Annotated in this window: 197 protein-coding genes, 2 pseudogenes, 1 CRISPR repeat array and 1 riboswitch (1 of these 201 cut by a window edge); of the genes and pseudogenes, 106 read left to right on the top strand and 93 right to left on the bottom strand. The window is 71.9% G+C overall.

The window, feature by feature from the left end:
- Positions 1 to 144: 144 nt before the first annotated feature.
- From ACZ31C_RS10600 to mshC, 4 genes are all read left to right on the top strand, one after another.
- Complete coding sequence (locus ACZ31C_RS10600; RefSeq protein WP_396748253.1) at positions 145 to 858, top strand: MSMEG_4193 family putative phosphomutase; 714 nt, start codon at positions 145 to 147, stop codon at positions 856 to 858.
- A gap of 52 nt (positions 859 to 910) precedes the next feature.
- A complete protein-coding gene (locus ACZ31C_RS10605) occupies positions 911 to 1,486 on the top strand; it encodes a DUF3090 domain-containing protein (RefSeq protein ID WP_396748255.1) in 576 nt (191 codons plus the stop codon).
- Positions 1,483 to 2,301 (top strand): SCO1664 family protein, encoded by an 819-nt coding sequence (locus ACZ31C_RS10610; protein WP_396748257.1) that lies wholly within the window; start codon positions 1,483 to 1,485, stop codon positions 2,299 to 2,301. Before ACZ31C_RS10605 ends, ACZ31C_RS10610 begins: the two co-directional genes overlap by 4 nt.
- Positions 2,302 to 2,367: 66 nt before the next feature.
- Entirely contained in the window at positions 2,368 to 3,600 is a 1,233-nt protein-coding gene (mshC, locus tag ACZ31C_RS10615; RefSeq protein ID WP_465795034.1) for a cysteine--1-D-myo-inosityl 2-amino-2-deoxy-alpha-D-glucopyranoside ligase, read from the top strand.
- Between the two features lie 274 nt (positions 3,601 to 3,874).
- Here the strand turns inward: mshC and ACZ31C_RS10620 are convergent, their stop codons facing one another.
- Both ACZ31C_RS10620 and ACZ31C_RS10625 read right to left on the bottom strand, forming a co-directional pair.
- A complete protein-coding gene (locus ACZ31C_RS10620) occupies positions 3,875 to 4,666 on the bottom strand; it encodes a GntR family transcriptional regulator (RefSeq protein ID WP_465795035.1) in 792 nt (263 codons plus the stop codon).
- Between the two features lie 138 nt (positions 4,667 to 4,804).
- Complete coding sequence (locus ACZ31C_RS10625) at positions 4,805 to 5,674, bottom strand: PAC2 family protein (protein WP_117229830.1); 870 nt, start codon at positions 5,672 to 5,674, stop codon at positions 4,805 to 4,807.
- Positions 5,675 to 5,956: 282 nt separating this feature from the next.
- On the opposite strand from ACZ31C_RS10625, the gene metH reads away from it, so the two are divergent.
- Positions 5,957 to 9,472 carry a methionine synthase gene (gene metH, locus ACZ31C_RS10630; RefSeq protein WP_465795036.1) on the top strand — a complete coding sequence of 1,172 codons (3,516 nt, stop codon included), beginning with the start codon at positions 5,957 to 5,959 and terminating at the stop codon, positions 9,470 to 9,472.
- Positions 9,473 to 9,744: 272 nt separating this feature from the next.
- Here metH and ACZ31C_RS10635 read toward each other — a convergent pair whose 3' ends face one another.
- From ACZ31C_RS10635 to ACZ31C_RS10645, 3 genes are all read right to left on the bottom strand, one after another.
- A complete protein-coding gene (locus ACZ31C_RS10635) occupies positions 9,745 to 9,906 on the bottom strand; it encodes a hypothetical protein (protein ID WP_465795037.1) in 162 nt (53 codons plus the stop codon).
- A gap of 259 nt (positions 9,907 to 10,165) precedes the next feature.
- Positions 10,166 to 10,492, bottom strand: coding sequence for a hypothetical protein (locus ACZ31C_RS10640; RefSeq protein ID WP_465795038.1), 327 nt, complete (start codon positions 10,490 to 10,492; stop codon positions 10,166 to 10,168).
- Positions 10,489 to 11,223: an SDR family oxidoreductase gene (locus ACZ31C_RS10645; RefSeq protein ID WP_465795039.1), complete on the bottom strand. Its 735-nt coding sequence runs from the start codon at positions 11,221 to 11,223 to the stop codon at positions 10,489 to 10,491. Before ACZ31C_RS10645 ends, ACZ31C_RS10640 begins: the two co-directional genes overlap by 4 nt.
- A gap of 101 nt (positions 11,224 to 11,324) precedes the next feature.
- On the opposite strand from ACZ31C_RS10645, the gene ACZ31C_RS10650 reads away from it, so the two are divergent.
- Positions 11,325 to 12,164: a LysR family transcriptional regulator gene (locus ACZ31C_RS10650; protein ID WP_465795478.1), complete on the top strand. Its 840-nt coding sequence runs from the start codon at positions 11,325 to 11,327 to the stop codon at positions 12,162 to 12,164.
- Between the two features lie 44 nt (positions 12,165 to 12,208).
- Here the strand turns inward: ACZ31C_RS10650 and ACZ31C_RS10655 are convergent, their stop codons facing one another.
- On the bottom strand, positions 12,209 to 14,431 hold the full coding sequence (locus ACZ31C_RS10655) for a discoidin domain-containing protein (RefSeq protein ID WP_465795040.1): 2,223 nt from the start codon (positions 14,429 to 14,431) through the stop codon (positions 12,209 to 12,211).
- Between the two features lie 258 nt (positions 14,432 to 14,689).
- A complete protein-coding gene (locus ACZ31C_RS10660; RefSeq protein WP_465795041.1) occupies positions 14,690 to 15,889 on the bottom strand; it encodes an ROK family transcriptional regulator in 1,200 nt (399 codons plus the stop codon).
- Between the two features lie 215 nt (positions 15,890 to 16,104).
- Here ACZ31C_RS10660 and ACZ31C_RS10665 point away from each other — a divergent pair, with 215 nt between their 5' ends.
- The 4 genes from ACZ31C_RS10665 (at position 16,105) to ACZ31C_RS10680 (ending at position 20,685) form a co-directional block, all read left to right on the top strand.
- Positions 16,105 to 17,400, top strand: coding sequence for a sugar ABC transporter substrate-binding protein (locus ACZ31C_RS10665; RefSeq protein WP_465795042.1), 1,296 nt, complete (start codon positions 16,105 to 16,107; stop codon positions 17,398 to 17,400).
- Positions 17,401 to 17,466: 66 nt separating this feature from the next.
- Positions 17,467 to 18,441 (top strand): carbohydrate ABC transporter permease, encoded by a 975-nt coding sequence (locus ACZ31C_RS10670; RefSeq protein WP_465795043.1) that lies wholly within the window; start codon positions 17,467 to 17,469, stop codon positions 18,439 to 18,441.
- The gene (locus ACZ31C_RS10675; RefSeq protein WP_465795044.1) at positions 18,434 to 19,273 is read left to right on the top strand and encodes a carbohydrate ABC transporter permease; all 840 of its coding nucleotides are present in this window, start codon (positions 18,434 to 18,436) and stop codon (positions 19,271 to 19,273) included. The genes ACZ31C_RS10670 and ACZ31C_RS10675 overlap by 8 nt, the downstream gene beginning before the upstream one ends.
- Positions 19,274 to 19,284: 11 nt before the next feature.
- A complete protein-coding gene (locus ACZ31C_RS10680; protein ID WP_465795045.1) occupies positions 19,285 to 20,685 on the top strand; it encodes a GH1 family beta-glucosidase in 1,401 nt (466 codons plus the stop codon).
- A 70-nt stretch (positions 20,686 to 20,755) separates the two neighbouring features.
- On the opposite strand, the gene ACZ31C_RS10685 is transcribed toward ACZ31C_RS10680, so the two are convergent.
- Positions 20,756 to 21,700 carry an SDR family oxidoreductase gene (locus tag ACZ31C_RS10685; RefSeq protein WP_465795046.1) on the bottom strand — a complete coding sequence of 315 codons (945 nt, stop codon included), beginning with the start codon at positions 21,698 to 21,700 and terminating at the stop codon, positions 20,756 to 20,758.
- Positions 21,701 to 21,878: 178 nt separating this feature from the next.
- On the opposite strand from ACZ31C_RS10685, the gene ACZ31C_RS10690 reads away from it, so the two are divergent.
- Positions 21,879 to 22,721: a helix-turn-helix transcriptional regulator gene (locus ACZ31C_RS10690; RefSeq protein WP_465795047.1), complete on the top strand. Its 843-nt coding sequence runs from the start codon at positions 21,879 to 21,881 to the stop codon at positions 22,719 to 22,721.
- A 19-nt stretch (positions 22,722 to 22,740) separates the two neighbouring features.
- Here the strand turns inward: ACZ31C_RS10690 and ACZ31C_RS10695 are convergent, their stop codons facing one another.
- The 6 genes from ACZ31C_RS10695 to ACZ31C_RS10720 all read right to left on the bottom strand — a co-directional run bounded on the left by ACZ31C_RS10695 (position 22,741) and on the right by ACZ31C_RS10720 (position 30,031).
- Positions 22,741 to 24,327, bottom strand: a complete 1,587-nt coding sequence (locus tag ACZ31C_RS10695) for a YncE family protein (protein WP_465795048.1) — start codon at positions 24,325 to 24,327, stop codon at positions 22,741 to 22,743.
- A 347-nt stretch (positions 24,328 to 24,674) separates the two neighbouring features.
- Positions 24,675 to 26,066 (bottom strand): histidine decarboxylase, encoded by a 1,392-nt coding sequence (locus ACZ31C_RS10700; RefSeq protein WP_465795049.1) that lies wholly within the window; start codon positions 26,064 to 26,066, stop codon positions 24,675 to 24,677.
- Positions 26,063 to 26,818, bottom strand: coding sequence for a hypothetical protein (locus ACZ31C_RS10705; protein ID WP_465795050.1), 756 nt, complete (start codon positions 26,816 to 26,818; stop codon positions 26,063 to 26,065). Before ACZ31C_RS10705 ends, ACZ31C_RS10700 begins: the two co-directional genes overlap by 4 nt.
- A 12-nt stretch (positions 26,819 to 26,830) precedes the next feature.
- Positions 26,831 to 28,303 (bottom strand): APC family permease, encoded by a 1,473-nt coding sequence (locus ACZ31C_RS10710; RefSeq protein ID WP_465795051.1) that lies wholly within the window; start codon positions 28,301 to 28,303, stop codon positions 26,831 to 26,833.
- Positions 28,291 to 28,953: an N-acetyltransferase gene (locus tag ACZ31C_RS10715; RefSeq protein WP_465795052.1), complete on the bottom strand. Its 663-nt coding sequence runs from the start codon at positions 28,951 to 28,953 to the stop codon at positions 28,291 to 28,293. Before ACZ31C_RS10715 ends, ACZ31C_RS10710 begins: the two co-directional genes overlap by 13 nt.
- Before the next feature lies 1 nt (position 28,954).
- Positions 28,955 to 30,031: an FAD-binding oxidoreductase gene (locus tag ACZ31C_RS10720; protein ID WP_465795053.1), complete on the bottom strand. Its 1,077-nt coding sequence runs from the start codon at positions 30,029 to 30,031 to the stop codon at positions 28,955 to 28,957.
- Positions 30,032 to 30,400: 369 nt separating this feature from the next.
- Between ACZ31C_RS10720 and ACZ31C_RS10725 the strand changes: the two genes are divergently transcribed.
- Entirely contained in the window at positions 30,401 to 31,654 is a 1,254-nt protein-coding gene (locus ACZ31C_RS10725) for an XRE family transcriptional regulator (RefSeq protein WP_465795054.1), read from the top strand.
- Between the two features lie 1,000 nt (positions 31,655 to 32,654).
- Here the strand turns inward: ACZ31C_RS10725 and ACZ31C_RS10730 are convergent.
- Entirely contained in the window at positions 32,655 to 33,140 is a 486-nt protein-coding gene (locus tag ACZ31C_RS10730) for an ASCH domain-containing protein (protein ID WP_465795055.1), read from the bottom strand.
- Between the two features lie 52 nt (positions 33,141 to 33,192).
- Positions 33,193 to 34,090: a CRISPR direct-repeat array (repeat unit 28 nt; unit sequence GGATCACCCCCGCGTGCGCGGGGAGCAG).
- A 302-nt stretch (positions 34,091 to 34,392) separates the two neighbouring features.
- On the opposite strand from ACZ31C_RS10730, the gene ACZ31C_RS10735 reads away from it, so the two are divergent.
- A complete protein-coding gene (locus ACZ31C_RS10735; RefSeq protein WP_465795056.1) occupies positions 34,393 to 34,689 on the top strand; it encodes an NIPSNAP family protein in 297 nt (98 codons plus the stop codon).
- On the opposite strand, the gene ACZ31C_RS10740 is transcribed toward ACZ31C_RS10735, so the two are convergent.
- Positions 34,686 to 35,315 (bottom strand): WD40 repeat domain-containing protein, encoded by a 630-nt coding sequence (locus ACZ31C_RS10740; protein WP_465795057.1) that lies wholly within the window; start codon positions 35,313 to 35,315, stop codon positions 34,686 to 34,688. The two genes, ACZ31C_RS10735 and ACZ31C_RS10740, sit on opposite strands and share 4 nt — an antisense overlap.
- 532 nt (positions 35,316 to 35,847) lie before the next feature.
- Between ACZ31C_RS10740 and cas3 the strand changes: the two genes are divergently transcribed.
- The 7 genes from cas3 to cas6e are packed head-to-tail and all read left to right on the top strand — an operon-like array spanning position 35,848 to position 43,473.
- On the top strand, positions 35,848 to 38,286 hold the full coding sequence (gene cas3, locus ACZ31C_RS10745) for a CRISPR-associated helicase Cas3' (protein ID WP_465795058.1): 2,439 nt from the start codon (positions 35,848 to 35,850) through the stop codon (positions 38,284 to 38,286).
- Positions 38,279 to 38,674: a hypothetical protein gene (locus tag ACZ31C_RS10750; protein ID WP_465795059.1), complete on the top strand. Its 396-nt coding sequence runs from the start codon at positions 38,279 to 38,281 to the stop codon at positions 38,672 to 38,674. The genes cas3 and ACZ31C_RS10750 overlap by 8 nt, the downstream gene beginning before the upstream one ends.
- Positions 38,655 to 40,253 carry a type I-E CRISPR-associated protein Cse1/CasA gene (gene casA, locus ACZ31C_RS10755; RefSeq protein ID WP_465795060.1) on the top strand — a complete coding sequence of 533 codons (1,599 nt, stop codon included), beginning with the start codon at positions 38,655 to 38,657 and terminating at the stop codon, positions 40,251 to 40,253. The genes ACZ31C_RS10750 and casA overlap by 20 nt, the downstream gene beginning before the upstream one ends.
- Before the next feature lie 12 nt (positions 40,254 to 40,265).
- Positions 40,266 to 40,862 (top strand): type I-E CRISPR-associated protein Cse2/CasB, encoded by a 597-nt coding sequence (gene casB, locus ACZ31C_RS10760; RefSeq protein ID WP_465795061.1) that lies wholly within the window; start codon positions 40,266 to 40,268, stop codon positions 40,860 to 40,862.
- A 12-nt stretch (positions 40,863 to 40,874) separates the two neighbouring features.
- Positions 40,875 to 42,035, top strand: coding sequence for a type I-E CRISPR-associated protein Cas7/Cse4/CasC (gene cas7e / locus ACZ31C_RS10765; RefSeq protein WP_465795062.1), 1,161 nt, complete (start codon positions 40,875 to 40,877; stop codon positions 42,033 to 42,035).
- A gap of 2 nt (positions 42,036 to 42,037) precedes the next feature.
- A complete protein-coding gene (cas5e, locus tag ACZ31C_RS10770) occupies positions 42,038 to 42,790 on the top strand; it encodes a type I-E CRISPR-associated protein Cas5/CasD (RefSeq protein WP_465795063.1) in 753 nt (250 codons plus the stop codon).
- Positions 42,791 to 42,798: 8 nt separating this feature from the next.
- On the top strand, positions 42,799 to 43,473 hold the full coding sequence (cas6e, locus tag ACZ31C_RS10775) for a type I-E CRISPR-associated protein Cas6/Cse3/CasE (protein WP_465795479.1): 675 nt from the start codon (positions 42,799 to 42,801) through the stop codon (positions 43,471 to 43,473).
- A 45-nt stretch (positions 43,474 to 43,518) separates the two neighbouring features.
- On the opposite strand, the gene ACZ31C_RS10780 is transcribed toward cas6e, so the two are convergent.
- The 3 genes from ACZ31C_RS10780 to ACZ31C_RS10790 all read right to left on the bottom strand — a co-directional run bounded on the left by ACZ31C_RS10780 (position 43,519) and on the right by ACZ31C_RS10790 (position 45,575).
- Positions 43,519 to 44,196 (bottom strand): hypothetical protein, encoded by a 678-nt coding sequence (locus ACZ31C_RS10780; RefSeq protein ID WP_465795064.1) that lies wholly within the window; start codon positions 44,194 to 44,196, stop codon positions 43,519 to 43,521.
- 70 nt (positions 44,197 to 44,266) lie between these two features.
- Positions 44,267 to 45,007: a hypothetical protein gene (locus ACZ31C_RS10785; RefSeq protein ID WP_465795065.1), complete on the bottom strand. Its 741-nt coding sequence runs from the start codon at positions 45,005 to 45,007 to the stop codon at positions 44,267 to 44,269.
- Positions 45,000 to 45,575, bottom strand: coding sequence for an RNA polymerase sigma factor (locus tag ACZ31C_RS10790; RefSeq protein ID WP_465795066.1), 576 nt, complete (start codon positions 45,573 to 45,575; stop codon positions 45,000 to 45,002). Before ACZ31C_RS10790 ends, ACZ31C_RS10785 begins: the two co-directional genes overlap by 8 nt.
- Positions 45,576 to 45,654: 79 nt before the next feature.
- Between ACZ31C_RS10790 and ACZ31C_RS10795 the strand changes: the two genes are divergently transcribed.
- Together ACZ31C_RS10795 and ACZ31C_RS10800 are read left to right on the top strand one after the other, a co-directional pair.
- On the top strand, positions 45,655 to 46,905 hold the full coding sequence (locus tag ACZ31C_RS10795) for a YncE family protein (protein ID WP_465795067.1): 1,251 nt from the start codon (positions 45,655 to 45,657) through the stop codon (positions 46,903 to 46,905).
- 189 nt (positions 46,906 to 47,094) lie between these two features.
- On the top strand, positions 47,095 to 47,514 hold the full coding sequence (locus tag ACZ31C_RS10800) for a roadblock/LC7 domain-containing protein (protein WP_465795068.1): 420 nt from the start codon (positions 47,095 to 47,097) through the stop codon (positions 47,512 to 47,514).
- A 4-nt stretch (positions 47,515 to 47,518) separates the two neighbouring features.
- Here ACZ31C_RS10800 and ACZ31C_RS10805 read toward each other — a convergent pair whose 3' ends face one another.
- Positions 47,519 to 47,923, bottom strand: coding sequence for a DUF2267 domain-containing protein (locus ACZ31C_RS10805; protein WP_465795069.1), 405 nt, complete (start codon positions 47,921 to 47,923; stop codon positions 47,519 to 47,521).
- Positions 47,924 to 48,048: 125 nt separating this feature from the next.
- Positions 48,049 to 48,223, top strand: a riboswitch (cobalamin riboswitch).
- Between the two features lie 30 nt (positions 48,224 to 48,253).
- Between ACZ31C_RS10805 and ACZ31C_RS10810 the strand changes: the two genes are divergently transcribed.
- The 6 genes from ACZ31C_RS10810 to ACZ31C_RS10835 all read left to right on the top strand — a co-directional run bounded on the left by ACZ31C_RS10810 (position 48,254) and on the right by ACZ31C_RS10835 (position 53,993).
- On the top strand, positions 48,254 to 48,946 hold the full coding sequence (locus ACZ31C_RS10810; protein WP_396748317.1) for an energy-coupling factor ABC transporter permease: 693 nt from the start codon (positions 48,254 to 48,256) through the stop codon (positions 48,944 to 48,946).
- Positions 48,943 to 49,272 (top strand): energy-coupling factor ABC transporter substrate-binding protein, encoded by a 330-nt coding sequence (locus ACZ31C_RS10815; protein WP_350697719.1) that lies wholly within the window; start codon positions 48,943 to 48,945, stop codon positions 49,270 to 49,272. The genes ACZ31C_RS10810 and ACZ31C_RS10815 overlap by 4 nt, the downstream gene beginning before the upstream one ends.
- Positions 49,272 to 50,015 (top strand): cobalt ECF transporter T component CbiQ, encoded by a 744-nt coding sequence (gene cbiQ / locus ACZ31C_RS10820; RefSeq protein WP_465795070.1) that lies wholly within the window; start codon positions 49,272 to 49,274, stop codon positions 50,013 to 50,015. The genes ACZ31C_RS10815 and cbiQ overlap by 1 nt, the downstream gene beginning before the upstream one ends.
- Positions 50,012 to 50,878 (top strand): energy-coupling factor ABC transporter ATP-binding protein, encoded by an 867-nt coding sequence (locus tag ACZ31C_RS10825; RefSeq protein WP_465795071.1) that lies wholly within the window; start codon positions 50,012 to 50,014, stop codon positions 50,876 to 50,878. The genes cbiQ and ACZ31C_RS10825 overlap by 4 nt, the downstream gene beginning before the upstream one ends.
- 31 nt (positions 50,879 to 50,909) lie before the next feature.
- Entirely contained in the window at positions 50,910 to 53,054 is a 2,145-nt protein-coding gene (locus tag ACZ31C_RS10830; protein ID WP_465795072.1) for an alpha-glucuronidase, read from the top strand.
- Positions 53,055 to 53,153: 99 nt separating this feature from the next.
- The gene (locus ACZ31C_RS10835; protein ID WP_465795073.1) at positions 53,154 to 53,993 is read left to right on the top strand and encodes an SCO4651 family lipoprotein; all 840 of its coding nucleotides are present in this window, start codon (positions 53,154 to 53,156) and stop codon (positions 53,991 to 53,993) included.
- A gap of 38 nt (positions 53,994 to 54,031) precedes the next feature.
- Here the strand turns inward: ACZ31C_RS10835 and ACZ31C_RS10840 are convergent, their stop codons facing one another.
- Complete coding sequence (locus ACZ31C_RS10840) at positions 54,032 to 54,766, bottom strand: MerR family transcriptional regulator (RefSeq protein WP_465795480.1); 735 nt, start codon at positions 54,764 to 54,766, stop codon at positions 54,032 to 54,034.
- Between the two features lie 63 nt (positions 54,767 to 54,829).
- Between ACZ31C_RS10840 and ACZ31C_RS10845 the strand changes: the two genes are divergently transcribed.
- Complete coding sequence (locus tag ACZ31C_RS10845; protein WP_465795074.1) at positions 54,830 to 56,383, top strand: DUF6194 family protein; 1,554 nt, start codon at positions 54,830 to 54,832, stop codon at positions 56,381 to 56,383.
- 73 nt (positions 56,384 to 56,456) lie between these two features.
- Here ACZ31C_RS10845 and ACZ31C_RS10850 read toward each other — a convergent pair whose 3' ends face one another.
- The 5 genes from ACZ31C_RS10850 to ACZ31C_RS10870 form a co-directional block, all read right to left on the bottom strand.
- Complete coding sequence (locus ACZ31C_RS10850) at positions 56,457 to 57,137, bottom strand: YesL family protein (RefSeq protein WP_465795075.1); 681 nt, start codon at positions 57,135 to 57,137, stop codon at positions 56,457 to 56,459.
- A 150-nt stretch (positions 57,138 to 57,287) separates the two neighbouring features.
- Positions 57,288 to 58,928: an ABC transporter substrate-binding protein gene (locus ACZ31C_RS10855; protein ID WP_465795076.1), complete on the bottom strand. Its 1,641-nt coding sequence runs from the start codon at positions 58,926 to 58,928 to the stop codon at positions 57,288 to 57,290.
- Positions 58,929 to 58,971: 43 nt separating this feature from the next.
- A complete protein-coding gene (locus tag ACZ31C_RS10860) occupies positions 58,972 to 59,895 on the bottom strand; it encodes a carbohydrate ABC transporter permease (protein ID WP_396748335.1) in 924 nt (307 codons plus the stop codon).
- Positions 59,892 to 60,869, bottom strand: a complete 978-nt coding sequence (locus ACZ31C_RS10865) for an ABC transporter permease (protein ID WP_465795077.1) — start codon at positions 60,867 to 60,869, stop codon at positions 59,892 to 59,894. Before ACZ31C_RS10865 ends, ACZ31C_RS10860 begins: the two co-directional genes overlap by 4 nt.
- A complete protein-coding gene (locus ACZ31C_RS10870; protein ID WP_465795078.1) occupies positions 60,866 to 63,244 on the bottom strand; it encodes a beta-xylosidase/alpha-l-arabinosidase in 2,379 nt (792 codons plus the stop codon). The genes ACZ31C_RS10865 and ACZ31C_RS10870 overlap by 4 nt, the downstream gene beginning before the upstream one ends.
- A gap of 295 nt (positions 63,245 to 63,539) precedes the next feature.
- On the opposite strand from ACZ31C_RS10870, the gene ACZ31C_RS10875 reads away from it, so the two are divergent.
- From ACZ31C_RS10875 to ACZ31C_RS10885, 3 genes are all read left to right on the top strand, one after another.
- Positions 63,540 to 64,577: a LacI family DNA-binding transcriptional regulator gene (locus ACZ31C_RS10875; protein ID WP_465795079.1), complete on the top strand. Its 1,038-nt coding sequence runs from the start codon at positions 63,540 to 63,542 to the stop codon at positions 64,575 to 64,577.
- Between the two features lie 19 nt (positions 64,578 to 64,596).
- Positions 64,597 to 65,640 carry an acetylxylan esterase gene (locus ACZ31C_RS10880; protein WP_465795080.1) on the top strand — a complete coding sequence of 348 codons (1,044 nt, stop codon included), beginning with the start codon at positions 64,597 to 64,599 and terminating at the stop codon, positions 65,638 to 65,640.
- Between the two features lie 263 nt (positions 65,641 to 65,903).
- Positions 65,904 to 67,325 (top strand): glycoside hydrolase family 10 protein, encoded by a 1,422-nt coding sequence (locus ACZ31C_RS10885; RefSeq protein WP_465795081.1) that lies wholly within the window; start codon positions 65,904 to 65,906, stop codon positions 67,323 to 67,325.
- Positions 67,326 to 67,426: 101 nt separating this feature from the next.
- Here ACZ31C_RS10885 and ACZ31C_RS10890 read toward each other — a convergent pair whose 3' ends face one another.
- From ACZ31C_RS10890 to ACZ31C_RS10905, 4 genes are all read right to left on the bottom strand, one after another.
- Entirely contained in the window at positions 67,427 to 69,028 is a 1,602-nt protein-coding gene (locus ACZ31C_RS10890) for an RICIN domain-containing protein (RefSeq protein WP_465795082.1), read from the bottom strand.
- Between the two features lie 183 nt (positions 69,029 to 69,211).
- Positions 69,212 to 70,543, bottom strand: coding sequence for an extracellular catalytic domain type 1 short-chain-length polyhydroxyalkanoate depolymerase (locus tag ACZ31C_RS10895; RefSeq protein ID WP_465795083.1), 1,332 nt, complete (start codon positions 70,541 to 70,543; stop codon positions 69,212 to 69,214).
- 191 nt (positions 70,544 to 70,734) lie between these two features.
- Positions 70,735 to 70,905, bottom strand: a complete 171-nt coding sequence (locus ACZ31C_RS10900) for a hypothetical protein (RefSeq protein WP_465795084.1) — start codon at positions 70,903 to 70,905, stop codon at positions 70,735 to 70,737.
- A 94-nt stretch (positions 70,906 to 70,999) separates the two neighbouring features.
- Complete coding sequence (locus ACZ31C_RS10905) at positions 71,000 to 72,106, bottom strand: L-dopachrome tautomerase-related protein (protein WP_465795085.1); 1,107 nt, start codon at positions 72,104 to 72,106, stop codon at positions 71,000 to 71,002.
- Between the two features lie 209 nt (positions 72,107 to 72,315).
- On the opposite strand from ACZ31C_RS10905, the gene ACZ31C_RS10910 reads away from it, so the two are divergent.
- Entirely contained in the window at positions 72,316 to 72,879 is a 564-nt protein-coding gene (locus ACZ31C_RS10910; protein WP_465795086.1) for an STAS domain-containing protein, read from the top strand.
- A gap of 182 nt (positions 72,880 to 73,061) precedes the next feature.
- Here ACZ31C_RS10910 and ACZ31C_RS10915 read toward each other — a convergent pair whose 3' ends face one another.
- The 8 genes from ACZ31C_RS10915 to pgi all read right to left on the bottom strand — a co-directional run bounded on the left by ACZ31C_RS10915 (position 73,062) and on the right by pgi (position 82,700).
- Positions 73,062 to 73,361 (bottom strand): BON domain-containing protein, encoded by a 300-nt coding sequence (locus ACZ31C_RS10915; RefSeq protein WP_350697897.1) that lies wholly within the window; start codon positions 73,359 to 73,361, stop codon positions 73,062 to 73,064.
- 205 nt (positions 73,362 to 73,566) lie between these two features.
- Positions 73,567 to 74,772 (bottom strand): sensor histidine kinase, encoded by a 1,206-nt coding sequence (locus tag ACZ31C_RS10920; RefSeq protein ID WP_465795087.1) that lies wholly within the window; start codon positions 74,770 to 74,772, stop codon positions 73,567 to 73,569.
- Between the two features lie 22 nt (positions 74,773 to 74,794).
- Complete coding sequence (locus tag ACZ31C_RS10925) at positions 74,795 to 75,490, bottom strand: response regulator transcription factor (protein WP_465795088.1); 696 nt, start codon at positions 75,488 to 75,490, stop codon at positions 74,795 to 74,797.
- Positions 75,491 to 75,497: 7 nt separating this feature from the next.
- Entirely contained in the window at positions 75,498 to 76,430 is a 933-nt protein-coding gene (locus ACZ31C_RS10930) for a S1C family serine protease (RefSeq protein WP_465795089.1), read from the bottom strand.
- 20 nt (positions 76,431 to 76,450) lie between these two features.
- A complete protein-coding gene (locus ACZ31C_RS10935; protein ID WP_465795090.1) occupies positions 76,451 to 77,401 on the bottom strand; it encodes a VWA domain-containing protein in 951 nt (316 codons plus the stop codon).
- A complete protein-coding gene (locus ACZ31C_RS10940) occupies positions 77,398 to 78,381 on the bottom strand; it encodes a DUF58 domain-containing protein (RefSeq protein WP_465795091.1) in 984 nt (327 codons plus the stop codon). The genes ACZ31C_RS10935 and ACZ31C_RS10940 overlap by 4 nt, the downstream gene beginning before the upstream one ends.
- Complete coding sequence (locus ACZ31C_RS10945; RefSeq protein ID WP_396748536.1) at positions 78,378 to 79,409, bottom strand: AAA family ATPase; 1,032 nt, start codon at positions 79,407 to 79,409, stop codon at positions 78,378 to 78,380. The genes ACZ31C_RS10940 and ACZ31C_RS10945 overlap by 4 nt, the downstream gene beginning before the upstream one ends.
- A gap of 1,656 nt (positions 79,410 to 81,065) precedes the next feature.
- Positions 81,066 to 82,700 carry a glucose-6-phosphate isomerase gene (gene pgi, locus ACZ31C_RS10950; RefSeq protein ID WP_465795092.1) on the bottom strand — a complete coding sequence of 545 codons (1,635 nt, stop codon included), beginning with the start codon at positions 82,698 to 82,700 and terminating at the stop codon, positions 81,066 to 81,068.
- A gap of 208 nt (positions 82,701 to 82,908) precedes the next feature.
- Between pgi and ACZ31C_RS10955 the strand changes: the two genes are divergently transcribed.
- Complete coding sequence (locus tag ACZ31C_RS10955) at positions 82,909 to 84,339, top strand: glucose-6-phosphate dehydrogenase (RefSeq protein ID WP_465795093.1); 1,431 nt, start codon at positions 82,909 to 82,911, stop codon at positions 84,337 to 84,339.
- Positions 84,340 to 84,547: 208 nt separating this feature from the next.
- A complete protein-coding gene (locus ACZ31C_RS10960) occupies positions 84,548 to 85,651 on the top strand; it encodes a sporulation protein (RefSeq protein WP_465795094.1) in 1,104 nt (367 codons plus the stop codon).
- 111 nt (positions 85,652 to 85,762) lie between these two features.
- On the opposite strand, the gene ACZ31C_RS10965 is transcribed toward ACZ31C_RS10960, so the two are convergent.
- Entirely contained in the window at positions 85,763 to 86,326 is a 564-nt protein-coding gene (locus tag ACZ31C_RS10965) for a GNAT family N-acetyltransferase (RefSeq protein WP_465795095.1), read from the bottom strand.
- A gap of 133 nt (positions 86,327 to 86,459) precedes the next feature.
- Between ACZ31C_RS10965 and ACZ31C_RS10970 the strand changes: the two genes are divergently transcribed.
- Positions 86,460 to 87,170, top strand: coding sequence for a siderophore-interacting protein (locus tag ACZ31C_RS10970; RefSeq protein ID WP_465795096.1), 711 nt, complete (start codon positions 86,460 to 86,462; stop codon positions 87,168 to 87,170).
- 40 nt (positions 87,171 to 87,210) lie between these two features.
- On the opposite strand, the gene ACZ31C_RS10975 is transcribed toward ACZ31C_RS10970, so the two are convergent.
- Complete coding sequence (locus tag ACZ31C_RS10975) at positions 87,211 to 88,635, bottom strand: cellulase family glycosylhydrolase (RefSeq protein ID WP_465795097.1); 1,425 nt, start codon at positions 88,633 to 88,635, stop codon at positions 87,211 to 87,213.
- Between the two features lie 193 nt (positions 88,636 to 88,828).
- Complete coding sequence (locus ACZ31C_RS10980; protein ID WP_396748376.1) at positions 88,829 to 89,059, bottom strand: hypothetical protein; 231 nt, start codon at positions 89,057 to 89,059, stop codon at positions 88,829 to 88,831.
- A gap of 434 nt (positions 89,060 to 89,493) precedes the next feature.
- Here ACZ31C_RS10980 and ACZ31C_RS10985 point away from each other — a divergent pair, with 434 nt between their 5' ends.
- Positions 89,494 to 90,543, top strand: coding sequence for a hypothetical protein (locus tag ACZ31C_RS10985; protein ID WP_465795098.1), 1,050 nt, complete (start codon positions 89,494 to 89,496; stop codon positions 90,541 to 90,543).
- A 107-nt stretch (positions 90,544 to 90,650) separates the two neighbouring features.
- On the opposite strand, the gene ACZ31C_RS10990 is transcribed toward ACZ31C_RS10985, so the two are convergent.
- Genes ACZ31C_RS10990 through ACZ31C_RS11000 form a run of 3 tightly spaced genes read right to left on the bottom strand, consistent with a single transcriptional unit; the run spans position 90,651 to position 94,353 of the window.
- Positions 90,651 to 92,852, bottom strand: coding sequence for a xanthine dehydrogenase family protein molybdopterin-binding subunit (locus ACZ31C_RS10990; protein WP_465795099.1), 2,202 nt, complete (start codon positions 92,850 to 92,852; stop codon positions 90,651 to 90,653).
- Positions 92,849 to 93,844 (bottom strand): FAD binding domain-containing protein, encoded by a 996-nt coding sequence (locus ACZ31C_RS10995; protein WP_465795481.1) that lies wholly within the window; start codon positions 93,842 to 93,844, stop codon positions 92,849 to 92,851. The genes ACZ31C_RS10990 and ACZ31C_RS10995 overlap by 4 nt, the downstream gene beginning before the upstream one ends.
- A 2-nt stretch (positions 93,845 to 93,846) precedes the next feature.
- Positions 93,847 to 94,353, bottom strand: a complete 507-nt coding sequence (locus tag ACZ31C_RS11000; protein WP_465795100.1) for a (2Fe-2S)-binding protein — start codon at positions 94,351 to 94,353, stop codon at positions 93,847 to 93,849.
- 197 nt (positions 94,354 to 94,550) lie between these two features.
- On the opposite strand from ACZ31C_RS11000, the gene ACZ31C_RS11005 reads away from it, so the two are divergent.
- The 5 genes from ACZ31C_RS11005 to ACZ31C_RS11025 all read left to right on the top strand — a co-directional run bounded on the left by ACZ31C_RS11005 (position 94,551) and on the right by ACZ31C_RS11025 (position 101,213).
- Positions 94,551 to 94,928, top strand: coding sequence for an MmcQ/YjbR family DNA-binding protein (locus tag ACZ31C_RS11005; RefSeq protein WP_465795101.1), 378 nt, complete (start codon positions 94,551 to 94,553; stop codon positions 94,926 to 94,928).
- A gap of 171 nt (positions 94,929 to 95,099) precedes the next feature.
- Positions 95,100 to 95,498 (top strand): tetratricopeptide repeat protein, encoded by a 399-nt coding sequence (locus tag ACZ31C_RS11010; RefSeq protein WP_465795102.1) that lies wholly within the window; start codon positions 95,100 to 95,102, stop codon positions 95,496 to 95,498.
- Entirely contained in the window at positions 95,495 to 98,179 is a 2,685-nt protein-coding gene (locus ACZ31C_RS11015) for a CHAT domain-containing protein (protein WP_465795103.1), read from the top strand. Before ACZ31C_RS11010 ends, ACZ31C_RS11015 begins: the two co-directional genes overlap by 4 nt.
- Before the next feature lie 13 nt (positions 98,180 to 98,192).
- Positions 98,193 to 98,591, top strand: a complete 399-nt coding sequence (locus tag ACZ31C_RS11020; protein ID WP_449956174.1) for a hypothetical protein — start codon at positions 98,193 to 98,195, stop codon at positions 98,589 to 98,591.
- 87 nt (positions 98,592 to 98,678) lie between these two features.
- Positions 98,679 to 101,213 (top strand): phage holin family protein, encoded by a 2,535-nt coding sequence (locus tag ACZ31C_RS11025; protein ID WP_465795104.1) that lies wholly within the window; start codon positions 98,679 to 98,681, stop codon positions 101,211 to 101,213.
- Here the strand turns inward: ACZ31C_RS11025 and ACZ31C_RS11030 are convergent.
- Both ACZ31C_RS11030 and ACZ31C_RS11035 read right to left on the bottom strand, forming a co-directional pair.
- Positions 101,146 to 101,727: a DedA family protein gene (locus ACZ31C_RS11030; protein ID WP_465795105.1), complete on the bottom strand. Its 582-nt coding sequence runs from the start codon at positions 101,725 to 101,727 to the stop codon at positions 101,146 to 101,148. The two genes, ACZ31C_RS11025 and ACZ31C_RS11030, sit on opposite strands and share 68 nt — an antisense overlap.
- Positions 101,724 to 102,485 (bottom strand): MBL fold metallo-hydrolase, encoded by a 762-nt coding sequence (locus ACZ31C_RS11035; RefSeq protein ID WP_465795106.1) that lies wholly within the window; start codon positions 102,483 to 102,485, stop codon positions 101,724 to 101,726. The genes ACZ31C_RS11030 and ACZ31C_RS11035 overlap by 4 nt, the downstream gene beginning before the upstream one ends.
- Before the next feature lie 394 nt (positions 102,486 to 102,879).
- On the opposite strand from ACZ31C_RS11035, the gene ACZ31C_RS11040 reads away from it, so the two are divergent.
- Positions 102,880 to 104,661, top strand: a complete 1,782-nt coding sequence (locus ACZ31C_RS11040) for a family 43 glycosylhydrolase (protein WP_465795482.1) — start codon at positions 102,880 to 102,882, stop codon at positions 104,659 to 104,661.
- 98 nt (positions 104,662 to 104,759) lie between these two features.
- On the opposite strand, the gene ACZ31C_RS11045 is transcribed toward ACZ31C_RS11040, so the two are convergent.
- Both ACZ31C_RS11045 and ACZ31C_RS11050 read right to left on the bottom strand, forming a co-directional pair.
- On the bottom strand, positions 104,760 to 105,125 hold the full coding sequence (locus ACZ31C_RS11045) for an MmcQ/YjbR family DNA-binding protein (protein WP_396748396.1): 366 nt from the start codon (positions 105,123 to 105,125) through the stop codon (positions 104,760 to 104,762).
- A gap of 150 nt (positions 105,126 to 105,275) precedes the next feature.
- A complete protein-coding gene (locus ACZ31C_RS11050) occupies positions 105,276 to 106,034 on the bottom strand; it encodes a Clp protease N-terminal domain-containing protein (protein ID WP_465795107.1) in 759 nt (252 codons plus the stop codon).
- Positions 106,035 to 106,371: 337 nt separating this feature from the next.
- Between ACZ31C_RS11050 and ACZ31C_RS11055 the strand changes: the two genes are divergently transcribed.
- From ACZ31C_RS11055 to ACZ31C_RS11085, 7 genes are read left to right on the top strand one after another with little or no spacing between them, the layout of a single operon-like run.
- Positions 106,372 to 107,118: a class II aldolase/adducin family protein gene (locus ACZ31C_RS11055; RefSeq protein WP_465795108.1), complete on the top strand. Its 747-nt coding sequence runs from the start codon at positions 106,372 to 106,374 to the stop codon at positions 107,116 to 107,118.
- Positions 107,119 to 107,154: 36 nt separating this feature from the next.
- A complete protein-coding gene (locus ACZ31C_RS11060; RefSeq protein WP_465795109.1) occupies positions 107,155 to 108,174 on the top strand; it encodes an ABC transporter substrate-binding protein in 1,020 nt (339 codons plus the stop codon).
- Positions 108,171 to 108,992 carry an ABC transporter permease gene (locus ACZ31C_RS11065; RefSeq protein WP_465795110.1) on the top strand — a complete coding sequence of 274 codons (822 nt, stop codon included), beginning with the start codon at positions 108,171 to 108,173 and terminating at the stop codon, positions 108,990 to 108,992. Before ACZ31C_RS11060 ends, ACZ31C_RS11065 begins: the two co-directional genes overlap by 4 nt.
- Positions 108,989 to 109,798: an ABC transporter permease gene (locus tag ACZ31C_RS11070; RefSeq protein WP_465795111.1), complete on the top strand. Its 810-nt coding sequence runs from the start codon at positions 108,989 to 108,991 to the stop codon at positions 109,796 to 109,798. Before ACZ31C_RS11065 ends, ACZ31C_RS11070 begins: the two co-directional genes overlap by 4 nt.
- A complete protein-coding gene (locus ACZ31C_RS11075; RefSeq protein WP_465795112.1) occupies positions 109,795 to 110,610 on the top strand; it encodes an ABC transporter ATP-binding protein in 816 nt (271 codons plus the stop codon). The genes ACZ31C_RS11070 and ACZ31C_RS11075 overlap by 4 nt, the downstream gene beginning before the upstream one ends.
- Positions 110,607 to 111,542, top strand: a complete 936-nt coding sequence (locus ACZ31C_RS11080) for an MBL fold metallo-hydrolase (protein ID WP_465795113.1) — start codon at positions 110,607 to 110,609, stop codon at positions 111,540 to 111,542. Before ACZ31C_RS11075 ends, ACZ31C_RS11080 begins: the two co-directional genes overlap by 4 nt.
- The gene (locus ACZ31C_RS11085) at positions 111,542 to 112,495 is read left to right on the top strand and encodes an amidohydrolase family protein (RefSeq protein ID WP_465795114.1); all 954 of its coding nucleotides are present in this window, start codon (positions 111,542 to 111,544) and stop codon (positions 112,493 to 112,495) included. The genes ACZ31C_RS11080 and ACZ31C_RS11085 overlap by 1 nt, the downstream gene beginning before the upstream one ends.
- 37 nt (positions 112,496 to 112,532) lie before the next feature.
- Here the strand turns inward: ACZ31C_RS11085 and ACZ31C_RS11090 are convergent, their stop codons facing one another.
- Entirely contained in the window at positions 112,533 to 113,171 is a 639-nt protein-coding gene (locus ACZ31C_RS11090; protein ID WP_465795115.1) for a TetR/AcrR family transcriptional regulator, read from the bottom strand.
- 83 nt (positions 113,172 to 113,254) lie between these two features.
- On the opposite strand from ACZ31C_RS11090, the gene ACZ31C_RS11095 reads away from it, so the two are divergent.
- Entirely contained in the window at positions 113,255 to 114,184 is a 930-nt protein-coding gene (locus ACZ31C_RS11095) for an alpha/beta hydrolase (RefSeq protein ID WP_465795116.1), read from the top strand.
- A gap of 24 nt (positions 114,185 to 114,208) precedes the next feature.
- Here ACZ31C_RS11095 and ACZ31C_RS11100 read toward each other — a convergent pair whose 3' ends face one another.
- From ACZ31C_RS11100 to ACZ31C_RS11110, 3 genes are read right to left on the bottom strand one after another with little or no spacing between them, the layout of a single operon-like run.
- Positions 114,209 to 114,865, bottom strand: coding sequence for a response regulator (locus ACZ31C_RS11100; protein WP_396748420.1), 657 nt, complete (start codon positions 114,863 to 114,865; stop codon positions 114,209 to 114,211).
- Positions 114,862 to 116,196 (bottom strand): sensor histidine kinase, encoded by a 1,335-nt coding sequence (locus ACZ31C_RS11105; protein WP_465795117.1) that lies wholly within the window; start codon positions 116,194 to 116,196, stop codon positions 114,862 to 114,864. The genes ACZ31C_RS11100 and ACZ31C_RS11105 overlap by 4 nt, the downstream gene beginning before the upstream one ends.
- 41 nt (positions 116,197 to 116,237) lie before the next feature.
- Positions 116,238 to 118,256: a serine hydrolase domain-containing protein gene (locus tag ACZ31C_RS11110; protein ID WP_465795118.1), complete on the bottom strand. Its 2,019-nt coding sequence runs from the start codon at positions 118,254 to 118,256 to the stop codon at positions 116,238 to 116,240.
- Positions 118,257 to 118,526: 270 nt separating this feature from the next.
- Here ACZ31C_RS11110 and ACZ31C_RS11115 point away from each other — a divergent pair, with 270 nt between their 5' ends.
- Positions 118,527 to 119,171: a hypothetical protein gene (locus tag ACZ31C_RS11115; RefSeq protein WP_465795119.1), complete on the top strand. Its 645-nt coding sequence runs from the start codon at positions 118,527 to 118,529 to the stop codon at positions 119,169 to 119,171.
- 99 nt (positions 119,172 to 119,270) lie between these two features.
- On the opposite strand, the gene ACZ31C_RS11120 is transcribed toward ACZ31C_RS11115, so the two are convergent.
- The 3 genes from ACZ31C_RS11120 to ACZ31C_RS11130 all read right to left on the bottom strand — a co-directional run bounded on the left by ACZ31C_RS11120 (position 119,271) and on the right by ACZ31C_RS11130 (position 122,397).
- Positions 119,271 to 120,845, bottom strand: coding sequence for a ricin-type beta-trefoil lectin domain protein (locus ACZ31C_RS11120; protein WP_465795120.1), 1,575 nt, complete (start codon positions 120,843 to 120,845; stop codon positions 119,271 to 119,273).
- Between the two features lie 159 nt (positions 120,846 to 121,004).
- On the bottom strand, positions 121,005 to 121,295 hold the full coding sequence (locus ACZ31C_RS11125) for a flavin reductase (RefSeq protein ID WP_465795121.1): 291 nt from the start codon (positions 121,293 to 121,295) through the stop codon (positions 121,005 to 121,007).
- 445 nt (positions 121,296 to 121,740) lie between these two features.
- A complete protein-coding gene (locus tag ACZ31C_RS11130; protein WP_465795122.1) occupies positions 121,741 to 122,397 on the bottom strand; it encodes a TetR/AcrR family transcriptional regulator in 657 nt (218 codons plus the stop codon).
- Between the two features lie 58 nt (positions 122,398 to 122,455).
- Between ACZ31C_RS11130 and ACZ31C_RS11135 the strand changes: the two genes are divergently transcribed.
- Together ACZ31C_RS11135 and ACZ31C_RS11140 are read left to right on the top strand one after the other, a co-directional pair.
- A complete protein-coding gene (locus ACZ31C_RS11135; protein WP_465795123.1) occupies positions 122,456 to 123,286 on the top strand; it encodes an SDR family NAD(P)-dependent oxidoreductase in 831 nt (276 codons plus the stop codon).
- Between the two features lie 108 nt (positions 123,287 to 123,394).
- Complete coding sequence (locus ACZ31C_RS11140) at positions 123,395 to 123,718, top strand: nuclear transport factor 2 family protein (protein ID WP_465795124.1); 324 nt, start codon at positions 123,395 to 123,397, stop codon at positions 123,716 to 123,718.
- Between the two features lie 69 nt (positions 123,719 to 123,787).
- Here the strand turns inward: ACZ31C_RS11140 and ACZ31C_RS11145 are convergent, their stop codons facing one another.
- Entirely contained in the window at positions 123,788 to 124,312 is a 525-nt protein-coding gene (locus ACZ31C_RS11145; RefSeq protein ID WP_465795125.1) for a DinB family protein, read from the bottom strand.
- A 39-nt stretch (positions 124,313 to 124,351) separates the two neighbouring features.
- Entirely contained in the window at positions 124,352 to 127,177 is a 2,826-nt protein-coding gene (locus tag ACZ31C_RS11150; RefSeq protein ID WP_465795126.1) for a condensation domain-containing protein, read from the bottom strand.
- 137 nt (positions 127,178 to 127,314) lie between these two features.
- On the opposite strand from ACZ31C_RS11150, the gene ACZ31C_RS11155 reads away from it, so the two are divergent.
- From ACZ31C_RS11155 to ACZ31C_RS11170, 4 genes are read left to right on the top strand one after another with little or no spacing between them, the layout of a single operon-like run.
- Complete coding sequence (locus tag ACZ31C_RS11155) at positions 127,315 to 132,897, top strand: amino acid adenylation domain-containing protein (protein ID WP_465795127.1); 5,583 nt, start codon at positions 127,315 to 127,317, stop codon at positions 132,895 to 132,897.
- Position 132,898: 1 nt separating this feature from the next.
- On the top strand, positions 132,899 to 134,401 hold the full coding sequence (locus tag ACZ31C_RS11160; RefSeq protein ID WP_465795128.1) for a class I adenylate-forming enzyme family protein: 1,503 nt from the start codon (positions 132,899 to 132,901) through the stop codon (positions 134,399 to 134,401).
- A 29-nt stretch (positions 134,402 to 134,430) separates the two neighbouring features.
- A complete protein-coding gene (locus ACZ31C_RS11165) occupies positions 134,431 to 137,559 on the top strand; it encodes a non-ribosomal peptide synthetase (protein WP_465795129.1) in 3,129 nt (1,042 codons plus the stop codon).
- On the top strand, positions 137,559 to 137,810 hold the full coding sequence (locus ACZ31C_RS11170; RefSeq protein WP_396748458.1) for a phosphopantetheine-binding protein: 252 nt from the start codon (positions 137,559 to 137,561) through the stop codon (positions 137,808 to 137,810). Before ACZ31C_RS11165 ends, ACZ31C_RS11170 begins: the two co-directional genes overlap by 1 nt.
- Positions 137,811 to 137,891: 81 nt before the next feature.
- On the opposite strand, the pseudogene ACZ31C_RS11175 reads toward ACZ31C_RS11170, so the two are convergent.
- The 4 genes and pseudogenes from ACZ31C_RS11175 to ACZ31C_RS11190 form a co-directional block, all read right to left on the bottom strand.
- Positions 137,892 to 138,278, bottom strand: a pseudogene (locus ACZ31C_RS11175) (cellulose binding domain-containing protein); the annotation flags it as partial.
- A gap of 36 nt (positions 138,279 to 138,314) precedes the next feature.
- Positions 138,315 to 140,075, bottom strand: a pseudogene (locus tag ACZ31C_RS11180) (CotH kinase family protein); the annotation flags it as partial.
- Positions 139,970 to 140,806 carry a polyphosphate polymerase domain-containing protein gene (locus tag ACZ31C_RS11185; RefSeq protein ID WP_465795130.1) on the bottom strand — a complete coding sequence of 279 codons (837 nt, stop codon included), beginning with the start codon at positions 140,804 to 140,806 and terminating at the stop codon, positions 139,970 to 139,972. The pseudogene ACZ31C_RS11180 and the gene ACZ31C_RS11185, both read right to left, overlap by 106 nt.
- Positions 140,803 to 141,408, bottom strand: coding sequence for a DUF4956 domain-containing protein (locus ACZ31C_RS11190; RefSeq protein WP_465795131.1), 606 nt, complete (start codon positions 141,406 to 141,408; stop codon positions 140,803 to 140,805). The genes ACZ31C_RS11185 and ACZ31C_RS11190 overlap by 4 nt, the downstream gene beginning before the upstream one ends.
- 723 nt (positions 141,409 to 142,131) lie before the next feature.
- On the opposite strand from ACZ31C_RS11190, the gene ACZ31C_RS11195 reads away from it, so the two are divergent.
- Complete coding sequence (locus ACZ31C_RS11195) at positions 142,132 to 143,484, top strand: endo-1,4-beta-xylanase (protein WP_465795132.1); 1,353 nt, start codon at positions 142,132 to 142,134, stop codon at positions 143,482 to 143,484.
- An 80-nt stretch (positions 143,485 to 143,564) separates the two neighbouring features.
- Here the strand turns inward: ACZ31C_RS11195 and ACZ31C_RS11200 are convergent, their stop codons facing one another.
- Together ACZ31C_RS11200 and ACZ31C_RS11205 are read right to left on the bottom strand one after the other, a co-directional pair.
- Positions 143,565 to 145,121, bottom strand: coding sequence for a glycoside hydrolase family 43 protein (locus ACZ31C_RS11200; protein ID WP_465795133.1), 1,557 nt, complete (start codon positions 145,119 to 145,121; stop codon positions 143,565 to 143,567).
- A 75-nt stretch (positions 145,122 to 145,196) separates the two neighbouring features.
- The gene (locus tag ACZ31C_RS11205) at positions 145,197 to 146,045 is read right to left on the bottom strand and encodes an SDR family NAD(P)-dependent oxidoreductase (RefSeq protein WP_465795134.1); all 849 of its coding nucleotides are present in this window, start codon (positions 146,043 to 146,045) and stop codon (positions 145,197 to 145,199) included.
- A 302-nt stretch (positions 146,046 to 146,347) separates the two neighbouring features.
- On the opposite strand from ACZ31C_RS11205, the gene ACZ31C_RS11210 reads away from it, so the two are divergent.
- Positions 146,348 to 147,727: a glycosyl hydrolase family 18 protein gene (locus ACZ31C_RS11210; protein WP_465795135.1), complete on the top strand. Its 1,380-nt coding sequence runs from the start codon at positions 146,348 to 146,350 to the stop codon at positions 147,725 to 147,727.
- Between the two features lie 160 nt (positions 147,728 to 147,887).
- On the opposite strand, the gene ACZ31C_RS11215 is transcribed toward ACZ31C_RS11210, so the two are convergent.
- Entirely contained in the window at positions 147,888 to 148,211 is a 324-nt protein-coding gene (locus ACZ31C_RS11215) for a hypothetical protein (RefSeq protein WP_465795136.1), read from the bottom strand.
- A gap of 138 nt (positions 148,212 to 148,349) precedes the next feature.
- Positions 148,350 to 149,126, bottom strand: a complete 777-nt coding sequence (locus tag ACZ31C_RS11220; RefSeq protein WP_465795137.1) for an IclR family transcriptional regulator — start codon at positions 149,124 to 149,126, stop codon at positions 148,350 to 148,352.
- A gap of 46 nt (positions 149,127 to 149,172) precedes the next feature.
- On the opposite strand from ACZ31C_RS11220, the gene eda reads away from it, so the two are divergent.
- Positions 149,173 to 149,832, top strand: coding sequence for a bifunctional 4-hydroxy-2-oxoglutarate aldolase/2-dehydro-3-deoxy-phosphogluconate aldolase (gene eda / locus ACZ31C_RS11225; RefSeq protein WP_465795138.1), 660 nt, complete (start codon positions 149,173 to 149,175; stop codon positions 149,830 to 149,832).
- Positions 149,829 to 150,941 (top strand): sugar kinase, encoded by a 1,113-nt coding sequence (locus tag ACZ31C_RS11230; RefSeq protein ID WP_465795139.1) that lies wholly within the window; start codon positions 149,829 to 149,831, stop codon positions 150,939 to 150,941. The genes eda and ACZ31C_RS11230 overlap by 4 nt, the downstream gene beginning before the upstream one ends.
- Before the next feature lie 22 nt (positions 150,942 to 150,963).
- On the opposite strand, the gene ACZ31C_RS11235 is transcribed toward ACZ31C_RS11230, so the two are convergent.
- The gene (locus tag ACZ31C_RS11235; RefSeq protein WP_465795140.1) at positions 150,964 to 151,752 is read right to left on the bottom strand and encodes a class I SAM-dependent methyltransferase; all 789 of its coding nucleotides are present in this window, start codon (positions 151,750 to 151,752) and stop codon (positions 150,964 to 150,966) included.
- A gap of 115 nt (positions 151,753 to 151,867) precedes the next feature.
- Here ACZ31C_RS11235 and ACZ31C_RS11240 point away from each other — a divergent pair, with 115 nt between their 5' ends.
- Together ACZ31C_RS11240 and ACZ31C_RS11245 are read left to right on the top strand one after the other, a co-directional pair.
- Positions 151,868 to 152,365, top strand: a complete 498-nt coding sequence (locus ACZ31C_RS11240) for a DinB family protein (RefSeq protein WP_465795141.1) — start codon at positions 151,868 to 151,870, stop codon at positions 152,363 to 152,365.
- Positions 152,366 to 152,441: 76 nt separating this feature from the next.
- Complete coding sequence (locus ACZ31C_RS11245; protein ID WP_465795142.1) at positions 152,442 to 153,293, top strand: DUF4253 domain-containing protein; 852 nt, start codon at positions 152,442 to 152,444, stop codon at positions 153,291 to 153,293.
- A 12-nt stretch (positions 153,294 to 153,305) separates the two neighbouring features.
- Here the strand turns inward: ACZ31C_RS11245 and ACZ31C_RS11250 are convergent, their stop codons facing one another.
- The 3 genes from ACZ31C_RS11250 to ACZ31C_RS11260 form a co-directional block, all read right to left on the bottom strand.
- Positions 153,306 to 154,157 carry an endonuclease/exonuclease/phosphatase family protein gene (locus ACZ31C_RS11250; RefSeq protein ID WP_465795143.1) on the bottom strand — a complete coding sequence of 284 codons (852 nt, stop codon included), beginning with the start codon at positions 154,155 to 154,157 and terminating at the stop codon, positions 153,306 to 153,308.
- 148 nt (positions 154,158 to 154,305) lie between these two features.
- Entirely contained in the window at positions 154,306 to 156,648 is a 2,343-nt protein-coding gene (locus ACZ31C_RS11255; RefSeq protein ID WP_465795144.1) for an AbfB domain-containing protein, read from the bottom strand.
- A gap of 139 nt (positions 156,649 to 156,787) precedes the next feature.
- On the bottom strand, positions 156,788 to 158,173 hold the full coding sequence (locus ACZ31C_RS11260; RefSeq protein WP_465795145.1) for a short-chain fatty acyl-CoA regulator family protein: 1,386 nt from the start codon (positions 158,171 to 158,173) through the stop codon (positions 156,788 to 156,790).
- Positions 158,174 to 158,395: 222 nt separating this feature from the next.
- Between ACZ31C_RS11260 and aceA the strand changes: the two genes are divergently transcribed.
- Together aceA and aceB are read left to right on the top strand one after the other, a co-directional pair.
- On the top strand, positions 158,396 to 159,667 hold the full coding sequence (gene aceA / locus ACZ31C_RS11265) for an isocitrate lyase (protein ID WP_465795146.1): 1,272 nt from the start codon (positions 158,396 to 158,398) through the stop codon (positions 159,665 to 159,667).
- Positions 159,664 to 161,277: a malate synthase A gene (aceB, locus tag ACZ31C_RS11270; protein ID WP_465795147.1), complete on the top strand. Its 1,614-nt coding sequence runs from the start codon at positions 159,664 to 159,666 to the stop codon at positions 161,275 to 161,277. Before aceA ends, aceB begins: the two co-directional genes overlap by 4 nt.
- A gap of 1,230 nt (positions 161,278 to 162,507) precedes the next feature.
- Here aceB and sthA read toward each other — a convergent pair.
- Positions 162,508 to 163,911, bottom strand: coding sequence for a Si-specific NAD(P)(+) transhydrogenase (sthA, locus tag ACZ31C_RS11275; protein WP_465795148.1), 1,404 nt, complete (start codon positions 163,909 to 163,911; stop codon positions 162,508 to 162,510).
- A 148-nt stretch (positions 163,912 to 164,059) separates the two neighbouring features.
- Here sthA and ACZ31C_RS11280 point away from each other — a divergent pair, with 148 nt between their 5' ends.
- Entirely contained in the window at positions 164,060 to 164,701 is a 642-nt protein-coding gene (locus ACZ31C_RS11280) for a biliverdin-producing heme oxygenase (protein ID WP_465795149.1), read from the top strand.
- Positions 164,698 to 165,012, top strand: a complete 315-nt coding sequence (locus ACZ31C_RS11285; protein WP_465795150.1) for a DUF2470 domain-containing protein — start codon at positions 164,698 to 164,700, stop codon at positions 165,010 to 165,012. Before ACZ31C_RS11280 ends, ACZ31C_RS11285 begins: the two co-directional genes overlap by 4 nt.
- 38 nt (positions 165,013 to 165,050) lie before the next feature.
- On the opposite strand, the gene ACZ31C_RS11290 is transcribed toward ACZ31C_RS11285, so the two are convergent.
- Genes ACZ31C_RS11290 through ACZ31C_RS11305 form a run of 4 tightly spaced genes read right to left on the bottom strand, consistent with a single transcriptional unit; the run spans position 165,051 to position 168,743 of the window.
- Complete coding sequence (locus tag ACZ31C_RS11290) at positions 165,051 to 165,860, bottom strand: heme ABC transporter ATP-binding protein (protein WP_465795151.1); 810 nt, start codon at positions 165,858 to 165,860, stop codon at positions 165,051 to 165,053.
- Positions 165,857 to 166,885 (bottom strand): FecCD family ABC transporter permease, encoded by a 1,029-nt coding sequence (locus ACZ31C_RS11295; RefSeq protein ID WP_396748508.1) that lies wholly within the window; start codon positions 166,883 to 166,885, stop codon positions 165,857 to 165,859. The genes ACZ31C_RS11290 and ACZ31C_RS11295 overlap by 4 nt, the downstream gene beginning before the upstream one ends.
- Positions 166,882 to 167,898: a heme/hemin ABC transporter substrate-binding protein gene (locus tag ACZ31C_RS11300; protein WP_465795152.1), complete on the bottom strand. Its 1,017-nt coding sequence runs from the start codon at positions 167,896 to 167,898 to the stop codon at positions 166,882 to 166,884. Before ACZ31C_RS11300 ends, ACZ31C_RS11295 begins: the two co-directional genes overlap by 4 nt.
- The gene (locus ACZ31C_RS11305) at positions 167,895 to 168,743 is read right to left on the bottom strand and encodes a hypothetical protein (protein ID WP_465795153.1); all 849 of its coding nucleotides are present in this window, start codon (positions 168,741 to 168,743) and stop codon (positions 167,895 to 167,897) included. Before ACZ31C_RS11305 ends, ACZ31C_RS11300 begins: the two co-directional genes overlap by 4 nt.
- 134 nt (positions 168,744 to 168,877) lie before the next feature.
- Here ACZ31C_RS11305 and ACZ31C_RS11310 point away from each other — a divergent pair, with 134 nt between their 5' ends.
- The 9 genes from ACZ31C_RS11310 (at position 168,878) to ACZ31C_RS11350 (ending at position 180,491) form a co-directional block, all read left to right on the top strand.
- Entirely contained in the window at positions 168,878 to 170,401 is a 1,524-nt protein-coding gene (locus ACZ31C_RS11310; protein ID WP_465795154.1) for an HtaA domain-containing protein, read from the top strand.
- A gap of 33 nt (positions 170,402 to 170,434) precedes the next feature.
- Entirely contained in the window at positions 170,435 to 171,442 is a 1,008-nt protein-coding gene (locus ACZ31C_RS11315) for a WxL protein peptidoglycan domain-containing protein (RefSeq protein WP_465795155.1), read from the top strand.
- Positions 171,439 to 172,248, top strand: coding sequence for a hypothetical protein (locus tag ACZ31C_RS11320; protein WP_465795156.1), 810 nt, complete (start codon positions 171,439 to 171,441; stop codon positions 172,246 to 172,248). Before ACZ31C_RS11315 ends, ACZ31C_RS11320 begins: the two co-directional genes overlap by 4 nt.
- Positions 172,249 to 172,478: 230 nt before the next feature.
- The gene (locus ACZ31C_RS11325) at positions 172,479 to 173,138 is read left to right on the top strand and encodes a class I SAM-dependent methyltransferase (protein ID WP_465795157.1); all 660 of its coding nucleotides are present in this window, start codon (positions 172,479 to 172,481) and stop codon (positions 173,136 to 173,138) included.
- A 115-nt stretch (positions 173,139 to 173,253) separates the two neighbouring features.
- Entirely contained in the window at positions 173,254 to 175,515 is a 2,262-nt protein-coding gene (locus tag ACZ31C_RS11330) for a catalase (RefSeq protein WP_465795158.1), read from the top strand.
- A 145-nt stretch (positions 175,516 to 175,660) separates the two neighbouring features.
- Positions 175,661 to 176,392 carry a helix-turn-helix domain-containing protein gene (locus ACZ31C_RS11335; protein ID WP_465795159.1) on the top strand — a complete coding sequence of 244 codons (732 nt, stop codon included), beginning with the start codon at positions 175,661 to 175,663 and terminating at the stop codon, positions 176,390 to 176,392.
- Between the two features lie 99 nt (positions 176,393 to 176,491).
- Positions 176,492 to 177,325, top strand: a complete 834-nt coding sequence (locus ACZ31C_RS11340) for an alpha/beta fold hydrolase (protein WP_465795160.1) — start codon at positions 176,492 to 176,494, stop codon at positions 177,323 to 177,325.
- On the top strand, positions 177,322 to 178,116 hold the full coding sequence (locus ACZ31C_RS11345; RefSeq protein ID WP_465795161.1) for an alpha/beta hydrolase: 795 nt from the start codon (positions 177,322 to 177,324) through the stop codon (positions 178,114 to 178,116). Before ACZ31C_RS11340 ends, ACZ31C_RS11345 begins: the two co-directional genes overlap by 4 nt.
- A gap of 188 nt (positions 178,117 to 178,304) precedes the next feature.
- A complete protein-coding gene (locus tag ACZ31C_RS11350; protein WP_465795162.1) occupies positions 178,305 to 180,491 on the top strand; it encodes an NACHT domain-containing protein in 2,187 nt (728 codons plus the stop codon).
- A 118-nt stretch (positions 180,492 to 180,609) separates the two neighbouring features.
- On the opposite strand, the gene ACZ31C_RS11355 is transcribed toward ACZ31C_RS11350, so the two are convergent.
- The gene (locus ACZ31C_RS11355) at positions 180,610 to 181,476 is read right to left on the bottom strand and encodes a lysostaphin resistance A-like protein (RefSeq protein ID WP_465795163.1); all 867 of its coding nucleotides are present in this window, start codon (positions 181,474 to 181,476) and stop codon (positions 180,610 to 180,612) included.
- 439 nt (positions 181,477 to 181,915) lie between these two features.
- Here ACZ31C_RS11355 and ACZ31C_RS11360 point away from each other — a divergent pair, with 439 nt between their 5' ends.
- Together ACZ31C_RS11360 and ACZ31C_RS11365 are read left to right on the top strand one after the other, a co-directional pair.
- Positions 181,916 to 182,197: a hypothetical protein gene (locus ACZ31C_RS11360; protein WP_465795164.1), complete on the top strand. Its 282-nt coding sequence runs from the start codon at positions 181,916 to 181,918 to the stop codon at positions 182,195 to 182,197.
- Between the two features lie 162 nt (positions 182,198 to 182,359).
- Complete coding sequence (locus ACZ31C_RS11365; protein ID WP_465795165.1) at positions 182,360 to 182,905, top strand: nucleotidyltransferase domain-containing protein; 546 nt, start codon at positions 182,360 to 182,362, stop codon at positions 182,903 to 182,905.
- Positions 182,906 to 182,959: 54 nt separating this feature from the next.
- Here the strand turns inward: ACZ31C_RS11365 and ACZ31C_RS11370 are convergent, their stop codons facing one another.
- The 3 genes from ACZ31C_RS11370 to ACZ31C_RS11380 all read right to left on the bottom strand — a co-directional run bounded on the left by ACZ31C_RS11370 (position 182,960) and on the right by ACZ31C_RS11380 (position 187,949).
- Positions 182,960 to 183,400 (bottom strand): hypothetical protein, encoded by a 441-nt coding sequence (locus tag ACZ31C_RS11370; RefSeq protein ID WP_465795166.1) that lies wholly within the window; start codon positions 183,398 to 183,400, stop codon positions 182,960 to 182,962.
- A gap of 560 nt (positions 183,401 to 183,960) precedes the next feature.
- A complete protein-coding gene (locus tag ACZ31C_RS11375; protein WP_465795167.1) occupies positions 183,961 to 186,615 on the bottom strand; it encodes a hypothetical protein in 2,655 nt (884 codons plus the stop codon).
- The gene (locus ACZ31C_RS11380) at positions 186,612 to 187,949 is read right to left on the bottom strand and encodes an SWIM zinc finger family protein (RefSeq protein ID WP_465795168.1); all 1,338 of its coding nucleotides are present in this window, start codon (positions 187,947 to 187,949) and stop codon (positions 186,612 to 186,614) included. The genes ACZ31C_RS11375 and ACZ31C_RS11380 overlap by 4 nt, the downstream gene beginning before the upstream one ends.
- A 79-nt stretch (positions 187,950 to 188,028) precedes the next feature.
- On the opposite strand from ACZ31C_RS11380, the gene ACZ31C_RS11385 reads away from it, so the two are divergent.
- Positions 188,029 to 188,499, top strand: a complete 471-nt coding sequence (locus ACZ31C_RS11385; RefSeq protein WP_465795169.1) for an SRPBCC family protein — start codon at positions 188,029 to 188,031, stop codon at positions 188,497 to 188,499.
- A 68-nt stretch (positions 188,500 to 188,567) separates the two neighbouring features.
- Here the strand turns inward: ACZ31C_RS11385 and ACZ31C_RS11390 are convergent, their stop codons facing one another.
- From ACZ31C_RS11390 to ACZ31C_RS11400, 3 genes are all read right to left on the bottom strand, one after another.
- Entirely contained in the window at positions 188,568 to 189,839 is a 1,272-nt protein-coding gene (locus ACZ31C_RS11390; RefSeq protein ID WP_465795170.1) for a multidrug effflux MFS transporter, read from the bottom strand.
- Between the two features lie 190 nt (positions 189,840 to 190,029).
- Complete coding sequence (locus tag ACZ31C_RS11395) at positions 190,030 to 190,992, bottom strand: PLL family lectin (RefSeq protein WP_465795171.1); 963 nt, start codon at positions 190,990 to 190,992, stop codon at positions 190,030 to 190,032.
- A 49-nt stretch (positions 190,993 to 191,041) separates the two neighbouring features.
- On the bottom strand, positions 191,042 to 192,634 hold the full coding sequence (locus ACZ31C_RS11400; protein WP_465795172.1) for a GMC family oxidoreductase: 1,593 nt from the start codon (positions 192,632 to 192,634) through the stop codon (positions 191,042 to 191,044).
- A 216-nt stretch (positions 192,635 to 192,850) separates the two neighbouring features.
- Between ACZ31C_RS11400 and ACZ31C_RS11405 the strand changes: the two genes are divergently transcribed.
- The 8 genes from ACZ31C_RS11405 to ACZ31C_RS11440 all read left to right on the top strand — a co-directional run bounded on the left by ACZ31C_RS11405 (position 192,851) and on the right by ACZ31C_RS11440 (position 200,116).
- Complete coding sequence (locus ACZ31C_RS11405; RefSeq protein WP_465795173.1) at positions 192,851 to 193,483, top strand: hypothetical protein; 633 nt, start codon at positions 192,851 to 192,853, stop codon at positions 193,481 to 193,483.
- A 58-nt stretch (positions 193,484 to 193,541) separates the two neighbouring features.
- Positions 193,542 to 194,057 (top strand): sigma-70 family RNA polymerase sigma factor, encoded by a 516-nt coding sequence (locus ACZ31C_RS11410; protein WP_465795174.1) that lies wholly within the window; start codon positions 193,542 to 193,544, stop codon positions 194,055 to 194,057.
- On the top strand, positions 194,047 to 194,898 hold the full coding sequence (locus ACZ31C_RS11415; RefSeq protein ID WP_465795175.1) for an RICIN domain-containing protein: 852 nt from the start codon (positions 194,047 to 194,049) through the stop codon (positions 194,896 to 194,898). Before ACZ31C_RS11410 ends, ACZ31C_RS11415 begins: the two co-directional genes overlap by 11 nt.
- 219 nt (positions 194,899 to 195,117) lie before the next feature.
- Positions 195,118 to 195,879, top strand: a complete 762-nt coding sequence (locus ACZ31C_RS11420; RefSeq protein WP_350697838.1) for a DeoR/GlpR family DNA-binding transcription regulator — start codon at positions 195,118 to 195,120, stop codon at positions 195,877 to 195,879.
- 57 nt (positions 195,880 to 195,936) lie between these two features.
- Complete coding sequence (locus tag ACZ31C_RS11425) at positions 195,937 to 197,298, top strand: ABC transporter substrate-binding protein (RefSeq protein ID WP_465795176.1); 1,362 nt, start codon at positions 195,937 to 195,939, stop codon at positions 197,296 to 197,298.
- Positions 197,299 to 197,355: 57 nt separating this feature from the next.
- Positions 197,356 to 198,288 (top strand): carbohydrate ABC transporter permease, encoded by a 933-nt coding sequence (locus tag ACZ31C_RS11430; protein ID WP_465795177.1) that lies wholly within the window; start codon positions 197,356 to 197,358, stop codon positions 198,286 to 198,288.
- Positions 198,285 to 199,127 (top strand): carbohydrate ABC transporter permease, encoded by an 843-nt coding sequence (locus ACZ31C_RS11435; protein WP_465795178.1) that lies wholly within the window; start codon positions 198,285 to 198,287, stop codon positions 199,125 to 199,127. Before ACZ31C_RS11430 ends, ACZ31C_RS11435 begins: the two co-directional genes overlap by 4 nt.
- On the top strand, positions 199,124 to 200,116 hold the full coding sequence (locus ACZ31C_RS11440) for a zinc-dependent alcohol dehydrogenase family protein (RefSeq protein ID WP_465795179.1): 993 nt from the start codon (positions 199,124 to 199,126) through the stop codon (positions 200,114 to 200,116). The genes ACZ31C_RS11435 and ACZ31C_RS11440 overlap by 4 nt, the downstream gene beginning before the upstream one ends.
- 33 nt (positions 200,117 to 200,149) lie before the next feature.
- On the opposite strand, the gene ACZ31C_RS11445 is transcribed toward ACZ31C_RS11440, so the two are convergent.
- The 3 genes from ACZ31C_RS11445 to ACZ31C_RS11455 form a co-directional block, all read right to left on the bottom strand.
- Positions 200,150 to 201,238 carry a TFIIB-type zinc ribbon-containing protein gene (locus ACZ31C_RS11445; protein WP_465795180.1) on the bottom strand — a complete coding sequence of 363 codons (1,089 nt, stop codon included), beginning with the start codon at positions 201,236 to 201,238 and terminating at the stop codon, positions 200,150 to 200,152.
- A complete protein-coding gene (locus ACZ31C_RS11450) occupies positions 201,235 to 202,377 on the bottom strand; it encodes an SPFH domain-containing protein (RefSeq protein ID WP_465795181.1) in 1,143 nt (380 codons plus the stop codon). Before ACZ31C_RS11450 ends, ACZ31C_RS11445 begins: the two co-directional genes overlap by 4 nt.
- A gap of 139 nt (positions 202,378 to 202,516) precedes the next feature.
- Positions 202,517 to 203,629 carry a GNAT family N-acetyltransferase gene (locus ACZ31C_RS11455; RefSeq protein WP_465795182.1) on the bottom strand — a complete coding sequence of 371 codons (1,113 nt, stop codon included), beginning with the start codon at positions 203,627 to 203,629 and terminating at the stop codon, positions 202,517 to 202,519.
- Between the two features lie 56 nt (positions 203,630 to 203,685).
- Between ACZ31C_RS11455 and ACZ31C_RS11460 the strand changes: the two genes are divergently transcribed.
- The 3 genes from ACZ31C_RS11460 (at position 203,686) to ACZ31C_RS11470 (ending at position 206,277) form a co-directional block, all read left to right on the top strand.
- A complete protein-coding gene (locus tag ACZ31C_RS11460; protein ID WP_465795183.1) occupies positions 203,686 to 204,135 on the top strand; it encodes a MarR family winged helix-turn-helix transcriptional regulator in 450 nt (149 codons plus the stop codon).
- A gap of 49 nt (positions 204,136 to 204,184) precedes the next feature.
- A complete protein-coding gene (locus ACZ31C_RS11465) occupies positions 204,185 to 205,156 on the top strand; it encodes a DUF817 domain-containing protein (protein WP_465795184.1) in 972 nt (323 codons plus the stop codon).
- A 122-nt stretch (positions 205,157 to 205,278) separates the two neighbouring features.
- Complete coding sequence (locus tag ACZ31C_RS11470; protein ID WP_465795185.1) at positions 205,279 to 206,277, top strand: NAD(P)-dependent alcohol dehydrogenase; 999 nt, start codon at positions 205,279 to 205,281, stop codon at positions 206,275 to 206,277.
- A gap of 26 nt (positions 206,278 to 206,303) precedes the next feature.
- Here ACZ31C_RS11470 and ACZ31C_RS11475 read toward each other — a convergent pair whose 3' ends face one another.
- Positions 206,304 to 207,377: an XdhC family protein gene (locus tag ACZ31C_RS11475; RefSeq protein ID WP_465795186.1), complete on the bottom strand. Its 1,074-nt coding sequence runs from the start codon at positions 207,375 to 207,377 to the stop codon at positions 206,304 to 206,306.
- Between the two features lie 121 nt (positions 207,378 to 207,498).
- Between ACZ31C_RS11475 and ACZ31C_RS11480 the strand changes: the two genes are divergently transcribed.
- From ACZ31C_RS11480 to ACZ31C_RS11515, 8 genes are read left to right on the top strand one after another with little or no spacing between them, the layout of a single operon-like run.
- A complete protein-coding gene (locus ACZ31C_RS11480; RefSeq protein WP_131053981.1) occupies positions 207,499 to 208,371 on the top strand; it encodes an FAD binding domain-containing protein in 873 nt (290 codons plus the stop codon).
- A gap of 2 nt (positions 208,372 to 208,373) precedes the next feature.
- Positions 208,374 to 208,922: a (2Fe-2S)-binding protein gene (locus ACZ31C_RS11485; RefSeq protein ID WP_465795187.1), complete on the top strand. Its 549-nt coding sequence runs from the start codon at positions 208,374 to 208,376 to the stop codon at positions 208,920 to 208,922.
- Entirely contained in the window at positions 208,919 to 211,309 is a 2,391-nt protein-coding gene (locus ACZ31C_RS11490) for an aerobic carbon-monoxide dehydrogenase large subunit (protein WP_465795188.1), read from the top strand. The genes ACZ31C_RS11485 and ACZ31C_RS11490 overlap by 4 nt, the downstream gene beginning before the upstream one ends.
- Positions 211,310 to 211,318: 9 nt before the next feature.
- A complete protein-coding gene (locus ACZ31C_RS11495) occupies positions 211,319 to 212,188 on the top strand; it encodes an XdhC family protein (RefSeq protein ID WP_465795189.1) in 870 nt (289 codons plus the stop codon).
- 2 nt (positions 212,189 to 212,190) lie between these two features.
- Positions 212,191 to 212,769 (top strand): nucleotidyltransferase family protein, encoded by a 579-nt coding sequence (locus ACZ31C_RS11500; RefSeq protein WP_465795190.1) that lies wholly within the window; start codon positions 212,191 to 212,193, stop codon positions 212,767 to 212,769.
- Complete coding sequence (locus ACZ31C_RS11505) at positions 212,766 to 213,659, top strand: AAA family ATPase (RefSeq protein WP_465795191.1); 894 nt, start codon at positions 212,766 to 212,768, stop codon at positions 213,657 to 213,659. The genes ACZ31C_RS11500 and ACZ31C_RS11505 overlap by 4 nt, the downstream gene beginning before the upstream one ends.
- Positions 213,656 to 214,624: an SRPBCC family protein gene (locus ACZ31C_RS11510; protein ID WP_465795192.1), complete on the top strand. Its 969-nt coding sequence runs from the start codon at positions 213,656 to 213,658 to the stop codon at positions 214,622 to 214,624. Before ACZ31C_RS11505 ends, ACZ31C_RS11510 begins: the two co-directional genes overlap by 4 nt.
- The gene (locus ACZ31C_RS11515) at positions 214,621 to 215,823 is read left to right on the top strand and encodes a vWA domain-containing protein (protein WP_465795193.1); all 1,203 of its coding nucleotides are present in this window, start codon (positions 214,621 to 214,623) and stop codon (positions 215,821 to 215,823) included. Before ACZ31C_RS11510 ends, ACZ31C_RS11515 begins: the two co-directional genes overlap by 4 nt.
- Here the strand turns inward: ACZ31C_RS11515 and ACZ31C_RS11520 are convergent.
- The 4 genes from ACZ31C_RS11520 to ACZ31C_RS11535 form a co-directional block, all read right to left on the bottom strand.
- Positions 215,784 to 216,740: a LysR family transcriptional regulator gene (locus tag ACZ31C_RS11520; RefSeq protein ID WP_396751564.1), complete on the bottom strand. Its 957-nt coding sequence runs from the start codon at positions 216,738 to 216,740 to the stop codon at positions 215,784 to 215,786. The two genes, ACZ31C_RS11515 and ACZ31C_RS11520, sit on opposite strands and share 40 nt — an antisense overlap.
- Positions 216,741 to 216,903: 163 nt before the next feature.
- Positions 216,904 to 217,659, bottom strand: a complete 756-nt coding sequence (locus ACZ31C_RS11525) for an SDR family NAD(P)-dependent oxidoreductase (RefSeq protein WP_465795194.1) — start codon at positions 217,657 to 217,659, stop codon at positions 216,904 to 216,906.
- Between the two features lie 2 nt (positions 217,660 to 217,661).
- The gene (locus ACZ31C_RS11530) at positions 217,662 to 218,633 is read right to left on the bottom strand and encodes an alpha/beta hydrolase (RefSeq protein WP_465795195.1); all 972 of its coding nucleotides are present in this window, start codon (positions 218,631 to 218,633) and stop codon (positions 217,662 to 217,664) included.
- Positions 218,634 to 218,667: 34 nt separating this feature from the next.
- Positions 218,668 to 218,973 (bottom strand): putative quinol monooxygenase, encoded by a 306-nt coding sequence (locus tag ACZ31C_RS11535; RefSeq protein ID WP_465795196.1) that lies wholly within the window; start codon positions 218,971 to 218,973, stop codon positions 218,668 to 218,670.
- Between the two features lie 151 nt (positions 218,974 to 219,124).
- On the opposite strand from ACZ31C_RS11535, the gene ACZ31C_RS11540 reads away from it, so the two are divergent.
- The 3 genes from ACZ31C_RS11540 to ACZ31C_RS11550 all read left to right on the top strand — a co-directional run bounded on the left by ACZ31C_RS11540 (position 219,125) and on the right by ACZ31C_RS11550 (position 221,487).
- The gene (locus ACZ31C_RS11540) at positions 219,125 to 220,060 is read left to right on the top strand and encodes an AraC family transcriptional regulator (protein WP_465795197.1); all 936 of its coding nucleotides are present in this window, start codon (positions 219,125 to 219,127) and stop codon (positions 220,058 to 220,060) included.
- Positions 220,061 to 220,069: 9 nt separating this feature from the next.
- Entirely contained in the window at positions 220,070 to 220,879 is an 810-nt protein-coding gene (locus ACZ31C_RS11545) for a class I SAM-dependent methyltransferase (RefSeq protein WP_465795198.1), read from the top strand.
- Between the two features lie 113 nt (positions 220,880 to 220,992).
- Positions 220,993 to 221,487 (top strand): hypothetical protein, encoded by a 495-nt coding sequence (locus ACZ31C_RS11550; protein ID WP_465795199.1) that lies wholly within the window; start codon positions 220,993 to 220,995, stop codon positions 221,485 to 221,487.
- Positions 221,488 to 221,550: 63 nt separating this feature from the next.
- On the opposite strand, the gene ACZ31C_RS11555 is transcribed toward ACZ31C_RS11550, so the two are convergent.
- A complete protein-coding gene (locus ACZ31C_RS11555; protein ID WP_465795483.1) occupies positions 221,551 to 222,168 on the bottom strand; it encodes a DUF998 domain-containing protein in 618 nt (205 codons plus the stop codon).
- A gap of 172 nt (positions 222,169 to 222,340) precedes the next feature.
- Between ACZ31C_RS11555 and ACZ31C_RS11560 the strand changes: the two genes are divergently transcribed.
- From ACZ31C_RS11560 to ACZ31C_RS11575, 4 genes are read left to right on the top strand one after another with little or no spacing between them, the layout of a single operon-like run.
- Positions 222,341 to 223,009 (top strand): ThuA domain-containing protein, encoded by a 669-nt coding sequence (locus ACZ31C_RS11560; RefSeq protein WP_465795200.1) that lies wholly within the window; start codon positions 222,341 to 222,343, stop codon positions 223,007 to 223,009.
- Positions 223,010 to 223,058: 49 nt separating this feature from the next.
- Positions 223,059 to 223,916 carry a fumarylacetoacetate hydrolase family protein gene (locus ACZ31C_RS11565; RefSeq protein WP_465795201.1) on the top strand — a complete coding sequence of 286 codons (858 nt, stop codon included), beginning with the start codon at positions 223,059 to 223,061 and terminating at the stop codon, positions 223,914 to 223,916.
- Positions 223,913 to 224,674 carry an SDR family NAD(P)-dependent oxidoreductase gene (locus tag ACZ31C_RS11570; RefSeq protein WP_465795202.1) on the top strand — a complete coding sequence of 254 codons (762 nt, stop codon included), beginning with the start codon at positions 223,913 to 223,915 and terminating at the stop codon, positions 224,672 to 224,674. Before ACZ31C_RS11565 ends, ACZ31C_RS11570 begins: the two co-directional genes overlap by 4 nt.
- A 41-nt stretch (positions 224,675 to 224,715) precedes the next feature.
- A complete protein-coding gene (locus tag ACZ31C_RS11575) occupies positions 224,716 to 225,708 on the top strand; it encodes an aldo/keto reductase (protein ID WP_465795203.1) in 993 nt (330 codons plus the stop codon).
- Here the strand turns inward: ACZ31C_RS11575 and ACZ31C_RS11580 are convergent.
- The 3 genes from ACZ31C_RS11580 to ACZ31C_RS11590 all read right to left on the bottom strand — a co-directional run.
- Positions 225,656 to 227,917: a glycoside hydrolase family 95 protein gene (locus tag ACZ31C_RS11580; protein WP_465795204.1), complete on the bottom strand. Its 2,262-nt coding sequence runs from the start codon at positions 227,915 to 227,917 to the stop codon at positions 225,656 to 225,658. The two genes, ACZ31C_RS11575 and ACZ31C_RS11580, sit on opposite strands and share 53 nt — an antisense overlap.
- A gap of 8 nt (positions 227,918 to 227,925) precedes the next feature.
- Entirely contained in the window at positions 227,926 to 228,777 is an 852-nt protein-coding gene (locus tag ACZ31C_RS11585; protein WP_465795205.1) for a phosphotransferase, read from the bottom strand.
- 83 nt (positions 228,778 to 228,860) lie between these two features.
- Positions 228,861 to 230,686: the 3' portion of an ATP-binding protein gene (locus tag ACZ31C_RS11590; RefSeq protein WP_465795206.1), read on the bottom strand. The gene runs 3,637 nt beyond the window's last position; the window shows 1,826 of its 5,463 coding nt (coding positions 3,638-5,463); its start codon lies off the right edge, out of view; its stop codon occupies positions 228,861 to 228,863.

The following is a 230,686-nucleotide window of genomic DNA, read 5'->3' on the forward strand; positions in this document are numbered from 1 at the left end:
CCACACCGATCAGACCGACCCCACCCCGATCGCCGCATAACATCAAACCGGATCCCGCGATGGCCGTCTCTTACACCACTCGCGCGGACGCGACCCGGCGCTGCCGACGGGACGGGCCGGGACGGGCGGCGGTGAGGGCCTAGGGTGGTGCGGGTGGCGACACTTCTGCTCCTGCGACACGGACGCACCACGGCCAACGCCGACGGCGGTCTGGCCGGTCGGCAACCGGTCGAACTGGACGACACCGGGCGTACCCAGGCTCGGGCCGTCGGCGAGCGACTGGCGAACCTGCCGCTGGCCGCCGTGGTGACCAGCCCGCTCATCCGCTGTCGGCAGACTCTCGAACTCGCCCTCCCGCAGGCCGCGCCGGTCGTCGAGGACGGGCTCATCGAGTGCGGGTACGGCACCTGGGAGGGCCAGCCGTTGAAGAAGCTGGCCAAGGAGCCCCTCTGGGCGGTGGTGCAGCAACACCCGAGCGCGGCGGTCTTTCCCGAGGGGGAGTCGATGGCGCAGATGGCGGCCCGTGCCGTCGCGGCGGTACGCGCGTGGGACGCCCGGATCACCGCCGAGCACGGCCCGGAGGCGGTCTGGCTGGCCTGTGGCCACGGCGACGTGATCAAGGCGATCGTCGCCGACGCGCTCGGCGTACACCTGGATCTCTTCCAGCGGATCGTGGTCGACCCGGCGTCGGTGACCGCGATCCGCTACACGCCGCTGCGTCCCTTCCTGGTACGCCTCAACGACGTCGGCGGCGACCTGACCGGGTTGGTGCCGCCGGTCGGCAAGCGACGTCGCCGGACCACCCGGCCGGCGGACTCGGACGCCGCCGTCGGTGGTGGTGCGGGCGGCGTGCGGTGACTCGGGTCGGTGGGGTGCGCGGCGTGTCGGGCCGCCGGATAGGGTCGTGGGTATGACGCACCAGGTGCACGCCTTCGAGCCGCCTGAGCGGTTCGTCGCCGGGACCGTCGGGCCGCCGGGGGAGCGTACGTTCTTCCTCCAGGCCCGCGGCGACGGCCGGGTGGTCAGCGTCGCGCTGGAGAAGGTCCAGGTCTCGTTGCTCGCCGAGAAGTTGGAGGAACTGCTCACCGAGGCGCAGCGTCGCTTCGGCGTCGACCTGCCCGAGGCGCCCGCCTCGCTGGGTGACAACGAGCCGCTGGAGACGCCGGTCGACGAGGAGTTCCGGGTCGGCACCCTGGGGTTGGCCTTCGACGCGGACACCGCGACCGTGGTCATCGAGGCGATCGCCGTCGGCGAGGCCGAGAGCGAACTGGAACTGGGGGAGTCGGAGGAGGACGAGGCCGACGACGTCGAGCCGGACGAGGACCTCGACCGGCTCCGGGTCCGGCTGACGCCCGAGGCGACCCGCGAGTTCATCGAGCGGGCGCGGCGCGTGGTCAACGCCGGCCGTCCTCCCTGTCCGCTGTGCGGCCAGCCGCTCGACCCGGCCGGTCACCTCTGCCCCCGGAACAACGGCTACCACCGGTGACCTCGTCCGGCCTGGCACCCCGGCAGGACGGTGGCGCGGCGTTGCGGCTGCTGCGCGACGGTGATCTGAGCATCGAGGGTCGGCTGGTCGACGCCTCCAACACCACCCTGCGCGGCATCCTCACCCTGGACGGCGCGACCGCCCGCTGCGTCTACAAGCCGGTACGCGGTGAGCGCCCGCTCTGGGACTTCCCGGACGGGACCCTGGCCGGTCGGGAGGTGGCCGCCTACCTGGTCTCCGCCGCCAGTGGCTGGGACCTGGTGCCGCTCACGGTGCTGCGGGACGGCCCGTTCGGCCCGGGCTCCTGCCAACTGTGGATCGACGAGCCGGACGACGCCGAGCCGCTCGTCGGGTTCGTGCCGGCCGACGCCGTACCGCCCCGCTGGTTCCCGGTGGCGGCGGCCCGCGACGACGACGGCACCGCGTACGCGCTGGCCCACGCCGACGACCCGCGACTGGCGCGACTCGCGGTGCTCGACGCGGTGATCAACAACGCCGACCGCAAGGGCGGCCACGTCCTGGTCGGGCCGGACGACCGGCTGTACGGCGTCGACCACGGCGTCAGCTTCCACGTCGAGGACAAGCTACGGACGGTGCTCTGGGGCTGGGCCGGTCGTCAGTTGCCGCCCGACGCCGTCGAGACGCTGGACCGGCTCGCCGTCCAGGTCGCCGGTCCGCTCGGCGACGACCTCGCCGACCACCTCACCATCGGTGAGATCACCGAACTGGCCGCTCGGATCGGCCGGCTCCGCGAGGAGTGCCGTTTCCCGCAGCCGTCCCACGACTGGCCGGCCGTGCCGTGGCCGCCGGTGTGACCATGTCGGCTTGATCACTGGAGAGCCCGGCGTGACGCCCACGGTCGGCTGGCTAGGCTGACGGTCATGGAGTCTTGGGTGGGGCACGAGGTGCCGCGGCTGCCGGGCAGGGGTGGGCCGCTGAGGTTGTACGACTCGGCGCGGCAGGGTGTGCACCCGACCGACGGACCGACCTCCATGTACGTCTGCGGCATCACCCCGTACGACGCCACCCACCTGGGGCACGCCGCCACCATGATCACCTTTGATCTGGTGCAGCGGATGTGGCGCGACGCGGGCCACGAGGTGCGGTACGTGCAGAACGTCACCGACATCGACGACCCGCTGCTGGAACGCGCCGAACGCGACGGCGAGGACTGGAAGGTCCTGGCGATGCGGGAGACGGCGCTGTTCCGGGAGGACATGGAGACGCTGCGGATCATCCCGCCGGCACACTACGTGGGTGCGGTCGAGTCGATCCCGGACATCGCCGAGAAGGTGCTGCTGCTGCTCAAGGACGGCGCCGCGTACCGCCTCGAGGACGGCACCGGCGACGTCTACTTCGACGTCTCCACCGCACCGCGCTTCGGCTACGAGTCCAACCTGTCCCGCGACGAGATGCTGGAGATCTTCCCCGAGCGCGGCGGCGACCCGGACCGGGTCGGCAAACGCGACCCGCTGGACCCGCTGCTGTGGCGCGGCGCCCGCGAGGGCGAACCCTCCTGGCCCGGCGGCGATCTCGGCCCCGGCCGTCCCGGCTGGCACATCGAGTGCACCGTCATCGCGCTGAACCTGCTCGGCGCCACCATCGGCGTCCAGGGCGGCGGCAACGACCTGGTCTATCCGCACCACGAGTGCTCCGCCGCGCACGCCGAGCGGCTGACCGGCACGCTGCCCTTCGCCGAGCACTACGTGCACGCCGGCATGATCGGCCTGGACGGCGAGAAGATGTCCAAGTCCCGCGGCAACCTGGTCTTCGTCTCCCGGCTGCGCGCCGACCGGGTCGACCCGATGGCCGTGCGGTTGGCCCTGCTCACCGGCCACTACCGCGCCGACCGCTCCTGGACCGACGATCTGCTGACCACCGCCCAGGACCGGCTAGCCCGCTGGCGTCGGGCCGCCGCCGCCCCCGCCGGGCCGTCCGGCGAGACCTTCCTCTCGGGCGTACGCGACCGCCTCACCGACGACCTCGACTCCCCGGGTGCGGTACGCCTGGCCGACGAGTGGGCCGACCGCACCCTCGCCGGTGCGGCCGACGATCCCACTGCCCCGGCCCTGTTCGCCACCACCCTGGACGCCCTCCTCGGCATCCGCCTCTGACCTCCCACCCCGCGCCACCCCTGCGCCCGCCCCGCCCCGCCCGTGTGCTGTGCCTGCGCCGGGCGTCGATCATGGAATTGTGGCAGTCGTTTCGCTGGTTTATGGGACGATACGACTCCGCCACAAGTCCATGATCGGCGACGCCTGGGCCTGCCAGTGACGCGTGGGCCCGCCACGAGTCCATGATCGACGGGCGTGTCCCGCCGGCGGCGTGTCCCAGCGGGGCGTATCCGGTCGACGGCGAGTGGCCCGACGCGCGGACTGGGGAGCGGAGTCAGCCGAGGACCAGGCCGGGGTCGGGGTCGGGGGCGCTGGTGGGGGCGGGGATCGGGTACTCCTCGGTCAGCGTGGTGACCGGGCCGGGCCAGGTGGCCTGGGCGACCTCGATCGGCTTTCGGTGCGCGTCGTACGCCACGTGCAGCAGGTGCAGGACCGGGGTGTCCGGCCGGATCTGGAGGGTCTCGGCCTCCTCGCGGCTGGGCTGGCGCGCGGTGATCGTGTCGGTGGCGGTCGCGTACCGGCGTCCGGTGGCCTCCTCGGCCTCCTGGTAGAGCGGGCGGCCGAACGCCTCGGCGCGTTCCAGTGTGGTGCCGGCGGTGTCGGCGGGCAGGAACCAGGAGGCGCCCACCTCGACCGGTGAGTCCTCGGTGCGGACCAGGTGGCGGCGGCAGAGCAGTTCGGTGCCGTCGGCTACGCCGAACGCGTCGGCGACCTCGGGCGGTGCGGGGGAGCGGCCGACGGCGACGAGTTGCTGGCGGTATCGGGCGGCCAGATCGGTGTGGTAGCCCCGGAAGCCGCCGTAGCGGCCTCGGGAGAGCCGGTTGAGCCGCCGCCGGGTGCCGCGGACGTACGTACCGGAGCCGGGCTTGGTGATCAAGATGCCTTCGACGCGGAGCTGGTCGACGGCGCGTTGCACGGTTTGCTTGGCCACGCCGAACATCTCGGCGATCGCCGGGATCGACGGCAGGCGCTCGCCCGGCCCCCAGTCGCCCCGGCGGATCTGCGTCTTGAGCTGCGCGGCGATCTGCCGGTGCGGGAACTCTGCGGCACCCGGGTTGATCTGCATTCCCGACCTCCTATCAGCTAGGTTCCTAGGATGCCCCACGCGGTGCGTGCCGCGCCACCCCGACACGAGGCGCCACCGATAGAACGACGCCCCGGACACGTGGACCGTGTCCGGGGCGTCGCGAAGAAGCGGAAAGGGCTACCAGGAACCGGCGGTCGGGCCGGCGGATCCGCCCCGGCGGCGCAGGTACTTCTCGAACTCCTGCGCGATCTCGTCCCCGGTCAACGGGGTGATGCCCGCGTCGCCGACGCGTTCCTCCAGCTCACGGACGTACTCGCCGAGTTCGGCGTCCTGCTCGGCGGCGCTGCGGACCCGCTGCTCCCACTCGGCGGCTTCCTCGGCCAGGTCGGCCATCGGCACCGGCAGGTCGAGGACCTCCTCGACCCGGTGTAGCAGGGCGAGCGTGGCCTTGGGGCAGGGCGGGTTGTTGGCGTAGTGCGGCACGTGCACCCAGAACGAGACGGCGTCCACCTCGGCGCGGGTGCAGGCGTCGTGCAGCACGCCGACGATGCCGGTCGGCCCGTCGTAACGGGTGGGGGTGAGCTGGTAGCGGCGGGCGGCGTCGGCGTCAGAGGCGCTGCCGCTGATCGGCAGCGGCCGGGTGTACGGCACGTCGGCCAGCAGCGCGCCGAGCAGGACCACCCGCTCGACCTCCAGGCTGTGGCAGATCTCCAGCACCTGCTCGCAGAAGGTGCGCCAGCGCATGCTCGGCTCGATGCCCCGGATCAGCACCACGTCCCGTTCGGTGCCGGACGGGCTGGCCACGGTGAACCGGGTGGTCGGCCATTCCACCCGCCGGGTGGCGCCCTCGGCCATCGTGATGGTGGGCCGGCTGACCTGGAAGTCGTAGAAGTCCTCCGGGTCCAGCTCGGTGATCGGCCGTGCCTCCCACACCTGTTCCAGATGTTCCACGGCGGCGGTCGAGGCGTCGGCGGCGTCGTTCCACCCCTCGAAGGCGGCGATGGCCACCGGGGATCGCAGCACCGGCAACCCGTCGAACTCGGTCACGCCGTCACCTCACCCTGCTCGTCGCCGGCGGCCCCGGTCGGCCGCCCGCCGTGCGTGGTGGTGTCGCTGATGTCCCTCACATCAGTCAGCCTACGTGCCGCGCCCGTACCCGGCCCGTCGGCCGCGCCGGATCCCCGGCCCGCCACCACGGCCGGTGGCGGCCGGAAGGGCCGGGTGTAGCGCACATAGTAGGCGAAAGCGGACGGGTGATCCCGGCGACACAATGTGGGAACGGGTCGCACGTGGGGATGCGAGGCCGGTACGTCGCACTAACCTGAGAGCGTGCGGACTTCGTTGCTCGATGCGCTGACAGACCGGATCCTCGTCACCGACGGGGCGATGGGCACGATGCTGCAGGCCGCGGACCTGACCCTCGACGACTTCGACGGTCTGGAGGGGTGCAACGAGATCCTCAACGTCACCCGTCCGGACGTGGTGCGCGGGGTGCACGAGGCGTACCTGGCCGCGGGCGCGGACTGTGTGGAGACGAACACCTTCGGTGCCAACCTGCCGAACCTCGCGGAGTACGACATCCCCGAGCGGATCTGGGAGCTGTCCGAGGTGGGGGCGCGGCTGGCCCGGGAGGCCGCCGACGCGTACTCGACGCCGGAACGGCCCCGCTGGGTGCTCGGCTCGATCGGCCCCGGAACCAAGCTGCCCACGCTCGGGCACGCCGCGTACGCCACGCTGCGCGACGCGTACCAGCAGAACGCCGGTGGTCTGATCGCCGGTGGCGCGGACGCGCTGATCATCGAGACCTGCCAGGACCTGCTCCAGGTCAAGGCCGCGGTGACCGGGTCGAAGCGGGCGATGGCCGAGGCGGGCGTCCAGGTGCCGATCATCTGTCACGTCGCCGTCGAGACCACCGGCACCATGCTGCTGGGCAGTGAGATCGGCGCGGCGCTGACCGCGATCGAGCCGCTCGGGGTGGACCTGATCGGGCTGAACTGCTCGACCGGCCCGGCCGAGATGGGCGAGCACCTGCGCTACCTGGCCCAGCACTCCCGCATCCCGGTGTCGGTGATGCCCAACGCCGGCCTGCCGGTGCTCACCGCCGACGGCGCGTACTTCCCGCTCGGCCCGGAGGACATGGCCGACGCCCTGGAGCGGTTCGTCGTCGAGTACGGCGTCGCGCTGGTCGGTGGCTGTTGCGGCACCACGCCGGAGCACATCCGGGTGCTCTCCGAGCGGATGCGCGACGTGCGGCCGGTGGCCCGCGAACCGCGGGCCGACGCCGGTGTCTCCTCGATCTACCACCACGTGCCGTTCGCCCAGGACGCCAGCGTGCTGATGGTGGGGGAGCGGACCAACGCCAACGGTTCCAAGGCGTTCCGGGAGGCGATGCTCGCCGCCGACTGGCAGGCCTGTGTGGAGATCGCCCGGAGCCAGGCCCGGGACGGCTCGCACCTGCTGGACCTCTGCATCGACTACGTGGGCCGGGACGGCACCACCGACATGCGGGAGCTGGCCGGGCGTTTCGCCACCGCCTCCACCCTGCCGATCATGTTGGACTCGACCGAGCCGGCGGTGATCGAGGCCGGGCTGGAGATGCTCGGCGGCCGGTGCGTGGTCAACTCGGTGAACTTCGAGGACGGCGACGGTCCCGACTCCCGCTACGCGCGGGTCATGCCGGTGGTCGCCGAGCATGGCGCCGCCGTGGTCGCGCTGCTCATCGACGAGGAGGGCCAGGCCCGCACGGCGGAGTGGAAGGTACGCGTCGCCGGCCGGCTCATCGAGGACCTGACCAGCCGGTGGGGGCTGCGCCGCGCCGACATCCTGATCGACGCGCTGACCTTCCCGATCGCCACCGGCCAGGAGGAGACCCGCCGCGACGGCATCGAGACCATCGAGGCGATCCGGGAGATCGCCCGCCGCTGGCCGGGCGTGAACTTCACGCTGGGCATCTCGAACGTCTCGTTCGGCCTCAACCCGGCGGCCCGCCAGGTGCTCAACTCGGTCTTCCTGCACGAGTGCGTGCAGGCCGGGCTGACCTCGGCCATCGTGCACGCCAGCAAGATCCTGCCGATGGCCAAGATCCCCGACGAGCAGCGCGAGATCGCCCTGGACCTGGTCTACGACCGCCGCCGCGAGGGCTACGACCCGGTGCAGCGGTTCATCGAGGTCTTCGAGGGCGTCGACGCCGCCTCGGCGCGCGCCACCCGGGCCGAGGAGTTGGCCGCGCTGCCGCTCAACGAGCGGCTCAAGCGGCGGATCATCGACGGCGAGCGCAACGGCCTGGAGGCCGACCTGGACGCCGCGATGGCCGCCGGCACCGCGCCGCTGCTGATCATCAACGACATTCTGCTGGACGGCATGAAGGTCGTCGGTGAGCTGTTCGGCTCCGGCCAGATGCAGTTGCCGTTCGTGCTTCAGTCCGCCGAGGTGATGAAGACCGCGGTGGCGTACCTGGAACCGCACATGGAGAAGGCCGACGACGGCGGCAAGGGCCGCATCGTGCTCGCCACCGTCAAGGGCGACGTGCACGACATCGGCAAGAACCTGGTCGACATCATTCTGTCCAACAACGGCTACGAGGTGGTGAACATCGGCATCAAGCAGCCGATCTCCGCCATCCTGGACGCCGCCGAGCAGCACCGCGCCGACGCCATCGGCATGTCCGGCCTGCTGGTCAAGAGCACGGTCATCATGAAGGAGAACCTGGCCGAGATGGCCACGCGCGGGGTCGCCGAGCGCTGGCCGGTCCTGCTCGGCGGCGCGGCACTGACCCGGGCGTACGTCGAGGACGACCTGCGGTCGATGTTCCCCGGCCAGGTGCACTACGCGCGCGACGCCTTCGAGGGACTCTCCCTGATGGACCGGGTGATGACGGCCAAGCGCGGCGGGGCCCCCGTGGTCGACGCCGACCGGGAGGCCGCCCTGGCAGCCCGGCGGGCCCGCCGCGAGCGGCAGCGCGCCGTGGTCGCCGAGTCGTTGCCGGAGCTGAGCGACACCTCGGTGCGCTCCGACGTGGCCGCCGACGTGCCGGTGCCGCGCGCACCGTTCTTCGGCACCCGGGTGGTCAAGGGCGTGCCGTTGGCCGACTACGCGGCGCTGCTGGACGAGCGGGCCACCTTCATGGGGCAGTGGGGCCTGCGGGGCGCGCGTGGCGGCAAGGGTCCGTCCTATGAGGAGTTGGTGGAGACCGAGGGTCGGCCCCGGCTGCGCTACTGGCTGGACCGCCTGATTGCCGACAAGGTGTTGGAGGCGGCCGTGGTCTACGGCTACTTCCCGGCGTACTCCGAGGGCAACGACCTGGTGCTGCTGGACGAGAACGGCCACGCCGAGCGGGCCCGGTTCACCTTCCCCCGGCAGCGCCAGGAACGACGCCTCTGCCTGGCTGACTTCTTCCGTCCGCGCGGCGACGACCTGGACGTGGTCGCCCTGCAACTGGTCACCGTCGGCCAGCCGGTCAGCGAGTACGCGGCCAAGCTCTTCGCCCGCAACGAGTACCGCGACTACCTGGAGGTGCACGGACTGTCCGTGCAGCTCACCGAGGCGCTGGCCGAGTACTGGCACAAGCGGGTCCGGGCCGAGCTGACCCTGCCCGACGGCCGTACCGTCGCCGCCGACGATCCCACGGACCTCGCCGGACTGCTGCGCACCGACTACCGGGGCTGCCGGTACGCGTTCGGCTACCCGGCCTGCCCCGACCTTGAGGACCGGGCGAAGATCGTGGAGCTGCTCGGCGCGGAGCGGATCGGCGTGCAGTTGTCCGAGGAGTTCCAGCTCATGCCCGAGCAGGCCACCGACGCCATCGTGGTCCACCACCCGGAGGCCAGCTACTTCAACGCCAAGTGACGACCGCAGGTGCCGTGACCTGCACTTCCGGCACCTGCGATAGGCGTTGAACCATGATCATTCGGCTCGTAGGCCGGAGTTGCCCAGGGCAAGGAGACCGCTATCAGCGGGTACGCCCGCGCCCAGGTCGATGCTGAGATGTCGGCCGACGCGGGCGGCGAGTGGGCCGTACTTGCGTGTGCGCCATTGGTAAAGCGTCTGCACGGGGAACCGCAGGTAGGCGGATACGTCGTCGATTCTCCAAAGTGGTTCCGGAGTGGTGGGCGGGGCCATCAGATCTCCTTCCGTGAGACGGTGAACTCGTACGTATGGTCGGCTTCATGACCACGGACGAAGATCGGCATGGCCTGGCAGAACAGCTCGCAGCGCTGCCCGTTCGTGAACTCGTCGATGTTGTGCGGCAGGTTCTGCCGCGCTACACCGAGGGCGGGCACGGGTTGCGAACGACCTTGCTCTTGGCGACGGCGATGACCGACGAGGTCAGTGTGCGCGCACGGTCCGCGGAGAGGGTCACGCTCGATCCGGGATCGAGGGGTTATCGCCGCGCGACGAGACCACTCGATCCTGGATCGAGCGCGATCTTGCGGTGGGTGCGACAGCACGGGCCTGAGCAGGCCGGATCTCATGCCTGCTTCTGCGGCGGACAAGGCGCGGGTGTCGTGCCGGCGTTGCCGTCGATTCGGCCCAGCGTCCTCAGCACTGGGACGATGATCTTCCTTTCTTCGCGCTGCTGTCGCACACGCTGGTCGACGGCGCGGGTCTCGCGCTCATCGCCGTTGCGCAGGAGTTGGCCAGCGGCGACGAGGCGTTGGGGGCCGGTGAGGGCAGCGCCGCCTGGTTCGCCGAGGCGGCCTTCGCGGTGCGGTCGTTTCCGCGAAGGAGACTTTCGGCGGTGAGGTCGTTTTCGCCGAGGTGACCGTCGGCGGTGAGGTCGCGTTCGCTGGGGCGATGTTCGGTGGCACCGGAAAGGGCCGCCCCCTCGACGGCCGGACAGCCGTCGAGGGAACGGCAAGAGGTCACCAGGGGATGGTGCCGTCGTCGTTGGAGAAGGTGCCGGTCGGGCCGTCGTCGGGCAGGGTGGCGAGCCGGATCGGGGTGGCGGCGGCCTCCTCGGCGGGGCGTCCGAGGCCGCCGGTGAAGTCGGTGGCGACCAGACCGGGGCAGGCGGCGTTGATCAGGATGCTGGTGCCGGCGAGTTGTCGGGCGTAGTGCACGGTGACGGCGTTCAGGTACGACTTCGTGGGCGAGTAGGCGGCCATGATCGGGCCGACCTCGATGGTGGGGTCGGTCTGCCAGGCGAGGGAGCCGACGCTGCTGGAGACGTTGACGATGCGAGGTGCGGGGGAGCGGCGCAGCAGCGGCAGCATCGCGTTGGTCACCCGGATCACGCCGTAGACGTTGGTGTCCACGACGGCCCGTACGACGTCCAGGTCGAGCGTGGTGGGGTCCTGCGCCCAGCCCGGCCCGGTCGGTCCGGAGATGCCGGCGTTGTTGACCAGGACGTCCAGGCGTCCGCCCTGGTGGGAGATCAGTTCTGCCGCCTCGGTGACGCTGCGGTCGCTGGTGACGTCCAGGGGCACGGTGAACGCGTCCACCCCGGCGGCGTGCAGCGTCTTCACGGCCGCCTCGCCCCGGGCCTCGTCGCGGGCGCCCACCGCGATGCGGTAGCCGCGTACGCCCAGACCGGCCGCGATCTGGTAGCCGAGTCCCTTGTTCGCGCCGGTGATCAGCGCGGTCTTCGTGTCGCTCATGACGCCGATGGTGGCGCGGCGGACGGCGTTCTCCTTACACCGCTTCGGTACGTGCTGATACCCCGCCGGTATCAGCACAGTACCGTCGAGGGGTGGACACGCTGGAGACCCGCGAGCTGCGGTACTTCGTAGCCGTCGCGGAGGAGCTGCACTTCACTCGGGCGGCCGAACGCCTCGGCATCGCCCAGCCGCCGCTGTCGCGGGCGATCCGGCAGCTCGAACGGCGTCTCGGGGTGACGCTGTTCGACCGTGACCGGCGCGGCGTCACGCTCACCGGTGCGGGGCGGGTACTGCTCGACGAGGCCCGCGCGATCCTGGACGCCACCTCGGCCGCCGCCCGCCGCACCCGCCGGGCGGCGACCGCCCCGCACCGACTGACGCTGGCGACCAAGGCGGGTACGAATCACGAACTGTTGCGGAAACTCCTGGAGGCGTACGCGGCGGAGCCCGGCGCGGCCGAGGTCGAGGTGCTGTTGTGCGGGATCGGGGACCAGGCGCGGATGCTGCGCGACGGTCGCGCCGACGTGGCGCTGATGCAGCGGCCCTTCGACGACCTGGCCGGCTTCGACACCGAGGACCTGCTGACCGAGCAGCAGGTGGCGATCCTGCCGGCCGGGCATCCGCTCGCCGCGCGCACCTCGCTGAGCATGGCGGAGATCAGTGACCTGCCGGATCTGCCGGTGGCCCGGTGGCCGGGTCAGGACGGCAGCTACGAACCGGGCCCGGGGCCGGAGATCCACGACCAGTCGCAGTTGGCCCAGTTGATCGCCCTCGGGCACACCATGGCGGTCCTCTGTGCCTCGTCCCGGTCCTGGCTGTGGAGCGCGCACACCGCCATACCGTTGACCGACGCCCCGTACGTCTCGACCGTGCTCGCCTGGCCCGCGCACAGTCGTTCCCGGACGGTGGCCGGGCTGGTCCGGGTCGCGGCCGGACGGTAGACGGTCGGGTGCCGGGCGGGCGGGCCCGGCACCCGGTGGTCGGCCTACGGGTAGGTGGTCAGGTAGGCGACCTGGTTGGCGCTGTTGACGGTGTTCCCGGTGTTGTTGATCATCCGGTTGATGGTGCCGACGCCGCCGAGCGAGACGGTCACCATGTTGGTGAAGCGTACGTTCGGGTTGTTCGGCACCTCGAAGGAGCGGTCGGCGACCACCGACGGGTCGACGTTGAAGTAGGCGTAGCTGCCCAGCCCCCACGCCTGATGGCTGGTCACCGAGTCGGCCACCTTGTACGCGGCGTAACCCCGGGTCGCGCCGTTCATCCAGGCGGCCTGGTTCGGCGGGTCGTACGGCAGTTCGTTCTGGTAGAAGTACGTGCGCCCGCGGTTGCCGTTCCAGATGGTCTGGTACTTCTGGTAGTGCTCGACGAAGAGGCCGTACATGGTGACGTCGTCGCCGTTGACGACCAGCCCAGTGTCGGCGGTGTTGACGGTCCAGCCGACGCCGTCGCCGTGGTCGGCTCGCCACAGCCACATGTGGTCGCCGATCACGTCGTCGCTGTTGACGATCAGGCTGGTGGTGGCGCGGCCGACGCCCGGCCCGCCGATGCGGAAGAAGACGTCGTGCAGCGAGGTGGGGTTGGCGGCGTGGTCGGCCGACGAGCCGGACGGGCCGACCTCCATCAGGACGGGAGAGGTGGTGGTGCCGGCCTCGAACATGATGCCGGCGACCTTGACGCCGTTCACGTCGGCGACGCGCATGCCGACGGTGCCGTTGTCGGTCTGGATGGTGGCCAGGCCGAGGCCGAGGATCACCGTGTCGGCCCGGTTCACCTGGATCGGTTCGGTGACCCGGTGCACGCCGGGGGTGAACAGCAGGTGCTTGCCCTGGGCGAGGGCGGCGTTGATGGTGGCCGCCGAGGTGCCGGGCCGCACGACGAAGAAGTCGGCCAGCGAGATCGACGACCCGGCGGGGGTCTTGTTGTACCAGGTGGTGCCGGTCGAGTTGGTGCGCAGGGCGGGCACGAAGACGCGGTACTCGCCGGTGCCGTCGACGTAGAGGAACGGCTTCTCGCGGACCACCGGGGTGGTCGGGACGACGGTGTGCGACGGATTGGGGAAGTGTGGGGCCGGTGCGCCGGTCACGCCCTGGAAGACCATGTTCCACACCGAGCCGGTCCAGCCGTTGCCGAACTCGCTGTTGCGCGAGTACCACTGCTGTTGCGAGCCGGAGACGACCAGGCCGTCGATGCGGGTGTCGGCCATCAGGCCACCGCTGGACCAGCCGTCGTGGCCGTTCCAGAGCTGGATCTGGTTCTGCGCGCCGCGCAGGTGCATCCGCCGGTACGGCGCGGCCTGCGACACCGCCCAGCGTTCCACCTGCACCCCGGCAGGCAGGGTCACCGACAGGTTCTCGGCGGCTCGCCAGAAGTTCTGAGTGGCGTTGCCGTTGAACCAGTGCGCCTCGACCCGGACGTGCCCGTTGAGGTTCACGTCGTCAGGTGACATGCCGAGACCGGCGACCTGGGTGAAGAAGCCGAGGTTGACGTCGGCGGTGTAGGTGCCGGGCTTGAACAGCACCGCGTAGCGCTGCGGGCCGAACTGGTTGGTCTCCTGCTGGCTGAAGAGGGTGTTCAGTCGGCTCTGGATGGTGGCGGTGGGGGTGGACGGATCGAAGACGAACGTGTTCGGGCCGAGGTTCGGGTTGCGCGGATCGGTCGGCTCGACCGGGGTGCCGGTGCCGCCGGTCTCGCCCCAGACCTGGAACTCCCACAGCGAGTAGCCGTATCCGGTGGCCCGCTGGGTGCCGTACATCCGCACGTAGCGTCCGGCGCCGCTGACGGCGACGGTCTGGGTGCCGCCGGTGGCGGTGCTGGTGCTGTGCACGGTGGTCCAGGTGGTGCCGTCGTCGGAGACCTGGATCTGGAAGGCACGGGCGTGCGCGGCCTCCCAGGCCAGGGTGACCTGGGTGAGGGCGGCCCGGACGCCGAGGTCGACGCGCAGCCACTGCGGGTCGCTGAACGCGCTGGACCAGCGGGTGCCGGAGTCGCCGTCGACGGCGGCCGAGGCGGGGTAGGCACCACCCTCGGTGGAGGAGGCGGTGGCCGGGCGGCCCTGGGACAGCAGGGTGGGTGCGGCCTGGGCGGGTGCCGCGCCGACGGTCGGGACGAGGGCGGCGACCAGGCTCACCGCGAGCCCGGCGAGCAGGCGCCGGGTGGTGGCTCGTCGGCGGAGGTGCGGTGGGGGTACGTGGGGTGCGCGTGCGGTCATGACGTCGCCTGTCGGTCGTGGGGGAGCGGACGTCGGGCGCGACGGGGTGCGGGACGGGCTGCTGGTGAGGCCGGGTGTGAGGAGGGACCCCGCTACTACCGCAGGCGTTGGCAGGGGCCCTTCCTTGCACCGAGGGTGGTGCCGCCGGGAGGGCACCGTGGACGCTGGAGCGTCTGCCGCAGAGTGTTGCCGGAGCCCCGCGGTGGCGTCAAGACATCGATCTATAACTTCGTTATTTATCCCGAAGGTTCGCTTTGTTCAGCGGCGGACGCCGCCGGTGGCGAGCAGTCGGGCGATCGGCAGGGTGGCTGCGCCGAGCGCCACCGCGTCCACGCCGAGTTCGCCCAGCTCGATCGAGACCTGCGCGTACGGCAGGCGCAGCGCCTGGCGGCCGGCGGCGGCCCGGACGGCGGGCAGCAGTTCGGCCAGCGCCATGACGGCCCAGCCGCCCAGCACCACCCGCTCCGGGTTGAACAGGTTGATCAGATTGGCCACCCCGGCACCCAGGTAGTCGGCCGTCTCGTCGAGCACCCGGCGGGCGGTCGGCGAGGTCTCGGCCGCCGTCATCAGCGCGGCGATCTGCGACTCCTCGTCGACTCCGGGCACCGCCCGCCCGCGCCGGGCCTCGCGGTACCGGTCGATGATCGCCTCGGCCCCGACGTACGCCTCCAGGCAGCCCCGGGCGCCGCAGCGGCAGGGGCGGCCGCCGTAGACGAGGGTGGTGTGCCCCCACTCGCCGGCGCTGCTGGACGCGCCCCGATAGGTGACGCCGTTGGTCACCACGGACGCGCCGACACCGGAGCCCACCAGGGCGAACACCGCGTGCCGGGCGCCCCGGCCGGCACCGAACCACATCTCGGCCTGGCCGAGGGTCTTCGCGCCGTTGTCGATGTGCAGCGGCAGGTCGGTGCCCTCGGCGATCAGGCGTTCCAGCGGTACGTGATCCCAGCCGAGGGTCTGCGCGTCCACCACGGCCCGGTCGCCCTGCTCGACCACCCCGGAGACGCCGATGCCGACGCCGAGGACCTCGTCGTGGCGCGCGTCGGCCTCGGCGAGCACCCGGTCGATGCCGGTCAGCACGTGCCCGGCCACCGTGGCCGGTTCGGTGCCGCCGTCCTCCAGCGGGTACTCGGCGCTGGCCAGCAGGATCATCGCCAGGTCGAACAGCTCGACCCGGACCCGGGTCTCGCCCACGTCCACCCCGACGACCACGGCGTACCGGGGCACGATCCGCAGCATCATGCTCGGCCGGCCGCCGTCGGACTCGGCGGCGCCGGCCTCCATCACCAGGCCCTCGTCGATCAGGTCGCCGACCACGTTGCTGACCGCCGGCTGGCTCAGGCCGGTGCTGCGCACCAGATCCTGCCGGGTCAGCGGGCCGTCCAGGAAGATCCGGGACAGCAGGGCCGACCGGTTGCGCACCCGGACGCTGCGGTTCGTCGCCCGCGCCAGCTCCACGTGTCACCTCGTTTTGATCGGCCCGCCCCGGGGCGACTGTACGGCCCGTGCTTGACGGCCCCCCGCCGAGCCATTTTAATGACGACATTAATTAAGCCGTGATGTAACTCGGCGGGGCCTCCTCCGCCTCCACCCCACCGCCCGGTCCCGCCCACCCTGCCCCGTCCTCGCGGGCCCGACCGGCGTCCCCACCACCCCCGTCGAAAGGGCAGACCGTGTCGAGACGACACCTCGCGATCCTCACCGCGACCGTGCTGGCCGCCGCGTCGCTCACCGCCTGCGGCTCCGGCGAGTCCTCCGGCGAAGCCGGCAAGACCCTCACCTACTGGGCCAGCAACCAGGGCGCCAGCCTGGAGGCCGACAAGGCGATCCTCCAGCCCGAGCTGGACAGGTTCACCCAGCAGACCGGCATCACGGTCAACGTCGAGGTGGTCCCCTGGTCGGATCTGCTCAACCGGCTGCTCGCCGCGGCCACCACCGGGCAGGGCCCGGACGTGGTCAACATCGGCAACACCTGGTCGGCCTCGTTGCAGGCCACCGGCGCGCTGGTCGAGTTCGACGACGCCACGCTCGACAAGATCGGCGGCAAGGACCGGTTCGTCCCCGCCGCGTTGGCCGCCGCCGGTGCCGCCGACAAGCCGCCGGCCGCCGTCCCGCTCTACAGCCTCGCCTACGCGTTGTACTACAACAAGAAGTCATTCGCCGACGCCGGCATCACCGCCCCGCCGACCACCTGGGAGGAGGTGGCCGAGGTCGGCAGGAAGCTCACCGGCGACGGCAGGTGGGGCCTGGCCGTGGAGGGCGCCAACCCGTCGGAGAACGCGCACCACGCCTTCACCTTCGGCCAGCAGTACGGCGGCGACTGGTTCGACGCGGCCGGCAAGCCCAGCTTCGACACCCCGCAGAACGTCGCCGCCGTCAAGCGCTACGTCGACCTGATGGCCGTCGACAAGATCGTCAACCCGAGCAACGCCGAGTACGCGCAGAACCAGTCCGTCTCCGACTTCGCCGGTGGCAAGGCCGCCATGCTGCTCTGGCAGGCCGCCGGAGCCAACCTGCGGTCACAGAACATGGCCCCGGACGACTACGGGGTGGCCCCGGTGCCGTTCCTGTCCACCCCGCCGGCCGGCGGCAAGCAGGTCAACAGCATGGTCGCCGGCATCAACATCGCCGTGTTCAAGCACACCGAGAACCTCGACGGCGCGCTGGAGTTCGTCAAGTTCATGACCAGCGACACCGAGCAGGTGACGCTGAACAAGACGTACGGCTCGCTGCCGGCGGTCAACACCGTCGCCGCCGACCCGGCGTTCGCCGCCGACGAGCAGAAGGTCCTCGCCCAGACGCTGGCCACCAGCGCGGCCCCGCTGCCGCAGGTGCCCGAGGAGAGCACCTTCGAGACCCTGGTCGGCACCGCCATCAAGGAACTCTTCGCCGACGCGGCCAGTGGCAGGCCGGTCACCGAGGACAGCGTCCGGGAGAAGTTGACCCGGGCCCAGCAGCAGATGCGCTGACCACGGACCGCTGGCCGTGGGAGGTGCCCGCCGACCCTCCCACGGCCAGCCTGCGGAAGGACCCTGATGGCCGTCACCACCTCGCCGCCCGCCCGCACCCCCACCGACACCGGGCCACCCGCGCGGCCACGATCCCGCCGGCCCCGCCGGTCGCTGCTGCCATACCTCCTGCTCGCCCCGGCCATCGTGCTGGAGTTGGCGATCCACGTCGTGCCGATGCTCGTCGGCGCATGGATGAGCCTGCTGGAACTCACCCAGTTCCACATCCGCGACTGGTCCGGCGCGCCCTTCGTCGGGCTGGACAACTACCGCGTCGTGCTGGACGTCGACTCCGCCGCCGGAGCCGACCTGCTGCGCTCGTTCCGGGTCACCGTCGTCTACACGGTGCTCTCCGTCGGGCTGTCCTGGGTGCTCGGCACCACCGCCGCGGTCCTGCTGCAACGACCCTTCCGGGGCCGGGCGATCCTGCGTGCGCTCTTCCTCACCCCGTACGCGCTGCCGGTCTACACCGCCGTGATCACCTGGACCTTCCTGTTCCAGCGCGACACCGGCCTGGTCAACCACGTGCTGGTGGACCAGTTGGGGCTGGTCGACGAGCCACCGTTCTGGCTGATCGGCGACAACAGCTTCGTCGCGCTGCTGATCGTGTCGATCTGGCGTACCTGGCCCTTCGCCTTCCTCTGCATCATGGCCGGGCTGCAGAACATCCCCGACGAGCTGTACGAGGCCGCCGCCATGGACGGCGCCGGATTCTGGCGTCGGCTGCGCTCGGTGACCCTGCCGATGCTGCGCCCGGTCAACCTGGTGCTGCTGCTGGTGCTCTTCCTCTGGACGTTCAACGACTTCAACACCCCGTACGTGCTCTTCGGCGGCTCGGCACCGGCCGAGGCCGACCTGATCTCGCTGCACATCTACCGCAGCTCCTTCCAGACCTGGGACTTCGGCACCGGCTCGGCCATGTCGGTGGTGCTGCTGCTGTTCCTGCTGCTGGTCACCGCCGGATACCTGCTGCTGACCAACCGACGGAGGAACGATGCGTGAGACCGCCGCCGAACGCTGGTCCCGTCGGATCGTGCTGACCCTGCTCGCCGGGTTCGTGCTCGTTCCGCTCTACGTGATGGTCAGCTCGGCGCTCAAACCGTTGTCCGACGTCCAGGCCGCCTTCACCTGGTGGCCCCGACGCCCGACCGTGCAGGCGTTCGTGGACATGTGGTCGACCGTCCCGCTCGGCCGGTACCTGCTCAACAGCCTGCTGGTGGCCAGCGTGGCGGCGATCTTCTCGGTGACCGTGGCGGTCTTCGCCGCGTACGCGGTCAGCCGCTACCGGTTCCGGGGCCGGCAGGTCTTCTCGGTGACCGTGCTCTCCACCCAGATGTTCCCCGGCATCCTGTTCCTGCTGCCGCTGTTCCTGATCTACGTCAACCTGGGCAACGCCACCGGCATTGCGCTCTACGCCAGCCGCACCGGCCTGATCATCACGTACCTCACCTTCTCGCTGCCGTTCTCGATCTGGATGCTGGTCGGCTACTTCGACTCGATCCCGCGCGGGCTCGACGAGGCCGCCCAGGTCGACGGCGCCGGCCCGCTGCGCACCCTGTTCCAGGTGGTGCTGCCGGCGGCGGTGCCCGGTGTGGTCGCGGTGACCGTGTACGCGTTCATGACCGCGTGGGGCGAGGTGCTGTTCGCCTCGGTGCTGACCAACGAGAGCAGCCGCACCCTCGCCGTCGGCCTGCAGGGCTACTCCACCCAGTTCAACGTCTACTGGAACCAGGTGATGGCCGCCTCGCTCGTGGTCAGCGTGCCGGTGGTCGCCGGCTTCCTGGCGTTGCAGCGCTACTTCGTCGCCGGCCTCACCGCCGGCGCGGTCAAGTGAGCCCGTCCACCGTGAGAACCGAGGAGAACCCGCCCGTGCCGGACCTGTCCCCGCTGCCGCCCGACTTCCTCTGGGGTGTCGCCACCTCGGCCTACCAGATCGAGGGCGCCGTCCACGCCGACGGCCGCGGACCCTCCATCTGGGACACCTTCTGCACCCGGCCGGGCGCCATCGACAACGGCGACACCGGCGAGATCGCCTGCGACCACTACCGCCGGTGGCCGCAGGACGTGGCGCTGATCCGCGAACTCGGCGTCGAGGCGTACCGCTTCTCGGTGGCCTGGCCCCGGGTCCGACCCGACGGCGTCGGCCCGGTCAACGCCGCCGGCCTGGACTTCTACGACCGGCTGACCGACGCGCTGCTGGGCGCCGGCATCCGGCCCTACGTCACGCTCTATCACTGGGACCTGCCGCAGGCGATGCAGGACCGGGGCGGCTGGCCGCAACGGGACACCGCCGAGGCGTTCGCCGACTACGCCGCCGTGGTCGCGGCCCGCCTCGGTGACCGGGTCACCGACTGGTGCACCGTCAACGAGCCGCTCTGCGTCGCCTGGATCGGCCACCTCGAAGGGCGGATGGCTCCCGGCGACCGGGACCTGGGCCGCGCTGTGCGGACCGCCCACCACGTGCTGCTCGGACACGGTCTGGCCACCAGGGCGATCCGGGCGCACGCCGCCGCCCCGGCGTCGATCGGGCCGGTGCTCAACCTCAGCCCGATCGACCCGGCCAGCGACCGGCCCGCCGACCTGGCCGCCGCCCGCCGACTCGACGGGCACGTCAACCGCTGGTGGCTGGACCCGCTGCACGGCCGGGGCTACCCGGCCGACATGGTCGCCACCTACGGCGTCGAGCCGCCGGTACGCGGCGACGACCTCGCGGTCATCGCCACCCCGACCGACTTCCTCGGCGTCAACTACTACTTCCGGCAGGTGGCCGCCGACGACCCCGACGGCCCGGCACCGTACGCCCGGCAGGTGCCGGTGCCCGACGCGCCGCACACCGCGATGGACTGGGAGGTGCACCCGGCCGGCCTGGAACGCCTGCTGGCCGAGGTGAGCCAGGAGTACGCCCCGCCCCGCATCCTGGTCACCGAGAGCGGCTCGGCCTGGCCGGACGTGGTCGCCGCCGACGGCACCGTCACCGACCCGGAACGCACCGACCACCTGGAACGACACCTGGCCGCGTGCGCCGCGGCGGTGCGCCGGGGCGCCCCGGTGGCCGGCTACTTCGCCTGGTCCCTGCTGGACAACTTCGAGTGGGCGTACGGCTACGACAAGCGCTTCGGTCTGGTGCACGTCGACTACGCCACCCAGCGGCGCACGCTCAAGGCCAGCGGCGCCCGCTACGCCGACCTGATCCGCACCCACCAGCGGCGTACCGCGACGGGCGATCCCGTCGCGGTACGCGGATGACGGGCCGACGGGGCCCGGGACGCCCCGGGTGCCGCGCCGGGCGGCATCCGGGGCACCCACCGCACTCGGCTCAGTCCGTCGGGTACGACACCGACGTGAACTCCTCGGAGACCCGCCAGACGCGCTGCGCCTCGGCGGCGTCACCCAGCCGGGAGTAGAGCTTCTGCTCGGCCGGAGCACCCCCCAGGTTCCCGATGCCGCTCGGCCCGTAGAACCGGCCACCGACGGCGGCGGGGGAGGTGGCGGCGTACAGGGCGGGAAGCTGCGCGGTCCGGACCGTGCCCACGACGATGCCGAGCCGGGACATGGTCTGGATCATGTGTCGGCCCATGGTGTCCCGCTGGCGACCCACCTCGGGACGCGCGGCGAGCAGGCTGGTCGGGGCGACCCCCGGGTGGGACAGGTTGCTGGTGATGCCCCAGCCGTGGGCCCGACTGCGGCGGTCCAGTTCGAGCCCGAACAACCCGAACGCGATCTTGGACTGGCTGTACGCGCGCATCCCGTCGTACGACCGCTCCCAGTTCAGGTCGTCCCAGTTGATGGCGTTGCGGTTCGCCGCGATGCTGACCTGCGACGTCACCCGCGCCCGACCGTCGCGCAGCAGCGGCAACAGGTGACCCACGAGGGCGAAGTGCCCCAGGTGGTTGGTGCCGAACTGCAGCTCGAACCCGTCGGGGGTGCGTTGCAACTGCGGCGGGGTCATCACGCCCGCGTTGTTGACGAGGAGATGAATCGGCCGACCCTCCGCACGCAGCGTCTCGCCGAGCGTGGCGACGGAGGCGAGCGAGGAGAGGTCGAGCGCCCGCAGCGACACGCTCGCCCTCGGGTGCTGACGGCGGATGGCCGCGACCGCCGCCTCGCCCTTGCCCGGATTACGCACCGGCAGGATCACGTCGGCGCCGGCGGCGGCGAGCCGGGTGGCGATGCCGAGCCCGATGCCGTCGCTGGCTCCGGTGACGACCGCCCGCTGTCCGGACAGGTCGGGAACACTGATGTCGATCGGCTTACCTGGCATGTTCGTACTCCTGGGATCGTGTCGGTGTCTCCACCCTCGGCGATCACGGCGGCGTTATTCAGGGACCGTCGATCCCCGGATCGCGCGGCCGTGCCACCGCGAGGAAGGGGGGATCGGCGGGCCGTGGCTACCGGCCGGCGCGGGCGGTAGAAACGAGGCGGCACCGAAGGAGGCACCCATGGCGATCGACCGGACCGGACTGGCGCAGTTCCTGCGGCGGCGTCGCGAGTCGCTGCAACCCGCCGACGTCGGCCTGCCGCGCGGGCAACGCCGCCGCACGAGCGGGCTCCGGCGCGAGGAGGTCGCCGCGCTCTGCCACATGTCGACCGACTACTACTCGCGGCTGGAACGCGAACGCGGCCCGCAGCCCTCCGAGCAGATGATCGCCTCCATCGCCCAGGGCCTACACCTCTCCCTCGACGAGCGCGACCACCTGTTCCGGCTCGCCGGGCACAACCCGCCCGCACCCAGCGCCGCCGGCACCCACATCAGCCCGGGGCTGCTGCGTATCCTCGACCGCCTGCACGACACCCCCGCGGAGGTCGTCACCGAACTCGGCGAGACGCTCCGACAGACCCCGCTCGGCGTCGCGCTCACCGGCGACCTGACCCGCTATCAGGGCCCGGCCCGCAGCATCGGCTACCGCTGGTTCACCGACCCGGAGACCCGCGCCCGCTACGACCCCCGCGACCATCCGCACCTCACCCGGATGTTCGCCTCCGGGCTACGCGAGATGGTCACGCTGCGCGGCCCCGGCTCCCGCGCCGCGCATCTCGCCGACCTGCTCCTGGCGCGCAGCGACGAGTTCCGGCGGGTCTGGGAGGACCACGAGGTCGGCGTCCGCCCGCACGAGGTGAAGCACTTCGTCCACCCCGAGCTGGGCATGTTGGAGCTGACCTGCCAGGCGCTCGTCGACCCGACGCAGGGCCACTCGCTGCTCGTCTACACCGCCGTGCCCGGAAGCGAGAGCTACGAGAAGCTGCAACTGCTGGCCGTCATCGGCACCCAGGCGATGCACTGACCGCGCGACCGTCACCCGGTCACGGGGTGCTCGTCTGCTCCACGCCGAGACCGGCCAGCACCGCCCCCCGGTAGACGACGACCGGTTCGCCGGAGCCGTCGCGCCGCGCGATCACCACGGCGTCGAGATCGCCCGGCTGTCCCCGGGGACGGGTGGGACGCAGCGAGATCAGCAGGTGGCCACCGTCCGGGGTGAGGATCACCCGGTCGACACGCTGGTCGTCGCCGGCACCGGTGGGCACCTCGGCCGCACCGCCGGACCCGTCGGTCACCAACACCCGGTCGGCCCGTTCCTCGCCGTCGGAGTCGACCATCGTGTGCAGCACCGTACCGCCACCGAGGCTCGCGGTGGGCGTGGCGCCCGGCGGGGCGGCGGTCACCGTACCGTCGGGACTGAGGGTGAGCGTCTCGCCGCCCGGCTGGAACATCACCGCCGACACCGCCGACGCGACGGCCGGCGGGGTGTCGATCTTGCGGACCAGGACCGCCGCTGCGGCGGGCGGGTTCGGCTGCGGCGTCGCGGTGGCCTCGGAGAGCCGCACCGACCAGGCGCGCGTGGGGCGCGGCGTCGGCTCGCCGGATTCCGGCCCGAACGGCACGTCCACCACCAGGGCGGTGTCCCCGGACACGGTCGCGGTTACCGACCCCGTCATCGGCGGCAGGTCCGCCACCGGCGTGACCGCACCCGACGAGAGATCGAGCACGGAGAGCCGCTTACTGTCGGAGCGGGTGTCCACCACCACGGCACGACTCCCGTCCGGGGCGAAGGCGACCTCCCCGACCGGGCTGAGCAGCGTCCGCACGTCACCGTCCGGGGCGACCACGCTGACCGCCCGCCGCCGGTCGACCATGTGCAGCACCGCGAAGCCGCCGCCGGTCATCGCCCCCTGCACCGTCCCGCTGCCGAGCTCGATGGTGGGCCGGGACCGCCCGTTCGAGGTGTCCGCCATCACCAGCCGCCGGGGCCGATCCTTGCTGAGCGCGGCCAGGTAGCGGCCGTCCGCGCCGACAGCGATCGGGTACGACGGCAACGTCACGGGCGGACTCGCCGCCCCGGTCTTCAGGTCGATCCCGCCGTACCCGGTGCGCGGCCGGTCCTGCCACATCACCCCACCCAGCTCGGCGGCCGTGCAGGCCGCCTCCACCGACGGCTGCGCGATCGCACCCTCGCCGGTCACCGTGAGGCACCGGAATCCCGTGATCGACAACCCGGCACCGAGGCCGGTCACCTCCCGGGCGGCCGTGTGCTCGGGCAACGTGACGTCGCGCAGTCGACCGTCGACGAGCAGCGCGTCGCGCCGATCCTCCGCCAGCCCCCGCGCGACGGTCGGGAACCGGGGATCGCCCAGGGCGAGGTCGACGTGCCGCCGGACCGGCGTCAGCCCCGCCACGTCGTCACCGAACCGGTCCACCGCCAGCAACCCGACCAGGTCGCTGCGCCGCTCGTCCGCCACCGGCACCATCAGCACCGCCGCACCGAGTCCCCGTACCTCGACCGGCAGCGGCGCGGCGCGCACCGGTAACTCCGACTCCGCCCCGTCGGAGCAGCCGGCGACCGTCGCGAGAGTGGCCACCGCGATCAGGGCGGTCCAGCGGGTACGCGTCATCCCGCCATTCTGATCACCTCAGGCAACCGCCGCGACATGAGGCCGCCGGGCGAGGTGTGGATGTTAGGAAGGGCCCCTACTAACGCCTCGTGCATAGCAGGGGACCCTTCCTAACATCCGGATGGCGCGGAGAGCGGCCGATACCCGGACGGCGCGCAGAGCTGCCGTGCGAATCCGTCGCGCAGGTGTGGAGGTGGCCGGCGGCGCAGGACCACGCTGTCCCTCGCCGCCGGCCACCGACCGGTGCCGTCCCCTCCCTGGAGCGGCAGCCGGCCAGGTGGTCGCCGGGCCCGACGACCACCGCAGAACCCGGGGCGGAAGGCGCGAGCCTGATCCGCCCCGGAAACTCAACCCGGTGGCATCACCGTCCGCGCCGCCGTACCGGTCCACCCGGCCGGATCACTGCGCCCGGCCGGATCACTGAGTGCCGCCGTCCGGGTCCGTGCTGACGGATCACTGCGTGCCGCCGCATCACTCCGCGCGGCTGGAGCACTCCGCGCCGCCGCACCACTGCGTGCCGCCGGACCACTCGGCGGTGCCGGACCACTCGGCGGTGCCGGGTCCGGAGCAGTGCGCGCTGCCGGATCTGGGCGCAGGTCGGCGACGAAGGCGTCGATCTGGCCCTTGGTGAGGCCGGGCATGCAGACGATGTGACTGATCGGACCGTCGGTCGCCAGGAGCCACTTGCGGCGTACGGATGCCGGCGGCGTGTCGAGGACGACGGTGAAGGCGTGTGGGTGACGCCAGGCGGGCCAGCCGACTGCGGTGAGCCGGTCGACCGCGTACGCGGCGAGGCGGCGGGCCTCGCTGACCCGCCACCGGTGCCCCTCGCGACCGTGGGTGGCGATGGCATGCCAGAGCAGGGCGGCGGCCAGGCCGCAGCGGGAACCGGTGACGGTGGTGTCCACGGTGTCGGTGTAGGCGACGGGGGTGCCAGGGGAGCGGAGTCGACCACGGAGGAGGACGACACCACACGGGGTGGGCGTACCGAAGAACTTGTGGCCGCTGATGGCGATGCTGTCGATGCCACTGGCCGGGTCGAGGCGGAGCCGACCGTCGAGGGCGAGCGGGATTCCGGCGAGGGCGGCGTCGACGTGCAGGTGCCCGCCGGCCGGGTGGGCGGCCAGGACGGCGTGGATACGGGCCGGGTCGTCCACGGCTTCGGTCATGGTGGTGCCGGCGGTGGCGACCACGATCGCCGGGCGGGTGGGTCGTCGGCGGAGCTGGGCGGCGAGCTGCTCGTGGTCGATCTCGCCATCCTGACGGGCGGGTACCGGGAGACGTCGGGCACCGAGGATGTCGAGGATCTTGGGGATGGAGTAGTGGGCGGCGGTCGAGTGGTAGACGACCGCGCGGGGATGACGGCGCTGGGCGGCGTGCAGGGCGGCCAGGTTGCCTTCGGTGCCGCCGGTGGTGACGTACCCCCATCGGTCGTCGGCGGGCATGGCCAGCAGGTCGGCGACCCAGGCCACGACGGCCCGTTCCATGGCCTTGGTGTGGGCGGCGCCGCCCGGGTCGGTGGCAGGGTCGCCGATGTTGTTCCACAGCCGCCGGCCGAGCCGCGCCATCACCTCACTGTGGTCGAGGTCGACCGCGCCGGGAAAACCGATGCTCGTCGACGCGGCGGCGTCGGCCCGGTCGACCAGATGACGGAGTACGGCCGCCACGTCGATCCGGTCGCGCCCCAGGTCGACCAGGTCCGCGTCCACGATGGACGGCAGCGTCGGGGTGTCGGTCACGGGCGTTCCCGGGGGAGCAGGTGGGCGGTGAGGACGGTGTGCAGCGACCCGAGGGCCCGCCACACCTCGCGGGTGTGCTGGTCGCCCTGCTCGGTGAGGTCGTGGTGCGGGTTGTAGTGGATGATCCGGTCGGGGTCGAGGGTCCGGGTGCAGCGGATGCCGTCGACACCGAGCCGGGCGTGCGGGTCACGGTCGACGTGCAGGGCGGTGCCGTCGGTCAGCAGCGCGTAACACTGGCCCTTGAGGTCGAACGCGGACAGCCGCCGACCGCCGGGCGGCGCGTCACGCAGGGTCCGGGCGATCTGGTGCCAGCGGCCCTGGTCGGTGTCGAGGGTGGTGACCCCGACGCCGACGTAGACGGCACCGACCGGTGGGCTCATGTCACCGCCGTTGACCATCGACCGGTGCGGCCCGAGGGGATGCCACCGGTCGCCGGTCGCGGCGCAGCGGGCCACGTTCTCGGCCGCGATGTCGGCCAGCTCACCGAGGAGCCGGGGCAGGTCGTCGGCCTCGGGCGAGGACAGCCACAGCCGGTACGCGGTGTGCAGCCGGTAGCCGTGCGGCTCGGTGGGTGCGGCGGAGACGAAGAACAGCATCACCCCGTGCGGGCCGAGCGCGTCCCGCCGCCCGTAGCGCTGGTCCGCCTCGACGAGGTGGCCGACGTTGAGCCGTTTGGTCCGGAAGACGATCTGCCGGCGCAGGTCGGCCCAGCGTCGGGCCTCCGGCGACACGGTCGTGGCATGTGTGGTCATCGGCTGCCCCGCTCAGATCGCCACGTCGACGGAGTCGGGCACGGCGTTGGTCCTCGGCGTGCCACGACCGATGCCGGCGTACACGTCGGGGCGGCGGGCATGCAGGTGCCGGGCCCACAGCCCGCCGCCGACCGCCGCGCCGAGCAGGATCAGCGGCAGCAGGTACGGGTACGGCGAGCCGGGTGCGGCACCGAGCAGCGACCCGACGTTGCCGACCATCGCGGCCAGCAACGCCGACCCGGCGAACACCCCCAGAATGGGGGCGATCCGCCACTCCCCGCGTCCCGGCCGGGGACCGCGTACGGCGGCGGGGGCGGTCGTCGCGGCCACCGACGCGACCAGCAGCAGGCCGAGCAACCCCATCGCGCCCAGGGTGGACAACCAGGTGAACATGATCGCGAGCGGGTCGGCGCCGTGCAGCGCGAACGCGGCCACCACGACCGCCGCCACGGTGCTCTGGGCCAGCGAACCACCGCGCGGCGCGCTGACCCGGGTTCCGGTGCCGGAGTGCGCGAGGCGGGCGGGCAGCACCTGCTCGCGGGCCATCGCGAAGACGTACCGGGCGACGACGCTGTGGAAGGCCAGCATCGAGGTGAGGATCGCGAGCACCAGCAGCACCTCCGCCACCGGCGGCCACCCGCCGCCGGCCCGCGCCAGCACCGCGAACGGCAGCCCGGCCGCCGGGTCGGCGGCCAGCGCGGCGACGTCGCCGGGACCGACCGCGACGCCCATCGCCCAGGCGGCGAGCGTGTAGACGGCACCGAGAACGACCACCGCGCCGACGGTGACCCGACCCAGCGCCCGGCGGTCGGTGGTCTCCTCGACCAGCGAACCGGGGGCGTCGACGCCGGTGAACGCGGCCACGCAGAACGCGACCGCACCGCCGACACCGCTGACCGCCAATCCCGACGCGTCGAAACCGGCCCAGGACAGCGTGCCGCCGGCCGGTCGCGCCACGGCGGCCAGCACGAACACCGCGACCACCAGCAGCGACGCGGCCAGCACCGCGACCAGGAACCGGGTGGACAGCACGATGGCGCGCACCCCGAGTACCCCGACGACGGCCAGCGCGAGGCCCGCCCACACCCACCACGCGCCGCCGAGCCGCGCGGCCACCGTCGCGCCGAACAGCCCGTACAGGCTGATCTGGATGGCGTTGTAGGCGACCAGCGCGACCAGACCGGCGGCGACGCCCGCGCCGCGACCCAACCCCTGTGCGGCGATGCCGTAGTGGGCGGCCGGGTGCCCGATCTGCCGGGCCATCGCGGTGTACCCGACCGCGAGCAGCGCCACAGCCCCGGCCACCAGCAGGAACGTCAACGGCAGCGCCACCACGCCGGTGGTCGCGTAGGTGGCGGGAACACCACCGACGAGCACCACCAGCGGCGCCGAGGCGGCGGCCCCGAACACCCACGACCCGAAGGGCGTGAGGGTACGGCGGGCGAGCGCCACCGGCACGTGCGCGGAGCCGGTCAGGGTCGGCATGGCAGATCCTCCTGGGAGTGTCGGGGAACCGGGACGCGGTGCACGCGTACCCGGCGGGGCAGAACGCTGTCGAGGTCGGGCGCGGCCCGCCACAGCCGCCACAGCACCGGCCCGCCGCCGTCGAGCCGGACCGGCGTGCGTGGTGCGTAGCCGAGTCGCGTGAGCAAGCCGGTCCGGGGCCGGTCGGTCACGATGTCGGCGTACGACGGCAGGGCGTGCGGGTCGATCAGCCGGTGACGGGCGGCGAGCAACGCCCGCCCGGCGTCCTCGTCCCCGGCCAGGTGGGCGAGCCGGTGGTGCGGTCGATGCGGGTGTACCGCGTCGGTGTGCGCGTGCAGCAGCACGAACCGGCCCGCGTCCCGCCCGAGCATCCGGTGCAGGCCGAACGGTGCCGCCGCAGCCGGCGTGGGCGGCCCGAGCCGGGGATACCAGACCGCCACGGCGGCGCGATCCCCGCTGGTCTCCACCTGGCCGTGGGCCAGGCCGTGCGCCACCACGAACCGGGCGTACGCGGCCAGCACCGCCCGCCGCCGGACCGGGTCCGGCACCAGCCAGGCCGCCAACCGCCCACTCGCCAGATCCGCCGTGAGCAGCCCGGTCACCACCGGCAGATCGGCGGCGGTGACCCGGCGAACCGTCAGTCGTCGCACGTCACGCCTCCGCCGGACGGTCGACGGCGCACTGGTCCCGCTGCCGCCCCGGCCGCCGCCCCCACCGCGCCGAGTCCCCGGCCCGCCCGAACGTGACCGCCAGGTGCAGATCGGCGGTGGCGATGCCGGAGCCGGGCAGCCGGGACCGGGCCGCCTCGATCAACGCCGGAGGCCCACAGACGTACACGGCCTGCCCCGGCCGATGGTGACGCCGGGCGACCGTGACCAGGTCACCCCGGGCGGCCGGAGCCACCGCCGGATCGTCGGAGAACGCGGGCACCACGGTCAGCCAGTCGCGATGGGCCCGCTGGAGCAGGTCCAGGGTGGAGGCGTCGTACAGGTCGAACAGGGTGCGCGCGCCCACCACCAACGTGACCCGCCGCCCGTCGGGAGCCGTGGCGACCTGTTCCACCATCGCCCGCAACGGCGCCAGCCCGGTCCCACCGGCCGCCAGCAGCAGATCTGCGCCGCCGGACGCCTCCAACGACAACCCCACGTCGACCGCCGGCCCCAACCAGAGCGTGTCACCCGGCCGGACCTGCGTCGCCAGCAGCGGCGACAGCGTCCCCGCCGACACACGGCGCACATGGAACTCCAGCGTCCCGTCCGGACGCGGCGCGTTCGCCGGGGAGTACCACCGCCACACACCCGGCAGCCGGGGCGTACCCACCGGCACCGCCTGCCCCGGCCGGAACCGCAACCGCCGCACCGGCCGGACCGTCAGCACCGCCACCCCGGCGACCGGCTCCGACCGCGACTCGACCTCACCGACCATCACCTGCGGCCCGTCGCCGATCGCCCCCGCCACCCGCTCCACCAGCCGTAACGCCCGCCGGCACCCGCGCTCCCAGCGCCCCGCCGCCCCCGCGTCCCAGGCCGTACCCGAGAACCGGCCCACCGTGTCCACCAACGCCGCGCTGATCGCGGTGTCGTGATAGGCGTGCAGCCCGAACCGCTGGTACATCCGCCCCAACACGGCCAGCGCCGCCCGCCGCCCCGCCGGATCGTCCCGCCCCGCGATCACCTGCCCGAGCGTGGTGAAGAACATCGACGCGTACAGGTGCGGCAGAAACCGCACACTCCGATCCTCCATGAACGCCCAAAAATGATCACTGGCCCGCTCATGCACCCCACGAACGGCCACCCACGACAACCTCGGGTCAGTCATTCGTCCGGCCGCTCATCGTCGAGCAAACGTGAGTGGCGTCCACCAGTGGCGTGAATACGTCAGAACCAAGCACATTCATGTCAGGTCTCCGTCGAACGGCCGATGGCGTCACGATGAGCGCCCGAACTCGGCGCGGTCGTGCCTGTCGCACCTGCCCGTCAGGGCTCGGCACCGCCGATGTCTACGTTTTCGTGGATTCGCACCCAACTACAGATGTCACTGCGGTGACACGGCCCCGTCCCCTCGTTGCCACCGCTGGATAGAGCGATAATGGATGGCATGGCAGAAGTTCTGGACGCTTCCGAGGACCGGCCGGTCTGGGCCTCCCGACTACGCGCTGAACGCGCGGCGCGGGGCTGGTCCCAGGCGGATGCGATCCGGGCGCTTCGTGCCCACTCAAGAGAGCGGCTCCCCACGGACAGCACCTTGCTGCGCAACTGGAAGCGCTGGGAAGCCGGCGGAACGGAGCCGGACCCGTTCTACAAGACGCTCATAGCCAAGACCTTCGGCACCGTTACCGCCGCGTTCTTTCCTCCCCAGACCTCGCACGATGCAGATCGGGCGTTGTTCGCCGGGACCGGGATGGAGACGCTGGAGATCCTGGCGAGAGTCCGTGCGTCCGACGTCTCGCCGTCGACCCTGGATGCTCTGACAGTCACCGCCGACCGTCTCTGCTGCGAGTACCCGTACATACCCTCGGAGCAGCTCCACACCGAGGGCCAGGCATGGCTGCGGCGCCTCACATCCATGATGGATCGCCGACTCACGCTCTCTCAGCACCGGGAGGTTCTGACCCTCGCCGGATGGGTCGCCCTCCTGGTCGGCTGCCTTGAGTACGACATGGGCGACCGTAGAACCGCAGAGGGTACCCGTAGAGCGGCGCTTTCACTTGGTGAAGAGGCCGGCAACAGTGCCGTCGTCGCCTGGACGCACGAGATGCGTGCCTGGTTCGCGCTGACGCAGGGCGACTACCGAGGTGCCATCGTTGCCGCTGAGGCGGGCGAGGAAATGGCAACGAGCGATGGTGCTGCGGTCCAACTCGCGGCACAGCGTGCCAAAGCCTGGGCGCGTTTGGGCGACAGACGACAGGTCGAAACCGCCCTTGACCAAGGTCGCCGCCTCCTGGAGTCCCTCCCGTACCCGGCGGACGTCGACCACCACTTCATGGTCGACCCCGCCAAGTTCGACTTCTACGCCATGGACTGCTACCGCATCGTCGGTGAAAACCGCCTGGCCAACATGTACGCCCAGGAGGTCATCAGCTCATCGACCGACCCGCACGGCATCCCTCGCAAGCCCATGCGAATTGCGGAAGCGTGGGTGACATTGGGTGTCACAGCGGCCAGGGACGGAGATGTCGAAGCAGCGGTGTCCCATGGACGCCAAGCCCTCGAAGGCGACCGAAAGTCGCTGCCATCCCTCTTGATGTGCTCGCGCGAACTGGCGGATACACTGGCCGCCAACTATCCGGCTAAGGGTGAGGTCGTCTCATACTTGGATGAACTCCGCGCTCTGACCCTGGCAAACCGATAGACGAGTGCGGTACCGATTGAGCAACCGGCGTAAGCAGGGAGCGTGCACCTTCGGTCAGCAAGCGCCCACACAGTGGGATCACGCCTGTGTAAACAGGGAATAGGGTCTGGTGCAGCCTCAAGCTCTACCCCGCGTGCGCGGGGAGCAGCAGGATCGGTCCATCTTCAACACCTACCAGGGCGGATCACCCCCGCCTGCGCGGGGAGCGGGTCCACCATGGCGACGGCCATGGTCGGCGGCAGGGGTCACCCCGCGTGCGCGGGGAACAGCCCATCGGATGCTGGATCGGCGAGCCGTCGATGGGATCACCCCTGCGTGCGCGGGGAACAGTACCCGATCGCGGCCCGCCTGGGTGGCGACGAGGGATCACCCCCGCGTGCGCGGGGAGCAGTGGTGCGGCGTGCGCGGCGGATCCGCAAGCACGGGATTACCCCAGCGTGCGCGGGGAGCAGCGGGAGAACGACCCCCGGGGTGCGTACCTGGCGGGATTACCCCCGCGTGCGCGGGGAGCAGTTGTGGATCAGGTTCTGCGGAGACGCGCCGAAGGATTTACCCCCGATTGCGCGGGGAGCAGTCGATCGAAGACACCGTCGGCACCCTGGCGTCGGGATTACCCCCGCGTGCGCGGGGAACAGGATCGGCTGCGCGATCGCCTGCTCCACCAGCGGGGATTACCCCCGCGTGCGCGGGGAACAGAGCACCCACGAGACGCTCTGGCAGACCACGTCGGGATTACCCCCGCGTGCGCGGGGAACAGGGTAGAGGAGCGGACCAGTTGAGCGACGTGGAGGGATTACCCCCGCGTGCGCGGGGAACAGACTCCGTGGCCTGTGGCGCTATAGATCAACTGTGCTGTTTTCCTTCACTTCGCCTTTCAAGATCACGAGGCTTTGGGCCTCTCCTTCGAGGCGCGGCGCGATCTGGATAATCGCACCGCTTTGCCCGGGTGCCCACCGGGGTTGATGGCTGCGTAGCCATGGCCGCAAGGCGCCGTTGACGTTCAGGTGTTGATCAGCTTAACTTCGATCGCAAGGACGCCCAGGGCTTCCTTCTCAGGGCCATAGATGCGGCGGATGTTTGCAAGTTGTTGGTGGCGAGGGCTGTCGGGGTTGACGTTTTCCGCGCCCTCGGCATCGAGCATCTGCTCGAATGACTCGTACCGCGTGACTCGTTTGATTTTGGTCAGTGCTTCATCCCGGCCGCAGACGAAGCGGATGAGTTGGCCGGAGGCAAGGTCGCGTAGGTTGGAGTATTGGACGCGTACCTCGATGGTCTTGCGGCCGGTGGCGAGTAAGTCGAAGTAGCGGCGGTAGAGGTTCATCTGGCGGGCTTCGGGTGGCGTTTGAGCGACGGGGTCGGTGGTCATGATCCGTTTTGGCTCCTCATCGTTTAGCTCCGGTAGAGGTCTTCGGTCGGAAAACTCCGGGAGTAGCCAGACGAAGGTTTCGGCGTAGATTTCACCAGTCCAAGCGGTGATGTCGAGCATCTATGGCTGAGAATTTGGAGGCGGGGCGACGCGCCCTTGCAGTAACCGACTATGCACATCCCCGCGTGCGCGGGGAGCAGTTGGGCGACAGCTTGTCCATCGCGTCGCCGACGGGATCACCTCCGCGTGCGCGGGGAGCAGATGGTGCTGTGCTTGCCGGGCCACTTCGTGACCGGATCACCCCCGCGTGCGCGGGGAGCATGGGCTCGACCGGGCTGTGGGCACACTCTGCCTGGGATCACCTCCGCGTGCTCGGGGAGCAGGACGGACCCAGGTCGACGGCGGCGGTCCGCAGCGGATCACCCCCGCGTGCGCGGGGAGCAGCCGCACGGGGCGAGGACATGCGGACCATCCTCGGGATCACCCCCGCGTGCGCGGGGAGCAGGAGCGCGGGGAGCAGGAGCGCGGGGAGAAGGCGGCACTCAGCATCGAGGGATCACCCCCGCGTGCGCGGGGAGCAGGGTGGGCTGGGTGGTGTAGACCTGGGCCTCACCGGGATCACCCCCGCGTGCGCGGGGAGCAGTTGAGCTCGACCTGGTCGCTGTAGACACCGTGCGGATCACCCCCGCGTGCGCAGGGAGCAGGCGATCAGGCCGCTGGTTGTCGGGTTCATGCAGGGATCACCCCCGCGTGCGCGGGGAGCAGATATAAATCGTGTCGTACCCACCCAGGGCATAGGGATCACCCCCGCGTGCGCGGGGAGCAGCACCAGAGCATGTCCGAGGGGTAGCGCAGCCAGGGATCACCCCCGCGTGCGCGGGGAGCAGGCCTCGCCGGCCTGAGCCGTACTCGGGTTGGACGGATCACCCCCGCGTGCGCGGGGAGCAGACTGCGCTTACGGACGCGGCCACGGACACGACGGGATCACCCCCGCGTGCGCGGGGAGCAGTCGCCTCGGATCGCGAATATTTCCGCCCGCCGGGGATCACCCCCGCGTGCGCGGGGAGCAGACTTCGTGACCTGCGGCGCTAAAGATCAAGTGAGCGGTTTTTCTTCACTTCACTCCTCAAGATCACCACGCTCCTTGGTCTCGGGGTGACGAGTCGGGTCGGCGTTCACGTCCGCGTGGCGTTCAGCCTAGCGGCCATCGGTGATCAGGCGCGTGTACCAACCGCGCGGATCGACATTGCCGCGTTCGTGGATTCCGACTCCGGACAGCCGTTGGGAGATCGCGTGCGGTCGGGCGGCGTGTGATCGTGGGTGGACCGCTGACGAGACGTGGGTTACGGCGCTTCGACGGGATGGCGATGCTATGAGGACTGCGCAGATCCGCACCTACCGCGTGCGTGAGGGGCGGCTGGACGAGTGGGTGCAGGCGTGGCGGACCCTGGTGGTGCCGTTGCGGCGCGAGTTCGGGTTCGAGATCCACGGGTCGTGGGTGGACCGGGAGCGCGACGCCCACGTCTGGGTCACCTCCTACGACGGGGAGCAGTCCTTCGAGGAGGCGAACGCCGCATACTGGGCCTCGTCACAGCGTGAGCAGCTCGGTCTCGATCCGGCGGAGTATCTCGTCGGCGAGGAGGTTCGCACCGTGGAGCAGGTGCTCTAGCCGTCGGTGATGGGCAGCAGGTGGGCGCGGCGCTCGTCTGCGGTGAGCTGCCGAAACACCCGGTGTCGTGCCGCCTCGGTCATCGCCGCCAGGTCCAGGTCGACGGCCCAGATGCGGGCGGTGGCGTCGGCCGAGCCGGTCACGACGTGGGTGCCGTCGTCGAGCCACGCCAGGCAGGTGACCGCGTCGCGGTGCACGCCGATGACCTGGCCGTCGTGGTCGGCATCAAGGTCCCATCGGCGTACGGTGTGGTCGTCACCGCCGGAGGCGAGACGGCGGCCGTTGGGCGAGTAGGCGACGGCGCGTACCCGCCGGTCGTGGCCGGTGAGGACACGGGCCGGTGCGTGGGGGTAGGACAGCGACCAGACGCGGACGGTCCAGTCTGCGGAGCAGCTCGCGAGCTGCCGCTCGTCGGGTGACCAGGCCAGGCCGTCGACGTAGTTCTGGTGACCGGCGAGTACCCGGCTGGTGGCTGGATTCTCCATGTCCCAGATACGGATGGTGCGGTCGTCGGAGCCGGAGGCCAGGTAGCGGCCACTGGGCGACCAGGTGAGCGCGCCGACCCAGTCGGTGTGACCGCGTAGGACGCCGCCGACGGGGGAGAAGGCCAACGACTCGAACTCCACGCCACCGTTGGCGTGCGCGACACGACGGCGCGAGCCGTCAAGCGAATCCAGCGACCGTCGCTTTGCTACAGTCGTCACCGCGTCGGTCACGGCGCTGGCATTCCCACATCAGCCAGCTACTTGAGGAGCAAGAGTGTCCGTCCGCCCCAACATCCAGCTTTCGGTGACTCTGCCGCAGGTGGAGGTGATCTGCCTGGTGGTCTTGATCTTCTACATCATCGTGCGGATGTGATCTTCGCCGGAGATTGGGCCGAGGGACGATTCCCTCGGCCCCACCCCCGCGAGCGCGGGGAATGCGATCTCCACGGCATGCCCGCGTCGGCGAGCTATGGATCACCCTTGCCTGGCAAGGATATGCAGCAGTATGTCACGTTCCTGACAGGTGCTTTGATGGTTGATCTCCGACCGGTCATCCTCGGCACTCGTGCATGACTACCACAGCGCATGAGCCTGTAGCTCGTTAACGAGTTCGCACTGATTGTCGGAAATGGACGGGGTGGGTGTGGCCGCTGTGCCTCTGAGTGGTGAGCAGGTGGACGTCCGTGTCTTCTGGGGCAAGGCCGGCGTGGCCAAACAGGGCGAGGAAACCGTTCCGCATCCCCTGATCTGCCACACGCTCGACACCGCCGCCGTCGCCGAGCTGCTCTACGAACGGCTGCTCAGCGCCGCCTGCCGTGCGGAGCTCGATGCCGCCTTCGCCCCGCTCGGCGGTGACACTGCCACCTGGGTCGGCCTGTTCTGCGGGGTGCACGATCTCGGCAAACTCTCGCCCGCCTTCCAGGCGTTGCGGGCCGATGTCGCCGCGAGGCTGCTTCCGCCGGAGGCGGTCGCACAGACCGACCGGCTGAGCCGGATCAGGGCACGGGGTGGACGGACCGACACCCTGCACGGGATCCTGACCTGCCACCATGTCCGGCAGCTTCTGGTCGAGTGGGGAGCCGAGCCCGCGACGGCCCGGACGGTGGCACAGGCGATCGGCGGGCATCACGGCAGCTTCTTCTCCGACAGCGTGTTGCTCGACGCCGAGGTGGCCGTGCCGGATCACGGCGGGCGGCGATGGGCGCGTTGGGCCGAGGAGTTGTTCTGCCGTACCGCCGAGTTGCTGGGGTTGCCTGATCCCCGCACGGTCGGCTGGTCGCAGGTGCAGCTCGGGATCGGCGGCGCGGTCGCGCTCGCCGGGTTGACCACGGTCAGCGACTGGATCGCCTCCGGATCGATCCGTAAGGCCACCCACGCCGGCAGCGATGTCGACCTGGTGGCCTATCTCCGGCTCGCGCGGAAGCGTGCCGTCGAGCAGGTCGTCGACCGGCTCGGATGGTCCGCGTGGCAGCCGGCGGGTGATCTCGGCTTCGTCGCGCTCTATGGGCAGCAGCCTCGTCCGCTGCAACGGGCGTGCGAGCGAATGCTCAGCACCAGGAATCGTCCGGGCATTCTGATCGTCGAGGCTCCCACCGGAGAGGGCAAGACGAAGATCGCGCTCCAGGCGACCTTCGGTCTGGTCGACCGGCTCAGGCTCGCCGGGTTCTTCGTCGCCATGCCCACCCGGGCGACCAGCAACCAGGTGTTCGACGAGGTCGACGCGTTGGTGGCCGGCGTCGACCCGACGTTGTCGGTGAAGCTGCTGCACGGCACCGCTGCCGAGCACCTGGCCGACCGGCGCGCCCGGACGGCCAGGTCGGAACCGATCACGGCGGAGCATGTCGGCACCGACGATCCTGCCGGCCCTCAGGACGCCGCCGTGCGGGAGTGGTTCACCAGGCTGAGGGCGCTACTCGCCCCGCTGGCCGTGGGCACCGTGGACCGCATCCTGCAAGGAGGCATCCGGTCCTCGTGGGCCCCGGTGCCGCTGGTCGGGCTTTCCAACCGGGTGCTGATCCTCGACGAGGTCCACGGCTATCAGGTGTACATGTCGACGATCCTGGACCGCATCCTGTGGTGGATGGGCCGGCTCGGGGTGCCGGTGATCCTGCTGTCCGCGACCCTGCCCCGGGTCCGCCGGGAGGCCCTGCTCCGCCACTGGTACGCCGGTGCCCGGCGGTCACGTCCCGACGAGATGGAGGTGAGTCTGCCCGCGCTGACCTACCCGCATGCGCTCTGGCTCGACGACCGGGGCGTCCCCGAAGTCGTGCAGGCGGAAGCCTCCGACACCAACGCGGATCGGCGCATCGCGTTGCTCCAACTCACCGACGCCGACCTCACCGGGTGGGTGCTGCGGCAGGCGCGTGCCGGACGGGGCGTCGCCGTCGTGCACAACCTCGTGCGGCGGGTCGACCACACGGTGGCGATGCTCGAAGAGGCGACGAACGGGCTGCCCGATTCGGAGCGACCGCAGATCGTGGCGTTGACCGGTCAGTTGACGGCGGCGGTGCGCGCCAGCGTGGAGCAGGAGTTGCGCGAGCGGTTCGGCCGGGACGGCAGTCGGGCACCACAGGCGGGGTTCGTCGTCGTCGCGACCCAGGTGCTGGAGCAGAGCCTCGACCTGGACTTCGACGCGATGGTGAGCGATCCGGCGCCGGTCGACAGCCTGATCCAGCGGGCCGGGCGGCTGCACCGATTCCGGAAGATCGATCCTCAGTCACCGCCGACCCTCGCGGTGGTGGGGGTGACCGAGAACGACGCGGGCCCGACCTGGCCGCCGTACACCACGAACATCTATCAGGATGCGGTTCTGTTGCGGAGCTGGGCCCTGCTGCGCGGTCGGCAGGAGCTGCGGATGCCCGACGACGTGCCGGACATGGTGGACGCCGTCTATTCGGAGCCGGACCGGATCGTGTACCCGGCCGGTTGGCAGACCCGATGGCACCGCGCGCAGCAGAAGCTCGACCGGGCGCACCGCGCCGACCACGACATGGCCAAAGCCCTCTATCTCCCGCCCCCGACGGTGCCGGACGCGCTACGTGAACTCACCCGACACCCACGCCACAGCGGTCAGACCCGCAAGCCGGACGGACGGAGCCGCCGCGATGGATGAGTACGGCGGGACCTCGGTCCCCGGCGATGGGGTCGACGTGGTCGTGCTGCGCGAGGAGAACGGGCGGACGGTGCCGGTGGCGGGCGTGCGACCAATCGACCTCGCCGACGGGCAGGCCCCTGGGCCGGAGTCGCTTTCCGAACTGCTCGACTCGACGGTCCGGCTCACGGCGATCGAAGGAACTCCGCCGACCGTGCTCGACGCGCTGCGCGCGATCCCGGTGCCGGCGACCTTCGCCGCCTCGCCGTGGCTCATCGACTCTCGCCCGATCGTGGTGCGCGACGGGGTGGGGACGGTGGGCGCGTGGGCGGTGCGCTACTCCGACGCGATCGGCCTGCGCGTCATCAGCCCGGTCGAGGACCTTGACGATGACGACCAGGACGGGTGAGCCGGTGCGTTTCAACCTGACCACGCAACCGTGGGTGCCGGTGCTGCGGATGGACGGCACGCACGAGGATGTCGACCTCATCACCCTGTTGACCGAGGCGCACAAGATTCGTCGCATCCTCGGCCAGAGTCCGCCGATGACGGCGGCCCTGCACCGACTCGTCCTGGCGCTGATGCACCGGGTCTACGGCCCGGCCGACGGCGAGCAATGGGCAGCGCTGTGGCAGGCGGACGAGTTGCCCGCACCCAAGCTGCACGCCGACCGCTTTGAGCTGTTCGACGCCGTTCAGCCGTTCCTCCAGTGCCCGGCGGTGGCCGGTGTCCCGGCGTCCAGCGCGGCGAAGCTGGTGTCCTACCGGGCGGTCGGCAACAACACCACCCTCTTCGACCACACCACCGCGCAGGCCGAGGTGCGCCTGACGCCCGCCGAGGCCGCGCGGTGGCTGGTCACCCTCCAGGCGTACGACCCGGGCGGCATGAAGACCCCGTATGCGAAGGACAAGTCCTCCCAGGCCGCCCCCGTCAACGGCCTGGGAATGGTCCTGGTGGAGGGGAGCACGCTCAAGGAGACGTTGCTGCTCAACCTCGTGCCGTACCGGCCGGGCGAGAGCCCCCGGACGACCGACCTGGACGACCGTCCGGCGTGGGAGGCGCCCCCGCCCGGGCCGGAGCCGGCGAAGCGGCACCCGAAGGGCTGGACCGACCTGCTCACCTGGCCGTCGCGCCGAGTGTGGCTAATGCCTCGGCAGATCGACGGCCAGACGCACGTCGACCGGGTGGTGATCACCCCCGGTACCCGGCTCTCCGGTGAGCTGGAAGAGCACGAGTGGATGGCCGCCCACCGCCGGCCGAGGATCAGAGAAGCCCGCACCACCAGGAAGGGCACCACCGCACCCAAGTACGGCCCCTGGTACGCACTACGGCTCAAGGAGCACCGGGGGGTGTGGCGGTTCAGCCAGGAGATGCTGCTCGCCCCGGTCGCCTCCGAGGAACGGCACTGGCAGCGACCACTGGCCCTCGACCACGTCGCCGCGATGGTCATGAAGGACGTGATCCCTCGGAAGGCCGTCTACACCCTGCGGGTCTTCGGGCAGCAGCTCGACAGCAAGAAGACGGTCGTGCAGCAGACCATGGAGGAGACGGTCGCGGCCCCGGTCGCGCTGTTGCGCTCCGACCATCAGGTGGCCGAGGTGATCATCGGACACAGCATCGAACTGGCCAACCTCGCTGGCAGCGCGCTCAACTCGATGGAGCGGCAGTACCGCGCGGAGTTCAGGGCGACCGCGTCCGTCGGTCTCGACCTGACGTACTGGCCACTGCTCTCCGGGCCCTTCGACACCTTCTTGCACACCCTCGCCGAAGCGTTGGACGCGGAGATCAGCCCGCGCCCGGCCACCGACGGTTGGGAGCACGCGGTCAGGCGGATCGCCTCCGAGGCCGCCGAGCGGTGGGCCGAGCGCGCACTGCGACATGGTCGCAGTCTCGACGTCGCCGGCCAGTGCTACGAGCAGTTCCTCGACCAACTCGACCACGACATTCGCCCCAGATACCGCGGCTACCTCGCCCGCTACGTCGAGTAGGAGACGGCGCTCATGAACACACCACCGACGGTGGGTCAACGGCGGGACGCGTTCGTGCGCAGCCTTTACGGGCTGCACTACGCTCTCGACTCCGGCAACCCGCACAAGTCCGGTGAAGCCCGCCGTACGCTGGCCCGACTGCGGCGGTCCTTCACGGGCGGACGGCAGGAAGCCGAGGCGTACGACGTCGTCTTCCCCCACGACCCGCCCGAGCGGGAGCAGCAGGTCTGGCTTCTCGTCGCGGGGCTCTTCGCCCTGCACCCACATGGCGTGGCCCGGGGACGCGGCCTCGGCCTCGCGATGCGCAACCTGGTCGAGAAGCGGTCCACGGCGGCGCGACGGTTTACCCAACTGCTCTCGGTCGACCCGCCCGCACTGCCGCACTACCTCCGGCAGGCCATCCAACTTCTCCGTGCCGAGGACGTCGCTGTCGACTACCACCGGTTGCTCGCCGACCTGGTGGACATGCAGGAGTCAGCGGAGCAGGCGCACCGGACCCGGCTGCGCTGGGCCAGGGAGTACCACCGGCCCAAGCGTCCCACCACACCCACTGACCGCACCCACACCGACCCGGCCGAAGGCGTCGCCGCCGCGCCGGCCAACGCCTAGCCAGGAGAACCAGTGATCATCGAGTTGCACCTGCTCCAGTCCTTCCCGGTGAGCAACCTGAACCGCGACGACGTCGGGCAGCCGAAGACCGCCACCTTCGGCGGTCAGCTACGCGGTCGTATCTCCAGCCAGTCGCTCAAGCGCGCCGCCCGGCTGCTCTTCAACCGCTACGGGCTGAGGCCCGACGAGACCGGGGTGCGCACCAAGCGACTCGTGGAGCAGGCCGCCGGGCTACTCAGGGACGAGCACCAACGCGATTATGAGGAAGCCGTCGCGGTGGCCTCGTCGGGACTGCTCGCTCTCGGCTTCGGGCTCGACAAGCGGCGCAAGACGCTGAGCGAGTACCTCCTCTTCGTCGGCACCGAAGCGGCCACGCTGCTCGCCGAGTACTGCGAGCGCGACTGGGACCGGCTGGCCGCCGACGCCGTGGACCGGGCCAAGGCCGCCGAGAAGAAGAAGGCCGACGCCACCGAGGAGAAGACGAGCAAGGTCAAGCCGGACAAGGCGACGCTGGACGCGGCAGCGCGGATTCTCGACGCCAGCCGCGTGGTGGACGTCGCGCTCTTCGGTCGCATGATCGCGGACAACAAAGACTTCAACGTGAGCGCAGCGTCCCAGGTCGCGCACGCGATCTCGACGCACGCCGTGGTCAACGAGTACGACTACTACACCGCCGTCGACGACCTCCAGCCGCAGGACGAGTCCGGAGCCGACATGATCGGCACCGTCGACTTCAACTCCGCCTGCTACTACCGCTACGCCAACCTGCACCTCGACCAGCTCGCCAGCAATCTGAGCGGCGACACCGAGCTGGTGGCGCGAGCGACGAGGGCCTGGTTGGAGGCGTTCATCGACGCCGTACCGAGCGGCAAGCAGAACTCGACGGCGGCCCTCACCCCGCCGGAGACGCTGCTGGTGGTCGTGCGAGACAGGAGCGCCTGGAACCTGGCGAACGCCTTCCTCAAGCCGGTCACCGGCAACGACCTGATGGTGACCTCCACCCAGCAACTCTTCGGCCACTTCAACCGGCTACGCCGGTTCTACGGCGAGGACGACCTCCGAGCGGTGGTAGCGGCTTCGATCACGGCGGACGTGGCGGGGCTCGACGAGAGAGAGGTCGCACCCAGCCGGCACGAACTGGTGGCCCGGGTGCTGGCCGCGACGAAGGGCTGACCGTGTACTCGATCGCCCTCTGCCTCGACGCGCCGATGCAGTCCTGGGGAACCCGCTCACGCGGCAGCATCCGGGACACCGCGCGGGAGCCGACGAAGTCCGGCGTCGTCGGGCTGATCGCCGCAGCTCTCGGTGTTCCGCGCGACGAGTCGGACTGCCTGGCCGAGCTGAGCACGCTGCGGATGGGTGTCCGGGTGGACCGAGAAGGCATCCTCGAACGCGACTACCACGTCACCCAGAACGTGCCGACCACGTCCGGCAGCGGGCATCGTACGGCCCTCAGCCACCGCTACTACCTCGCTGACGCCGTCTTCCTCGTCGTCCTCGCCGATGCCGACGAGGATCGCCTCGATCAGATCCAACGGGCGCTGCGGGCACCGGTCTGGCCACTGTTCCTCGGCCGGCGCGCCTTCCCACCGGCCCGGCCGCTGCTCACCAACGGTCATCACGACGGGGCTCTCACGGGCCAGGGACTGACCAGGCAACCACTGGAGGTGGTCCTCGCCACCCACCCGTGGCTGGAGGACCGGCCCGAGATCCGCGCCGCCGAGCGGAGACGTCCCGACCGGCAACCGCTGCGAACGGTCATCGACTGCGACCTGACCGATCCGGACGCCGAACTGCGGATGGACGTCCCCGAGTCGTTCACGCCCGACGACCGGCGTTACGCCGCCCGTGCGGTCCGGTCCGGAACCGTGCCCCTGACCGACGACCTGATCACCACGAAGGACGCGCCGTGTATCTCAGCAAGCTGACGGTCAACGTGTACTCGCGTGACTTCCGCCGCGACCACGCCGACCTTCGACAGATGCACCGGACCGTGATGTCCGGTTGGCCGGACCTGGCCGACGACAGCCCCGCCCGGCAGTCTCAAGCCGTGTTGTGGCGGCTCGACAGCGTCCACCGCGGCTTCGCGCAGTACGTGCAGAGCAGTTCCAAGCCCGACTGGAGTCGCCTGACCGCCGACTACCTCACGGAGCCCGCCCAGGTGCGCAGCCTGCAACCGCTCCTCGACGCCATCACCCCGGGCCGACGATTCGCCTTCCGGCTGGTGGGCAACCCGACCCGCAGCGTCATCCGACCCACCTCCACACAGTCACCGAACGAGGGCGGCAAGCGTCCCCGGGGCAAGCGGATTGCCCGGCACAAGCCGGAAGAACAGATCGAATGGCTGATCCGGAAGGGGAACCAGCACGGTTTCGTGGTGCCGACCGCGCACAACGGGCAGCCCGATGTGTCACCGTCACCGTGCCTCACTCAGGCAGGCCAAGCCCGCCCTGGCGATCGAGGGCCGATCACCGTTGTGCCGGTGCGGTTCGAGGGGCACCTGATCGTCACGGATGCGGATGCCTTCCGTACGGCGGTTCGGCAGGGCATCGGTCATGGGAAGGCGTACGGGTGCGGTCTGATCAGCCTCGCCCCTGCCCCCATGCCGTGAGGCAAGAATGAAATCGTCTGATCAACATCCGGGTGATGCGCGCTTTCAATGCGGAGCCGGAGTACGTCTACTGAGGTTGGCGTACCACAGGTACGTGGCGACGAACGACATCAGGCTCACCGTGAGAACGAGACAAGCGACGGTCGCGATGGTCGGGACTCGCGGATCGTGGAACAACATGACGAACGCGTACACCTGGAATGCCGCGAGGGCGGTGATCCCCGCCCAGGAGTCAGTCGTTCGCATCACCTGATGCAGGCGGTCCACTGCCGGATGCTCATCGACGTCGAGTCGGACCGGGCTGGCATGGGTCGACATCGGCCCGTTCCACGGGCTGAGCAGAGGTAGCAGCCCGGACGCCCGCCAGCTCGGCAATTGCTGACCGGCCGCCTCGTGGAAGACGCGTCGATAGAAGAGGGATAGCCGTAGGGCGGTGACCGCACGGAGCACCATGAGCATCATGGCGACCGGGATGACGAGCCGCACCGGGGAGATGTCATGGATCTTCATCCCCAGCAGTTCGGCTTCCAGGAGCGTGCTGTGCGTGAGGACGACGAATGCGGCGGCGAGAGCGAGCCCCCGGGACACCGCCCGGCTGGCCGCTCGTCCCTGGTCCTCCTGCACCTGTAGGAGGCGCGCCAGGAAGAAACGTACGTCGTCCTTGTCGAGGTCGTCGCCCTCCAGAAGCCGCGCCGCCCGCTGCCCGACCGTCAGCTCGTCCACGACCGTGAACAGTATCGAGACCCGGCAATGCGATTGTGATCTGGAGGCGGTGACGTGGCGTTGATTCGCGCTATTCGAGCGACGACGCGATCTCGATTGCCTCGGTCATCGTCAGCTCGCCTTCGAGGCGGTAGGTCACCCCGCCCTGTTCCCAGATCAGCGTCGCGGCGGCCAGCCGGGCGCTCTCCTCCCGCACCATCCCGTCCCGATCCACGTACGAGATCGGGTGCGGGCCGGCGATCCACACCGCCTGTCGTCCGCCGATCTCCATCCACTGCGCCCCGGAACCGCCGACCTGTTTGAAGAAGACGCCGTCGAGGCGTCCGTCGAAGGCGTCCAGCCGGATCTCACCGCCCCGATAGAGCAGGGTCGCCACCCGGTGACCGCCCGCGCCGTCCGGGTCGGCCACCAGCACCTGGTCGGGCGGGCCCAGCGCCGCCGGCACCCGGACCGGGAACCGTACCAGCCGTCGCGCCTCGCTCAGGTCGGCCGGGCGTTGCGCGGGCAGCGGTGACGGGGGAGCGGTCGGTGGCGACGGGTCGGGTGCGGTGCTGATGGTGATGCCGGCGAAGCGCAGCAGCCCGGCCATCGCGTCGGCGAGCGCGGCCCGGCCGGGTGGCAGGGTCGCGACCAGCAGGGCGGCGAGGAGCGCGGCCACCGCGTACCGCCACCGACGGCGGCGTCCGTCGATGGTCCGCGAGGATCGGGCGGGGGCGGCCAGCCGGGCGCGGACCCGGGCGGTGACGTCCGGTGGCTCGGGGGTCTCCAGCCAGGCGGACAGCTCGCGCAGTTCCCGTTCGAGGTCAGCCACGGCTCAGCCCCTGGACGTCGAGCAGGCCGCGCAGCTTCACCAGGGCGCGGGAGGTCCGCGACTTCACCGTGCCGCGTGCCCAGCCGAGCATGGCGACCGTCTCGTCCTCGGACAGGTCGAGGAAGTAGCGGCAGACGATGACCTCGCGGTCGCGCTCCGGAAGCGACCGCAGTGCCCGGACCAGGGTAGCCCGCCGTTCCCCGGCGAGGACGGCGTCAACGGCCCCGTCCTCGACCGCCTCCGAGTTCGGGGCCACCCGGGCGGCCCGCAGCACCAGACCGGTACGCCGGTCGCGTGACCGGTGCAGGTTGCGCGTCTCGTTCGCCACGATCGCCAGCAGCCAGGATCGGAACGAGGCGTCGCCGCGATAGCGGGACAGTTTCCGGTAGCCCTTCACGAACGCCTCCTGGACCACGTCCTCCGCGTCGGATCCCGCGCCGAGCAGGATCGCCGTCCGGTACGCGGACGCGGTGTGCCGGGCGACCAGGAGTTCGTACGCCTCCAGGTCACCTGCCTGCGCGCGGGTGACGAACTCCTCGTCGTCCAGGGAAACCTCCGGTGGGATCACTGTCCTGACACCGGTCGCGTCGTCCAGGTTCCACTGTCCGCCGACGGAACCGGAATCGGCGTGGCGGTGTCATCCGGGCATGATGGCGACGAGGACGACCACCCGCCGTACCCTGTTGTCCGCGCTGGTGGGCGCGGGCGCCGCGACGCTGGTCGGGTGTGATCCGACCGGGTCCCGGGTGGCGGCGGTGCCGCCGGATCCGTTGCTCCTGGACCTGGCCGACGGAGTCGTCCTGCTGCGCGGTGCCGAGCGGCAGGTCATTCCGCACGCCGTCGCCACCGCCGACGGGCGGTCGGTGTACGCGAGCGCACCGGAGGGCGCCGACACCGCGTTCTGGCGGATCGAGACCGCCACGGGTGTCGCCTCCGCGCGGGTGCGACTGCCCGGACGCTGGGTGCCGCAGACAGTCTCCGCCCACGGCAGGTGGGTGGCACTGACCACCGAGGCGGTGAGCGTCACCGCAGCGTCTCCGGCCGGGCGGGACGTCACGCCGGTGCTGATCGCCGACGCGGATGGAGTGCGGCAGCGACTACGGCTGCCGGGCAACGTCGTCCCGGAGGCGTTCACCCACGACCACAGCGGCCTGTTCGTGCTGGAGTGGCTGCCGCCGCAGGCACCGGACCGGTACCGGGTCCGGGTGGTCGACCTCGCCACCGGTGTGGCGGGCCCGTTGCAGACCCGCCTCAAGCAGACGATTCCGGCGGGCGCGGAGGAGGAGATGCGCGGCGACGGGCGGCAGGCCGTGCTCGCCCCGGCCCGTCACGTCCTGTACACGCTCTACACCCACCAACCCGATCACCGGCACACCCGGGACCGCATCAGCGGGCGGCCGGGGAGCGACGTCCACGCCTTCGTGCACACGCTGCACCTGCACGAGCGGTGGGCGTACTGCGTGGACCTGCCGCACCCGTTCGGGGAGGGACCGGCCGACGGGCACGCCATGGCGATCGCCCCGGACGGCTCCCGGCTGTACGTCGCCGACCTCACCTCCGGCACCGTCGCCGAGATCTCCACCGAGGAGCTGACGGTACGCCGCACCGCCGCCGTCCCCGTAGCGTCCGGCCCGGCGTACGCGACGGCGGACGACGATCGACTGTTCCTCGGCGGGGCCGGTGTGGTGCGTACCGTGGATGCCGCCGGTCTGCGGGTCGTCGCCGAACGGCCGGTCGACGCTCCCGTCAGCGGTCTCCTCCTCGGCCCGGACAGCGGTCGTCTCTATGTGGGTGGGCGGGACGCGCTGAGATGGCTCGACCCGGCCAGCGGCGCCGAACTGGGTCGTGTCGCCGTACCCGGATTGGTGGGGTTGCGGGGCCCGGTGCCGTCGTCCTGAGCGGGCGTCACCGTCGGTCAGAGGAGCGATTCCCGGCGTGATCGTGCCGTCCGACCCGTCCGATTAGGGTGACCAGCGTCGTCGTACGTTAGGAGGATCAGGGAACAGGATCAGGGGGAGTGTCAGCCCCCTGACGCCGGGTCTTCTCTGGTACGAACGTAGGAGTTTCGACGAGAGGACAGCGCCCTTATGACCCATGCCCTGGTCACCGCCGAGAATCTCAACGACGCGCTCGACGACATCGTGGATCGGGTGCCCGGTGCCAAGTTCGCGGTGGTGCTCTCCCCGGACGGCATCATGCTGGGGGCCTCGCGGGGCATCGACGAGGAGATCGCCGAGCAACTGTCCAGTGTGGTCTGTGGTCTCCAGGCGTTGGGTCTGGCCGCCGCCCGACTGTGCGGTGAGGGTGAGCTGCACCAGGTGGTGGTGCAGATGTCGCGGGCGTTCCTGTTCCACGCCACCACCGGCAACGGGGCGATCCTCACCGTCGGTATCGACGGCTCGGCCGAGGTGGGCGACATGGCGTACGAGGTCGCCCTCTTCTGCGCCCGGGCCGGGCATCACCTGCCGGTGTACGTGGAGCCGGCACCCCACCTGACCGCCCGGTGATCCGCTAGCCGCGGTCGCGCTGCGCGTCGTAGGACGGCGCCGGGTTGGCCACCTGCCACAGTTCGGCCGGCAGGTTCGCGATGACGTCGTCGTAGTCGGCGGGGGCGACGTCACCTCGAATGGTGTCCATCACCGCCCGGACGCCGGCCTCGGCCAGGTCGGGGTCGACGTCGGCTCGGCCGCCGACGCGCTGGACGAACACGTCGAGCCCGAAGCGTTCGGCGGTCTCGCTGGGCGCGAACGTGTACGCCCGCAGCCCTTCCGGGAGTTGCTCGGCCAGGTCCCGGGCCTCGCCTCCGTCGATCCGCTCGGCCAGCGTGGTCAGGGTGGCGCGCGCGATGGCGGTCGCCTGTTCCGTCGACGCGCCGGTGCGGTTCGCCACGGACTCGATGAACTCGTTCTCGTCCAACCCGCCGGCCCCCTTCTCGCAACGGATCTGGCGTCTACCCGGGAATCGTCGTGACAAACGGCACTCTTCACCCGAGTACGGCCGCTGGGGCATCGATGAGTCTTGTGCGCCGGTGCGCAGAACGGATAACGTCGCGCCGTCGCGGTAACGGGAAGCCGGTGTGAGACCGGCGCGGCCCTCGCCACTGTGACCGGGGAGTTCGCTCCGACTTGTACGCCACTGGGTCCGTGGAGGACCTGGGAAGGCCGGAGTACGCGACGATCCGGGAGCCAGGAGACCGACCCCGACGTGTGATCTCGTCCACGAGGTGTTGGAAGGGGAGGTCGACTCATGCACATCGCTGAGGGCTACCTACCACCGGTGCAGGCGGCGGCATGGTTCGCGGTCTCGACACCGTTCGTCATCCACGGTGCGCGCAACCTGGTCCAGCAGGTCCGCGCGAACCCCGACGCGAAGCTGTTGCTCGGCGCGGCCGGGGCGTTCACCTTCGTCCTGTCGGCGCTGAAGATCCCTTCGGTGACCGGCTCCTGCTCCCATCCGACCGGTGTGGGTCTCGGCGCGATCCTGTTCCGAGCCCCCGTGATGAGTGTGCTCGGCACGATCGTGCTGCTGTTCCAGGCACTCCTGCTGGCCCACGGCGGGTTGAGCACGCTCGGCGCGAACGTCTTCTCGATGGCGATCGTCGGCCCCTGGGTGGCCTTCGGCGTGTACGCGCTGATCCGCCGGCTCGGTGGCGGCCTCGGCATCTCGGTGTTCTTCGCCGCCGCCCTGGCCGACCTGGCGACCTACTGCGTGACCAGTGCCCAGCTCGCGCTGGCCTTCCCCGACCCGGATTCGGGCTTCGTCGGCGCGCTGGCCAAGTTCGGGTCCATCTTCGCGGTCACCCAGATCCCGCTGGCGATCAGCGAGGGGCTGCTCACCGTCCTAGTGGTCCGGTTGCTGGTCCGGGTGAGCCCGCAGGAACTCCGCCGGCTCGGCATTCTGCGCCGTCCGGCCCCGACGACCCAGGGAGCGGTGGCGTGAAGTCGTTCGGCCGGACCAACCTGTTGTTGCTGCTCGCCGTGGTGGCGTTGGCGGTGGCGCCGCTGGTGCTGGGGCTCGGCAGCGGCGAGGAGCCGTTCGCCGGGGCAGACGCCCTCGCCGAGGAGGCGATCGTCAACGACCACCCCGACTACGAGCCGTGGTTCAGCTCGATCTACGAGCCGCCGTCGGGTGAGATCGAGTCGGCGTTGTTCGCGCTCCAGGCCGCCCTCGGCGCCGGGTTCCTCGGCTACTACTTCGGGGTCGCCCGGACCCGGCAGCGGCTGCGTGGCGAGCAGACCGCGACCGGGGAGAAAACCACCGACTAGTGCTCGCGTTGGACGTGGCGGCGTACGCCAGCCCCTGGCGACGCCGCCACCCGGCGGAGAAGGCCCTGTTGGCCCTGGGGCTGTTGGGCTGCGCGTTGCTCCTGCCACCGTGGCCGGGCGCCCTGGTGGTGGGCCTGACCGCGGCGGTGGCGTTGCTCGGGCCGGCGGCGCTGCCGCCGCGCCTGCTGGTCCGGGCGGCCCGGACCCCGCTGTTGTTCATCCTGACCGGCTCGGTGCCGATGCTGGTGGCGGTCTCCGGCCCGACGCGTGTGCGGTGGGCGCCGGAGGGGCTGGCGACGGCCGCCGCGACCGCCGGTCGGGCCTGCGCCGCGCTGCTCTGCCTGCTGCTGTTCGCCGCCACCACGCCGCTCGCCGACGTGTTGCCCCGACTCCAGCGACTCGGGGTGCCCAGCGCGGTCACCGAGGTGGCCGCGCTGATCTACCGGATGTTGTTCCTGCTGCTGGAGAGCGTGCACGCGGTGCGGCAGGCCCAGGCGGCCCGGCTGGGCTACCGCACCTGGGCCAGCACCTACCGGTCGCTGGCCGGGCAGGCCGGCGCGGTCTTCGTCCGGGCGTTCTCGCTGGCCCGGCGTTGGGAGGAGGGGTTGGCGCTGCGCGGTTACACCGGCTCGCTGGCGGTACGCACCGAGGTGCGGCAACCGTCGGTGGCGTTCCTGGCGACCACCGTGCTGCTGTTGGCGGCGGTGGTGCTGGCCACCCGGCTGCTGGTGGCGCTCGGGTGAGCGGCGACCCGCCGCTGTTGGAGCTGCGCGGGGTCAGCTTCGGGTACGAGGCGGACCGCCCGGTGCTGACCGACGTCGATTTGCGGGTGCCGGCCGGGCGGCGGATGGCCGTGCTGGGACCCAACGGCGGTGGCAAGACGACCTTGTTCCGGCTGATGGTCGGCGCGTCGGCCGCCGACGCGGGCACGGTGCTGGTCGGCGGGGTGCCGCTGCGCCGGACCCGGGCCGGGCTGCTCGACGTCCGCCAGCAGGTGCAGCTGGTGCTCCAGGACCCGGACGACCAGTTGTTCGCCGCGACCGTCTTCCAGGACGTCTCGTTCGGGCCGGTCAACCTCGGTCTGGACGACGCGCAGGTGCGGCAGCGCTGTGCCGAGGCGCTGGCGGCGTTGGAGATCACCGACCTCGCCGACCGCCCCACCCACCTGCTCTCGTACGGCCAGCGCAAGCGGGTGGCGATCGCCGGGGCGGTGGCGCTGCGGCCCCGGGTGCTGATCCTGGACGAGCCGACCGCCGGGCTCGACCCGTCGGGGGTGGAGGCGCTGCTGCGGACGCTCGACGCCCTGCACCGGGCCGGCACCACGCTGCTGCTCGCCACGCACGACGTGGACCTGGCGTACCGCTGGGCCGACGAGCGGGTGCTGGTGGCGGGTGGCCGGATTCGGCAGGGCGTGACCGGTGCCGAGTTGGGCGGCGGGGACCTGCTCGACGGTGCCGCGTTGACTCCGGCGTGGGCGCCGGTGGTGCACCGGCTGCTGGACCGCGTACCCGACCTGGCCGGTGCCCGGCCGCGGACCCCGGTGGAGTTGGCTCGGCTGTTGGACGCTTTGGTCGGTACCGGCCGAAAGGTTCCGGAAGGACCTTGACGCATCGATCAAGATGGTTACGATTTGCGCAATGCGACGGATTCGCCCGGAGCTCACCGGCACCGACCCGACCGACGTCCATCCCGCCTGGCTGCCGTCGGCCGTGTTTCGCGCCGTCGGTTCCCGGCACACGCTCGTCCACGGCGACGGCCTGCTCGTCGACACGGTGCTGCACGAGGTCCGACTCGCCTGCGCCACGCACGGCGGCACGGTCCGCCGCTCCGCCGACGGCCCACCCGCCCACCTCGTCTTCGCCCTGACCGAGCCCGCCGGGCGTCCGGGCGGGACCGCACCCGCGACCGAGCCGTCCGACGGCTCACCGTCCGTCGTGAACGACGACGGGACGCAACAAGTCCTCGATGCCGCGCGGGACGACCTGGCCGCCGCCGGGGGCGGGCCGCTCGGCGACGAGGGGTACGCCGTCGTCCGCCACGGCGAGGTCACGGTGGTACTAGCCGACGCGCCGGCCGGACTGCTCCACGGACTGTTCCACGTCGTCCGGCTCGGCGAGTCGGCGTTCGGCGCACCGCATCCGGCGCGGGCGTACCGACCGGTGATGCGGCGACGGATGCTGGACCACTGGGACAACGTCGACGTGCACCCGGTGATGGGCCAGGTCGAGCGCGGGTACGCCGGTGGGTCGATCCTCTGGCGCGACGGCCGGGCACACCCGGACCGGGCCCGGGTACGGGCGTACGCGCGGTTGCTGGCGGCGTGCGGGATCAACGCGGTGTCGGTGAACAACGTCAACGTGCACGCCACCGAGGCGCGGCTGCTCACCGACCGGCTCGACGACGTCGCCGAGATCGCCGACGACCTGCGTCCGTACGGCATCCGGGTGCACCTGTCGGTGAACTTCGCCGCGCCGGTGATGCTCGGTGGCCTGCCCACCGCCGACCCGCTCGACGACACGGTGCGTGCCTGGTGGGCCGAGACCACCGCCCGGGTCTACGCCCGCATACCCGACTTCGGCGGATACCTGGTGAAGGCCGACTCGGAGGGGCAGCCCGGCCCGTTCAGCTACGGCCGCGACCACGCCGACGGGGCGAACCTGCTGGCCGAGGCGCTGACGCCGTACGGGGGCGTGGTGCACTGGCGGGCCTTCGTCTACAACCACCGGCAGGACTGGCGGGATCGGTCCACCGACCGCGCCCGCGCCGCCCACGACAACTTCGCCCCGCTCGACGGTCGCTTCCAGGACAACGTCGTGGTGCAGGTCAAGCACGGTCCACTGGACTTCCAGACCCGGGAGCCGGTGTCGCCGGTGATCTCGGCGATGCCGGGCACCCGGCTGGCGGTGGAGTTCCAGGTGACCCAGGAGTACACCGGCCAGCAGCGGCACGTCTGCTATCTGGCGCCCTGGTGGCACGAGGTGCTGCGGTTCAGGCCGTGGGGCGACGACGGGCCGACGGTCGCCGAGGTGGCCGCCGACGGAGGTGGGCTGGCCGCCGTCTCCAACGTGGGCGACGACCCGTTCTGGACCGGTCATCCGCTGGCCCAGGCCAACCTGTACGCGTACGGCCGGCTCGCCTGGGATCCGCGCCTGCGTCCGGAGGACGTGCTGGACGAGTGGATCGACCTGACCTTCGACCCGGTGGGCGGCGAGGATCCCGAGCTGTTGCGCCGGACGCTGCACGAGATCATGGACGACTCGTGGCGCACCTACGAGCGGTACACCGCCCCGCTCGGAGTGGGCTTCATGGTGCGACCCGGGAACCACTACGGCCCGGACGTCGACGGATACGAGTACACCGCCTGGGGCACCTACCACTTCGCCGACCGGGACGGGGTGGGCGTGGACCGGACCCGGGCCACCGGCACCGGCTTCACCGGCCAGTACCCGCCACCCTGGTCGCAGGTGTACGAGTCGGTGGAGCAGTGCCCCGACGAACTGCTGCTCTTCTTCCACCACGTCCGCTACGACCATGTGTTGCGCAGCGGCAGCACGGTCGTGCAGCACATCTACGACACCCACTTCGCCGGGGTGGCGGAGGTGACGGCGATGAGTGACCGCTGGGCAGCGCTGATCGGGCTGGTCGACCCGGTCGTGCACGCCCGGGTGGACGAGCGCCTGGCCGAGCAGCAACGCAGCGCCCAGGAGTGGTGCGACCAGGTCAACGCCTATTTCCACCGTAAGTCCGGAGTGCCGGACGCGTACGGTCGCCCGCTGTACTGAGCGTGGGCGGGGTCGGTGCGGGTTGACCGACTCCGGTAGCGTGTCGGCGGTCTGACTGGGGGAGGTTCCCCAGAGTTGTCCAGGGAATGGGGCTGTCAGTTGTCACTGTCCAAGAGGGTCGCCGTCGTGGCGGTCTCCGCGCTCACGGCACTCGCGATGACCGCCTGCGGTGGCGGCGGCGGTTCGTCGTCCGACTCGGATGCTGCGGCGCAGCCGAACGTGCTGGAGCAGCTCGCCAAGGACCTCAAGGGGTCGCTGCAGAAGACCGTGGAGAAGACCGAGTCCAGCGACTCGGTGACCCTGTCGATGCAGGGCACGGCCGCCGGTGAGAAGATCACCGCGCAGGGTGTCATCGATCTGCGTGACCCGATCAAGGTCGAGATGACGACCACCGACTCGGACGGCAAGCCGACGACCATCCGGATGATCGAGACTGCGGTCTACGTCGAGGTCCCGGAGGCCGACCGCGCCAGCATGGGCGGCAAGCGCTGGCTGAAGATCGATGTGGGTGCGGCCGGTGCGCAGGCCGGCATGGACTTCACCAAGCAGCTTGAGGACGCCGACCCGACCAAGCAGGTCAAGGCGCTGCTCGCCAGCGAGAACGTCACGGTCGTGGGCGAGGAGAACGTGAACGGGGTGGACACCGTCCACTACACCGTGACCCAGTCGATCCAGGAGTACCTCCAGCAGGTCGACGCCGAGATGCGCAAGGGCGCCGAGGAGGAGCTGGCCAAGCAGGGCGTCAAGGAGATCACCATCGACCTCTGGGTCGACGGGCAGTACCAGCCCCGTCGGGCCAAGATCGTCACCGGCAACCTCGGCGACCTCACCGTCGACTACACCGACTACGGCAAGCCGGTGAACATCGAGACCCCGCCGGCGGCGGAGACCACCGACTTCGCCGAGATGATGAAGGGCCTCGGGGACCTGACCTCCTGACCCGGAACCACCACGACTGCCCGGTCGGTGAATACCCCTCACCGGCCGGGCAGCGTCGTCTCCGCCGGAAGGTCCAGGTACGCGGCGAGTCGCGCCGCGCCGGTGAGCAGGTGCCGGCCGCGTACGGTGAGCCGCTCCCGCCAACCGCGCAGCGAGGCGGCGAGCGGCGCGGCACCCCCGGCGGCGCGTACCCGGCGGAGCACGTCGGCGATGTGGTCGAGCCGGTATCCGCCGCGCCGCAGCAGGTGGGCGAGTTCGGCGTCCCGCACGTCGTCGGGGGAGTAGACGCGGTAGCGGGTCGCCGGGTCACGGTCCGGCCGCAGCACGCCGGACCGTTCCCACTTGCGCAGGGTCGCCGGCCGTACGCCGAGCCGGTGCGCCAGGGCCCCGATCGGCAGCCCCTCCCGGCGGCGCGGTTCGGGCGCGACCCCGGTGAGGACCGCCACCGCCGTCTCGACCGCGTCCACGGTCTCCCGGTCGCGGTGCAGCAGGGCGTGCCCCTCGTCGATCACCCGCAACGCCGTGTCGATCTCGCCCCGGTGCACGGCGCGCATGATCTCGCCGCTCGCCGCGTGCCCGTGCCCCGGGATCAACGCCAGGTACGCGTCGAGCGCCCGGGCGTGCCGCTCGGTGTATCGGCGGTACCCGCTCGGACTGCGTTCGGCGGGCGGCAGGACCCCGTCCCGCTCGTAGTTGCGGACCGCCTGCGTCGACAGGCCGTACGGGCGGGCGAGGTCGACCGGTCGCCGTACCCCGCTGTTTGAGGGTTGCAACGCGTTCACCGTGCCAGTTTGCTGGAAAGTCTCAACGGGTGGTTCAGCGATACGGTCGATGGAGTGACGAATCTCCTGGACCTGCTTCCCGTACCGCCGACCCTGCTCGCGCTCGGCGAACCGACCCACGGCGAATCCGCCTTCCTCCAGATCCGCAACGAGCTGTTCCTGGCGTTGGCGCAGCGCGGCTACCGGTCCATCGCGCTGGAGAGCGACCGGGCCGCCGGCCTGGTCGCCGACGAGTTCGTGCGGGGCTCTGCCACGGTGACCCTGGACCGCGCCCTCGCCGAGGGGTTCAGCCACGGGTTCGGTGACGCCCCGGCCAACCGGGACCTGCTGGTGCGGATGCGCGAGTACAACGCGGGGCGGCCGACGGCCGAGCGGCTGAGTTTCCACGGCTTCGACGCCCCGCTGGAGATCACCGGTGCCCCGAGCCCCCGCACCTTCCTGCTGCGGGTCTGCGAGTTCCTGGGCCAGGACCGGACGGCCGAGATCGACGCCCTGGTCGGCGACGAGGCCCGGTGGAGCGACCAGGCGGCGATCTGGGAACCGGGGCGGTCGGTCGGCGGCACGCCCGAGGCGCACCGCCTGCGGGTGCTCGCCGACGACCTGCTGACCGAGCTGTACCTGCACGCGCCTCGGCGGCGCGACGGCTGGCGGGCGGCGTACGCGCAGGCCACGTCTGCGGTCGCGGTGCTGCGCTACCACGCGGCGGCCGCCGCGCCGCTGGGCCGGGAGGAACGTTTCGCCCGACTGGTGGCGGTCCGGGACGCGCTGATGGCGGAGAACCTGCTCGCGATCCGCGCGGCCGAGGCGGACCGGGGCCCCACCCTGGTCTTCGCGCACAACCGGCACCTACAACGCGACCCGGGCACGATGACGATGGCCGGCACCGAGGTCACCTGGTACAGCGCCGGTGCGATCGTCGGCGCGCTGCTGGGCGACGGGTACGCGGTGGTGGTCGGCAGCCTCGGCGTCAGCCCGGCGTTCGGCATCGAGGAGCCCGAGCCCGGCTCCTTCGAGGCGGCCCTCCAACGCGACGGCGACCTGCCCCGGTACGTCCCCGCCGCGACGGTGCGACCCGCCGAGAAGCGCAGCCACGACTACCGCTACTTCCCGCTGGAGCAGGCGACCGTGGACCACGCCGACGCGCTGCTGCACGTGCCGACCGGCACCGACCCGGCGATGCTCGCCGCCCGGATCCTGGCGCTGCCCGACACCACGCAACTGGTCGCGAGCGAGGAGAACGGGGCACCGGAAGGTGCCTGGGGCGACCGGTTCTTCTCCGTCGGCCCGGATCACCGCCGGCCGTTCGCCACCATCGTGGAACGCGACGTGCCCGGCTTCGACGAGGACTCCGGACTCGACCGGCCGGGTGTCTTCCGGCTCAACCTCGACCTGGGCCGGACCGAGTTCGCGCGACTGTTCGGCTTCCCGCCCGCCGACTTCCCGCAGCACCGGCACCAGTACGACTTCGCCCGGCTGGACACCGTGCTGCCGCATCCCGCGTACGCCCGGCAGGGCTTCGCCAGCATCGTCATGCCCGGCCCGCAGATGCTGCCCGAGATCGACCGACTGCTGGCGATCGCCCACGCCCGCGCCCGTCGCCCGTTGTGAGCGCTCGGGTTCAGGTGTTAGGAGGGGACCCCTGCTATGCACGAGACGTTAGGAAGGGTCCCTTCCTTACACCTCATCGCACGAACTCCTCGCGGACCACGTCGGTCATGGGTGCGGCACCGCGTACCAGTGCCAGCGCCAGCAGCGAGCCCAGCGCCGCGGTCGCGGCCTCCGACGCGACAAACGTCAGCGTCGTCGCCGCGACCAGCAGCAGCGCGGTACCGACCGCCACCACCGGCGTCCGCAGCACGAAGTAGCCGGCCAGCCGCAGCACGTCGCGCAGCCGGAACGCGAACAGCGAGGTGATGACCAGCGCGTTGACCCCGACCACGGCGACCCCGACGCCGACCGTCACCAGCGGTACCACCCACCAGCCGGGGACCCCGGCCGCCGGCAGGTTGGCCAGGTTGACCGCGATGACGGTCAGCCACACCAGCGTCGCCACCCAGACCAGCAGCGCACCGACCAGGTTGGCCCGGTAGCCGCGCCAGAACAGCCGCCCGGGGTGCAGGTCGGTCAGGTCGAGGCGTTGGTGGTGCAGTGCGTACAGCGCGGCGGACAGCGCCGGGCCGAGCGGCACCGCGCAGAGCGCGACCAGCGGCAGGTTGCTCGGGTGACGTTCCAGCGCGAACAGGGCGACCAGGCCGGGTGCCGCGCAGACCAGCAGCAGCACCTCGACCACCAGCAGCGTGTAGACCAGCGCCGCGCCCCGCGACAGCGGCCCGTCGCCGAACTCCCGCACCACGGCGCTCACGGCCGCTCCTGGCCGAGCAGGCGACTCTCGTTCCCGCAGGGCGCGGTGTGGTCGACAACGGTGGTGCGCATCCTCGTCCTCGGGGGCTCGCGGGGCGGGGGGAGAAGTGGCCGGTCCGATCGCACCGACACGATCGGACCGGCCCGGGGATCAGCCGTTCGCCTCCTTGTAGCGCGCGTACGCCTTGTTCGCCAGCTCCACGTACGCGTCCATGTTCTTGGCCTTCAGCTCCGCCAGGTAGGCGTCCCACTGGCCAAGGTCCCGCTGGCCGAGGACGAACTGGAGGGTGGCCTGGTAGACGTGGTCACGCAGCGGCGTCTCCCAGAGCGACACCTGCTCGCGTTCCTCGTCGTTGAGCGGGTACGGCGGCGGCGGTGACTTCGGCGCGCGGGCGTTCATCACCTGCTGGAACTCCTGCTCCTCGGGGGAGAAGAACGCCTGGACCAGCTCGGGCTTGCCACCGTAGGCGAACACGCCGTTGTAGAAGCCGAAGTCCTTCTGCAGGTGCTTGGGCGCGCTCGGGTTGAGGCCGATGACGTTGACGTCGGGGGCCAGGGTGGGCTTGCCGGAGGCGTCCTTGACGAAGGTGGTGCCCTCCACGCCCCACTTGGCGAATTCCTGGCCGGCGTCGGAATACCAGAGCCAGTCGACGAACTGCATCATGGCCACGAAGTTCTTGCTGTCCCGCGCCTTCGACGAGATCATCATCCCGTTCTCCAGCCGGCTGGACGGGTTGATCTCACCGGCCGGTCCGACCAGCAGCGGGATCTTGGCGATCTTCGCCTTCGGGTTGGTCGCCGCCAGGTCCGGCCGGTAGTCGTTCACCACGGCCTGGGCGTTCGCGCTGATCACGAAGGACTTGCCGTTGGCGAGCTTCTGCCGGGCGGCGTCGTCGGTCTGGGTGAAGCTCTCCGGGTCGAGCAGCTTCTCGGCGACCAGTTTGTTGAGGTACTCCAGCACGTGCCGGTAGTGCTCGCTGGCGCCGGTGTACTCGAACTTCTGCGCCTGCGCGTTCCAGCTCATGTGCTGGAAGTTCCAGCCGGCGCCGTCCAGTCCGTGCGTGACGGCCAGCAGGTTGAGCAGGTTGCCGGCCGGGTTGGGCTGGCTCCACCGGTCGGAGAACGGGTAGACGTCCGGGTACGCGGCCTTCATCGCCTTGAGCACCGTGTAGAGCTCGTCCCAGGTCTTCGGGATCTCCAGGTTCAACTCGTCGAGGATGTCGGTGCGCATCGCCAGCGAGTAGTCGTGCCACGGCTTCTCGTGCAGGCCGGGCAGCAGATAGAACTTGCCGTCCTGCTGGCGGAGCATGTCGATCTCAGGCTGGAGGTTCCACTTCTCGATCTTCTCCTTGAGGTTCGGCATCAGATCGAGGTAGTCGCTGACCGGCAGGATCGCCCCGGAGGAGACGAACGTGTTCACGTCCGGCGGGTACGTCTTGGGAATCAGCAGCGGTGCGTCACCGGCACCGATCAGCAGGCTGCGCTTCTGGTTGTAGTCGCTCAGCGGCACCGCCACCGGTTCCAGCTTGACGTTGGTCCGGGACGTCAACTCGGACCAGAACAACCAGTCGTTCTTCAGCGGGTAGTTCGGGTGGTTGTTGTAGAGGACGGAGAAGGAGATCGGCTCGGTGGCCTTGAACTGCGTACCGACCGCGTACTTCTCCATCGCGCCGGCCCGGTTCTCCGACAGGTCCTGGTTGTCGGACGGGTCGTCGCCACAGGCGACGAGGCTGGAGGCGGTGAGCAGGGCGGCAGCGGCTATCGCCACCTGTCGCCACGATCTGCGGAACATGGCGGTCCTTTCGGTGTGGTGGGAGCGGGGATGGAACCGCTGGTCAGCCCTTGACCGCGCCGAGCATGATGCCCCGGACGAAGTACCGCTGGACGAAGGGATAGACCAGGAGGATGGGCAGGGTGGTGAGCACGATGGTCACGGACTTGAGGGTCGCCTCGGCCTGTACCTCGTTGGCCTCGGCGATCGCACCGACGTTCTCCGCGCCGGTGGCACCGGCGATCAGGTTGCGCAGGTACACGGTCACCGGCCACAGCTCCTGCTTGTCCATGTACAGGAAGGCGGCGAACCAGGAGTTCCAGAAGGCGACGGCGTAGAACAGCACCATGGTGGCGACGATGGCCTTCGACAGCGGAAGCACGATCCGCAGCAGGATGCCGTACGTGTTGAGCCCGTCGACGGCGGCGGCCTCCTCCAGGTCGTTCGGCAGGCTCTCGAAGAACGCCTTCATCACCAGCAGGTTGAACACGTTGATCGCGTTGGGCAACGCGATGGCCCAGACGCTGTTCTTCAGGCCGAGGCTGGTGACCAGCACGTAGTTGGGGATCAGGCCCCCGGAGAAGAACATGGTGAACACCGCGATGCCGACCAGCGCGCCGCGTCCCTTGAGGTCCTTCTTGGACAGCACGTACGCGTAGCAGGTGGTGAGCACGATCGAGATGACCGTGGCGGTGACGGTGTAGACCAGGGTGTTGCGGTAGTTCGTCCAGAACAGCGAATCGGACAACACCAGGCGGTACGTGTCGACGGTGAACCCGCGCGGCACCAGGTTCACGTCGCCCGCGATGATGAACGCCTCACTGCTCAGCGAGCGGGCCACGATGTTGACGAACGGATAGAGCGTCACCAGCACGACCAGGGTCAACACGATCGCGTTGACCACCTGGAACGCTCGGTAGCCCCGGCTCTGCCGGATGCCCCGTCGGCGACGGGGACGCGACCGGGCGGCGGTGGAGTCGACGGTCACCACAGGCTTGTCCCCACCGTGCGACGGGCGATCAGGTTCGCCGACAGCACCAGGATCAACCCGATCACGGCCTCGAACAGGCCGATCGCGGCGGCGTAGCTGAAGTTGCTGGACCCGAAGCCCATCCGGAACAGGTACGTGGAGATCACGTCGGCGGTCGGGTAGGTCAGCGGGTTGTACAGCAGCAGGATCTTCTCGAACCCGACCGCCATGAAGGTGCCGATGTTGAGGATCAGCAGCGTCACCATGGTCGGTCGGATCCCCGGCAGTGTGACGTGCCAGGTCTGGCGCCAGCGGTTCGCGCCGTCGATGCGGGACGCCTCGTACAGGTCCTCGTCGATGGTGGTCAGCGCGGCCAGATAGAGGATGGTGCCCCAGCCGACGGTCTGCCAGACCTCGGAGGAGATATAGATGCTCCGGAACCACTCGGGGCGTTGCAGGAACGGCACCGCCTCGCCACCGGCGGACGTGACCAGCGAGTTCACCGTGCCGTCCATGGAGAGCAACTGCATCACCATGGCCGCCACGATCACGATCGACAGGAAGTGCGGCAGGTACGACACGGACTGCACGAACCGCTTGAGTCGGCGCGCCCGGACCTCGTTGAGCAGCAGCGCCAGCACGATCGGCAGCGGGAAGCAGAACAGCAGCGTCAACCCGCCCAGCACCAACGTGTTGGTGAAGACGTTCCAGAACGTCGGGTCGGCCAGGAACATCTTCACGTACCGCAGGCCGACCCAGTACTCGCCGAAGATGCTGCCGCCGGGCTGGAACCGGCGGAAGGCGATCACGTTGCCCAGCATCGGCAGGTACCGGAAGATCAGGAAGAACAGCAGCGGCAGGATCGCCAGCGAATAGAGCTGCCAGTCCCGGCGCAGCGCCCGTCGCCAGGTACGCCGGGCCGCGCGCGGGGGGCCGGGCGGGTGGGCCGGTGGGTCGGGGGCCGGTGCGGTCACCGTAGCCGGGGCACTCATCGCCGACCCCGGGTGGCGGGGGCGACCCGGGCCCGGGAGACCAGTTCCCGCTCGGGGCCGACCTCGCGTTCGACGCCGACCAGTCGCAGCGCCAGGTGCGCCACCGGATCGCCACTGGACCGGGCCAGCCGCAGCTCGACGTCACCGGGCTCCACCACGCGTCGACCGCGCAGCCCGGTGAAGGAGGTGACGTCGGCGGGGACCTCGAAGGTGACCCGGGCCGCCTCGCCCGGACGCAGCGACACCCGCGCGTAGCCGACCAGGCGTACCACCGGTCTGGTGGTCTGCGCGACCGGATCGTGCAGATAGAGCTGGACCACCTCGGCACCGGCCCACGAACCGGTGTTGCGGACCGTGACGCCGACCGTGGCGGTGCCGTCGACCGGCCACGGCGTGGGCCCGGTGTCGTCGGCGCCGGCCACCGTGGCCTCGTCCCACTCGAAGGTGGTGTAGCTCAGGCCGTGCCCGAACGGGAACGCGGGCGTCGGGTCCACCGACGACACCTGCGTGCGGTGGCCGAGCGGCGGGGAGAGGTACGTGCCGGGCAGGCCGCCGCCGTGCCGGGGCACGCTGACCGGCAGCCGCCCGGACGGGTTGACCTCGCCGGTGAGCACCTCGGCCAGCGCCTGACCGCCGAGTTGCCCGGGGAAGAACGCCTGCACGACCGCGGCGGCGTCGTCCACCTGCGCGCCGAGCGCGTACGGCCGACCGGAGAGCACCACCAGCACCACCGGCGTACCGGTGGCCAGCACCGCCCGGACCAGCTCGGCCTGCGCACCGGGCAGGTCGAGGTCGACGGCGTCGCAGCCCTCGCCGGAGGTGCCCCGGCCGAACATGCCAGCCCGGTCGCCGACCGCCAGGACGCAGACGTCGGCCTCGGTGGCGGCCTGGACCGCCGCCGCGATGCCGGAGGTGTCGTCGCCGGTGACGGCGGTCCCCGGCAGGTACGTCAGGCGGGGGTGGCGCTGCTGCAGGGCCGTACGCAGCGACGGGATCTCCACCCCGACGCCGTGCTCGGGATAGTGCACTCCCACATGCAGCGGGAACGAGTAGCAGCCGAGCATCGCCATCGGGTCGTCGGCCACCGGGCCGATCAGGGCCACCTGCTTGTCGGCGGCGAGCGGCAGCACGCCGTCGGAGTTGCGCAGCAGGACGACGGACTGGCGGGCCAGCCGCAACGCGACGGACCGGCCGGCCTCGTCGTCCAGGCGCAGCTCGTCGACGTCGTCGGGCAGCTCCTGCCAGCCCTCGTCGAGCAGCCCCAACTCGATCTTCTGAATCAGTACCCGGCGCAGCGCACGGTCGACCAGCGCCTCCGCGACGGCACCGGAGCGGACCGCCGCCACCAGCGGGGCGCCGTAGGCGTCCACGGTGGGCAGTTCCACGTCGATGCCGGCGCGTAACGCCAGGCCGGCGGCGTCCCCGGCGTCGGCGGCCACCCCGTGCAGGCTCTGCAGGAAGCGGACGGCGAAGTAGTCGGCGACCAGGACCCCGCCGAAGCCCCACCGGTCGCGCAGCAGCCCGGTCAGCAGCTCCTCGTCGGCGGCCACCGGCACCCCGTCGATCTCGGCGTAGGAGTGCATGACCGAGCGCGCGCCGCCGAGCCGCAACGCCATCTCGAACGGCGGCAGGATCACGTCGGTCAGTTCCCGGCGGCCCATCGGCACCGGCCCCAGGTTCCGTCCGCCCCGGGAGGCCGAGTAGCCGGCGAAGTGCTTGAGGGTCGCCACCACCCCGGCCCGTTCCAACCCCCGCACGTACGCCGCGCCGACGGTCCCGACCAGGTACGGGTCCTCGCCGATGGTCTCCTCGGTGCGTCCCCAGCGGTAGTCGCGGGTCACGTCGAGCACCGGGGCGAGTCCCTGGTGCACACCGGCTGCCCGCATCGACCGTCCGATCCGGTCGGCCATCTCCTCGACCAGTTCCGGATCGAAGGCGGCACCCCAGCTCAGGGGTGCCGGGTAGACGGTGGCCCGCCAGGCGGCGAAGCCGGTCAGGCACTCCTCGTGCACCTGCGCCGGGATGCCGAACCGGCTCGCCGCCACGATCTGCGCCTGCGAGGCGGCCAGCGACCGGGCGCCGCGGACCGGATCGACCGGTGCGGTGCCGAACGGCCGGGTCAGCTGCCCGAGGCCGTACCGGATCGCCTCCGACCACGGTGGAGTGTGCTCGACCATGTCGGTCTGGTGGGGTGCGACGCCCTCGCCGGAGGCGTCGGCACCGACCCAGAGGCCGACCAACTGGGCGACCTTCTCCTCCAGCGACATCAGCGGGATGAGCGCGTCGGCCCGCTCGTCGGGGCGCCGGGTCGGGTCGCGCCACCGATCGCCGTCCGGTGACGTCAATCGATCGTCGACAGGTAGCTGACTCGTCATGCGAACCCCTCTGGCCGGCACCGGCAGGTCGTCCCGGCAGGCCACACGGACGCCGCTGCGGACGGCGATTCTCGAAATTTTCGGAAACCAGTTCGTCACCCGTGTCGGGAACTTAAGGGCGTCAATGGAGTGTGTCAAGGGTCTGCGAAGCGACTGCCCACGCGGTGCCCGCAGGGCAGGCAAGCGATTTCCGGCCGTTCGGACACTCCTCATCCGCATCGACCGGCGTCGTCGCCATCGAGGGGATCCCGTGTTATGGTTCCCCGAAATTTTCGGGATCGTTGCAGAGGGTCGGATGACGGAGAACCGATCGCCGGACGTGCTCGGCTCCACCGCCATCGCGACCATCGCGACCATCGCGCGAGAGGTGGGTGTCTCGGCGGCGACCGTCTCCAAGGTCCTCAACGGCCGGTCGGATGTCGCCGCCGCCACCAGGGCGCGGGTCGAGGCCAGTCTGGAGCGGCACCGGTATCGTCGCCGTGCCCGTCGGTCGTCCGGCGAGGGCCAGATCGAGCTGGTGTTCCACGAGTTCGGCTCGGACTGGGCCCTGGAGATCATCCGTGGGGTGGAGGCCGTCGCCGCCCTGCCGCCGGTGAACCTGGTGCTCTCCCAACTCGGCGGGGCACGTCGACCGCCGCAGTCGTGGGTGGACGCGGTGCTCGCCCGGCGTCCGCTCGGCGTCCTGCTGGTCATGTGCAACCTGACCGACCAGCAGCGCCGACGCTTCGACCGGCAGTCGATCCCGGTGGTGGTCATCGACAACGACAGCGCCAGCGCCGCCTCGGTGCCGGCGGTCGGCTCGAACAACTGGAACGGCGGCCTGCTGGCCACCCGTCACCTGCTGGAGCTCGGTCACCGGCGGATCGCGATCATCTCTGGCCCGCAGGACGTGCTCTGCGCGCGGGCCCGGACTGCGGGATTCCGCTGCGCGCACGAGGAGATGGGCGTGCCCGTCGCGCCCGACCTGGTCCGCTTCGGCAACTTCCACCTCGACGCCGGCTACACCCACGGCATGCAGTTGCTCAGTCGCCCGGACCGCCCGACCGCCGTCTTCGCCGGGTCCGACCTCCAGGCGATGGGGGTGCTGCGGGCCGCCCGGCAGCTCGGTCTGGACGTGCCCGGCGACGTGTCGGTGGTCGGCTACGACAACCTGCCCGTCTCGGCCTGGATCGGTCCCGCGCTGACCACCGTCAACCAACCGCTGCGGGACATGGCCGGTACGGCGACCCAGATGCTGCTCGACCTGGCGCGCGGGGTCGCGCTGCCGACCAGCCGCATCGACCTGGTCGCCGAGCTGATGATCCGCGAGAGCACCGCCCCGCCGTCCACCTGAGCAAACGCTGCGAGGAGCCATGCCCCTGTTCGACCTGCCTCTCGACGAGCTGCGGCGGTACGGGCCGACCGTGCCGGAGCCCGCCGACTTCGACGCCTTCTGGCAGGGGACCCTGCACGCGACGGCGGCGACACCGGTGCTGATCGACGTCCGGCCCGAGCCGACCGACCTGCGTCTGGTCGACACCTGGGACGTCACGTTCGCCGGCTTCGCCGACGAGCCGGTCCGGGCCTGGTACACCCGCCCCTCCGGGGTGGACGGAGCACTGCCGGTGGTGGTGGAGTACGTCGGCTACGGGCGCGGCCGGGGCCTGCCGCACGAGCGCCTGACCTGGCCGGTGGCCGGGTACGCGCACCTGCTGATGGACGCCCGGGGACAGTCCGGCCAGTACGGCCTGGGTGACACGCCCGACCCGCACGGCGCGACGCCCGGCGGGCCGACGCCGGTGACCCGGGGAATCCTGGCGCCGGAGGGCTACTACTACCGACGGCTCGTCACCGACGCGGTCCGGGCCGTACACGCCGCCCGTGCCCTGCCCGGCACCGACCCGGCGCGAGTGGTCGCCGCCGGCAACAGCCAGGGCGGTGGACTGGCGCTGGCCGTCGCCGGACTTGTGCCCGACCTGGCCGCCCTGGTCACGACCGCGCCGTTCCTCTGTCACGTGCAGCGGGCCATCGAGATCACCGACGCCGCCCCGTACGGCGACATCGTCACCTACCTGGCCGTGCACCGGGAGGCGGAGGCGGCGGTCCGGCGCACCCTGTCCTATGTCGACGGGGTCAGCTTCGCCCGGCGGGCCCAGGCGCCCGCGCACTTCGGGACCGGGCTGCGGGACACCGTCTGCCCGCCGAGCACCGTCTTCGCCGCCTACAACCAGTACGGTGCCGGCATCGACGGCTCCACCCCGCAGCGGAGTATGCACGTGTACCCGTTCAACGGCCACGAGCACGGCGACGCGACCCACGTCCGTCGCCAGCTCCGGTGGCTGTCCGAGCTGTTCTCCGAGCCGGTGGACCGACCCGGGTCACCGAAACTTCCGGAGGTGTCGGTCGGGATCGGCTGACGCCCTGGCCACAGGGTTATCCCGCTGCCGGGTGCACGCGTGTCCGGCTCGGGCGGGCCGAAAGTGTGTCGGTGCGCGTTGAGCTTTCAGACGTGTTTCGATACTGTTTTCGATACAACAGCCTCGATCTACTCATGGTGGCGGGCTGCAGGCACCGACCGGCGCGGCTCACGGGCAACCGCGCAGACGGCGGGAGCCACCATGTTTGGGCAGTGGTCGGGGCCGGCTTCCATCAAGCACGGCTTCGTCGAAAGGCTCATGCCATGAACAACGCCTTCGCCCGCGGCAGCGGGCGTCCGGCTTCCCGACTGCGGCCACGTATCGCGTTGGTCTCGGCCGCCGTCGGTCTCGCCCTCATCTCCACCAGCGTGGTGGTGGCCTCCAGCGCGAGCGCCGCGACCACCCTGGGCGCCTCGGCCGCCGAGAAGGGCCGCTACTTCGGCGCGGCCGTGGCGGCGAACAAGCTCTCCGACTCCACCTACGTCGGCATCCTCAACCGCGAGTTCAACTCGGTCACGGCCGAGAACGAGATGAAGATCGACGCGACGGAGCCGCAGCAGGGGCAGTTCAACTTCGCCAACGCGGACCGGATCGTCAACCACGCCATCTCGCGCGGCATGTCCGTCCGGGGACACACCCTGGCCTGGCACTCGCAGCAGCCCGGCTGGATGCAGAACATGTCCGGCACCCAGCTGCGCAACGCGATGCTGAACCACGTCACCCAGGTCGCCACCTACTACCGGGGCAAGATCCACTCCTGGGACGTGGTGAACGAGGCGTTCGCCGACGGCAGCAGCGGCGCCCGCCGCGACTCCAACCTGCAGCGCACCGGCAACGACTGGATCGAGGCGGCGTTCCGTGCCGCCCGGGCCGCCGACCCCGGTGCCAAGCTCTGCTACAACGACTACAACACCGACGACTGGACCCACGCCAAGACCCAGGCCGTCTACCGGATGGTCCAGGACTTCAAGCAGCGCGGTGTGCCGATCGACTGCGTCGGCCTGCAGTCGCACTTCAACGCCAACTCGCCGTACCCGGGCAACTACCGCACCACGCTGTCCAGCTTCGCCGCCCTCGGGGTGGACGTGCAGATCACCGAGCTGGACATCGAGGGTTCCGGCACCTCGCAGGCGAACGCGTACCGCGGCGTGGTCACCGACTGCCTCGCCGTCGCCCGCTGCACCGGCATCACGGTGTGGGGCATCCGGGACACCGACTCGTGGCGTTCCGGCGGCACCCCGCTGCTCTTCGACGGCAGCGGCAACAAGAAGGCCGCGTACAACTCGACGCTGGAGGCCCTGAACGCGGGCGGCACCACTCCGCCGCCCACCACTCCGCCGCCGACCACCCCGCCGCCCACGACCCCGCCGCCGACCACCCCGCCGCCCGGCGGATCCGGCTGCACCGCGACCGTGTCGCTGAACTCCTGGACCGGCGGATTCGTCGCCACCGTCCGCGTCACCGCCGGCTCCACCAGACTCAACGGCTGGGCGGTGACGGTGGCGCTGCCGAGCGGCAGCACGGTGACCAACACCTGGAACGCCCAGGGCAGCGGCACCAGCGGCAACGTGACCTTCCGCAACGTCAGCTACAACGGAACCGTCAACGCGGGTACCACCACCGAGTTCGGCTTCCAGGGCAACGGGAGCGGCCCGACCGCCACCCCCACCTGCACCGCCAGCTGAGATGAAAGGAAGGGTCCCCTGCTAACGCCTCGTGCATAGCAGGGGACCCTTCTTAACACTGCACACCGCGCACACCGCGCCCGGCGCGCCGGGCGCGGGGGTCAGCAGCGGCTGATGCTCGCGTTGGAGAGCGTGACGTTGCTGATGGTCAGGTTGGTGGCGCAGGGGTTCTCCACGATCCGGTTGTTGGCCAACGTGAAGTTCCGCAGGGTGATGTCCCGGTTGCCGGGGAACTCGGCACGGGCCGCCAGGCGGACCTCCCCACCACCGCTGATCGTGCCGCCGCCCGCCGCGATGTCCACGCCGGTGCAGTTCTCGATCAGGACGGCGTTGTTGCCGGTGTTGGCGATGTCCACCCGGTTGATCGCCGTACCGCCGGACTCCGAGACACAGAAGACGCCCCGACCGCCGCCGCGCGCGCGGACCGTGCCGACCCGGATGTTGATCGGGTACGACGAGCCGATCCGGCCGGCGCGGTTGGCGACCCGGAAGGCGGCGTAACCGGTACCCGTGCCGGCGTTCTCCGCGTCCACGGTGGTCACCGTGGCGTTGATGGTCTCGTTGAGGAGCAGGCCCGACTCGCCGACGTTGCGGGCGGTCACCGTGCCGATGGTCAGCCCGTCCACCCCGTACGTCTCGACCGCGTGCGCCCGGGCGCCGGAGACGTACACGTTGTCGATGCGGATGTTGCGCGACCACTGGCTGGTGTCGCCCCGGTTGTCGATGCGGACGCCCAGACCGCCGGAGAGCCGCATGTCGATCTGCCCGAGGATCACGTTGGTCACGTTGCGCATGAAGATGCCGTACAGCGGGGCGCCGGTGACGCTGAGGTTCTGCACCTCGACCTGGGTGGTGCCGCGTGAGTAGATCGGGGCCTGGTCGCCGGTGCCGGAACCGGTGACGTTGATGGTGCCGCACACGTCGATCGTGGTGTAGCTGGGCAGCGAGATGCGGGAGCCTGCGCTGATCGTGCCGGAGCCACGGACCACGACCCGCTGCTTGCTGGTCCGGCCGGCGCTGAGGCTGTTCACCGCCGCCTGCACGGCGGCGCGCATGTCGGTGCCGGTGTAGACCGTGCTGCCGCCGTTACGGGCGGTCCAGGTGCCGCCGCTCAGCACCGCCTCGGCCTGGAACGCGCCGCTGCCGCAGCCGCTGGAGCCGCCCAGGACGGCCAACTGCCACTGCTGGTTGGCGCCGCCGACGTCCTGGTACTGCGAGATTATGCCGCCGTCCGCGGTGGACCACTCCCACACATCGAGCGCCTTGTTGGAGTGCCGGTTGACGAAGCGGACGAAACCGCTGTCGGAGTCGGCCAACCGGAAGTGTTGCCGGTTGTTGCCGCTGACCGGCGCATTCTGTACAAGCTGCACGCCGTCGTTGGCGTTGGGCAGTTCGAGGACCTTGCCGCTGTGCACCGAGCGGATCTGGTAGTAGCCGTTGCCCACGTCGACGAAGCGCCACTGCTGCACCGCGGCGTCGTTGCGGGTGAACTGGTTGACCGGGGCGTTGTCGGCGGTGGACCAGTTCCACACGTCCATCGCCTTGCCGCTGTGCCGGTTGACGAACACGTACGTGGCGTTGGGGTCGACGGTGGCGGCCCGTGCGGCCGGCGCGGTGACCGTCTCAGCGGTGCCGAGGAGCACCAGCGCGGCGACGACCACCAGGCCGAGGCGTGGTCGTCCCTTCGTTGTCCTGAGCAGCATGCGGTTCCTCCGGTGTGTGGATCGGTGGTGGCGCGCCTGCCGGCGGAGCGGTGGGACGGGCAAACGCTTTCCCTGCCACCAATATATCGACATAAAGCGATTAGTCACAACGTGGCGACGCCCGCGCGGTCGTGGACCGCGCGGGCGTCGCCGCCGGGTGGCGAGGGGTACGCCGGCCCGGGGTCAGGCGATCGCGCAGGGCGTGGCGTTGAGGGTGAAGGCCGACGGTGCGGCGGTGTTGCCGCTGTGGGTGGCCTGGAAGCCGATGGTCACCGAGGCGTTGGGCGCGATGGTCCCGTTGTAGGCGGCGTTACGGGCGGTCACCGCGCCTGAGGTCGGGGCGTAGGTGGCGTTCCAGCCGCCGGTGATGCTCTGCCCGCCGGGCAGCGTGAAGGCCAGACTCCAGCCGTTGACCGCGGTCGGGCCGGTGTTGGTGATCGTCACCGAGGCGGTCAGCCCGGTGTTCCAGGCGTTGACCGTGTACCCCACCCGGCAGCCGGTGCCCGGCGGCAGGGTCGGGGTCGGCGGCACGGTCGGGGTCGGCGGTGGGGTGGTGGGGGTGATCGTCGGCGTCGGGGTGGTGGTCGGCGGCGGCGCGTTGTCCAGGCCGAAGAACCGCACCGCCCCGGCGGCGTCGACCGGCAGGTTGTGCGACACCCCCTGCATGCTGATCGCCTCGACCGGCGCGGTGCCGCCGGTACCCCCGTACCGGGTCCGGGTGTGTCCGGCCTGCGGGCTGTCGGTCATCGTCGGGGTCTGGCTCAACCCGTGCACGTTCGTCCACTGCTTGATCTGCTCACCGAAGTTCGGATACCGCAGGATGTCGTCGTTGGTGCCGTGCCAGATCTGCATGCGCGGTCGTGCTCCGGTGTAGCCCGGGTACGCGGCGCGGACCAGGTCACCCCACTGCTGCGGAGTACGCGTCACCTGCCCGTTGGCGCACTCGCTGTTCCACTCCGAGCCGTTGGTGGTGGCGAAGCAGCCGAACGGTACGCCCGCGAAGGCCGCCCCGGCGGCGAACACGTCCGGATAGACCCCGAGCAGCACATTGGTCATCATCGCGCCGGACGAGACACCGGTGACGAAGATCCGCGACGCGTCGACCGGGTAGCGCTGCCGGACGTGGTCCACCATCGACATGATGCCCACCGGATCGCTGCCGCCGCCCCGACGCAGGGCCTGCGGCGAGGAGACGTCGAAGCACTGGCTGCTGCGGGTCACCGACGGGTAGACCACGATGAAGCCGTACCGGTCGGCCAGCGACGCGAACTGGGTGCCGGAGTGCAGCGCCGGCCCGCTGCCGGTGCAGTAGTGCACCGCGACCAGCAGCCCCGGCCGGGGTGCGACCCGGTCGGGCACGTAGAGGTACATGCGCAGGTTGCTCGGGTTGGTGCCGAAGTTGGTGACCTCGGTCAGCGTCGCTGCCGAAGCAGGTGTCGGGATCGACAGCGCGGCCAGCGCCGTCAACGCGATGGCCGCCAGGGCGGCGCAGCACAGTCTGATCGCCGTTCTCATCGGGACGTGTCCTCCGGACGGGGTGCGGACAGGGTGGTGTTCCGATCGTGGGCTGCCCGGTGCCCGTGGTCGTCCGGCTCAGTGACATCGACGATTATCAGTTGGCAAGGTGGTGGGTGGCAAGCCGCCGCGCTGCCGACCCGTCCCGGGTGAGGGTCGCCGTCAGCGCCGCCGGGCAGGGGTGCCCGTGCTCACTGCTCGTCGTCGACCACGTCGGTCTCGCCGTCGTGGGAGAACAGCGACGGCAGGTGCTGGTCGGGCTGCGGTGCCTGCGCCGGGTCGTGGTGCGGGTCGCCGTCGGGGGAGAAGAGCACCTGGTCGGTCTTCGCGGTCTTCTCGCGTTCTTCCTCCGGCTCGGTCACGACCCGCTCCTCCGCTCGTGGGCGTTGCTCCTCGACGCTACGTGCGGCCGACGGCACGCCAGGTGCGGCGGTGCCGCCGACCACCCGAACGGGGTCAGGGCCGCAACAGCACCGGACCGGCGTCGATCCGGGTCCGGAACAGCGCATACGGCTTGCGTCGCAGGTCCCGTCCCCGGTTGAACGGCGGCTGTCGGTGCACCTGGTTGGCGATCACGTACAGGTGCCGGTCGACGGCCACGCTCAGCGTGTCCGGCCAGAGCAGCCGCGCGTCGTGCACCACGGTCTCGTACTCGCCGTCGGGCCGTCGGCGCAGCACCGCGTTGTGCTCGTAGTTGGTGAGGTAGAGGCGTCCGGCGTCGTCGGACTCCAGCCCGTCGGCGCCGCCGCCCTTGTCACCCTCGTCCACCACGGTCGCCGCCACCGCCGCGTCGTTCAGGGCGCGGTCGGCCAGCGCGTCGGTGGCGACGCTGTACCAGCGGCGGGTCGCGAGGGCGCAGTAGTACAGCCGGGAACCGTCGGCGGAGATGGCGACGCCGTCCGCGCCGACGCCCACCGGTTGCGGCGGGCCGTCCGGCGGCCGGACCAGGAACGGGCGGCCCTCGACCACCGGGCGGAAGTCGGCCAGTGGCGCGGCCTTGGTCGACGGGTGGTCGTTGAGCCGACGCCACGACTCGCCGTTGGCCAGGTCCACCACGATCAGCGCGTTCGGCGCCCCGTCGGCCGAGTCGGTGAGGTACGCCAGGCCCGCCTCGCCGCGCCGCAGGTCGAAGCGGACGTCGTTGAGGTACGAGGTGGGCAGTGCCACGTCGGGCGGGAACGTGATCACCTGGACGACCCGGTCGGTACGCAGGTCGATGCGGACCAGCTTCGGCCCGCCCGGCTCGGTCGGTTGGAACATCGGGCTGCCGGTGTCGAGCACCCAGAGCCGGTCGGCGGGGTCGACCACGACGCTCTGCACCGACACGAAGGCCGAGGAGTCGTCGTTGCCGGACGGGGTGTTCCACGCCCGGTCGGGGTAGGCGACCTCGCGTCCGCGCCGCAGCTCGACCACGGTCGCGGGCACCTCGTCGCCCCAGCGGGGGAAGTTGACGAAGATCCGTCCCCGGTGCGAGACGGTGACCCCGGTCGGCATCGGGCCTCGGAACCGGTGCACCACGTCCAGCGTGCCGACCGGTTCGTCGGTGGGTAGTCCGTTGCGCATCTGCGACCTCCCGGAAGATCCCGGCATCGGTTGATCTCTCTGTATCAATCATTGCAAATCGGGCAGGGGGTCGGACAGCTCGCGTCAGCCATCCGACCCGCCGTCGGCCGGAAATCCATTCGTCACGCAACCGTCATGCGTCCGCGCGGTACCCGCCACCTGCCGTCGGCAGGGTGGGGACGACCCCTCTACGTGGAAAGGAGCGCGCTATGGCCGTTGCACTGGACGACCAACTGGTCACTCTGACCTGCGACAACTGCGGTGACATCGTCACCGGGTCGGGTGCGCCCTCGGGCGGCGAGGTGGTGTGGACGCTGCTCTCCGAGCACGGCTGGAGCGGCTCCCCGCTCGCCGACGGTCCGCACCGATGCGCCCACTGCACCCGACTCGGCCCGGCCTCCGACGGCGTACCCGGAGGCGTCACCGGCATCGAGCACCTCGACGGCGTGACCGTGGTGACCATCGCCGGTGACGTCGACCTCGACACCGGCGACGCCCTGGAGTTGGCCTTGCGGCATGCGACCGACATGGGCGGTCACGTGGTGGTCGACCTCGGCCGCACCGACCTGATCGACTCGACCGCGCTGGGGCTGCTCGTCCGGGCCCACCACCGAGTCGCCGAGCGTGGCGCGACGCTCTGTGTCGCGGCGATATCGCCGCTGATCCGTCAGGTGCTGCGGGTCACCCGTCTGGACGAGGTCTTCCCGCTCGTCGAGACCCGCGCCGACGCGCTGGCCCGCCTCGACGACGTTACCTCCGACTCCACCCGCTGACCGACGGTCGACTCCGCCGGCCGCCCGAGGCCGGGACGGTCGTGTCGCCCGACCCCGGGCCCTGGGGGAGGGGCCCGGGATCGGACCGGCCGCGGGACCTGGCCGGGGGATAGGCGACACGGTGTGAACAGATCCGGCCCGCCCGCACCAGCCGGTGCCTGGCGGTACGGGCGAGCCGGAGTTCAGCGGCGGCTGCGCCGAGTGTTGGCCAGCCGCAGGGCGTTACAGACGTCCACCACACCTTCGACGTCCCAGGCCAGCTCACCGGCGGCGCGGCGGGTCTCCGCGCTGCCGACCAGCCCGGTGAGGATCACCACGCTGTTCTGCACCATCACGGTGATCTGCTGCCGTCGGGTGGTCCAGTCGGCGCTGAGTCGCTGGGCGACCAGGGCGGCCAGGCGGACGTCCTCGTCATGGTGCTGCGGTTCGTCCCAGAGCGCGCGGAAGGAGTGGTCGTCCGGCATCGGCCAGGGCCACGGCATCACCACAGCGGTCTCCTTCGTCGTCGACGCCGGCGACGCGAGGCGCCGTCCCGATCGACCACCACACTGCGCAACGACCTTGGAGTGGACCGCACGGTTGGATGACATTTGCATGACAGATCCTGCCGATGCCCGTCGCCGACCGGTGCCCGCGCCCGACGGTCGGGCCCGTCCCGGCGCGGCTGCTGTGCGGCGGAAGACCAGATCAGAGCGGTGAGGTGACCGGCGGCGGCGCGTCGTCGGCCCGGTCCGCGGCGGGCAACCACAACACGAAGACGCTGCCCGCGCCGGGCCGGGAGAAGACCGCCGCCTGCCCGGCGTGCGACTCCACGATCTGCCGCACGATGGCCAGCCCGAGTCCGGTACGCCGATCACCCGAGTCGCCCCGCCCGGTCTCGCCGCGCCAGAACCGGTCGAAGACCCGGCGCTGGTCGTCCTCGGCGATACCCGGCCCCTCGTCCGCCACCGCCAGCCACAACCAGCCGCCCGCCCGTCCGGTCGCCACCTGCACGGCACCGCCCAGCGGGGAGAGGCGTACCGCGTTGGAGAGCAGGTTGCCCACCGCCCGGCGCAGCGCGTCCGGGTCGCCGATGAGCCCCAGGTCGGTGTCGAGCGCATACCGCAACCGCAGCCCGCGCCCGGCGGCCAGTGGGCCGAAGTCCTCGCCCGCCTCGCGGGCCACCGCGCTCAGGTCGACGTCGGTGTCGGCCATCGCGTCGGCGTCCCGGCGGGCGGTGGCCAGCAGGTCCTCGACCAACCGCGACATCCGGGTGGTCGCCCGGTCGATCGTCGCCACCGCCGCCGTACGTTCCGACTCGGTCGCCTCCGGCGAGTTCAGCGAGGCGTCCAGGTTCGCCCGGATGATCGCCAGCGGACTGCGCAGCTCGTGCGAGGCGTCGTCGATGAGCTGACGTTGGGCGTGGAAGGCGTGGTCCAGCCGATCCAGCATCGAGTCGATGGTGTCGCCGAGATCCCGCAGCTCGTCGCGGGGACCGGCCAGCCGGATCCGGCGGGACAGGTCGGTGGCCTGGATGTCCCGGGCGGTACGCGCGATCGCGCCCACCGGACGCAACGCCCGCCCCGACAGCACCCACCCGATGCCGAGGCTGGCCACGAAGAGCCCACCGAGCGCGATCAGCGAGTAGTCCCGGACGGTCTGCAACAGGCGCAGGTTGACCTCGTCCTCTATCTGCTGCACCTCGGCCACCTCGATGGTGGTTCCGGTGGCCACCGTCCGACCGTCCTCCTTCTGCTTGTAGAGCTGCGCCTCGTACCGTTTGCTGATCGGCTTGGGGTCCACCGCCCGGTCCACCGCCACGTACGCCACCGCCAGCCCCGCCCCGGCCAGCGCGAACAGCAGCGTCGAGTAGAGCACCGTCAACCGGAACCGGATCGACCGGAACAGCCTCACGTCTACACCCCAGTCCGCTCGCTCACGCCGCCACCTCTCGCAACCGGTAGCCGCGCCCGATCACCGTCTCGATCGGTGGCTCGGTGTCGGTGCCGGTGAGTTTGCGCCGCAGCGTACCCACGGTGACCCGGACCGTCTCGGTGAACGGGTCGGCGTTGGCGTCCCAGACGTGCTCCAACAGCTCCTCGGCGGGCACCACCCGACCGGGGTGCGTCATCAGGTACTCCAGCACCCCGAACTCCTTGCGGGTGAGCTGGAGTTCCCGTACGCCGCGACGGGCCTCCTGCCGCGCCACGTCCAGGGTCAATGCCCCCACGGTCAGCACCACCCCGGTGCCACCGGTGTCCCGCCGCAACAGGGCCCGCACCCTCGCCAGCAGCTCGACGAGGGCGAACGGCTTCACCAGGTAGTCGTCCGCGCCCTCGTCGAGCCCGCGTACCCGGTCGCCGAGGGCGCCCCGGGCGGTCAGCATCAACACCCGCAGGTCCTGCCCAGCGGCGACCTCGACCGCGCCGGAGCGGATCGCCCGGCACACCGCGAACCCGTCCTCGTCGGGCAGGTTGACGTCCAACAGCATCAGGTCGTACGCGTTGACCAGCAGCAGCTCGTACGCCTGCGCCGCGTCCACCGCGACGTCGACGGCGTAACCGGCGCGGACCAACCCGACCCGCAACGCGCCGGCCAGGTCCTCCTCGTCCTCCACCACGAGCAGCCGCATGTCCCCGTCACCCTCTCGCGATCAGCCTCTGCGCCACCTGCGACGCGCGGTCGATCGGGACCGCGAAGCCGATCCCGATGTTGCCGCCCCCCTCCAGTGTGGCGATGGCGGTGTTCACTCCGACCACCTCGCCCCGCCCGTTGACCAGCGGCCCGCCCGAATTGCCGGGGTTGATGGACGCGTCGGTCTGCACCGCCGGCTGCCGAGCGCCACCACCGAGCCGGACCGGGCGGTCCAGCGCGCTGACGATCCCGGCGGTCACCGTGCCGGAGAGCCCCAGCGGCGAACCGACGGCCAGCACCGGTTCGCCCACCCGAGTCTGCCCGGTGGGGGCGAGCGGTAGCGGGCGCAGCCCGTTGCCCGGATCGACACGCAGCACGGCGATGTCCGTACCCGGGTCACGGCCGACCAACCGCGCGGTCAACCGACGGCCGTCCTGACCGACCACCTGGATCGTGCCACCCCGGGCCACCACGTGGTCGTTGGTGACCACGTGCCCCCGGTCGTCGATCAGGAAACCGGAACCGGAGGCACCGCGCCCGCCGGAGGAGGTCTGCACCGACACCACCCCGGCCAGGACCCGGTCGGCGGCGGCCACCAGGTCGCCACCGGGCCCGAGGGCGAGCGGCGGCGCGGCGGCCTCCGCCGCCTCCGGCGCGTCGTCGCGGGCGGCGAGGTGACCGGCCACCCCACCGGCGCCCGCCGAGACCGCCACCAACGTCAACCCGACCAGCAACATCCGAGGCCACCGCGACGGGCCACCGCCGGGGGAGAGCTCCGGCGGCGTGTCCGGCCCGACCGGCCCACCCGGCACGGCGGGTACGACCGGCGGCGCCGACGCGACTCCCGGTACGCCCGCCGGGGTGGCATCGCCATGCAGGTTCGGGGAGACGAACCGCGGCCCACGCGGCTCACCGAGGCCCGGAATCGTGCTCGTCATGAACTGTCCCTTCGAAGTCGTCACGGCAGGCGGGAGAACCAGAGCATCGACGCCGCCGCGGCCAGCAGCGCGAGCACCAGCCCGCCACCGATGAACCGGGCCGACACGTCCTGCCGCTCCATCCGGTAACCCACCGACGAGCCGATGTCGGCGTACGCCTCGCGCAGTTCGGCGCTGCTGCCCGCCTCGTAGTAGCCGCCCCCGGACTGCTCCGACACGACCCGCAGGGTCTCCCCGTCGACCGGGACGCGCTGTCCCGCGCCGATCTGGCCGTCGAGCGTGCCGAAGGAGATGGTGTCGACCGGTACCCCGGCCTCGACCGCGTCGCCCGCCGCCGAGGTCGGGTTGCGCCCGGTGGTGTTGGCCCCGTCGGAGAGGATCACCACCCGCGCCGGCGGCGGCTCCTCGACCGCCTGCGCGTCAAGCGTGCGGATCGACTCCAGCGAGGCGTCGATGGCATCGCCGATCGCGGTGCCCTGCACGCCGGTGACGCCCTCGTCGAGCCGGTCGATGCCGGCCGCCATCACCTCCCGGTCGCCGGTCGGTGGCACCATCACCGAGGCGCTGCCGGCGAACGCCACCAGCCCCACGTTGAACTCCTCCGGCAGGTCCGCGACGAACTCCCGGGCCGCGTCCTTGGCGGCGACCAACCGGTCCGGGGGTACGTCGTCGGCGAGCATGGACCGGGACACGTCCACCGCGACCATCACGGTGGCCCGCTCACGCGGTACGCGTACCTCGTCGGTGGGCCGGGCGAAACCGACCACCAGCAGCGCCAACATGGCGATGAACAGACCGGCCGGTACGTGCCGCCGCCACGCCGGGCGGGCCGGCGCGACCTTGTCCAGCAGTCGCAGGTTGGTGAACCGCACCGCGTACCGGCTGCGTCGCCGCTGCATCACCAGGTAGCCGACGACCAGCGCGACCACCCCGGCGAGCAGCCACAACCTTTCCGGCGATTCCCAGCTCACGCTTTACCTCCGGTCGGTGGTCGGGTGGCTCGGGCGAGCCGTCGTTGGGCGTGGACGTGGCGGACGATGTCGGCGATCCAGTCCCGGTCGGTGCTCAACGGCAGGTGCGACGCACCGGCCCGCCGCAACGCCCGGGTCACCGCAAGGCGCTGGGCGGCGGCGGCTGCCGCGTACCGCTCCCGCAGCTTGCGGCTGCCGGTGGACACCTCACGGCGTTGACCGCTCTCCGGGTCGACGAGCGTGATCAGGCCGACGTCGGGCAGTTCCAGCTCGCGCGGGTCGCGTACCTCGACCGCGAGCACCTGGTGCCGGGCGGCCAGCCGCCGCAGCGGGCGCTCCCAGTCCGGCGGCGGCCCGTCCGCGCCGCCCATTCCCTCGTCGGGCAGGCCGTCGAGGAAGTCGGAGACCACCACGGCGAGACCGCGCTGACCGGCGGAGCGGCGCAGCCCGTCGATCCCGTCGGCCAGCGCCACCGGCTGGATGGCGGGCCGGCCCCGGGGCACCTCCATCAACGTCCGCAGCAGATTGATCAGGTGGTGGCGTCCGGTGCGGGCGGGGAAGCGACGTACCCCGGCGTCACCGAGCAGATGCGCGCCGAGCCGGTTGCCGGTGCCGGCGGTGAGGAACCCGACGGCGGCCACGGCCGCCACCGCTAGCTCCCGCTTCTCCAGCTCGGCGGTGCCGAAGTCCATGCTGGGCGTGGCGTCCACGAGCGTCCAGGTGGTCAGCTCCCGGTCCGCGTCCACGGTTCGCACGTGCGGCACGGCGGTCCGCGCCGTCACCGACCAGTCCATCCGCCGGACCTCGTCCTCACCGGCCCGGTACTCGCGGCTGCCCGCCGGCTCGCTGCCCGGACCGGGCAGCAGCCCCAGGTGCTGGCCGTGCAGCAGCCCGTCCAGGCGGCGGTTGATCGTCAACTCCAACCGGCGCAGCCGACCCTGCGGCGCGAGCCGCCCGATACTCGTCGTGTGCGGGTTCACGCCGCCGCCCCCAGGCCGGGCCCCTGCTGCTCCTGCGCCGGGGCGATCTGCGGCGGTGGCACCGCCTCCACGATCCGCCGCACCAGCTCACCGGCGTCCACGTCGTCGGCGACCGCGTCGAAGCTGAGCACCAGCCGATGGGTCAGCACGTCGGCGGCGATCTCCCGCACGTCGGCGGGAAGAACGTAGTCGCGGCCCCGCAGCAGGGCCAGCGCCCGTGCCGCGGCGACCAGGCCGAGCGTGGCCCGGGGGCTGGCACCGTACGCGAGCTGGTCCGCCACGTCGGCCAACCCGAAGCGGCGCGGGTCCCGGGTGGCCAGCACCAGGCGTACGACGTACTCGGCCAACGCATGATGGACGAACACCTCGCGCGCCCGGGCCTGGAGCGCCACCAGTCGGGCCGGGTCCAGCACCGGCCGGGCGGCCGGGCTGCTGGTGCCCATCCGATAGAGGATGCCCAGTTCCTCGTCGTCCGTCGGGTAGTCGACCACGACCTTCATCAGGAACCGGTCACGCTGCGCCTCCGGGAGCTGATACACCCCCTCGGACTCGATCGGGTTCTGGGTGGCCAGCACCAGGAACGGAGTCGGCACCGGATAGGTGCGACCACCGAGTGACACGTGCCCCTCGGCCATCACCTCCAGCAGCGCCGACTGCACCTTCGCCGGAGCCCGGTTGATCTCGTCGGCAAGGACCAGGTTGGCCATCACCGGTCCCAGTTCCACGTCGAAGCTCTCCGTCGACGGGCGATAGATCCGGGTGCCGAGGATGTCCGACGGCACCAGGTCCGGGGTGAACTGGATCCGGGCGAAGCTGCCGCCCACCGCCGTGGCCAGGGTCTCGGCGGCGAGCGTCTTCGCCACCCCGGGTACGCCCTCCAGCAGGCAGTGCCCCCGGGCCAGCAGCGCGGTCAACAGCCGCTCCACCAGCCGGTCCTGCCCGACGATGACCCGCTTCACCTCGAACAGGGTCTGTTCCAACAGTCGGGCCGCCCCGGCGTGCTCGCCGATGACGTCGAATTCGCGTATGTCGGTCGTCGTCACGCACTCGCTCCTCGGTCGCGTCAGGGACGCGGGCACCCGACCCACGGGGAAGGCCGGGTACCCGCTCCTGACCCATTGGGCCAGAGCCCCCCGAAAGCCAACCGAACGACGACCGTGAAGGCCGGGCACCGCGAGGTCGATGGACCGGATTCGGCGAGTTGTGGGGTGCCCTGCGGACGCGGTGGGTTGGTGCGCAGAGCGTCTGGGCAGGTGGAGTGGGGTGTGCGGGCGCTGTCGAGCTGATAGCGCAGACGGATCGCTTTGGAGGATGACTCGCCGTTACGCACGCCGATGCCCGTCGTGACAGCACAAACGGTTCAGCTCGACAGGGCTCAGACCCACAGATGTACGCCGTCTCCGGTGGTGAAGTGGCACCCCGCCCCGCCAAGGTCACGCTCGATCCTGGATCGAGTGGCATTCCAGCGCCACGATAACCACTCGATCCAGGATCGAGCATGACCTTTATGTCTATGTGTCAAGGCGCGGGTGGGCTTGCGTGGGCGCTACAGCGGTAGCAGGTCCGGGACGAGTCGATGTCGCGCCCGTCTCCGACGAGAGTGCTGACGGGCCAGCTTGGGCGGCGGGCGGTTCGGTGCGGCTCGGTCTGCGCGGATGGCGACCAGTGGTCGCCGGCGCGCCGGGCTGGATGCCGAGTCGTCCTGCGATGCGTGGCGTCGCGGGGACCTTCTCGCTCGCCGCCTCCCAGATCGGTCGCCGTTCGCCCGGCCGCTTCGCTGTCCCGAGCGTACGGCGATGAGCTGCCGAGGCGCTTGCGCATGTCTCGGGAATGGGCGCGACGGATGAGCTGGGTCCGGTCGCGCACGTAGTTTCCAGAGCCCCGCTGACTTGCCCCCGGCCTTCCGGTCTTGCCCCGGCCTTCCGGTCTTGCCCCGGCCTTCCGGTCTTGCCCCGGCCTTGGCCTTGCCCCAGCCTTCGTGCCCGCCCTCGATCTCCTGTGCCGATCATGGAGGCGTGGCAACTGTTTTGTGTAACTTCGACCAACTTTGTAACCGCCACAACTCCATGATCGCGGGGTGCAAGGCCCCGACCCGGGTGATCAAGGAGTTTTGGTTGTTCGCACCGAGGTGGCGTGACCCAAACTCCTTGATCAACGCGCTAGGGCGGGGCAGGGCGAGGTAGGGCAGTGAGGGCGGGGCGGGGCGGGGCGGTGCGGTGCGGTGCGGGGCGGGGCGGTGCGGGGCGGTGCGGGGCGGTGCGGGGCGGTGCGGGGCGGTGCGGGGTGAGGTGCCGGTGCGGTGTCCGGTGCGAGTTCGCCAAGATCCGCGCAACTTCGGTGAAGTTGCTGCCTCGGAGGCGCCTGGAGGCAGCAACTTCGATGAAGTTGCGCGGATCTTGCGTGGGCCGGCGCAAGCGAGCGGCAAAGTGAGCGTCCGACGTGCCGAGCCGGGTGCCCGCCGTGCGGCCTTCCCCTGTGGCGCCTGCCTGGCGTGCCGTGTACCCGGCGTGCCGCATGCCTGCCGTGCCGCGTGCCCGGGTGCTCGGCGTGCCCCGCGTGCGGCCTGCCCGGCGTGCTGTGCCGCGCGCCGGGCGTGCTGTGTCGGGCGTGCTGTGCCGCGCGTCGGGCGTGCTGGGGCGCGTGCCTGGCGTGCGGCGCGCGCCCCGGGAAGCCCGCGTCGGGTGTCAGGGGCGGTTGCGTTGGGTGCGGTAGCGGCGGATGAGGGCGGCGGTGGAGCTGTCCAGGGTGGTCAGGTCGGGTTCGTCGCCGGTCAGCAGGGGAGCGAGCTGATTGGCCATCACCTTGCCGAGTTCGACGCCCCACTGGTCGAAGGGGTTGATGTCCCAGATCGCGCCCTCGGTGAGGACGATGTGTTCGTAGAGGGCGACCAGTTGGCCGAGCGTGGCGGGGGTGAGGCTGGGGGCCGTGATCGAGGTGGTGGGGTGGTTACCCGCCATCACCCGGTGCGGTACGAGGTCGGCCGGGGTGCCCTCGGCGGCCACCTGCTCGGCGGTGCGGCCGAAGGCCAGCGCGGCGGTCTGGGCGAAGAAGTTCGACATGAACAGGTCGTGCATGTCGCCGATCTCGTGGTTGGGCTCGCTGAACCCGATGAAGTCGGCCGGCACCAGCCGGGTGCCCTGGTGTAGCAGTTGATAGAAGGCGTGCTGGCCGTTGGTGCCCGGCTCACCCCAGAAGATCTCCCCGGTGTCGTACGACACGGGTTGCCCGTCGGTGCGGACCGACTTGCCGTTGCTCTCCATGGTGAGCTGTTGCAGGTAGGCCGGGAACCGGTGCAGGTACTGCGAGTACGGCAGCACCGCGTGGGTCTGCGCGCCGAGGAAGTTGGCGTACCAGATGTTCAGCAGGCCGAGCAGCACCGGGGCGTTACGGGCGATCGGTGCGGTGCGGAAGTGCTCGTCCATGGCGTGGTAGCCGGCCAGCATCTCGTCGAAGCGCGCCGGACCGATGGAGAGCAGCACCGATAGGCCGACCGCCGACGGCAGCGAGTAGCGTCCGCCGACCCAGTCCCAAAAGCCGAACATGTTCGCCGGGTCGATGCCGAAGTCCGCCACCCGCTGGGCGTTGGTGCTGACCGCGACGAAGTGCCGGGCCACCGCCTCGTCGCCCGCGTCGAGCCCGGCCAGCAGCCAGCGCCGGGCCTGGTGGGCGTTGGCCAGGGTCTCCTGGGTGGAGAAGGTCTTCGACACGATCACGAACAGCGTGCTGGCCGGGTCCAGGTCGGCTGTGGTGTCGTGGATGTCGGTGGGGTCGATGTTCGACACGAACCGGCAGGAGATGCCGGCGTCGCGGTACGCCTTGAGCGCCTCGTACGCCATCACCGGTCCGAGGTCGGAACCGCCGATGCCGATGTTGACCACGGTGCGGATCCGCTCGCCGGTGTGCCCGCGCCACTGGCCGGACCGCACCTGGTCGGCGAACTCGGCCATCCGCTGCCGGACGGCGTGCACGTCGGCCACCACGTCCTGACCGTCCACGGTCAGCGTGGCGTCGCGGGGCAGCCGCAGCGCGGTGTGCAGGACGGCCCGGTCCTCGGTGCCGTTGATGTGCGCTCCGGCGAACATCGCGGCGATGCGGTCGGTGAGCCCGACCCGCTCGGCCAGCGCGGTCAGCAGGTTCAGGGTCTCGTCGGTGACCAGGTTCTTGCTGTAGTCGACGTAGAGATCGGCCACCTCGACGGTCAACCGCTCGCCCCGGTCGGGATCACCGGCGAACAGGTCCCGCAGGTGCGTCGCGCGGATCTCGTCGGCGTGCTTGCGCAGGGCCTGCCACTCGTCGGTGGTGGTGACGTCCGCAGCCATCGGATCGATCGTCTCCTCGCAGGGTAGGCACGCCGGCGTCGTCCGTCCGGCGGGATGGGACCAGCCTGCCACACGAAGATCGCCGCACCGGGTCGGACGCGGGCGGACCGGTCACGATCCGCGTGGGTCTCGATGCGCTGCGCGCACGGGCGGCGGACGTCGGCGGGGTCGCTGCCCGGTCCCGGAGCGGACAGGGCAAGGTGGAGGCATGACGACGTCGGCACCGAAGACTCCCGCAGCCGCCTCCGCGACCTCCGCCACCCCTCGGCAGACGCTGCTGGTGCTGGGGGCCAGCGGCGACCTGACCGGCCGGCTGCTGTTGCCCGGTCTGGGCCGGTTGCTGGCCAGCGGCGCGGTGCCGAACCTGCGGCTGATCGGCAGCGGCATGGACGACTGGGACGACGAGCGCTGGCGTCGCCGGGTGGCCGACTCCTTCGCCAGCGTCGGCGCGCAGGGGCCGGTGGAGACCGAGGTGCTCCGCGAGACCCGGTACGTGAGCGCCGACGTGACCCGCGAGGAGGACCTGCGGGGGCTGCTCAGCGGCTGTGCCGGCCCGGTGGTGATCTTCTTCGCGCTGCCGCCGTTCGTGACCGCCCGGTCGGCCGCCGCGTTGGCCCGCATCGGCGTACCGCCGGGCACCCGGCTGATGTTGGAGAAGCCCTTCGGCGTCGACCGGATCTCGGCGCGCTCGCTCAACGAGCTGCTGGCCACCCTGGTGCCCGAGGACCAGGTGCACCGCATCGACCACTTCCTCGGCAAGTCCACCGTGCTGAACCTGCTCGGCCTGCGCTTCGCCAACCGGATCTTCGAGCCGGTGCTGAACAACACCCATGTGGCCTGCGTGGACATCGTCTTCGACGAGACCCTGGGGTTGGAGGGCCGGGCCGGTTACTACGACCGGGCGGGCGCACTGGTCGACATGGTGCAGAGCCACCTGCTCCAGGTGCTGGCCCTGCTCGGCATGGAGCCGCCGCCCACGCTGAGCGCCAAGGAGCTGCGCGGGCGCAAGGCGCAGGTGCTGCGGGCCGTCCGGCTGTGGCAGGACGACCCGGTGGCGGCGACCCGCCGGGCCCGGTACACGGCGGGCGACATCGACGGCCGCCACCTGCCGGCCTACGCGGCCGAGGAGGGCGTGGACCCGAGCCGGAACACCGAGACCCTCGCCGAGGTGGTGCTGGAGGTGGACACCTGGCGCTGGGCCGGGGTCCCGTTCCGGCTGCGCTCCGGCAAGGCCACGTCGGCGGTACGCAAGGAAGCCGTCATCACCTTCAAACAGCCGGCCCGGGTGCCGGACGGCCTGACCGGGTACGAGGAGCCGGACCGGCTGCGGATCGGGTTCGGGCCGGACTGTCTCGGGCTGAACCTGAACATCAACGGTCCCGGCAACCCGTTCGACCTGGACCAGGTGCACCTGACGGCGGACTTCGGCCCCGGCGAGCTGCCTGCGTACGGCGAGGTGCTGCGCGGCGCGTTCGAGGGCGACCCGACGCTGTCGGTGCGCGGTGACGTGGCCGAGGAGTGCTGGCGCATCGTCGAGCCGGTGCTGGCCGCCTGGAAGGCGGGGAGCGTGCCGTTGCAGGAATACGCGGCCGGTTCGGCCGGTCCGGATGACTCGCTGCTCGGCCCGGTACGCGGCTGACCAGGGCGACCGGCGGCTGCACCGCGTGAGGGACTCTCACTGATGGTGACAGTGTGATATCTCTCAGCTACTTTTCAGCCGCCGGTGCTAGCTTCCCAACTCGACGGGATCCATGATGGACGGCGCCGATTCCGTTGCGACACAACGGCTGAGGCGTAGAAGTTTCACGTCCGTGCCACGGTCGCGCCTGCTGTCGAGGGAGAAGCTCGTGGTGTTCAAGAAGATGCTGGGTGCCTTCGGGATCGGCGCGCCCAGCGTCGACACGGTCCTGTCCGACCCGGGCACCCGTCCCGGCTCGGTGCTGACCGGCCAGGTCAACCTGACCGGCGGCAACCAGGACGTGGACATCGACCAGGTCGTGCTGAGCCTGGTCACCCGCGTCGAGGTCGACGGCGCGGACGGCGACCACGACGCGACCGTGGAGTTCCACCGGGTGCCGGTCGCGGGCGGGCTGCGCCTCGCCGAGGGGCAGCACCTGGTCCTGCCGTTCCAGATCCCGATGCCGTTGCAGACCCCGGTGACCGACGTGTACGGCCAGCGGCTGCCCGGCATGACCATGGGCCTACGCACCGAGGTCGCCATCCGTGGCGCGGTCGACAAGGGCGACCTCGACCCGGTGTTCGTGCACCCGCTGCCGGTGCAGGAGCGGATCCTCGAGGCGTTCGGGCGGCTGGGATTCCAGTTCAAGGGCGCCGACCTGGAGCACGGGCAGATCGCCGGGGCGCACCAGACGCTGCCCTTCTATCAGGAGATCGAGTTCTTCGCCGCGCCGCAGTACGCCCACGAGATCAACGAGGTCGAGCTGACCTTCCTCGCCGACGAGCAGGGCGTCGACATCGTGCTGGAGTTCGACCGGCGCGGTGGCCTGTTCACCGGTGGGCACGACTCCTACGGCCGCTACCGGGTGGCGCACGCCGACGCCGACCAGCGGGACTGGGCCGCCGAGGTCGACGGCTGGTTCCGTCAGGCGCTCGACCAGTACCGCACCCTGCACCCCGGCGCGGCCTTCGCCCAGCCCGGCCCGCAGGGTTACGGCCAGCCCGCCTACGGACAACCGGGCTACGGCCAGCCTGGGTACGGGCAACCCGGCTACGGCCAGCCGGGCTACGGCCAGCCGGTCGGTTACCCTCCGCAGCAGCCCACGTACGGGCACTACCAGGAAGAGCATCACGAGCGGCGCGGGCCGGGCATGGGCGCGGTCGCCGCCGGTGTGGTCGGCGGCGCGGCGCTCGGATTCGCCGGCGGCATGGTCGCCGAGGAGGTCTTCGATTCCTTCGGTGACGACGAGGGCGACGACGGCGGCGAGGAGTGAGCCGCTGATCCTCGTCGCCCCGTCGGCGTCACCACGAAGCGGGTGTCCACCCGCGACGGCCGCCCGGTCGCCAGGCTCCCCACTGGTGGCCGGGCGGTGTCGTGTGCCGGGTCAGTGCCAGGTCGGCACCGGTCGGTCCGCCTCGAACCGGGCCCGGGTGAGGAAGGCGAGCTGGGCGCGCTTGTCCGGCATGTCGATCTCCTCGGCCAGCGTGAACCCCTCGGCGAGCAGCCGACGTCGGGCCGCGTCGTTGCGGACGTCGGGCTCGACGACGATGCGGTCCCGGGTCGGGTCGAGGAACAGGAATCGGGCCAGGGCGGCGCCAACCGGACCGGCCAGCGCGCGGGGCAGGCCGGCTGGCGGGGCGAGTAGCAGGTGCATCCCGATGTCGCCGGGCCGTACCGGGTAACGCTCGCCGACCGGGTCGGCCGCCGGTTGGTAGGTCTGGAACAGTCCGATCGGCGCGTCGTCGAGCCGGATCAGGTACGCGTGATGGGTGGTCAGGGCGTCGACGAACTCGTAGATCTCGCGTACCTCGTCGAGGGTGTGCGAACCCATGCCCCAGAACACCGCGCGGGGCTGGGTGACCCAGCCGTGCAGGAGTTCCGCGTCGACCATCGGGTCCACCGTGGTCAGGCTGAGGGTGCCGAGGTCGGCGATCTTCTCCTGGTACATGCTGCCTCGCTTCGGATGGGCAGGGTGGGTGGCCACGTCGCGCGGTCGGAGAGCCCGCGCTGGTGTGCCTCGCCAAGATCGGCGAGTTAGGTTAACCTAACCTAACTTTGCGGGACGGTAGCAGGAGGCACGGGTGAAACGGAACTGGGAGTCGCTGGTCCTCAAGGCGATGGGAGGGCGGAACTTCCGACTGACCGTCCTGGACTCCGCGCCGGTGAACGAGCGGTACCAGCGCCTGCTGGTCGACGGTGGCGGGCTGCTCCAGGAGTGCGAGGTCCACCCGACCATGTGGATCCGGCTCTGGTTCGACAACGGCGGGCGGGCGCACCAGCGTGCGTACACGCTTGTCGACCCGGACCCGGAGACCGGCCGCTTCCATCTGGAGTTCGCGCTGCACGACGGCGTCGCCGCCCGCTGGGCCGGCGCGGCCCGGCCCGGCGACACCATCGAGGCCACCGTGCACGGCACCGGTTTCGCCCTGCCCGACCCGGCGCCCCGGCACCTCTATCTGGTCGGGGACGCGGCCTCGCTGCCCGCGGTGAACAGCCTGCTGGACAGCGCGCGGGACATCCCGGCGACGGTCTGGATCGAGTACGCCCACGAGGACGAGAAGGAGTTGGTTGCCCGCGCCCGCGCGCACCACGAGGTGGTGTGGGTGCCGCGCCGCGACGACGGGCGGCACCTGGTCGACACCGTTCGCGACGGGATGCCGGCCAGCGACGGCGGCTACTACTGGGTGGCCTGCGAGGCGGCCGCCACCCGCAGCATCGTCAAGCACATCCGGCGCGGGCTCGGCGTGGGCCGCCAACAGTTGACCGGGGTGGGCTACTGGAACGCCCGGTGAGTGGCGGCCCCGGCGGATCTGTGCCGGGGCCGCCATCGGGTCAGCTCGTCGGGAAGTTGTCCGGGGTCCGGATGCGCTCACGCATGAACGCGCCCGAGGTGGTCAGCACGGACGTACCCGTGTAGTTGCTGCCGTTGCAGGTGCCCGGCCGCAACGCGGCGCTGCCCTCGGCCTTGTCGGAGAACGTCCAGTTCGCGTACCCGATCTTCAGCCGGTCGAGCAGGTCCAGCCACTGGGTGCTGCTGGCCAGGTCGGCGGCGCCGTCACCGGTGTAGTCCACGGTGCCGAACTCGGTGACGAACAACGGTAGCCGGGCGGCGGCCCGCTCGACCTCGGCCCGGTAGTTGTCCCGGTGCGACGCGGCGTAGAAGTGGAACGCGTACATGACGTTGCTCGCGTTCACCGGGTTGTTGACGATCTCGGTGTGGTTGGCGCCCTCCGAGACGCCCAGCGAGGACCAGCCCCGGGTGCCGACGATGACCACCGCGTCCGGGTCGTTGGCGCGGATGACCGGGATGACCTGGTCGGCGTAGTTCTTGATGGTCGACCAACTCACCCCGTTGGGCTCGTTGGTGATCTCGTAGATCACGTTGTTCTTCGACGCGTGCCGCGCGGACACCGCCGCGAAGAAGGTCTTGGCCCGCTGAAGGTTGTGCATCGGGTCGCCGGGCGTGAGCGTGTGGAAGTCGATCATCGCGTACATGCCCCGCTCGGTGGCCTCCTCGACCAGGGCGTTGACCCGGTTGGTGAAGCCCGCCGGGTCGGTCTCGTACCCGTCCTCCTGCACGTACATGGCGATCCGGAACAGGTCGGCCCGCCAGTCGGTGGCGAGCGCGTCCAACGAGGCGTCGTTGTAGCAGTTGCCGAACCACTGGAGGCCGTGGCTGCTCATGCCGCGCAACTGGATCGGCCGGCCGTACTGGTTGCAGAGATTGACCCCGCAGACCCGCAACTGCCCGTTGATCGCCACCGGGGTCTGCCCGCCGGGCGGCGGCGTGGTCGGTGGCGGCGTGGTCGGCGGGGGAGTGGTGGGCGTGGTCGAGCCGGTGCAGACCGTGCCGTTGAGGGTGAACGAGGTCGGCGACGGGTTCGCCCCGGTGAAGGTGCCGTTGAAACCGATGGTGGTGCTGGCGCGGGTGGCCAGCGATCCGTTCCAGCTCAGGCTCCGGGCGGTGACCTCACTGCCGCTCTGGCTCCAGGTGGCCGACCAGCCCTCGGCGAGGCGCTGGCCGCCGTCGGGGAAGCGGAAACCGAGCGTCCAGCCGTTGAGCGCGTCGCCGACGTTGGTGATGGTCGCGCTGGCGGTGAACCCGCCGGACCAGCTGTTCGTCGTGTAGGTGACCGAGCAGCCGGGCGCGGCCATCGCGGCGGTCGTGGGCAGGGCGGCCAGCGTGCCGAGGGTCAGCGCGCCGACGGCACCGGCCGCGACCAGGAGGCGCCGGGTGCGGCGCGGGGGATGCTTCATGGGAACCGTCGCAATCTGGGCGTGGTGGGGTAGGCCCTCCGACGAGAAGGGACGGAGGCCCGGGAGCGCTCCCACGGGAGCCTACGATGGCCGGAAACACCGGCGCAACATTTAGCGCCATCGAAGCGATGCGGACGCGACGACGCCCCGGGAGAGCCTCCCGGGGCGTCGTCGTGGACGGTCGCGCGGTGCGTCAGAGCTCACCCGCGGCGCGTCGCCGGTCGGCCTCGGCGTCGGCGGCGCCGACCGGGGTCGGGTCGGTGTCCCGCTGCGCTCCGGTCAGGTCGATGTCGGCGCCGGCCCGGGCCGCGTCGGCCGCGGCGTCGTCCGCGCCGACCACCTCGCCGGCCTCCGGGTCGCCGTCGTTGCGCACGAGATCGCCGGCCGCGGCGAACGCGATCGGCGTGTAGCGGGGCTCGGTCATGTCGTTCTCCTCGTCGCCGGTGTGCTGCTCTGATACCCGGCAGCGGCGCGGCCCACACCGACGCGTGCGTCCACCTCGGACCGTTCGGCGCCGGAGCGGACTTTCGGCGGGTGCGCGACCCGGAGAACCCTTTCCTGAACGCACGCTCAGTAGCGATGTGGGGTTCGTCGATGCCCGGGATCGTTGCCGGATCGTTGCATCCGCTTGTCGTATGGCAAAGATCACGCTGAGTGCCTAGGATGGCCCGATTTTCGGTGGCACCGGGCCGAAGATCGGCGTACCGCAGCACAGTGGATACCCAGAGTGAGTGTTTCCGGAGTGTGGCGCGTCCACCCCCCGGGACCGTGGCACAGGTGTGCCACCAGGATTTGCGCTGCTCACTACCCTGATCCTGATCATCGGTAGTGAGCCTCTCGACTTGACAAGGGTTTCAGATGAGCGACAGCCACTCTCCGTACGGAGGGCAGCCGGACCCGAACGCCGCCCCGTGGGGTACCCCGCCCGGTTCCCCGGTCGGTCCGCCGCCGATGCCGCCCGGCAGTCCGGCGGGCTACCCGATGCCGCCGGGTTCTCCGACCAGCGGGCCCGGTGCCCCGGGATACCCCACCAGCGGGCCTGGCGCCCCGGGATACCCGACCAGCGGGCCTGGCGCCCCGGGGTACCCCACGAGCGGATCCGGTGCCCCCGGATACCCGTCGTCGCCGTACGGCGCGCCCACGCCCCCGCCTCCTCCGCCCTACGCCGTCCAGCCGCAGAAGTCCGGCGGTAACCGGGGCGTCTGGCTCGGTCTGGGCATCGGCGCCGCCGTCATGGCGGTGCTGGTCGCCTGCGGCAGCACCATCGGCTACTTCGTGCTGGGCGACGACGACGAGCCCTCGCAGGTCGCCACCAGCGGCAGCCCGTCGCCGGGCGGCGACACCGAGGGCGGCGACGGCCCGGAGCCCTCGCCGACGCCGGCCGAGCCGGACAACGGCGGCGGCAACGGCAACAACAACGCCGTCACGGCCCGCAACTCCAGCGACTTCAACGCCGTCTGCGACGGCAACCCGGTGCTGAACGCCGCGCCGTACACCTCGGCCAAGGGCGCCAAGGTCTACACCTTCGCCAACAACCCGGACCGCCCGGGTACCTGGCTGAGCAAGTCGGTCGGCTTCAACAAGCCGTACTACGCCCGGACCTCCGACTGGGCGACCGTCTCGGTCGTCGGCTGCCTCACCTTCGTGCAGGGCAGCGAGGGCGAGCCGCGCAAGTGCCAGTACAAGGACCGCGACGACAAGCAGGTCACGGTCGACTACATCTCGTCCCGCTACACCCTGACCTTCCACAACGCCCAGACCGGTGAGAAGCTCGGCGACGGCGGTCGGATCAACGCCCCGGCCGGGCGCTGCCCGAGCTTCATCTCCTACAACCGCGAGACCCTGAAGTCGTACGCCCAGCCGGACAACGGCGCCATCGAGCTGGCCCTGGACAAGTTCACCTCCTGATCGCAGGCGCCTGACCGGCGGGGGCGGGATCGAGAGGTCCCGCCCCCGCCGTCGTCGTACCGGCCGGTGCGGTGGGTTCGGCGAGGCAGGTCGGAGGAGGAGGCGGGTCAGAGGAGCTGGTCGAGGGTGATCGGCAGCGACCGGATCCGGGTGCCGGTGGCGTGGTAGACGCCGTTGGCGATCGCGGCGGCGATGCCCGGCAGACCGACCTCGCCGATGCCCTTGGTGCCGATCGGGGTGGCCCGGTCCGGACCGCCGACGAAGACCACGTCCACCTCGCCGATGTCGGCGTTCACCGGGATCAGGTAGTCGCCGAGGGTGGCGTTGGCGATACGGCCGGTGTCCGGGTCGGTGACGGTCTCCTCCAGCAGCGCCTGCCCGATGCCGCCGACGGTGGCCCCGACGATCTGGCTGCGGGCGAGCTTCTCGTTGAGGATCCGCCCGCCGTCGACCACGGAGACCACCCGGGGCACCCGCACGAGTCCCAGGTCCGGGTCGACGTGCACCTCGACGAACTTGGCCGCGAACGCCCCGGCCGGGGCCATCCCGATCTGCTGCGGGTCGGGCGGGGCGCTCGCGCCGTCGGCGGTCAGCTCGTCGAGGCCGTGCCGGTCCAGGATCGCGGCGAAGCTCTCGCCCCGGCGCGCGTCGCCCCGATGGTGCAGCCGACCGCCGTTGACCATCACGTCGTCCATCGCGCAGCCGTGCAGCGGTGACTGGGCGTCGGTGGTGACCAGGTCGAGCACCGTGCGGACCAGCGCCTGGCAGGCCGCGTACACGGCGTTGCCCAGGGCACCGGTCAGCCCGGAACCGCCGGCCTGCGGCGCCGGGGGCATCTGCGAGTCGCCGAGGTCGAAGCGGACCTGGTCCAGCCGCAGCCCGAGCAGTTCCGCGGAGAGCTGTCGCATCACTGTGTACGTCCCGGTGCCGATGTCGGTGGCGGCGCTGCGGATGTAGGCGGTGCCGTCCCGGCTGACCGTGGCGCGGGCCCGGCAGGGCACCTGCCACCACGGGTAGCTGACCCCGGCCACGCCGAGGCCGACCCGCCATCGGCCGTCCCGCATCGCACCGATCCGGGGATCACGGCGGGACCAGCCGAACCGGCGTGCCCCGACCGCGTAGCAGTCCCGCAGCGCCCTGCTCGACCACGGCAGCCCGGACTCCGGGTGGACCTCGGCGTCGTTGCGCAGCCGCAGCTCCAGCGGGTCCATCCGGAGCCGGTAGGAGAGCTCGTCGAGCGCCGACTCCAGGGCGAAGTTCGCCTGCGCCTCGCCGGGCGCGCGCATCGATCCCGGGCACGGGATGTGTCGCCGTCGCTGCCGGTCGCGGGCGGTCACGTTCGGGCAGGCGTACGCGGTCGCGCCGGCCGCCGCGACCGGCTCGGTGTTCTCGTCGGCCACCGCCACGGTCTGCGTCGCCTCGTGGTCGATCGCGACGATCGTGCCGTCGCGCCGAGCACCGATCCGGAGCCGCTGAACGGTGTCCGGCCGGTGCCCGACGCCGGTGAACATCTCCGGCCGGGTGAGCGTCAGCGTCACCGGTCGCCCCACCGTACGCGCGGCGAGCACCGCCAGCAGCACGTGCGGCCACACCCGCAGTCCCGCGCCGAAGCCGCCGCCGACGTACTTCGCGTAGACCCGTACCACCTCCTGCGGCAGCCCGAACACGGCGGCGACGGTGGCCCGGGTGTTCGAGGTCCACTGGGTGGAGTCGTGCACCGTGACCGTGTCGCCCTCCCAGACCGCGACGGTGGTGAAGAGGCCCAGCGGGTTGTTCGTGTTCTCCGCGGTGCGGTAGGTCGCCTCGTGCACCACGTCGGCGGTGGCGAGCGCGGCGGCGGCGTCGCCGCGCGTGACGTCGGTGCCGAACGGGTCGACGCGCAGCTCGGTGTCGTCCAGGGCCGCCGTCGGTTCGGCGCTGCGGTAGGAGACGGTGACGGCGCGGGCCGCCGCGGCGGCCTGCTGTCGGGTCTGCGCCACCACGACGGCCACGTACTGCCCGTGGTGCCGGATCAGGTCGTCCTGCATCGGCGGCGGTGGCGTGGGCCCGATGGGCGTGGTGGGTCCGGCGGCCAGCCGGGCCGCGTCGCGATGGGTGATCACCGCCAGGACTCCGGGCATCGCCTCGGCGGCGGTGGTGTCGAGGGCCTCGATCCGCCCGTGCGCGACGGTGCTGCGGACCAGCGCCGCGTATGCCATGCCGGGGTAGCTGACGTCGGACGGGTACGCCGCCGCGCCGGCGACCTTGCGCGGCCCCTCCACCCGGTCGACGCCGGCACCCACCACGGTCACCGGTTCGGTCATCGTCATGGCAGTTCACCCACGATGTCGGTCAGGGCGCGGACGACGGTGCGCCGGGCCAGCTCGGGCTTGAACGCGGTGCCGGGCACGGTGAACGCGTCCCGCAGCTCCGCCTCGGCGGCGGCCCGGTAGGTCTCGGGCGTCGCGGGCGCGCCGGTGAGCACGCGTTCGGCCGCGCGGGCCCGCCAGGGGATGGTGCCGACGCCGCCGAGACCGATCCGCGCCTCGGTGATCGTGCCGTCGGCGACGGTGACGGCGGCGGCGACCGAGACGAGCGCGAACTCGTAGGAGGCGCGGTCGCGGACCTTCAGGTAGCCGGAGCGTACGGCCTCCGGCGGCAACGGAACCTCGACTGCGGTGATCAGGTCGCCGTGGCGCAGCACGGTCTCGACGTCCGGACGCTCGCCCGGCAGGAGATAGAAGTCGGTCAGCGGGACCGTCCGTTCGCCGTCGGTGCCCCGGATGTGCACCACGGCGTCCAGCGCGACCAGCGGTACGCAGAGGTCGGAGGCGTGCAGCGCGATGCAGCTCTCCCCAGCGCCGAGGACGGCGTGCATCCGGGCCCCGGCGCCGGTGATCGCGGCACAGCCGGACGACGGGTGCCGCTTGTTGCACTCGGGCACGGTCGGGTCGCGGAAGTATCGGCAGCGGGTGCGCTGCAACAGGTTCCCGCCGATGGTGGCCATGTTGCGGAGCTGGGTCGACGCCCCGGCCAGCAGCGCGGTCCGCACCAGCGGCAGGCGTACCGCCACCGTCGGGTCGGCGGCCATCTCCTCCATGGTGGTCAGCGCGCCGACCCGCAGCGCCCGGCCGTCGGTGGTCACCCCGCGCAGCGGCAGCCGGGTGATGTCCACGACCCGGTCCGGGTCCAGGATGCCGTCCTTGAGCATCAGGTCGACCTGGGTGGTGCCCCCGGCGAGGTACTGGGCGGCGGGTCGCTCGCTCACCAGCGTCACCGCCGCGCCGACGTCCTCCGGCCGCAGGTACTCGAACTCGCGCACGGTCAACCGACCCCCTGGCCGGCGACCTCGCGGATCGCGGCGACGATGTTCGGGTACGCGCCACAGCGGCACAGGTTGCCGCTCATGAACTCCCGGATCTCGTCGTCGGAGGCGGCCCGCCGCTCCCGCAGCAGCGCGACGGCCGACATGATCTGTCCCGGGGTGCAGAAGCCGCACTGGAAGGCGTCGTGCCGGACGAACGCCTCCTGCATCGGGTGCGGGCGGCCGCCGTCGGCGAGTCCCTCGACCGTGGTCACCTCCCGGCCGTCGCACTGCGCCGCGAGGGTCAGGCAGGACAGCACCCGCCGACCGTCCACCAGCACCGTGCACGCCCCGCAGGCGCCCTGGTCACAGCCCTTCTTGGTGCCGACCAGGCCGATCTCGTCGCGGAGCGCGTCGAGCAGCGTGACCCGGGCGTCGAGCCGCAGGTGGTGAGCGGTGCCGTTGACGGTCAGGGCCGCCTCGGTGGCGGTCGGGGCGGGCGGGGTGCCGCCGTCGTCTCGGTCCATCTGCGCCCTCCCGGTGCCGTCGTCGACAGACGTACATGAGGGATTATCGGCGCTTTTGGCCGCTTGTGAGGCGAATCGGTCGAGCCGAACCGCCGGGATGTCCGACCCGGCGACTAGCCTGTCGCCGTGCCGCGACCACGCGGGCGGAAGGGGTCCCGAATGGCTGACGCGGGCGACGATGATTGACGCGGACGACAATGGCTGACGCGGACGACGTCCGGCGGGTGGCGCTCGCGCTGCCGCACGTGGTCGAGAACGACAGCGACGGCTTCGACTTCCGGGTGGCCGACAAGGGGTTTGTCTGGTCCTACCCCGAGCGGCTGCCCGGCAGGCCGCGCGTGATCCGCACCGACGTGGCCGTGCTCTATGTCGGGGACGAGGCCGAGAAGCAGGCCCTGCTGCTCGGCGAGCCCGACCTCTTCTTCACCACCCCCGGCTACGACGGACTGCCCCTGGTCATGCTGCGCCTGGCGGCGGTGGGGGTGGACCGCCTCGCCGAGCTGGTCACCGACGCCTGGCGGATGCGCGCGCCGGAGTCGCTCGCCGCCGACCTCGACGAGGCCGCCGTCCGCTGACCCGCCGCTGCCCCGTGACCTGCCGCTGCCCCGTGACAAGCCGTCGGCCGGGCCGGGCCCGGCCCGGTGACGCGGCGCGACGCGGCGAGTGTCGGGTTTCCTCCCCGGGGACTGCGTCACGCACGGGAGCGGTGACAGACTGGACGACAGTCGATGCCTCGGGGGTGCGCGGTGTTCGGTCGTTGGCGCAAGCGGAAGGCACCACCGTCGAGTGCGCGACAACCGGCGGGTGAGGCGCGACCGCCGGGTGCCGGCGGACCGGGCTTCACCGTCACCCCGCTGCCCACCGAGACGGCGGCCCGGCAGGCCGCCGAGGGCGGGGCGCCGGAGGACATGAACCGCCTCGGGATCACCCTCAAGCTCGCCGGCCGGACGGACGAGGCCGCCGAGTGGTTCCGCAGGGCCGCCGAGGCCGGCAGCACCGACGGGATGGCCAACCTGGCCCTCTATCTGATGGGAGAGGGCCGTAACCAGGAGGCCGCCGAGTGGTTCCGCCGCATCGGGGACCCACTGGGCGAGGCGTTCGCACGCCGGCTGTCGTCGGAGCCCGACACTCCGCCCGACCGGTGACCGGCATCCCCGACGCCTGGGGGACACCGCAGTACCACCTGCTGGTCAGCGCCTGCGGGCAGGCCGAGGCGCACCATGACGCGTACGAGCGCGGCGGGTCGCTGCCGGACCTGGAGTTCGCCCTCGCCGTCTTCACCGAGGTGCTCAAGGTCGCCCGGAACGTCGACATCCGCAGCACCGCCGCCAACGGTCTCGGGACGGCCCGCTGGTCCCGCTACGAACGCTTCGGTGACCTGGCCGACCTGGACGCGGCGATCGGGCTGTTCCGCGACGCGCTGGCGATGTACCCGAACGAGCGCACCCCCGCCACGCCCTCCTTCCACGCCAACCTCGCTGGCGTGCTACGGCTGCGCTGGCGGCGTACCGGCGTCGAGGCGGACCTGGTCGAGTCGGTGGCCCAGGTCCGCGCGGCACTGGCCGCGACCGGCCCCACCCACCCGCGCCGCGCGGCCCGGCTGACCAACCTCGCCGACGGGCTGCTCACCCTGTCGCTGCGCTACGACGACTCGTCCGCCCTCGCCGAGGCGGTCGAGGTGTCCCGCGAGGCGGTGGCGGTGGCCGGACCCGGCGACGACCTCGCCGGGATGCTCTCCAACCTCGCCGAGATGCTGCGACTGCGGTACCGCTCGACGAACGGCCGGGAGCGGGCACTGCTGGACGAGGCGGTCGAGCAGGGACGTGCGGCGGTCATGGCGGCCGGCGACGGACACCCGCTGCGGGCGCGGTTCGGGTCGAACCTCGCGCTCGTGCTGGTCGACCGGTACGCCGCCGGGCGGCACCCGGCCGACCTGGCCGAGGCGGGCCGCCTCGCCGAGCACGCCGTGCGGGCCACCCCCGAGGGGCACCCCAACCGGGCGGAGCGGATGCTCGTGCTCGCCGGTATCCGGCGTGCCGAGGTCACCCGGCTCACCGCCGAGGTGCCCCGTCCCCGGGAGGCCCGCCGGCTGGCCCGGGCCGCCCGGGACGCGGCAGCGGCCGTGCCGGAGGGGCACTACCTGCGCGCCGACGCCCTGCTCGGCGAGGCCGCCGCGTTGACGGTGTGGGCGGTCAGCGGCGAACCGAAGGCGTACCGGGAGGCGATCACCATCCTGCGGCAGGTCGCGCGGGACCCGACCGCACCGGTCCGGGTACGCGTCGAGGCCGCCCGGCGGTGGGCCAACGCCGTCCTCGCCAGCAGCCGGGGACAGGACCTCGCCCAAGCTCGGCAGGCGTACCACCTCGCGGTCGAGCTGCTGCCCCGGGCCGCGCCGAGGCGCGTCACGCACGCCGACCGGGAGCGGCACCTGGGCGCCTTCGTCGGTCTGGCCCGGGACGCCGCCGCCTGCGCCGTCTCCGCCGGTGACCCGCTCGACGCGCTGCGGCTGCTGGAACACGGCCGAGGGGTGCTGCTCGGGCACGCCCTGAACACCCGGACCGAGCTGACCGAGCTGCGGCGGCGGCGCGCCGACCTGGCGGACCGCTTCGAGGCGCTGCGGAGCGCGTTCGACCGGCCGGAAGGGATCGGCTTCAGTTCCCGGCCGGACGACGTGACGTTGCCCGGCGAGGACCGGCACGCGCTGGCCCGGGACTGGGACGCGCTGCTGGACGAGATCCGGGGCGTCGACGGTCTCGGCGGATTCCTGCGCCCACCCCCGGTCGACGACCTGCTCGCCGAGATCGCCCGGCGCGGTCCCGTCGTGGTGCTCAACATCAGTGGGCTGCGGTGCGACGCCCTGGTGCTCGCCGGGGGCCGGGTCCGGGTGGTGCCGCTGCGGCTGAGCCTCGACGAGGTGACCGACCGGGCTCGGCGGCTGCGCGCGGCCGTCGCCCGCAGTACGCGTCCGAGCCTGCCCGCCCAGCTCCGCGCGGAGGCCCGGGCCACGGTCGCCGCAACGCTGGTCTGGCTCTGGGACACCGTCGCCGCACCGGTGCTCGACGCGCTCGCCCCGCCGCCCGGCTCCCGGGTGTGGTGGGTGCCGACCGGGCCGCTGACCAGCCTTCCGCTGCACGCCGCCGGACCGGCGGACGGACCGGGCGTGCTGGACCGGGTGGTCTCCTCGTACGCGCCGACGGTACGCAGTCTGGTCACCGCCTGGCGGTCCCGCCCGGTGGCCCGGACGGCCGCGCCGCTGGTGGTGGCCCTGCCGCAGACGCCCGGACTGGGCGACCTGCCGAACGTGCCGGCCGAGGTGCGGATGCTGACCACCCGGTATCCGGCGAGCCGGGTGCTCCTCGGTGAGCGGGCGATCCGGCGGTCCGTGCTCGACGCGCTGCCCCGGCACCCGTGGCTGCACTTCGCCGGCCACGCCGTCAGTGCCGCCGACGGGAGCGCGGACGGGCACCTCGTCCTGCACGACCACGCCGCCACCCCGCTGACCGTCGCCGACATCGCCCGGCTGCGGCTGACCGGTGCTGAGATCGCCTACCTGTCGGCGTGCGACACCGGGGTCTCGCACGAGGACCTGGACGACGAGGCCCTGCACGTCGCCGGTGCCTGCCACATCGCCGGGTTCCGGCACGTGGTCGGCACCGCCTGGGCGATCGACGACGCCGTCGCCCCCGGTGTCGCGGCCGACTTCTACGCCCGGCTCGACGGGGTCGACGACGCCGCGTCGGCCCTGCACCAGGCGGTGCGTGCGCTGCGCGCCGCGCAACCGCACCGGCCCACGCTCTGGGCGCCCTTCCTGCACGTCGGTCCGTGACACGATGGTCGATGTGACCGAACCCCGCTACGACACCGAACGTGGCGCCACCGAACTCCTCGTCGGTGCGCTGGCCGGCTCCGCCCTGCTGCCGTTCGTGCAGGCGCTGGCGACGAAGGCGGGGGAGGACGTCTACCAGATGATCCGGGACAGGCTGTCCCGCCGGGCCCGCCGCGAGGTGCAGGACGAGATCCGCGCCGAGGGCACCGTCACACTCACCGCCCCCGGCGCGCGGGTGGTGCTGCGGCTGCCGGAACGGGTCACGCCCGAGATGGCGCTGCGGTTGGAGAACCTGCACCTGCCGCCGTACCGACCCGGCTGGTTGCTGCTGTCGTGGGACGCCACCCAGCGCCGCTGGGTCACCACCGGCCTGTCCGGGCCGCCGGAGACCGCCACCAGTCTCGACCCCTGACCGTCCCGCGCGGCACGGCCGCTCCACCGTCCGGGATCCCGGGTCCGGCTTTGTGATCTTGTTGGTGCCGTGTGACATGGTGGCGGCATGGAACCGCAGGTGGATGCCGAGCGCCGCGCTCTGCCCGAACCCGTCCGGGTCGCCCTGCGGGTGCTGCGTGACTACCGGCCGACCTTCGCTCGGGTCCGCGCCTTGGTGCGCAGCATGGCGACCTCGTTCCTGGTGCTCAGCGCGACGTTCTGGCTGCTGCCCGGCGTGACCATCAGCGGCCTGGTCGGGCTGCTCTGGCTGGTCGCCCTGGTCACCGGCGTCGGTGCGGTGCTGCGTCCGGTGCTGCTGGCCCTGGCCACCGCGCTCGGTGGGCTCGGTGCGCTGGCCATCGGCGTGGGCGTCCAGGCCGTGGTGATGTACGTGGCGTTGCAACTGGCTCCCGAGGCGCACGTCGCCGGGTTCGCCGTCGCGTTCGCCGCCGCCTGGCTCGCCGTGGCGCTGGCCGCCGCCGTCAACTGGCTCGCCGACGCGGGCACCGACGACACCTTCGTCAGCGAGATGCTGCGGCTGATGAGCCGGGTCCGGCGCTCCACCGACCGTGGTGGCCCCCGCTGGAGGCGCTGGCGTCGCAGCGGCCCGCCCCGGCGCGACGCGGCCGGCGACGCCCCACCCCAGGGCCTGCTCGTGGTCCAGCTCGACGGGGTGGCCGCCCCGGTGGTGCAGTGGGCGGTGCGCGCCGGCAACCTGCCCACCATGGGTCGCTGGTTGCGGTCGCGCAGTCACCGGATGACCCGCTGGCACACCGGGCTGCCGGCCACCACGCCCGCCGCCCAGGCCGGTCTGCTGCACGGTGAGTTCGGTCGGGTACCGGCCTACCGCTGGTACGAGAAGGCGCCGCCCGGCCCCGACGGGAGCGCGCCGGCCGGGCGACTCGTGGTGACCAGCCGTCCCCGCGACGCGGCCGAGGTCGAGCGGCGACTCTCCACCGGCCGGGGGCTGCTGCGCGACGGTGGGGTGAGCATCAGCACCGCCTTCTCCGGCGACGCCCCCACCACCCTGTTGACGGTCAGCCGTGCCGGCCTGCCCGGCCGCTCCACGGCCGGCTACGCGGCGTTCATGACCAGCCCGTACGGCTTCGCCCGGACCGTGGTGCTCGGCGCCGGGCAGGTGCTGCGGGAACTGCACGCCGCCCGGCGGCGACGGGTGCGCGGCGTCCAGCCCCGGGCCGACCGGGGCGGCTCGTACCTGGCGCTGCGTCCGCTGGCCAGCCTGCTCAACGACCTCAACGTGTCGCTCATCGCCGAGCAGATGGCCCGGGGCGCGCCGGTCATCTTCTGCGACTTCGTCGACTACGACGAGGTGGCCCACCACGCCGGCCCGGCCCGGCCGGAGGCGATGGCCGCGCTGGAGTCGCTCGATCACACGCTCGGCATCCTGCAACGGCTGGCCGCCGAGGCGGGGCGGCGCTACCACATCGTGGTGCTCAGCGACCACGGCCAGAGCCAGGGTGCCACGTTCCGCCAGCGGTACGGCGAGTCCCTGACCCAGGTGGTGTCCCGGCTGGCGACACCGGGCGCTGCCGAACCCGTGCCAGCGCCGCGCCGCCGCCCACGCGGGCCGGGTCGGGACGCGGCGCTCGCCGGTGGCGAGCACGAGACCACCCGCAACGCCGAGGAGCGCGCCCGGGTGGACACGCTGCTCAGCGAGGTGTCCGGCCGCAGCGGGGTGACCGCCACCGCGACCCGGATGGCGGTCCGGGCCCGGCCGGAGGCGGCGCGCGGCCCCCGCCCGTCGCCGGAGCCGGACCGGGCGCACGAGCGGGCCGCCGCGTCGGGGCGTACCGAACCGGAGACCGTGGTGGTGGCCTCCGGCAACCTAGCGATGGTCTATCTGACCCGGCATCCGGGGCGGCTCACCCGTGACCGGATCGACGAGGTGGCGCCGGGGCTGGTGGCGGGCCTGGCCGCGCATCCCGGCGTCGGGGTGGTCGTCGTCGACTCGGCCGCCGGACCGCTGGCGGTGGGGCGCTCCGGCATCCACCGACTGCTCGACGGGCACGTCGAGGGCGACGACCCGCTGCTGCCGTACGGGCCGAGGGCCCGGCACGACCTGCTGCGGCACCAGGGCATGGACCACGTCGGTGACCTGGTGCTGATCAGTTCCGTGGATCCCGGCCTGGAGGAGGTGACCGCCTTCGAGGAGTTGGTCGGCAGCCACGGCGGGTTGGGCGGCTGGCAGAACGACGCGCTGCTCGTGCATCCCGCCGACTGGCCGCAGGAGGGCGAGTTGGTCGGCCCGGACGCGGTGCACCGCCAGTTGCTCGACTGGCTGTCCCGACTCGGCCTGCGGGGCCCCGACGAGCCCGGCGACCCGGCGAACGGCCCCGACCCGGCGCAGGGGCCCGACCCGGCGGACGAGCCCTATGCAGCGAACGGGTCCGGCGCAGCCGACGGGTCCGACCTGGCGACCCGGTCCGAGGCGGTGGACGGCTCCGACCCGGCGACGCGACCCGGTCCGGCGGTGCCCGGGACGCGTCCGGGGGAGGCGGGACGGCGGATACCGGTCATGGCGTCGCCGGTGGATGGACCGGCTCGGGCCGGCGTCGCCCCAGCCGGCTCAACACCTGAGTGACCAGCAGGACCAGCACGATCGCGGCGAGCACGCTCTGCCACGGCTCGGGGAAGATGGCCCGGCCGAGCACGCCGATCATGGCGTAGACGACCGACCAGAGCAGGGTGGCCGGCAGGTTGGCCACGGCGAACCGCCGCCAGGTCATCCCGGCCATCGCCGCGGCCAGCAGCACCGGCAGCCGGCCGCCGGGCACGAGTCGGGAGACCAGGAGCATCGGGACGCCGCCCTCGCGTACCCGCGCCGACAGCCGGTCCAGCCGCTGCGGCCCACGCAACCAGCGCAGCCGCCGGGCGATGCGTTCGCCGCCCCAGCCGAGCACCGCGAAGACCACCAGGTCACCGAGGTACGCGCCGAGCGCTCCGGCGAGCACGACCAGGAACACGGTCACCGGGTCCTGGTGGGCGGCGAGGGCGGCGGCACCGCTGACCGCCGCACCGGTGGGCACCACCGGGACGACCGCGCCGAACATCACCACCAGCGTGAGCCACGCCAGCGTGCCGAGGGTCGCCGTCATGTGCCGGGCACGGTGAGGGATTCACCCGGCTGCAGGACGCGTACCCGGGTGTCGGGGGAGATCCGTTGCGCGTACCGGGCGAAGTCGTCGCCCGGCCCGAAGAACCGGTCCGGCCGGACCCGGTCGCACCCGACCGGCCAGAAGGTGCCGTAGTGGATCGGCACCGCCCACGCCGCCGCCACCCGCCGCGCCGTCTCGGCCGCGCCCTGCGGGTCGAGGTGGCCCGGGCCGAGCGTGGGTCCCCACCCGCCGACCGGGATCAGCGCCAGGTCGAGCGGGCCGAGCGAGTCCATCTCGGCGAAGAAGCCGGTGTCCCCGGCGAACCAGGTGCGCGCCCGGCCCTCGACCAGGTAGCCGACGGCCGGTGCCCGATGGCGTGACCAGGGGCCGCGCCCGGCGGGATGGGCGGCGGGCACCGCCGTGACGGTGACCTCGCCGACCGTGGTCGCCTCGCCGGGCGTCAGCTCGGTGTACCGGTCGGCGGTGGCGCCCAGGGCCCGCCGCACCAGCGGCGCGGCCCCGGCTGGCAGCACCAGCCGGGTGTCCGGGGGCAGCCGGCGCAGCGACGCGAGGTCCAGGTGGTCGGCGTGCAGGTGCGAGACGAGTACGGCGTCCGGTGCGGCCGTCAACCGGGGGGTGGGCCCGCGTCGTCGCCGCAGGTGGGCGAGCCGGTCGCGGAGCAGCGGATCGGTGAGCAGTCGGGTGCCGGAGTCCTCGATCCACACGGTGCTGTGACCGTGCCAGGTCAGCTCGACCACACCGTCACCCACACCGCCGTCGACACGCCTGCCACCGTAACGGGTGCCGGTCGGCGGCCCCTCGGCGGCCGTGGCGTCAGGCCCTGCCGGGCCCATTCCCGGCGTGACCAGGTATAGATGGCCATGCTTGTCTGTGTGATCGCTCACATGTTAGCGTTCTCATCGGTGGTGATGGTGAGCACGCGCTCTGCGGCTTTCCGGGCAGGCGGCCGAGGCGTTGATGTTGTCGCTAACACCGCCTCGGTCACGGTCGACCGGCACTGCTCGTCCCCGCCGTTCCCGTCCCCGTACGGCTGGTCCGGCGAGCGCGCCACCACCGGAACAGGAGTCCGTTGTGAGCTTCGTGTCCGCGCTGCCGCGCAGCGTCAGAGCCAGACGTGGGATCGCCTGGCTGATGGTTCCGTTGATGTTGGTGACCTTCTTCGCCGCTCCGGCGAAGGCGGACAACCCGCTCGTGCAGCACGTCTACACGGCCGACCCGGCGCCACTGGTGCACAACGGCCGGGTCTACCTCTACACCGGACGCGACGAGGACGGCTCGACCTACTTCACCATGCGGGAGTGGCGGGTCTTCTCCTCGGCCGACATGGTGAACTGGACCGACCACGGCGTCCCGATGAACCTGGGCACGTTCGCCTGGGCCGACGCCAACGCCTGGGCCGGGCACGTCATCGCCCGCAACGGACAGTTCTACTGGTACGTGCCGGTGCGGCAGCGCTCGAACGGGCAAATGGTGATCGGCGTCGGCGTCTCCAGCTCGCCGACCGGGCCGTTCCGCGACGCGCTGGGTCGGCCGCTGACCGGCAACGGTGAGATCGATCCGCACGCCTTCATCGACGACAACGGTCAGGCGTACCTGTACTGGGGCAACCCGAACCTGTGGTACGTCCGGCTGAACTCGGACATGATCTCGTTCTCCGGCAGCCCGACGCAGATCCCGCTCACCACGGCGGGCTTCGGCACCCGGACCGGCAACGCGAGCCGGCCCACCCTCTACGAGGAGGGGCCGTGGGTCTACAAGCGCAACGGCGTCTACTACAACGTCTTCGCCGCCGAGTGCTGCTCGGAGTTCATCGGCTACTCCACCGCACCCGGTCCGACCGGCCCGTGGACCTATCGGGGCACGGTCATGCCGAGGCAGGGCGCCAGCTTCACCAACCACCCCGGCATCATCGACTTCGCCGGGAACTCGTACTTCTTCTACCACAACGGCGCGCTGCCGGGCGGTGGCGGTTACACCAGGTCGGTGGCGGTGGAACGCTTCACCTACAACGCCGACGGGTCGATCCCGACGATGAACATGACCACCGCCGGGCCGCCCCAGGTGGGCACGCTCAACCCGTACGTGACGCAGGAGGCCGAGACCATCGACCGGGCCAACGGCATCGAGACCGAGGTCTCCACCGAGGGCGGCATGAACGTCGGTTTCATCGAGAACGGCGACTGGATCCGGGTCAAGGGCGTCGCGTTCGGCACCGGTGCCTCGTCCTTCACCGCCCGGGTGGCCTCGGGCACCAGCGGCGGGAACATCGAGCTGCGGCTGGACAGCACCACCGGCCCGCTGGTCGGCACCTGCGCCGTGCCCGGCACCGGGGGTTGGCAGAACTGGGCGAACACCACCTGCAACGTCAGCGGCGCCACCGGCACCCGCGATCTGTACCTGCGCTTCACCGGCGGCAGCGGCTACCTGTTCAACATGAACAACTGGCGGTTCACCGGCGGCACCGGCACCGGCGGCAACCTGGTCACCAACGGCGACATGGAGAGCGGAACGACCGGCTGGACGGTCTTCGGAGCCGGGACGGTGGCGTCGAACACCAGCGTGGTCCGGGGCGGCACGCGGTCGCTGCTGCACTCGGGGCGTACCGCGTCGTGGAACGGCCCCAGCCAGGACGTGACGTCGAAGCTGACCAACGGCCGTACGTACACCACGACGCTCTGGGTACGGTCGCAGAGCGGCACCCCGTCGGTACGCCCCACCCTGGCGGTGACCGCCGACGGCACCACCAACTACGTGCAGCTAACCCCGGCGGCGACGGTGAACGCGAACGGCTGGACCCAGCTCACCGGCACCGCCACGGTGTCGTGGAGCGGCAGCCTGACCGGCGCCCGCCTCTACGTCGAGACGGCAGCGGGCACCGATGGCCTGTACCTGGACGACGTGTCGTTCCAGTGAGCCGCACGCCGTGGGCCCGGCCGCCGACCGGGCCCACGGTAGTGCCTCTCAACGGGCGTCGAGCCGGAGCCTCTCAACGGGCGTCGAGCCGGAGCCTCTCAGCGGGCGTCGAGCTGGGCGAGCAGCGTCTTGGGCGCCACCACCCGATACCCGTCCTCGACGACCTCGGCGAGTTCGGTCTCGTCCACACCGGTGTCGAGCCGTACGCCCACCCAGCCCCGATGCCCCACATAGGGCGGACGGAAGTAGGTCTGCGGGGCGGACGCGATCAGCTCCTCGGCCGAGCCCGGTGGCGCGGCGCACCACAGGTGCGGGAAGTCGTTCTGGTGATGGCCGTCCGGCCACACCTGGGCGAAAGACTTCTTGCCCCGGATGAACCAGGCCGGCGTGCCGTGGCTCGGGCGTTCGGTGACCTCGGGCAGGTCCAGGCACACCCGCCGGATGGTCGCCACCAAGTCGGTCATCGATCCACCGTACGGCACCCGGACGCCACACCCGGCGAACGCCTCGCCACCGTCGCCAGCGGACCGGCGGCGGGTGGCGGGAGGGATGTGCGTGTAAGGAGGGGTCCCCTGCTATGCACGAGGCGATAGCAGGGGACCCCTCCTTACACCTCAGGCCCGGTGGCGGCGCGGTGTGGGCGTGGCGATCTGGTGGTGCAGCCGGTCGAGCCGTTCGAGCACGTCGAACATCATGATCCGGAGCGAGGCGGTGTCCGCGTCCCGGTCCGTGGCCACCCGGCCGAAGGTCGCACCGTAGTAGAGCGCGGACAGTGCGGCGGGGGTGACCACCTCGGTGACCCCCACGTCCCGCAGCACCGCCCCGGCCGTGCCGTCGTCGGTGGTCAGCCCGAGTAGCAGGTGGCTGCCGGCGATGGTGGCGGACCCGTGTGCGGCGGCCTGGGTGGCGGCCGTGGTCAACGTCGTGCGGGCGTCGGTGCCCAACGTGGGTGGCGTTGCCCCGCCGTTGCGTCGCGAGGCGCGGGGCCGGCCCGGCCGACGGCCGACCGCTCCGTCGATCGCGGCCTGGATCGAGGCGGGCGGGAAGCCGAGCAGCTCGACGGCGTTCAGTACCAGGCTCTCGCCCTCGTCGAGGAACGCCTGGAGCAGGTCGACCGGTTCGACGACCGCCGACCCGCGAGCCGCCGCGACGTCGTACGCCTGGCGCAGGATCGCCGCGACGTGGTGGTTGGGCGGCGGTGCCAGGTCGACCGGCTCGGGCAGCGCGAGGTCGGCGACCGCGTCCTGCGCGGCCCGGTCGGCGCCGTCGAGCGCCTGGGTCAGCGCGGTCTGGCAGATCCGCGAGACCGGAAGCCGGGCCTGGCGTACCCGCTCGGCCAGCGCGTCGGGCAGGTACACGTTGATTTTGGGCATCTGGGGGTCCTGTCGGGGCGGGAGCGGGCCGGAGTCGGGGCATGGTGGGGGCTGGGGTGCAGGTCACAGCGTTCACCGGCTTGATCTCCTGCAAATCCTAGGGGCATACTAGGGTTATGCCAACGCCGCTGACCGCCCGCCGCGCGGTCGACTACGGTCGCACCGGCAGCGCGCTCTGTCCCTGCCGCTGACCCGGCCGCAGACCGCCGAGAGCCCGCGCGAAGGCATCCACCCCCACACACCGGTACACGCACGCGTCCGACCTCGGACGCGGCTTCCGCCTGCCCGCCGCACGGTGCGTCGACCGGCACCCCGACTACGACAAGGCAGTGACGTCATGACTGAGCACATCCCCACCCCCTCGGCACTGCGGGGCGCGCCGTTCGGAGCCGACGAACTGGCCGCCGCCCGGACCGACCTGACCACCGGCATCAACCGGATCTTCGCCGCCTCGGCGATGTCCGCCAGCGGACACGGCAACATCAGCGTCCGGCTGCCGGGCCACCACGACCTGCTCGCGATCAACGCCGGTGAGCTGCTGCGCCCGTGGCCCGCCGACGACCTGCGTGTCGGCGTACCCGCTCTGCGGACCGTCAACGACGAGGTCGTCGTGGTGAACCTCGACGGCGAGGTGCTGTTCGGCACGCCCAGCCCGTCGGTGGCCGCCATCCTCACCATGCACGTCGGCGTCTACCGCACCCGCCCGGACGTGTCCGCCGTCATCCACACCCACTCGCCCTACGCCACCAGCTACGCCCTCGCCGCGACCAGCCTGCCCGCCCGCTACGAGGCGTTGCTGGTGCACGGTCAGGCCGTGGATGTCCCGGTCGCGCCCTGGGCACCGCGTGGCACCGCCGAAGCGGTCCGCGCCATCGCCGACACCTACCGGGCCCACCCCGACACGTACGGCGTCCTGCTCGGCAACCACGGCCTGCTCGTCGCCGGGGACGACGCGAAGCACGCGGCGAGCCTGGTGGTGGCCATCGAGGAGGCGGCCGTGTCGAGCGTCGCCGCGCAGCCGTTCGGTGGCCCGGTGCCCTTCCCGGAGTACGTCAACGACCTCGACCTGCGTCTGCGCTTCTGACCGACCCCGTCAGCCACCCGAGAATCGAGACCGACCATGTTCCGTACCACCCGGACCCTCCGGCACGTACCCGCCACACCCGCCCTTCGTCGCGGCCTGGCCGGCGTCCTCGCCGCCACGCTGCTGACCAGCGCCCTCGCGGCCTGCTCCGCCGCCGACGACTCCGCCGACGCGGCCGGCGGCACGGACGGCCTGACCACGGTCCGGCTGGCCTCCGCGCCGCTCGGACACCTCGCCCCGATCTACCTCGCCCAGGACAACGGGATCTTCGCCAAGCACGGCCTGCGGGTCGAGGTGGACACCCAGACCTCCGACCTGACCTCGGTGCCGTCGGTGCTGGCCGGCAAGGTGGACTTCGCCACCGGCGACCTCACCACGCTGATCGTGGCGCGCACCCAGGGGCTGGACGTCAAGGCGGTGGTGCCCGCGTCCGCGTCGACCGGCAAGGCCGGTGCGGACTACGGCGCGCTCGTGGTGGCCGGCGACTCCGGCATCACCAGCCCCCAGCAGCTCGAAGGCAAGACGGTGGCGGTGAACATCCTGACCAACATCGCCGCGGCCGCCGCCCGCGAGTCGGTCCGCACCGCCGGCGGCGACTCCGACTCGGTGAAGCTGGTCGAGATCCCGTTCCCGCAGGTCCCGGCCGCGATCAGCGAGGGGCGGGTGGACGGCGCCTGGGTGGTCGAGCCGTTCCTGTCGGCGGCCAAGGCGCAGGGTGCGGTGCCGGTCGGCTGGGGCTTCACCGACCTGGCCGAGGACCTGACCGTCTCCGCCTGGTACACCTCGGGCACCTACATCGGGCAGCGCCCGGAGGTCGTCTCGGCCTTCCGCGACGCGATCCGGGAGGCGTACGCGTACGCCCGCGAGCACGAGGACGAGGTGCGCGCGAAGATCCCCACCTTCACCCAGATCAGCCCCGAGGTGGCGAACACCATCACCATCACCGGCTGGCGGGACGAGGTGAGTCGGCAGGCCGCCGAGAAGCTGGCCGGGTACGCGCAACGCGACGGTCTGATCAGCACTGCGCCGAACCTCGACGAGCTGATCCTGCCGTGACCACGAGCAGCCGCACGCCGGCCCCCACCCGGGGGTCGGCCGGCGGCCCGGTCGCCGGTCGCCGGCTGCTCGGCGTGGTCGGGCTGCTGGTCGCGGCGGCCGGGTACGAGGCGGTGACCCGCGCGTTCTTCTCGCCGCTGCACGTGCCACCGCTGTCCGCCGTCGCCCCGGAGGCGCTTCGCCTGCTCACCGAGGCCCGGTTCTGGACCGCGACCGGCCGTACCCTGCTGGCCGCCGCGTCCGGCCTGGTGATCGCGGTGGTCGCCGGTATCGTCGTCGGCTTCGCCATCGGCTCGGTCCCGTGGTTGCTGCGCGTCACCTCGTCCACCCTGGACTTCCTGCGCCCGGTCCCGTCGATCGTGTTGATCCCGGTGCTGGTCCTGGTGCTGGACGTCGCCCAGATCACCGTCCTGCTCGTCGCGGTCTCGTGCTTCTGGATCGTGCTGTTCCAGGTGCTGTACGGGCTGCGCGACGTGGACCGGGTGGCCGTGGACACCGCCCGCAGCATGCGACTGGGCCCGCTGGCCCGGGTCGTGCACGTGACCTGGCCGACGGTGCTGCCGTACCTCGGCACCGCGCTGCGGTTGATCGTCTCGGTGGCGCTCGCGTTGGCCATCACCGGCGGTCTGGTGATGGGCGCCGCCGGTCTCGGCGAGCTGATCTGGAGCAGCCAGGAGTCCGGCGAGTTCACCGGCATGTACGCGCTGGTGCTGCTGACCGGCGCGGTGGGGATCCTGCTCGACCTGGGCGCCCGCCTGGCCGAACGCCGGCTGCTGCACTGGCACGTGGCGACCCGGCGGGAGGTGACGACCGGATGACCGGCCCCCGTTCCGCCCCGCTGCTCACCGGCCTCGCCCGGGGCGCCTCCGCGGTCGGATTCGCGCTGGGGCTGCCGGTGCTGCTGTTCACCCTCTGGTGGGTGCTCAGCGCGGACAGCACCACCATCTTCCTGCCGCCGCTGCGCCGCATCGTCGAGGCGTTCGGTCAGGTCTGGCTCTCCGACGTCTTCGTCCGCGACGTGGTGCCGAGCCTGCGTCGGCTCGCCACCGGCTACGCCGCGGCGCTGGTGATCGGCGTCGGCGTCGGCTACGTGGTCGGCCGCTGGTCGGTGGTACGCGCACTGACCAGCCCGATCCTCGCCTACTTCCGGGTGCTCCCGGCACCGGTGCTGATCCCGGTGCTGCTGGTCGCGGTCGGCATCGGCGACGCCACGAAGCTGATCGTCATCGTGCTGGGCGCGGTCTGGCCGATCCTGCTGAACACCGCCGACGGCGTACGCGCCGTGGATCAGGTCCACCTGGAGACCGCCGCCGCGTACCGGCTGCCGAGCTGGACCCGGCACGGCCTGATCCTGCGCGCCGCGAGCCCGCAGATCTTCGCCGGTGCCCGCCAGGCGCTGGGCATCTCGCTCATCGTCATGGTGGTCAGCGAGATGCTGATGAGCACCGACGGCCTGGGCTTCACCGTGATCCGGTTCCAGCGCACCTTCGCCATCCCGCAGATGTGGAGCGGCGTGCTCCTGCTCGGCCTGCTCGGCTTCGCCCTGGCGAAGGTCTTCGAGCTGGTCGAGCGGCGTGCCCTGCGGTGGCACCGAGGCGCCACCGGACGAGAGGAGTCATCATGACAGTCGGACCCGACCTGCTGCGGATCGACGCGCTGGGCAAGTCGTACCGGGCCCGGGAACGCACCGTGGACGCCCTGGCCGGGGTGAGCCTCACGGTCGGCGACGGCGAGTTCGTCACCGTCGTCGGGCCGTCCGGCTGCGGCAAGACCACGCTGCTGAAGATCGTCGCCGGGCTGCTGCCCGCCTCGACCGGCGAGGTGTACCTGGCCGGGCAGCGGGTGACCGAGCCGCCGGCCGACCTGGGCGTGGTCTTCCAGGAGTACGGCCGCAGTCTGTTCGCCTGGAAGACGGTGCAGCAGAACGTCGAGCTGCCGCTGCGGCACCGGGGGCTCGGTCGCGCCGAACGCCGGGACCTGGTCGCCGAGGCGCTCGACGCGGTCGGGCTGGCCCAGACGGCACGGGCGTACCCGTGGCAGCTCTCCGGCGGCATGCAGCAACGGGTCGCCATCGCCCGCGCGATCGCGTACCGGCCCCGGCTGCTGTTGATGGACGAGCCGTTCTCCGCGGTCGACGCCCAGACCCGCGGTGACCTGGAGGACCTGCTGGCCACGCTCTGGCGGCGGTACGCGATGACCGTCCTGTTCGTCACCCACGACATCGACGAGGCGGTGTACCTCGGCCAGCGGGTCGTCGTCCTCGGTGCCGCCCCGACCGGCGTCGTCGCCGAGTTCCCGGTCGACCTGCCGGCGGACCGCGACCAGCTCGGCACCCGCTCCTCGGCCCGCTTCGGCGAACTGCGTGCCCAGGTCTATGCGCGGGTCCGCCGCGCACCCGAACCCGAAACCCCGCGAGCAGAGGTGACCTCCCGATGAGCGAGCAGTCCCCGGAGACCGCACCACGGTGGCAGGACACCGGCGGCGGGGAGGGCCCGCTCTGGTCCTTCCCCGTCGGCGAGGTGGAGGTCTTCCCGATCCGCGAGGTCGACTACCTTCCACTCCCGACGGACTTCTTCCCGCAACTGGAGACCGAGTCCTGGACCGACGGTGCCTTCTACACCGCCGAGCCCTTCACCCGCGACGGGCGGATCGTGCTCAACCAGGAGGCCCACCTGCTCCGGACCAGGGACCGGCTGATCCTGGTCGACGCCGGTGGCGGCAACGGCAAACCGCGCAACGGCGGCGTCTTCGACCGTGCCGACCGGCCGTTCCTGGAGCAGTTCGCCCGCGCCGGGGTCAGCCTCGACGACGTCGACACGGTGGTCTTCACCCACCTGCACGTCGACCACGTCGGCTTCGCCACGAGCGCCGACGGCTTCGGCGGCTGGGTGCCGACCTTCCCGAACGCCCGCTACCTGGTGGTCCGGGAGGAGTTCGACTGGTGGACCGGCCCGCAGGGCGCGGCGGCGATGCGGCGTACCGGCGACTACCTCGCGGACAGCATCCTGCCGCTGCGCGACGCCGGTGTGCTCGACCTGGTACCGGCCGACCACGTGCTGACGCCGGAGATCCACCTCGTGCCCGCGTTCGGGCACACCCCCGGCAACGTCTATCTGGTGGTCGAGTCCGCCGGCCGACGCGCCCTGTTCGCCGGAGACATGCTGCACCACGGCGTGCAGCTCGAACGTCCCGAGTGGAGCATCCGGTACTGCGTGGTGCCGGGCGACTCCGCCGACCAGCGTCGCCGCCTGCTGGAACGGGCCGCCGACTCCGGTGACCTGCTGGTGCCGACGCACTTCCCGTTCCCCGCCGCCGGGTACGTGCATCGGGCCGAGCGCGGTTTCACGTACACCTTCATCGAGGTCTGATGCCGCCGCTGTTCGTCGCCGACTTCCACACCCACTACGCCTGTCCGGCCTATCCGGCGCTGCCGCCCCGGCACGCCGCGCCGGAGCTGGCTGAGCGCTGGCGCGGGCTGGCCCGCCGGATCGCCGACCTGGAGGGGCTGCTGGCCGAGGGCGGCCGGCACGGCATCGACCTGCGGGTGCTCAGCGCGCCACCGGCGCTGGTGACCCCGCACGGCGAACGCACCCGCCCGGAGGACCTGCGGCGGCTCAACGACCACCTCGCCGAGGCGGTGGCGAGCGCACCGGACCGCCTCCGGGGCCTGGCCACCGTCGACGCCTTCGCCGGTGACCCGGCCGCCGACGAGGCGGTACGCGCCGTACGGGACCTCGGGTTGTCCGGGCTGGTCGTGGACTGCGCCACCGACGGGCTCCTGCTCGGCGCGAAGGCCGCCCGCCCCACCCTGGCCGTCGCGGCGGAACTCGGCGTACCCGTCTTCGCGCACCCGATCAGCCCGGTGGCGATGACCACCGCCTTCGCCGGACTCGGCCGGTTCGGCACCTCGCTGGCCCGGGGCACCATCAACGCCGCCGCGCTGCTGTCGCTGCTGGTCGACGGCGTGCTGGCCGACCTGCCGGGGCTGCACGTGGTCTTCCCGATGCTCGGGGTCGCCGGGCTGTCCCTGGCCGCCGCCACCGACGGGGGAGAGGTCCTGACGTCGGCGGCGCCCGCCTCGCAGCGCGCCCACGTCTATCTCGACACGATGGGGTTCGCGCCGGCCGCCATCAGGTTCGCCACCGACCTGCTCGGGGCCGACCACGTGCTGGTCGGCGGGGACTGGCCGATCGCCTCGCGCGCCACCAGCCGCGCCCGGGTCGAGTCGGCGCTGGCCCGGGCCGGACTGGACGAGGCCGACACCCGGCTGGTCGCCGGAGGCAACGCGCTGCGTCTGCTCGACGACCGTCCGGGCCGCTGAACCTGGCCACCTTCCCCCTCCGGCCGCGACGGGCGGGTCAGCTCACCGTCGTGCGGCTCAGGTAGCCGGTCACCACCGCGACGATCTCGTCGGTCAGCTCCGGCCCGTCGATCCGGTCCGGCTGCTGGGCGACGAACCGGTGCACCAGCGACTCGACGACCGCGACCACGACCCGGGCGCTGCGCTCCGGGTCGGCCGGTGCCAGGTCGGGGTCCCGGCGCAGCAACGACCTGACGGCGGCGACCGCCTCGCCTTCGGCCTCGTGGAAGCGGGCCAGCAGCTCGGGCGGGCGCGGTGACTCCTCGAACAGCACCCGGTGCAGGCGCGGGTCGCGGGTGTGCAGCTCGGCGCAGGCGCGGACCACCGCCGGGAGCCACCGGCGCAGCGGGACGGGGCCGTCAGGGAGACCGGCGAGGCTGACCCGCACCGCCTGGGCGGTCTCGTCGACGTGTTCCAGCGCCAGGGTCAACAGGATCGAATCCTTATTCGGGAAGTACTGGTACAGCGAGCCCACCGAGAGCTGGGCCTCGGCGGCGATCCGGTCGGTGGTGCCGGCGGCGTGGCCGTACTCGGCGAAAACGCGAGCCGCCGCGTCGAGGATGCGTCGACGGGTCTGCCAGGCGCGTTGCTGCCGGGGCGTCTTCCTGGGCTGATGCGGTGCGGGCCGAGGTGGCACCGGGTGCCTCCAAACGCGAGTAAACAAAGCGAGGAAATCCTCATATCATAGTGCTGAGCAGGTAAAACGATGAAAGGTGGAGTGTGGAACCCGCTAGGCGTAGTACGTACCAGGAGGTCACCCGGTGGCTCGACTACCAGCGCTTCTATCCGGCGGGGCTGCGCAGCGACCTCGACGACGCCCCGGCCGAGGAGTGGTGGCGCTGGCGGGGGCTGGACGTGCACCTGGACCGGCTTGCCGCACCGGACGCCCCGGTGAAACTCCTCCTGCTGCACGGCGCCGGTGGGTACGGGCGGATGCTCGCCCCGTACGCGCGGATGCTGGCCCAGCTCGCCCCGGTGGAGGTTCTCGCCCCGGACCTGCCCGGCTACGGACTGACCCGCGGTGACCGACCGGTGGCGTACCCGGAGTGGATCGACTGCGTCGCCGACCTCGTGGCGGCGGAACGGGCCCGCGACGGCCGTCCCGTCTTCCTCCTCGGTGCCAGCATGGGCGGCATGCTGGCGTACTCGGTCGCCGCCACCGTCGACGTCGCCGGCCTGGTCGTCACCTGCCTGCTGGACCCGCGCGACGTCACCGCGCGGATGCGGATGACCCGCCTGCCGGCCATGGGCCGCCTCGATCCGTCCCGGCTCGGCCCGGTCCGGCCGTTCGAGGCCTGGCGGATACCGATGCGCTGGATCGCGAACATGGGCGCGATGAGCAACGACGCGGCCCTCACCGCGCTGGTCGCCGCCGACCCCTCCGGCGGCGGCAACCGGGTCGCGCTCCGCTTCCTGCGGACCTTCCTCACCTCCGCCCCACCGGTGGAGCCGGAGGCGTTCACCGCCTGCCCGGTGCTGATGACGCACCCGGCGGAGGACCGGTGGACGCCGGTCGCGCTCAGCCGCGCGTTCTTCGACCGCATCGCCGCCGACAAGCGGCTCGTGCTGCTGGAACGGGCCGGACACCTGCCCGTCGAGGAACCGGGCCTGACCCAGCTGGGTCAGGCTGTCAGCGAGTTCGTCAGCTGACCGCCGACGCGAACGGCGGGTGGGTCAACGCGGGACCACGCCGTTCTGGTACGCCCAGACCACCGTCTGCAACCGGTCCCGTACGCCGATCTTGGCCATCGCCCGGCCGAGGTGCGACTTGACGGTGCTCGTCTCGATGAACAGCTCGGCGGCGATCTCCACGTTCGACAGACCCTGGGCGAGCAGCCCGACGATCTCGGCCTCCCGTGCGGTGAGCTGGTGCGCGGCCACCGCGTCGGTGCGCGGTGCGGCGGTGCGGCGGGCGAACTCGCTGATCACCCGGCGGGTGACCGCCTGGTCGACGAGCCCGTACCCGCCGGCCAGGCGGCGGACCGCCTCGATCAGCTCCTCGGGTTCGCAGTCCTTGAGGATGAACCCGCTGGCACCGGACTCCAGCGCGCCGAAGACGTACTCGTCGAGGTCGAACGTGGTCACCACGAGCACGGCGGGCGGCGTCTCGGTGGCCTCGCCGACGATCCGGCGGGTGGCGGTGAGGCCGTCGCCGCCCGGCATCCGGACGTCCATGCAGATCACGTCCGGCCGGTGCCGGCGGGCCAGGTCGACCGCCGCGTCGCCGTTCGACGCCTCGGCCACCACCTCGATGTCCCCGGCCTGCTCCAGGATGACCCGGAACCCGGTCCGCACCACCGCCTGGTCGTCGACGAGCATCACCCTGATCATCTCGGGTCCCCCTTCACGGTCGCCGTCGCGGCGCGCGCGGCCTCCGGTGCGGTCGGCAGGCTCACGGCGACCGACCAGCCTCCGTCGGCGGTCGGACCGGCGGTGAACTCGGCGCCGATGAGCTGTGCGCGTTCCCGCATGCCCACCAGGCCCACGCCACCGGTGGTGCGGGCGGCCGGCTCGGGCCGTCGAGGCGGCGGATCGTTGCGCACCTCAAGCGTCACCCGGCGGTCCAGGTAGCGCAGGGCCACCCGGACCGGGGCGCCGGGGGCGTGCTGGCGGGCGTTGGAGAGTGATTCCTGCGCCACCCGGTAGAGCGCCACGTCGGCGATCGGCGGCACCTCGCGCGGCTGCCCCTCCCGGACGAACCCGACCGGGCCGCCGAGGTCACCGGCGGTGCGGACGAGGTCGTCGAGGACGGCCAGGCCGGGCACCGGGACGGTGCCGTCGCCCGCGTCCGACCCGGCCCGTCCGCGCAACACCCCCACCACCAACCGCAGGTTGTCCAGGGTCTGCTTGCCCTGGGCGCGGATCCAGGCCACCCCGGCGCGGGCCGCCGCCGGATCGCGGTCGATCAGCCGCTCCACCGCCGCCGCCTGCACCACCATGCCGGAGAGGTGGTGCGCGGCCACGTCGTGCAGTTCCCGCGCCATCCGGGACCGCTCCGCACCGATCGCCGCCTGCACGCCTGCCTGCTGCGCCCGGACCGCCTCGTCGGCGCGTACCCGGACCAGCTCGACGTAGCGCCGGTTGGTGGCGACGTAACCGCCGACGAAGGCCGCGCCGAGGTAGGTCAGCGCGCCTGCGGTGAGGCTGCCGAGCGTGGAGAGGAGCAGGTCGGGGGCGGCGAGGACGGCGGTGGCGACCACCGCGCCGGCCGTCTCCGCCAGCGTGGCGACCCCCGCGATCAGCAGCGCCGTCCGGACCGGCCGCAGCGTGCCGACGGTGTACGCGGCGACGAACGGCGCGATGCCCCGGATCGACAGCTCCGGCAGGGACAGCCCGACGATCGCCAGTTGTAGGGCGACGACCAGGGCGAGACAGAGCAGCGGACGGACCCGGCGCAGGCAGAGCAGCATCGCCTGCACGCCGCAGAGCACGAGCAGCGGCCCGGCCCGCCCCGGGCCGACGGAGAGTTCCTCCGCCGGTGCGACGACCCAGAGCAGCATCGCCAGCAGCAGCACGGTGACCACGGTGACCGCCGCCGCGAGCAGGAGGTCCCGGGCGAACCGGCCGGTCACGCCGAGCCGGGTGAGCTGTTCGTCGAGCCGCCGGGTCAGCCGGGGCGACCGGGGAGCCGCCTCGGTCTGCGGATCAGGGTGGGTGCTCATGCGGTGGGCTTCCTTGCTCCGGTCCGTCCCGGATCGACGCGTCAGTAGGAGATGTTAGGTGCGAGCAGCATGAACTCGACGGCGAACCAACCCGTACCGGCCAGGGCCAGCAGGATCAGGGCGCTGGCGGTGATCCGGTGCCAGCCGACGCGACGCCGTACGTCGTCGACCAGCCGCATCGTGGCGGGCAGCACCCCGAGCAGGCCGATCAGTTGGAGCGCCTGGACGGTGCGCAGCGAGGCGGCGGAGACGTCCTGCAACCCCATGATGGTCACCACGCTCACCGCCCAGCCGATCAGCGCGAGCAGTGCACCGGCGACCGCGACGCGGCTGAGCACCCGGGCGGTACGTCCGGCCCGGTCGCGACGGGGTCGACCGAGCACCCGCCGGACGAGGGCGCCGAACGGCCAGGAGAGCACCGTCAGCGCCAGCACCAGGACGGAGACGCCGAGCACCGGTAGAACCACCGCCGTGGCCCGTGCCGGTTCGACCGGCAGCAGGGTGAACGCGGAGTCGTAGCTGATCGCCGTCACCCGGTCGTCGGTGGCCCGCATGGCGATCGTGCGCTGCCCGCCCACCTCGCGCCAGACCCAGGGGGCCACCTCCTCGTAGAGGACCGGGGTGGCCGACAGCGGCCCCGGCGCGAAGAGCAGCCGGTTGTCGTCGGCGACGCTGACCGTGGTCCGGCCGACCAGACCGATCAGGGTCAGGAAGTTGCTGCCGATCCCGCGCGATTCGGTGTACGTGCCGGCCGCCGCGGCGGCGTGTGCGGCACTGGTCTCCGCGTCGACGCCCGTCGGCCGGTCCGACGTGGCCGGGAAGTAGCGGTCGGCGAAGCCGTTCACCACCGCTTGACGCAGTTCGTGGCTGTCGAATCCGCCCCGGCCGCCGCCGTTGAGCGAGACGAAGATGCCGGCCCGTTCCTGCGGATAGATCTGCAGGTGCGAGTGGAAGTACTTGGTGTCGCCACCGTGGCCGAGGATGCGTCGGCCGTTGCGGTCCTCCTCGAACAGCCCGAGCGTCATCCGGGGGCCGTCCGCGAGGGTGCCGAGCGAGGTGGCGTCGAGCGCGGGCCGCTGCATCAACTCGCGGGTCGGCAGGTCGAGCAGCGGACCCTCGCCGACCGTCTCGCCGGTCAGCGCCAGCATGAAGCGGGCCATGTCGGTGGCGGGTGCGCTCAACGCGCCCGCCGGGACGGTGCCGACGATCTCGAACGGGCCGGCGACACCGGCGGCGTCGTACCCCTTCGCCACCCGATCGGCCAGCGGCGGGGGCAGCGGCTGCGCGAACGTCGACGACGCCATGCCCGCCCGGGCCAGTACGTGGCGATCGACGTACTCCTCGAACCGCGTCCCGCTGACGCGTTCGACGATGTATCCGGCCAGAGCGTTGCTGTAGTTGGAGTAGGCGGGCACCGTACCCGGCCGGTAGATCTGCTCCGGCGGGTCGGTGGCCAGCACCGTGCGCAGGTCCGGGCTGTTGCCGTCGGAGCCGATCAGGCCGGCGATCCGCTCCTCGAATCCGGCGGTGTGGGTCAACAGGTGCCGCAGGGTGACCGGCTCGTCGTAGCGGCGGGGCACGGTGAAGTCCAGGTACTCGTCGACGTCGGCGTCGAGGTCAAGGTCGCCACTCTGCACGAGCTGGAGGACCGCGACGGCGGTGACCAGCTTCGCCACCGAGCCGACCCGGAACAGGTGTCGGTCCGGGTCGACCGGTACGGCCTGGCCGGAGCCGGAGCCGGAGCCGGAGCCGGTGTCCGCGTGGCCGTAGCCACGGGCGGTGAGGATCTCGCCGTCGCGGACGACCGCGACGGTGGCGCCCGGGATGCCGGTCCGCTGGAGTGCGGCGGGCAACAGGCCGTCGAGCCAGGCGTCGACGTCGGCGGCGTTCAGCGCGGCCGGGTCGGCCGGTACGCCGGGAGCGGTTGGCGTGGGAACGGACAGGACGGTCGGTGCGGCGCCGCACCCGGCGGCGGTGGCGACGGCGACCGCCGCGACCAGGGCCGCGCCGAGTCGACGCAGGCGGAACGCCCGGGACCGGGCGGGATCGTGGCGAAACATGTCGGGCTGCTGCCTTCCAGGCCGATCGGGTGTCCGGAGGGGTCCGTGCGGCGTCACCCGGTGCCTGAGAAAAGCCTGCGGGAACAGGAGCGTGGTGCCATCTGGCGCAGGACGGCATTCGACCTACGACCTTTGTCGGAAATCCACCCCGTTGCCGCGTCCTTGCATATCGCGCCGACACCCGGGGTACGTCGATCTTCAGCGACCGTGGCGGGGATGGTGCGCCGGTCTCCCGACCGGGAATCCCCGCCGCCGGAGGAGGAGCGGATGATGTCGATGCGTAGGTGGCTTGCCGGTGCGGGCGTGGTGGCGTTGGCCGTCTCGACAGCGGCGTGCGGTGACGCCACCCCGGACGCCGCCGCCACCCCCGAGGCCACGGGCACGCCGGCCGCCAGCGCGACCTCCGCCGCGCCCAGCCCGACGGAGGCCTCACCGTCGCCGGACAGCACCGCCAACCCGCCGGTGCTGTCCGGCGACCGTCAGGTCACCATCACCCGGGTCGACGCGTTCGAGTCGGGGCTGTCGTTGACCGACGAGCGCCTGGCCGAGGTCGACGGCGACGAGGGCCGGCAGTTGTTCGTACCGACCCCGGTCGACGGGCAGACCTTCCTGGTCAAGTCGTACCGGGGTGCCGGTGGCGGCCCCGGCACCGGCGAGCCGGTCTGCTGGCAGGTGCAGAACCCGGGCAACTCGCAGCCGCTGGTGGTGCAGGGCGCCGAGTGCAAGGAGAGCGAGCCGCGTCAGCTCTTCACCATCGCGCCGAACCCGGAGAACGCGGAGACCTTCCTGATCAGCAACAACTCGGCGTTCCTGCGGAACTCGCAGAACAATGGCCTGATCATGGAGGAGCTGGGTGACGCCGCCCCGTTCGACAGCTTCCGGTTCAACGACAACGGGGCCGCGCCGTCGTCGTAATAGTTGTAGTTGTAGTTGTAGCTGTAGTTGTTAGGAAGGGTCCCCTGCTATACACCAGGCGATAGCAGGGGACCCTTCCTTACATTCCGGGGCCGTGTCTCAGCCGCGCCGCCACTTCTGGTTCGCGCCGCCGAGGCACTCCCAGAGGGCCAGGCGGGCGCCGTCGGCGTTGACCCAGCCGCTGATGTCGACGCACTTGTTCGCCTGCGGGTTGACCAGGTCACCCGCCGCGGAGAGGACGAACTGCTGGGCCGGGTTGCCGCTACAGGTCGCGATCTGGATCACCGCGCCGTTGTCCCGGGAACCCCAGGCCACGTCCATGCACATGTTGTTCTGGGTACGCAGCGTGCCGTTGACGAAGCTCCACGACTGCGCCGCCGTGCCGTTGCAGTTCCAGGTCTGCAGCGGTACGCCGTCGGAGAAGTTCGAGTTCGGCACGTCGATGCACTTGTTGTTCCAGTTGCTGATCAGCCGGTTCCCGCTACCACCGCCGGTGGTGACCAGCGTGAGCCCGTACACGCCGAGGATCTCGTTGACCGGCTGGAACCAGGTCTCCCCGCCGGTGGAGCAGTTGCCCCAGCCGCCGGAGGTGACGCCCTGCGCCTGGTTGCCGCTGAGCCAGGCGCCACCCGAGTCGCCGCCCTGGGCGCAGGCGTTGGTGCGGGTCAGGCCGTGCACGGCGCCCTGCGAGTAGTTGATCGTCTGGTTGCGACCCAGCAGCGTGCCGCACCGCCAGCCGGTGGTCCGGCCGGACCGGCACACCGAGCTGCCGATCGCGGCGTCCTGGGAGCCGGCCACCGACACGTTGCCGCCGGAGTAGTTGTTCACCCACGGCTGCGGGGTCCAGTTGCTGTTGGTCCGGACCCAGCCGTAGTCGCGGCCGGGGAACGTCGAGCCGGCGAAGGTGCCCTGGGAGACGTTGTTGTAGCCGAGGGTCGGGCTGCCGACCCGGCCACAGTGGCCGGCGGTGACGAAGCCCCCGTGCACCGCGAAACCGACCGAGCAGAGCGTGTTGCCGTTGATCACGTACTGGTCCCCGCCCCGGATGTCGTAGTTGATCCGGGGCGCCTCGGCGGACTCGACGATCCGGACCAGGCCCGCGTCAACGCCGCTGGCCTTGACGAAGGCGGCGGCCTCGGCGGTCGCGCCCCGGCCTGCGGTCACCACGATCCGGTTGGTCGTCACGTCGACCGCCCAGCCGTGCACGGCGTCCGGTGGCGCCTTGCCGGCGTGCCGGTCGAGCGTCCGCTTGACACCGTCCAGGGTTGACTCGCTGCGGGCGGCGGTGGTCACCTCGGCACCTTCGGCGCGTACGGCGGCGGCCAGCGACGGGTCGGTGACGGCCACGGTCAGCCGCGTCCCGCCGGACGGGATCCAGGCACCGGCGAAGGCCGTACCGAGTCGTGCTCGCAGACGGCGCTCGACGGTGGCGGCACCGGCTTCGACGCGGAGCCGGGTCAGCACCTGCGCGTCGGTCAACCCGAGGTCGCGGCGCATCGCGCGGACCATCTCCGGCGCGAGGCCGGTGACCGAGGTGTCGGCGGTGGCGGTGGGGGTGCCGGCGGTGTCGGCGGTGTCGGCGGCGAGTGCGGCCGGCGGGGCGGCGAGTGGGGCGAGACCGGCGACCAGGACGGCGGCAAGGGCCGTGCGCAGGACGCGTGGCGCTCGTGGCATGGGACTCCTCCTATGGGGGTGGGGCGATGCGGGGGCATCGTCGGGAGTTCGGCCAAGAGAGCGCTCTCACGATCAAGTCTGTCGATGTGGCCGGTAACTGTCAAGACTCCTGTCAATTGCTGCCGGCGCGTGGTCCGTCCAGGTCGGACGGCACGGCGGTCAGCGGGAGGGCGGCCGGGGTGGCAGCCAGCCGAGGAACCGCTCGTGCGACTCGGCCGGATCGGTCCCCGAGTGCCGCTCGGTGAGCTGTCCGAGCGCCTCCTCCCAGAGGGTCGCCAGATAGACCAGCAGATCGGTGCGGCGGGTGCCGTACTCGGCGAGAAGGTCCCGCTGCGCGCGTCCGCACGGCCAGGCGGTCCCGCAGGCTCGGCACCGCCAGGTGGGGCGGGACGCCACATGGTCCCGGCAGCGCGCGGTGGGTGCGACGTTCGCCGCTCTGGTCGCGGGCACGGCATGTCCTCCTCCGTCGGCGGGGGGTGGCGCCCGCCCGACGGCGGCCCCCGGGCGACGAGGGCGGACCCCCACCGAACCACATCGCCTGACGGATACCTTGCCCAGAGCCTCCGCACAATCACATAGCGTCGCGATGTCGGTTCGGGTCAGCCGGTCGATCGCGGTCCACGCGGCCGCGACAGCCGACGCGGCGATGCCTCCCACCGGGTGACCGGTGCCCCCGAACACCGCTGAGGCGTCTGCGGGTACGTGTCGGAGTGCTTGGCGGTCGGTCCGATGTGCGGTCCACCGCAGCAGGGCATGGGGTACGCGGACGCTGTCGACCTGAGGGCACGAACGGTTCAGCCGAGTTCGCCGCCGTGCGCTACTTCGCCCTCAACGGCACCGGCCACCGCACCCACACCGAGTAGGACGCGGTGATCTGTGCCTACATACGCTGGCGCTAGCGTGCCAGGCGCTCCAGTAGTTCGCCGAGCAGTCCGCGTTCGCCGGGGGTGAGGTCGCCCGGGTCGTTGTCGACCAGCGCACGCAACGTCAGGGCCGCGCTGGCGCGGGTCGTGGAGGCGGCGGTGGAAGGCGTGTGCAGGACTCCGGCCAGCGCGGCTTCGCGGGCGCGCCCGGACAGCCCGAAGTCCGGCTCCGGCTGGCTGATCAAGGTGAGCGTGATGCCGATGTTGGCGGCGAACAGCTGTTCGGCGGCATCGGCCGCCGGCACCTTGAGCAGGCCCCGGGCGGCGGCGGCGGTGAATCGCTCGCGCAACGCGGCGTGCGCGGGAGCGGTGACGGCGCAGGGCTTTCCCGGCTCGGCGCGGCCGTAGAGCAGCCCGTAGAACGAGGGGTGCTCAAGCCCGAACTGTACGTGCTTGTCCCAGCCGTTGCGCAGGTCGTCCAGCGGGTCGTCCGAGTTCTCGACCGCCGTGTACTGGGTGAAGCCGTGGTTCGCCACGGCGTCAATCAGGCCCTGCTTGCTGCCGAAGTGGTGGTACAGCGTCGGGGCTTGCACCCCGGCGCGTTCGCACACCGCCCTCGTGGACACCGTGGCGCCGCTCTGCAGCAACTCGGCTGCGGCAAGGAGGAGTCGATCTCGCGCGCTCTGCATGCTTGCTACATTAGCTTATGTAGCGCTACATTGCCCGCTATAGCGAGAGGAGAAGTCCATGAGGACTTGGTTCATCACCGGTGGGACGCCCGGAGGGTTCGGCTCGGTCTATGCCGAGGCTGCACTGGCACAGGGCGATCAGGTGGTGGTGACGGCGCGTCGGCCCTCTGAACTGCGGGAATGGGCTGAGCCGTTCGGTGAGCGTGTGTTGGTTCTCCAGCTCGATGTCACCGATGCCGAGCAAGTGCGTGCGGCGGTCAAGACGGCAGAGGAGCGGTTCGGCGGGATCGACGTGCTCGTCAACAGCGCGGGCCGCGGCTGGTACGGCTCGATCGAGGGGGCTCCGGACGAGACCATCCGCCGCACGTTCGACCTCAACCTGTTCGCCGTGGCCGAGGTGATCCGCGCGGTCCTGCCGGGTATGCGGGCACGCGGCGACGGCTGGATCGTGAACATGTCGTCGGTGGCCGGCCTCGTCGGCGCACAGGGGTTCGGTTACTACGCGGCGGCGAAGTTCGCGATCGAAGGACTGTCGGAGACACTGCGCCAGGAGGTCGAGCCGTTCGGTGTACGCGTGCTCGTGGTGGAGCCGGGCGCGTTCCGCACCAGTGCCTTCTCCTACTTCCGCGACGAGCCCGTCACCGAGACCGTCGACGCCTACGTGCCGATGGTCGAGACCGTCAAGGCGGCGTTCGTGGACGCTGACGGCAAGCAGGCAGGTGACCCTGTTCGTGGTGTGCAGGCCGTGATCAGTGCGATGAACGCTCCCGTTCCACCGCACCGGATCGTGCTCGGCAACTCCGGCTACGACGTCGTTGTCGCAATGCACGAAAGCGCACTCGCGGAGCTGCGCGCGAACGAGAAGCTTTCCCGCAGTGCGGACTTCTGAGCCTGCTTCCACAAGCTTGTGTCGGTAGTTCGCGGAAGTAGCCCGTGCCGCAAAGCCTTCACCAGGATGCGCCCGCGTCCTGACACCCGAGCAGACCGGAGAACGGAAATGAACGACATCACTCTCCCCGAGGCCGTCGACACCTTCATCAAGGCCACCAACGCGCACGACGTGAACGCGCTGGCTGCAGTCTTCGGCGACGGGGCCACCGTGCGTGATGACGGAAGAACCTGGGCCGGCGAGGCCGAGATCCGCGAGTGGATCCAGGGGCATCTGATCAATCCCAAGATCGTGCTCACGCCGACCTCGTTCGCGGACGACCGGCTGGTGGCCTCCGGGGACGGCGACTTCCCCGGCGGGCCCCTGTCCTTCTCGTTCGTGTTCGGCATCAAGGACAACAAGGTCACCACACTCGCTATCGCCCCCGTCTGATCCATCACCGGTTGGGGCAGCCGGAGGGCCGCCCCAACCGCAGCCGGCGAAGACCAGCTGTTCGATCGGTCAGGACGAGGCGTCCTGCACCAGCCGGAGTTGGCCGATCTCGGCGACGTTCTTCATCAGCTCGGCGTTGACCCACGCGAGCAGGTGCGCGACGGTGTGTTCCGGATCGCGCGGCCAGGGGAATGGCGCCACCTCGTCGAGGTCGGCGTCGGTGAGCCGGTCCAACACGGTCAGCCACTCCGCCCGCAGCTCCCGCAGCCAGGTGACGGTGGGCTCGCCGTCGCCCGGCCAGGACACCTCGTCACGTTCCCGTGGCGTTCGGCCCTGGAGATGGTCGGTGGCCACGCTCCACCACCAGCCGACGTGCCAGGTCAGCCAGGCGATGGTGGGGACCGGCACCGGGTCCGGCTCGGTGTCGGCCCAGTCCGGCACCCACCGGCCGGCGTCGTCCGGGCGGACCGTCCAGGAGAGCGCGGCGACCTCGCGGCGGAAGTGCGCCGGCTCCAGCCGGTCCAGGTGGTATTCGAACAGCGACCAGGTCAGGTCGAACTGCCAGCGCAGCAGGTCACGACGGGAAGACGGCATCCGGCGATCCTCACACCCGGCGGCGGCGCGGTCGACCGGTTATGCCGGCGTGGCGGGGCCGACCGCAGCGGGGGACCACGGCCAGGGCACGTCGCGGAAGGCGGCCTCGACCAGCAGCGCCTCGACGCCGCGCAGGAACGGCTCGACCCGTTCGGCCGGGAAGTACCGGGTGTCGGCGGTGACGACCAGCTCGACTGCGCCGGGCGCGTCGAGCACCTGGACCCGGCAGCGCCACGGGAACCGCGCCAACTCCGGCAGCCAGCGGAACTCGCTGTCGCCGACCATCGCCCGCAGCGCGGTCTCGTCCGGGCCCGCGTCCGTCGGGTCGACGTCGCGCGTCAGGCGGGCGTCGTTGAGGTAGCAGTACGGGGACAGGAAGGTCCGGTGGTCGTGGCCGAGGTCGGTGAAGGTGCGCTCCCAGACGGCCGGGTCGTAGTAGGCGTGCCGGTAGGCGTCCAGCGCTCCCCGCCGGGCCCGGGACAGCAGCTCGGCGAAGCCGGGCCGGTCGGCCAGGTCGAGCCGAGCGAGCCCGATCTGGTTGAGGGTGCCGACCGCGTCCTGGTGCCCCGGCTGGAAGCGGTTGCTGGCCATCACCACGATTCCGCAGGAGTCCTGCCCGCCGTCGCCGCTCAGCCCGGCGGCGGTCGCCGCCAGCACGACGTTGGAGGTGCTGACGGCGTTGCGGGTCGCGATCAGGCAGGCCGCGTGGTGGACGGCGCGGGAGACCAGCGACCCGCGACGGTAACGCGGCGAGGTGCCGGAGCCGACCGGGTCGGAGAGGTTCGCCGCGAGGCCGGGCAACTGCCGCACCCAGTACGCCACCGCCCGCTCCGACCGTCGTCGTCCGGCGTCACGCTCCCGTCCGGCGAGGTCCACCGACTGGAGGCCGACCGGCGTGTCAGGCGTGCCGTGCCGCAGGAGCCGGCGCAGGTCACGCAGGACGACGTCGGTGGCGTGGAAGTCGACGGTGGCGTGGCTGAACACCAGCACGATCTGGCGTACCCGGTCGTCGACGGTGACCAGGGCGACCCGCAGCGGCCACTCGGCGACGTGGTCGAAGCGCGACGCGCGTAGCCGGGCGGTCAGCTCCGCCGCGAGGGCGCGGCCGTCGGGGTCGTCCACCGGTCGGGGTACGGCGTGCACGCCGACGGGAAGCCGTCCGGTGGCCGCCATCTCCTGGTGCACCTCGTCGTCCCGGCGACGGAACCGGGTGCGCAGCGATCCGTGCCGGGCGACGAGTGCGCCGAGCGCCCGCACCGCCTCGGGGACGGTCACCTCGGTCCGTGCCGACACGGCGAGGGTGCGGGGGAGGCTCAGCACCCGGTACGCCTCGGGGGACTCGAACTCCTCGACGGTCCGCCACATGGCACGCTGCCCCCAGGTCAGCGGCGCGCTGGCGGCCCGTCCGGCCGCGAAGTCCGCGTACGCCGTCTCCTCGGTGCGGGACGGGACCGGCCCGGCGGGTGCGGTGGACGTCGACGACCGGGGCCACCGCACGTCGTCGAAGGCCGCCTCGACCAGCAACTCCTCCATGCCCCGCAGGAACGGCTCGACGGAGTCCATCGCGAGGTGCCGGGTGTCGACGGTGAGCGTGACGCCCACCGCGTCCGGCTCGTCCACGACGTGGGCCAGCAGGTGCCAGGAGGCCGCGTTCAGCCCGGCTGTCCAGGAGAAGCTGCTCTGGGCCGTGGCAGCCCGCAACTCGTCCCGGGTCACCTCGGGTGGCTGGTCGAGGCCGCCGAGCGGCAGCCGGACGTCGTTGAAGTAGTGGTGCGGGTGGAACGCCGTCTCGTAGTCGATGCCCCGCTCCTCGAAGGCGAGCCGCAGCGCGGACGGCTGGTAGTACGCGTGCCGCAGCCCGTTCAGCGACGCCGCCCAGACGCGGTGCAGCAGGTCGGCGAAGTCGGTGCACCCGGTCAGGTCCACCGCGCAGAAGCCGATCTGACCGAGGTTGGCGACCGCCTGCGCGTACTCGGTGCGGAACCGGTTGTGGGACATCGGGAAGAGACCGGACAGCTCGTGTCCGGAGGTGCGGGCGGCCATCGCCTGGTAGCCGGCGAGCAGCGCGGCGGAGACGCTGACCCGATGCCGGGCGGCGACCAGCCGGGCGGCCCGGTCGAGGGCGGAGGAGACCAGGACGCCCCGGCGCAGGTGCGGCTCCAGCCCCGGCCCGGCCGGGACCAGCGGCTGCCGGGGGAGCCGGTCGAACTCCCGCAGCCAGTACGCCACCGCCCGCTGCGAACGCCGAGAGTCGGGCCCGTGCTGGAGTCGGGCCACGTCCGCCGACTGCGGTCCGGCCGGGGTGGGCAGGCCACCGCGCAGCAGGAGCAGCCGCAGATCGCGCAGCACGATCTCGGCCGCGTGAGCATCCACAGTGGTGTGGCTGAACACCAGCACGATCTGGCGTACCCGATCATCCACAGTGACCAGTGCGACCCGCAGCGGCCACTCGGCCGAATGGTCGAACGCGACGTCGCCGAGCCGCTCGGCGGCCCGTCGTGCGGCCTGCGTCCCGTCGCTGGTGCCGTCGCAGACCAGCAGCGGGAACAGCCCGGTCGGCGCGATCTCCTGGCGGGCCTCGCCGTCGGAGACCGGGAGCCGGGTACGCAGCGCGGAGTGGCGGCTGACCAGGGCGCCCACCGCCCGGGTCGCGGTCGTCACGGCCACCCCGGCGCGGGGGGAGACCGGCACGATCCGCCGCAGGTTGAGGAACCGGTGATTGGAGCCGAACCGGGCGATCGAGCGCAGGAGGACCTGCTGGGCCCAGGTCAGCGGCGCCGTCCCGGCACCACCGCCGGAGAACTCGGCATAGCGCAGCGGCTCTGACGCCCACTCGGCGGGGATCACCGTATCCGCGAATCGCATTCCCGACGGTACGACGGTCCGTTCCGCCGCTGGATCGATCGATCGAGTCTTACACAGTGGACCGATCAGCCGATCCGACCTGTGGGACGCGAGATGCAGACTACTGACTCCCGTCCGTCATCGGATTGAGGCATAGCGTGACGAACGTCGACGTGCCGGCCCGAGACACCACCGTCATCCCGAAGGCGACTCCGCCCGCCGGAACGCCCCGACTCTCCTTCGGCCAGGAACGGATCTGGTTCACCGAACAGCTCGTTCCCGGCACCGCCGCGTACGTCGTCCACTCGACCGTGCGGCTGCGCGGCCCGCTCGACGTCGAGTTGCTGCGGGCCGCCGTCGACGCGACCGCCACCCGGCACGACAGCCTCCGCATGCGGTTCACCGAGAACGCCGACGGCGAACCCGCCGTGCACGTCGCCTCCGACGTACGGGTACCGGTCACCGTCACCGCCGTACCCGACGAGGCCGACGCCCGCGAGCTGGTGGCCGCCTCGGTACGCACCCCGTTCGACCTCGGCGTCGCGCCCCTGGTGCGGGTGCTCGTCGTCCGGCTCGCCGACCAGGAACACCTGGTGCATCTGGCCATGCACCACATCGTCAGCGACGGCTGGTCCCTGACCCTGCTGCTCGACGAGATCGCCGCCACCTACGGCGCGCTGCGCGACGGCACGCCCCCGCCTCCGGCACCGGCCACCGGCTACCTGGAGTACGCCGCCTGGCAACGGGACCGCCTCGACGGACCGGCCACCGGGGACGGGTTCGCCTACTGGACCCGGGCACTGGCCGACGTACCCGCGCTGGACCTGCCCACCGACCGGCCCCGCCCGGCCGTGCAGTCGTACGCCGGTGCCACCCACCGCTTCGTCCTCGACGCCGACCTCACCGACGGACTCCGTCGGCTCAGCCGCGCCCACCGGGCCACCCTCTACATGACCCTGCTCACCGGTCTGCAAGCGGTGCTGTTCCGCTTCAGCGGCCAGCGGGACTTCGCCATCGGCTCGCCGGTCGCCGGCCGGGTGGTGCCGGAGCTGGAGAACCTCGTCGGTCTCTTCGTCAACACCCTCGCCCTACGCGCCGACCTCTCCCCGGTCGCCGCGACCGCCGACCCCGCGACCGCCGAACCCAGCTTCGCGACCCTGCTGCGGCGCACCCGCACCACCGTCGTCCGCGCCCTGGCCCACCAGGAGATCCCGTTCGAGCGCCTGGTCAAGGACCTCAACGTCACCCGGGACGTGAGCCGCTCCCCGGTGTTCCAGGTGTTGTTCACCCTGCAGAACTACGCGGACGGCGGCACCCGGTGGCCCGAGGACCTGCACGTCGAGGGCGTCGGGACCGACGCGGCCACCGCCCGCTTCGACCTGTCGCTCTACGTCGGCGAGACCGCCGACGGGCTGCGCGGCATGGTCGTCTACAACACCGACCTCTTCGACGCCGCCACCGTACGCCGGCTGACCGCCGGTCTCGCCACGCTGCTGCGCGCCGCCGTCGCCCGGCCGGACCTGCCGGTCGTCGACCTGGACCTGCTCGACGCGGCCGAACGGGACCGGATGCTGGCCCTGGGGCGACCCGAGCACGACGCGGTGGCCGGGGTCACCGGCGCGGCGACCACCCTGGCCGAGCTGATCGGCCCGCACGTCGCCGCCACCCCCGACGCCCCGGCGGTGGTCCTCGGTCCGGACGCGCTCAGCTATCGGGAGCTGGACCGGCGGGCCAACCGGCTCGCCCACTGGCTGCGCAGCCGGGGCGTCGGCCCGGACCGGCTGGTCGGGGTGCTGCTGGACCAGTCGGTCGAGCTGGCCGCGACGCTGCTCGGGGTGCTGCGGGCCGGTGGGGCGTACCTGCCGCTGGACCCGGAGCAGCCCGCCGCACGGCTGGGCCTGATGCTCGCCGACTCCCGCCCGACCGTGGTGCTGACCAGCCCCGACCTGCGGGAACGGCTGCCCGCCGAGGCGACCACGGTCACCCTGGACGAGATCGCCGCCGAGGTCGCGGCCCAGCCCGGCACCGCGCCGGAGACCGGCACCACCGGCGAGCACCTCGCGTACGTCATCTACACCTCCGGCTCCACCGGCACCCCGAAGGGGGTCGCCGTGGCACACCGGCAGGTGCTGCGCTACCTCGACGGGGTGGCCGACCGGTTCGCGGTCGTCCCGGCCGCCCGGTACGGGCTGATGCAGTCGATGTCGTTCGACTTCAGCGTCACCCTCTTCTATCTGGCGCTGGCCACCGGTGGCGCGGTGCACCTGCTGCCCCGCCGGTGCACCGGCGCCGAACTCGCCGAGCGGCTGCGCACCGCGCGCATCGACTACCTGAAGATCACCCCGTCGCACCTGTGGGCGCTGACCGCCGACGTCGAGCCGGGGGAGCTGCTGCCCGCCCGCGCGCTCGTCCTCGGTGGTGAGGCGTCCGAGCTGGACCGGGTCGGCCCGCTCGTGGCCGCCGGTCTGGCCCGCGTGTTCAACCACTACGGGCCCACCGAGGCCACCGTCGGCGTCACCACGTACGAGGTCACCGCCGACGCGCCGCCCACCGGGCCGGTGCCGGTCGGCCGGCCCCTGCCGCACGCCCGGGTGTACGTGCTCGACGAGCGGATGCGCCCCGTCCCGGTCGGCGTACCCGGTGAGCTGTACCTCGGCGGTGACCGGCTGGCGCGCGGCTACCTGCACCGGCCCGAGCTGACCGGCGAACGGTTCATCCCCGACCCGTACGGTCCGCCCGGCGCGCGCCTGTACCGCACCGGTGACCTGGGCCGCTGGCGCGCCGACGGGCAGCTCGTCTTCCTCGGCCGTCGCGACCACCAGGTCAAGATCCGGGGCTACCGGGTCGAGCTGGGCGAGATCGAGGCGGCGCTGCGGGACTGCCCCGGGGTGCGGCAGGCGGCGGTACTGGTGCGCGACGACCGGCTGGTGGCGTACCTGGAACCGACGCCCGACGTGGCCGCGCCCGAGCCGGCCGCGCTGCGTCGGCGGCTCGCCGACCGGTTGCCCGAGCACATGGTGCCGAGCCGGTGGGTGTGCCTGGACCGGCTCCCGTTGCAGGAGCACGGCAAGGTGGACCGGCGGGCCCTGCCCGAGCCCGGCGACGACGGCCCGACCGGCGAACGGGAGACGCCGACCGGACCGGTGGAGACGCTGGTGGCCGACGTCTGGCGCGCCGTCCTCGGGGTGGCCGAGGTCGGTGCCACCGACGACTTCTTCGAGCTGGGCGGGCACTCCCTGCTGGCCACCCAGGTGGTGGCCCGGCTGCGTCGGGAACTGCCCGACGTGGTCGACGGGGGCACACCGGTCAGCGTGATGGACCTGTTCCGCCACCGCACCGTACGCGAGCTGGCCCGGCTGGTCGCCGGGGACGGCCCGGACGGCGGCGGGCTGCTGCACGAACTGACCCCGCCGGTGCCCGCCGACGCCCGGGTCGCCACCCTGGTCTGCGTTCCGTACGGCGGCGGCAGCGCGGTGGTGTACCAGCCGTTGGCCGACGCCCTGCCGGTCGGGTACCGGCTGCTGTCGGTGGCCATGCCCGGGCACGACATCGGCCTGGCCGACGACCCGGCACCCGTCGCGGAGGTCGCCGCCGACGTGGTCGCGGAGATCCTGCACCGGGTCTCCGGGCCGCTGATCCTCTATGGACACTGTGGTCCCGGCGGGGCGTTGGCGGTGGAGGTCGCCCGTCGGCTGGAGGCGGCCGGCCGGGACCTGGAGGCGGTGTATCTCGGCGCGGTCTTCCCGTTCGCCCGGCCCGTCGGCGGCCTGCTCGGTCCGCTGCTGCGACTGCGGTTGGCCGAACGCCTGCGCAGCGACCGGATCTACCGCACCTGGTTGCAAGCGCAGGGCACCTCCGTCGGGTCACTGGCTCCGGACGAGGTCGCGTTCCTGATCCGCGCCATGCGGCACGACGCGGAGGTCTCCGAGGAGTACTTCACCGAGCTGATGCGGAAGCGGGTTGGTCCGCTGCGCGCGCCGGTCGTCTCGGTGGTCGGCGAGCGCGACCGCAGCACCGACTTCCACGAGGAGCGCTTCCGGGAGTGGCACTTCCTCACCGACCGCACCGCGCTCGCGGTGATCGACGAGGCCGGTCACTACTTCCTCAAGTACCGGGCCGCCGAACTGGCCGAGATCGTCACCGGCGTACACCGGCACCTCGCTGCGCCACCGCCATCGATCGTGTCACCGTCCGCCGCACCGCCCTCCGCCGTGTCGCCCGGACCTGGCGCGCCGGTCCGCGCCGCGTCGGTCCCGCCGCCGGCCGCCTCGCCGCAGTCGGACGGCGGGCAGCCCGCCTGGCAGCTCACCGCCGTCTCCCACCGGGGACCGGACGGACCCTCGGGCGGGAGCAGCGGTACGCCCACCGCGCCGCCACCGAGCATGCGGCGCTTCGGGCTGGTCGCGGCCGGGCAGATCGTCTCCGGCATGGGCACCGCGCTGACCACCTTCGCCGTACCCCTGTGGATCTACACGCAGACCGGCTCGCTGGCCCGGTTCGCGCTCTTCGCGGTGCTCGCGCTGATGCCCGGCCTACTCGTCGCACCGCTGGCCGGCGCGGTGATCGACCGGTTCAGCCGGCGACGCGTCCTGCTCTGCGCCTGTACCGCCGCCGGGGGCGGCAACGCGGCGATGGCGGTGCTGGTGCTGACCGACGTCGCCCAGGTGTGGCACTTCTACCCCTTCACCGCCTGGCTGTCGGTGGCGCTGGCGTTCCAACGGCTCGCGTTCGTCTCGGCGGTGCCGCAACTCGTGCCCAAGCGTTTCCTCGGCCACGCCAACGGCCTCGCCCAGACCGCTGTCGGCCTCACCCAGTTCACCGTCCCGCTGATCGCCGTGGCGCTGCTCCAGGCCGTCGGGCTGCGCGGCATCCTGCTCATCGACGTGGCGTCGTACCTCTTCGCGATCGGTGTGCTGGCGGTGGTGCGGTTCCCGCGTACGCTCGCCCTGCGCCGCCGCGAGAGCATCGGCGCGGAGATCGTCGCCGGGCTGCGGTACGCGTTGCGCCGCCGGGAGTTCCGCGCCATGCTGGCGTTCTTCGCCGCGCTGAACTTCTTCCTCTTCCCGGTGCTGTTCCTGCTCTCCCCGCTGGTGCTCGGCTTCGCCGACCTGACCGAGGTGGCGCGGATCGCGCTGACCGGCGGGGTCGGCGCCGCCACCGGCGGCCTGGTGATGCTGCTCTGGGGCGGCCCCCGCAAACGACGGATGCGGGCGGTGCTGCTCGGCACGCTCGGCATCGCGGTGGCCGCCGTGGTCACCGGGCTACGGCCGAACCTGCTGGTCATCGGTGCGGGCGCGTTCGGCATGTACCTCGCGCTCGCCATCGTCAACGGCGTCTACAACACGATCATCCAGACCAAGGTGCCGCCCCGGGTGCACGGGCGGGTCTTCGCGCTCAACCAGATGGTGGCGCAGTCCACCCTGCCGCTGGGCTGGGGTCTGGTCGCCCCGTTCGCGGCCCGGGTGACCGAGCCGATGCTGCTGGCCGACGGCGTGCTGGCCGGCACGGTCGGCGCGGTCATCGGGGTCGGGCCGGGGCGCGGACACGGGCTGCTCTATGTGCTGTTCGGGCTCTGCATCGCGGTGACGGCGCTGGTCTCGCTGGCCACGCCGGTGCTGTCCCGCTTCGACGACGAGGTGCCCGACGCGCCCCCGGACGACCTGGTCGGCATCGAGGAACGCCGGGCCCGGTCGGCCGGTGCCGAGGTGCCGGTAGCCGTGACCGGCGGGAAGGCGGCCTGAGGTGAGTACGGCGTCAACGGGCCGGGCCGTTCCCCGTACCGTGCCCGAGCTGCTGCACTGGCGGACCGCCCTGCATCCCGAGCGGGTCGCGGTCGAGGTGCACGGGGTGGCCGCGTTGACCTTCGCCGACTGGTCCGCCGGTGCGGGTGCGGTCGCCGCCGCCCTGTCGCGTCGCGGCCTGCGTCGCGGCGAGCGCGTCGGCCTCTACTTCGGTGCCCGGGACTGGACCGGGTTCGCCGTCGCGTTCGTCGGGGTGTTGCGCGCCGGTGGCGTCGCCGTGCCGCTCTCCGACCGACTCGCCGCCGGACAGCTCGAACACGCCCTGAAGCACTGCGCGGCCACCGCCGTGCTGCACGGCGACGACACTCCGGCCCCGCCGGTGCCGTCCGGCCTGCCGGTCTGGTCCTGCGCCGAACTGTCGGCCGAGCCATCCCGGGGCGGCGCGTCGGTCGCCCGACCCGGTGACCTCGCGCAGATCCTCTACACCTCGGGTACGACCGGACGGCCCAAGGGAGTCGCCGCCAGCCACGCCAACCTCACCGCCGGTGCTCCGCACCATCCGCGCCGCCTCGCCCTGGCCCACTCGGAACGGTTCCTGCACGCCTTCGCGATCGGCACCAACGCCGGGCAGACCATGCTGCTCAACGCGGTGACCGCGAAGGCCGCCGCACTCACCCTGCCCCGGTTCACCCCGGCCCGGTTCGCCCGGCTGGTCGAGGCCACCGGGACCGGCACCGTCTTCGTCGTCCCGTCGATCGCCGTCGAGCTGCTCGACTCCGGTGCCCTGCGCGGGCGGGACACCAGTGGCGTACACCTGATCGGCTCCACGGCCGCGTTCCTCGCACCGGCGGTCGCGGCCCGGCTCGCCGCGGCGTTCCCGCAGGCCACCATCGTCAACTACTACACCTCCACCGAGGCGGCGCCGGCCCAGACCACGATGATCTGGGACCCGTCCCGGCGGGACGCCGTCGGTCGGCCGGTCGGCGGTCAGCTCATGGTCGCCGACGCCGACGGCAATCCGCTGCCCGCCGACACGACCGGTGACGTCTGGCTGCGCGCGCCCTTTCCCCGTGCCTACTACCGCGACGAGGCGGCCAACCGGGCCACCTTCCGCGACGGGTGGGTCCGGATGGGCGACGTCGGCCGGATCGACGCCGACGGTTACCTGTACCTCACCGACCGGCACCAGGATGTGATCAAGACTGGCGCGTTCAAGGTCTCCACCCTGGAGGTCGAGGCGGCGCTGCACGAACATCCGCTGGTCGCCCAGGTCGCCGTCGTCGGGGTCCCGCATCCGGTGCTCGGCTGGGCCGTGGCCGCCGCCGTGGTGCCCCGACCGCAGACCGAGCCGGGTGGGCTGTCCCTGCCCGTGCTGCGGGGATTCCTCGCGGACCGGCTGGCCGACTACCAGTTGCCCGCCCGTCTCCTGCTGCTCGACGAGCTGCCCCGCAACGAGGGCGGCAAGGTGCTCAAGCGGCAGCTCACCGACCTCTTCGAGAACTGACCACCACCCGCACAACCCTGGGAGCAGATGTGGGCACCGCCGAGGCGACCTCCGCACAGCACGCCGTCTGGTTCACCGAGCGGGCCGGGGTCGCCGGCACGGCCTTCCACATGGCGGTGGGCGTACGCTTCGGCGCCGCACTCGACCGTCGGGCACTCGTCGCGGCCTGCGCCTCCGTGACCGACCGGCACCCGATCCTCGCGGCCAGGATCGTCGGCGACGACGACGGCACCCCGCACCTGGCACCGGCCGACAACCGCCCGACGGTCGGCTTCGGGGAGCTGACCGACGCCCGGGTGACCGAGGAGATCGCCCGGGCGTACGACCTGATGGCCGGACCGCTGGCCCGCTTCACCCTGCTCACCGACGCCGACGACACGCACCTGCTGCTCGTCACCGCACACCACCTGGTCTTCGACGGCATGTCCAAGGACGTCCTGGTCCGGGACCTGGCCGCCGCGTACGCCGCCGCCCGTGACGGCGCCACCGTGGACCCCGCACCCCGACCCGACGAGTACGCGGGCCTCGCCGCCGCCGAACAGCAACGCGTCGCCGTCGACCTGCCCGCCGCCCGCGACCACTGGGCGCGGCACTGGTCCGGGCCCGGCGACGTGGTCCTGCCCGGCCTGCGGCGGCTGCCCACCGGAGCGGAGCCCGGTGTCGCCGTGCCCGTGGACCTGCCCACCGACCTGGTGCAGGGGCTCGACCAGACCGCGCGGTCGCTCGGGGTGACCCGCTTCGAACTGCTGCTCGCGGTGCTGCACGTGCTGCTCGCCCGCTACGGCAACCGGGGTACCCCGGTCGGGGTGGCGCTCTCCACCCGCACCCCCGACCAGGCCGACCGGATCGGCCTGTTCGTCAACGAACTGCCCGTCACCGCCGACCCGGCCGGCGGGACCTTCCGCGCGCACGCGCACACCGTCCGGGCCCGCCTGCGCGAGGTGTACCGGTACCGCGCGGTGCCGTTGGCCCAGGCCGTCTCCGGCCTGCGTCCGGCACCGGCGTCGACCCCGGTCAGCATCGGCTACCGGAGACGCGGCACCGCACCGGACTTCCCCGGGGTGGCCAGCGAGGTCGACTGGACGATGTTCTGCGGTGCCGCCCGCAACGCGCTGCACGTCCAGGTGGTGGACGCGCCGACCGGTCTCACGGTCAGCCTCCAGCACAGCCCGGCGGCGATCGACACCGTCGCCGTACGCCGCATCGGGGCACACCTGCGCACCCTGCTGGCCGCCGTGGTCGCCGACCCCGACCGACCGGTGGCGGAGCTGCCGCTGCTGCCTGCCGACGAGTTCGACCAGGTCACCCGGGCCTGGAACGAGACCGCCCGGGCGTACCCGGTCGACGCCACCGTGCCGGCCCTGTTCGCCGCCCGGGTCGCCGCGGACCCGGACGCGGCGGCCGTGGTCGACCGTGACCGGACGCTGAGCTATGCCCAGCTCGACACCGCCGCCGCGCGACTCTCCGCACTGCTGCGCCAGCGGGACGTCGGTCCCGGCGCGGTCGTCGCGGTCGCGTTGGACCGTTCCTGGGCGGCGGTGGTGACCATGCTGGCGGTGTGGCGCTGCGGGGCCGCCTACCTGCCGGTCGACCCCGGCCACCCGCCGGCCCGCCAGCGGGCCGTGCTCGCCGACGCGGCCCCGACCCTGGTGGTGACCGGTGTCGCCGCGCCGGACCCCGCCTGGCCCACGCTCGCCCTCGACCATGCCGACCTGCGCGACGCCCCGACCACGCCCGTCGCCGACCCGCCGCCGACCGCCGACGGTCTCGCCTACGTGCTCTACACCTCCGGATCGACCGGACACCCGAAGGGCGTGGCGGTGCGTCACGGTTCGCTGGCCAACCTGCTGCTCGGCGTCCGCGACCTGCTGGGCGGCGGTCCGACGCACCGGTGGCTGCACCTGACCTCGCTGTCGTTCGACATCTCCACGGTGGAGGTGTTCCTGCCACTGGTCACCGGCGGCACGGTGGTCGTCGCCTCGGACGTCAGCGCCCTGGACGGCGCGGCTGTCCGGCGGCTGATCCGCACCGCCGGTGTCACGCATGCCCAGGCCACCCCGTCCGGCTGGCGGGTGCTGCTGGAGGCCGGCCTCGGCGACCCGACCGCGTCGGCGGACGGGGACGTCCCGCTGGTCGCGGTCACCGGCGGGGAGGCGTTACCGGTCGCCCTCGCCCGCGAGCTGCGGTCCCGCACCGCACGCCTGATCAACGGGTACGGTCCGACGGAGGCGACCGTGTACGCGACGATGGCGGAGATCCCGGCCGACCCCGACGAGGTCACCATCGGCCGACCGCTGCCCAACGTCCGGGCGTACCTGCTGGACGAGGCGGGCCGGCCCACGCCCGTCGGGCTCCCCGGTGAGCTGCACCTGGGCGGTGCCGGGGTGGCCGTCGGCTACCGGGGACGTGACGATCTCACCGCCGAGCGGTTCGCCCCCGACCCGTTCGGCGCGCCCGGCGACCGGCTCTACCGCACCGGTGACCGCTGCCGGTGGCTGCCGGACGGACGGATCGAGTTCCTCGGCCGCGCCGACGACCAGGTCAAGATCCGGGGGCACCGGATCGAGCTGGGCGAGATCGAGGCCCGGCTGCTGGAGCACCCCGAGGTCGCCGCCGCGGCCACGGTGCTGCGGCGCGACGCCGACGAGCCCCGCCTCGTCGCGTACGTGGTGCCCCGGCCCGGTGCCGTCCCGGAACCGGCCGAGCTGCGTCGGCACCTGGCGTCGAGCCTGCCGACGGCGGTGCTGCCCACCGATTACGTGACGCTCGACCGGCTGCCGCTGAACCCGAGCGGCAAGGTCGACCGCACCGCCCTGCCCGCACCGGCACCCCGCGACGCCGTGACCGGCTCGCGCGGTGCGGGGACCGACTCGTCCGGCGGCGTGGTGACCCGGGCACCCGGTGGCGCGGAGGGTGACGGTGGTGACGATCCGGTGGTGGCGCAGCTTCGCCTGATCTGGCAGGAGGTGCTGCGGATCCCCGACATCGGCGTGCACGAGGACCTCTTCGACCTCGGCGGACACTCGTTGACGGTGACCCGGATCAGCGGCCGGATCCAGCAGCGGCTCGGGGTCGAGGTGCCGCTCGACGCCTTCTTCGACACCCCCACCATCGCCGAGATCGCCGACATCGTGCGGCAGTCCGGAAAGGAGTTCTGATGACGGCCGACCCCGAACTGCGGGCCCGGATCGCCCAGATGGTCAGCGAGGCCACCGCAGGGGAGGTCGAGGCGGCCGACCTCCTCGCCGGCGGGTCGATGATCGCGTTGGGCGTCGACTCTCTCGGACTGCTGCGCTTGGTCGACGCGATCGAGCTGGAGTACGGCGTCGAGGTCGAGCTGACCGGCGCCGGCCGTCGGCTGGACACCCTGGACGACCTCGTGGCGATGCTGGCCGACGCCGATCGGTGAGCCGGCTGCCCCGACCACCCCGCCGACCGGTACGCCCCTGGCACCGGGCCGTCGCGGACCCGGTGCCAGGGACACCTGCACTTAGCTCGCCGTGCAGGTCAATGTCGGCGCGCTGGGCGTGCCGGTGGTGGAGCCGAGGAAGCCGAAGGTGGTGCTGGCCCCGGCGGCCAGTGTGCCGTTGTAGCTGACGTTGCGCGCGGTGACCGCCGAGCCCTGGCTGGTGACGGTCGCGTTCCACGCCTGGCTGATCGTCTGGCCACTGGCGAACGTCCAGGTCACCGTCCAGCCGCTGATCGCCCGGGTACCGGCGGTGACCCGCACCTCGCCCTGGAATCCGCCGGACCACTGGCTGGTCACCGAGTACGTGGCGGTGCAGCCGCCACCAGCGGGCGGAGGCGTGGTCGGCGGGGGCGTGGTGGGGGGCGGGGTGGTCGGCGGGGGAGTCGTCGGCGGGGGCGTGGTGGTGGGGCCGCCCCAACCGGCGGTCGAGTCCAGCCAGGCCGCCCGGCGCAGCATCCAGTCCCGCATGACCTGCACCTGGCCCTGCCAGGTGGGGGCGGTCGGCGTGACGAAGAAGCTGACCATCCGGGTGGTCAGGTTGGGCCAGCGCTGGAAGTTGCGCTGGGCACCGTTGGCCAGGGGCGCGCTCAGCGTGTTGATCCGGGCCTGCAACGACGCGTCGGAGAGTAACCCACGGCGCAGTGTCTGCCACCGCTGCCGCACCTCGTTGACGAAGGCCGGATCCCGTAGCAACTGGGTGAACCAGTCGTTGGCCACCGGCTGTCGGACCTGCTGGTGCTGCCATCCGGCGGTCTGGTCGTTGGCGAAGAAGCCGCCCACGCTGAAGCTGAGGTCGTAGTCCCAGAGCGGACCGGCGAAGATCTTGGTGTCCCGGTCCTTGTAGAAGTACGCGCTGCGGACGTACGAGTCCATCTCGCGGCTGAGCTCGTTGAGGATGAGCTGGTCGATGAACGAGTTCACGTCGATGTACGCCCGGTAGCCGCTGACCGGGTCGGCGAAGTTCGGTGCGCGCAGCACGTTGTGGAACTCCTGGAGGTGGTTGCGCAACCAGTCCCGCTGCTCCGGCTGCAACGGCGACGGGTCGGCCACCTCCAGGTAGTTCCAGCAGGTCGCGGCCGGGCCGGTGCACGGCAGGATCGGCTCCTCGGCGGCCATCCACTCGAACTTCCAGATGTAGCCGCCGGTGATCCTCGGCAGCGTCCGGTCGTCGGCGCGCAACTGCTTGAGGTCGAGCCGGTTCTTGGAGTTCTTGATCGTCTCGACGATCATGTAGACGCCCATGTAGTCGTCGGCCCCGACCGGCCCGGCGTCGGTGTTCAGATAGAACTCGGCGAAGGCGTAGCGCGGGGCGGGAAGCCCCATCTCGCGACCGAGGTCGTAGACGAACGCCTCCCGGATCAGCGCCTTGTCGGTGAACGGCCCGCGCAGCACCCAGTCCGAGTCGGCGGGCATGCCGAGCACCGGGTAGTCCGCGTCGTCGTCATCGTTGTCCCAGAACTCGAGGCGGAACGGCGTCTTCTCGAACGTCGCCGAGGACTGGCCGCGAAGGCGGAACCCGGCCCGGGTGGCCACGGTGGGCGCGGCGGCCAGCGAGGTGGTGCCGCCGCCCGGCTCGAAGATCATCGTGGTGGCGTCGAAATACTCCCGGTCCGGCCGCCCGGCGCCGTACGAGTCGATCAGGACCACCGGCAGGTCGTGGGCGGTGGTGGTGTTCTGGGCGACGTACATGGCGGTGCCCGGCGCGCCGGAGGCGGTCTGCCCGACGAACGCCTGGGCCCGCAGTTGGGTGGTCCGGGTGAAGCGCAGCGCGGTGCCCGAGTAGAGCGGCGACTGCGCGGTGGGCAGGTTCCCGTCGGTGGTGTAGCGGATCTGCGCGCCGCTGACGGTGGTGCTCAACGCCACCGTCACCGCGCCCTGGAAGGTACCGCTGGGCACCGAGAAGCCGATGTCGCCGACCAGGTCGTCGGCGGCGGCGGAGGCCGCGACGGTGGCCGCCGCCTCGGCGGCGCTGGAGATGGCGGCGCCGGCGGTCGGCTCGGCACCGGCGGGTGACGGTGAGGGGGCGAGCAACCCGGCGACCAGTACGGCGACGGTTGCGATCGCGGCGGTGCGCAGTGGTGCCGCCGCGGTGCGGACGGTCAGACGCACGATGCCTCCTGAACGGATCGGTGGGGGGTGGTGGTCGGTGCGGTGCCCACCGGTGCGAAGCCGCCCTGGAAGTGCCGCCGCAGCGTGCGTCGCCACGGTGAGTCCGGCAGGTCCGGACGGAGGGCGGCCAGACCGGTGGCGTACTTGGAGATGCGGACCGGGCGCAGCCCGGCGCGCCAGAGCAGCCGGTCCGCCTGCGTGGCGGCGGAGCCGGTCTTGGTCTCGACCACCGCCAGGTCGGGCAACCGGAGGACGACGTCGCCGTCCTGCCAGGTCAGGCCGGTGTCGATGGTGACCCGGCTGGCGGTGGCCGGCAGCAGCAGCGTGGTACGCCGGTAGCCGGTGACCAGGACCGGTTCCAGGCTGCTGCCGGCGGCGGCGGGCGCGACCGCCTCGCGGACCAGCGCCTCGTCCACGAACCCGCGGCCCGGGTCGACGGTGGCCCGGTCCTGCGGCTGGTAGGGCAGCCGGTGCTTGGTGATGCTGCCGCGCGCCCCGCTGATCTTCACTTCCAGCCAGCACTGGGCGGAGTCGAGGTAGGTGCGGGTCCGCACCTTGAACCGACGCCGTCGTCGGTAGGCCGCGCAGTGGTAGCTGGTCAACCGAGGGGTGTCGAAGTAGACCGACTCGTAGCGGAAGCTGCGCTCCCCGTCGATCTCCAGCACCTGCGCGTACGCGGTCAGCCGGTCCAGCAGGTCGGGCAACGCGTCGACCGGCACGACGTACTTGCGGTCCACCCTGGTCTGCAGGGCCGCCTGCCCGAGGACGTCGGCCAGGCCGACCGGGGTCATCGCCGAGACGACCGGAATGGCGGACGCCCCGCTCACCGCTGGGCTCCCGCCGGTGCGGCGGTGCCGGCCGGGGACACGGTGCTGGCCCGGCCCTTCACCGAGTACCGGACGTCCACCACGGTGGTCTCGTTGACCAGGTCGAGCCGTTGCACGGTGACGACGTGCACCCGGCCGCCGAGGAGCTGTTCCAGGTGCGCGACGAGCGCGAGATGGTCGGTGACGGCCGAGTCGAGTACCAGGATCTGGTGCCGGTAGTGCCGCAGCAACCGGGGATGGTCGCCGAGGAACATCACCACCAGGATGAGACCCATCAGTCCGGCGCTGAGCCAGAGCTGGGTGGTGCTCAGCGCGCCGAGGATGCCCAGTGCCAGCGCCGAGAAGTAGTACGCGACCTCGTGCTGGTCCAGCTCGGTCGAGCGGAGCCGGATGATGGACAGGACGCCGAACAGGGCCAGGCCCAGCCCGAGCCCGGCGCCGACGTTGCTGGCGCTCAGGGCGCTCGCCACCGCCAGGACGCCGACGTTGACGCCCAGATAGGCGACGACGAGATCGCGGCGGCGGTGCCGGGGGAAATAGAGCCCGAAGACGAGCAGGGCCACCGCGCCGATGTCGATCGCGAACAGGATGAGCTGCGACATCTCGTACGTTCCTCCTGGGTCGCCACCGCGCCGGCCGGCGACCGTCCACGGCACCTCCGACGCACCGTGCAGGACCAGCCGAACGCCTCTGAAATTTCCGGTGAACTTGCGGGAAGTAGTCCGGGAATATTAGAACGGGATATCGAAGCGGGTCAATAACTCTCTGTGTCCCCTCCCGGTGCGGTGGGCGAGCAACACCCGCCGCCAGTCGGGGTCTCTGTGGACGTCGGCGCTGGTCAGGGTTGCTGTCGAGGCGGGTCGCCGCCGTGGGGCGATGCGGTGCGGGCGGCGGCGAGGTTCGGCCGACGGCGGTCCAGTCGGCGTGCTGCCGGGGCATTGCCGCTGGTCGGACCGTTGCCCACGGTGACGGAAGATCGACGAGCGACCGTCGAGGTGTGACCGGAATCAGGCGCTGTGTCCGATGTGGGTCCACCGTCTCCGGAAGTTTCAGTCGCCGGTCCCGTCGGTCGTGTTTCGCCGCTCCGTGCAGCGGTGGGAGGGGTGCACAGGCTGCTGAAGGTCGGTCTGGGGTGCACGCCATCGCCACCGGTACTTGCGGAAAACTTCCGGAAGTCATTGACGGGCGTGAAATCCCGCTGAAATACTTCCGTCCAGTAAGGCCGATGCGGTCCCTTTGTCAGGGATCGCGGGCATCATCCCTATCCCGCGTGTCCGGAGTCATGCTGCCCGCCCTCGGGCCACCGGACCCGGAAGGAGCATGAGATGAGCAACGACTCTTCCCGCGCACCCAGGCGGCCGAGACGACTGCGGGCGGCTCTCGTCCTGTCCGCCGTCGGCATGCTGGCCGTGGCGGGTGCCGTGGTGCTGCCGGGCAACGCCAGCGCGGCGAGCACCCTGGGTGCCTCTGCCGCCGAGCGCGGCCGGTACTTCGGGACCGCCGTCGCGGTGAACCGGCTCAACGACTCGGCGTACACGACCATCCTGAACCGCGAGTTCAACCAGGTCACCGCCGAGAACGAAATGAAGATCGACGCGCTGCAGCCCAACCAGGGCCAGTTCAACTACGCCAACGGCGACCGGCTCGTCCAGCACGCGCTCAGCCGCGGCATGCAGGTCCGGGGACACACCCTGGCCTGGCACTCGCAGCAGCCGGGCTGGATGCAGAACATGTCCGGCACCACGCTGCGCAACGCCATGCTCAACCACGTGACCCAGGTGGCCACCCACTACCGGGGCCAGATCGCCTGGTGGGACGTGGTGAACGAGGCGTTCCAGGACGGGTCGAGCGGGGCCCGGCGCGACTCCAACCTCCAGCGCACCGGCAACGACTGGATCGAGGCCGCCTTCCGCGCGGCCCGTCAGGCGGACCCGAACGCGCAGCTCTGCTACAACGACTACAACATCGACAACTGGAACGACGCCAAGACCCAGGCCGTCTACCGGATGGTCCAGGACTTCAAGAACCGGGGCGTACCGATCGACTGCGTCGGCCTCCAGTCGCACTTCACCGGCGGCTCGAACTACCCGAGCAACTACCGGACCACGCTGTCCAGCTTCGCCGCCCTCGGTGTCGACGTGCACATCACCGAGCTCGACATCCGTAACGCGCCGACCGACGCGTACCGCAACGTGGTCAACGACTGTCTCGCCGTGGCGCGCTGCAAGGGCATCACCGTCTGGGGCATCCGTGACTCCGACTCGTGGCGTTCCAACGAGAGCCCGCTGCTGTTCGACGGCAACGGCAACAAGAAGGCCGCCTACGACGCGGTGCTCACCGCGCTGAACAACGGCAGCCCCGGCACCGGCAACCCGACGCCCACGCCGACCACCCCGGCGCCGGGCGGCTGCACCGCGACGATCACCCCGGGCCAGGTCTGGGGCGACCGCTACAACACCTCGGTGACGGTCAGCGGGGCCAGCACCTGGTCGGTGGTCGTCGTGATCACCTCGCCGCAGCGCATCTCCGCCACCTGGAGCGGCACCCCCACCTGGGACAGCAGCGGCAACGTGATGACGATGCGCTCCAACGGCAGCGGCAACACGTTCGGCTTCACCACGTCGACGAACGGCAACTCCTCGGCCCGTCCGCAGATCCGGTCCTGCTCCGTCGGCTGACGACGAGCCGTACGGCCGACCTCCACCACCACGCGAGCGCCCGTCCCCGAGACCCGGGGGCGGGCGCTCGCCCGTGCGCGTCAGGCGTGGCCGGTCGGGCGGTAGTCGAACCAGTCGAAGGCGGCGCTGCCCTCGGTCACATAGAGGCCGAACACCCGACCGGTGAAGCCGGCGGCGACCTCGGTGGACAGGTAGCGCCCGTCGAGTTCGGCGAGCACGACCGGCCCCTGCTCGGTCAGCACCTCGAAGCCGACCGTGTCGCAGGCGGCGGGGCGTACGCCGAACGGCGCACCGGGGGCGGTGACCTGGTCGGCGGCGGTCACGGTCGGCGGGAGCAGATCGTCGGTCCGGGTGGCGATGCTCAGCGTGACCGGGCCAGCCGGCATCGGCAGCTCGCCGAAGACCTGACGGAACGGCCCGACCCGGCCGACCACCCGGACCAGCCCGTCGGCGACCTCGAGGTCGTAGTGGTGGGCCTCGTCGATGCGTACCGTCAGCCCGGCTCGACCCGCGCCCGGGTCGACCCGCACGGCGGCGCGGCAGTCGTGGTGCTGCTGCCGGCGGGCCATCATGGTGACGCCGGCCCGGTCCAGGGTCGTGCCGGCGGCCCGCAGGGTGAGCCAGCCCGGCCGCTCGGTCAGCGACCAGGCGTCCGCCGGCCGGTCGCGCAGTGAGATCCACTCCGGCGCGAGCACTGCGGTGTCGAAGTCGTCCCGGTACGCGGCCGGGCCGGGCGGCGTGGCCAGGGCGGGCGGACTTCCGGCCGGCGCGGAGGTCACCTCCTGCACCGGGTCGACCACCGGCCAGTCGTCCTCCCAGCGCACCGGCACCAGGAACGTCTCCCGCCCGAGCACGTGGTAGGGCGGCCACTGGCCCTTGGCCCGGATGCCGAGCAGCACCATCCACCAACTGCCGTCGGTCGCCTGCACCAGGTCGGCGTGCCCGGTCGCCTGCACCGGATGACCGGTGCTGCGGTGGGTCAGGAACGGGTTGGCCGGCGCGGGCTCGAACGGTCCCCGGATGCTGCGCGAGCGGGCGACGGAGACGGCGTGACCGGTGTGCGTGCCGCCCTCGGAGACCAACAGGTACCACCACTCGCCGATGCGGTAGAGGTGCGGCGCCTCCGGGTACTGCCCGCCGCTGCCGGACCACATCGGCACCGGGCCTTCGAGGACCTTGCCGGCCTCGGGGTCGATGCGATACGACGCCACCCCGGACAGGGTCAGCCAGCAGTCGCCGTTGTCCTCCCAGGCCAACGAGGGGTCGATGTGCGGCAGGTCGAAGTAGACCGGGTCGGACCACGGCCCGGCCGGATCGGTGGCGGTGACGAGCAGGTGCCGGCCGATGCTGACGTTGGTGGTGACCATCCAGAACCGGCCGTCGTGGTAGCGGATGGTCGGCGCGAAGACGCCACCCGAGGCGTGCGCGTCCGGTGGCAGGTCGAGCTGGCTGCGGCGGTCCAGCACGTTGCCGATCTGCCGCCAGGTGACCAGGTCCCGGCTGTGGAAGACGGGTACGCCGGGGAAGTACTCGAAGCTGGAACAGACCAGGTAGTAGTCCTCGCCGGCCCGACAGACGCTGGGGTCGGGGTGGAATCCGGCGACGACGGGATTGCGGAACGTGGGGGCAGCGGACACCTCGGGGTCACCCTTCGTCGTCTGGGCGAAGTAGCCATCCCGGTCGATGTTATGCGCCGACCTGCGGCCCGCCCGTCACTCCGGGAGATGGCCGCGCAACAACTCCACGGTGCGTTCGTACAACCGGTCCTGGACCTTTGGGTCGACGGCCTGGGGGTGGGGCGTGCCGGGTACCCGCTCGTCGTAGTAGGTGCCGTTGTCCTCGCGCTGTGCCGCGACCCGCACGACGGTGTCGGCGGCCTGCTCCGGGCGTTGCCCGTCGACGGAGAACATCGCGTGCAGCAGGCCGGTCGAAACCACCCCGGGGTGCAGGCTGACCACGTCCAGCGAGGGCGACGGCCGGTTCCGGGCCAGCCAGCCGGTGTACGTGACCAGGGCGAGCTTGGCGTGCGCGTACGCGGCCGACGGGGTGTACGTCTGCCGGGTCAGGTCGAGGTCGTCCAGGTGCAGCGTGGCCGAGTGATGGGTGGCGGACACGATGTTGACGATCCGTCCCCGCTCATGGTCGGCGACCAGGTCGATCAGGTCGGTGGTGAGCAGGAAGGGCGCCAGGTAGTCGACCTGGAAGGTGATCTCGTTCCCGGCGTCGCTGACCGTCCGGGTGGCCGGCGCGGGACGGCCCGCGTTGTTGATCAGGACGTCGATCGGATCGGTCGTGACGCGGATCCGCTCGGCCAACCGGGTGACCTCGGCGAGATCGTGGTAGTCGGCCGTCACGTACGTCAACTCGGCATCCCGGCGTTGCCGGGACCGCACCTGGTCGAGCAGGTCGGCGACCTCGCTCTCCGGCTCCGGCCCGTGCAGGACGAGACTGCCGGGCCGGTCGGCGATGGCCAGCGCGGTGGCGCGGCCGATGCCGCTCGTCGCGCCGGTCAGCACGACCGCGGTATCCCGCAACGCGTCGGCGTGCTGTGCTGTCGGCACGACCTGCTCCCGTCGTCGAGTCCGGCGGACGGCACCTCGCCCCACCGCTGCAGTCACCGGACGCCGTTGATGAACCTAGCGGCTGCCGCCGGGACCATGGTGCGCTTGGCGAGTTTCGCCGCCGGTCGTCCGACTTTCGTCGCTCGCCATCGAAAGTTGTCATTGACCTTAACGGTTAACACTCTTTAAGATTCTGCTGCCTCGAGGAAACCGCCCTGTCCACCCGTACGCTCGTCCGGCGCCGACGACCATCGACGCCGGACGGCGGCACGGCGCCGTGATCCGCACCGGGAAGGCCCTCGATGTCCTCACCACGTCCACGCCCCCGTTCGGCCCTGGCCGCCGGTCTGCTCGCCCTGGTCACCGCCGGAGCGACCCTCGCCGTCACCCCGACCGCCGCACACGCCGTGGTCCTGCCGAACAACTTCAAGAGCGTCGGCTACATGCCGTCCTGGACCGGCAACGTCAACTCGGTCCAGTACGGCAAGCTCACCCACATCAACTACGCGTTCGTGCTGCCCAACAGCAACGGCACCCTGCGGCCGCTGGAGAACCCGAGCAAGCTCTCCTCGCTGGTGTCGCTGGCCCGGGCCAACAACGTCAAGGTCTCCATCGCGGTGGGCGGCTGGAACGACGGCGACGACAGCGCCTTCGAGGCCCTCGCCGCCAACGCCGGCACCCGCACCACGTTCGTCAACAGTCTGGTCTCGTTCGTCAACCAGTACGGCCTCGACGGCGTCGACATGGACTGGGAGTACCCGGACCCGGGCGCCTCGGCCGCCAACTATGCCCTGCTCATGCAGCAGCTCGGCAACGCGCTGCGCCCGCAGGGCAAGCTGCTGACCGCCGCCGTGGTCGCCGAGGGTTACTACCGCGACGGGGTGCCGACCTCGGTCTTCAACCACGTCGACTTCCTCAACATCATGGCGTACGACGGCGGCAGCCCGCACGCCAACTACGACTGGTCGATCAACGCGGTGAACGGTTGGAAGGCGCGCGGACTGCCGGCCGCCAAGGCCGTCCTCGGGGTGCCCTTCTACAGCCGGCCCGGCTACTACACGTACACCCAACTGGTCGGCATGGACCCGGCCAACGCCAACCGGGACTGCGCCACGGTTGGCGGCGTCCAGCAGTGCTACAACGGCATCCCGACCGTCAAGCGCAAGACCCAGTGGGCGATGGCGAACGCCGGCGGCATGATGAACTGGGAGCTGACCCAGGACACCAGCGGCTCGACCTCACTGGTCAGCGCGATCTACGACACCGTCATGGGTGGCGGCACCCCGCCGCCGACCGGCCGGACCGGCCCGATCACCGGCATCGCCGGCAAGTGCGTGGACGTGGCCGCCGCGAGCAGCGCCAACGGCACGGCCGTGCAGCTCTACACCTGCAACGGCACCAATGCGCAGAGCTGGTCGGTGGCCTCCGGCGGCACCCTGCGGGCCCTCGGTAAGTGCCTGGACGTGGCCAGTGCGGGCACCGTCAACGGCACGCCCGTGCAACTCTGGGACTGCAACGGCACCACCGCGCAGGTCTGGCAGGCCCAGTCCAACGGCACGCTGCGCAACCCAGCGTCGAACAGGTGCCTGGACGCCACCGGCAACAGCTCCGCCGACGGCACCCGGTTGCAGATCTGGGACTGCTTCGGCGGCGCCAACCAGGTCTGGCGCCTGCCCGCCTGATGCGCGTCGGGTGACACCGGGGGGTTCAGGAGGGGTGATCCTGTCCCGAACCCCCCGGCTCGATCACGGATGCGGCGAGGTGGCGGACGTCAAGATCCAGCGGCGAGAGCCGCCCGGGGTCCCGCGATCCCGACCACTGACGGAACTCATCGGTCGAGGCTCAGCCGCGGAGTTCCCAGCTTCCGCTCGCCACTTCCTCGTTCGACTGGCAGAAGACCGTCGAGACCGTGCCGCCAGGGCGCTTCCACGTGCCGTACCTGGTGGTGTAGTTCTCGCTGCCGATGCGGTAGCAGCGGGCCTTGGCGCGGTACTCGCCGGTGCCCTTGCTGCAGTAGACCGCGTAGGTGTTCTGGTACTCCAGGTTGTACGCGCCCGAGCAGCCGCTCGGCGCGGCCTGGGCCGCGCCGGGTACCAGGACGAGTGCCGGTGCCAGCAGCGCGGACAGGGCGACCGTGCGCAGGCCAGCCTTCAGTGCGGTGTTCATGTGTACCCTCCGACGGATCGTCGATGGGCGCCCAACATTGAGTTGAGGAGCCCCCCGTGATGGCTCGATCACCTGTTGTCGATGATCGAGGCCGACACTACAGCGATCCACGTGACTGTGCTGACCCGCTTCCGGGCGCTACACGACCACCATGCTGCGGGCCTGGGTGAGACCACCGACCATCTCCCGCAGCGCCGCGACGATCGACGCCTCGATCTCCGGACGCAGCCGGGAGACCGGGACGGAGATGCTCACCGCGTCCACCGCCGGGGACGACAGCGGCACGGCCATCGCGAAGCAGACGATGCCCTCGGCGTTCTCCTCCCGGTCCACCGCGTGTCCGACCGTCCGGACGTCGGCCAGCGCGGCGTGCAGGGCGTCGCGGTCGCAGACGGTGTGCGGGGTGAGGCGGGGCAGCGGCCAGGTCAGCATCGTGTCGACCGTCTGCTCCGGGTGCCCGGCCAGCAGGGCCTTGCCGAGGGCGGTGGCGTGCGCCGGCAACCGTCGGCCGATCGCGCTGTAGAGCCGCAGCCGGTGCACCGACTCCCGCTTGGCCAGATACACCACCTGGTCGCTGTCCAGTCGGCCGAGGTGGACGGCCTCGCCGAACCGGCGGGACAACTCGTCGAGGACGCCGCCGAGCAGACCGACCCGGTCGTCCCCGTCGAGATAGGCGGCGCCGACCCGCAGGGCCCGCAGGCCGAGCCGGAACCGGGTGCCGGTGTCGTCGGTCTGCACCCAGCCGCGACTGGTCAACGTGCGCAGCAGCCCGTGCAGGCTGCTCTTGGGGATGCCGAGGGCCCGTGCCAGGTCGCCCAGGGCCCAGGAGCGCGGCTGGTCGGCGAGCAGTTCGAGCAGGTCGAGGGTGCGACCGGCCGACTTGACGGGCTGGAACTCCTCTGGCGCGGTGGGCACCGGCCCACTCTAGCGAAGCCGGTACGCCTCCAGTAAGGTCACGTACGTGACTAACGTTCAAGTATCTGAACGATCTGGCCAGGGGTCTGGAAAAATCGACGTCGGACGGGTGCTGCCGGTGGTGGTCCTCGAGGACGCCCGGCACGCCGATCCACTCGCCTCGGCGCTGGTCAAGGGCGGTCTGTCGGCGATCGAGGTGACCCTGCGCACCGCCGCGGGGCTGGACGCGATCAAGGCGGTGGCCGGGCGCGGAGATCTCACGGTCGGTGCCGGCACCGTGCTCACCGTCGAGCAGGCCGAGCGGGCCGTGGCCGCCGGTGCCCGGTTCGTGGTGACCCCCGGTTTCGCCCCCGCAGTGGTGCGCTTCTGCCAGGAGGCCGGCGTGCCGGTCTTCCCCGGCGCGGCCACCGCGACCGAGATCCAGATGGCCGTCGACGCCGGCCTGGACGTGGTCAAGTTCTTCCCCGCCCAGCAACTGGGCGGCGCGCCGATGATCAAGGCGCTCGCGGCGCCGTTCCGCGACATCCGGTTCATCCCCACCGGCGGCATCACGCCCGCCGTGATCGACGAGTACCTTGCCCTGCCTGCCGTGCTGGCCGTCGGCGCGACCTGGATGGTGGCGGCGGACCTGATCGCCGGTGAGCAGTGGGACGAGATCACCAGCCGGACCGCCTCGGCGGTGGCAGCGGCGGGAGGCCGGGCATGAGCGAGCTGAGTCAGCTGACCCCTCGGCCGAAGGACGAGTGCCGGTACGACCTGGTCTCGCTCGGCGAGGTCATGCTGCGACTCGACCCCGGTGAGGGGCGGGTCCGCACCGCGCGTCAGTTCCGGGCCTGGGAGGGTGGCGGCGAGTACAACGTGGCCCGGGGCCTGCGCCGCTGTTTCGGCCTACGGACCGCGGTGGTCACCGCGTTCGCCCAGAACGAGGTCGGCCGGCTGCTGGAGGACCTGATCCTGCAGGGCGGCGTGGACACCAGCTTCGTCACCTGGCTGCCCTACGACGGCATAGGCCGTAGCGTCCGCAACGGACTGAACTTCACCGAGCGCGGTTTCGGCGTACGCGGGGCGGTCGGCACCTCCGACCGGGGCCACTCCGCCGCCAGCCAGCTCAAGCCGGACGACGTCGACTGGGACCACCTCTTCGGCACGCTCGGGGTGCGGTGGCTGCACACCGGCGGCATCTACGCGGCGCTGTCGGAGACGGCCGCGCAGACCGCCGAGGCCGCGATGACCGCCGCCCGCCGGCACGGCACCATCGTCTCCTACGACCTGAACTACCGGCCCAGCCTCTGGAAGGCGGTGGGTGGTCAGGACCGCGCCCGGGAGGTCAACCGTCGGCTCGCCGCCCTGGTCGACGTGATGATCGGCAACGAGGAGGACTTCACCGCCTGCCTCGGATTCGAGGTGCCGGACACCGACATCCACAGCGGCGCGCTCGACGCCGGCAACTTCAAGACGATGATCGAGGCCGTCGTCCAGGAGTACCCGAACTTCACGGTCGTGGCGACCACGCTGCGCGGCGTGCACAGCGCGACGGTCAACGACTGGGGCGCCGTGGCATGGTCGGGCGGCACGTTCGCCGAGGCCACCCACCGCCCCGGCCTGGAGATCATGGACCGGGTCGGTGGCGGCGACAGCTTCGCCTCCGGGCTCATCTACGGCCTGCTGGAGCGCGACGGCGACCTGGCCCAGGCCGTGGAGTACGGCGCCGCCCACGGCGCCCTGGCGATGACCACCCCCGGCGACACGTCGATGGCCAACCTCGCCGAGGTGGAGGCACTGGTGCGCGGAGCCGGCGCCCGCGTGCAACGCTGACCGGCGACCGGCCGGGTCGGGACTACCCGATCCGGCCGGTCAGCACGCAGACGCGGACGTGCTCGCGGAACCGGGTGGCCGGGCCCAGCGCGTCGCGGATCATCGCGGACAGCTCCGTCCGTTGCTCCGCCGGGGGCAGGGCGTCGACCGGGAAGCTGGAGTAGACGCCGCCGAGAAGAGCGTCCAGGTCGATCTCGTCGGTGTATTCGACCACGGTCTCGGTGACGTGGTAGCCGTGCCGGGTGAGTGCGTCAGCGTACCGGCGTCGGCTGTCGGTGTCGGTGCCGCAGCTCCGGCTCAGCTCGGTGCCGCGCCAGCGTTCCAGGCAGGCCCGTAGCGCCCGCGACCAGGACGTGTCCTGAAGCCACAGCGGCGTCCCGTTGGCCACCACCGCGATTCCGCCGCCGGAACGCAGCAGCGGACGGAGCCCGGCGAACACGCTCTCATGCGCCATCCAGTGCAGAGCCTGTCCGACGGTCACCGCGCCCACACTCCCGTCGCCGAACAGCCGACCCAACGCGGGCAGGTCGGAGTCGGCACCGAGGGCCCAGCTCACGTTGTCGACCCGCTGTTCCTCGGCGGTGCGGCGGGCGAGTACGAGCATGTCGGGCTCGGGGTCGACCCCGACGACCGCGCGCACCCGAGCGGCGAGCGGCAGGGTGAGCTGGCCCGTACCGCAGCCGAGGTCGACGGCCACGTCCTGCGGCGTCAGACCGAACGTCGTCGCCAGCACGTCGAAGACGGCCGGCGGATAGCCGCGCCGGTAGCGTTGGTAGAGCCGTGCCACTTCACCACCGAAGCCCAGGTCCATGCGGCCAGGATGTCCGGACCGGCCGCTACCGGCCAAGGCATTCTGCTGACGGCAGCACGGTCGACGATCCGGCAACCTGTTTGCCCCGCCGTCGCGGGGTTGACATGCTTCGCTCATGTCATCGCCCTCCGTGCCCGACTTCGAGCGGGCCATCGACGCGGCACTGCGGGACCAGTTCGAGGTCTTCATCGACCAGCACCGCGCCGAGCTGCAGCACTGTCTCGACGGGCTGACCGAGGAGCAGGCCCGCCGATCGTTGGTGCCGTCCCGGACGACCCTGCTGGGCCTGGTCAAGCACGCGACCTTCGTGGAGAAGGTCTGGTTCGACGAGGCGGTGACGCGCCGGTCGCGTGCCGAGATCGGCATCCCGGCCACGCCGGACGAGTCGTTCCTGCTCGACGACGGTGACACCGTCGCCAGCGTCCAGGAGGCACACCGGCAGGCGTGTGCGGCGTCCCGTCGCGCCACCGCCCCGCTGGGGCTGGACGACCTGCTGCACGGCAACCGGCGCGGACCGATCCCGCTGCGCTGGGTCTATCTGCACGTGCTGCGCGAGTTGGCCGAGCACTGCGGTCACGCGGACATCCTGCGCGAGCAGATCCTGGCCGACTGACGGCGGGAGCGGTGCGGGTCGGAGTGACCGGCTCGTCGGCCGGAGTTGTCGGTGTGGGCGACTATCCTCACGCCTCGTGACCTCGCAGTGGAACGACCTTCCCACCGATCTGGCCGAGCTGTTCGCCGACGCGCAGCCGCGCCGCCGCACCCTTCCAGTGTCGCTTCCGCCCGGCCGGACGGTCCGCAGCGAGGAGGCACCCGACGAGCGTCCCGCGCTGTGGCTCAGCGACGGTGCGGCCCCGTCCGGACTGTGGCCGGAGCTGCACGCGGCGCACGCGACGTCGGGGCTGTGGCCGCTGCTCCTCGACCACCTGCACGGCGACCCGGATCGCCCCTGGGCCGACGGCGAGCTGTGGCCGGCGAGCAGTTCCGACCCGGCGGAGCACGACCCCGAGCGGCTGCTGGCCGGCTGGTGGACCACCCGCACCACCGACTACGAGGGCGGTGAGCCGACCAGCCGCCAGCTCGCCGTCACCGCGCCCTACGGCCAGGACTGGCCCGGCCTGGCCGCACCGGCGTCGCCCCGGGTGACGCCGCAGGAGCACGCCGACCACTGGGCCGAGCAGTTGTCGCTGGCCCAGCCCGACATGCGGCTCGGTCTGGTCGCCGCCGAGCGGGGCAGCGACGCGCTCGCCGTCCTCGGCTGGCAGGGGCCGGTGAACTACACCAACGACGCCGGCCGGCTCTCCGCGGTGCTGCGCAGCTGGGAGGACCGGTTCGGGGTACGCGTGATCGGCCTCGGCTTCGCCGAGCTGTACCTGTCGGTCGCCGCCCCGCCGACGACCGTCGACGAGGCGCTGCCGATCGCCGCCGAGCACTTCGCCTTCTGCCCGGACAACATCTGGCAGGGGCAGAGCCCGTGCACGCTCGCCGGCTACGCGGACCGCATCGTCAACGCTCCGACCTGGGCGTTCTGGTGGGACTGACGGTCGGGGTCGTCAGGCGGCGGGGTTCTCGGCCCGCTCGGTGGTGAGGGTGACCAGGAACGCCGCGTGGTCGGTCGTGCCGCGCATGTCGATCGATTTGCTGGCGGTGATCGTCAGGTCCGGAGTGGCCATGAACTGCTGCACCCCGCCGTCGTGCAGGTGCTGGTAGTCGGCGGGTACGCAGGACCGCACGTCGGGCGTGCCGCCGTGCCGCAGGTTGAGGTCGCCGCTGACCACCGTCGGCTGGTAGCCGGCACCGGCGTGCAGCTCGGGTACGGCCACCCCGAGCAGGTGCCCGCACTGGGCCAACGCCAGCGTCGAGCTGGTGTACGCCAGGTGCGTGGTGCACGCGTAGAAGACGGTGCTGGCGTCCACGCAGAGCCAGGCGCGCTGCTCGGGGTCGGCCGGGTCCTGCGCCGGGAAGACCCCCCGGTGAAGCTCGTGCCCCCGGTACGGGTCGGCGACGTGGGCCAGCACGCCGACGCCGTACTGCTGGCCGTTGACGCAGCGGTAGGGCTCGCCGGTGCGGCCGTTGCGGGCGGGCTGGAAGGCCGCGACCACGGTGCCCGAGTGCACGCCGGTCATGGCGCGCTCCAACGCGTCCACGTCACCGGAGCAGATCTCGTTGAGCGTGACGATGTCCGGGCGTTCGGCGCGGATCACCTCGGCGGCCTGGTCCACCGCCTGCCCGGTGTAGCAGCCCAGGGCCATGCCGCTGTTGCAGAGGTTCAGCTGGAGCACCCGCAGCGGGGCGGGCGTGGTGGGCGGGGCGGTCACCGAACAGCCGGCCAGCAGCGCGGTGGCAGCGAGCAGGCCGAGGGCGGCGCGCAGCGGACGGGGGACGCGGAAGCGACGACGAGCCAATGCACCTGCCCTGGACGTACGGAGGGGTGGCAAGTGTATCGGCAGCTCCGTCGCGGTCGTGACGCTGCGCGACCGGCGTGATCGGGGTGGGTGGCCACGCCGGTGGCCCGGACCGGCCGGTCCGGGCCACCGGGTCGCGGACGGCCGGTCAGGGCGCCCAGGGACTCGCGAGATGCCAGGTGCTGTCCACCGCCCAGAGCGCGGGCGACTGGTACGCGGCACCACCCGCGCCGTTGCTCAACCACACCTGCGAGTCGTAGTGGCGCAGGAAGGACCCCCGGTAGTTGTACGACTCCAGCGACACGCCGCTGCCGGTGAGCCCGGTGCGGGCGCACCAGGTGGCGTCGGCGCGCATCAGCGCGGAGCCGTCGTCGGGCGAGTTGCGGACCCGGGAGTCGGCGTGGCGCAGGTACTGCCCCGGGAAGTTCACCGACTCGAAGGAGTAGCAGCTCCCGTCGGCCAGGCCCGCCCGGATCGTGTACGTGGCGTCCTGCTTGAGCAGCGCCGCGCTGCCCGCGGTGACGATCTCGGTGTACGCCAGACCGTTCTGGTGCCGCAGGTACCGTCCGGTGTGTCCGGGCGTGGTCACCTGCAACGAGTGGCGGGCGCCCACCGGCAGCGCGACCGGTTGCCGGGGCGTGATCGACCGGGACGCGTCGATCAGGGCGCGGTTGGCGGCGCGTACCCGGGCCTCGTCCATCTTGACCACCCGGCGGTCGTACGTGAGGAAACCGTTCAGCTCGCCCTCCAGGTCGGTGATCTCGGTGTAGACCGACGCGCTGAGCCCGGTACCGACCATCAGGTTCCGGACGCCCTCGACCAGGCCGACGTACCGGTCGGTCAGCGCCGCCGAGGTGGGCTGCCACTCGTACGCGAAGAAGCCGCCGCTGGGGCTGTACTCGTGCCCGGGCACCCGCAGTCCCAGGCCGCCGAACTCGCCGAGCACCGCGATCCGGGAGGCGGACGGGGTGGGGGAGGCGGGCCCGAGGTAGACGTGCCAGTCGTCGATGTCGCCGTTGCCCGGGTCGCCGAGCGACTGGCAGCAGTTGTAGCCGCTGTGCGTGTTGACCAGCCGGGTCGGGTCCTGGTTCTTGACGTTCTGACCGACCCGGCGGGTGTCGGCGAGCGCCCGCTCACCCCAGCCCTCGTTGTAGACGGTGTAGGCGACCACCGCCGGACTGCTGCGGTGCTCGTCGACGATCTCCCGGGCCTCCGCCTCGAACTGGGCCTGCTGGGCGTCGGTCGCGTCGACCTCCTGAGCGGTCAGCGACGGGATGTCCTGCCAGACCAGCAGGCCGAGGCGGTCGGCGTGATAGAACCAGCGCTGCGGTTCGACCTTGATGTGCTTGCGGACCATGTTGAACCCGAGGTCCTTGTGTTTCTGCAGGTCGAAGGCGAGGGCGGCGTCGGTGGGCGCGGTATAGAGGCCGTCCGGCCAGTAGCCCTGGTCGAGGGTGCCGGCCTGGAAGACGAACTCGCCGTTGAGCAGCGGGCGCAGCACGCCGCCGACCATCCGGGTGGTGATCTCCCGCATGCCGAAGTAGTGGGTGGTCCGGTCCACCGGTGCACCGGCGGCGTTGCGCAACGTGATCCGCAGGTCGTACAGGAACGGGTCGTCGGGGGACCAGCGGCGGGCGTTCGGCACCGGCACGGTGAACTCGGTGAAACCGCCGGTGGCGGTGCCGACCACGGTGCCGCCGGTCAGGGCCTCGGCGAGCACGCTGTGGCCGGTGACGGTGCCGCGGGTGTGCACCCGCACCCGCAGCGTGCCGTCGGCGAGGTTCGGGTACGTGTCGACCCGGCTGATCGAGGCGGCGGGTACGGGTTCCAGCCAGACGGTCTGCCAGATGCCGGAGACCGGCGTGTAGAAGATGCCGTTCGGTGTCCTGGTCTGCTTGCCGATCGGCGGCAGGCTGCCGTTCTGCCGACTGTCGGTGGGGTCCCAGACCTTGACCAGGATCTCGTTCTGGCCGGTGCGCAACTGCGGCGTGACGTCGAAGCTGAACGCGTCGTAGCCGCCGCTGTGGGTGCCGACCCGGGTGCCGTTCACCCAGACCGTGGCCTGCCAGTCCACCGCGCCGAAGTGCAGCAGGACGCGGCGGCCCGACCAGCCCGCCGGCACCGTGACGGTGCGGCGGTAGTGCAGGTGGTGACGGTTGTCGGCGGCGGCGCGCTGCACCCCGGACAGGGCGCTCTCCACCGGGAACGGCACGTTGACCCGCTCCGGCAGGTCGACGCCGAACTGCGGGGGGTCGTCGGTGGCGGACTGGCGTAGCTGCCACTCGCCGTTGAGGTTGAGCCAGTCGGGTCGGGTCATCTGCGGTCGCGGGTACTCCGGCAGCGGGGTGCCGGCCAGCGCCTGACTGGTCCAGGGAGTGGTGAGCGGGGGCGTCTTCGGTGGCACGGCCCGGGCGGGGGAGACCGGCGCGAGCAGCGCGGCCAGCACGACGAGTACGGCCAGGGGGGACAGGACGCGAGCGTGACGTGTCATGCCGTCTCCGATGTGGACGGCCCGTCGGTGGGGCGGCGTGGTGGTGGCCCGCGCGACGGGGGTGGGCGGATCACATCGACATCAACCACCATCTATAGCAGGCCGTGCGCCTCCGGGTCACGCGCGCCAGCCGCCGGGTTCAGTCCCGAAGCGGGTACGGGATGAAGGTGCTGCGGTTCTCGTCCAGGTCCAGGTGCCGGCTGATCGGCGGGGCGGCCCGCTGCGGGCAGCTCATCCGCTCGCAGGTCTTGCAGCCCGGCCCGATCGGGATGGCCGCCTCGGCCGCGTGCAGGTCCATCCCGGTGGAGTAGACCAACCGCCCGGCGTGCCGCGTCTCGCAGCCCAGCCCGATCGCGTACACCTTGCCGGGTTGACCGTAACCACCGTGGTGGCGGGTGATGGTGCGGGCGATCCAGAGATAACGCTGCCCGTCCGGCATCGCGGCGACCTGGGTGACCACCCGCCCGGGCGCGCCGAACGCCTCGTAGACGTTCCACAGCGGGCAGGTGCCGCCGGTGCGGGAGAACGGGAAGCCGGTGGCGGACTGCCGCTTGGACATGTTGCCGGCCCGGTCCACCCGGACGAAGGAGAACGGCACGCCGCGCGCCCGGGGGCGTTGCAGGGTGCTGAGCCGGTGGCAGACCGTCTCCCAGCCCAGCGCGTAGTGCTGGGTCAACAGGTCGATGTCGTAGCGGCGCTGCTCGGCGGCGGCCAGGAAGTGCTCGTACGGCAGCAGCAGCGCCGCCGCGAAGTAGTTGGCCAGGCCGACCCGGGTCAGGATCTGGGTCTGCACGTCGTCGAAGTTCTCCGACTCGACGATCTCGTCGATCACGTCGGCGAACTCCAGCAACGCGATCTGCGCGGCCATCCGCATCGCCTCCTGTCCGCCCCGCAGCGAGGTGGACAGGTGCAGGGTGCGGGTCTGCGGGCGGTAGCGGTGCAGCTCGCCCCCGAGCGAGCCGGCGTCCTCGCGGGTGACGCGTACCCCGTGTCGCTGCGCCAACCGGTCGCGCAGCAGGACACGCACCTCGCCCCGGCGCAGCGCCATCCGGGCGGCCAGCCGCTCGGCCTCCTCGTCCAGGTCCGGTACGTAGTTCTGCCGGCGGTAGAAGAACTCGGTCACCTGGTCGTGCGGGCTGCGCCCGATCCGTTCCCGGTCACCGACCAGCTCGGCGAGCTGCTCGTCGACCTGCTGGTAGCGCCGGTGCAGGTCGATGACGGCGGCGGCGACCTCGGGCAGTCGGGTGGCGAGTTCGGTGAGTTCGGGGATGCCGGCCCGGGCGGGCAGGGCCTCGCGCAGCCCGGCGACCAGGCGTGGGGTGTCGTGCGCGGCGAACACGGTCGGGTCGACGCCGAACAGCTCGGTGATGCGCAGCAGCACCGGCACGGTCAGCGGGCGGGTGTCGTGCTCGATCTGGTTCAGGTAGCTCGGGGAGATGCTGAGGTGCCGGGCCAGTTCGGTCTGGCTGATCCCACGCTCCTCTCGCAACCGGCGCAGGCGGGCACCGGCAAAGGTCTTGGTCATCGCCTCAACCTCCCGATCGGCGGACTGGTCGGGCCACATTAGCACTGCTGCGAATAGAGCCTTTCGCAACTTTGCAAAATCGCCCTCCGGCTTTTCAATAATTGGCTCTTTCCGTCTCTCGACCGGCCCCGACAGGCCGTGTGACCGTGTGTGACACGCGGCTGGGTGGCGTCGGCGTCGACGCAACGACGGTCAATCGGAAACCCGAAGGGGATGAATACGATGCTTTCCGCGGTCGAGCAGTTGCAGCACGAATGGGAGACCAACCCCCGCTGGCGGGGAGTACGGCGCAGCTACCGCGCCGAGGACGTCGTCCGGTTGCGCGGTGCCATCCAGGAGGAGCACACCCTGGCCCGGCACGGCGCCAACCGGCTGTGGCGGCTGCTCACCAGCGAGGACTACGTCCACGCGCTGGGGGCGCTCACCGGCAACCAGGCGGTGCAGATGGTCCGGGCCGGACTCAAGGCGATCTATCTGTCCGGCTGGCAGGTCGCCGCCGACGCCAACCTGGCCGGACACACCTATCCGGACCAGAGCCTCTACCCGGCCAACTCGGTGCCGGCCGTGGTGCGTCGGATCAACAACGCGCTGCTGCGGGCCGCCCAGATCACCACCGCCGAGGGCGACACCTCGGGCATCGACTGGCTGGCCCCGATCGTCGCCGACGCGGAGGCCGGGTTCGGCGGCGTGCTCAACGCGTACGAGCTGATGAGCGCGATGATCGCGGCCGGTGCGGCCGGGGTGCACTGGGAGGACCAGCTCGCCGCCGAGAAGAAGTGCGGCCACCTCGGCGGCAAGGTGCTCATCCCCACCGGGCAGCACGTCCGCACGCTGGAGGCGGCCCGCCTCGCCGCCGACGTCGTCGGGGTGCCGACCGTGGTGGTGGCCCGCACCGACGCGCAGGCGGCCACCCTGCTCACCACCGACGTGGACGAGCGGGACCGCCCCTTCGTCACCGGCGAGCGCACCTCGGAGGGCTTCTACCGGGTCCGCAACGGCATCGAGCCGTGCATCGCCCGAGGGCTCGCGTACGCCCCGCACTCCGACCTGCTCTGGATGGAGACCAGCACGCCGGACCTGGAGGTCGCCCGCCGCTTCGCCGAGGCGATCAAGGACGAGTACCCGGACCAGCTGCTCGCCTACAACTGCTCGCCGTCGTTCAACTGGCGCAAGCACCTCGACGACGCCACCATCGCCAAGTTCCAGCGCGAACTCGGCCACATGGGATACAAGTTCCAGTTCATCACGCTGGCCGGCTTCCACGCGCTGAACTACTCGATGTTCGACCTGGCCCGGGGCTACGCCGCCGAGGGGATGCCGGCGTACGTGTCGCTCCAGGAGCAGGAGTTCGCGGCCGAGGCCGCCGGTTACACCGCGGTCAAGCACCAGCGCGAGGTGGGCACCGGCTACTTCGACCTGATCAGCACGGTGCTCAACCCGGCCGCCGAGACCACCGCCCTGCGCGGCTCGACCGAGGAGGAGCAGTTCGCATGAGGTACGAGATCATCGGCCCGGTGGCGGAGCGCTTCGACGAGGTGCTCACCCCCGAGGCGCTGGAGTTCCTGGTCACACTGGACAGCGAGTTCGCCGCCCGTCGGGTGGCGCTGCTGGACACTCGACGGGCCCGCCGGGACCGGTTCGCCACCGGCCAGGTGCCCGACTTCCTGCCGGAGACCATCGGCGTCCGCGCCGATCCGAGCTGGCGGGTGGCGCCGCCCGCCCCCGGCCTCGAAGACCGGCGGGTCGAGATCACCGGCCCGCCGGACCGCAAGATGACGATCAACGCGCTGAACTCCGGTGCCCGGGTGTGGCTCGCCGACTTCGAGGACGCCACCGCCCCCACCTGGGACAACGTCATCGGTGGGCAGCTCAACCTGATGGACGCGCTGGACCGCCGGATCGACTTCACCGACGCGCGCGGCAAGCGGTACGCGATCGGCGACGACCTGGCCACCATCGTGGTCCGTCCACGCGGCTGGCACCTGGTCGAGAAGGGGATCGTGGTGGACGGGCGGCCGATCTCGGCCAGCCTGGTCGACTTCGGTCTCTACCTCTTCCACTGCGCCCGGCGGCAACTCGCGGCCGGCGCGGGACCGTACTTCTATCTGCCGAAGCTGGAGGACCACCGCGAGGCGCGGCTGTGGAACGACATCTTCGTCTTCGCCCAGCACTACCTGCGGCTGCCGCAGGGCACGATCCGGGCGACCACCCTGATCGAGACCATCACCGCCGCCTTCGAGATGGAGGAGATCCTCTACGAGCTGCGGGACCACTCGGCGGGGCTGAACGCCGGCCGGTGGGACTACATCTTCAGCATCATCAAGAACTTCGGGCAGTGGCCGGACTTCGTCCTGCCGGACCGGTCCGAGGTCACGATGACCGTGCCGTTCATGCGCGCGTACACCGAGCTGCTGGTGTGGACCTGCCACCGGCGCGGGGCGCACGCGATCGGCGGCATGGCCGCGTTCGTGCCCAGCCGCGACCCGGAGGTCAACAAGACGGCGCTGAGCCGGGTGCGGGCCGACAAGCAGCGGGAGGCCGCCGCCGGCTTCGACGGCTCCTGGGTGGCCCACCCTGGCCTGGTGCCGACCTGCCGCGAGGAGTTCGACGCGGTGCTCGGCGAACGCCCGCACCAACTCGACCGGCAGCGTGACGACGTCGAGGTCACCGCCGCCGACCTGCTCGCCGTGGACAAGACCCCCGGCCAGGTCACCGAGGCGGGGCTGCGGTCCAACATCGCGGTGGCGCTGCGCTACGTCGACGCCTGGCTCGGCGGGGCCGGTGCGGTGGCCCTGTGGAACCTGATGGAGGACGCGGCGACCGCCGAGATCGCCCGCTGCCAGGTCTGGCAGTGGCTGCACCACGGCACGCCGCTGGCCGGCGGCGGCAGCGTGACCGAGGAACGGGTCCGGGCGATCCTCGACGAGGAGCTGGCCACCCTGGTCGAGGGGCGCGGTGACACCGCCGGGCGCGAGCGCGCCGGACACGCGGCGCGCATCGTCGAGGAGACCGCTCTCGGCGAGGACCTGCCCGCCTTCTTCACCACCGGTGCGTACGCCCGCCACCTCGGCCCGGTGCGCCGCCCGGCTCCGGTCACCGGCTGAGCGTCCGCCGTCGATCGCACGAAGAACGCCCGACCGGCGCTGGCGGCGACCCCGGCTGGCACTGGCGCTGGCAGCGGTTCCGGCTGGCACTGGCGCTGGTGGCGGGTCGGACCGGGGCCGACGGCGGCCCGGCCGGCGGAGGCGGTGGGCCCGGTCCGGCCGAGCTGGTGGCGGGTCCGGCCGGCGCCGCTGCCCTTCGTCGTGGTCCTCACCGCACCCGTGCCGGTGGCCGAGCGGTGTCCGGTGCTTGGGTCGTGTCGGCCGGGCCCGGTCGTCCGTCAGGAGTGCGGTGGCGGATCGTCATCGGGCCGGTCCGGGGCTTGCCGGTCGGGCACTGTCGAGCTGAGAGCGTTGGTGGATCGTCGTCGGGTTGTTCGTGTCGGGCGTTCGGGCAGCGCCGTGCTGAGCATGGCGGTCGGCCGTTGTCGGGCCGGTGTGGGTCGTGCTGGTCGGAGGCTGTCGAGCTGAGAGCGTCGGCGGATCGTCGTCGGAATGGTTCGTGTCGGGCGGTTGGGCAGTGCCGTGCTGAGCATGGCGGTCGGGCGTCGTCGGGCCGGTGCAGGTCGTGCTGGTCGGGGCGCTGTCGAGCTGAGAGCGTCAACGGATCGGGACTCCCTCTGGCTGCCCGTGCCCGGACTCCGATCCGTGCCCGGACTCGGAGCTTCCCTAACCTCGCCCCTTGGCCAGGCTCGGACCGTCGCCGGATACGCACCTTGCCAAGGCTCGGACGTTGTCCAGGCTCGGACCTTTTCCCAGATACGCACTCTGCCGAGGCTCGGACGTTGTTCGGGATTGGACCTGTACCGGGGGCGGGGGTGGGAACGGGCTCCTGCCACGGCGTCCGGCGAGGTGGTCAGGGCGGATGATCGGCGGGCAGTCGGTGGGACTGAACGGTTGCGGGCCCCAAGGCGGTCGCGGTCGCGGAGTGGCGGTGGCCCCCCCCGGCCGAACGATCGAGACGGGTGACGGCACAAACGGGTCAGCTCGACAGTGCTCCCAGCAGACACCACGTGGGCAGCATCGCAGCAGCACACGATCGCCCGGCTGGTCCCTGCGCCCCGGCTGGGCTGCGCTTGCTGGTCCGTGCGTCGGCTGGCCTCCGCGCGAGGGCACGAAGCCGGTGCCGAGGGGGACAGCCACCTGGGGACCTGGTCTCGCCGCCGTCGGCCGCGAAGCCGCGAGGCCGCGAAACCAGGCCGCGAGACCAGGCCGGGCGGTCAGGCCGGGCGGTCAGGTGTCGATCCGGGTGATGTTGCGGATCTTGTTGGACGCGTCCAGCGCCGCGACCTTGTAGGCCTCGGCCAGCGTCGGGTAGTTGAACACCGTGTCGACCAGGTAGTCGACCGTTCCGCCGCAACCCATCACCGCCTGCCCGATGTGGACGATCTCGGTCGCGCCGGTGCCGAAGACGTGGACGCCCAGCAGCCGACCGTCGTCCGGTGAGACGAGCAGCTTCAGCATGCCGTACGAGTCGCCGACGATCTGGCCGCGCGCCAGCTCGCGGTAGCGGGCGACGCCCACCTCGAACGGTGTGGCGCTCTCGGTCAGCTCGTCCTCGGTCTTCCCGACGAAGCTGATCTCCGGGATGGTGTAGATGCCGATCGGTTGCAACTCGTGCATCGGGCGTTCCGGCTCGCCGCAGGCGTGCTGGGCGGCCAACCGGCCCTGCTCCATCGAGGTGGAGGCCAGCGCCGGGAAACCGATCACGTCACCGACGGCGTAGATGTTCTCCACCGTGGTCCGGTAGTTCGCGTCGACCTCGATCCGGCCGCGCCGGTCGGCGGTCAGCCCGGCCGACTCCAGGTCCAGTCCGTCGGTCTGGCCCTGCCGTCCGGCCGAGTACATCACCGTGTCGGCGACGATCCGCTTGCCGCTCTTGAGTACGCACAGCGCCGCGTTCTGGTGCTTCTCCACCGCGGCGACCTCCTCGCCGAAGCGGAACGTCACCGACAGGTCGCGCAGGTGGTACTTGAGCGACTCGATGATCTCCTCGTCGCAGAAGTCGAGCATCCGCTCGCGGCGTTCCACCACGGTCACCTTGGTGCCCAGCGCGGCGAACATGGAGGCGTACTCCATGCCGATCACGCCCGCGCCGACCACGACCATGCTGCGCGGCACTGCCTGGAGGTTGATGACCCCGTCGGAGTCGACGATGGTCCGGTCGTCGAAGTCGACGCTGTCCGGTCGGGCCGGTCTGGTGCCGGCGGCGATGATGGCCTTGTCGAACGTGATCTTCGAATCCCGTCCGGAGCCGCCGTCGACCCAGACCGAGTGCGGGTCGGCGAAGCGGCCGGTGCCGGTGATCAGGGTGACCCGGTTGCGGGTCAACTGGTTGCGGATGACGTCGGTCTGTCGGTTGATCACGTGCTGGGTGCGGGCCGCCAGGTCGCTGACGGTGATCTCGTCCTTCACCCGGTAGCTGCTGCCGTACAGGTCTCGTTGGCTCAGGCCGGTCAGATAGAGCACGGCCTCGCGCAGGGTCTTCGAAGGGACGGTGCCGGTGTTGATGCAGACTCCGCCGAGCATGTCGCGTCGATCCACGACGGCCACCCGTCGGCCGAGTTTGGCGGCGGCGATGGCGGCCTTCTGACCGCTCGGCCCTGAGCCCAGTACCAACAGGTCGTAGTCATACACGATCACTAGCGTCGCAAGATGTGGTGGACCGCGCCAGGCCAGGCGACCAAGCGGAACAAGGGTTTACCTTCCTGGAATGTTGACCTGGTGCCCTCTCCCCACCGACCGATGATCATGATAGGTTAGCCTTACCTAACAGGAGGTGTTCATGGGGTTCGCCGCACAGGTGCGCGAGTTGACCAGGGCGGACCACCGGGCCGCGCAGAACGTGACGTATTTCGACGCCCTGTTGTCGGGGCAGCTCGACCGGACCGGGTACGCCGCGTTGCTGGAGCAGCTCCACGTCGTCTACCAGACGTTGGAGGAGGCCGCCGAGGCGATGCGGGACGACCCGGTCGCCGGGCCGTTCGTCGTGGAGGAACTGCGCCGCCTGCCCCGCATCGTCGACGACCTGCGGTTCCTGCACGGCCCCGACTGGGCCACCCGGATCGCGCCGAGCCCCGCCACCCGGCAGTACCAGGAACGCCTGCGCGAGGTCGCGTTCACCTGGCCGGCGGGCTTCGTCGCCCACCACTACACGCGGTACATGGGTGACCTCTCCGGCGGGCAGGTGATGGTGCGGGCGGTGCGCCGCACGTTCGGGCTCGACACCGACGGCGTCCGGTTCTTCCTCTTCCCGGACCTGGACGCGAAGGACTTCAAGCAGCACTACCGCGAGCTGCTCGACACGGCGCCGTGGGACGAGGTCGAGCGGCAACGCTTCCTCGACGAGGTGTCGTGGGCGTACCGGCTGAACACCGAGATGATCGCCGAGCTGGGCCGGGACGTGGTGCGGGGGAGTGCCGCGTGAGCGCACCGAACCCGTTCCCGCCCGAGGTGGTGTCGGCCGTGATGCGGCACATGAACACCGACCACGCCGACGACTGCCGGCTGATCTGCCAGGGGCTGGGCGGTGCACCGGCCGCCACCGCGGCGGTCATGTCCGGGATGGACGCCGAGGCGATGTACTTCGCGGCCACCGTGGAGGGTGCTCCGGTCCCGGTGCGGGTGCCCTTCAGCGCTCCGCTCACCGAGCGGCGGCAGATCCGGGCCGAGGCCGCCCGGATGTACCGGGAGGCGTGCGCGGCGCTGGGCGTGACCCCGCGTCCCGACGCGAGCTGATCCCGTACGACGGCCCGCCGGTCACCACCGGCGGGCCGTCACTCGTCGGTGCGGACCGGCACCACCAGCGGCACACCCGTACGCGGATGCGGCAGCACCTCGATCTCGTGCTGGTAGACCTCGCTGAGCCGGTCGGCGGTGAGCACCTCGACCGGTGGCCCGTCGGCGACCAACCGTCCACCGGCCAGCAACGCGATCCGGTCCGCGTACGCGGCGGCCAGCGCCAGGTCGTGCAGGACGACCACCACCGCGCCGCCCTGGCGGGCCCGCTCGCGTGCGAGCCGGAGCACCAACTCCTGGTGGTGCAGGTCGAGCGCGGCGGTCGGCTCGTCCAGCAGCAGCATCGGGGTCCGTTGGGCGAGCACCCGGGCCAACGCCACCCGCGCCTGCTCGCCGCCGGAGAGCGCGGAGAAGACCCGGTCGGTGAAGGACTCGATGCCGGTCAGCCGCAGGGCCTCGCGGATCGCGTCGTCGTCCTCGTCGGCGTACCGCGTACCGGCCCAGGGGGCGCGGCCCATCGCGACCACCTCGCCGACGGTGAACGGGAACGTCATGGTGGCCCGTTGCGGCAGCATCGCGCGGAGTTGGGCCAGCTCGACCGGAGCCCAGCGGTGCAGCGGCCGACCGGCGAACGCGATGTCACCGGAAGCCGGAGCCAGGTCACCGCAGATGGCGCCGAGCAGGGTGCTCTTGCCGGCGCCGTTCGGCCCGACCAGCGCCAGCAGCTCCCCACCCTGGACGTCGAGGGTGACGTCGGTCAGGATCGGTCGGCCGCCGCGCCGGACACCCAACCGGTCCACCCGCAGACCGATCGGTTCGCGACCGACCTCCGGCACCGTCCGTCTCATCCCCATCCTCCCGCCCGTGCCCGGGTCCGGCGCAGCAGCCAGAAGAAACACGGGCCACCCACCACGGCGGTCAGCACGCCGAGCGGCAGTTCCTGGTAGTCGACCAGGGTGCGGGCGGCCAGGTCCCCGGCGACGACCACGATGGCCCCGCCCAGCGCGCTGGCCGGCAGGAGCAGCCGGTGACCCGGCCCGGCGACCATCCGGACCAGGTGCGGCACGACCAGCCCGACGAAGGAGATCACGCCGGTGAAGGCCACTGCGGCGGCCCCGAGCAGCGCGGTCACCCCGATCATGGCCAGCCGCAACCGTTCCACGTGGACGCCCAGGTGCCGGGCCGACCGGTCACCGAGGGCCAGCAGGTCCAGGCGGCGGGCGGTGGCGACGGCGATCGCGATGCCGACGGCCGCGCACGGCAGGGTCACTCCCACGGCCGCCCAGTTGGCCTGGGCCAGGCTGCCGAGCTGCCAGAACGCGATGGCACGTACGGCGTCGGCGTCGCCGAAGAACATCAGCAGGCCGATCAGCGCGCCGGCCACCGCGTTGACCGCGATGCCGGTCAGCACCAGCGTGACCACCTCGGTGCGTCCGCCGGTGCGGGACATCGAATAGACCAGGGCGGTGGCGGCGAGACCGCCGAGGAAGGCCCCGACCGCGACGGTCCAGCCGCCGAGGGTGGCGACACCGGTGATGATGACCGTGGCGGCACCGACCGCGGCACCCGAGGAGACGCCGATGACGCCCGGTTCGGCCAGCGGGTTGCCGAAGACGCCCTGCATCAGCGCGCCCGCGCAGCCGAGCGCGGCACCGACGACGACGGCGAGCACGACCCGGGGGAAGCGCACCACCCAGAGCGCGCTCTCCCCGTGCGGGGCGCTCGGCAGTGGCCCGACGTCGAGCCCGATGCGGTGCAGCAGCGAGCCGAGCACCTCGGCGGGCGGCACCTGGACCTGCCCGGTGCCGGCCGCGACGAGGCAGAGCAGGACCAGGGCGACGCTCAGCCCGACCAGCAGCAGGGGTCGTCTCATGTGCACGGTCGGTGGACCGCCTCGGCGAGGGCCTGGATGGTGCGGCCGGTCCGAGCCCCGAAGCTCAGCAGCATCCCGTCGTCCATGTCCACGATCCGGCGGTGCTGACCGGCCGGGGTCTGGCCGACGCCGGGCAGGGCGAGCAGGCCGTCCACGCCCTTGACCGACTCCAGCCCGTCGGTCATCACCAGGATGACGTCCGGTGCCGCGTTGATCAGACCCTCGCTGGTCAGCGGCCGGAACCGGGAGAGTCCGATCTCGGTGCCGGCGTCGGTCGCGCCGATCGCCCGGATCATCTCGTCCGAGCCGGCGCCCTTGCCGCCGATCAGGTATACCCCGGCGGTACCCCGCACGTAGAGGAACGCGATGCGCAGTGGCGAGCCGTCCGCCGGGGCGCTGCGGCGGGCCTGCGCGATCTCCGCCTCCACCCGGGACACCAGGAGTTCCCCGGCCGCCGGTACGCCGAGGGCGGCGGCGATGGCCCGGATGTTGCGCGGGATGGCGGCGAGGCTCTGCTCGTCGTCGATCAGGACCACCGGGATACCGGCCCGACGGAGTTGGGTGAGTACCTCGGGCGGGCCGATGCTGGTGTCGGCGAGTACCACCGTCGGGTTCAGTCGCAGCACCGCCTCGGCGGCCAGGTCGTGTCCGGCCGGCGTGACCACCGGCAGGTGCGCGGCGGCGGCGAAGGTGGTGGAGGTGTCCCGCCCGATCACCCGGCCGCCGAGGCCGAGGCTGAAGACGATCTCGGCGATGGAGCCGTACAGGTTCACCGCGAGGACGCGGCTGGCGTCGGTGACGGTGACCGTCGTCCCGTCGGCCGAGTCCACGGTGGCCGGCAGGCTGCTGCCGGGGTCGCCGCCGACCGGGACGACGTCGGTGTCGGTCACCACGGCGGTGGCGGGCCCGCAGCCGGTCGCCGAGGTGACACCCGGCGTGCCGGCGGCGGCGTCGCAGGCGACGAGACCGAGCAGCGCGGGCAGTGCCAGCAGGGCGGGCAGTACGCGCCTCACCGCTGCGCCTGCCGACGTCGGCGGATCCGCAGGACCACCAGCAGGACCAGCAGTACGGCGAGTCCGGCGACGGTGACAGTGAACCAGCGCCCGGCCGGTCCACTGTCGCTGACCTGGGTGGTGAGCAACTGCTGGTCGGCGCTGACCGGATCACCACCGGTGCCGCCCGCGCCGGTGGCCGTACCCGCCTCGGGCGGAGCCGATCCCTCGACGGCGCCGGCCGGCGGGGTGGTGCCGGTGGGTGCGCCGGAGGCGGCCGGTGCCGGGGCGGCGGAGGTCCGAGTGGCGCCGCCCGGGGCTGACGACGCGGGGGCGGCGGCCCGGGTGGTCGGGCTGGCCGCCGGTGCGGCGAAGGTGACCGGCACCTTGACGTCCTGCGAGCGGTCGGAGCTGCGGGTGTGGTCGTTGCGGCTGGCCACCACGCAGCGCCGGACGGTGCAGTCCACGTCGCCGATCGTCGCGGTCAGCCGGAGCCGGACGCTGAACGAGCCGCCGGAGCCGTACGGGACGGCCAGCCCCTCGCCGTACGCGGGCGGGTTCGAGGAGATCCAGTGCGAGGCGCCGGTCGCGCCGCTGGTGTCGATGCCCCCGCCGCAGGGCGAGGGCGGTGCGCCGGCACCGTTGTCGACGCAGTACGCGACGTAGATGCCTTTGGCGGTGTCGAAGCCGGATCCGGAAACCGTGACGGTGGCACCGGCGAGGGGGATCGCGGTCGTCCGGCTGACGGAGAGGCGTTGGCCGTCGGGGCCTCTGCCGACCGTGTCCGCGTACGCGGGGCCGGCCGCGAGGGCGCCGATGACCAGCAGCACCGCGCTGACCAGGGCGGCGGCGAGGCGGGCAGGCATTAGTGACCTCCGAAGATTGGTTAGGCTAACCTAAGTAGATCTTGCTGCTTCCGCAAGAGGGTGTTCGGAGGATTTCTCAAAAGATTAGGTCAGCCTAACCTAATCACGCCCTACCCCCTACGAGAGGAAGACTCATGTCCGTACCCAGACCCGGCGGTATCCGCCGACGGTCGTACCGGTGGGCGTCGGCAGCGGTGCTCGGCGCCGCCGCGTCACTGGCCGTGGTGGCCCCGGCGACGGCGGCACCCGCCGACGTCACCGCGGGAAGCCTCGACTGGGGCTTCAAGAGCTCGTTCCGGGCGTACGTCTCGACCGGTAACGGCAATCCGCCGATCGGGGTCGCCGACGGCGCCACCCGCAACGCGGACGGCACCTTCACGTTCCCGGTCACCGGCGGCACGTACGACAGCGCCACCGGCGCGACCACCGTCAACTACGGCGGCACGGTCGTGTTCTCGTACCCGTCGCACTTCTTCAAGATCACCCTGGCCAACCCCACCGTGGTGGTGGACGGCGCCGGCGGTTCGTTGCTCGCCGACGTCGACCTCGAGGTCAGCGGCGGCGGGTTCGAGCCGGTGCAGATCGAGCAGGCCGCCATCGCCACCCTCGGCACCGGCGGCACCAACCCGACCGTCTCGGGCGACTCGGTGAGCTGGAGCAACCTGACCACCACGCTCACCGAGACCGGTGCCACCGCCTTCGCCGGCTTCTTCACCGCCGGCACGGCGATGGACCCGACGTCGTTCACCTTCACCACCGGCGCGGGCGGCGGCCCCGCCACCCCGTCGGTGACCGTGGACCCGTCCGCCGCCCTCGACCCCGAGGGGACGTCGGTCACCGTCACCGGCTCCGGGTTCGACCCGGACGCCAACGGCGGCGTCGGTGTCTATGTGGCGTTCGGCCCGAAGGTCGACAACCACTGGGTGAACTCCCGCCCGTACAAGCCGGTGAAGTGGGTGCACAAGAACGCCTCGTCGTCCGCGGCGCAGGTCAGGCTCGCCGCCGACGGCACCTTCTCCACCACGTTGGACCTGGTGCCGAGCTACACCGACGGCAACGGCGACACGGTCGACTGCACGGTGACCCAGTGCTACGTGCTGACGTTCGCCGCACACGCCTCCAGCGACCGCAGCCAGGACACCTTCACCCCGATCACCTTCCGGGGGGCCACCGGTGGCCCCAGCGGCGCCGAGCAGGAGATCACCGCCACGGTGCTCCAGTCCGGTCCGCTGACGCTGACCTCGTCGGGCAGTGCCGTGGCGCTGTCGGCCGTGCACCCCGGCGGGGTCGCCGACGGTGCGCTCAACGCGGTGACCGTCAGCGACCTGCGCGGCACCAACGCCGGCTGGAACGTGGTCGGTCAGGTGGAGGACTTCTCCAGCGCGCTCGGTGGCACCATCGCCGCCGACAACCTCGGCTGGACGCCGAACGCGTCCGTGCTCGCCGACAAGCTGGTGGGCTTCTCCGGGGTGGTCACCCCGGGCGGGCGGGCCAACCCGGGTGACGGCACGGGTCTGGGCAGCGCCCGTACCCTGTGCGGCTCCGCCGCCGGTGCCAGCGCTGGCAGCTTCCGGTGCGGTGCCGACCTGGGCCTCGGGGTCCCGGCCGCCACCGGTCCGGGTGACTACACCGCCACCCTGACCCTCACCCTGTCCTGACGCGTGGAAGGGCATCTTGTTGTGCGCAGATCGATGACGAGGTGCCCTTCCCCGCACCTGGTCGCCGTGACCCTGGTCCTCACCGTCCTCGCCGGCGTGCTGGCCGGCGGACCGGCCGTCGCCCTCGCCGCGCCGGCACCCGCGCCGTCACCGTCGCCGAGCGACGCCGGGTTCACCTGGGCGGTGCAGCCGTCCGGACCGTCCGGCCCCACCGGCCGCAGCTACTTCGTCCACGACGCCGAACCCGGTCAGGTGATCGAGGACCGGGTGGCGCTGACCAACCTGAGCACGACCGCGATGACCTTCGCGGTGTACGGCGCCGACGCCTTCACCACCGACGACGGCGGCTTCGCGCTGCAACCGGCCAGCCGTCCGGCGGTGGACGTGGGCGCCTGGACGCAGTTCGCCGAGCGCACCTACCGGGTGCCGGCGGGCGAGCAGGTGATCCTGCCGTTCCGGATCGGCGTACCGGCCAACGCCAGCCCCGGTGACCACGCCGGTGGTGTGGTCGCCTCGATCGCCCAGGTGGCGGAGGGCGGCGGGCAGGTCAGGCTCGACCGTCGCGTGGCCGCCCGGATCTATCTGCGGATCGCCGGCCCGGTGCGCCCCGGCCTCCAGGTCGAGGCGATGCGGATCGGCTACGACAACCCGGTCAACCCGTTCGGCACCGGGCCGGTCGTGGTCAGCTACCGGCTGCGCAACACCGGCAACACCCGGCTGACCGGCACCACCCAGGTACGCCTGACCGCGCCGTTCGGCATCGGACTGGCCCGCACCGAGCCGGTCACCGTGCCCGAGTTGCTGCCCGGCGCGGCGATCACCGTCACCGAACAGATCAACGGCGTGGTGCCGGCCGGACGGCTGGCCGCCGACGTGGCCGTCGACCCGGCCACCCCGGACCGGATGCTGCCCACCGTGCACCGCACCGCCGCGACCTGGGCCGTGCCCTGGGTCTGGACGGCACTGCTGCTCGCCGCCCTCGGCGCGCTGCTGGTCAGCCGGGTGCGGGCGATCCGGCGTCGCCGGTCGACACCGGCATGAGGTGGCTCGCGTACGGTGCCGTCGCCCTGCTGGCCGGCCTCGCCCTGACCGGTGCCCCGACGCCGGACCCCCGGGTGGCGCTGGACCGGGCCGAGGCGAGACCGGGGGAGCAGGTGCTGGTCCGGCTCACCGGTTGGCCCGCCGGCACCGTCGTGATCGAGCTGTGCGACGCGGGTACGCCGCCCCGCTGCGCGGTGGACACCTCGGCCCAGATCCACCTGCCCGGCACCGGTGCCGGTGGGACGCCGCTGACCGTCGTCGCGCCACCCGACGGCTGCCCCTGCCAGGTGCGGGTGCGCACGATGGAGGGTCGGCTCGCGGCGACCGCGCCGCTGCGCGTGACCGGCGCGACCCGGCGATCCGGCGGCACCGTCCGGCAGACCGGAACTCGCCCCCCAGTCGTCGTCGGAGCACACGTCGAACGCGACGGCGGCTGGCCCGCCCTGTTCGGTGCCGCCGCGCAGCGGACCGTGGTGCTGCGGCTGCGCAACGACGAGCCGGTGCCGGTGGCGGTGGCGCTGTCGTTCACCGTCGGTCGGGGACCGGAGCCGACCGGCTTCGTCGCGTCCCCGGACACGCCGGATCTCGCCGCCGGGGAGGAACGCGTCGTGCGGATCCCGATGGCCCTGCCGGCCCCGGCCGTCGGCGACTACCGGATCCACGGCGAGGTGGTCACCTCCGGCGCGGCCCGCCGGGTGGAGGCGACCACCGACCACCACCCGTGGGGGCTGGCCGGGCTCTTCGGCTTCGCGCTGCTCGTGCCGGTGGCGGCCGAGCTGCGCCGCCGCCGCTTCTCCGAGCGGTGAATCGCCCACCGCCCGCCCCACCGCCCGCCCCACCGCCCGCCCCACCGCCCGCCCCACCGCCCGGCCCACCGCCCGGCCCACCGCCCGGCCCACCGCCCGGCGCGTCGATCAAGAAGTTCTGGTCACGGCACCTCGGCGCGCAGGGCCAAAACCTCTTGATCAACCGGCTGCCGGCCTGGAGCCGGGGGTGGTCGGGCGTGGTGGGCGGGTGGCACGATCGGGGTGGGCCGATGTCCGGGTCGCGGCGGGTCGATCGGGAGAGCGGGGTGCTGCACATGCGACGACGTGACCGGCTCATCCGCCACTGGAACGACCGCGCCGCCGGTTACGACCGGAAGATGGCCTCGACGGAACGGCGTCTGCTCGCCGACAGCCGCCGCTGGGTGTGCCGGCGCGCCGCCGGAGCCACCCTGGAGATGGCCGTCGGCACCGGGCTCAACTTCCCGCACTATTCCGCCGACGTACGACTCTCCGGCGTCGACTGGAGCCCACAGATGGCGAGTGCCGCCCGGCGTCGCGCCACCAGCCTCGGGCGGCCGGTCATGCTCGCCGCCGCCGACGCCAGCGCGTTGCCATTCCCCGACGCGCGGTTCGACACCGTCGTCTGCACCTTCGCGCTGTGCTGCGTTCCCGACGAGCGGGCCGCCCTCGCCGAGGCGGTCCGGGTGCTGCGGCCCGGCGGTGACCTGCTGCTCGCCGACCACATCGTCGCCGCCCACCCGCTGCTACGCGCCGCGCAGCACGTCGTCGACCTGGTCAGCGTGCCGTTGCAGGGTGAGCACTACACCCGTCGCCCACTGCACACCCTGCGACAGCTCGACGTCGAGGTCGTCGCCACCGAACGACTCACCTACGGCACCATCGAACGCGTGCACGCCCGCCGGACCTAGCCGAGCACCGAGGGACGGGCCTTACCAGACTCATACCGTTCGCCCTGTTTTGCCGACTCCGGCCAGGGTATCGCGGTGGCATCCGGTACTTGTGTTCCAGGAGGTACTTGCCGATATGGATGCCCGTAACCCCGCGAAGGTGGTCAAGGACGCGGTCGAGTCCGCCGCGGAGAAGGTCACCGACGCCCTCACGCCGGAAGTGCCCGGCAAACCGGGCAGCGCGCCACCGACCGTGTCGGAGCCGACCACGCCACAGGATCCGCTGCCGCCAAAGCCGGAGCAGGGCAGCCCGCAGACCCGTACGCCGACCGGCGCGCGCACCGGCGCTCCGGCCACTGCCAACGGTCAGCAGGGCGCCTACCTGACCACCGCGCAGGGGGCGCGGCTGCGCGACACGGACCACTCGCTCAAGGCCGGTCCCCGGGGACCGGTGCTGCTCCAGGACCACCACCTCCGCGAGAAGATCACGCACTTCGACCACGAGCGCATCCCTGAGCGGGTCGTGCACGCCCGAGGTGCGGGAGCGCACGGCGTGTTCACCGCGTACGGCGCGGCCGAGGCCGTGACCAGGGCGGGATTCCTCCGCAAGGGGCGGACGACCGACGTGTTCGTCAGGTTCTCCACCGTCCTCGGGTCACGCGGCTCGGCGGACACCGTGCGCGACACCCGGGGCTTCGCCACGAAGTTCTACACCGACGAGGGCACCTTCGACCTGGTCGCCAACAACATGCCGGTCTTCTTCATCCAGGACGCGATCAAGTTCCCGGACATCATTCACGCCGGCAAGCCACACCCGGACCGCGAGATCCCGCAGGCGCAGAGCGCGCACGACACGTTCTGGGACTTCGTCTCGCTGCACACCGAGGCGCAGCACCACACCATCTGGAACATGTCCGACCGGGGCATCCCGCGCTCGTACCGGACCATGGAGGGCTTCGGCGTACACACCTTCCGCCTGGTCAACGAGGCGGGGGAGACGGTGCTGGCCAAGTTCCACTGGAAGCCCAAGCTGGGCGTGCACTCCCTGGTGTGGGAGGAGGCCCAGATGCTCGCCGGCATGGACCCGGACTTCCACCGGCGCGACCTGTACGACGCGATCGAGGCGGGCGCCTTCCCGGAGTGGGAACTCGGTCTCCAGGTCTTCCCGGACACCCCGGAGGAGACGTTCGCCGGCATCGACCTGCTCGACCCGACGAAGATCGTGCCGGAGGAACTCGCCCCGGTGCAGGTGGTCGGCAGCCTGACGCTGAACCGTACGCCGACGAACTTCTTCGCCGAGACCGAGCAGGTCGCCTTCCACGTCGGTCACCTGCCGCCCGGCATCGACGTCACCAACGATCCGCTGTTGCAGGGCCGCCTCTTCTCGTACGTCGACACCCAGCTCACCCGCCTGGGCGGGCCGAACTTCCCGCAGATCCCGATCAACCGGCCGCACGCGGCCGTCAACGACATGCTGCGCGACGGCTTCCACCAGCACGCCGTGCACGCCGGGGTGGCACCGTACCGGCCGAACTCGCTCGACGGCGGCAACCCGTTCCCGGCCGGCGACGCCGAGAACGCCTTCGTGGACGTGCCGGTGCGGGTGGCCGAGGCGCCGAAGATCCGGGCCAACCCGGTCTCCTTCGACGACCACTACAGCCAGGTGCGACTCTTCTGGCTGAGCATGTCGCCGGTGGAGCGGGAGCACATCATCCGCGCCTACACCTTCGAGCTCGGCAAGTGCTACCACCAGGAGATCAAGGAACGGCAGCTCCAGTGCCTGGCCAACATCGACCCGGTGCTCTGCGCCCAGGTCGCCACCGGTCTCGGGCTGCCCGCGCCGGAGCCGACCGTGCCGCTCGCCGACGTCACGCCCAGCCCCGCGTTGTCCCAGGTGGGACGGCAGTGGCCGGCCGACGGGCGAATGGTGGGCATCGTCGTCGACCCGGAGGCCGATCTCGACACGGTCCGCGACGTGCGCCAGGCGGTCTTCGCCGCCGACATGGTGCCGCTGCTGATCGCCCCGCACGGCGGTCTGATCGGTGACCTTCCGGCGCAGCGCAGCTTCGCCACCGGCCGGTCGGTGGAGTTCGACGCGCTGTTGATCGCCGCAGCACCGGCCCCGGCACCGGACGCGCTGCCGGCCCGCGACGCCAAGGCCGGTGCGGCTCCCACCGGCCCGGTCGACCCCCGGGTGCTGCTGATGGTGCAGGAGTGCTGGCGGCACGCCAAGGCGATCGGTGCCTGGGGCCCCGGCGTCTCCGTGCTGGAGCAGGCGGGCATCGCCGGTACGCCCGGTGTCATCACCGACGACTCGGGCGAGGACGTCTTCACCGCAGTGCACCGGCTGATGGCCGACCACCGGGTCTGGGAACGGTTCCCCGCCTCGGTCGGCTGACCCACCGACTGGTCCGCGGGGGCGGTCCGTCGCACGGCGACGGGCCGTCCCCGCATCCGTGCACTGTCGGACGCGCCCGTGCACTCACAGCCCTCCCCGCCCCGTCGGGCCAGCGTTAGGTTTCGATCCGACGGAGGGAGGGAGCATGCTCGTGCTGGACACCGGTGCCCTGCCGGTCGGCGAGCGCGCCGAGGCGTTCCAGGCCACGGTCAGCGCCAACTGCTCGTCGAGCATGGCGTCGTTCGAGGACCCGGCCGCGATCCACGCCCGGATGACCGTCTTCGACTTCGGGCCCGCGAAGGTCTTCAACATCGAGGCGTCAGGCACCACGCTGCGGCGTACCCCTCGGATGTCGCGGGCGGAGACCGAGACCTCGATCGTGCTGGCCGTGCCGCTGCGCACCGACAACCACCTGAGCTGGGCGCGCGAGGACCGCCGGTTCGGGCCGTGCGAGCTGATGCGGGCGCTGGTGGTCTCCGCCGCCGGCAGTGGTCGCCTGCTGCGCGACACCGTCGAGTCCTCGATGTACGCACGCGTCGCGGCGTACGTCCGCGCGCACCTGCGCGAGCCCAACCTGACCCCGGCCCGCGTCGCCGCCGCCAACGCCATCTCGCTGCGCGCCCTCTACAAGCTGTACGAGGAGAGGGGCCAGAGCCTGGAACAGTCGATCATCGAGCAACGCCTCCAGGGTGCCCGCGCCGAGCTGACCGCCTCGCACCGGCGGTACACCTCCATCGCCGCGCTGGCCCGCGCATGGGGCTTCTCCAGCCCGAGCTTCTTCTCCCACCGCTTCCGGGCGGCCTTCGGGCTGACCCCGCGACAACTGGCCGCGACGAGGCCGACCACCCGTGTTCCGGTACCGGCCCGCTCGCGTTGAACCGGTGTGCCGTCAGGTGCAAGAACCGTGCGCCGACACGAAACCCGGGCCGCGCGATCGGTGCGACATTTCTCCCCCAGGCAGCGAAAGGACGGCAGGATGCCCTTCGTCACGACCGCGGACGGCGCGGAGATCTTCTACAAGGACTGGGGTACGGGACGACCGGTCGTGCTCAGCCACGGCTGGCCGCTCAACTCCGACAGTTGGGAGGCGCAGGCGCTGTTCCTCGCCTCGCACGGCTACCGGGTGATCGCGCACGACCGGCGCGGGCACGGACGCTCCACCCAGACCTGGCACGGCAACGAGATGGACACGTACGCCGACGACCTGGCCACCCTGGTCGACACGCTCGACCTGCGGGACGCGACGGTCGTCGGGTTCTCCACCGGCGGGGGAGAGATCACCCGGTACATCGGCCGGCACGGCACCTCGCGGGTGGCACAGGCGGTGCTGGTCTCCGCCGTACCCCCGCTGATGTTGCGCACCGACGACAACCCGGACGGCGTACCCGGGGAGGTCTTCGACGGCCTGCGGGCCGGGTCGCTGGCGGATCGGTCGCAGCTCTACCGGGATCTCGCCGACGGTCCCTTCTTCGGCAACAACCGGCCTGGGGTGGAGATCTCCGCCGGGATCCGGGACGCGTTCTGGCGGCAGAGCGTGCAGGCCGGGCACCGCAACGCGTACGAGAGCATCGCGGCCTTCTCGGCCACCGACTTCCGGGCCGACCTCGCCCGGTTCGACGTGCCGACGCTGGTCATCCACGGCGACGACGACCAGGTCGTGCCCTTCGACGTCGGCGGCAAGGCGTCCGCCGCGCTGATCAAGGACGCCAGGCTGATCGTTTACCCGTCGGCGCCGCACGGCATCACCGACACTCACAAGGAGCAGCTCGGCCAGGACCTGCTGGCCTTTCTGAAGGAGTACGACGCATGAGCACGATCGTCCTGGTGCACGGCCTGTGGGTCACCTCGCGCAGCTGGGAACACTGGGTGCCGTACTTCGAGGCGCAGGGGCACACGGTGCTGACGCCGACGTACCCGGGCTTCGAGGTGGAGGTGGAGGCGCTGCGCGCCGACCCGACGCCGATCGCGACGGTGACCGTCCCGGAGACCGTGGCGCACCTGGAGAAGGTCATCACCGCGCTGCCGGAGAAGCCGATCATCATGGGTCACTCCTTCGGCGGTACCCTGACCCAGCTCCTGCTCGACCGGGGAAACGGCGCGGCCGGCGTCGTGATCAACTCGGCGCCGCCCGAAGGTATCCGGGTGAACCCGCCCTCGCAGATCAAGTCGCTCTTCCCGATCCTCAACAACCCGGCCAAGCGCCACCGCGCGGCCGGGTTCACCCCGGAGCAGTTCCACTACGCGTTCACCAACACCCTGCCCGAGGACGAGGCCCGCGCCGCCTACGACCGGTACGCGATCGCCGCGCCGGGAAGCTGGGTCTGGTCCTACGGCCTGCTCGCCAACTTCACTCCCGGCAAGCAGGAGACCTGGGTCGACTTCCGGAACGAGGGGCGCGCCCCGCTGCTGTTCATCGCCGGGGGCAAGGACCACATCATGCCGGCCTCGGTGAACCGCTCCAACGCCCACCACTACAAGGCGCCCGGCACCGTCACCGACTTCCACGAGTTCCCCGAGCGCTCACACTGGACGTGCGCGGAGCCCGGCTGGGAGCAGGTCGCCGACTACGCCCTCGACTGGGCCCAGCGCCACGCCGTCTGACTCTCCGGTCCATAACAAAGGGTGACTGGTGGTTGCGGGGCAACGGGCGTGGTCATCGGTGATCGTCCAGGTTCGTTACCCGGACGGTCACTGAAAGGCCACGCCCGTCTTCACTGGCAGATGTCCGAGGCTAAGGCGTCTACAACGGTTGCGTCTGCCCTGGCGGGCTCCGGTGTCGTGCCGCCGACTTGAATCTTGCGTTGCAGGTAGGCAATCAGCAGAATGTGCCGATGGCCGGCCGCAGATTGTTTGCATACGCAGTTTCGGCACTATGTGTTGTAATCGGCGGTGGTCTTGGTTACCTGGTCAGGGTTGAAGGGCCGGAACATGCCGCTGCCTGGGCGCAACTGTTGTCCCTCGTGCTGGCAATTGTCCCGCTACTTGCTCTCCGGCGGGCCTCGGTATCCAGAAATATGACGACGCCGGATCAACTAGACCAGGCGCAGCGCGCGCTGGCTACCGTTGTTTCGAATCAATGGAGGGAGGAAATCCTTCTGCGTCAGCTCGATGACCCGGCGCCATTGGTCGTCCGCTGGCGGATGGTGGAGGCCGAGGACAGCCAATCAGATAGGCGAAGCGCACGGTCTCGCTTGCGTCGGTCTGTCAGGGCGATTGGGCGCCGTCGCTTCGAGTGGCGAACCGATCAAATGGCGGCGATGGCCAGCGGATTCATCGGGCTGGAGTGCCGGCGCCTCGTTGTGCTCGGTGACCCCGGAGCAGGAAAGACCACACTTGCCGTCTTGCTGCTCCGGGAACTGCTTAAGCAGTGTGGTGATGGTGTCCCTGTTCCCGTCCTCTTCTCCTTGTCGGATTGGCGGCCTAGGCAGCAGCCGTTGCGCGACTGGTTGGCCACACGTCTGGCTGTTGAGTACCCTCTACTGCGTGCTGATGAGTTCGGCCTTGACGCGGCACGGCTGCTCGTGGACGATCGTCGGATCATTCCTATCCTTGATGGGCTCGACGAGATGCCAACTTCGGTGCGAGCTGTGGCGGTTTCCGCCCTGAACTCGGAGTTGACGAAGGATGACCTGCTTATTCTTACCTGTCGAACCGTGGAATACGAGTTGTTGCTCGATTCGGGCGTCGGTGTTAGCAGGGGTTCTGTTCTTCTTCCGGCGCCGCTCGACCGTCAGGACATCAGCACCTATCTGCGGAGCTGTCTAGTCCGGCACTCCGGCCCGATGGACAACTGGCGCCAATTGCTTCACGGGTTGGCCGACGGCAAGGCTACGCCATTGTCTGGTGCGCTGGCCACGCCACTCGATCTATGGCTTATGCGGAAGGTCTATATCGAGTCGGGTGCCGACCCAAGCATATTTGCCGATCGCACACGATTCCCGGACTCCTCCAGCGTGACAGATCATCTGCTTGATCATCTTACGTCTGCATCATTGACGGTGGCGGAAGGGCGTGATCGGTACACGCGCACCGCCGGTAGTGGCTTGCGGCCCGAGGATGCCAAGCGATGGTTGGGGTTTCTGGCGCACCATCTTGATTGCATTGGTATGAGTGATATCGCCTGGTGGCAATTGCGCCGCGCCTTGGAGTTGAGGCCGATCCATCGGTGGTTGGTAGGCATCGCTCTGGGCCTCGTGTTTGGAGCGCTCACCGGTGCTTCAGGCTGGTTTGCCGGCGTTGTTCTCGGCGTGCCTTTGGTCGCATCGATGACTGGTTTCGTCGGCGGTCTGGTACTCGGACTGGCCTTCGGTCTGGCGTCTGATACGACTGCGACACCTGCTCACGCCGATCTGAGACTCTCCATCGGCAGGATCGGTCCGCTCGCTCGTGCACTCTCCTTCACCATTTCGATCTATTTCGTGATTGGCGGGATCGTCGGTGTCGGACTCCACCTGGCGGGTGTGCCGATAATTGGCATCACGGAATTTTCGATCATCGGCGTGCTGTTTGGTTTCGTGCACGGACTCATGGTCTGGATGGCCAAACCGGTGACCGACTACCGGACTCAGAGCCCGACCAGAACTCTGCGCGGTGACATTCAACTCGCATTGGCGCGCACGTCGGTCTTCGCCTTGTCTGGCGGCCTGGTTGTCGGATTGCTAGCGAGAGCCATGGGTCCTTATTCCGCAGTTTTGGTGCCCGCGTTGGCGCTTGCATTTGGTGTTGTGCTGAAGAGGGGCTCCGCGCCCAAAGTCGCAAGCACCGTCTACCTGTCCTGCGTGACTTTTCTGTCGCTACGCAAAGACCTGCCGATAACCCTTATGAGGTTTCTCAGGCTGATGCATAACCTGGGTGTTCTGCGGCAGGTCGGACCTGTATATCAGTTCCGACATGCCAAGTTGCAAGCCCGCCTGGCGCTTGATTATCGACAGGCTCATCGCGCGCAGTTGGGGGGTGCCGTGTCAACGCGGGACTGACGTGATCATGTCGAGGGGCAACCGTACACACAGGATGGTGTGTCCACTTGCCACAGTGGTCTGATCAGCGGGATCGGGCCGCGCGTCGGTGGTCCGCACGGTTGCCCGGTCTCCCGGCTCACCCGGCGACCAGCATGCCGACGTCCACCCCCAGTTCCGGGGCGCAGTGCAGCAGGAACGCGGGCCACACGCTGCCGGTACGCGCCCAGATCCACCCCAGCGCCAATCCCATCACGGTCGCGAAGAGGCCACCGGCGACGTTGAAGCCCCAGACGCCGTCGAGGTCGACGAGGATGCCGTGGCCGGCGCCGAAGACCACGCTGGTCAACACGATGCCCCAGCCGACGGGCGCACCGAGCACGATCCAGGGCGTACCGAAGGCCCGGTCGAGCACCGCGATCATCGCGGCCCGCCAGATCAACTCCTCGGTCAGGTTCGGGATCGTGGCGTTGAAGGCCAGCCGCTCGGCGTCCACGGTCGTGGCGGCCGACGGATCCAGCGCGACCGCCAGCGCGGTGAGCCCGACGAAGAACCCGAACACGACGGCGATGGTGAGCAGCGCCGGCCGGGCCGAGCCGGGCGTGATCCTCAGCCGCAGGCCCGCCTCGGCACGCGCCCACCGGTGCAACATGCCGAACAGGATGGCCAGCCAGACCAGGTCGAGCACCTTGCCCTGCCAGTGCCGATCGAGCGCGTCGAACACCGGGAGCGGCGCCATCCGGCCGGAGACGGAGGTGAGCAGCACGAGGTAGCCGACCACGGCGACCGCGAGCCAGGTGCCGGGTGTGCCCACGATCCGCCGTACCGCTGTGGTGCCACGCCGGGCCGCCGTGACCGTGAGAAGGACCAGCAGCGTCACGAGCAGCGTGCCGACCAGGGCCGAACCCCAGGCCGTCGCCACCGCGACACTGCGGGCGGCCTCACCCAGCCCGTCGGGAACGATCCACGCGTACGCGACGAAGACCACCACGAGCGGCACCAGCACGGGTACCACCCAGCGACCCGTCTCCGCAGGTCGCACCAGTCGCCCGACATCCTTCGTGTCCCTGCCCAAGATCCCCATGCGAGCCGACGCTACCCCGCGCCCGCCAGTCGACCCGGCCTGTGCTCAGCGCACGGTGAGCGGCGTGCCAGTGGTGACCTCCATGACCTCGGCCCCTATCGAGCTGACAGCACAGACGGATCAGCCTGCCCCTCGCGCCAGTCGCGCCGAAACGTGGGTCGCCACCGGTCCCAGACCACACCTTCATGGATGTTGCTGCCTCCGCCGGCAGCGAGACAGCACATCCATGAAGGTGCTCGGGACGGCGCTGACGTTGGTCATCGGATTCCCGCTCGGCATGCGCAACGTCCACAGCGGTGTGAGGATCGAGCTATCTCCTCTGTCCGGTCTGGGCCGGTCGGACATGTCTCCAGGAGGTTCCGTGCCGCCGATGCTGAACCTCGTCGCCGGCTGGCTCTGCCTCATCTTCGGTGTGCTGTTCACGGCGCGTGCGGTGAACCTCCTGCGCACCGAGGGCCGGCAGAGTCGGCCGACGTCCCGGACGGGGCACCTGACCGTGTACGAATTGCTGTGGCAGGGCGCGGCGGTGACCCTGCTCGGGATCGGCAACCTGCTCGGCGGCCGGTGGGCGTACCTGGCCGTCGCAGCGGTCGTGGTGATCATCGTGATCGGCGTACGGGTCTTCGTGCGCCTGCTCCGCTGAGCAGCTGACCCGCCCTGCGTCTCATCGTGGCAGTGTGGCTGTTCGCACGTCGGCGTGTCGGCCAGCCACACTGCCACGATCAGGGAATCCTGTCGCGCTCCTGGCGCAGAGGGAGCGCGGACGGGGTCCACAGGCGGGCTCGGCACCGGGCAGGATCAGGTTGTGAACGAGAAGACCCACGGGCAGTTACGTGTCATTCGCGAGGTCGTGGCGGTCCTGCGGGCAGCCGATATCGCAGCATGGTTGTTCGGGGGCTGGGGACTCGACGCGCGGATCGGTCGTATCACCCGCGAGCACGGCGACGTGGAGTTCTGGGTGGAGCGTATCCACGCCGACCGGTCGAAGGCGCTGCTCGTGGGAGCGGGCGCCACGGCGCTGGCGACCCAGCCGCCAGTGGAGTCGTGCGAGTTCACCTGGGACGGTGTCTCCTTCAGCACCGCCTACTTCGACCGGCGTCCAGACGGGTGGTTCCACCAGCCGTTGGGGCGGTTCTCGGACTGGATGTTCCCGCCAGGATCGTTCGACGACGAGCCGGTGACACTCGACGGTACGCCGGTGCTGGCCATGAGTATCCCGGGCATGCTGGCCATGAAGGAGCAGTACCCGCACCTGCGCAACGGTCGGCCATGGCGGCAGAAGGACATCGGCGACATCGGGGTACTCCGGCGGCTGCTGGCTTCCTCGGAGCCGGCCGGCGGTCCTCTCTGAGCGGGTCCGAGCAGCACAACGGCCGTCCTTTGGGGGCATCGGCCGGCTGTCTGTTCAGAGCACGAGCAACAGGACGGGCGGCGGCACCAGCAGGGCGATGATGCCGACCCGGACCGGTCGGAGCACACGGGGCAGGCAGGCTAGCGTGACGGCCGCGTAGCACGTGCCCCAGATCGATGCGTAGACCGCGACCGGCGGCAATCCGGACGGGTCGATGGTCTGCTGGTAGAGGCCGAGGGCGAAGCCTCCGGCGGCCAGTCCGCCGATCGTGACCGTCGGAGCCACCCAGGCCGGTCCGGTCAGCGCCAGCAGCACCCAGCTCACCACCACGATCGTCGGCAGCCCGACGACTAGGGAGAGAAACAGCAGACCGAGCGAGTCTTCGGCGGGCCGGTCCTGCTCACTCAAGGCTCGCCAGGTCGCGCCGATCGTGGTGCCGAACACCGCGCCGAGGAGCGCTGCGTTCGCTACCCGCCAGGCCGAAGAGGTGGGCATGGGAGAACCTGCCAGAGGGGAGCGCCGCTGCTGAGGTCGGACCGGCTGATCCTGACAGCGGCTCGGATGTCGTTCCCCGGTCATCGTAGGGCGCGGACCGGGAGGTGGGTTGTCCCCGCGTGCGTCAGGATGCCGACCGCGCTGCCGACCAGCAGGCCACCCACCGTCGCCCACTTCGCGCCGATGACCGTCTTCAGCAGGGCGTCGAGACCGAGACCGGCCGCGACGCCTGTCGCCAGGCCGGCGGCAAGGGCCCACCAGCGATGGCGTACCCCCTCCGCGTGCTGGTGGAGGACGGGCGGCAGCGTGGCCAGGAGGATGCGTCGGCGGGTGGTAGGGGATCAGTAGCACCAGGGCGACACCGACGTTCGCCCCGACGGCCAGGGCCGACAGGCCGAAGGCGGCCGCCTGGTGCAGGTCGACCGGCTCGGGGTGGACGTCCGGAGAGCGTCGCCAGAACCGCCGCCAGTTGTCGGCGGGAGACCGCCCGGGTGCGGCCCGGGCGGTCTCCGTCGTCGGTGGCGGTTCGTTCACGTGTTCCGTCGTCGGTGGCGGTTGACTCACAGGTTCTGTAGCGCCTGGTGCAGGCGGCGGGCCTCGGTGACCAGTCGGCTGGATCCACCTCGGGCGGCCACCTCGGCGAGGCCGGGTACGTCGAGGCGTACCCCGGTGGTGGTGGCGGTCTCGGTGGCCAGGGTCAGCATGTCGATGGTGCCGCGTGGCGCGGTCCGCGCGGTCAGCAGTGTGGGCAGCGTGGCGGCGAGCAGCCGCCACACGGTCAGCGGTGCGCCGGCCTGGGCGGCGTCGCGGAGTGGCTCGACGACCCGCGACAGTTTGACCCGTTCCCCGGTGACCAGGGAGCCGAGTGCCGTGCCGGTGCCGGTCGCGTCGAACTGGTCGGCGGCGGCGAGCGTGAGCAGGGCGTCCAGGGTGGCGACGCGGTCGGGGGCGTGTCGGGCCCCGAGGCCGTACGCCATCGCCAGGTCGAGGGCGATCCCGCCGGGGCCGGTGGTCTCGGCGAGCAGTGGCAGCACTGACGTGCCGTCGCGTTGGTCCAGGTCGGCGGTGTTGGCGACGAGGGGGAGTACGCAGGCGGCGACGACGCCCCGGTGACCGGGCAACAGCGAGGGCCACAGATTGACCCATCCGGTGTGCTCCACGCCGATCGAGGTCGGGTGCAGGGTGAGCAGCCCGTCGGGGTCGGCGTGACCGTCGGGCGGACTCAACTCGACCAGGAGCCGCTCCGGCGGCATGTACGGGTGGTCGAAGTTGTACTGGCCCTTGCGCTTGCGCCGCAGGGTGCTCTGCCGCATCACCGGCTGCGGCAGTCCGCCGTCGCGCAACCAGGCCGCGAGGCGGTCACCGGCAGGGGTGCCCAGCGCCGCCGCCTTGCCGGCGACCGCCTCGTCGGCGTCGGTCGGCAACCGCAGCAACGCCTGGGTCAGGTCCCAGTGCCCGGGCATACGCGCACCGAGCGCCGCCAGTCGTTCCACGAGCACCAGCGGGTCGATGACGCCGTTGGCGGAGGTGGGCAGCGCCAGCAGCCCGGTGTCGCCTCGGTCGGTGACGTGTGCGCCGATCTCGACGAGTCGGGCGCGCAGCAGCCGGTGAATCGGGGGCACCCGGGGGTTCGTGCCGACCAGCTCCGGTGTCGACGGCTCGCTGCGGCGGACGGCCGCGAGCAGCGCCTGCCATCGAGACCGGGGCTGGGTGGGCTGGTCGACTCCGGCGCTGGTGAACACGTCGACGAGCACCCGGCAGAGGCAGAGCGGATCGTACTTGTGCTCGTTTGCCCACGACCAGTGCTGGCGTTCGATCACCGGGTCGAGGGCAGCGCGTACCCGCACGGCGTCGGTGGCGGTGAGCCGGACCAGCCCGTCCAGGATCCGTTCCAGCGACGCGCCTTCGTAACGGGTGCCGAGCAGCGCGGCGACCTCCTCGGCCAGCTCGTCGACGCCGGTGATCGGCTCGGGGGCCGGGGCGGGTGGCGTCGGGGCGGGCAGGTCGTCGCCGCGCGGGCCGGTGACCGCCGGGCCGAGGTCGGGTGGGACCGGCGCGACGCCGTGACGGGTGGCCAGGGCGGCGGCGCGGTCGCGCAGCTCGACGGCGGGATGGTCGGCACCGAGCGCGATCACCTCGGCGATCTCGCTGGCCCGCTCGGCGTGCTGGCGGGCCAGCTTGTCGAGCCAGGTGAGCTGGGTGCGGACCAGCGCCTTGTCCGGTCGGGTGAGCACCTGGCGGGACGCGTCGAGGACCGCCTCCAGCTCCAGGTCGGGCACCTGACGCAGCGCCTTCTGCGCCATGGTGGCCACCGGTGCGGGCGCGTCGGTGAGCAGGCGCAGGTGGTCGGTGGCGCGGGCGGCGACCTCGGCGGTGCTCAGCGTGAGCAGACCGAGCAGGGTGGTGAAGGCGCGCAGCGCGGTCGGTCGGTCACCCCGCAGCAGGCGGCCGAGCGCACCGTCGACGAGTGCCGTCCGCTCGACCACCCCTTCGGCGGCGAGCTGGGTCAGCGCGGTCAGCAGGGCGTGCCGCTTCGGCTCGTCCCAGCTCTTCCAGTGCACGTCGAACATCATCTGGGTGCCGATGCCGTCCACCTCGAACAGCCGGGTCAGCATGGCCGGGAGGAACGGGTCGTCGCGGATCCGGTCCGCCACCGGGGTCGGGGCACCTCGGCGACCCCGGTCCGGAAACTGCACGGCGGTCAGCCAGAGCTGCACCGAGCGTTCGTCGGTGGGTGGCGGCGACCCCTCGACCCGCAACACCTCGGCGACGAACAGCCAGTCGTCGACCCAGGTTCGTTGGCCGAACCGCGCGGCCACCCGGTAGGCCAGGTCACCGAGCCAGGGGACGCCGCGCTCCTGCGCGACGGCGAGGACCAGCCTGGCGGCGCGGGTGCCGTCCACCGGCACCGAGGCGCGCCCGACGATCGCAGCGGCCTGGGCGGCGGTCGGCAGGCAACCGACGACGGCGACCGCGAGCGCGGTGCCCGACCCCGTGGTCCACCACGTCTCTCTGTCCCGCTTCTTGAACCAGGCGGTCAGCTCCACACCGATCTCGCGGCGGCGCGGCTCGGGCAGCCCGACCAGCGCCTCCGCGACCTGCTCGGCGGAGCCGTTGCCGACCAGGTCGAACAGGTCGCTGGTGCCGCCCTCCGTCAACTCCCGCCGACGTCGCGGCATGCTCTTGATGATCTCGACCTGCGTAGGACGCCTCACACCCGCTCCTCGACCCGGTTGGTGACCATCATGCGGGCGGCCAGAGCGTGCCGGCACGGCCCCCGTTGTCCCCGGTGCTTGGCCCACCAGGGACAGGTGCAGGTGAGCGCGCCGTCGGGCAGCAGCCGGACCCGATAGACCTGGTCGCCGCTGCGGATGGTGGCCGACGCGCCGTCCACCTGCACCGCCCCGGCGTCGAGCAGGGCCCGCGCGCCGACCAACCGGGGGTTGTCGCGTTCGGCCCGGCCCGCGTCGTAGGGCATGACCCGGTGGAAGTACGCCGCCTCGGAGACGTCGTACCCGACGCGGCCGGCGGTGCCGAGCTGCGCCAACGCGCCCCGGACCCGGTCGGCGTCGATGCCCGCCTCGCCGGCCAGCCGGTCCACGTCGACGGTCGGGTCCCAGGAGAGCAGCGCGGAGACCAGCTCGGCGTCGTCGACCACGTCGTCACCGGCGAGCGCGGTCAGCGCCGCGCCCTCGCCGGAGAAGCCACGGTAGGGCTCGGGGGAGAGGGTCAACGACAGCCGGAGCGCCCCGGTGTCCAGCTCCCACACGCTGGGCAGCGGCGCGGACCCGGCCCGCACCGTCGGGCCGTACACGCGGAGGGTCTTCGCGAAGCGCAGCATCGGCTGCAGCGCGACCAACCGGCTCGGCCCGGCCAGGCAGACCGCGCCGGGGACCGGACGGGAGGTCAACCGCAGCGACCGGCCGGCGGGCACCACCCACAGCACCGAGCGGCTGCCGCCCTTCGGCAGCCGCCGCAGGAACGCGGTGGCCTCGGCCGCCGACAGCTCCGCGCGGGGCTCGAAGCGGGCGGCGAGCACCTGGACTTCGGCGAAGCCGCGCAGCCAGCGCACCGGCAGCGGGACCTTCTTCTCGACCACCTCGCCGTCCATCGTCGAGACGGTCAGGTCGTCGGGGCCGACCGACATGTGCAACGGGTCCAGCCCGCCGACCCGCGACAGCGCCTCCCGCAGCGGCGTGTTGACGTCCACGTTGGTGGTGCCGTGCTCGACCACGTCACCGTCGAGGCCCTCGGGCAGCGCGTCGAGGCGCGCGTACACGCCGCAGCAGCCGGAGAAGGACTCGAAGCGCAGCCGGTCGCGGCTTCCGGTGACCACCGGGTCGAGGCTGGCCGGGTCGACCGGCCGGTGGTAGCGGGTGCGGGCCACCTCGGCCACCGCCAGCAGGCCGATCGCCGCCGCCTGCGGCGTGGTCAGGAAACCACGGAAGAAACGGGGATTCGGGGTGGGCCCGCCGCTGGTCTGGAGGGCGAGTGCGCCGCCGCCGAGCGCGGAGGGGGCGAGATACCGGTACGTCTGCACTGCGTTCACGCCGTCGGACGGTAGAGCACGCCTGCGACACGGATCGGTGCGCGCCGGTTTCGTCACCGCTGGGCGGTAGCGTCCGCCCATGTACACGACCCAGGTCACCGCGCACGTCGCGGCACCGCGCCCGGCGGTCTACCGGGCACTGCTGGACCCCGACGCGGTCGCGGTGTGGCGGGCGCCGGAGGGCATGACCGGCCAGGTGCACCACTTCGAGGCACGCGAGGGCGGTGCGTTCCGGGTGTCGTTGACCTACGACGCGCCCGACGCCACGGGCAAGACGGCGGCGCACACCGACACCTACCACGGCCACTTCCGCCGGTTGGTGCCGGACGCGCTGGTGGTCGAGGTGCTGGAGTTCGAGACCGACGATCCCGCCCTGCGCGGTGTCATGACGATGACCACCACGCTCAGCGACGCCGACGGCGGCACCGACGTGCACGTGGTGCACGAGGGCGTGCCGGACGCCGTCCCCGCCGCCGACAATGAGACCGGCACCCGGATGGCGCTGGCGAACCTCGCCCGCCTCGTCGAGACGGGCGAGGCGCACCGATAGCCGCAGTCCACTGCGGGCCGCCGACGGCCCGGCCGCTGACGGGGCACGGCCCTCGACCGAACCGGCGGTCAGTGGACCGCGACGGCCAGCGGCTTCGCGTCGGGCTCCGGAGCGTCGAGCTGAGCCGGTCGCACCATGAGGTGCAGCACGACCAGCGCCGACGCCATGCCACCGGCCACCACCACGGCCATCGCCACCGCACCGTTGCCGAGCACCCCGACCATCGGCGCGGCCACCGCTCCGATGCCGAACTGCACCGCGCCGAGCAGCGCGGAGGCGGTGCCGGCGGCCTCGCCGTGCCGGGTCAGCGCCACGGCCGGGGCGTTCGGCAGCGCCAGGCCGGCGGCGGCGAGCACCACCCACAGCGCCGCGAGCAGCGCCGGCAGGCCACCGAGTCCGGTCGCAGCGAGGCCGAGCAGCACCAGACCGGCGACGGTGCCGACCAGCAGGGCGCTGGCCAGGATCCGCGGCGGCGAGTGGCGCCGCAGCAGGCGTACGTTGGCCTGGGTGGCCGCGATCAGACCGATCGCGCCCGCGCCGAAGGCGAAACCGAACTGCTGCTCGTCGAGGCCGTACTGCTCCTGCAGGACGAACGAGGAGCCGCTGACGTAGGCGAAGATCGACGACATCGCCAGCCCGGCCACGAGCACCAGCCCGACGTAGGGCCGGTCGCGCAGCAGCGAGCGGTAGAGACGCGCGGTGGGGACCACGCCGCCGCGCTGACGGCGGGCCGGCGGCAACGTCTCCCGCAGACCGAAGACGGCGACCAGCATCAGCAGGACGCCGAAGACGGCGAGCGCGGCGAACACGCCCTGCCACCGGGTCCAGCGCAGCAGTTCGCTGCCGAGCGTCGGCGCGAGCACCGGCGCGGCCCCCATCACCAGCAGCAGGCGGGACAGCACCTGCGCGAAGGCCCTACCGCTGAACAGGTCGCGGACCACGGCCATGGCGATCACGGCGGCGGCTGCGGCGCCCAGGCCCTGGACGACCCGCAGCGCGCCGAGCACGGCGACGTTCGGGGCGAGCGCGCAGAGCACCGAGGCGACGATGTGCAGCGCGGTGCCGGCGATCAGCGGCTTGCGCCGACCGACGGCGTCGGAGAGCGGGCCGATCAGCAGTTGGCCCAGGGCGAGGCCGACCAGCGTGCCGGTGAGGGTCAACTGGACCGCCGCCGAGCTGGTGGCGAGGTCCTCGGCGATGGCCGGCAGCGCCGGAAGGTACATGTCGATGGTGAGCGGCCCCACCGCGATCAGGGAGCCGAGGACGAGGATGAGCCGCACGCGTTGCCGGGGGCTCATCAGGTCGCCCGGCATCAGCGCGCCCGGCGGCGGGGCGCTCATCGGAGGATCTCCGGCCGGTCCGGACGCTGAGCAGGCAGTGGTGCGACGGTCATATCTGGCTCCAACCCGCAACCGGCGAGCTGATTCCCGGTCGACGTATTGGTAACGCAGCTCACAGCCGGTCGGGCGCGGGTGACCACCCGGTCGTCGGAGTGTGGGCGGACCGTCGGGTCGACGGCCCGCCCGACCGTCAGGACGACCCGATCAGCGACCGGTGGACCTGCTGCTGGGAACCCTGTACGAAGAGGTGCACCTGGCCGCCGTACTGGGTGGTGCCGGGCGCCGAGACCAGGTCGACCGGGCCGGTCGCCGTCGACCATCCCGACCAGGTGCCGGTGGTCAGCGTGTAGGCGACGGTGCGGACCGTGCCGCTGCCGGCGTCGCTGACGTACAGGCGCAGGTCACCGCCGTACACCTGGGCGGCCGGGCCCGACGGAGCACCCGCCGAGCCGGGCACCGTGGACCAGCTCGTCCAGGTGTCGGTGGACAGGTCGTACCGGACGGTGCGGAGATTGCCGGCCGGGCCACGGACGAACACCCACAGCCAACCCCCGTAGACCGCGGTGGCCGGCGCGGAGGTCGCGCCCTGCAGACCCGCCGGCGTCGACCAGGCCGACCAGGTGTCGGTGGAGAGGTCGTACCGGGCGGTGCGTAGGACGCCCACCGATCCCCGGACGAACAGGTGCAGATAGCCGCCGTACACCGCGACGGCCGGCTCCGACGTGACGGCGCCCGACCCGGGCACTGTCGACCAGGCCGACCAGCTCGCGGTCGTCAGCGAGTACCGGGAGGTCCGGATGGTGCCCGCCGGTCCCCGGACGAAGAGGTGCAGGTCACCGCCGTAGAGGATGACCGCCGGTGCGGAGGCCGCCCGGGCCGGGCCCGGCACGGTCCGCCAGCCCGACCAGGCCTCGGTCTCCAGGGAGTACCGGTTGTGCACCACGCTGTCGCCGGGGCCCTCGGCGACCAGGTGCACCTCCCCGCCGTAGACGGTGGCCGCCGGTCGGGACAGCACCGGGGTGGTGCCGGGCACGGTCGTCCAGCCCGGGGGTGACGATGGCTGTGCCGGGGCGGCGCCGGCCGGTGCGGCGGACAGCACCGTGCCGACGAGTGTGAGGGCGAGCAGGCGGCTGACCAGCCGCACGCGGCGCATCGATGACATGGCAGACTCCAAGGTGGACGGTGGCGGAAGCATACCGCCCTCAGGCGGCGCGGATGAGGTCTGCGGCGCGCCACGCCAGTGCCATCACCGGCGCGTTGAGATAGCCGCTGACCAGGGTCGGCAGCACCGAGGCGTCCACCACGCGCAGACCCGTCACGCCCCGGACCCGCAGCTGCGGGTCCACCACGAAGTCGTCGCCGGGACCCATCGCGCAGGTGCCGACCGCGTGGTACCCGCAGTACCCGAGCGCCAGCCCCGCCTGGATGATCTCGTCGTCGTCGCGGACGGCCGGGCCGGGCAGCGTCTCCACCGATATCCGCTTGGCGATCGGGCCGGTGGCGAAGAGTTCCCGAGCCCGCCGGAAGGCGTCGACCGCCACCCGCCGGTCGTGCGCCGCGTCGAAGTAGCCGGCGACGATCCGAGGCGGTGCCTCCGGGTCGGCGGAGGTGATGGCGAGGCTGCCCTCGCTCTCCGGCCGGGTCACCGTGACCTGCGCCATCAGCCCCGACTCGGCCTCCAGCTCCAACGCGCGTCCGGGCCGCCGGGGCGCCGCCGAGAAGGGCGCGACGAGCAACTGCGCGTCCGGGTGCCGGGCGGTGGGCGTGGAGCGGAGGTACGCGCCGACGTCGTACACCGGCAGGGCCAGCGGACCTCGCCGGGTCAGCAGGTAGCGCAGCAGCTCCCGGCCCTGCCCGAGCGGCCCGCTCAGGCGTGGGTTGTAGCCGACCCGGCCGGTCAGCCGGAACTGGATCGGGGTGGTCCGGTGCTCGCGCATCCCGGCGCCGACCCGGGGCCGGTCGAGCAGCACGTCGACCCCGGCCCGGCGCAGCGTGTCGGCCGGGCCGATCCCGGAGACCTGCAACAGGTGCGGGGTGGCGATCGCCCCGGCGGCGAGGACCACCTCCGCCCGGGCCCGGAAGTCGACCGGCTGCCCGCCCCGGTGCGCGCGCACCCCGACCGCGCGACCGTTCTCCACGAGGACGCGACGGACCACCGTGTTCACCGCGACGTGCAGGTTGGGCCGGTGCCGGACGGGGTGCAGGAAGGCGTCGGCGGCACTGCTGCGGCGACCGTCGCGGATGGTGGCCATCAGGTAGCCGATCCGCTCACCGTCACCGGCGTTCAGGTCGTCCGTCCGGCGCCAGCCGAGTTCCTCCCCGGCCGCGATGGTCTCCTCGCAGACCTCGTCGGTGCCGGTGGCGGTGGACAGTCGCAACGGCCCGCCGACACCACGGACGTCCGAGGCGCCCAGCGGGTTGTCCTCCAGCCGCTTGAAGATCGGCAGCATGGTGTCCCAGCCCCAGCCGGGGTTGCCGAGGCGCTCCAACTCGTCGTAGTCGAGCCGGTCGCCCCGGGCGTACACCATGCCGTTGATCGAGCTGGAACCGCCGACGAGGCGTCCGCGCTGCCAGACCTCGCGCCCGCCGGAGGGCACCTCGGCGGGGTAGTGCCACGCGGTGCGCCGGTCGTCCATCAGCTTGCTGAAGCCCTTGGGGATGCGGACCCACGGGCTGCCGTCCCAGCCGCCGGCCTCGATCACCAGCACCCGGACGCCGGGGTCCTCGGTCAGGCGGTTGGCCAGCACGCAGCCGGCCGAACCCGCGCCGACCACCACGTAGTCGTACTCCGTCATGGGGAATCCTCCGGTTCGGCGGCCCGGCAGCGGACTTACCGTATTGCCTCGGTCACGCAAAAGGAAGAAGTCGTCGATACGTACGCGATTTCCGTACGCAGAGTGATCATGCGTCGTGGTGAAACCACCGCCGTACGCCAGGCGTCATGAGGCTGTACGGACCGACACCCGGACCGGTCGGACGGGCTCGGGGCGGTAGCCGGAAGGTGGGAGGCCATGATGGTGACGGGTAGGTGGCTCGCCGGTACGGGCCTGGTGGCGCTGGTCGCCGCCGCGGTGGGGGTGTATGGGGTGGCGTCGGCGTCCGAGAGTGCGCCACCGGCGGTCGCGCCGCTGTCGATGGCCGCGCCGGTCGTCGCGGCGACGCCCCAGCCGACGCCGAGACCGACGGTGGAGCCGGTACTCTCCGGCACACGCCGGGTCACGATCGTCCGGGTCGGCGCGTTCGAGTCCGGGCTGTCGTTGCTCGACGGCGGGCGGCTGGCCGAGGTGGACGACGACCAGGGGCGGCAGGTGTTCGTGCCGACCCCGCTGGGCGGGCAGGAGTTCCTGATCAAATCGTACTACGGCGGCGGCACCGGGCGGCCGGTCTGCTGGCAGGCGCACAACCCGGGCAACTCCCGACCGCTGGTGGTGCGGGGTGCCACCTGCCGGGCCGGTGATCCGCTCCAGCGGTTCGTCGTCACCAGGGCGCAGGGCGGCGGCGCCCGTGAGTTCGTCATCAGCAACAGTTGGGCCTACCTGCGGACCACCGCGCGCAACGGGCTGATCCTGGAGGAGCTGGGCGACGCGTCGCCGTTCGACAGCTTCCGGTTCAACGACACCGGGCCCGCGCCTCGGCAGGGCTGACGTTCGGCGGGGATGTGGCATGACCAGGAGCGACCGGAACGGCTGGAGACCGTGATCGATGCGCGACGCTGACGAGTTCGACGCCTTCTACGCCGCGTCGGCCCAGCGGGTGCTGGGCCACCTCTACGCCATGATCGGCCGTCGGGCCGAGGCGGAGGACGCGGTGGCGGAGGCGTACGCCCGGGCCTGGGACCGGTGGGCGACCGTCCGCGAGTGCGACAGCCCGGAGGCGTGGGTGCGCAGCGTCGCGTACCGGGTGGCGGTGAGCGCCTGGCGCAAGGCGGTCAACCGGCTCACCGCCCACCGGCGGCAGGCCGCCGAGGAACACGTCGAGGGCAGCTCGGTCGACCACGTCGCGATCGTGGCCGCGCTGCGCCGCATCCCCGCAGACCAGCGCCGGGTGGTGGTCCTGCACCATCTGGTGGGCCTCAGCGTGGCGGAGATCGCCACCGAGGCGGGCACCAACGTGAACACCGTCAAGACGCGGCTCGCCCGGGGGCGACGCGCCCTCGCCGCCCATCTCGGCGACGACGAGCCCCAGGTGACCAGCGGAGGGAGGGGACATGAGCGCTGACCGCGAGCTGGACGACGCCCTGCGCGGGTTGGCCCGGCACGGCGGGCAGGGCCGGGTCCACGCCGCCGCCGAGATCCGGCGTCGGGGGGACACCCGCCGTCGCCGTCGACACGTCGCGACCGTCACGGTCGGAGTCCTCCTGGTCGCCGCGCTCGGCGCCGGCACCGCCGCCATCCGCCTCGCCGGGCCGCCGCACACCATCCCGGTCGGACCGGCCGGACCGACCCCGGTCCCGGCCACCGACCCGCCCGAGGTCACGCCGGGTCCCCACACCGTCGCTCCCCCCACCGGCTCGTCTAGTCCGTCCACCGCGTCGTCCCGCCCCGGCCCGGACGGCGCCCGGCCGTCCGTCACGGACCCGTCCAGCCCCGCCTCGGGCACCTCCGGTTCCCCCTCGGCGGGCGCGGGCGGGGTGCTGTCCGGGCAGCGCCAGGCCACCGTCGTCCGGGTCGACGGGATCGGCGGGGTGTCGCTGCGCGACGAGGGTGGTCTCGGCGAGGTCGACGGAGACGAGGGCGACCAACTGTTCGTCTTCGTGCCGCAGGGCGGCGACACCTATCTGGTCCGGGTCGCCGGGGCGGGCGACACCTGCTGGGAGTCGCGCTCCTCGGGCAGTGCCGCGCTGCGGGTGGTGGGCGCCGCCTGTGACCCGGACGCGCCAAGGCAACGTTTCTCGATCGTGCGGGACGGCGAGCGGGGCGGCGCTCCCACGTACGCGATCAGCAACCTGTCCGCGTACCTCCAGCACTCGCCGACCCGGGGGCTGATCCTCGAGGAGCTCGGCGACGCATCGCTGACCACCCGCTTCCGGCTGGTCGACAACGGGGCCGCGCCGGACTGACGAGACGACGCCCGAGCGGGCGCACCGGGTGCTGATCGGGCAAGGCGGGGCGTCAAACGGGCGGTCGTTCTGCGCGGTAAAGGGGTGATGCCCGTTATGCGCTGCCCGTTCGGGCTGGCTTACGGGCAACAAACCCACCAGAATCACCCGCATGTGACCGGAGTCACCTTGCCGTCCACGGTGGTACAAAAAGACACACACACCGACGGGAGGTGCACAGTGGACGCGAACCAGCGCCGCCACCACATCCTCGCCGTCGCGCGCCGACAGGGCGACGTGGACGTCCGCCACCTCGCCGCCGAGCTGAGCGTCGCGCCGGAGACCATCCGTCGCGACCTGAGCCTGCTGGCGCAGCAGGGCCTGGTCCGCCGGACACACGGCGGCGCCTACCCGATGGAGACCGCCCGCTTCGAGACGACCCTGGAGACCCGGGCCACCCGGATGGTCGTGGAGAAGCGGCGGATCGCCACCGCAGCCGTGGAACATCTCGGCGACGCCGAGTCGATCTTCATCGACGAGGGTTACACCCCGCAGCTCATCGCCGAGGCGCTGCCCACCCACCGGCAACTGACCGTGGTCACCGCCTCGCTGCACACCGCGGCGACACTGGCCGCGTACCCGTCGGTCACGGTGCTGTTGCTCGGCGGCCGGGTGCGCGGACGCACGCTGGCCACCGTCGACCACTGGGCCACCCGGATGCTCGCCGGCTTCGTCATCGACCTGGCCTACGTCGGGGCCAACGGCATCTCCCGCAAGCACGGGCTGACCACACCGGACCCGGCCGTGGCCGCCGTGAAGGCCCAGGTCATGTCGGTGGCCCGGCGGGTGGTGTTCGCCGGGGTGCACACCAAGTTCGGCGGGCACAGCTTCTGCCGGTTCGCCGACGTGGCGGACCTCGACACCGTCGTCACGGACACCGCGCTGCCGGCCTCCGAGGCGCACCGCTACTCGCTGCTCGGCCCGGTGGTGCTGCGCGTCTGAGCGCCCCGGCCGATCGTCCCCTCACCCTCACCTCACCACCACTTCCGGAGGTTCGCTGTGCCCAGAACACGATCTCCGCGCCGATGGCGCGGCACGCTCGCCGTCGGCCTCGCCGTCGCGCTGGTCTCGACCGCCTGCTCCGGAGCCGGCGGCGGATCGTCCGACGACGGCACGGCCATCACCGTGCTGATGGTCGGCAACCCGCAGATGGAGGACCTGGCCAAGGTCACCGCCGAGAACTTCACCAAGGACACCGGGATCACCGTCCGGTTCACCATCCTGCCCGAGAACGAGCTGCGCGACCGGGTCACCCAGGACGTCGCCACCCAGGGCGGCCAGTACGACGTGGCCACCATCGGCGCGTACGAGGCGCCCATCTGGGCGCAGAACGACTGGCTGCACGAACTCAGCTCGTACGCCGACGGAGACACCGGCTACGACAAGGGCGACCTGCTCGAACCGATGGTCGCCTCGCTCTCCGGCCAGGACGGCAAGCTCTACGCCGCGCCGTTCTACGGCGAGTCGTCGTTCCTGATGTACAACAAGGAACTCTTCGCGGCCAAGAACATCACCATGCCGGAGCGCCCGACCTGGCAGCAGGTCGCCGGGTTCGCCGCCCAGCTCGACGACAAAGACGCCGGGATCTCCGGCATCTGCCTGCGCGGGCTGCCCGGCTGGGGTGAGCTGTTCGCGCCGCTGACCACCGTGGTGAACACGTTCGGCGGCACCTGGTTCGAGAAGGACTGGACGCCGAAGGTCAACGCGCCGGAGTTCACCGAGGCGACCAAGTTCTACGTCGACCTGCTCCGCGCGCACGGTCAACCGGGCGCACCGCAGTCCGGGTTCACCGAGTGCCTGAACACGTTCGGCCAGGGCAAGGCGGCCATGTGGTACGACGCCACCTCCGCCGCCGGCACCCTGGAGGACCCCAACTCCAGCACCGTCGCCGGCAAGGTCGGCTACGTGTACGCGCCGGTCGAGAAGACCGACTCGTCCGGCTGGCTGTGGGCGTGGGCGCTGGCGATGCCGAAGACCACCAAGAACGCGGACGCCGCCTGGAAGTTCATCTCCTGGGCCACCGGCAAGGAGTACGAGCGGCTGATCGGCGGCTCGCTCGGTTGGTCCCGGGTACCGGCCGGCAAGCGCCAGTCCACCTACGAGATCGCCGAGTACCGCGAGTCCGCGAGCGCCTTCGCCGACATCACGCTGAAGTCCATCCAGGAGGCCGACCCGGTCGACCCGGGCGTGCAGCCCCGGCCCGCGCTCGGGGTGCAGTTCGTCGGCATCCCGGAGTTCGCCGACCTCGGCACCAAGGTCTCTCAGGAGGTGTCGGCGGCGATCGCCGGCCAGAGCACCGTCGAGCGGGCGCTCGCCGACGGCCAGCGGTTGGCCGAGGAAGCCGCCAGCAAACACCGGTAGCCGCGCGTCGGGGCCGGTCGACCGGCCGGCCCCGACCCTGCCCTGTGAGGCGGATCGATGACCACGACCACCACCACCGGCCCGGACGCGAGCGCGCGTCCCGCCGTACGTCCCACCCGGCCGGACCGTAAGCAGCGCTGGGCCCGCCGCGCCCCGCTGCTGCCCGCCCTGGTCTTCGCCATCGTGGTGACCCAGCTCCCGTTCCTGTTCACCCTCTACCTGTCCACCCAGAGCTGGAACGCCTTGCGTCCGGGCAGCCAGGAGTTCATCGGGCTGGCCAACTACGCGACTGTGCTCAGCGACGCGCGGCTGCGGGCCGCCCTGGTCAACACCGTGGTGCTCACCGCCTCGTCGGTGATCGTCTCGGTGCTGCTCGGCCTCGGCCTGGCCCTCCTGCTGGACCGGAAGTTCCCCGGCCGGGGCATCGTGCGGACGCTGCTCATCACCCCGTTCCTGGTGATGCCGATGGCGGCGGCGCTGCTCTGGAAGCACGCCATCTACAACCCGTCGTACGGCCTGATCAACGGCATCTTCGGCGGTAGCACCGACTGGGTGTCGCAGTACCCGATGGTGGCCGTGGTCGCCTCGCTGGTCTGGCAGTGGACCCCGTTCATGATGCTGATCATCCTGGCCGGGTTGCAAGGCCAGTCCCTGGAGACGCTGGAGGCCGCCCGGGTCGACGGCGCCGGACCGTGGCAGGCCTTCACCCGGATCACGCTGCCCTACCTGCGGCCCTACCTGGAACTCGGTGCCCTGCTCGGCGCGATCTATCTGGTGCAGACGTTCGACGCGGTCTTCACCATCACCCAGGGTGGCCCCGGACGGGCCACCACCAACCTGCCGTACGAGATCTACCTGACCACCTTCCGTAAGTTCGAGTACGGCGAGGCCGCCGCGGCCGGTGTGGTGGTGGTGATCGGCACGATCGTCGTCGCCACCTTCGCGCTGCGGCTGCTCTCCAGCCTGTTCCGGATGGAGGACGCGCGATGACGCGTACCGCTGCCCCGGTCCGGCGTGGCCCCGGCTTCACCGGCGCGGTCTGGACCGTGCTGGCCTGGCTCGCCGGACTGTTGTTCTTCCTGCCGGTGGCATGGATGGTGCTGACCGGCTTCAAACGCGAGGTGGACGCCGCCAGCAACCCGCCGGCCTGGTTCTTCACCCCGGTGCTCGACGGCTACCGGCAGGTCTTCGACCGCGACCTGATGCCGTACCTGCTCAACTCGCTGATGGCCAGCGTGATGTCCACGCTGCTGGTGCTGCTGCTGGCCACCCCGGCCGCGTACGCGCTGTCCATCCGGCCGGTCGCCAAGTGGCGCGACGTGCTGTTCTTCTTCATCAGCACCAAGATGCTGCCGGTGGTCGCCGCGCTGCTGCCGATTTACCTGCTGGTGCAGAACCTCGGCATGCTGGACAACGTCTGGACCCTGGTCGTGCTCTACACGGCGATGAACCTGCCGCTGGCGGTCTGGATGATGCGCTCGTTCATGCTGGAGGTGCCGACCGCTCTGATCGAGGCGGCGGCGATGGACGGCGCCAGCCTGCTCGTCACGATCCGGCGGATCCTGTTGCCGATCGTCGCGCCCGGCCTGGCCGCCACCGCGCTGATCTGCTTCATCTTCAGCTGGAACGAGTTCTTCCTCGCGGTCAACCTCACCGCCACCCGGGCCGGCACCTCGCCGATCTTCCTGGTCGGCTTCGTCACTTCCGAAGGGCTGTTCCTGGCCCGGCTCTGCGCGGCGGCGACGATCGTGTCGTTGCCGGTCGTGCTGGCCGGCTGGATCGCCCAGAAACAACTCGTCCGAGGACTCTCCATGGGGGCGGTCAAGTGAAGGCAGCAGTCATCGTCACGCCGGGTCAGATCAGCGTCGAGTCCGTACCGGATCCCACGCCCGGCCCCCGGGACGTGGTCGTCGAGGTGGCCGGCAGCGGGATCTGCGGCACCGACCTGCACATCATGGACGGCGAGTTCGCGCCCGCGTACCCGATCGTGCCGGGTCACGAGTTCGCCGGCACGGTGGTCGCGGTCGGCGGCGACGTCACCGAGGTCCGCGTCGGCGACCCGGTCGCGGTGGACCCGTCGCTGCACTGCGGCGAGTGCTACCAGTGCCGGCGCGCCCGGGGCAACCTCTGCGAACGGTGGAACGCCATCGGCGTGACCGTCGCCGGGGGCGCGGCCGACTACGCCCTCGCCCCGGTCCGCAACTGCGTGGTGCTGCCCGAGGGCGTCGCACCGGCCGACGCGGCCCTGATCGAACCGCTGTCCTGCGCGGTACGCGGCTTCGACGTGCTGCCCCGGCAACTCGCCGACCACTACCTGATCTATGGCGCGGGCACGATGGGCCTGATGATGCTCGAACTCGCCAAGCGGTGCGGCGCGGCCACGGTCAGCGTGGTCGACCCGAATCCCGACCGCCTCGCCACCGCCGTCGCGCTGGGCTGTTCGGCGAGCGCGGCCGGCGCGGACGAGCTGGACCGGCCGCGCGGCTGGGACGTGGTGATCGACTGCACCGGCGTGCAGGCGGCCATCGAAGACGGTCTCGGTAGGGTCGCCCCGGCCGGCACCTTCCTCCAGTTCGGCGTCTCCGAGTACGCGACCCGGGTGCCGGTCGAGCCCTACCGCATCTACAACAAGGAGATCACCGTCACCGGCTCGATGGCGGTGCTGCACAGCTTCGAACGTGCCGCCGAACTCTTCGCCGTCGGGGTCCTGGACCCGGCCGTCTTCATCAGCCACCGGTTCCCGCTGGAGAAGTACGCCGACGCCATGGCGCAGTTCCGGGCCGGCGTCGGTCGCAAGATCCAGATCGCCGCCGCGTGAGGTGCGCGGCGGCGTCTCCGATCCGAGCCGGGCCTAGCGACCCAGCGCGAACGCCAGCACGATCGTGGCGACCAGCGCCAGCGCGGCCAGCACCGCGACGGTGATCTTCACCGCGCTGTACGGGCGGTCGCCGATCACCTCGCCGGTGCGGGCGTTGACCAGGATCTGGTACGACCGCCCGGCGTGCAGGTAGGCGGCGACCCAGACCGGCAACAGCATCAGCTTGTACGTCACGTCCGAGTAGCTGGTGTCGACGGAGTCGACGCGCTGTTCGTCGCCACCGATGTCGCGGCGGCAGTCACCCTGGATGACCGGCGCCATCCGGGTCTTCGCCGTGGCCAGCCCCGCCTCCGGCTCGGTGTCGTAGCGCAGCGCGTGGTAACCGGCCAGGTAGTCCCCGTGGTACGCGACCGCCTCGGTCAGCGGCCACGGGGCCAACCGGTCCAGTTGCTGCTCCGGGAGATACCGGGTGGCCGGGACCAGCACGTCGTCGAAGTCCCGCCGGACCGTGCCGCCGGCCGGATGCCACTGGGTGCGGCGTACCTGCCGGGTCCGCGTCTCGGTCTTGCCGTCGACGATCACCGTGTAGGTCTCGGTGACCCAGTAGTGCTGGCCGCGCTGCCCCCGGTACTGCGACACGGTCCGCGCGTCGAAGGTCCAGTGCGGCAGGTAGGTGCCCTTGAGTGTCTCCGCCTCGCTGACCTTCTTGAGGCTGTTCGGGGCGAACCAGCGGCTGCGGCACCAGGTGCCCAGCGCCGTCCGCACGCCGGTGCGGTCCACCACGAACGGCAGCACCCCCTCGGGGGCGATCAGGCTGCCCGTCGCGTGGTCGGCCACCAGCGGCGCGGTGCAGAACTGGCACCGCTTGGCCAGCGCGTTGCTCTCGGTCCGGGCGCCGCAGCCCGGGCAGACGAAGGTGTACGCGCCGACCTGCGCCGCCGGCTTGCGCTCCAGCGTCGCCAACTGGGCGTACGCGTGCTCGCGTACCTCCCGGCCGGCCCCGGCGATCTCCTGCTGGCTGCCGCAGTACGGGCAGCGCAACACCGCCGCGCCCGGCGCGTACTCCACCCGGGCGCCGCAGCCGCCGCATCCGAACGACGGCGGCACGGTCGCGCCGCTCATCGCGGCGGCAGCGGCGGCGGGACGCTGGCCAGCACCGAGGCGAGCTCGGGAAGCTGCCCGGCGGGCTGCCACTGTGCCATGCCGGACCGCCAGGCCAGGGTGTCCGGGCCCAGCGTGCCGGCGGCCACCTGGGCGGCCAGCCCACCGAGGTCGAACGGGCCCTGTCGCTGCCCGTCGACGCCGATGAACCACTGGGTCTGGTTCGGCAGCGGCGGTGGCTCGGCGCTCGGCGGTGTCGGGGCGTGCGCCGCCGGGGCCTGCGGTGCGGGCGCGTGCTGCGTCTCGCCGGCCATCGTGCGGGCCATCTGCTGCCCCATCGCCATGCCCATGCCGAGCCCGACACCGGCGCCCGCCTCGCCGCCCGGGTTGCGTGCCGCCTCCTCCAGCGCGGTCGCGGCCTGGAACTGGGTGAACCGGTCCAGATCGCCGACCGCGCCCATGCTGGTGCGCTTGTCCAGCGCCCGCTCCACCTCCGGCGGCACGGAGATGTTCTCGATGACGAAGGTGGGGATCGCGATGCCGACCTCGGCCAGCTCCGCCGTTAGCACCCCGGCCAGCCGCCGGCCGATGGCGTCCTGGTGCGCGGCCAGGTCCAGCAGCGGTACGCCGGCCGTGGCCAGCGCCCCGCCGAGCCGTCCCACGATGAGCTGCCGCAGGTACTCCTGCACCTCCTCGGTGCGGAACTGCGGGTCGGTGCCGACCAGCTCCCGCAGCAGACGCTGCGCGTCCACCACCCGGGCCGCGTACGCGCCGAACGCGCGCAGCCGGACCACGCCGAACTCGGCGTCCCGCAGGATCACCGGATTCTGGGTGCCCCACTTCATCTCGGTGAACTGCCGCGTGTTGACGAAGTACACCTCGGCCTTGAACGGTGAGTTGAAGCCGTACTTCCAGCCCTTGAGCGTGGAGAGGATGGGCAGGTTGCGGGTCTCCAGCGTGTAGGTGCCGGGCGGAAACGCGTCGGCGATCTGCCCCTCGTTGACGAACACCGCCGTCTGCGACTCGCGCACGATCAGCTTGGCGCCCATCTTGATCTCGTTCTGGTACCGGGGGAAGCGCCAGACGATCGTGTCGCGGCTGTCGTCCAGCCACTCCACGATGTCGACGAACTCGCCCCGGAGCCGGTCCATGAGTCCCATCGCGTCCCTCCCTGTCGACCAGGTGATCATCGGCGTCGCGGGCGACCGTATCAACCGGTGACCAGCAGCACCGCCCGGGTGCGGGCCTCGGCCGGATGCCGCGCCGGCCGCGCCCCGGGACGACGGTACCGATCGCCGGTCAGGCGCTCACCGCCGGTTGGCGCGGCGCGGCGACCGGGCGGCGGGGCTTGACCAGGTGGACGACGCCCTGTGCGGCGTCCACCTCGGTCACCGTGTAGCCGGCCCGTTCGTACACCCCGATGTTGCGGGTGCTGCGGTGGCCGGTGCACAACGCGTGGTGCGTGGTGGTCTCCGGGGCCTGCGACTCGGCGTGGGCGAGCAGCCAGGATCCGATCCCCCTGCCGGCCTCGTCGGGAGCGACCATCAGGCGGCCGACCAGCCAGGCGTCCCCGTCGGCGCGGGCCCGCACCGACCCGACCAGGCGACCGTCGCGGCGCAGGCACCAGATCCGCCAGGTCGACGTGGAGGCGCGCAGGTCCGCGAACGACTCCTGCAACGGCGGCAGGTCGAGGGTGTCGTTGACGATCGCCTCCTGCACCCAGCAGCAGCGCTGGAGCACGAACAGCTCGGCCAGGTCCTCGTCCCGGACCTCGGCCAGGGTCAGTCCCTCGACCGGCCCGACGGTGAGTTCCGGGGGCGCGGGCGCCCGCAGCGGGCGCACGGCCCGGGCCACCCGGTCGAGTTCGCGCAGCACGGTGCGCGCGCCGTCGGCCAGCGCGGGGGAGTCGACCACCTGCCCGTCGCGGGTGTGCTCGGCGAGGCGCAGCGCGACGGTGGCGCCGACCGGCACCATCCGCAGCGTGGTGACGACCTGCTTGGCCATCTGCACCGCCCGGGTGCCGGCCGAGGTGTTGCCGTAGCTGACGAACGCCACCGGCTTCCACGCCCACTCCTGATAGAGGAAGTCGAGGGCGTTCTTCAGCACCGCCGGCATGCCGAAGTTGTACTCCGGGGTGACCACCACGAACGCGTCGGCGGCGGCGACCCGGCGACTCCACTCGCGGGTGTGCTCGTGCGCGTACTCGCCGCGCGACGGGTGCTCGGGCTCGTCGAACATCGGCAGCCCGACGTCGGCCAGGTCCGCGACCTCGACGTGGGTCCGGTGCCGAGTGGCGTCCGGCGCGGTGGCCCGGACGAACCAGTCGGTGACGGCCGGGCCGAGTCGGCCGGGCCGGGTGCTCGCGACGATGACGAGGACGCGCAGGGGTGCGGACGGAACAGTCGATGACATGTCAACGAACGTAGCCGGAGCTTCGATGACATGTCAACGACGGGTACGGTGGTGGCATGGCGACACCGTGGCTGAACGCCGACGAGGAGCAGACGTGGCGGGCGTTCCGGCGTCTGCTCGTCGCGCTGCCCGCCCGCCTGGACCGGGACCTGGTCCGCGACTCGGGGCTCTCTCCGGCGGACTACGAGGTGCTCAGCACGCTGTCGGAGAAGACGGACCGCCGCTGGGCACTCAAGGACCTCGCCGCCAAGATGGAGTGGTCCCGCAGTCGGCTCTCCCACCACGCCACCCGGATGCAGGCCCGTGGGCTCGTGGCCCGGGAACCCGACCCGCAGGACGCCCGGGGCTGCCTGCTGCGCCTGACCGACGACGGCTTCGGCGTGCTGGAACGCGCCGCACCGCACCACGTGGTGTCGGTGCGCGCCCGCTTCCTCGACCACCTCGACGCCGACGAACTGGCGTTGTTGCGTGCCCTCTCCACCCGCATCGCCGACCTGCCCGACTGAGCGGCGCGCGGCCGGACGTCGGTGGGCGTCGGACCGCTAACCTCGGCCCGTGCACACCACGTCCGGGCCGCGCGCCCTGACCACCGCCGAACGGGCCATCGACGGCCGGTTCCGTGCCGTGCTGGACCGGCTGCCCCGGCACGGCCCGGTCGGTGGGCTCGTCGAGTTCGTGGTGTTCGGGCTCAAGCAGGCGTGGGCGTGCGTCTTCGGCGCGGCCATGCTGGCGGTGATCCTCGCCGCGCACCTCTGGTATCCGGCGGACGCGCCGATCGCCCGCAACGACGCGCTGACCGTGGCCGCCGTCGTCATCCAGGTCGCCATGTTGGCCGGTCGCCTGGAGACGCTGCGCGAACTGCGGGTGATCCTGCTGTTCCACCTCGTCGGCACCGTGATGGAGCTGTTCAAGACGCACGTCGGATCGTGGACGTACGAGCCCGACGGGATCCTGCGGCTCGGCGGCGTACCCCTCTTCAGCGGCTTCATGTACGCCGCGGTCGGCTCCTACCTCGCCCGGGTGTACCGGTTGTTCGACCTGCGATTCACCCGCTACCCGAAGCGGTGGGTGACCGCCGTGCTGGCCGCCGCGATCTACCTCAACTTCTTCACGAACCATGTCGTCTGGGATGCCCGCTGGTCGCTCGTCGGCGCCGTGGTGCTGGTGTTCGGCCGCTGTGTCATGCACTTCCGGATCTTCCGGTTCCGGTGGCGGATGCCGCTGCTGGTGGCCTTCCTCCTGGTCGCCTTCTTCATCTGGCTCGCCGAGAACATCGCCACCTGGTCCAACGCCTGGCTCTATCCCAGCCAGCTCGACGGCTGGCATCCGGTGTCGCCGGCCAAGCTCGCCTCCTGGTATCTCCTGATGATCATCTCGGTGGTGCTGGTCACCTGGATCTCGCCGCCGCAGCCACCCGAGGATCCGCCGGAGCAGCCCGCCGACCCGGCGACGCCGCCGGAGGAATCGCCGGAGCCTCCCGACGACGATCCGGCCACGACGGCACGCAGCGGTTCCGCCGCCCCCTGAGGCCTCGCGCCGGGCGCGCCGCCGACTCGTACTTTCGGCCGCGCGGTCTCCTGCCGGGGACCGGTGCGGTCGCGGCCCGTGTGCCGATGAGTCACCCCCGCCGCGAACGCCACCATGGCGTCATGAAGGCGATCGTTGCGCACCGATACGGCTCACCCGACGTGTTGCGGCTCCAGGAGGTCGACCGACCGGTCCCGGCCCCCGACGAGCTGCTGGTGCGGGTGCACGCGGCCTCGCTCAACGCGCGGGACTGGCACGTCCTGCGCGGCGACCCCTACCTGGCCCGGCTGGCCGCGCCGCAGATGATGGGGCTGCGCGGGCCCCGACGCGTGATCCGGGGCACCGACTTCGCGGGCACCGTCGAGGCGGTCGGCGCCGACGTCGACCGGTACCGCCCCGGTGACGAGGTGTACGGCGACACCGGCGACCTGCACGGGGCGTTCGCCGAGTACCTCTGCGTACCCGCCGCGCAGGTCGAGTCGAAACCGGCGAGTCTCAGCTTCGCGCAGGCCGCGGCGCTGCCGCTGGCCGGCAACACGGCCCTGCTCGGGGTACGCGACGTGGGGCGGCTGCGCGACGGGCAACACCTGCTGGTCAACGGCGCCTCCGGCGGTGTCGGGACGTTCGCCGTCCAGATCGGCAAGGCGCTCGGGGCCACCGTGACGGCGGTCTGCCGGACCCGCAACGTCGACCTGGTCCGGTCGCTCGGCGCGGACCACGTGGTCGACTACACCACCCACGACTTCGCCCGTCTGGGCCGCCGCCACGACGTTGTGCTCGACCTGGTCGGCAACCGGTCCCTGGCCGACCTGCGGCGCGCCCTGGTCCCCGGCGGCACTCTGGTGCTCTCCGGCGGCGGGACCTTCCGGGGCCGGCCCGCCCTGGTCGGGCCGATGGCACTGCTGCTCCGGGCCCGGTTGGCGACGCGCGTGGCCGGTGAGCGGAGGGAACTGCTCGCGACGCCGCAGAGCCGTGAGCTGCTGGCCGGGCTGCGCGACCTGGTCGAGGCCGGCCTGGTCGACCCGGTCGTCGACCGCACGTACCCGCTCGCCGAGGTGCCCGAGGCGATGCGCTACCTGGAGGGCGAGCACGCCCGCGCCAAGGTGGTCATCACCGTCTGAGGCGGGACCGGCGCGGTCTGCGGGGCTCAGTCGTGGTGGATCGGGCTGTCCAGCTCGGTCAACGGACGACCCGAGCCGCCCCAGGACTCGGCGACGATCTCGGCGGCGATGGCCACCGCCGTCTCCTCCGGGGTACGCGCACCGAGGTCCAGCCCGATCGGGGAGCGCAGGCGGGCCAGGGTTTCCTCGTCCACCCCCGCCTCGCGCAGCCGGCGCATCCGGTCGTCGTGGGTGCGGCGACTGCCCATCGCGCCGATGTAGCGCGCGGGCGTCCGCAGGGCGACCTGGAGCAGCGGTACGTCGAACTTCGGGTCGTGGGTCAGCACGCAGAGCACGGTGCGTTCGTCGACGGTCGTCTCGGCGAGGTACTCGTGCGGCCATCGCACCACGAGTTCGTCCACGTCGGGGAAGCGTTTGCGGGTGGCGAACACCGGACGGGCGTCGCAGAGCGTCACGTGGTGGCCGAGGAACCGGCCGATCCGCGCGACGGCGGCGGCATAGTCGATCGCGCCGAACACGATCATCCGGGGCGGCGGCACGTACGACTGGACGAAGACCGACACCTCGTCGCGGCGCTGCTCGCCGCGCGTACCGAGGTGGACGGTGCCGGTGCTGCCCTGGGCCAGCATCCCGGCGGCCTGCTGCGCCACCGCGCGGTCCAGGTCGGGGTCGCCGAGGCTGCCGGCCACCCGGTCGGGCCAGACGACGAGTTGGGCGTCCCCGGTCGACGCGGTGGCCACCGGCCGGCCGGCGGTGATCGCTTCCAGGACCGCGTCGGTCTCGGTCAGCACCGCCTGCGGCTGCACCAGGATCTCGATGGTGCCGCCGCAGGTCAGACCCACCCCGAACGCGTCGTCGTCACTGACGCCGTAGATCTCGGTCCGCGCCTTGCCGGTCTCGATGGCCTCCCGGCACAGCTCGAAGACCGCACCCTCGACGCAGCCACCGGAGACGCTGCCCAGCACCTCGCCGTCGGCGTTGACCGCCATGGTGGCCCCGGGCTGCCGGGGCGCCGAGCGCCAGGTGCGGACGACGGTGGCCACGGCGAACGCGACGCCGGCCGCACGCCAGTCCGTCAGTCCGTCCGCGATGTCCCGCATGGCTGCACCATCCGTGGACACCGGTGTCAACGTCAACCCGACCTAAGCAATTGCTTAGGTCGACGTTGACTTTGTAAACGGCCCCGACCAGATTCTGGCGGGACCCCGGAGGAGCGACATCATGCAGGTTCCGGCACCGTTCGAGTACGAGCGCGCCACCAGTGTGGACCAGGCCATAGGTTTGTTGGAACGGCTGGGCGGAACAGCTCGGCTGATCGCCGGTGGGCACAGCCTGCTGCCGATGATGAAGCTGCGGCTGGCCAATTTCGACTATCTGATCGACATCAACGATCTGCACCCGGAACTCGGTTACATCCGGCCCGGCCGGCACGAGCTGCGCATCGGCGCGCTCACCCGGCACCGCGAGTTGTTGGAGTCCGCCGAACTGGCCGCCGCGTTCCCGATCTTCGCCGACGCGGAGCGGGTGATCGCCGACCCGATCGTGCGCAACCGGGGCACCCTGGGCGGCTCGCTCTGCCAGGCGGACCCGTCGGAGGACCTGTCCGCGGTCTGCACCACGCTGGACGCGAGCTGCGTGATCCGGGGCCCCGGCGGCGTCGAGCGGATCGTGTCGATGGAGGAGTTCCACGTCGGACCGTACGAGACGGCGGTCGGCGAGGCCGAGATGCTGATCGAGGTCCGGCTGCCGGTACGCCCCGGCGGCGGCAGCGCGTACGAGAAGGTCGAACGCCGGGCCGGCGACTGGGCCGTGGTCTCGGCCGGCGCGGCGATCTGGCTGGACGGCGGCGTGATCTCCGACGCCCGGGTGGGGCTGGCCGCGGTCGGCCCGAACACCACCGGCATCCCGGAGGTCTCGGCCGCGCTGCGCGGGCAGGAGCCGACCGAGAGCGTGTTCGCGCGGGCCGGCGAGATCGCGGCGAGCCAGTGCGAACCGGTCACCGACCAACGCGGCAGTGCCGACTACAAGCGGCATCTGGCCGCCGAGCTGACCAAGCGGGCCCTGCGCCGGGCCGCCGAGCGGGCGAGGAGCTGAGCATGCAGGTCACCATGACCGTCAACGACGTCGAGGTCACCCGGGAGATCGAGGGCCGGCTGCTGCTCGTGCACTTCCTGCGGGACGTGCTGGGCCTGACCGGCACGCACTGGGGCTGCGACACCAGCAACTGCGGCACCTGCGTGGTCTGGCTCGACGGCGAGCCGGTGAAGTCGTGCACGGTGCTCGCCGCGATGGCCGGCGGCCACGAGGTGCGTACCGTCGAGGGTCTTGCCAAGGGCGCCGAGCTGGACCCGGTGCAGCAGGGCTTCATGCAGTGCCACGGCCTCCAGTGCGGCTTCTGCACGCCGGGCATGATGATGACCGCGCGGGCGCTGCTGAACCGCAACCCCGACCCGAGCGAGCCGGAGATCCGCGAGGCGATCTCGGGCCAGATCTGCCGCTGCACCGGGTATTCCACCATCGTCCGGTCCGTGCGCTGGGCCGCCGTGCACGAGCAGGCCGCCGCCGCCAAGGCCGTCGAGTCCACCGAATCACCCGCCGCCGGCGAGATCTCCGACGCCGGCCAGCCTGCCGGGAGCCCCGCATGACGACCGTGCACGAGCCCGTGGACACGTTCCACGACAACGACCAGAAGCCGGTCGGGTACGGCCGGATGCTGCGCAAGGAGGACCCGCGCTTCGTACGCGGCCGGGGCCGCTACGTCGACGACGTGCAACTGCCCGGCATGCTGCACCTGGCCATCCTGCGGTCGCCGGTGGCGCACGCCCGGATCGTCTCCATCGACACCAGCGCCGCCGAGGCGTCGCCCGGGGTCAAGGCGGTGGTGACCGGGGCGATGCTGGCCGAGCAGAACCTGGCCTGGATGCCGACGCTCTCCAACGACGTGCAGGCGGTGCTCGCCACCGACAAGGTGCGCTTCCAGGGCCAGGAGGTGGCCTTCGTGGTCGCCGAGGACCGGTACGCCGCCCGCGACGCGCTGGAGCTGATCGACGTCGAGTACGACATCCTCGACCCGGTCGTCGACGTGCGCCGCGCGCTGGAGCCGGACGCCCCGGTGATCCGCGACGACCTCGAGGGCAAGGCGAACAACCACTGCTTCGACTGGGAGACCGGCGACGAGGCGGCCACCGAGGCCGCGTTCGCCCGCGCCGACGTGGTGGTCAGCGAGGACATCGTCTATCCCCGGGTGCACCCGGCGCCGATGGAGACCTGCGGCGCGCTCGCCGACTTCGACCCGATCGAGGGCAAGCTTCGGCTCTGGTCCACCACCCAGGCGCCGCACGCGCACCGCACCCTGTACGCCATCGTGGCGGGCATCCCCGAGCACAAGATCCAGGTGATCGCGCCGGACATCGGCGGCGGGTTCGGCAACAAGGTGCCGATCTACCCCGGGTACGTCTGCGCCATCGTCGCCTCCATCGTCACCGGCAAGCCGGTGAAGTGGATGGAGGACCGCTCGGAGAACCTGATCAGCACCGGTTTCGCCCGCGACTACATCATGCGCGGCGAGATTGCGGCGACCCGGGACGGCAAGATCCTGGCCATCCGCACCAACGTGCTCGCCGACCACGGCGCCTTCAACGGCACCGCCGCGCCGGTGAAGTACCCGGCCGGGTTCTTCGGCGTCTTCACCGGCAGCTACGACATCGAGGCCGCCTACTGCAAGATGACCGCGGTCTTCACCAACAAGGCCCCCGGCGGTGTCGCGTACGCCTGCTCGTTCCGGATCACCGAGGCCGTGTACCTGGTGGAGCGGATCGTCGACTGCCTCGCCGACGAGCTGGGCATGGACCCGGCGGAGCTGCGGCTGAAGAACTTCATCCAGCCCGAGCAGTTCCCGTACACGACGAAGACCGGCTGGGTCTACGACTCGGGCGACTACGAGCCGACCATGCGGCTGGCCATGGAGATGGCCGGCTACGCCGAGCTGCGCCGCGAGCAGGAGGAGAAGCGGGCCCGGGGCGAGCTGATGGGCATCGGCATCGCCTTCTTCACCGAGGCCGTCGGCGCCGGTCCCCGCAAGAACATGGACATCCTCGGGCTGGGCATGGCCGACGGCTGCGAGCTGCGCGTGCACCCGACCGGCAAGGCCGTGGTCCGGCTCAGCGTGCAGTCCCAGGGCCAGGGCCACGAGACCACGTTCGCGCAGATCATCGCCGAGGAGATCGGCATCCCGCCGGACGACATCGACGTGGTGCACGGCGACACCGACAACACCCCGTTCGGTCTCGGCACGTACGGCAGCCGGTCCACCCCGGTCTCCGGGGCCGCCGCCGCGCTGGTCGCCCGCAAGGTCCGGGACAAGGCCAGGATCATCGCCTCGGCCATGTTGGAGGTGTCCGTCGCCGACCTGGACTGGGAGAAGGGCGCCTTCCACGTCAAGGGCGACCCGGGCAAGTCCGTCACGATCCAGGACATCGCCATGCGCGCGCACGGCGCCGGTGACCTGCCCGACGGGATCGAGGGCGGACTGGAGGCGCAGATCTGCTACAACCCGTCGAACCTGACGTACCCGCACGGGGCGTACATCTGCGTGGTGGACATCGACCCGGGCACGGCCCAGGTGACGGTGCGCCGGTTCATCGCGGTCGACGACTGCGGCACCCGGATCAACCCGATGATCATCGAGGGGCAGGTGCACGGCGGCCTGACCGACGGCGTCGGCATGGCGCTGATGGAGATGATCGCCTTCGACGAGGACGGTAACTGCCTCGGCGCGTCCATGATGGACTATCTCATCCCGACGGCGCTGGAGGTGCCCGACTGGGAGACCGGCTACACGGTCACCCCGTCGCCGCACCACCCGATCGGCGCCAAGGGCGTGGGGGAGTCGGCCACCGTCGGCTCGCCACCGGCGATCGTCAACGCGGTCGTGGACGCCCTGAAGCCGTTCGGCGTCCGGCACGCCGACATGCCGCTGACGCCGTCGCGGGTCTGGGACGCCATGCGCGGCCAGGCCCGACCGCCGATCTGAGGAGGCGACGTGTCGACGACGATCACCGAACGGGCCCGTGCGCTGAGCGCCGCCCGGGAACCCTTCGTGCACGCCACCGTGGTCCGCGCGCAGGAACCCACGTCGGCGCGGCCGGGTGACGACGCGGTGATCCTGCCGGACGGGTCGATCGAGGGATTCGTCGGTGGGGCGTGTGCCGAGAGCTCGGTGCGCGCCGCCGCGCTGGACACCCTGCGCGACGGCAACACCCTGCTGCTGCGCGTGCTGCCGGACGGCACGGACACCTTCCCCGACACCCCGGGTGCGCGGGTGGTGGTGAACCCGTGCCACTCGGGCGGCGCGGTCGAGATCTTCCTCCGGCCGATGCTGCCCGCGGCGGTGCTGGGGGTGGCCGGCGACACCCCGGTCAGCGCGGCCGTGGCCACGCTGGCGCGGTTCCTCGACTTCGAGGTCGCCGAGGCCGGTGACTACTCCGGTGCCACCGCCGTGGTGGTGGCCGGTCTCGGCAAGGGCGAACCGGAGGCGATCCGGGCCGCGCTGGCCGCGGGCGTGGGCCACGTCGCGCTGGTCGCCAGCCGTAAGCGGGCCGCCGCGCTGCTGGACGAGCTGACCCTGACCGACGACGAACGGGCCCGCGTCCACGCGCCGGCCGGGCTGGACATCGGTGCGCGTACCCCGCCGGAGATCGCCCTGGCGATCATGGCCGACGTGGTACGCGCGGTCCGGCGCGACGACCTGCGGCCCCCGGCCGGGGCACCCGTGGTCCGTCCGCAGCAGGCGGTGGACCCGGTGTGCGGGATGACGGTGACCGTCGGACCGGACACCCCGCACGCCCGGGTGGACGGCACGGACCACTGGTTCTGCTGCCCCGGATGCCTCGCGCGTTTCACGGGCGGGTAGCCGTGAACGTGACCGGTCTGGTCCTCGCCGCAGGCGCGTCGGTGCGCCTCGGCGAGGCCAAGCAACTGCTGCCGTACCGGGGGCGGACCCTGCTCGACGCCACCCTGGACCTGGCTCGCTCGTGCGGCTTCGGGCAGCTCCTGGTGACCCTCGGCGGTGCGGCGGACCAGGTCCGGGACCGGGTGGACCTGGCCGGGTGCGAGGTGGTGGAGAACGCGGCCTTCAGCACCGGCTGCGGCTCGTCGATCAGCACCGCCGTGCGGGCGGTCGACCCGCGCGCCGACGCGCTCGTGCTGCTCCTCGGCGACCAGCCCGGCGTACGCGCCGACGACGTGCGGCGGCTCGCCGCCACGGACGCGCCGCTCGGGGTGTGCCGGTACGCCGACGGGCTGGGGCATCCGTTCCGGTTCGGCCGGGCGGTCTTTCCCGACCTGGCCGACCTGCACGGCGACAAGGCGGTGTGGAAGCTGCTGCACTCCGGCCGCCATCCGGTGACCGAGCTGCCGGTGGACGGTCCGGTGCCGATCGACGTGGACACCCGCGCCGACTACGAGCGACTGCTGACGGAGCAGGCCCGGTGAAGGACGCGCCCGACGTCGCGCGTCGCCTCGACGCCGTCGACTACCTGACCGACGACGGCCTGGCGATGGCGCTGTTCCTGGCCGTACGCCTCGGCAAGCCGCTGTTGCTCGAAGGGGAGCCCGGCGTCGGCAAGACCGCCGCCGCCAAGGCGCTGGCCCGGGCGCTGGACACCACGTTCATCCGGTTGCAGTGCTATGAGGGCCTGACCGCCGGTGAGGCGCTCTACGAGTGGAACTACCAGCGGCAACTGCTCGCCATCCGGCTAGCCGAGGCACAGGGGTCCCGGCTCACCGACGGCGACCTGTTCAGCGCCGAGTTCCTCCAGGAGCGACCGATCCTGCGGGCGGTACGCCATCCAGGGCCGGTGCCGCCGGTGCTGCTGATCGACGAGATCGACCGTGCCGACGACGAGTTCGAGGCGCTGCTGTTCGAGTTCCTCGGCGAGGCCGGCGTCACCGTCCCGGAACTCGGCACGTTCACCGCGCACACCCCGCCGATCGTCGTGCTCACCTCCAACCGCAGCCGGGAACTGCACGACGCGCTGCGGCGTCGCTGCCTGTACCACTGGATCGAGTTCCCGGCGCCGCAGCGGGCCGCCGAGATCGTCCGCCGGGCGGTACCGACTGCCGGCGAGCCGCTGATCCGCACCGCGACCGAGTTCGTCGGCGCCGTACGCGGCCGGGAACTGGACAAGGCGCCCGGGATGGCCGAGGCCATCGACTGGGTGGCCGCGCTGTCCGTGCTCGGTGCCACCGACCTCGCCGGTGACGACGTCCTACAGACCATCGGCACCATCGCCAAGACCCCCGACGACCGAGTCACCGTGGCCGCCGCACTCGGCACACACCAGGGGTCGGCGCTCGGCACACACCAGGAGAGTCAGTCGTGAAGCTCAACAACGAGTTCGTGGTCAACATCCCGATCGATCGGGCCTGGGCGGTCCTCACCGACCTGGAGGGGATCGCCCCCTGCATGCCGGGCGCCCGTCTCACCGGCGTCGAGGGTGACGTCCACAAGGGCAAGGTGAAGGTCAAGGTGGGCCCGGTCGTCTCCGAGTTCGCCGGCACCGCGCAGTTCGTCGAGAAGGACGACGCCGCGTACCGCGCGGTGATCGACGCCAAGGGCCGCGACGCCCGCTCGGCGGCGAACGCCGCCGCCGTGGTCACCGCCGCCCTGCGTCCCGACGGCGACCGGACCCTGGTGAGCGTCGACACCGACCTGCGGATCTCCGGCAAGCTGGCGCAGTTCGGCAGCGGCATGATCAAGGAGGTGTCGGGCAAGCTGCTCGCCCAGTTCGTCACCAACCTGGAGGCCAAGCTGGCGGCCGAGGAGGCCGACGCCGCCGCACCCGCCACCGCCGCCGCACCGGCCACGGTGGACGCTGCCCCGGTCGCGACTGACGCCGCGCCCGCCTCGGCCACGTCGCGCCCCGCGCCCGCCCCGACCGGCGCGGAAGCGGCGACCGACGCACCGGCCGCGCCGGCAGCGGGGGAGACCGTCCCCGCCGGAGCGGACCCGAACCGGGTGGACCTCACCCCGGCCACAGAGGCCGTCGGCACCGAGGCGACCGCCGGCGGCGGGGACCCCCTGAAGACCGCGACCGCTGCCCCCGCCGCGATGACGACCACCGGGGACGCCACGACCACGCGGCAGACCGTGATCGCCGAACCGGCATCGGTAGCCACCGCACCGGTGACCCGGGGCGCCGCCCCGCCGGCCGGTGCGGACGACGACGACGAGGCGCTGGACCTGCTCAGCATCGCCGGTGGGTCGATCACCAAGCGCGTGGTGCCGCTGGTCGTCGGTCTCGTCGTGGTCGGCGCGGTGATCGCCTGGTTGATCGCCCGCAGGTGACCTCCGGGGTGCTGCGCGGCGTCGACCGGGCCGCGTTCGCCGTGGCGCTGGCCGACCGATTGCGTCGTGCCGGCGTCCCGGCCGGACTCACCCAGGTCGACGACTTCGTCCGGGCGTTGGTCGCCGCGCCCCCGGCGGACCGGTCGACGCTGTACTGGAGTGCCCGGGTCAGCCTGGTGCGGCGGCACGCCGACCTGGCCACCTTCGACGCCGTCTTCCAGGCGGTCTTCGCCGACGCGCCGCCGCTGCCGTTGACCCGTGCGGCGGCGACCGGGCCGGGCCGTCGCGACGAGGTGCACGTACCGCTGCCCGCCGACACCGACAGCGCGGGGTCGGGCGGTGGGCTGCCCTGGGCGACGTTGCCTCCGGCGGTGGCCGAGGCGGAGGAGTCCGACACGGCGCTGCGCCTGCCCGAGCGGCGTCCGGCCGCCCTCGCCGGGCTCGCCGACCGGCCCTTCGAGGACCTCGACGACGAGCAGGTGGCGCTGCTCGGGGAGGTGCTGCGGGCCGCCGTGCGCCGCTGGCCCACCCGGCGTACCCGGCGGCACCGGGTCAGCCCGGCCGGTCGGCGGATCGCGCTGCGGCCGACCGTGGCCCGGGCCCGCCGCACCGGCTGGGAGCCGGTGGAGGTGGTACGCGAACGACAGGTCCGCCGGCCGCGCCGGGTGGTGCTGCTCTGCGACGTCAGCGAGTCGATGCGGGCCCAGGCGACCGCTTACCTGCACCTGATGCGGGCGTTCGCCACGGTCGCCGACGCCGAGGTGTTCGCGTTCGCGACGAGGCTGACCCGGCTCACCACCGTGCTGCGGCACTCCTCGCCGGTGGAGGCGGTGGACCGGGCCGGTGCGGCGGTGACCGACCGCTTCGGCGGCACCCTGATCGCCACCAACGTGCGGACGCTGCTCGCCTCCCATCACGGTGATCTCGTCCGAGGCGCGGTGGTGGTGATCGGGTCGGACGGCTGGGACAGCGACCCGCCCGACGACCTCGCCGCCGCCATGGCCCGGCTGCACCGCCGGGCGTACCGGGTCGTCTGGCTCAATCCGCGCGCCGGGGTGCCCGGCTTCGCCCCCCGGGTGGCCGGCATGGCCGCCGCGCTGCCCTACTGCGACCGGCTGCTGCCGGCCGGCACGTTCCAGGACCTGCTGGACGCCGCCGGTCAGCTCCAGAGTGTGACGTGGACCGCCGGCTTGAAATGACCCATGCTGACGCCCGCGCCCCGCATCATCGCCTGGATGGCACGCGAGGTGGAGGCGAACCGGGACAGCTCCGCCGCAGCCGAGGGCGTGCCCGGGCTGGACAGCAGCAGCGAGTGCCAACCGTCCTCGACGGGGGTGTGCGGCCCGGCCAGCAGCAGCAGGTCACCGCTGCGGACCTCCGGTGCGACGGTGAACGCCAGCGCGGGCGCGACGCCCTTGCCCCGTTTCGCCTCGCCGAGCGCGGCGGCGTGGCTCTGGAAGATCTGCTGCCGGTCCTCCGGGACGGCGAGTCGGCGCAGCATCGCGGGCACCGCGCCCAACTGGGTGGTGGCCGAGGGGCCGAGCAGCCAGGTCTGCTCGCGTAGTTGGGCCGCTGACGCCCGTACGCCGGCCAGCGGATGGTCCGGTCCGACGACGGTCACGAGCCGGTAGTTCATCACCGGACGGCAGGTGATCGCCGGATCGACCACCGGCGGCTGCGGCCCGATGGCGATGTCCACCGCGCGGGTCAGCAGCAGCGTCTCGAAGGAACCCGCGTCGCGCACGCTCAGTTCGACGTCGAGGTCGGCGGCGCGCCTGGTGAACAGCTTGATCAGGCCGGGTGCGGCGAGTTCGGCGAAGAGGCTGCACGCGGCGACGCGCAGCATCCGGCGTCCCCGCGCCGCAGCAGTCACCTCGACCACCGTGCGGTCCTGCAGGCCGAGCAGTTCCGAGGCGCGACTGGCCAGCCGCAGCCCGCCGGGGGTGAAGGCGAGCCCGACGGCGGTGCGGGAGAACAACTTGTCGCCGAACTCCTTGCGCAGTTGCGCGATGTGCAGCGAGACGGCCGATTCGGAGACGTCGAGTTGGGCGGCGGCCTGCTTGACCGAGCCCATCCGCACCACCGCGACGTACGCGCGTAGCTGTGCCGGCGTCATCGACGGCGTCCCTCCTCCCACCCCGATCTCACGATCCGGACGGTCTCTCGCAGCGAAACACGATCATGCCCGTTACGCCGCGTCGTCGCCAACCCTCCTGTCGGCCACCATGCTGCCCTGTCGCCGGGGCGGACGGAGGACCCGCCCGCCCCGGCCGCCCACGTCAGAGCCGATAGCCTCCGGAGACCTCGATGTCCTGGGCGGTGATCCAGCGACCGGCGTCGTCCAGCAGCGCGGCGATGGCCAACCCGATGTCGTCCGGTTCGCCGACGCGGCCGAGAGCGGTCTGGGCCGCCAGGTGCGGGATCACCTCCGGGTGTCGGGCGAAGGCGTCGTCGGCGATGCGGGTGCGGGTGGAGCCGGGGGAGACCGAGTTGACCCGTACACCCCGTCCGCTCAGCTCCTTGGCCAGGTAACGGGTCAGCACCACCAGGCCGCCCTTCATGGTGCCGTACGCGGAGTAGCCGGGCTCCAGACCGGAGTCGACGGCGTTGCTGGCCACGTTGACGATCGCGCCCCCGTCGGCCAGTCGGGGCAGCAGTGTCTGGGTGAGGAAGTACGGCCCGCGCAGCAGTACCCGCATGAGGTCGTCGAACAACTCCTCGGTGGTGTCCTCGAACGTCGCCGTTCGGCTCGCCCCCGCGTTGTTGACCAGGTAGTCGAAGGTGTCCCGCTGCCAGGTGTCGCGCAGCGTGCTGACCACCGCGTCGTGGAAGGCCGGGAACCGGGTGGAGTCGCCGAGGTCGAGCGGCAACGCGACGGCCCGGCCACCGTCGCTCTCGATGCGCGCCACCGTGTCGTGCGCCCCGGACGGGTTGTGCTGGTACGTGAGGATCACCCCGGTGCCGCGTCGGGCGATCTGGAGGGCGGCGCTGCGTCCGATGCCGGAACTGCCGCCGGTGACGATGGAGATGGACATGGTCACTCGGTCCCTTCGTCGGTGGTCAGCACCCGGGCGAGCCAGTCGGTGCGGGTACGGCGGGCCGTGGTGGAGATGGCGGCCTGCGGCAGGATCGCGTCGAAACCGTGGCAGCCACCCGCCCACACGTGCAGTTCGGCCTGCCCACCGGCGGCCCAGATCCGGCTGGCGTAGTCGACGCTCTCGTCCCGGAAGACCTCGGCCGAGCCGGCGTCGACGTAGGTGGTGGGCAGCCCGCCCAGGTCGTCGGCGAGCGCCGGTGACACGTACGCGGGCACCGGTCGGTCGGTGCGCTCGCCCAGGACGCAGCGCCAGCAGAACTCGTTCGACTCGCCGGTCCAGACACCGGGGCCGCCGGAGTACTGCCGGCTGGAGGTGGTGTCGTTGCGGTGGTCCAGCATCGGGCCGATGAGCACCTGGGCGGCGATCGGCGGGGTGCCGAGGTCGCGGGCCATCAGGGTCACCCCGGCGGCCAGGCCACCGCCGGCGCTGGCACCGGCGACGACCAGGCGGGTCGGGTCGATGCGCAGGTCGGCGGCGTGCGTGGCGGTCCAGAGCAGGCCCTGGTAGCAGTCCTCGACCAGCGTCGTGCCGGTCACCTCGGGCGCCAGCCGGTAGTCCACCGAGACGACCACGGCACCGAAGCGGTCCAGCCATTCGAGGGGGATGTCGAGTTGGGCGTAGCGGTCGCCCAGGACCATCCCGCCGCCGTGGATCCAGTAGACGCACGGTGCCGGTGTGTCGCCGGTGCTCCCGGCGGGACGCAGCACGGACAGCGGGATCGGGGTGCCGTCGGCGGCCGGGACGGTGATCTCCTGTCGGTCCACGGACGCGCCGTCGAGCAGGGTTTCCACGGGCGTGGTGGCGTAGGGCCGGATCTGCGCGAGCACGTCGAAATCGAGCCGGGCCACCAGCGGCAGGTCGGCGAGCAGTGCCCGCAGGTCGGGGTCGAGGTCGGGGCGGGGCAACGTCATGTCGGGTCCTCGGGTCGGCGGGGTGGGTGTCGGCTCAGAGGACGGCTCTGCCGCCGACCGGCACCTCGTCGGTGTAGGTCGCCTCGGCGGCGAGCAGCGGTTCGAGTCGCGTGACGAGGTCACGCGCCGGGGCGGTGGCGAAGAACGCGGCGTGCGCCGACCGGCTGGTCCAGCCCTCGGTGAGGTGGACGACGTCGGGGTCGCCGGCCGAGCGCCCGACCAGGAAGACGACGCAGTCCGGGTGCGTCAGCGCGGGGGCGTCGAGCAGGAGCGCCACCACCTCGTCGCCCTTGCCGGGGTGCGCGGTCATGGTGGCGTGGAAGCCGTGGTCGACGGTCATGTCGGTGATTCCTCCAGTAGGTCCGCTGTCGTTGGGATATCGACAAACCCATATAAGCATTCTGGGCAGCGAGGACGGTAGACAGTTTCTCGCAGCCTCTTGCCTGATCCTCTCGTTGTGGCGAGGATCGGTTTCCTGCTTCAATGACCCGGTGAGCCTCGACGAGTTGCGTGACCTGCTCGACCGCCACGCCCGCCCGGACCTGTGCACCGCCATCGACGACCTGCTGATCTCGCGGGTCGACCGGTCGGCGCCGCCGTCGCCGTCGATGTCGGGCATGGTGCTGGCCCTCATCGCCCAGGGCGCGAAACGACTCGCGACCGGCGACCGGGTGTACGAGTACCGCGCCGGGCAGTACCTCGTCGCCTCGGTGGACCTTCCGGTCACCGGCGAGTTCCTCGGGATCGAGCCGGGCCGCCCGGCGCTCGGCGTCGGCCTGTTCCTGCGTCCGGCGGCGGTCGCCGAAGTGCTGCTGCGGGCGGCGCCCGGAGACCTGCCGCCGGTCGGCGGCGGCGCGCCGTCCGGCCTGGCCGTCAGCGACGCGCCCCCGGAGCTGCTTGACGCGACGGTCCGACTGGTCCGCCTGCTCGACCGGCCACGCGACGCGGCGGTGCTGGCGCCACTGGTCAAACAGGAGATCCTCTGGCGACTGGTGACCGGCGAGCACGGGGCCACCGTGCGGCAGCTCGGTCTCGCTGACAGCAGCCTCAGTCACGTCGCCCGCGCGGTCCGGTGGATCCGGGAGCACTATGCCCGAGCGTTCCGGGTGGAGGATCTCGCCCGGCTCTCCGGCATGAGCGTCTCCGCCTTCTATCGCAACTTCCAGGCGGTCACCGCGATGAGCCCGATCCAGTTCCAGAAGCAGATCCGGTTGCAGGAGGCCCGACTGCTGCTCGCCACCCGCCCCGACGACGTCACCGGCGTCGGCCGTCAGGTCGGGTACGACAGCCCGTCCCAGTTCAGCCGCGAGTACCGTCGCCAGTTCGGCCTGCCGCCCCGCCTGGACGCCGCCCGCCTGCACGACGAGCTGGGCCGACCCGCCCCGACGCCCGGTCCGGTCCCCATGCCGGCCGGTCTTCTTCCGTAGGGTGGCGGCATGGCGGTGCCACGGGAGCAGCGGAACGTGTTCGGCGAGGTCGCCGAGGCGTACGAGCGGAGTCGGGCGGACTATCCGGCCGCTCTGCTGGACCTGATCACCGGGTACGCCACCGGCACACCGGCCGAGGTGGTCGAAGTGGGCGCGGGCACCGGCAAGGGCAGCGCGTTGCTGCGTCGTCTCGGCGTACCCCTGACCTGTGTCGAGCCGGACCCGGCGATGGCCGCGCTGCTGGCACGACGCTTCACCGACGACGACCTGGTGTCGGTGGTGGTCGACCGGTTCGAGGACTGGCGTCCGCCGCCCGGCGGGGTCGACCTGCTGGCCAGCGCGCAGGCGTGGCACTGGGTCGACCACACCCGACGGACCGGCCTGGCCGCCGAGGCACTGACGCCCGGCGGGGTGCTCGCGATCTTCGGGCACGAGTACGGCTTCGCCGACGCGGAACTGCGCGCCGCGATGGACACGATCTACCAGCGCCACGCCCCGGAGATCGCCGACCTGCCCGGACGGCCGGTGCACACCCGGCACCCGGGTGCCTTCGACCCGCAGGAGCTGCGCACGGCGTCCGGGTTCACCGACGTCACGCACGAGCGGGTGGTGACCGTCGTGCCGTACGACACCGCGCGCTACCTCACCCTGCTGTCCACCTTCTCGCCGCACCGGATGCTGCCCGAGCAGCAGCGGGTCCGCCTGCACGACGCCCTCGCCGCCCTCGTCGACAGCCACGGTGGCGTCGTCGCGCACGAGTTGACCACCGGGCTGTGGCTGGCCCGGCGACGCGGCCCGACGGTGCCCGGCCGTTCTTGACCCTCGAGAAGGTCGAGGGCGCAACCTGGTGCGGAGCGGGACACCGACCCGCCCGGTGCGCCACCCGCCGCTGCGGCCCGCCACCGGTCCCCGACACACCAGGAGGAACAGCCGTGCCGGAGTCCACGACGGACGTGACGGATGACGTGATGGCCGCCATCGGCGTCGCCGTCGAGACGGGCCGCGCCGGGGACCGCGCGGGCGCGCGGGACGCGCTGGAACGGCTCTGGGAGACGATCGGGGCCGACGGTGACGCGCTGCACCGGTGCACCGTCGCGCACTTCCTCGCCGACCTGCAGGACTCGGTCACCGACGAACTGGCCTGGGACCAGCGGGCCCTGGCCGCGATCACCGACCTCAGCGACGAACGGGCCCGCCGATACCACGACTCGCTGCGGGTGCGGGCCTTCCTGCCGTCGCTGCGGCTCAACCTGGCCGACGCCCACCGGAGGACCGGCGACGCGGTCGAGGCGCGTCGCCACCTGGCGGCGGCGGTGGCGGACCTCGACGCGCTGCCCGACGACGGGTACGGCGCGATGATCCGCTCCGGTGTCGCGCGGGCCCGGCAGGCGCTCGACGCCGGGTCGACCGCACCGCTGACGCCGTGACCCGCGCCGGGCGGGCCGGCGCAGCCGCCCGCGCCACCGTGCAGGCCAGGGAAATCGTGTGGGCTAGGGCAGCAGGTGCCAGCAGAGGCCGGCCAGCCACAGCCAGCCGACCAGGATGTTCGCCCGTTGGATCAGGCCGGTCCGGGGCGAGTCCCGTTCCCAGGCCGCGCCGAACCAGAGCGTGAGCACGACGAGTACGCCCGCCGTGGCCCCGGAGAACAGCGCCCCACCGAGGGAGTCCAGCGTGAACGCGGCGGCGAGCGCGGCGACCGGCAGCGACCCGAAGACCACGGCACCGGCGTAGTCGTGCAGGTGGTGGCTGCGGCTGAGGGTCTCGGGGGTGTCCTCCGGCGTGCCCGGCGGGTACCCGCGCATCGGGTCCATCGGGAACACGCCCGAGGCCACCAGGGCCAGCCCGAAGACCGCGACGACCACGGCCGGCCAGCCACCGGCACTCGCCCAGAGACCGGGCGCCGCGGCGGTGACGAGCAGGCCGCAGACGACGAAGTTGGTCGTCTGCAACCACCCGCGACGGCCAAGCGCCAGGGCGCTGACCGCGTGCCGCACCGGGCGGTAGCCGGGCCGGGTCAGGCCGTCGAGGACGAAGGTGACCACGAACAGCGTGGTGCCGACCATCCCGGCCACCAGTGACGCCCGGATCGTGCCGTCGGCCAGCTCCATCCGGGTCACCGACCCGTTCCGGCGCGGAGCGCCGTCGCGCCGGACAGGGCGTTCGGCGTCCGGCGCGTCATGTCGCGATCGTACCGATCATGGTCCATCCGTGCCGGGTGACGACGGGTACGGCAACCTGGAGGCGTAACCGTAGCGTCGAGTCGCGGGGTGGCGAAGTCACGTGAGACGAGTCCTGGTCTTCTCCCGGACCACCGGGTACCGGCACGATTCGATCCCGGCCGGCGTCCGGGCCCTGCGCGAGCTGTGGCCCGACGTTACGGCGACCGAGGACCCGGACGTCTTCACCGCCGCCGAGTTGGCCGATGTCGGGGCGGTCGTCTTCCTCAACACCAACGGCACGGTGCTCACCGACGCCGGTCGGGCGGCGCTGGAGGCGTACGTGCGCGGGGGAGGAGGGTTCCTCGGCGTGCACTCCGCCGCCGCCACCGAGTACGACTGGCCGTTCTACGGCGAGCTGGTGGGCGCCGCGTTCGACAGGCATCCGCCGGTGCAGCCCGCCACGGTGACGGTGACCGATCATGATCATCGCGCCACCGCGCACCTGCCGGCCCGCTGGGAGTGGGTCGACGAGTGGTACGACTTCCGGTTGTACCCGCGTGCGCGGATCCTGCTGCGGGTCGACGAGTCCACGTACGACGGTGGCCGCACCGGGGCCGACCATCCGCTGGCCTGGTGCCACGACCGGCTGGGCGGACGGGCGTTCTACACCGCCCTCGGGCACACCGTCGAGGCGTACGCCGACCGGTCGTTCCGCGACCACCTGGCCGGGGCGCTGCGTTGGGTGACCGCGGCACCTCACCCCGACGGCCCCTTGCCGACACCCTCGTGACTCCTCTATAACGATGCAGCAAGGTCGATCTCTGTCCGAAGGGTGCGGCGTGAAGCTACTACGGGTGGGCGCGGTCGGTCAGGAACGTCCCGCCGTCCGCGACCGGGACGGTCGGCTGCGGGACCTCTCCGGCCTGGTGACCGAGATCGACGGGAGCTTCCTCGCCGGCGACGGCCCGGCCCGGGTCCGCGCCGCGCTCGCCGACGGGCGGCTGCCCGTGCTCGCGGACCCCGCGCCACGGATCGGGGCGCCGATCGCCCGTCCCGGCAAGATCGTGTGTGTCGGGCTCAACTACTCCGACCACGCGGCGGAGACCGGCGCGCGACTGCCGACCGAACCGATCCTGTTCATGAAGGCGCCCAACACCGTGATCGGCCCGGACGACGAGGTGCTGATCCCGCGCGGCAGCGTCAAGACCGACTGGGAGGTCGAACTCGCCGTTGTCATCGGTCGCACCGCGCGGTATCTGGACAGCGACGACGAGGCGATGGCCTGCGTTGCCGGCTACACCGTCTCCAACGACGTCTCCGAGCGTGAGTTCCAGCTCGAACGCGGCGGCCAGTGGGACAAGGGCAAGTCCTGCGAGACCTTCAACCCGCTCGGTCCGTGGCTGGTCACCGCCGACGAGGTGCCCGATCCGCAGCAGCTCGGTCTGCGGCTGAGCGTCAACGGCACGCGTCGACAGGACGGCAGCACCAAGAACATGATCTTCGGGGTCGCCGAGGTGGTCCGGTACGTCAGCCAGTTCATGGTGCTCGAACCGGGCGACGTGCTCAACACCGGCACCCCGGCCGGTGTGGCGGTGGGGATGCCCGAGCCGAAGCCGTACCTGCGTCCCGGTGACGTGATCGAGGTCGAGGTGGACGGTCTCGGCACCCAGCGCCAGAGGGTCGGGCAGGCGTCGTGACCGGCGAGTTCACCGGGATGGCCGTGGTGGTCACCGGCGGCGGCTCGGGCATCGGCCTCGTCACGGCCCGGCTGCTGGCCGCGCGGGGAGCGGCGGTGGCCTGCCTCGACCTGGACCCCTCCGGCGTGGCGGCGCCGCTGCTCGGGGTGCGGTGCGACGTCACCGACGCGGCCTCGGTGACCGAGGCGGTGACCGACGCCGCGAGCCGGCTCGGCGGGCTCGACGTGCTGGTCAACAACGCGGGGATCGGCGCACGGGGCACCGTCGAGGCCAACCCGGACGACCAGTGGCACCGGGTCTTCGACGTCAACGTGGTCGGGATCGTCCGGGTCACCCGGGCGGCCCTGCCCCACCTGCGGCGCTCCGCCCACGCCGCGATCGTCAACATCGGCTCGATCGCGGCGAGCACCGGACTGCCCGACCGGGCACTGTACGGCGCGACGAAGGGTGCCGTGCAGGCGTTGACCCTCGCCATGGCGGCCGACCACGTCGGCGAGGGCATCCGGGTCAACTGTGTGAACCCGGGCACCGTCGACACGCCGTGGGTACGCCGGCTGATCGACGCCGCCGCCGACCCGGCCGCCGAACTGGCCGCCCTGCGCGCCCGACAACCCACCGGGCGGCTGGTCGCCGCCGACGAGGTGGCCGCCGCCGTCGCGTACCTGGCCGGTCCCTCGGCCGGTGCGACCACCGGGACCGTGCTCGCCGTGGACGGCGGGATGCACTCCCTGCGGCTGCGCGCTGCCGCCGCGACCTGACCACCTGTCGCCGACGGCGACGTCCTCGTGAGGAGGCGGCGATGCGACACACCCGACTGGGGCGCACGGCGGTGCCGGTGAGCGCGCTCGGCTTCGGCGCGGCCGGGATCGGCAACCTGTACCGCGCGGTGGACGACGAGACGGCACGACGCGCCGTGGACACCGCGTGGCAGCTGGGGGTCCGCTACTACGACACCGCGCCGCACTACGGCCTCGGACTGTCCGAGCGTCGACTGGGCGCCGCGCTGGCCGGGCGTCCCCGCGACGAGTTCACCGTGTCCACGAAGATCGGCCGGCTGCTGGTGCCCTCGCCCACCACCGCGCACCTGCGCGACGACGCCGGCTTCGACGTGCCCGCCGACCAGGCCCGCCGCTGGGACTTCAGCGCCGACGGGGTGCTCCGGTCGCTGGCGGCCAGTCTGGACCGGCTCGGACTGGACCGGGTCGACCTGGTGCTGCTGCACGATCCGGACGCGCACTGGCGGCAGGCCGTCGCAGAGGCGTACCCGGCGCTGCACGAGCTGCGCGACCAGGGGGTGGTGGGCGCGATCGGGGTCGGTATGAACCAGACGCGGATGCTGGAGCGGTTCGTCGCCGAGACCGACGTGGACACGGTCATGCTCGCCGGCCGCTACACGCTGCTGGACCAGACGGCGGCCGAGCGGCTGCTGCCCCGGTGCCGGGAACGCGGCGTGTCCGTGCTGGCCGCTGCCGTCTTCAACAGCGGCGTGCTGGCCACCGCCGAGCCGGGCGACACCTACGACTACGGCCCGGTGCCGCCGCCGCTGCGCGACCGGGCGGTCCGCATCGCGCAGGTGTGCCGCCGGCACGGCACGACCCTGCCGCAGGTGGCGATGGCCTTCGTGGCCCGCCATCCGACCGTCGCGTCGGTGGTCGTCGGGATGCACACCGCCACGCAGGTCGCCGACAACGCGGTCCGCTTCGCCGCACCGGTGCCCGACGCGCTCTGGACCGAGCTGGTCAGCGAGGGGTTGATCCCGGCGGAGGAGCGGCCCCGGGAGCCGTCGGCGTGACCCACACGTCCTCGCCGTCGACCCGGACCCGGACCGGATCGCGGTGCGGTGCCCGGTCGGCCACGATCGTGAAGTCGACGACCCGGCCGTCCCGCCAGGTGCAGTCGACGCGGTACCCGCCCCGGGCGCGTAGGCCCCGGAACGCCCCGTCGGCCCACTCCCGGGGCAGCGCCGGCAGCAGGTGGACGACGCCCTGGTGGCTCTGCAGGAGCATCTCGACGACGGCGGCGGTGACGCCGAAGTTGCCGTCGAGCTGCATCGGTGGATGGTCGCAGAGCAGGTTGTCCAGCGTGTTGTAGCGCAGCAGGCCACGGATCATGTGACGGGCCCGCTGCGCCTCGCCGAGGCGGGCGAAGACCGCCGCCCGCCACGGCCACGTCCAGGAACGACGGCTGTCGCCCCGGACGGTGGACTCGTCGAACGGTACGCCGTCGCGCGCGCCGCAGCGGGCGGCGAGCGAGACCAGGGCCGCCGCCGCGAGGTCCGGTGTCGCCGTCGGGGTGATCCGGCGGCCGGGGAAGACCGCGAACAGGTGCGAGGTGTGCCGGTGCACGTCGTCCGGGTCGTCCCGGTCGGTCAGCCACTCCTGGAGTTGGCCCCACCGCCCGATCCGGTGCGGCGCGAGCCGGGCCCGCAGGTCGGCGACGACGGCCCGGTGCGCGGCGTCGACGTCGAGCGCCTCGGCGCAGTCCAGGTAGTTGTCGAAGAGGTCGGCGACGATCTGCTGGTCGTACGTCACGCCGTGCTCGCGCGGGCCGTGCTCCGGCGACCAGCCGTCCGGCGCGACGAGCCGGCCGTCCCGCTCGATCAGCCGGTCCTGCCAGAACTCGCAGATCTCCCTGATCATCGGGTACGCGGTGTCCCGCAGGTAGGCGTGATCCGGGGTGAAGGCCCAGTGCTCGTAGAGGTGCTGCGCGTACCAGGCGCTGGCGACGGTGTTCCACTCCCAGGCGTTGCCGCCGAAGATGCTCTGGCTGGTCCGGGCCGTCCAGCCCCGGGTGTCGGCGCCGAAGGCGTGCCGGGTCGCGACGCGGCTCGGCACCGCCACCTGGCGGACGAACTCGACCAGCGCGCGGTGGCTGTCGCCGAGGTCGGTGGTCTCCGCCGCCCAGTAGGCCATCTGCACGTTGATGTTCGTGTGGTAGTCGCAGGCCCACGGCGGCCGGTCGCTGTCGTTCCAGAGTCCCTGGAGGTTGGCGGGGAGCCCGCCCGGCCGGGAGGAGCTGTGCAGCAGGTAGCGGCCGAGGACGAACATGGTCTGTTCGAGCGCGGCGTCCTCGCCGCCCGCCCGGTAACGGGCCAGCCGGGCGTCCGTCGGCAGTGCGAGGAGCTCCTCGTCGGGGTGTCCCCAGCTCACCGACACACGTCGCGCCACCGCCAAGCTGTCGGCGAGGTGCGTCTCGCGCAGCGCCCGGTAGGACCGGTCCGTCGCCGCGTCGAGAGCGGCCTCGACGACCGGTTCCGGCGCGGCGCCGCGCCACCCGGCGCAGGCGTCCATCCGGTAGTCGGTGCGGGCGTCCAGCAGCAGCGTCATCCGGGTCGCCGCGCGTACCCGCAACCGCCCACCCACGGCGGTGACCACGCCGTCCGTGTCGGTCAGCCGCAGCCCGGCCGCGTACCGCAGGCCGTTGCCCAGCCGACCGCGGAAGACGGCGGTACGCGTGCCGGCGTCGACCGTCACCGGCGCGTCCTGCGCACTGGTCAGGGCGATGTCGCAGTCCAGCGGCCCGGCGTGTGTGGCCTGGTAACGCAGCACCAGCACGTCGGCGGCGCGACTGGCGAACGCCTCGCGTCGGACCCGCTGCCCGGCGACGGCGAAACCGGTTCTGTGGATGCCGGTCTCCAGGTCGAGGGTCCGGTGGTAGTCGGTGACCCGGTCACCGTCCCGGCCCGCCACGTCGGCGGCGCCCGGGCCGCTCGGAAGGGCGAAGGTGAGCAGCAGGTCGCCGAAGGGCCGGTAACAGCCGAAGCCGGTGTCGCTCAGGTCGAAGACGTCGTCAGGGCGACCGGCGAGGGCGTTGTCGTAGTCGGCGACGCCGCCCCACAGGCTCTGCTCGTTGAACTGGATCCGGTCCCGCTTCGGGCCGCCGAACAGCATGGCGCCGAGCCGACCGTTGCCGATCGGCAGCGCCTGGGACTGCCAGTCGGTGGCGGGACGCGCGTACCAGAGGCGGTGGCGGCCCGGCGGACCGTCGGGTTCACGCGGCATGCCGCGGGTCATCCGGTCGCCGCGAGCACGTCCCGGATCATCCGGTGCCCCTGCTCCTCGAAACGTTCGTCGCCCACCCGGTACGCCCACCCCGCCGTGCCGATCGCGTCGCGGACCCGGGTCCGGTGCCAGCTTCCCGGCTCGCGCGGATCGGTGCCGTACCCGTCCAGGAACGCCCGCTCCAGCGCCGGGTCGCGGCGGAAGTCCTGCACGGCCAGCCGGCCGAAGTCGGTGTACGCCGGTCGCAGCGCGGCCCGACCGAAGTCGATGATGCTGACCCGGCCCTGGTGGACCAGCCAGTTGCGGGGCTGCCAGTCCCCGTGAGTGGGGACGAGCGTGGCCGGCGGCGTCGGCCAGGCGGCGATCTCGGCGCGCAGCCGCTCCACCGTGGCCGGTGCGATCCGGTGTGGACCGGCGAGCCAGGCCAGCGCCCGGGCGTTCTCGCGAGCCTCGTAGTCGTCGTCGGTGACGGTGGTCTGTGCGTGCAGCAGGGCCAGCAACTCGCCCGCCTGCCGGTAGGCGGCCGGATCGTCGACGTGTGCGGTGTCGAGCACCAGCTCGCCGGGGAGATACCGGGTGACGAGCAGCTTGGCCGACTCGTCGCCGTGCACCAGCACCGGCGCGCGGTCCCGGCTGGTCCACGGCGTCAGCCAGTGGTGGTGGGCGCGCACCTCCCGGGCGATGTGCCGGTCCTCGGGGCCACCGGCCTTGACGACGTACCGTGCCCCGTCGTGGGTGACCTCCAGCACGGTGGTCAGCAGCAGGTCCCACCCCAGGTCCCGGAGCACCGTCGCGCCGGGGAGCCACCGGTCCAGCAGGTCCCGCTGCGCTCCGGAGAGTCGGTCGCGTACAGAGGTCACCGCCGGATCCTACGTGCGGGCGGGGCGAACGCGCAGACGCCGGCAGCCGAACCCGGCCACCGGCGTTTACGCCACGATCCGTCCTACTCGGTCGCCGCCGACCCGATCGCCGCGATGACGCGGGGGCGGAGTTCGGCGGCGCGGATCACCGCGTCCACCGAACCCACCTCGACCGCTCGCGCGATGTTGTGCACCCGGTCGAACTCCGTGGCCACCTCACCGAGCTTCTCCGCGCGCACCGACGAGCGGAGTTCGTCGAGTTCGGCGGTGAGCGTGGCCCGGTCGGCACCGGACGCGGACGCCACCCGGGCCTCCAGGTCCCGTACCCGGGGGTCGGCCGCCGTGCGGGCGTCGACGTCGCGGGAGAACACCACGGCGGCGGCCGGAGCCCCACCGAGCACCGAGGCGTACGAGCCCTCCAGCGCCAGCACCGTCATGCGAGGGTTCAACGCCTTGGAGAAGACCACGAACGCCCCGCCGTGGTACCGCGAGATGACGCAGAACACGATCGGGCCGCGGAAGTTCACGATGGCCCGGCCGATCTCGGCGCCGTACTCCAGTTGCAGCTTGCGCATCGACTCCGGCGACCCGTCGAACCCCGACAGGTTGGCCAGCACCACCAGCGGCCGGTTGCCGCTGGCCGCGTTGATCGCCCGCGCGGCCTTCTTGGAGGAACGGGGGAACAGCGTGCCCGCCGTGTAGGTGTCCGGGCCGTCGGTGGGCGGGAAGCCCCGGCGCGGCACCGCACGCGACTCGATGCCGAGCAGGCAGACCGGTACGCCGCCGAGGTGGACGTCCTGCACCACCGCGGTCTCCGCGTCGGCCATGCCGGCCCAGCGCTCCAGCACCGGGTGGTCCTGGTCGGACAGCGCCCGCATCACCGTACGGATGTCGAAGGGCTTCTTGCGGTCCGGGTTCGCCACCGGGGAGAAGATCTCGCCGACGGTCGTGAAGTCGCTGCCGGCCACCACGTGCGGGAAGTCGGAGACGTCCCGGTCGACCGGGTCGGTGGTGGTGCCCGGTCGCGGCCCCTGCTCACCCGGCGCGACGTACGTGTGCTCGTAGTGCGACATCAGCACGTCCCGCGCGGCGGGCAGATCCGGTGCCCAGTACTGCGCCTGCCCGTTCGGGCCCATCACCCGGTCGTAGCCGCCGATGCCGAAGTTGTCCTCGGCGGACACCCCGCCGGAGAAGTCCAGCGACTGCTTGCCGGTCAGCACCATCGCCGAGTCCGGCGTCATCACCAGCACACCCTTGGTGTGCATGAGCATCGTCGCCTCGGCGTTCCAGTACGGCTGCGCGCCCACGTTGATGCCCGCGACCACGATGTTGATCTCGCCGCCGTCCTGGGTGAACTCCACGATCCGCTTGAGCGCGGCGGCGACCCAGTCCATGTTCTCGGTGCCCGAGGTCATCGAGATCCGGGCACCGGCGGAGAGCGCGTACCACTCCAGCGGGACCTGCATCCGCTCGGCCAGGTCCAGGGCGGCGATCACCCGACGGCACTCCGGCTCGGAGAGCGCACCAAGCGACTTGGTCGGGTCGCCGAGCAGCACCACCCGGGTCACGCCCTGCGGGTGCCGGGCGGTCGGGGTGGTCACCACACCGGCCACGATCGCCGCGCGGTTGCGGCCCTTCGGCCGGTCCACCGGCACCAGCACGTGCGCGTCGTCCAGGTCGTACTCGACGAAGTCACCGAGCAGGCGGGTCAGCTCGTACGGGTAGACCGTGTTGCGGCTGCTCGCGCCCAGCACCTTGAGCCGGTAGTCGTCGAGCGGCTCGACCGGCTCCACCGGCGGCTCGCCCACGGACAGCTCGGCACCGCCGGTGGCGTCGAAGGAGATCCGTACCGCGACCTTGGTCAGCTCGCCGGTGCGCCGGTTGCGCTGCCGGCCGATGAACAGGATCT

Source organism: Micromonospora sp. NPDC023869 (genome assembly GCF_055559695.1).

Bases quoted from the DNA above. Each gene is read 5' to 3' on its own strand.
- ACZ31C_RS10605 (WP_396748255.1), top strand. From the start codon at position 911: ATGACGCACCAGGTGCACGCCTTCGAGCCGCCTGAGCGGTTCGTCGCC.
- mshC (WP_465795034.1), top strand. From the start codon at position 2,368: ATGGAGTCTTGGGTGGGGCACGAGGTGCCGCGGCTGCCGGGCAGGGGT.
- ACZ31C_RS10620 (WP_465795035.1), bottom strand. From the start codon at position 4,666: ATGCAGATCAACCCGGGTGCCGCAGAGTTCCCGCACCGGCAGATCGCC.
- ACZ31C_RS10645 (WP_465795039.1), bottom strand. From the start codon at position 11,223: ATGAGCGACACGAAGACCGCGCTGATCACCGGCGCGAACAAGGGACTC.
- ACZ31C_RS10655 (WP_465795040.1), bottom strand. From the start codon at position 14,431: ATGACCGCACGCGCACCCCACGTACCCCCACCGCACCTCCGCCGACGA.
- ACZ31C_RS10670 (WP_465795043.1), top strand. From the start codon at position 17,467: ATGGCCGTCACCACCTCGCCGCCCGCCCGCACCCCCACCGACACCGGG.
- ACZ31C_RS10675 (WP_465795044.1), top strand. From the start codon at position 18,434: ATGCGTGAGACCGCCGCCGAACGCTGGTCCCGTCGGATCGTGCTGACC.
- ACZ31C_RS10685 (WP_465795046.1), bottom strand. From the start codon at position 21,700: ATGCCAGGTAAGCCGATCGACATCAGTGTTCCCGACCTGTCCGGACAG.
- ACZ31C_RS10690 (WP_465795047.1), top strand. From the start codon at position 21,879: ATGGCGATCGACCGGACCGGACTGGCGCAGTTCCTGCGGCGGCGTCGC.
- ACZ31C_RS10695 (WP_465795048.1), bottom strand. From the start codon at position 24,327: ATGACGCGTACCCGCTGGACCGCCCTGATCGCGGTGGCCACTCTCGCG.
- ACZ31C_RS10705 (WP_465795050.1), bottom strand. From the start codon at position 26,818: ATGACCACACATGCCACGACCGTGTCGCCGGAGGCCCGACGCTGGGCC.
- ACZ31C_RS10710 (WP_465795051.1), bottom strand. From the start codon at position 28,303: ATGCCGACCCTGACCGGCTCCGCGCACGTGCCGGTGGCGCTCGCCCGC.
- ACZ31C_RS10725 (WP_465795054.1), top strand. From the start codon at position 30,401: ATGGCAGAAGTTCTGGACGCTTCCGAGGACCGGCCGGTCTGGGCCTCC.
- ACZ31C_RS10730 (WP_465795055.1), bottom strand. From the start codon at position 33,140: ATGCTCGACATCACCGCTTGGACTGGTGAAATCTACGCCGAAACCTTC.
- ACZ31C_RS10735 (WP_465795056.1), top strand. From the start codon at position 34,393: ATGAGGACTGCGCAGATCCGCACCTACCGCGTGCGTGAGGGGCGGCTG.
- ACZ31C_RS10750 (WP_465795059.1), top strand. From the start codon at position 38,279: ATGGATGAGTACGGCGGGACCTCGGTCCCCGGCGATGGGGTCGACGTG.
- casA (WP_465795060.1), top strand. From the start codon at position 38,655: ATGACGACCAGGACGGGTGAGCCGGTGCGTTTCAACCTGACCACGCAA.
- casB (WP_465795061.1), top strand. From the start codon at position 40,266: ATGAACACACCACCGACGGTGGGTCAACGGCGGGACGCGTTCGTGCGC.
- ACZ31C_RS10795 (WP_465795067.1), top strand. From the start codon at position 45,655: ATGATGGCGACGAGGACGACCACCCGCCGTACCCTGTTGTCCGCGCTG.
- ACZ31C_RS10800 (WP_465795068.1), top strand. From the start codon at position 47,095: ATGACCCATGCCCTGGTCACCGCCGAGAATCTCAACGACGCGCTCGAC.
- ACZ31C_RS10810 (WP_396748317.1), top strand. From the start codon at position 48,254: ATGCACATCGCTGAGGGCTACCTACCACCGGTGCAGGCGGCGGCATGG.
- ACZ31C_RS10830 (WP_465795072.1), top strand. From the start codon at position 50,910: ATGCGACGGATTCGCCCGGAGCTCACCGGCACCGACCCGACCGACGTC.
- ACZ31C_RS10855 (WP_465795076.1), bottom strand. From the start codon at position 58,928: ATGTTCCGCAGATCGTGGCGACAGGTGGCGATAGCCGCTGCCGCCCTG.
- ACZ31C_RS10865 (WP_465795077.1), bottom strand. From the start codon at position 60,869: ATGAGTGCCCCGGCTACGGTGACCGCACCGGCCCCCGACCCACCGGCC.
- ACZ31C_RS10870 (WP_465795078.1), bottom strand. From the start codon at position 63,244: ATGACGAGTCAGCTACCTGTCGACGATCGATTGACGTCACCGGACGGC.
- ACZ31C_RS10875 (WP_465795079.1), top strand. From the start codon at position 63,540: ATGACGGAGAACCGATCGCCGGACGTGCTCGGCTCCACCGCCATCGCG.
- ACZ31C_RS10880 (WP_465795080.1), top strand. From the start codon at position 64,597: ATGCCCCTGTTCGACCTGCCTCTCGACGAGCTGCGGCGGTACGGGCCG.
- ACZ31C_RS10885 (WP_465795081.1), top strand. From the start codon at position 65,904: ATGAACAACGCCTTCGCCCGCGGCAGCGGGCGTCCGGCTTCCCGACTG.
- ACZ31C_RS10890 (WP_465795082.1), bottom strand. From the start codon at position 69,028: ATGCTGCTCAGGACAACGAAGGGACGACCACGCCTCGGCCTGGTGGTC.
- ACZ31C_RS10895 (WP_465795083.1), bottom strand. From the start codon at position 70,543: ATGAGAACGGCGATCAGACTGTGCTGCGCCGCCCTGGCGGCCATCGCG.
- ACZ31C_RS10905 (WP_465795085.1), bottom strand. From the start codon at position 72,106: ATGCGCAACGGACTACCCACCGACGAACCGGTCGGCACGCTGGACGTG.
- ACZ31C_RS10910 (WP_465795086.1), top strand. From the start codon at position 72,316: ATGGCCGTTGCACTGGACGACCAACTGGTCACTCTGACCTGCGACAAC.
- ACZ31C_RS10915 (WP_350697897.1), bottom strand. From the start codon at position 73,361: ATGCCGTGGCCCTGGCCGATGCCGGACGACCACTCCTTCCGCGCGCTC.
- ACZ31C_RS10925 (WP_465795088.1), bottom strand. From the start codon at position 75,490: ATGCGGCTGCTCGTGGTGGAGGACGAGGAGGACCTGGCCGGCGCGTTG.
- ACZ31C_RS10930 (WP_465795089.1), bottom strand. From the start codon at position 76,430: ATGACGAGCACGATTCCGGGCCTCGGTGAGCCGCGTGGGCCGCGGTTC.
- pgi (WP_465795092.1), bottom strand. From the start codon at position 82,700: ATGGCTGCGGACGTCACCACCACCGACGAGTGGCAGGCCCTGCGCAAG.
- ACZ31C_RS10955 (WP_465795093.1), top strand. From the start codon at position 82,909: ATGACGACGTCGGCACCGAAGACTCCCGCAGCCGCCTCCGCGACCTCC.
- ACZ31C_RS10965 (WP_465795095.1), bottom strand. From the start codon at position 86,326: ATGTACCAGGAGAAGATCGCCGACCTCGGCACCCTCAGCCTGACCACG.
- ACZ31C_RS10975 (WP_465795097.1), bottom strand. From the start codon at position 88,635: ATGAAGCATCCCCCGCGCCGCACCCGGCGCCTCCTGGTCGCGGCCGGT.
- ACZ31C_RS10980 (WP_396748376.1), bottom strand. From the start codon at position 89,059: ATGACCGAGCCCCGCTACACGCCGATCGCGTTCGCCGCGGCCGGCGAT.
- ACZ31C_RS10985 (WP_465795098.1), top strand. From the start codon at position 89,494: ATGAGCGACAGCCACTCTCCGTACGGAGGGCAGCCGGACCCGAACGCC.
- ACZ31C_RS10990 (WP_465795099.1), bottom strand. From the start codon at position 92,852: ATGACGATGACCGAACCGGTGACCGTGGTGGGTGCCGGCGTCGACCGG.
- ACZ31C_RS11000 (WP_465795100.1), bottom strand. From the start codon at position 94,353: ATGGACCGAGACGACGGCGGCACCCCGCCCGCCCCGACCGCCACCGAG.
- ACZ31C_RS11005 (WP_465795101.1), top strand. From the start codon at position 94,551: ATGGCTGACGCGGACGACGTCCGGCGGGTGGCGCTCGCGCTGCCGCAC.
- ACZ31C_RS11025 (WP_465795104.1), top strand. From the start codon at position 98,679: ATGGAACCGCAGGTGGATGCCGAGCGCCGCGCTCTGCCCGAACCCGTC.
- ACZ31C_RS11030 (WP_465795105.1), bottom strand. From the start codon at position 101,727: ATGACGGCGACCCTCGGCACGCTGGCGTGGCTCACGCTGGTGGTGATG.
- ACZ31C_RS11040 (WP_465795482.1), top strand. From the start codon at position 102,880: ATGGTTCCGTTGATGTTGGTGACCTTCTTCGCCGCTCCGGCGAAGGCG.
- ACZ31C_RS11045 (WP_396748396.1), bottom strand. From the start codon at position 105,125: ATGACCGACTTGGTGGCGACCATCCGGCGGGTGTGCCTGGACCTGCCC.
- ACZ31C_RS11050 (WP_465795107.1), bottom strand. From the start codon at position 106,034: ATGCCCAAAATCAACGTGTACCTGCCCGACGCGCTGGCCGAGCGGGTA.
- ACZ31C_RS11055 (WP_465795108.1), top strand. From the start codon at position 106,372: ATGACTGAGCACATCCCCACCCCCTCGGCACTGCGGGGCGCGCCGTTC.
- ACZ31C_RS11060 (WP_465795109.1), top strand. From the start codon at position 107,155: ATGTTCCGTACCACCCGGACCCTCCGGCACGTACCCGCCACACCCGCC.
- ACZ31C_RS11070 (WP_465795111.1), top strand. From the start codon at position 108,989: ATGACCGGCCCCCGTTCCGCCCCGCTGCTCACCGGCCTCGCCCGGGGC.
- ACZ31C_RS11075 (WP_465795112.1), top strand. From the start codon at position 109,795: ATGACAGTCGGACCCGACCTGCTGCGGATCGACGCGCTGGGCAAGTCG.
- ACZ31C_RS11080 (WP_465795113.1), top strand. From the start codon at position 110,607: ATGAGCGAGCAGTCCCCGGAGACCGCACCACGGTGGCAGGACACCGGC.
- ACZ31C_RS11085 (WP_465795114.1), top strand. From the start codon at position 111,542: ATGCCGCCGCTGTTCGTCGCCGACTTCCACACCCACTACGCCTGTCCG.
- ACZ31C_RS11100 (WP_396748420.1), bottom strand. From the start codon at position 114,865: ATGATCAGGGTGATGCTCGTCGACGACCAGGCGGTGGTGCGGACCGGG.
- ACZ31C_RS11105 (WP_465795117.1), bottom strand. From the start codon at position 116,196: ATGAGCACCCACCCTGATCCGCAGACCGAGGCGGCTCCCCGGTCGCCC.
- ACZ31C_RS11110 (WP_465795118.1), bottom strand. From the start codon at position 118,256: ATGTTTCGCCACGATCCCGCCCGGTCCCGGGCGTTCCGCCTGCGTCGA.
- ACZ31C_RS11115 (WP_465795119.1), top strand. From the start codon at position 118,527: ATGTCGATGCGTAGGTGGCTTGCCGGTGCGGGCGTGGTGGCGTTGGCC.
- ACZ31C_RS11120 (WP_465795120.1), bottom strand. From the start codon at position 120,845: ATGCCACGAGCGCCACGCGTCCTGCGCACGGCCCTTGCCGCCGTCCTG.
- ACZ31C_RS11130 (WP_465795122.1), bottom strand. From the start codon at position 122,397: ATGCAGAGCGCGCGAGATCGACTCCTCCTTGCCGCAGCCGAGTTGCTG.
- ACZ31C_RS11135 (WP_465795123.1), top strand. From the start codon at position 122,456: ATGAGGACTTGGTTCATCACCGGTGGGACGCCCGGAGGGTTCGGCTCG.
- ACZ31C_RS11140 (WP_465795124.1), top strand. From the start codon at position 123,395: ATGAACGACATCACTCTCCCCGAGGCCGTCGACACCTTCATCAAGGCC.
- ACZ31C_RS11145 (WP_465795125.1), bottom strand. From the start codon at position 124,312: ATGCCGTCTTCCCGTCGTGACCTGCTGCGCTGGCAGTTCGACCTGACC.
- ACZ31C_RS11150 (WP_465795126.1), bottom strand. From the start codon at position 127,177: ATGCGATTCGCGGATACGGTGATCCCCGCCGAGTGGGCGTCAGAGCCG.
- ACZ31C_RS11170 (WP_396748458.1), top strand. From the start codon at position 137,559: ATGACGGCCGACCCCGAACTGCGGGCCCGGATCGCCCAGATGGTCAGC.
- ACZ31C_RS11190 (WP_465795131.1), bottom strand. From the start codon at position 141,408: ATGTCGCAGCTCATCCTGTTCGCGATCGACATCGGCGCGGTGGCCCTG.
- ACZ31C_RS11195 (WP_465795132.1), top strand. From the start codon at position 142,132: ATGAGCAACGACTCTTCCCGCGCACCCAGGCGGCCGAGACGACTGCGG.
- ACZ31C_RS11210 (WP_465795135.1), top strand. From the start codon at position 146,348: ATGTCCTCACCACGTCCACGCCCCCGTTCGGCCCTGGCCGCCGGTCTG.
- ACZ31C_RS11215 (WP_465795136.1), bottom strand. From the start codon at position 148,211: ATGAACACCGCACTGAAGGCTGGCCTGCGCACGGTCGCCCTGTCCGCG.
- ACZ31C_RS11230 (WP_465795139.1), top strand. From the start codon at position 149,829: ATGAGCGAGCTGAGTCAGCTGACCCCTCGGCCGAAGGACGAGTGCCGG.
- ACZ31C_RS11235 (WP_465795140.1), bottom strand. From the start codon at position 151,752: ATGGACCTGGGCTTCGGTGGTGAAGTGGCACGGCTCTACCAACGCTAC.
- ACZ31C_RS11240 (WP_465795141.1), top strand. From the start codon at position 151,868: ATGTCATCGCCCTCCGTGCCCGACTTCGAGCGGGCCATCGACGCGGCA.
- ACZ31C_RS11255 (WP_465795144.1), bottom strand. From the start codon at position 156,648: ATGACACGTCACGCTCGCGTCCTGTCCCCCCTGGCCGTACTCGTCGTG.
- ACZ31C_RS11260 (WP_465795145.1), bottom strand. From the start codon at position 158,173: ATGACCAAGACCTTTGCCGGTGCCCGCCTGCGCCGGTTGCGAGAGGAG.
- aceA (WP_465795146.1), top strand. From the start codon at position 158,396: ATGCTTTCCGCGGTCGAGCAGTTGCAGCACGAATGGGAGACCAACCCC.
- aceB (WP_465795147.1), top strand. From the start codon at position 159,664: ATGAGGTACGAGATCATCGGCCCGGTGGCGGAGCGCTTCGACGAGGTG.
- ACZ31C_RS11280 (WP_465795149.1), top strand. From the start codon at position 164,060: ATGGGGTTCGCCGCACAGGTGCGCGAGTTGACCAGGGCGGACCACCGG.
- ACZ31C_RS11290 (WP_465795151.1), bottom strand. From the start codon at position 165,860: ATGAGACGGACGGTGCCGGAGGTCGGTCGCGAACCGATCGGTCTGCGG.
- ACZ31C_RS11295 (WP_396748508.1), bottom strand. From the start codon at position 166,885: ATGAGACGACCCCTGCTGCTGGTCGGGCTGAGCGTCGCCCTGGTCCTG.
- ACZ31C_RS11305 (WP_465795153.1), bottom strand. From the start codon at position 168,743: ATGCCTGCCCGCCTCGCCGCCGCCCTGGTCAGCGCGGTGCTGCTGGTC.
- ACZ31C_RS11310 (WP_465795154.1), top strand. From the start codon at position 168,878: ATGTCCGTACCCAGACCCGGCGGTATCCGCCGACGGTCGTACCGGTGG.
- ACZ31C_RS11315 (WP_465795155.1), top strand. From the start codon at position 170,435: ATGACGAGGTGCCCTTCCCCGCACCTGGTCGCCGTGACCCTGGTCCTC.
- ACZ31C_RS11320 (WP_465795156.1), top strand. From the start codon at position 171,439: ATGAGGTGGCTCGCGTACGGTGCCGTCGCCCTGCTGGCCGGCCTCGCC.
- ACZ31C_RS11325 (WP_465795157.1), top strand. From the start codon at position 172,479: ATGTCCGGGTCGCGGCGGGTCGATCGGGAGAGCGGGGTGCTGCACATG.
- ACZ31C_RS11330 (WP_465795158.1), top strand. From the start codon at position 173,254: ATGGATGCCCGTAACCCCGCGAAGGTGGTCAAGGACGCGGTCGAGTCC.
- ACZ31C_RS11335 (WP_465795159.1), top strand. From the start codon at position 175,661: ATGCTCGTGCTGGACACCGGTGCCCTGCCGGTCGGCGAGCGCGCCGAG.
- ACZ31C_RS11340 (WP_465795160.1), top strand. From the start codon at position 176,492: ATGCCCTTCGTCACGACCGCGGACGGCGCGGAGATCTTCTACAAGGAC.
- ACZ31C_RS11345 (WP_465795161.1), top strand. From the start codon at position 177,322: ATGAGCACGATCGTCCTGGTGCACGGCCTGTGGGTCACCTCGCGCAGC.
- ACZ31C_RS11370 (WP_465795166.1), bottom strand. From the start codon at position 183,400: ATGCCCACCTCTTCGGCCTGGCGGGTAGCGAACGCAGCGCTCCTCGGC.
- ACZ31C_RS11385 (WP_465795169.1), top strand. From the start codon at position 188,029: ATGTACACGACCCAGGTCACCGCGCACGTCGCGGCACCGCGCCCGGCG.
- ACZ31C_RS11390 (WP_465795170.1), bottom strand. From the start codon at position 189,839: ATGAGCGCCCCGCCGCCGGGCGCGCTGATGCCGGGCGACCTGATGAGC.
- ACZ31C_RS11395 (WP_465795171.1), bottom strand. From the start codon at position 190,992: ATGCGCCGCGTGCGGCTGGTCAGCCGCCTGCTCGCCCTCACACTCGTC.
- ACZ31C_RS11400 (WP_465795172.1), bottom strand. From the start codon at position 192,634: ATGACGGAGTACGACTACGTGGTGGTCGGCGCGGGTTCGGCCGGCTGC.
- ACZ31C_RS11405 (WP_465795173.1), top strand. From the start codon at position 192,851: ATGATGGTGACGGGTAGGTGGCTCGCCGGTACGGGCCTGGTGGCGCTG.
- ACZ31C_RS11410 (WP_465795174.1), top strand. From the start codon at position 193,542: ATGCGCGACGCTGACGAGTTCGACGCCTTCTACGCCGCGTCGGCCCAG.
- ACZ31C_RS11415 (WP_465795175.1), top strand. From the start codon at position 194,047: ATGAGCGCTGACCGCGAGCTGGACGACGCCCTGCGCGGGTTGGCCCGG.
- ACZ31C_RS11430 (WP_465795177.1), top strand. From the start codon at position 197,356: ATGACCACGACCACCACCACCGGCCCGGACGCGAGCGCGCGTCCCGCC.
- ACZ31C_RS11435 (WP_465795178.1), top strand. From the start codon at position 198,285: ATGACGCGTACCGCTGCCCCGGTCCGGCGTGGCCCCGGCTTCACCGGC.
- ACZ31C_RS11445 (WP_465795180.1), bottom strand. From the start codon at position 201,238: ATGAGCGGCGCGACCGTGCCGCCGTCGTTCGGATGCGGCGGCTGCGGC.
- ACZ31C_RS11450 (WP_465795181.1), bottom strand. From the start codon at position 202,377: ATGGGACTCATGGACCGGCTCCGGGGCGAGTTCGTCGACATCGTGGAG.
- ACZ31C_RS11455 (WP_465795182.1), bottom strand. From the start codon at position 203,629: ATGTCATCGACTGTTCCGTCCGCACCCCTGCGCGTCCTCGTCATCGTC.
- ACZ31C_RS11460 (WP_465795183.1), top strand. From the start codon at position 203,686: ATGGCGACACCGTGGCTGAACGCCGACGAGGAGCAGACGTGGCGGGCG.
- ACZ31C_RS11470 (WP_465795185.1), top strand. From the start codon at position 205,279: ATGAAGGCGATCGTTGCGCACCGATACGGCTCACCCGACGTGTTGCGG.
- ACZ31C_RS11475 (WP_465795186.1), bottom strand. From the start codon at position 207,377: ATGCGGGACATCGCGGACGGACTGACGGACTGGCGTGCGGCCGGCGTC.
- ACZ31C_RS11480 (WP_131053981.1), top strand. From the start codon at position 207,499: ATGCAGGTTCCGGCACCGTTCGAGTACGAGCGCGCCACCAGTGTGGAC.
- ACZ31C_RS11485 (WP_465795187.1), top strand. From the start codon at position 208,374: ATGCAGGTCACCATGACCGTCAACGACGTCGAGGTCACCCGGGAGATC.
- ACZ31C_RS11490 (WP_465795188.1), top strand. From the start codon at position 208,919: ATGACGACCGTGCACGAGCCCGTGGACACGTTCCACGACAACGACCAG.
- ACZ31C_RS11520 (WP_396751564.1), bottom strand. From the start codon at position 216,740: ATGACGCCGGCACAGCTACGCGCGTACGTCGCGGTGGTGCGGATGGGC.
- ACZ31C_RS11525 (WP_465795194.1), bottom strand. From the start codon at position 217,659: ATGTCCATCTCCATCGTCACCGGCGGCAGTTCCGGCATCGGACGCAGC.
- ACZ31C_RS11530 (WP_465795195.1), bottom strand. From the start codon at position 218,633: ATGACGTTGCCCCGCCCCGACCTCGACCCCGACCTGCGGGCACTGCTC.
- ACZ31C_RS11535 (WP_465795196.1), bottom strand. From the start codon at position 218,973: ATGACCGTCGACCACGGCTTCCACGCCACCATGACCGCGCACCCCGGC.
- ACZ31C_RS11545 (WP_465795198.1), top strand. From the start codon at position 220,070: ATGGCGGTGCCACGGGAGCAGCGGAACGTGTTCGGCGAGGTCGCCGAG.
- ACZ31C_RS11555 (WP_465795483.1), bottom strand. From the start codon at position 222,168: ATGGAGCTGGCCGACGGCACGATCCGGGCGTCACTGGTGGCCGGGATG.
- ACZ31C_RS11575 (WP_465795203.1), top strand. From the start codon at position 224,716: ATGCGACACACCCGACTGGGGCGCACGGCGGTGCCGGTGAGCGCGCTC.
- ACZ31C_RS11580 (WP_465795204.1), bottom strand. From the start codon at position 227,917: ATGCCGCGTGAACCCGACGGTCCGCCGGGCCGCCACCGCCTCTGGTAC.